Below are 224,112 nucleotides of genomic sequence, written 5' to 3'. Positions count from 1 at the left end.
ATCTGGCTCACAAGGGGGGTCTGCAGTTCCGGGCGAAGTGTGAGCATCAAAAAACCAAAAAGGGCAGATTGTGCATCGCAATGCCCATGCACCGGGTTGGGGAATCCATGTACAGGATTCTAGACCCGCACAGTATGTCGAAAACAGCGCGGCGGTGTACATGGACGGGGCTGGCGCCGGCTTCTAAAGTCCGCTCATCTCCTTCCTCCACCCAGTCAACCCAGAACTTCCGGAAATCACCTTCACCATGCAGCCAAACCAGACTTCCAGCAACGCCGCCCTGATGGCGCGCCGCCAAGCCGCCGTGACACGCGGCGTAGGCCAGGCCCACGAGATTTTTGTCAGCCGGGCCAAAAACGCCGAACTGTGGGACGTTGAAGGCCGCCGCTATATCGACTTCGCCGGCGGCATCGCCGTGCTCAACACCGGCCACCTGCATACCGAAGTCATTGCCGCAGTCAAGGCCCAGCTCGACCTCTACACGCACACCTGCTTCCAGGTGGTCGCCTATGAGCCCTACGTTGAACTGGCAGAAAAGCTCAATGCCCTGGCGCCCGGCAACTTCGCCAAAAAGACCCTGCTGCTGACCACCGGCGCCGAAGCGGTCGAGAACGCGGTCAAGGTGGCCCGGTCTTACACCAAGCGCCCCGGCATCATCGCCTTTACCGGCGGCTACCACGGCCGGACCAACATGACACTGGGCATGACTGGCAAGGTGGCACCCTACAAGCTGGGGTTCGGCCCCTTTCCCGGCGAAGTGTTCCATGCCGAATACCCCAACGCGCTGCACGGCGTGAGCATCGACCAGGCGTTGCACTCGGTTGAACAGATTCTCAAAAACGATGTGGAACCCGAGCGCGTGGCGGCGTTCATCATTGAACCGGTGCAAGGTGAAGGAGGCTTCTACATTGCTCCGCCGGAGTTCATCAGCCGCCTGAAGGCGCTTGCCGACCGGCACGGCATCCTGCTCATCGCCGACGAAGTCCAGACCGGCGCCGGGCGCACGGGCACCTGGTATGCCAGCGAACAGTGGCCGGTGGCGCCCGACCTGATTGCCATCGCCAAGTCCATGGCGGGTGGCTTCCCGATCTCGGGCCTGGTCGGCCGCGCCGAGGTCATGGATGCACCCGGCCCCGGCGGCCTGGGCGGCACCTACGCCGGCAGCCCGATTGGGTGCGCGGCAGCGCTGGCAGTGCTCAAGGCCTTTGAGAAAGAAAAACTCCTGGAGCGCAGCAAGACGCTGGGCGCCCATCTGGTCAAAGGCCTGCACGCGATTGCGAAAAAAGAAACCTCTATCGGCGACGTGCGAGGCCTGGGTGCCATGGTGGCCATAGAGCTTTTTGAAAACGGCGACCCTGCCCGCCCTGATGCAGCACTGACCAAACGCGTGGTGACCGAAGCCGCCCGGCGTGGATTGATATTGCTCTCATGCGGCACCTACGGTAACGTGATCAGGATTCTGGTTCCCCTCACGGCCGCAGACGCCCTGCTGGACGAAGGCCTGCAAATCCTGGCCGACAGTCTCGCCGCATCGCGCTGATCTCCGTGGACAGCTCAGGAAAAACGATGACCGATAACGATGTCCTTGTGCGCTTTTCTGGCGTGCAGAAAACCTATGACGGCGAGCAGCTGGTCGTGCAGCAGCTCGACCTCGACATTCATCGCGGGGAATTCCTGAGCCTGCTCGGCCCCTCCGGCTCGGGGAAAACCACCACGCTGATGATGCTGGCGGGGTTCGAATCCCCCACAGCGGGAGAGATTTTTCTCAATGGCGCGCAAATCACGGGCACACCGCCGCACAAACGCAACTTCGGCATGGTGTTCCAGAACTATGCGCTGTTTCCGCATCTCACGGTGGGCCAGAACGTGGCCTATCCACTCACCGTACGCAAGGTTTCAAAGGCCGACCAGGCCAGCCGCGTCAAGCGTGCGCTCGACATGGTCCGACTGACAGGCATGTCGGACCGCCTGCCGGGACAACTCTCGGGCGGGCAGCAGCAGCGCGTTGCGCTGGCCCGGGCACTGGTGTTCGAACCCCAGCTGGTGTTGATGGACGAGCCGCTGGGCGCACTCGACAAGCAGCTGCGCGAGCACATGCAGATCGAGCTGAAGGAGTTGCACAAGCAGCTGGGCGTCACGTTTGTCTATGTCACGCATGACCAGGGGGAAGCCTTGACGATGAGCGACCGGGTGGCGGTCTTCAACGATGGCGCGATCCAGCAGCTGGCGCCGGTAGAGGCGCTGTATGAAACGCCCTCCAACCGTTTTGTTGCCGGTTTCGTCGGAGACAGCACGGTACTCAAAGGCAAGGGAAATGCCACAGGCATCGAATTGCCGGATGGCTACGTTCTGGGCGGCACCAACGTGAATCAGGCGGCTGCAGGCGCGCAGGTCGAAGCCTACATCCGGCCCGAGCGCATTGTGTTGCATCGCCAGGTGCCGGCATCGCCTGCCAGTGCTTTGCCCGCGCACGTGGCCCGCATCATCTATTTCGGCGACCACCTGCGGCTGCTGTGTGAGGTCGGTGCCGGCCAGGCGGAAGCGACAGTCAAGCTGCCGCTCACCCTGTTGAACGGTCAGCCGCCGCCGCAACCGGGCGAAGCGGTGCACCTCGAATTTCCGCCCGAATTTACGCGGATTTATGCGGTGTAACCGCTTTCTCCTTTCACCATTTCAACGTTCCCTTCTGCCTTTATCAACCACCGAGGAAATAGCACCATGAAGAAAAACATCATCGCCCTTGCCATGGCTTCGTGCCTGGCCGTACCCGCGTTCGCGCAGCAGCAGATCACCGTCGTGAACTTCGGCGGCGCCAATGCCAATGCGCAGAAAAAGGCCTACTACGAGCCCTTCGAAAAAGCAGGCACCAAAGTCGTCGCGGTGGAATACAACGGCGAGCAGGCCAAGATCAAGGCCATGGTCGAGACGAAAAAAGTCACCTGGGATGTCGTGGAAGTCGAAGCACCCGATGTGCAGCGCGGTTGCGATGAAGGTTTGTTTGAAAAAATCGACTTTAGCAAAATCGGCCCCAAGGCAGACTTCTTGCCCGCAGCGGTCAAGGAATGCGGCGTAGGCGTTTTTGTGTGGTCCACCGTGATGGCCTGGAACGCCGACAAGGTCAAGACCGCGCCCACCAGCTGGGCCGATTTCTGGGATGTCAAGAAAATCCCGGGCAAGCGCGGCATGCGCAAGGGCGCCCGCTACAACCTCGAGTTCGCACTGATGGCCGACGGCGTCAAACCCGCCGACGTCTACAAGGTCCTGGCCACCAAAGACGGAGCCGACCGCGCATTTCGCAAGCTCACAGAACTCAAGCCCAACATCCAGTGGTGGGAAGCCGGCGCCCAACCCGCCCAGTTCCTCGTGGCCGGTGACGTCGCCCTCAGCACGGTTTACAACGGCCGCATCGACGCCGCCAACCGCGAAGGCCGCAACCTGAAGATCTACTGGCCCGGCGGCATTTATGACCTGGACTACTGGGTCATCCCAAAAGGTGCGCCCAACAAGGACGCGTCGATGAAATTCATCGCCTTCGCCAGCCAGCCCGCGACCCAGGCCGTCTACGCGCAGAACATCGCCTACGGCCCCGTCAACAACCAGGCCCTGGCCAAGCTCGACAAAAAAGTGCTGGATGATCTGCCAACGTCGCCGGCCAATGCCAAAGAGGCCATCCAGATGAATGTGGGTTTCTGGGCCGACCAGGGCGAAGCGCTTGAAAAACGCTTTGCCGCCTGGGCCACGCAATAACAACCACGGACACACCCAATGCGCGCCGACACCTTTGCCAGCGTTGAGTCAACAGTTCAACATTACTTCGACCTGATGTACGACTGCAAAATCGACAGGTTTGACGAGGTTTTTCATCCGACGGCACAACTGCACGGTGTGATGAAGGGCGCATTGGTCGTGTGGCCGGCGGCGACTTATCGGGAAATCCTGGCCCAACGCCGCTCGCCAAAAGCGAGCCAGGCACACCGCCAGGAGGAAATCCTTCTTCTGGATGCCGTCGGCGATGACCAGGCTCTGGCAAAAGTGCGCGTCCGCATCAACGACAAGGTGTTTGTCGACCACCTGTGTCTGCTGCGGGTGGATGGACACTGGAGAGTGACTTCCAAGACATTTCATCTGGAACAGGAGGCAGCATGAGCCAAACCGCCATCTCCATTTCCCACGTTGAGAATGCGCGGGTGATCGTCACGGAGTGGCATCTCCCTTCCGGCGCTGAAACCGGGCACCACGTTCATTTGCACGACTATGTCGTGGTGCCATTGACGGACGGCGCGTTGCGCATGCAGGAAGGGCTGAACTCCAGCGATGTGCAGCTCTGTGCCGGTGCAGCTTACGCCCGGCCTGCAGGTGTCGCGCACAACGTGATGAACCCCGCCGACAGAGAGTTCCGATTCGTAGAGATTGAACTCAAGTGATGACACAGCCTTCTTTTGACCATTCATTGTCCATCCCGAAAATCACATCAGCCGAGTCCCCCCGATGACGACTGCAACAACGAGCCCTCCCGTGCTGCGACGGCAATCCGATCTGGCCGCTGCCTTGGCGAAACGGAACCGTGCGTCACAGATCAGGGCTTTTTCCCTGACGCTACCCTTGCTGCTGTTCCTTGTGCTTACCCTTCTGATTCCCATCGGAGCGCTGCTGATGCGCGCCGTGCAAAACCCCGAGGTAGTTCACGCCCTGCCGCTGACCACCCAGGCCTTGCGAGGCTGGTCCCCCGAGGCGCTTCCCCAGCCGCAGGCTTATGCGGCATTGGCTCAAGATCTGTCCACGCTACCAGATGCTTCCGACGCGGGAGCCCTGGCGCGGCGGCTGAATTCGGAGGTGGCCGGTGCCCGATCACTCATCATGGGTACCTTTCGGGCCATGCCCTTGCCTGCTGGTGTTACACCGGAACAGGCACGCGAGAAGCTGCTGCAAATCGATGAACGCTGGTCTGATTTGACGTACTGGCAAGCCATAGCCAAAAACAGTTCCCGATGGACGCCCGACTACCTGTTGGCGTCGGTTGACCTGCGCCGTGACAGCACTGGCGGCGTTGAACGCATGCCTGAAGAACACCGGGCCTACGGCGGCATTTTGCTGCGCACCTTCAACATCAGTCTGGTCGTGACACTGTTTTGCCTGCTGCTGGCCTATCCACTGGCCTGGTGGCTGGCCGCATTGCCGGCACGCAAGGCCAACCTTTTGATGATCCTGGTGCTGGTACCGTTCTGGACATCGATCCTGGTACGGGTGGCCGCCTGGATTGTGCTGCTGCAATCCGAAGGCCTGGTCAATCGCGGGCTGATGGGCATCGGCCTCATAGACAGCCCCTTGGCGCTTTTATTCAATCGCGCTGGAGTGGTGATTGCCATGGTGCACATCCTGCTGCCCTTCATGATCTTGCCGCTTTACAGCGTGATGAAAAATGTGCCGGCAACTTACGTCCGGGCAGCCGTTTCACTGGGCAGCTCGCCGCTGTCCGCCTTCTTTCGTGTCTATGTGCCGCAGACCTATCCCGGCATCAGCGCCGGCGCACTGCTGGTCTTCATTCTCTCGATCGGCTATTACGTCACCCCCGCCCTGCTCGGCGGCGCAGACGACCAGATGCTGAGCTATTACATCGCCCGCTATACCAACGTCGCGGTCAATTGGGGCATGGCCTGCGCGCTGGGCGCGGTGTTGCTGACGGCCACCATGGTTCTTTACAGCGTTTACCGGCGCATCGGCAAGGCCGAACTCAGCATCGGCTGACATCTTTTTTCTTTTACAGACAGCAGACGCCAATTCACCATGTTCAAAATCAAAGGGCCCGCCTTCCCCCGATACGCCACCGTGGCAGACAAAGCCGGCTGGTGGCTGGTGCGCGCCGCCTGCGTCGCCATTCTGGTTTTTCTGCTGACGCCCATCCTGGTCATGGTGCCGCTGTCTTTTTCAGACAGCTCTTTTTTGGCCTACCCCATCCCGGGCTGGTCGCTGAAGTGGTACCGCAACCTGCTGGATTCACCTGAATGGGCCAGGGCCGCCAAAAACAGTTTCATCGTGGCCCCCGCCGCAACACTGATCGCCACCGCACTGGGCACTTTGGCGGCTGTCGGCCTGTCCAGAACCAACTTCCGGTTCAAGAGCCTGCTCATGGGCATCCTCATCGCGCCCATGGTGGTCCCCATCGTTGTCGTCGGGGTGGCCACCTACCTGTATTTCGCTCCGCTGGGTCTTGCCGACAGCTACTTCGGGCTGATCGTGGTGCATGCCGCGCTGGGTGCGCCTTTTGTGCTGACCACCGTGCTCGCAACACTTGCCGGCTTTAACCACAACCTGGTGCGCGCGTCGCTCAGCCTTGGCGAGACCCCGTTGCGGACGTTTTTCAGGATCACCCTGCCGGTCATAGCGCCGGGTGTCATCTCGGGCGCGCTGTTTGCATTTGCCACCTCGTTTGACGAAGTGGTGGTCACGCTGTTTCTGGCAGGCGCGGACCAGGCCACGCTGCCGAGGCAAATGTTTACCGGCATCCGGGAAAACATCTCGCCCACCATCGCGGCAGTGGCCACCTTGCTCATCCTGTTCACCACCACCCTTTTACTGCTCCTCGAATGGCTACGCGGACGCAGGGCCTGACAAGCCCAGGCGGGCTCTACAAACTTACACCCTTGCCCTCAAGCACCCGGAGCGCTGCCTCAATGAAAACACCCCACACACTGACACTCGTGATGACACTCGGCCTGGCGCTCTCCGCACAAGCCCAGACGCCTGTTCAAGCGCCGATGCAGGGATTGACCGTCGCCAACTTCGGCGGAGCCAACGGCAAAGCCCAGGATGTGGCTTTCATCCAGCCTTTCAAGGCAGCCTACAAAACCGAGGCACGAGGGGTCGAGTACTCAGGAGAGCTCTCGGCCGTCCGGACCATGGTGACCGAACGCAAGAGTGAATGGGACGTGGTTGAAGTGGAGTCCGCGGACCTGAAGGCGGGATGTGATGCCGGCCTGTTCGAGCGCATCGACCGCGCCAGCATTCCCCATGCCGGCATGCTGCTGCCGGGTACCGTGCAGGATTGTGGCGTCGGCGCTTTTGTCTGGTCCACCGTGATGGCCTACGACCCAGGCCGGTTCAAGGAGACCCCGCGCAGCTGGCAGGATTTCTGGAATGTGCAGCGCTTTCCCGGCAAGCGGGGCCTGCGCAAGGGTGCGCGCTACAACATGGAAATCGCACTGATGGCCGACGGGGTGCATCGCCGCGACGTGTACACCACACTGGCTACCGAGGCGGGCGTCAAGCGCGCTCTCACCAAGCTTGAGCAGCTCAAGCCCCATATCGTCTGGTGGGAATCGGGCTCCCAGCCACCCCAGCGCCTGGCCTCCGGCGAAACCACACTCTCAACCGCCTTCAACGGCCGCATCGCCGCGGCCAACCGCGAGCGGCTCACCCCGCTGGCCATCTCATGGCAGGACGCCGTGTATGAACTGGACTATTGGGTCATCATCAAGGGCTCGCCGAGGCGCGAGCTGGCACGCGCCTTCGTCAGTTTCGCCACTTCGGAAGAAGCGCAGCTGGCCTTTTCGCGTGAAATACCCTACGGCCCCACCCACTTCAACGCCATCCTGCGCTACGACACCGGCCGCAGCCGCACTGCCGCCAGCGCACCGGTCACGGACCTGTCCATGGCGAATAGCGACTTGCCGTCGGCGCCCGGCAACATGCGCCGGTCGCTCGCCTTTGACCCCGCTTTCTGGACACGCGGTAGCGGGGCCGAGCTGGAAAAGCAGTTCGCCCAACGCATGAAATAGCCTGCCGGCCGGCAAGAGCCGCCGAGCCACACTGGCTGACCGGTCCCCACACCTGCATTTCCCTCCTTTCATCCGGAAACCCGAAAACTGTCAGAATAAAAGCAGTTCCGGGCTTTCCATCACGCCCCCCGTTTTTAGGACACCAGCACATGGACATGAAAACCTCCCCCATCTCCCTTCTCAAAGACCCCAGCATTTTCAAGACCGACGCCCTGATCAATGGCCAGTGGGTAGCCGGTCCATCCCGCTTTGATGTCAATGACCCGGCCACCGGCCTGAAGCTGGCCGATGTGGCCAACCTGGGCGCCCAGGATGCCGAAGCCGCCATTGCCGCGGCCAACGCGGCCTGGCCCGCATGGCGCAGCAAGACCGGCAAGGAGCGCCACGCCATCCTGCTCAAGTGGTACCAGCTGCTGATGGCCAACCAGGAAGACCTGGGCCGCATCATGACGGCCGAGCAGGGCAAACCCTTTGCCGAGGCCAAGGGCGAAATCGCCTACGGCGCGAGTTTTGTCGAGTGGTTTGCCGAAGAAGCCAAGCGCGTCAACGGCGAGACCCTGCCCCAGTTCGACAACAACCGCCGCCTGATGGTCATCAAGCAGCCGATCGGCGTGTGCGCGGCCATCACGCCCTGGAACTTCCCGCTGGCCATGATCACGCGCAAGGTCGCCCCTGCCCTGGCAGCCGGCTGCCCGGTGGTCATCAAACCGGCCGAGCTCACACCGCTGACGGCCCTGGCCGCCGCCGAGCTGGCCATCCGCGCCGGCATCCCGGCCGGCGTGCTCAACGTGCTGACAGCCGACAGCGCCAATAGCATTGCCGTGGGCAAGGTGTTCTGCGCCAGCGACGTGGTGCGCCACATCAGCTTCACCGGCTCCACCGAAGTTGGCCGCATCCTGATGGCGCAAAGCGCGCCCTCCATCAAGAAACTGGCGCTGGAACTGGGCGGCAATGCCCCCTTCATCGTGTTCGACGACGCCGATGTGGACTCGGCCGTTGATGGGGCCATGGCCAGCAAATACCGCAATGCGGGACAGACCTGCGTCTGCGCCAACCGCATTTATGTGCAGGACGGCGTGTACGACCAGTTTGTCGAGAAATTCGCCGCCAAGGTCAAGCTGCTGAAAGTCGGCAACGGCTTTGAGGACGGCGTGGTGCAGGGCCCGCTGATTGAGGACGCCGCTGTCGACAAGGTGCAGCGCCATGTGGATGACGCGATGGCCAAGGGCGGCAAGCTGCTCGCGGGCGGCCACAAGATCAAGGGCCAGTTTTTTGAGCCGACCGTGATCTCCGAAGCCACCGCCGACATGCTCTGCGCCCGCGAAGAAACCTTTGGCCCCTTCGCACCGGTGTTCCGCTTCCAGAAAGAGCAGGAGGCAATTGACGCCGCCAACAACACCGAGTTCGGCCTGGCCAGCTATTTTTACAGCCGCGACATCGGCCGCATTTACCGCGTGGCCGAGGCGCTGGAATACGGCATGGTCGGCATCAATGCCGGCGTGATCGCCACTGAACATGTGCCTTTTGGCGGCGTCAAGCAGTCCGGCCTGGGCCGCGAGGGTTCCCGCCATGGCATGGAGGAATACCTGGAGATGAAGTACCTGTGCCTTGGGGACATCCAGCGCTGAATCGATTCACTCACAGCAAACAGCGAATCGAACCAACATGCGCCTGCTGCTTGTGGAAGACGAAGCCGAGATGGCCTCGTGGCTGGTGCGCGCATTCAAGCAAAGTGGCTTTGTGCCCGACCATGCGCAGGACGCCGGCACCGCCGAGTCACTGCTGGCCGGCAATGACTACGACGCGATCGTGCTCGACCTGCGGCTGCCCGACAAACACGGGCTGAACCTGCTGGCCGATATTCGCAAGGCCGGCAACCGCACGCCCGTGCTGGTGCTGACCGCACAGGGCTCGCTTCAAGACCGGGTAAAAGGCCTGAACGTCGGAGCCGACGACTTCCTGACCAAACCCTTTGCGATTGAAGAACTCGAGGCCCGCATCGCCGCGCTGGTTCGACGTAGCCGGGGGCGCTCACACGCGCCGCTGCAGTGCGGTTCGCTCTCATGCGCCCACGACAGCCGCGCCTTCACATTGGCCGGCACGCTGCTGCAACTCACGCCGCGCGAAAGCGCCGCGTTGTCGGTGCTGCTGGCGCGCAGCGGCTCGCCGGTAGAAAAGTCGCAACTCTCGGCCAAGGTGTTTCCGGCCGACAGCAATGCCGGCCCTGACGCCATTGAACTGGTGCTCCACCGGCTGCGCCGCAAGCTCGACGGCGGCGACGTGCGCATCGTCACCGTGCGCGGCCTGGGCTACATGCTGGAGGCCACCGCACGTGAAGCGCATGAAGATACTGCGGACTGACCCCGACCGCTTCGGCATACGCGCGCGACTGCTGACGCTTCTGCTCCCGGCCATCCTGGGCCTGCTGGCCCTGGACAGCTGGAACGACTATCGAGCCTTGCGGAACCAGGTGCAGGACGCCTACGACCAGGCCATGCTCGAATCCGTCCATGTACTGCGCGGCAGTCTGTCGGTAGGTCCGGACGGTTTGCTGCACCTGAATGCGCCATTGGCGGTACAGGCGGTGGTCGATGCCGCCGGCCCGCTGCAAAAGTACCTGCATATCGGATTGACTCCGCTAGGGGTGGACTCTGCAAGTGAGGTGACCTTGCTAGGCGCAACCGACTTGCCTGCACCGCCTGCGCAGCAGGCCCCCTCGCCCTCTTCCATCGCCTCCCCCGTGGTCTGGTACGACAGCGACTACCGGGACCATGCAGTGCGTGTGGTGGCGCTTCAAAGCAAAGTGCTTGACGAGCGTGGCCAGGCCTTTGACCTGCTGATCCAGGTGGCCGAAAGTACCGAGCCGCGCGACCGGGCGCAGGCGGCCACGCTGCGGCAGGAATTGATACGCGACACCCGCATGGTGCTGGTGATGGTTCTGCTGGTCTGGCTGGGCGTGACCTGGTCCTTGCGGCCGCTGGAGCGCCTGCGCAAAACCGTGTTGGAAAACAAGGGCCGTGACCTCAAGCCGCTGGACACCAGCGGCGTGCCGCATGAAGTGGCGCCGCTGGTCGATGCCGTCAACCAGCACCTGGCCAGCTACCGTGATTTGCTTGAGCAGCAGTCGCAGTTTCTGGCCGACGCATCGCACCAGCTGCGCACACCGCTGGCCATCATGCTGACCCAGGCCGGTGTCGCGCTGCGCGAAAAAGACCCTGAACAGCTTCACACCACACTGCGCGCCATGGTCGTGCAGATCTCGCGCAGCCGGCGCCTGTGCGAGCAACTGCTGTCGCTGGCGCATGCAAACGACAGCGCACTACCCGAAGACGCACCCGCCGTCGTCGACCTCAACGGCATCGCGCGGGACGTGGTGCTGCAGCACCTGACATTGGCCCATGAAAAAAACCAGGACCTGGGCTGGGTAGACGCGGCTGAAGATGCACCGGTGTCCGGCGCATCGCACGAAAGCCCCGCGGTCCCGGTGCTGGCTCGAGGCGCCGAACTGCACGAGGCGCTTTCCAACCTAGTGCACAACGCCATCGTCTACACGCCGGCAGGCGGACACATCACCGTGATGGTGAACATCGTTGATGAGATGGCGATGGCCGAAGTACGCGACGACGGCCCGGGTATTGTCAAGACGCGGCGTGCTGAAGTGTTTGAACGATTTCATTCGGCCGGCCCGACCGAGAAAGGTGCGCGCGGCGCCGGGCTAGGTATGGCCATTGCGCGCGCTTATGCCAGGCGCAACGGCGGCGATATCGAACTGGCCGATGCGCCCTCAGGCACCGGCTTGCGTGCCACCCTGCGGCTGCCGCTGGCATCCGGCCCACAGGGCTGAGCGCACCCGGTTGAGCCGCAGCCAGCGGCTTCACAGGCGCGCCTCTACCCGTTAGTGATAACACGTATTTTGAGTTCGGCTGCGTAAAACGAAAGCCGATTGGAAGCCTCGCTTCCTAACATCCGCTCCATCCCAAACGCCCCAGCCGGTTGCAACTTGTGCACCAGCCAAAGGCAGGGCCACCATCAAGGAGACACGGATGAATCACCCCCCGTTTGTGATAACGCCCGCAGCGGCGCAGCCATGGAGAAAACCGCTATGAACATGAAGAACCGTAACTTCGTGCGGGGCCTCTGCCTCATGGCGATCGCCCTGCTCTTTGGCGGGGTGTCGCTGAATTACACAGTAGGCGAATTAAGCCGCTCCGGACCCGGCATGTTTCCCCTGATCGTGAGCTCCCTGCTGTTTGTGATTGGCGTGCTCACAGTGGTGCGCTCGCACTTCTATGACCCCGTCCCCCTGGACTACGGCGTCAAAAATATCGCCCTCATTCTGCTGAGCCTCGTCGGGTTTGCAGTGATCTCCCACTACATCAACATGATCCTTGCCATCATATTTCTGGTGTTTTGTTCCACGCTTGCAGGTACGTCGTATTCCGTGGTGCGCAACATCAAGATCTCGGTAGGCCTGATCCTGGTTGCCTTTGCCTTCAAAAACTTTCTCGGCCTTAGCCTGCCCCTCTACTGATGGACATCCTGCATAACCTCTCGCTGGGTTTCGAGCACGCGCTGACCTGGCAAAACCTTCTTTATTGCGCTCTTGGCTGCACGGTGGGCACACTCATCGGGCTGCTGCCGGGACTGGGCCCTTTGTCGACCATCAGCCTGCTGCTGCCCCTGACTTATTCCATTCCCACCGGCGGCGCACTCATCATGCTGGCTGGCATTTACTACGGGGCCCAATATGGCGACAGCGTGAGCGCCATCACGATGAAGATCCCGCATGCCAGCAGCATCGTCGCCTGTATAGACGGCTACCAGATGACGCTCAAGGGAAAGACCGGCCTGGCCCTGTTCACCGCGGGCATTTCCAGCTTCATTGGCGGCACCGTGGCCATTGTGGTGCTTTCGACCCTGGCTCAACCATTGGGTGAAGTGGGCTTCCTGTTTGGGCCGGCTGACTACTGCGCCCTCATGCTGCTGGGTTTTTTCTGCGTGAGCTTTGTCAGCAGCGGCAGCCTGCTCAACGGCCTGGCCATGGCCATGGTCGGCGTCCTGCTCGGGATGGTCGGTACCGATGTGAACAGCGGCACTGCGCGCTACACCATGGACCTGCCGTTCCTGATGGACGGGATTGGCCTGATCAGCATCGCCCTGGGCTGCTTCGGCATTGCCGAGGTGGTGAAAAATCTCGACAACAAAAATGTTCTCACGCCGTTCAACGGCGAAATCAAGCTCATGCCGACCTGGCCCGAGTTCAAGCGCATCATCCCCAGCGCCCTGCGCGGCAGCATCATCGGCTCGGTCCTGGGCATACTGCCCGGCGGCGGCCCCACGATTGCCCAGTTCGCCGCCTACGCCGCCGACAAGAAGTTCAGCAAATACAAGCACGAGATCGGCACCGGATGCATCGAAGGCGTGGCCGGGCAGGCCGCCGCCGACGAGGCCGCCGCACGCACCAGCTTTATCCCGCTGATGGCCATCGGCATTCCCGAAAATGCCGTCATGGCCCTGATGATGGCCGCCTTCGTCATCAAGGGGATCCAGCCCGGCCCCAACATGATCGCCAGCCACCCCGATTTGTTCTGGGGTCTGGTAGCCAGTATGTGGGTGGGTAATTGCTTCCTGGTCATCCTCAACGTGCCCCTGGTGCGCTACTGGCTGTCAGTCTTCAAGATTCCCTATACCGTGCTGTTTCCGGCAATTCTCTTTTTCTGCTGCATCGGCACCTTCAGCATCAACAACAGCCTGGACGACATCTACATCACAGCCGTGTTCGGCCTGGTGGGCTATTTGTTTTTGCGCCTGGAGATGGAGGCCGCGCCACTCCTGCTGGGTTTCATTCTGGGCCCCATGCTGGAGGAAAACTTCCGCCGCGCCATGCTTCTCAGCCGAGGCAGCTTCAGCGTGTTCGTCAACCGACCCATCAGCGGAACCCTGCTGGCCGTCATTGGCACCCTGGTTGTGTGGCAGGTGGTGGTGTTTGCCCGCAAGCTGTGGAAATCACCTGACCATGTCATTCATGCCGGCGGCAGCACACCCACAGCAGCTTCGGCAACCGCCACGACTGTGCCCGTAGCCACCGGGGAATAAGGCTGGCCCGGCGAAGCGGCACGCCCCGAACCCTCTCGCGACGGTTCGGGGGCTTGTTTCACGCGGCCGATGTGGTGAAATGAGCGTCCCCTTCAGGAGACACGCCACCATGAACCGCAGACTCTTCATCCAGGCCGGGGCCGTCGGCTCGCTGGCCCTTTTTGCTCCTTTTTTGATAGCTGCTCGCGCTCAACCAGCCGGCGCTGCAGGCACAAAACGTCATGGAATCGTGATCCAGGTCAGCGACAACGACCCGGCCAAGTGGAACCTGGCGCTGAACAACGCCAAGAACCTGCAGGACGACGTGGGCGCCGCCAACGTCGACATTGAGATCGTCGCTTACGGCCCCGGCATCGGCATGCTCAAGCTGGAGTCCCCCACCGGCTCACGCGTCGCCGACGCCGCCAAAACCGGCATCAAAGTCACCGCCTGCGAAAACACCATGCGCGGCCAGAAGCTCAGCAAGGACGACATGCTGGCCGGCATCAGCTATGTGCCCGCCGGCGTCACCGAGATCATGAAGAAGCAGCACGAAGGCTGGGCTTACCTGCGGCCGTGAGCCCGGGGGGGGGGACGAACCCTCAAGGCTGCTCCGCCCCTTCCAGCCGCGCCGCCTGCACCGGCCGGTGAAAGCGCTGGTTGAGCTTGCCACGCCAGTGGTTGATCAGGTGGTAGATCAGCTGGAAGCACACGGTGAAGATCACAATGACCAGGCCGATCAGCAGCAGCCTGTCGCCGGCCTTGGGCAGGGTTTCGATGGTACGCAGCGTGATGGTGGTGGCCTCGACCACGCCCACCGCGGCGCCGAAGCCTGAGGACAGCACCATCACAAAAAACGCGCGCACCAGGCCCATCACAAACAGCATGGCCGCCACGGGCGAACCGCTCCTCAACTGGCGCATGGCCTCGACCGCGTGGTCCGACACATAGGCCGTGGAATACAGGCTCAGCGACAGCACCACCGCCAGCCAGGGTGTCATGGCGAACTGCCGCGAGCCGATGTGAAAGCCCGCCGGCACCACGTTGACTAGGAAAAACATCACCACAAAGGTCGGCACGGTGCGCATCAGCGCGACCAGCCAGGCAGCCGGCGTGGCAGCCAGGCCGTTGCGAAAGCGCGCAAAAGCCAGCGGCGCGCCCAGCAGCATGCCGCCCAGCAGCGCGCAAATGGCGATCTGGAAATTGACGACCAGGGCGGCCAGGAATTCCGGGATAAAGCGCGGCAGCAGCTCAAGCATAGGAAGCCCTGCTCAAGGCCAGCCGCGACTGCCAAACGTCGGCCAGCTTGTGCACCACCGCGACCAGCAGCATGTAGAAGATCAGCAGGAAAGTGTAGGTGTTGATGCGTTCGCTGGAAAACGACGCCACGTCGGTCAGCGCGGCCAGCAGCTCGGGCACGCCCATCACCGACGCGGCCGGGCTGCCCCGGGTGGCGTTCACCATGAAAGCCACCATTTGCGCGCGGGCCCGGTAGACCGCCGCGCTCAGGGCGGGCCGGGCCTGTGCGCGCTCCTCGCGCAGCGTGAGCATGGCCTCCGCGACGGCCTGCCCGGCGTTGCTGCCGTTGAACAGGCCCAGCACCAGAACCGCAGCGGCCAGCGCGACCAGCGGCGAGGTGGCGCCCATGGCACCGACCACCACGCCGGCCAGGATCATCAGCAAAATCAGCGGCGTCGATTGCATGGGCCACAGCACGCAGCGCATGGACCAGCGCAGCCAGCGCATGCGGGACGTGAGGCCCGCGCCAAAGGCCAGCGCGAAAGCCCAGGTCGCCAGCACGGCGCCCACCACCAGCAGCACGGAGAACCAGACCCCTTCCAGCAGAAGGTCCAGCGCCACCCAGATCTTGAACATGGCCAGCGTGACCCGCGTGCCGGTGGTGTGGTAGATGAAGTTCTCAAGCCGGTCGACCAGGGGCGCGAAGGAGGTGGGCTGCAGCTGGTTGTCCAGCGGCGCCATCACGCAGGCCGGATCGTTCAGGGCGCTGATCTGCGCGCAGTTGCTGCCGGACCAGAGCCGGCGCTGCTGCGCCAGGAAGGGCGAGTCCGCCCCGTGCTTTTTGGCCAGCGCCTGCAGGGCGCCCGAGATGTGCAGCTGCTGCATCGACAGCGCCAGCACGTCCGCCAGGCGCGCGCCGCCGTTGCGTGACACGGCCGCGCCCCAGGGCAGCGGGGCGAAGCCGAACTTGGTGTCGTAGGCCGCGGCAAACGCGGGCTGCTGCAGGTAAGACGCAAAAAAGCTGTCGTCCTGCGCGACCAGCGAGCAACCGCCCAGGCGAAGCTCATCGACCAGGCTGGAGGCCTTGTCAAACAACTTCAGGCGCGCGCCATTGACCGACAGCTCGGCATTGGTACTGTTGCCCACCGTCACGCAGACCGTGTTGCCGCGCAACTTGACCAGCCCCCCGATCTCCAGCTCTTTGCGCCCCAGCACAATGGTCTGCGACTGGTAGTAGTGCGGCCTCACGAACAGGGCTTCACGGTCCCGCTGCAAGGTGTGGCCCATGGTGGCGATGACCATGTCGACCCGCCCTTCGCCGAGCAGCGCCAGGCGGTTGGCGGGCGTGACCACCACAAACGCCGGCTCAACGCCGAGCGAGCCCGCCAGCTGGTGCGCCAGGTCGATTTCAAAGCCCTGCAGCGCGCCCGCCGCGTCCTCGAAGGCAAACGGCGGATAGCCGGTGCGCACGCCCACCCTCAGGGTCTTGGTGCACAGCACGCGCGACAACACATCCACCGCCTGGTCGCAATTCCGGCCTTGCGGCGCGCCGGCCTGGGCCGCGGGCGGCGGCTGTTGCGGCGGCCGGCCGTCCTGGGCGGCCGCGGTGAAACACAGCAGTGCCAGGCTGAGGGCCAGCACGCGGCGCATGGCAAAGCGGCTTTCAACCACGCCGCGGATTCGCATCAAGCTTCCTCGTGCTTCCAGCTGATTTCAACCAGGTCGAAGTCGACAAACCAGTAGGAGCCCATCCTGTGGATGCCCTCCCCCAAGAAACGCGACAGCACCTGCGGGCTCAGGCTGACCTGCTTGTGCGCGGGCAAAGGCACCGAAGCACAGTAGGCGATGCGCGCCTGCAGGCCCAGGGCCTCGACCATCGCCTGTGTCTTGCTGAAATCGAGGAACACGTTGTGGGTCATGACGGCCAGGCCGCCGGGCGCCAGGTGGCGGGCCAGGCCCTGCAGGAAGGGGTCGACACTGCGGCGGCCGTCGATACCGCCGGCGCTCCAACTCGGCAGCCGTCCATCGCCCTCGATGTGCTCGGCCGCGAACTGCGGCAGGTTGGTCACCACCAGGTCAAAGCGCGCGTCGCCGCACACGCTCCACATGTCGCCCTGCAGCAGGCTGGCATTGGCCTGCAGCCCTTCCTGGTCCAGCAGTTTTTGCGTGGCCTGCACGGCCAGCGCCTCGAGCTCGACGCCCAGCGCGCTTTGCGCGCCCAGTGCCAGCAGCATCGCCATGATCACGCCGCTGCCCGGCCCCATCTCCAGCGCCCGGGCCGCATGCACACGCCCCGGGTGCTTGCGCAGGTAAAGCAGCAAAGCGGCGGTGTATTCGCTCGGACTGAATAAATTGGTTTCGTTCAAAACAATTCTTCTTGCATCCCGAAAGGCGGCTTTGACACTGGGGCGGCCGGCTTGAAGCACGGTCGAGCGATAGTAACCTATGGATACACCTTTGTGATTACAGGCAGGCGCCGCTTGCCCATGCCTTTGAAGCTGGCACCGCAGTGTAAAATTCGCCGCAAGCCCGCTACCGGCGCGGCTCAGCGCCAAGTGGTTCATCAGCAGCCACCCAAACGCGGGTGTAGTTCAATGGCAGAACGGCAGCTTCCCAAGCTTCATACGAGGGTTCGATTCCCTTCACCCGCTCCAGATTTCGAACAAGGTCTTTAAGTTCTTTGAAGATTTAGCATCCGACCTCAACTGTTGCGCCAAGGTCCTGCAAAGGATGTTCATGGCAAAGGCTGGCTATCTCTATCGCCGCAGCAAACTTTCAAAATATCGCCCGAGAGCCAGGTTGAATTCCTGGGGGGCTTCCAGTGCCGGCAGATGCGCCGCGCCCTGAAGTACCAAGCTTTGGGCCCCGGGTATGCGCCGCGCAACAAGCGCGCATCTTTCCTGCAAGTGCGGGAGGTCAAGATCGCCCCACATCACGAGCGTAGGCGCTTTGATCGCTTCCAGCTGTTCCCATGCTGAAGGTTCTTCGGATGCCGGGCCAGGGTTGGCGGCCCGTAAAGCGCTACCGTTCATCGAGAGGAAGAGCCGGCGAATCTCACCTTCCACTCGCCCTGGCGGACTCAAGGGGCCGTCCAGCCAGAGACGCGCCTGCAGCTCATTCTTTGCATCCAGGTCGCCCTGCGCCGCAGCAGCGTTGATTGCATCCATCAGTGCTTTGACCGGATCCCCGTATTGCGGCGCCGGTGCACCGCTCACCCCGGGCGCAACAACCACCAAACCGCTCACCCGGTCCGGCCGCGCCAATGCGGCGTCGATGGCGACGCGGCCTCCCATGGAACAGCCTACCAACACCGCACGGTCATATCCCAAAGAATCCATCACATCCCAAAGGTCGGCCACATTTGAATACGGCGTTGGCCTCACTGTGCGCGACGCTCCAAAGCCGCGGCGGTCGTAGCTGATTACAGGGTGAGCTGTTGCCAGCCAGTCCCATTGGCCTTGCCACATTCGCCGGTCTGCGACGTTGGCGTGCAGCAAGACAACCGGCGTGCCAGTTGCGCCGTGGTTTGCCTCGTATTCCACAGCCAGCAAAGCGCCAGGAACTTCAACCAGCTTCATTGTTTTCATGGCTATGACGATACTGATCGCAGACCTTGGATGTCAAGCCGTGATTGCCGTTGGCAGCGGCCAGCGCATCACGATGATGAATATGCCCGGCAAGGTCAGGCCGCTGCGGGCCAGCCCGTCTTACGGATTCCCGCGCCGCTTCAACCACCTCATCAGGCTGCCGACCACGGGCAGCTTTTCATAGAGTTCTTCAGCCGCGTCCCAGTAGTCGCGGTGCAGCGTGATGCGGCCTTCGCCGTCCAGCACCAGGTGCGAGCCGCCCAGGATGCACTGCGCCCTTCCCCGCTGAAAACGTTTGAAGGCAAAGTGGAACTCCCAGGTCAGAAAGCATTGCGTGCCTTGCACGATGCGCCCGGTGATGACGAAGCGCGGGTTGTCCAAGCTCACGTACATGTGGCGAAAAATGCGCTGGATTTCGGCCAGGCCTTGCACGTCGTTGAACGGGTCCTTGAAGCGCGCGTCGGGGGCGTAGATGGTGCCCAGCGTTTCCAGGCCCGCGGGGGTGAGGGTCTGGAAGGTGTCTGCAATGCGGTCGACAGCGTAGTTGGCGAAGTTCATGGATTTCTAGGCCTGCCTGAGGCGGCGGGTCGCCGCGAAAAATAGGAAATAGGGCAAAAGCCGCAGGGCTTTCATCCAGAGGGTAAAGCGTTTGGGGAAGTGGATTTCAAATTCTCCGCGTGCCCAGCCCTTGAGTATTTCCTGGGCCGCCTGTTCGGGGCTGATCAAGGCGGGCATTTTGAACTGGTTCTGTTGCGTGAGCGGTGTGTTGACAAAGCCGGGGTTGATCAGCGAGACACCGACACCCTGGGCGTGCAGGTCCAGGTACAGGGTCTCGGCGAGGTTGATGAGCGCGGCCTTGGTGGGGCCGTAGGCCAGGCTGTTGGGCAGGCCCCGGTAGCCGGCCACGCTGCCCATGAGGCTGATGTGGCCGCGCTGGCCGGTGCGCGTATCCGGCTGTCGCGCCAGCAGCTGCGGCACCACGGCGTCGAGCATGTAGAGCGCGCCCAGGTAATTGACTTCGTTGTGGCGCAGCAGGTCGGCCAGGTCCATGTGGGCGGCGTCCATGGCGTGGTAGTGGCCCGCGCAGTACACGACGCAGTCCAACGCATCCTGCGCGGCCAGAGTTGAGGCCGCGGCCTTCACTGCGCTCGCGTCGGTCACGTCCAGCGGCAGGGCCAGGGCGCCGGGGTGGGCGTCGACGAAAGCGTTGAGCGCATCCACGCCGCGGGCCGAAACCACCACCTTCGCGCCCCGGGCGTGCAGCGCCGAAGCGGTGGCCCGTCCTATGCCGGTGGATGCGCCTACCAGCCAGACCGTGCGGCCGCGCCAGTCCGCGATGCGGGAGTTCAGTGCCATGGCTGTCTATCGCTTGATGAAGGACAGCGTCACTTCGCCCAGGCCCACACCCCACTTGCGCATGGCGGCCTTGTTGAGCATGACTTTGTCGTTCATGAGGTACATCCAGTCGTCAAACTGCACGTTGATCACCCGGCCGTCCACCGGCAAGGCCAGGGTGTAGGCCCAGTTGAAGGCGTTGCCGCTTTGCCGGCCCTCGGCGGTGCCCACCACGTCGTCGGCCTGGCCGGTGTAGCGACCGTCGGCATGGCGCGTCAGGCGCCAGATGCGCCGCTGGGTCGTGCCGTCGGAATAGCTGAAGGCTTCGTCGAGCACGCCGGCGTCTCCCTTCCAGGTGCAGGTCATCACCACGCTAAAGCGCTTGATGACCTTGCCGGAGCGGTCGGTGAAGATGCCGTAGGCGTCGAGCGTGCCGTTGAAGTAGTCGCGCAGTTCCAGCACCGGGGTTTCCCTGGCGTAGTCCTGCACTTGCGGCGTGCTGCATGCGCCCAGCAAGGCAGCGCACACGACGACGGCGAGAAGGCGTGAGCGGTGGAAAAAAGTGCGTTGTGTCATGGGGTGTGCGGCTGGGCCGTGGTTGGGAGGATGAAAAAATGGAGCGCGCCGGCCGCCAGGGCTTTGAGCGCGCAGGGAAGGAGGCAGTAGGCGGCGCTGAGCAAGGCGGAGGCGTTGGCATCCCGCACGCCGGGCACATAGCCGAGCCAGCCCAGCAAAGGCAGGGCCAGGCCGGCGGCCAGCGCCAGGTTCAGCTTGGTGGCGAAGTTCCACCAGCCGAAGTAAGCCCCTTCGGCGCGGCCGCGGTCACCGGCCCTGGCGATGACGCCGGCCAGCAGCGCGCCGGGAAGGACCAGGTCGCTGCCCAAAGCCGCGCCCGACAAGGCGCACACCAGCAAAAACCAGGATGCGTCGCCCGCGCCCAGCCGGCTCGCGCCCAGAAAAACGGCAATGGACAGCAGCATGCCAAAGCGCCAGCTGTGCGCCAGCCCCCAGCGCTTGACCCCGCGCAGCCACAGCGGCATGGACAGCGCGCCGCACACAAAGTACACAGCCAGCGCGGCGGACTGCATGGCCTCGCTGGCCAACAAACGGTCTTGCAGGAAAAACAGCACGAGCGTGGCAGGGATGGCGCTGGCGATGCCGTTGAGCAGGTAGACGCCCAGGAGGCGGCGAAAGTCGGGATTGCGCCACGGGTGCCGGAGCGCGCCGGCCGTTGTGTCTGCAGCGGTTGTCGCCGCATGGCGGCGCCCAGGCCGGGGCGCCGCGCGCCAGGCCCACCAGCCGCCTGCAAGGCCGGCGACCAGCAGGGCCAGCATGACGGGCACGCCCAGCAGCGCGGGCGTGACCGACGCGAGCAGCACGCCCACCAGGCCCAGCCCTTCGCGCCAGGCCACGACGCGGCTGCGATACAGCGCGTCGCCGCCCAGCATGGCGCCCCAGGACTGGTGCGCAATAGACAAAGCGCTGTAGGCCGCGTAGGTCACGACCAGCCAGAACCCCGCCCACCAGAGCAGTGCGGTGGGATCACTTACCAACGGCACAAACAAAAAAGAAAATCCCACGGCGAGAACGGCTCCCGCCAATGCGCCCATCACCAGCACGGCGCGAAGCGATACGACATAGAGTCGATCGCACAAGCGGCCCAACAACGGATCGATGACCGCATCGAGCAGACGTGCGCCCAGGAGCACGCCGCCCAAAGCCGCGAGCGAAACACTCCAATGGCGCGTGTACAGATTGGGCATCAAGACATAAAGCGGCAGGGCGCAAAACGCCAGGGGCAACCCCAGCAGGCCGTAGCGCGCCCCGCCGCTCAGACCCAGAACCCGGGGCTCCGCTTCGATGCGCGCAGCCATAGAGGGATTCATGGTGCGGCACCCACCGGGGCCGGGGATTTCTCCTGCGCCAGCAGCGCGCGGCGCATTTTCGGCTCGGAGGTTTGCGGTGACAGCCAGATGCCGAAGAAGAGTTTGGCAAACAGCGGGTCGCGCACTTCACCGAGCATGCGGCCGTTGCTCCAGAACACCGCGCCCGTGGCGGGCTGGTGCACCCCGGTGATGCGATCGCCGGCGCCGACATCCGGGAACAGCGCACGCATCTGGTTTTCCCAGGCGGCTTCCTGCGCCGGGGTGATGGCCGCCTGGCGGCGCATCTCCGCAATGGATCGCCGGGCAATGTCGGCCCCTTTGAAGTCACGCAGGTAAGCCAGCTCCAGCGCAAACGGGCTTTTTTCATAGGCTGGCCCGTCGAATCCTGGTGCGACCCAGAGGGTCGCCCGGTAAACTTCAAGGCCCCAGAATTTCAAACCAGCCTGACCCGACAGGCTGGCCGCAGGCAAGGCGGAGCGTAGCTCTTGCGGAAGGGGCTGAGCCTGAACTTGCAAGCAAGACAAGCACCCAATGACCGCCAATATCGCGCAAGCAGATGCGTTTTTCATATCGAAAGCGCTTCAGGTTTGCGCAAGGTGTACTGCATCAGGTTGATATCACCCGTGTCAAAGGCAGCCTCGCAGTAGCCCAGGTAAAACTCCCAGATGCGCATAAACCGTTCGTCAAAGCCGAGCGCCGCCACCTCGGCCTTGCGGGCGATGAAGGCGTCGCGCCAGCGGCGCAGCGTCTCGGCGTAGTCCGCGCCGAAGGCGAATTCGTCCACCACCTCCAGCCCCGCGGCCTGAGCCTGGCAGCGGAACTCCCGCGGGCAAGGCAGGCAGCCGCCGGGAAAGATGTACTGCTGGATGAAGTCGGTCGACCCGACATAGCGGTCGAACAGTGCGTCGTTGATGACGATGCTTTGCACGCAGGCCCGCCCGCCGGGTTTGAGCAGGCGGCTCACGGTGGCGAAGTAGGTGGGCCAATAGGCCTGGCCCACGGCTTCCACCATCTCGATGGAGCAGATCGCGTCGAACGGCGCATCCTGGATGTCGCGGTAGTCCTGCAGGCGCAGGTCGGCCCGCCCGCCCGCGCCGGTGCCGACGTCCAGGCGCTGCATGCGGGCATTGGCATAGGCCAGTTGCTCGGTGCTCAGCGTCACGCCCACCACGGCCGCGCCGCGTTCGACGGCGGCCTGCTCGGCAAGCGCGCCCCAGCCGCAGCCGATTTCCAGCACGCGGTCGCCGGACTTCACATTGGCCATTTCCAGCGCGCGGCGCACCTTGGCGTTCTGCGCCTCGGGCAAGGAGCGGGACAGGTCGCCGTCAAACCAGGCGCCGGAGTAGTTCATGGTCTCGTCCAGCCACAGGCGGTAAAACGGGTTGCCCAGATCGTAGTGGGCATGGATGTTCTTGCGGCTGTTGGCGCGGCTGTTGTGGTGCAGCAGGTGCTTGACGCGGTACAGCAGCAGCCCGAACCATGTGCCGAAGATCATGGCGTCGACCTCCCGGCGGTTGGCGGAGAACAGCTTGAGCAGTTGGGTCAGGTCGGGCGTACTCCAGTCCCCGGCGATGTAGCTCTCGGCAAAGCCAATGTCGCCGGACTTGAGCGCGGCGCCGAACACCTTCCAGTTGTGCAAGGTGATGCTGGCGCTGGGGTGTCCGGGCATATGCATGTCGTGCTGCTGCGGGTGCTCGCCAAAGCGGCGCTGCGAGCCGTCGGGCAGGTGCAGGGTCAGCGCGCCGTGGCGCAGGTTTTGCAGCAGGCGCAGCGCGCTTCGGGCGGCGGCCGGCGCATCATTTGGAAACGCAAGGCCTTGGACGGTGCGGGTAACGGCGTTCATGTCGGACTCCTGGAATGGGGCTTATGCATTGCGCGTGCGCCTCTAGCGCGAGACAAGGCTTTGCGGCGGCGAGGGTTTGCGAAAGAAAGGCACTTTTTTCAGCCACAGGCGCAACGCCTGGACGTGGATGTGCAGCACCACGCCCAGCGTCATCGCGGGATAGCGCCACAAGGCGCCGCGCAGGACGGCGGGCGTGATGGCCTGCAGCGTGCCGCTCACGCTGGTCTGCAGCACGGCGGCGTCGGCGACGACTTCGTCGTAGAAATCCACGCGGGCCACCGTACGCGCCTGTCCGTCCTGTTCGCCGTGTTCGCTGCGCATGAAGCGAAAGCGGTAGTGGCCCTGCACCGGGTTGAAGGGGGAGACGTGAAACACCTTGTCCGCGCGCTGCTCCACGCCATAGCGCGGGGCGTCCAGCACATAGCAGTGACGCTCGCCGAAGGTGTTGTTGACTTCCACCACGATGGCGCGCAGACCGCCCTCGTGGTCGCCCGCCGCGCGGTGGCAATACCAGAAGCTCACCGGCTTGAAGGTGTAGCCCAGCACGCGCGGATAGGTGTGCAGCCAGGCCTCGCCGGTCGCGTCATGGATGCCCTCGCGCCGCAACACTTCGTCCAGCCAGGCGATGGCGCCGCCCTGCTCCGGCGCGCGCCCGTCGCCGTGGTCGGCCTCGAAAAAGCTCAGCGCGCCCCCGCGATTGATGCGCCACTGGCCCGGTTGCGGCGCCTGCTTTTGCAGGCTGCGCAGCGGCAGCATCAGGAAGTACGTGGGGTAAACAAACGCGTGGCGCCGCGGGCGCAGGCGGGTGTGGCGCACCTGGCCGAAACCGATGAGCGGCACGGGCTGGCTCATGCGTCCGCCAACAGCTGCGCGGCGGCAGCCAGCCCGGCCTTGAGGCCGTCTTCATGAAAGCCGTAGCCCATCCACGCGCCCGCAAAGTAGCGATGGTTTTTGCCCTGCAGCGCCGGCATGCGGGTTTGCGCCGCCACGGCGGCCAGATCGAAAACCGGGTGGGTGTAGTCGTACTCGCCGATGATTTTTTCCTGTGCGATGGGGCGTACCGGGTTCAGGGATACGACCACCGGCTGCTCCCAGGGCAGAGGCTGCAGGCGGTTGATCAGGTAGTGCAGGCACACCCGCGCGCCCTCCTGTTCGGCTCCGCCTGCACGCTCGTAGTTCCAGGCCGCCCATGCGGCCCTGCGCGTCGGCAGGGCGGAGGCATCCGTGTGCAACACGGCCTTGTTGGACTGGTAGTGAATGGCTCCCAGGGTTTCACGCTCCTGCGCCGTCGGCGCGGTCAGCATGCGCAGGGCCTGGTCGGAGTGGGTGGCGATGATGACCTTGTCAAACAGCTCGGCGCCCGCGTCGGTGTGAATGCGCATGCTGGCTTTGCCGTCCGGCGTGTTGCCAACGTGTTCGATACGGCGCACCGGGGTGTTCAGCCGCTTGTCCGCAATGCCCTCGATGATTTTTTCGACATAGCGCCTGGCACCGCCCTGCACGGTCCACCACTGGGGGCGGTTGGTGATTTGCAGCAAGCCGTGGTTGTGGCAAAAGCGCACCATGGTCGACACCGGGAACTGCAGCATCTGCGCGGTGGGGCAGCTCCAGATGCAGGCCATCATGGGCAGGAAGTACCAGTCGCAAAACGCGGCACCGAAGCCGTGCTCGTCCAGGAACTTTCCGAGGGGTTGGCCCAGTTGCGCATCGGTTCCGCTTTGGGCCATGCGACTGGTCAGGGCGTTAAAGCGCAGCAGGTCGCGTAGCATGCCCCAAAAGCGCGGGTTGGCCAGATTGCCGCGTTGCGCAAACACGGTGTTCAGGCTGGAGCCGCTCCATTCCATGGCGCGGCCGTTGGCAAAATCGTCGGTCTGCACCGAAAACGACATCTCTGACTTGACGCTTGCCACGTCCAGCTCCGCCAGGAGCTTGATCAGTTGCGGGTAAGTGCGCTCGTTAAGGACCAGAAATCCTGTATCCACCCCATGGGTGACCTCACCGCGCGGTGTGGGAAGCGTCACGTCGACGGTGTGGGTATGCCCGCCAAACCAGGCGCCCGCCTCCAGCAGCGTGATGTCTGCCTTGCCCCTGAGGGCGTGGGCGGCCGCCAAGCCTGAAATACCCGAACCGACGATGGCTACTTTGATTGACACCCGCACTCCTTGAATTGCTCAGGTCAATTCTATACTACTCAGTATTTATTAAAACTATTCAGTATTAATATTTCCTCATAATTCTTTTTTCAAACTAAACTGGCTAAAATCACAGCATGACGAGCCCCCTCCCCCCCAAGGCCTCCTTCAAGGCACAAATGCTGCTGGCGCGTGAAGACGCCATCATCCAGTCGGTGAACCGTTTGCTGGCTGAAAAAGGGTTTGAAGCCATGACGGTGGACGAAGTGGCGGCCGACGTGGGCATTGCCAAAGCCAGCCTTTACAAGCACTTCCCCAGCAAGGAAGACCTCGCCGCGGCGGCCATGGTGTCCGTCATGCGCCGGGCGCAGGCCTTTCTGGACGACTTGCAGCCCGAGTTGTCCGCCGTGGACAAGCTGCGCAAAGTGGTGGCTTGGACCATGGGCCTGAAGCTGGCGGGTGAAATGCCCTCGCTACCCAGCCAGAACTCCAGCCTGCGCACCGCGCTGATCGCCAACAAGGACTACATGGACGGGCTCATGGACGTGAGTGACCGGCTGGGAGCCTGGATTGAGGCGGCGCAGGCAAAAGGCGCCCTCAACCCCAAGCTCCCGCCCATTGCGGTGCTGTATACCCTGTATGCCCGCGCCTGCGATCCCGTGCTGGAATTTTTGAAAATGGGAGAGCTGTACACCGACGATGAAATTGTCGCCCTGGTGCTGAGCACGTGCTTTGAAGGCCTTGAAGCCCGCTGATTGCCGGCGCACAGGGGGCCGACCTTAGGGACCGGCATAACTGCTTCGGAGCCTTCCAGGATATCTGTGCCTTGAGTTCCTTCGTAACCGCGTACCCCAATCATCGGGGCTGTGCCGGCTGGGTGCCTTTTTGGCACTGCGGTATTGAGTTTCCGGGTCAGGGTCGGTGCGTTAACGCATCACGATGATCACGATACCGAGCAAAGTCAAGCCACTGCCCGCCAGCGTGGTGGCCTTGATGGCGTCCTGGTCCTTGAACAGCAGATGGCTGAGCGGAAACACCAGGACCGGCGTGCACAACGTCACCAGCGTGGCAACGGACAGCGGGATGTAGCGCATGGCGCCGATCACGCACATCTGCGCTGAAATGGTGGTCACGCCGATCAGGGCGTAGAGCGCCATGCCACTGCGGCTGGCTGAGCGCAGGCGGGCCGCCATCGCACCCTTGTCGGCGCTGAAAACCAGGAGCAGCGCCAGGCCGCTGGCGGCGCCTATCAGCGCGCCCACGACGGGTTCATTCCAGCTGCGCACAGCTGACCCCCTGAGCACATTGCCGATCGCATACGCCAGCGAGCTACCCATGCCCAACAAAAAGGCGGACTGCAACGCCCGCTGAAGCGCCGTGGGCCGCGTGGCTGCGGGTGCGGGGCCTCCGTCGGGCGCCAGCGCTGGCGTGGAACCGCGGCGTGAAAAAAATCCGGGCTTGTAGCTGACCAGCATCAGGCCGCCAATCGTCATGACCATGCCCAGCGCCACCAGCAAGCTCAGGCGCTCACCCAGCAGCAGCCAGGCCATCAGTGCGGTGAACAGCGGGCTGCTGATCTGGAAAACACTGGCCTTGGCCGGTCCAAAACGCACCACGGATTCGTAAAAAAACCAGCGCCCCAGGTAAGTGGCAAACGCGCCAGCAGCGGCAAAAAGCCAGAACGCCTGCGCGTTCCACCGCAAGCCATCCGTGCGCAGGCCCATCTGCACCAGCGTGGCCAATGCGGAAAACACCACGTTGGAGGAAGCCGCGATGAGGAAGCCCAGGCCAAGCTCCAGGCGGCTGGACGCCACCTTGGTAACGAGGATGGAGACCGTGAAAAGCAACAGCGCAGCGCTGGCCAGCAGGTAACCGAAAAAGGTATCAGACATCCAGATCAAGCATCAAATCGGCATTCAGCCCTTATAAGACGGGCGCAAGCAGCTATCAAAACAGGAGCATTCATCACCATGTCAGATCTTGAAAGCTTCCAGTGACTCGGGGGCAAAGAGCTCCTGCGGCGTGAGCAACCGCTTTGAAAGGCCCTGCTCAAACGAGTACCGTAAAAAGGTCTGCAGCGTGGCTTCATTCTTCTCAAACCCGTAAGGCCAGAAGTCTTCGCCCATCTCACGCTTGACCTGCTCGACGTGCGAAGTCAGCCAGGGCAGCATGACCTTAAGCGCCGCTGTTTCGTACAGGTCTTCGTAAGTGCGCCGCTGGGACTCCTCCAGCGCTTTCATCAGCGAGCGTGCCACCCAGCGGTTGGCTTCATACACGTCGCGGCGAATCGCCACCGTATGCATGATGGGGAATATTTTCGTTTCCTTGAAGTAATTGCGTTCGACCTGTTCGTAGTCTTCAAAAAGGCGCTTGACCTTGCCGCCCCCCTTCAAAAAGCTCGAAGGCATGCGCGCGGTGTAAAGCGCGTCGATCTCGCCGTCGAGCAGCATCTGCGCCAATGTCTGCCCGGGCCCAATGCGCTCGACCTTGATGTTGGGCGGCAAATCCAGCTTGATCTTTTCGGATCGGCCGGGTTCTTCTTCGCCGCCGGTGAAGTAGGTCACGCTGTCAACAGGCACGCCGTAGTGGTCGGACAGGATACCGCGTATCCACACCGGCGCCGTCATCTGGTACTCGGGGTTGCCGACGCGCTTGCCTATCAAGTCCTTCGCCTCGCGAATGCCGGACCTGGCATTCACGTAGATGCAGGAATGGCGGAAAAATCGCGAGGGAAACACCGGAATCGCCACAAACGGCCGCGACTCGTTGAACAGGGACACGGTGTACGACGAGAGCGACATTTCAGCCGCATCAAATTCCTTGTGCCTGAGCATGCGAAAGAAGGTTTCCTCCACCGGCATGTTGAGGTAGTTCAGGTCGATGCCATCGGGCTGCACGCTCCCGTCCATCAAGGCGCGGGTGCGGTCATAGTTCCAGCAGCCGAAAGTCAGTTTCAGTTTTGACATGTCGCAGTGTGTTCCTTGAGAGATTTGATGGATTGAAGGTTTAGAGACGTTCACAAAACCCAGCGGAGCGGTCCTGGCTAGGCGCGTCGCCGCAGACAGTGCTACAGCACGGCAAGGCGGCGCAACAACGCCAGGAGGGTTTTGTGGGCGGCTCCTTATTCCGGCTTGATGCCGGAGGCCACGATGGCCTTGGCCAGGCGTTCGTTTTCACCGAGGATGGCCTTGTTGTAGTCGGCAGGGCTGCTACCGATGGGCTCGATGCCGGCGTTGTTCAGCGTGGTGATGACTTCCGGCATCCTGGCGATCTGGGCCATCTCGGCGCTGATGCGCTCTATCGCACTCGCCGGCGTGCCCGTAGCGGCCAGCACGCCCACGATGGGCGCGAAGTCAAACCCAGGAATGGTTTCCGCAATCGCCGGCACATTGGGCTCCTGGCTGGAGCGCTGGGCCGCATTGTTGGCCAGCAGCTTGACCTGCCCGCCTTTCACAAAACCGGCCAGGGACGGCAGCGCCGAGAACAACACGTCGACCTGTCCACCGATCAGCGCCGGAACCGACTGGCCCGTGCCCTTGAACGGCACATGCGTGATTTGCAGGCCGAGCGATGCCTTCAGCGCCTCCATGGTCAGGTGGTGCGTGCTGCCAATGCCCGAAGAGCCGTAGTTCAAGGTTCCCGGTTTGGCCTTGGCGAGCGCGATGAACTCCTGAAATGTATTGACCTGTACTTTGGGATGAACCGCCAGGTACAGCGGCGCGCGAGCCGCGAGCGACACGGGCATGAAATCGCGTTTGAAGTCGTAACCCAGGCTTTTGTAGATGGCGGGATTGATGGAGAACATCGAGCCGTCCGTTACCAGGAAGGTGTAGCCGTCTTTCGGGGCGGTGGCCAGCGCCTGCGCGGCCACGACGCCATTGGCACCCGGACGGTTGTCAACCACCACTGACTGGCCGAGCTTGTCGCCCAGCCGCTGCGCAAAAATGCGGGCCACGGTGTCGGGCAGGCCGCCGGCCGCGTAGGGCACCACGAACTTGATGGGGCGATTGGGGTAGGCACCCTGGGCGGCGGCAAACATCGGCAGCAGAGTGCCGGCTGCCAGGATGGCGCTGGCCCCTAGAAGATGAAGAAGATGACGGCGCTGTTTCATGAAATGTCTCCTGATGATTTTTTAAAGTGTCATGGCGGAAAAGAAGCACAGAGGCAGAAAAAATGCCCTATGTGGCGCCCTAGGTGGAATAGGACGGTTCCAGCGCTGGCTCGCGGGAATCCCACACATAGGACGCCTGGTAGGCACGCCAGTCCGTCGTTTTCGGAACAATAGCCTGAAAAGCGACCACACTGGGCGGAATACGGAGCTCGCCTGTGCCGATGGCGGCTTCCCCCGCCTGGAACGCGCTCACCGCCTCCAGCATCTGCCTGCGAAACTCCACCACCGCCATGTCGCTGGCGCCCAGACGTTCATGCGTTCTGTCGGCAATCGGGCCCATGGTCACCCACATGGCGATGTCCTGATTGGGGAAACCGGTGATACCGGTGAAGTTACCGGCTTTCATGGCTTCGCGGTCCTGCCAGAAGTGGTTGGCACGATTGCGCAGTGGCTGGTATTTGTCGTCCAGGTCGGCGCCCAGCTGCTGGCCAAGGAATTTGCGCCAGGTGCCGGTGTCGGGCGTCTGCGACGGATGGCCCCACGCAATGAAATAGAACGCGGTGTTGGTGTCGTCCATCGGCACGTTGATGTTGGCGACGTTGTACAGGTTGTTGGGCGGGATCAGTGCGGTGGCGGGCGCCACAAACACCGTCGAGCGAATGTAGTCGTTGGTTGCCGCGTTCTTGATGGGGCGGCGTATGGCCGCATAACGGAAACCGTAAGCACCGCGCTCCACCTGCATGCGCGGCGCCTTGTCGGTAGAGGGCCGCAGCCAGTTGGTATCCGTGGCCTCGGCGCCTTCCACGCGCGCCGGTACCATGTCTGAAGAGTGCAGGCTGGAGCTATGGGCCGAGTCGACCGCACCCTCCAGGATTTGTGCCCAGTTGCAGGGAATCAATGCTTTGGCAATCGTCACCTTCGTGTCGGCGGTGGGGGCCCAAGCCGGTGGCACAAAATCAGGTTGCGTCTCTTTCGGCCCCATGTAAGCCCAGACAAAACCGCCCCACTCCTTCACCGGATAAGCCAGGTGCTTGACCTTTTGCGCCATGCCGCTGGCGGCGGGTTCTGAAACCATCTCCAGCACATTACCCTCCACGTCCATCTTCCAGCCGTGATAGAGGCAACGCAGGCCGCAGTCTTCATTCCGGCCAAACACCAGCGACACGCGCCGGTGCGGGCAATATTCGTCCATCACGCCGACCCGGCCTTTGGTGTCGCGAAACACCACCAGGTCTTCCCCAAACACCCGTGCCTTGACCGGCGTGCCGTCAGGCTCACTGACTTCTTCGATCAGGCAGACCGGTGTCCAGTGACGGCGCATCAACTGGCCCATGGGAGCCTGACCCTCCACGCGGCACAACAGGTCATTTTCTTCAGCGGTCAACATCGCAAATATCCTTCACATCGGTTGCTAATTCATGGGCTCGCATGCAATCAAAAAGCAGCTTGCAAATCCGGGGCAAGCAGATTATTCTTAGCACACTAAGAATATCGGACTTTTGATATTTGTCAACAACCGTGCGGAGACAACGATGAGCGTTAACCCTAGCGTCGCAGCAGGCAGCCCTGCCGCGGCCGCCATTGAGCCGGATTTTTTTAACCTGCGGGTGGTCAGGAAGGAAGCGGTTGCACAAGGCATTTACCTGTTCGAGTTGCGTCATCCGGACGGCGCGCCCCTGCCCGCCTTCACGCCCGGCTCGCACCTGACGGTTGAAGTGCCGAGCGGCGTGCGGCGCAACTATTCCCTGTGCAGCGACCCGGCTGACAACGGCTCCTGGCAGATCGCTGTCAAGCGTGATGAGCGCGGCCGTGGCGGATCCATCAGCATGGCGGACGACGTGCAAGCGGGGCAGTTGCTGCCAGTCAGCGCGCCGCGCAATAACTTCGAACTGGCAAGCCACGCCGCTGAGTCGATCTTCGTGGCGGGCGGTATCGGCATCACGCCGGTGCTATCGATGATGCGCCACCTCAAGCGCACGAACACCAGCTTCAAGCTCTACTACTGCACGCGCGATGCGGGCAGCACGGCGTTCATCCACGAGCTGCAATCCGAGTTTGCTGGCCAGGTGCAGATTCACCACGACAACGGCGACATCGACCAGGCGCTGGACCTGTGGCCGGTGTTTGAAAAGCCCACCGCCGCGCACATTTACTGCTGCGGCCCCAAAGGCCTGATGGACAGCGTGGCCGACATGTCGGGCCACTGGCCTTCGGGTTCGGTGCATTTTGAAAGCTTCGGCGTCGACGCCACGGTGTATGCCGATAACACGCCCTTTACCGTGCGGCTTCAAAAGAGCGGGAAGAGCGTCGAGGTTAGTGCAGAACAAACCATTCTGGAGGCCTTGCGCGCCACGGGCCTGCGCGTGGCCAGCTCTTGCGAGAGCGGCACCTGCGGCACCTGCAAGACCCGCCTGCTGGCAGGCCAGGCCGAGCACCGCGACATGGTGCTGACCGACGAGGAAAAGGCCGACCACATCATGGTCTGCGTCTCACGCGCAAAATCGACAGAACTGGTACTGGACTTATGACAAACCGCACACTGAAGATGGGCGTGGTGGGCCTGGGACGGGCGTTCACGCTCATGCTGCCCACCTTTGTGCATGACAGCCGCGTCACGCTGGTGGGCGCGACCGACCCGATTGCCCAGGCCCGGGCGCAGTTTGAAAAAGATTTCGGCGCGCCCAGCTACGAATCCATCGAAGCGCTGTGCGCCAATCCGGCCGTGGAAGTGCTCTACATCGCATCGCCCCACCAGTTCCATGCGGAGCACGTGCGCCTCGCCGCCTCCTTCGGTAAACATGTGCTGGTGGAAAAGCCGATGGCCCTGACGGTTGACGAATGCACCAGCATGATTGAAGCGGCCCGCAGCGCAGGCGTTCACCTCATCGTCGGCCACAGTCATAGCTTCAACACGCCGATACGGCGCACGCGCGAACTCATCGACAGCGGCCGCTACGGCGCGGTGAAGATGATTCACGCCATGAACTACACCGACTTCCTCTACCGGCCGCGCAGGCCGGAGGAACTCGACACGGCAGCCGGTGGTGGCGTGATCCACAGCCAGGCCACGCACCAGATGGACATCGTCCGGTTGCTGGGCGGCGGGCTGGTGCGCAGCGTGCGGGCCCACAGCGGCGCCTGGGATACCGCTCGCCCCACTGAAGGCGCCTACAGCGCATTGATCGAATTTGAAGGCGGTGCGTTCGCCTCTGCCACCTACAGTGGCTATGGTCACTATGACTCGGATGAGCTGCTGGGCAACATCGGCGAAATGGGCCAGGCCAAAAACCCGAATGACTATGGCGCCGCCCGCAAACGGCTGCAGGTTGCGTCCACCCCGGCTGAAGAAGCCGCGCTGAAAGCGGCGCGCAACTACGGCGGTAGCCTGTACATGGCCGGCACCGCCCTGCCGCAAGGCCTGCAGCACCAGCACTTCGGCCAGTTCATCGTCAGCTGCGAAAAAGCGGATCTTCGCCCCGGTCCGGCAGGCATCGCCATCTACGCTGACGGCGAAAAAACCTTCGACCCCCTTCCAGCCCCGCCGGTTCCGCGCCAGGAAGTGATCGATGAGCTCTTTGCCGCAGTGGTGAACGGCGACTCACCGGTTCACAGCGGTGAATGGGCCCGGGCCACCACGGCGGTGTGCCTGGCGCTGCTGGAGTCTGCCCGCACCGGGCGGGATTGCCGGCCGGGGTATCAAGTGCGTCACAATGCCGGTTCATGACCAACGACACCCAAAACATCATCCGGCACTGGCGTGAAGCCGTTCCCAATGACCGCCTCGCGCACCTGATCCGTGATGCCTCACGGGCCTTTCACCGCGCGCTGCAGGTGCGGCTGGCAGAGCATGGTGTTCCCTTTGGTCACTGGACCTTCCTGCGCATTCTCTGGGAGTCGGACGGGCTGACGCAAAAGGAGCTCAGCGCGCGCGCAGGCGTGATGGAACCCACCACGTTCATTGCGATGAAGGCCATGGAGTCGCTGGGCTACATCGTGCGCAAGCAGCTGCCCACCAACAAGAAAAATATGTACGTGCACCTGAGCGACAAAGGCCGGGCGCTCAAGAAGCTGCTGGTGCCTTTGGCCGAAGAAACCAACAACGTCAGCATCGAAGGCATTGCACCCGAAGACATCAAAACCACGCGCGCGGTGCTGCTGGCGATGATTGAAAACCTCGCAAAAGACGAGCTGCTGCAAACACCACCCGCAACGAAGCGCAAGGCTGCCGCAAAACCGGCCGCCCAGGCCACCCAGTCACCCTCGGCCACGCGCAGCAAGCGTGGCAAAAAAGCCGCGTCCTGAACCCCGCGCAGCGTCTCTTCATGAGCCCATCGCTCCCGCCGCCGTTTCACCGGGTATAGTCTGCCCATGTACACGCCTTTTTCAAGCCATGCCACTGCGCCAGCCCTGCTGGCCGATGACATGCGCCTGACAGGCGGCTTTACCGCTCCCCCACCTGCCGCACCTCCGCGCAACGTGGTCGCTTCCGGCGCTTACCCGCCGGCCGCGCGCGCTCCCGGCTGAGTCCCAGCCGGTCCAGCTCTCCAGCCTCGTTTGATTCAGCCACTGGCGCAGCCGCGCCACGTGCGCTCGCTGGAGCTTGTCCTTCTTTCGGCAGGTAATTTCATGATTTCAAAAAACACGGCCTGGGCCACCTTCGGCCCGACTTCCCTTTTCGTCCTGATCTGGAGCAGCGGCGCGCTTTTCTCCAAACTCGGGCTGCAGCACGCCAGCCCTTTCGCCTTTCTGGGTTTACGGTTTGCCCTTGCGCTCAGCATTCTGCTGGCACTCGGGTTGGCCAGACGGCGTTGGCTGCCGGCGCCCGGCACGCGCCTGCGCGTCGCGCTGACGGGGCTTTTGATGATCGGCAGCTATTCCATCTGCCATTTGCTGGCGCTGGACCACGGCCTCACGCCCGGCGTGCTGGCCACCGTGCTGGGCGTGCAGCCCATCCTGACGCTGGCATTGACAGAGCGCCAGGCCTTTTCGCGGCGGCGGCTGGCAGGCCTTGGCCTGGCCCTGGGCGGACTGGTGCTGGTGGTGTATGAAAGCATTGCGCGTGCGCACTTCACCACCACCGGGATGCTGTTTGCTTTTGGCGCTTTGGCTTGCATGACAGTGGGCGCCATCCTGCAAAAGTCAGTCAGGCAAGCGCCGCGCGAAGTGCTGCCGCTGCAGCTGGCCTGCAGCCTGTTGCTGTGCCTGCTCTTTGCGCCGTTTCAGCCGATGTCTGTTGATCTGGGCACCGGCTTCTGGGTGGCACTGGTGTGGATGGGGGTTGTCATGTCGGTGGTAGCCACACTGCTGCTGTACCGCCTGATTCACGCGAGCAATCTGGTCAACGTCACCAGCCTGTTCTATCTGGTGCCTGCAGGCACGGCTGCCCTCGACTACCTGGTGCTGGGCAACCGCCTGGCGCCCTGGAGCCTGGCGGGCATGCTGGCGATCCTGCTGGGCCTGGTGCAGGTCTTCCGCAACCCTGTGCAGCCGTTAGCCGCACGCTGAAAGTTGCCGGGCGGCAGTGCAAAACCACCGCCCGGCTGCAGATCAAATCAGCTGGACACCCGTCTTGGCCTGCAAGACCTCGCGGGTGACGCCGGGTGCAAGCTCCACCAGCTTGAGGCCTTCGGGCACCACGTCCATCACGGCGAGGTCTGTGATGATGCGGTCCACCACGCCCACGCCCGTCAACGGCAGCGTGCATTTCGGCAGTATCTTCATGTCTTCGGTGCCGTCTTTCTTTTTGGCAACGTGCTCCATCAGGACGATCACGCGCTTGACGCCGGCAACAAGGTCCATCGCGCCGCCCATGCCTTTGACCATCTTGCCCGGGATCATCCAGTTGGCAAGGTCGCCTTTTTCGCTGACCTGCATGGCGCCCAGAATCGACAAATTGATCTTGCCGCCGCGAATCATCGCGAAGCTTTCATGGCTGCCAAAGATGGATGAGCCCTTGATCGTCGTCACGGTCTGTTTGCCGGCGTTGATCAGGTCGGCGTCCACCTGGTCTTCGGTCGGAAACGGGCCAATGCCCAGCATGCCGTTTTCCGACTGCAGCCACACTTCCTTGTCACCCGTGAAGTTGGCCACCAGCGTCGGGATGCCGATGCCGAGGTTCACATAGAAACCGTCTTCGAGTTCCTGGGCGGCGCGTGCCGCCATTTGGTCTTGGGTCCAGGGCATATCAAACTCCCGCTTTCTCGGTGATGGTTCGCTTTTCGATGCGCTTTTCGGGGTTCGCATTGAGCACAATGCGATGCACATAAATACCGGGCAGATGGATGTCGTCCGGCGCCAGCTCGCCGACCTCAACGATCTTCTCCACCTCGACAATGCAAATCTTGCCGGCCATTGCGGCGGCCGGGTTGAAATTGCGGGCCGTGAGGTTAAAGCGCAGGTTGCCGGACTTGTCGGCCGTGTGCGCCTTGACCAGCGACACATCAGGCACCAGTGAACGTTCCATCACATAGGTCTCGCCGTCAAACTCGCGCAGCTCCTTGCCGTCTGCCACTTGCGTGCCCACGCCGGTCTTGGTGAAGAAGGCCGGAATGCCGGCACCGCCTGCGCGCAGCTTTTCTGCCAGCGTGCCTTGCGGCGTGAAGTCCAGCTCCAGCTCGCCCGCCAGGTACTGGCGCTCAAACTCCTTGTTCTCGCCGACGTAGCTCGAAATCATTTTTTTGATCTGCCGCGTTTCCAGCAGCTTGCCCAGGCCGAAGCCGTCAACACCGGCGTTGTTGGAAATCACGGTGAGGTTCTTCACCTGGCTGTCGCGCAAGGCATCGATCAGCGCCTCGGGAATGCCGCACAGGCCGAAACCGCCGACGGCCATCAGCTGGCCGTCCTTGACGACGCCCTTGAGGGCTTCTGCGGCGGAAGGGAAAAGTTTTTTCACAAATAATCTCCTTGTGTCGTGACGCTGGCAGGTGCCATCAGCAATCCATTACGATACTACTTATCAAGTTAGGTAGTTTTCCGTAAAGGTAAGTACTGTGGAAGTTGATTACCAACTCGCATTCGATCTGGCGCCGGTGGGACTGGTGCTGTCCCGCAACCGCTCCATTGTGGACTGCAACCAGCATTTGTGCGAGATGTTTGGCGCCACGCGCGAACAGCTCGCCGGCCAGTCATTCATGATTCTTTATCCCAGTGCGGACGAGTACGAGCGCATAGGCGCACGCATGATTCCCATCCTGAACGCCAAGGGCCTGTATTCCGACGACCGCATCATGAAGCGCGTGGACGGCCGCAACAAAGGTGAAACCTTCTGGTGCCACGTCACGGGGCGGGCACTCAACCGCAGCGCACCGCACGAAGCCGGCATCTGGACTTTCGAGGACCTGAGTTCGCGCCGCCCCGTCACGGCCGAGCTCACCGCGCGTGAACGTGAAGTGGCCGCGCACCTGATGGACGGCATGACCTCCAAGGAAATCGGCCGCGCGCTGGTGATCAGCCACCGCACCGTCGAAATTTACCGCGCCCGCCTGATGCGAAAGTACAAGGCGTCCACCACGGCCGACCTGGTACACCGGCTCATGGCCGGCTCGTGAACGGACCATTTTCAATTTTTTAATTTGCTACGTTTTATATAGCGCCTTGCGCTCGTCCACAAAGGGATGGGGGGGCTTTCCGCTTAAACCATTGGCGTGTTGATGCCGGCGAGCGTCGGTGGATCCGCCTCATTCCCCAGCTGGTCAAACGGCAATTCCTGCTTCACCAGAATCACCGTACAGGGCGCCGCCATGGCGACCTTGATCGGCACCGTCGCCAGCAGGCGCTGCATCTGCAGGCCATGCGTCGCAGCGCCCATCACGATCATGCTGACATGATTGCCCTGGGCATAGTGCAGCAGTGCCTGCGCAACATCGCCCGATTCGATGACGTGGAAAGACACCGTCTGGCTGCTCAGGTGCAAAGGCTGAGCCCACTGGCGAAGCATGCCCAGGTAGCGCCGATGCACGGTGGTCTCGCTGGTTTGCGCGTCGTGGCCCGGGGTTGCCGACGGATCAATCACCGTCACGCAGGCCAGCCGTGCGCGTGGTGTCGTGCCCAGCACCCGCATCACGGCGCGCCGCAATGAATACAGCGTGGCGTCGCTCACGTCCAGGCAAGGCACGGCCACCAGGATGATGGGCGCCGCATCAATTTGCCGGGAAGGCAGCGGGCTGGGTTGGTAATCTTTGCCCGCTGCGCGCAACCACCGCTTGAAATGCATCCAGAAGCCCGTGGGTTGCAGGCGCTGGCCCAGCCCCGTCACGGCGATCTGCGCTGGGTCAGAGAGATCCAGCGCCAGGTGTGCAGCCGACGCATAACGCCGGTCAGCTTCGTTCTGCAGGCAGTGCAGGATCACTTCCTGCAGCCATTCGGGCAGGTCGGGCCGCAGCGTGCGCGGCGGCACCGGGTCCATCCACAGGCGCTGCCGCAGGCCGCCGCGGGTCTGCGGGCTGCCAAAAGGCAGCGCCCGTGTGGCCAGTTCGTACAACATCACGCCGATGGCAAAGATGTCGCTGCGCGGATCGCCACGCACGCCCACCACCTGTTCGGGCGCCATCCAGGTGGGGGAACCAACGGCGGGGCGCAGCTCTTCGGCCAGCAGGTCCGGGTAATGCGCATGGCAGGATAAACCGAAGTCGAGCAGCACGGCATTGCCACCGGGGCGTATCAGCACGTTCGCCGGTTTCAGGTCCAGGTGGCAGGCATCCTGCAGATGCAGGCTGTGCACCGCCTGGGCCACTGCCACACCCAGCCGGGCAATTTCTTCCGCGGGCAGCGGCGCTGCGGCCTCGTCCAGCAGTTGTTGCAGGGTGCGGCCGGGGATGTATTCCATCACCAGGTAGGGCAGTTTTTCGAGGTCTCCCGCAGCCACCAGCCGCGGCACATGCGGCCCGGTCAGCACGGAAAGCAGCTGCAGCTCGACCTCAAAACCCACAATGTTTTCCGCGCCGTCGCCGGGCGTCATGCGCGGCACCTTCATCACCAACGGAAAAGGTACGGCGTGCGTTGCGTCGGCATACCCCACCTGGTAGATGTGCGCCATGCCGCCGGCATGCAGGCATTCGCCAACCACAAATCCATCTACCACGGTGCCGGGTGCCATCAACCTCACAGGCCCGCCTCCAGCCGCTGCGCAAAGTATGCGGGCAGGCCGGCAGCGCGCACATCGGCTGCGGCAGCCAGGTGGTCATAAGCCACGCGGTGGAAAGTCAGCTCGGCCAGCTCCGGGTCAAACAGTGCATACATGGCTTTGGTATTGCCGTCGCGCGGCTGGCCCACCGAACCCACGGTGGCGAGCCAGTAACGGTGCGCCGGCACCGGAATGAGCACGCCCGGGGTAGGCTGAAAGCGCATCAGCCCCTGCCCCGCACCGTGGAAATACAGCGTCTGCTGGTGTACGTGGCCGCAAAACACATAGCGCACGTCCGGATCGAGCGACGCAGCGTCAAGGCTGGCTTCGGCGCGGCGTTCATTGTCCACATAGTGCCAGCGCCCCGGCGAATCGGCACTGGCGTGTACCAGCAGCGCGGTGCCAATGGTGGCCGTCAGTGGCAGTCTCTCCAGGAAATCCAGCGCCTCCTTGTCCAGCCGTTCGTGCGTCCAGGCTGCGCCGCTCTGGTCGACCGAACGGGCCTGTACGGGCGGCGTCACCGTGTGCTGGTCATGGTTGCCCCTGAGCACGACGGCGCCCTCCTCAGCCAGGTCGCGAATCCGTTGCACCACCTCGGCCGGCTGCGCGCCATAGCCCACCAGGTCTCCCAGTATGGCCAGTCGGCCGGCGCCCTGCTCTGCAGCGTGGGCAAGGCAGGCCTCCAGCGCACGCAGGTTGGCATGCACATCGGACAGCAGGGCTATTTTCATAAGGTGAGGCGCAGTTTTATTTCACAGCAGCCAATCCCAGGCAGCTGATGTCCTGTCATTCGGGAGCAGGACATTACAGTTTGCCGTAAAAGGAAGAGGCCGTGGCTGTTTTTATCCGCGTCAGCGCAACTGCCATGCGCCAATGACCAAGATGGCGGCCATTGGCATGCTACTGAATTAATAGCTGCTTGCGCCCGCCCTGACTGGGCTGCAGGCCAAAATCACCTTTATCATCGCCTGCTTTATCGCTGTTGATCCCATCATGCATATCCGCCCTTACCAGGATTCAGACCTCGCCGCAGTCGCCCAGCTGTTCACCGATGCGGTTCATGGCCTGGCGGGAAGCCACTACAACGCCGCGCAGCGCGAGGCCTGGGCGCCCCGCCCACCCGATCTGGGCCCATGGAAAGCACGGCTCAGGCCATTACAAATTTTGCTGGCGCAAGACGCGGAAGGCGGCGGTCTGCTGGGCTTTATTGCCTACGAAAAAAATGGCCATATTGACCTCCTGTTTACGTCGCCCGCTGCCGCGCGCCGCGGTGTGGCTTCGAAGCTTTATGGCCATGCCGAAACTGCGCTGCGCGGTCTCGGCATCGTAGAGCTTTTTACCGAGGCCAGCCTGGTGAGCCGGCCATTTTTCGAGCGCCAGGGATTCGCGGTGAGGGAAGAGCAATGCGTTGAACGGCGCAGGGCCATGCTCCGCCGCTTTGCGATGGCCAAGACCGTCCCCCTGGGCGACCAGGGTTAGTCAACGGTTCAGATGGCGTCCGGCTCGTGCCGGATGGTCTCACGCGTGCGGTGGTGGTCGCGCAATTTTCCCAGCGTGTGGTCAAGCACCCGTTTGAGCTTGTCGCTTGCGCCGCGAAAGGCTTCGTCCTGGCTGGGCGCGTGGTGGTTGACGGCCAGTGGCTCATGATGCGCCAGCCGCGCCTCCATCACGCAGCGTTTCTGGTCGGGGCTGATCTTGTCGCTGTTTTCATCGCTCATATGAACCTCAATGCGCGTGATGTCACCCTTGAAGCGGCTCAGTGAGGTGTTGAGTTCGGTGCTGGCCCAGCGCTCGAACGATTCGCCGGTGTGCATGGTGTGATTGGAATTGACTTGGACTTGCATGGGTATTGTTTTCCTTTCAGGACGGTTGCAGCGAAGAGGCCTGCCGGCCGGGCTGTCTCGCAGCTACCAGGGAGGCAACTGGAAAATTCATTGTGCGCCCCGCACGACCGCGAGCGTGTAGTCCTGATCCCCACCCTGAAGTAAGGGTGGTTTTCCACACCGCACACGGACCTACGGTTTCCTCATGTGGCGAGTGCTTCACCGGGCTTCGGAAAGCGCCAGGCAGCGTGCGCCGATAAATTCCCTGAGCAGGCGCAGGCCGGGCGTCAGTTGCCGCCGCCCCGGTAACACCATGTACAGCGGCACAGCCTCGGTTTGCCATTCTGTGCACAGAGCGACCAGCCGCCCCGCAGCCAGGTCGCCCGCCACATCCAGCCGCGACTTGTAAGTGATGCCGCGGCCGGCCAGGGCCCATCGGCGAACCGCGTCGCCATCGTTGGCAACATTGCCGCCAGTGGCACGCACCGTGAGCTCTTCGCCATTTCTCCAGAACTTCCAACGGTCATACACGTCTTCACCCAGCATGAAGCACAGGCAAATATGCTTTGTCAGTGCCTGCGGCGTGTCAGGCGTGCCGTGCGACGCGAGGTAGGCAGGTGACGCACACAGCACGCGCCGATTCGTCAAATCCACCGGCAACGCCAGCATGCTGGAATCGGGCGGCTCGCCTTGCCGAAAAGCCGCATCCACCAGGTCGCTGTAGACATTGGTCACGCGATCCGACAGGTGCAGCCGGTATTGAATGCCGGGATGCAACAGCTGAAACGCTTCCAGCCAGGGCAGCAGCACATTGCGGCCAAAGTCTGATGGCGCGGCCAGCTGCAGCACACCGCGCACCTGCTGCCGGCCGCTGGCAAGTTCCAGCTGCGCATCGCGCAGGGCGGCCAGCGCGGGCCGGCAGTGTGCGAGGAAAACCTCACCTTCGCGCGTCAACCGCAGGCTGCGGGTGGAGCGTACAAAAAGCGGCGCCTGCAATTCTGCCTCCAGCCGTTTGAGTGCCGCGCTGGCGGCCGCCGGCGTCAGGTCCAGGCTGCGGGCCGTGGCCGACAGGCTGCCGGTGTCGACAGTGCGAATAAAGATTTCCAGGTCTTGCAGGGCTTTCATTTACAAATTTTATTTGTAAATAGCTTCAATTGAAAGCTTGCTTATCTTCATTTTCAAATCCAATACAGTTCAAGAATCAGTTTTGAGCACGACTGACCACAACGCCACACGACACCACGCAACATCACACGCAAAGGAAATCACCATGAAAGCCATCGGCTACACACAAGCCCACGCACTCAACCAGACCGGCCAAACCGGGTTGACCGACATCACCCTGCCCGACCCGACGCCCACCGGCCACGACCTGCTGGTCGAGGTGAAAGCCGTTTCAGTGAACCCGGTGGACACCAAAGTACGCGCCAGCGCGGCGCGCAGCGCTGGCTCGGATTACAAGGTGTTGGGCTATGACGCCAGCGGCATCGTGCGCGCCGTCGGCCCCGAGGTCACACTGTTCAAGGCCGGTGACAAGGTCTGGTATGCGGGGTCCATCGCCCGGCCCGGGACCAACAGCGAACTCCACCTGGTCGATGAACGCATCGTCGGCCGCATGCCGCAAACGCTGGGGTTTTCCGAAGCGGCCGCCCTGCCGCTGACCAGCATCACCGCCTGGGAAATGCTGTTCGACCGTCTCGGCATCGTGCCGGGCAAAACACCCAACAACAAAACACTGCTCATCATCGGCGCCTCGGGCGGCGTCGGCTCGATCATGACGCAGCTGGCCACGCGCCTGACCTCGCTCACCGTGATAGGCACCGCGTCACGGCCCGAAACCCAAGCCTGGGTGAAGGAACTCGGCGCCCATCATGTCATCGACCACAGCCGGCCGATTGCCGAAGAGCTCAAGCGTATCGGCATCCCCGCGGTGGACTACATCGTGGGCCTCACGCAAACCGACAGCCACCTGGCACAAATCGCCGAAGCCATCGCACCACAAGGCAAGTTCGGCCTGATTGACGACCCGGTGAAGTTCGACATCACGCTGTTCAAACGCAAGAGCGCATCCATCCACTGGGAACTGATGTTCACACGCCCCCTCTTCGGCACACCCGACATGGTGGCGCAGCACCGCCTGCTCAATGAGGTCGCCCAACTTGTCGATTCCGGCTTGATCCGCACGACGCTGACGGAAACGTTTGGTTCGATCAATGCCGCCAATTTGCGGCGGGCGCATGAGTTGGTGGAGTCTGGGAAGGCGCGGGGGAAGGTTGTGCTTGAAGGATGGGTTTGAGTTTTCTTGTTGAGGCCGGGGCTTGTCCCGGCCTCAACGCCGCAAAGTCTTGAACATCACAAACGCATCCACCAACCCCAACCTCACATGCCGAAAAGCCCCCGGCAAGGTCCCCACAATCTCAAACCCCAATCTTTGCCATAACCGAACAGCACGCTCATTCGTCGACACCACCAGGTTGAACTGCATCGCCAGAAAACCCATTGCCAGCGCTTCCTGCTGGGAGTGCTCGCACATCGCCGACGCCAGGCCTTTGCCCTGCGCTTCGGGCGCGACCACATAGCCGCAGTTGCAGACATGCGCACCCAGCCCCGGCTGGTTGGGTTTGATGAAGTAGGTGCCTAGCACTCGGCCGTCGTCGCTGTTCCCCTCACGCACTACATACGTCGCCCGGGGCGCGTCCATCCACACCGCGTGTATTTCAGCTTCTGTGCTGTGGGGCGAAAAGGCATAGGTGTCGCCTGCTTCAAAGGTGGCGCGCAGCAGCGGCCAAACGGCGGGCCAGTCGGCCTCGGTGCAGCGGCGGATCAAGGGCTTGGGTTCATTCATGGCGGATAAGGATAAAAGTTATTTGCTATCTTTTTAGTAGCCATACATCCATGTATTGGAAGGGCTACAACCTCAAATCGCTTACAGACCTCAAGCCTTTGGAGGCGCATCAACAACCTCGGCCGCCGTGCGAAATGCCTCGACCGCGGCGGGCAGGCCGCAATAAATGCTCGCGTGCAGCAGCACTTCCTGAAGCTGCTCCGGCGTCACGCCGTTGTTGAGTGCGGCACGCACATGACCCTTGAGTTCATGCTGTTTGCCGAGGGCCGTCAGCATGGCCACCGTGACCAGGCTACGCGTCTTGAGATCCAGCCCCGGCCGCTGCCATACATCGCCCCAGGCGTTGCGGGTAATGAAATGCTGGATCGGCAGGGAAAAATCGGTGGCCTTGTCGAAAGCATTGGCCACAAAATCCTCGCCCATCACCTGCTTGCGGGTGGCGAGGCCTTTGTCGAAATCCTTGTCTGCGGGCTGCGTCATGAAGGCTCCTAAAAGACGAAGCGTAATGGAAAGCAAAAAAGCCCGCTCCGGTCTTCACCAGGGCGGGCTTGGCCTCAATCAGCGCCTATGATGGTCTGCTCAATCAGGCAAGGTCGTAGCGGTCCAGGTTCATCACCTTGTTCCAGGCCGCCACAAAGTCACGCACGAAGACCTGCTGCGAATCGCTGCACGCATAGACCTCCGCAATGGCCCGCAGCTGCGAGTTCGAACCGAAGACGAGGTCGATCACCGTGCCCGTCCACTTGAGTTCGCCCGTCGTGCGGTCGCGGCCCTCCAGCACACCTTCAGCGTCGGCAGATTTCTGCCACTTCGTGCGCATCTCGAGCAGGTTCACAAAGAAGTCGTTGCTCAAGGTTCCGGGCCGCTTGGTGAAAACGCCATGCTGTGCCTGCCCGACATTGGCATTCAGGGCGCGCATGCCGCCGACCAGAACCGTCATCTCGGGAGCGCTCAGCGTCATCAGGTTCGCGCGATCCACCAGCTGCTCGGCTGCCCGCTGCGCCTGCCCCTTGCGGGTGTAGTTTCGGAAACCGTCTGCGGCCGGTTCCAGCACGGCAAACGACGCCACATCGGTTTGCGCTTGCGAAGCGTCCGTACGTCCCGGTGAAAAAGGCACCTTCACGTCGTGGCCAGCCTTCCTGGCAGCTGCCTCGACGGCCGCGCAGCCACCGAGAACGATCAGGTCAGCCAGCGAAATCTTCTTGCGGCCAGACTGCGCGCCATTGAACTCGCCCTGGATGGCCTCCAGCACTTTCAGGACTTTCGCCAGCTCGGCCGGTTGATTGACTTCCCAATCCTTTTGCGGTGCCAGGCGTATGCGCGCACCGTTTGCGCCGCCGCGCTTGTCGCTACCACGGAAGGTGGAAGCAGACGCCCAGGCCGTTGTGACGAGCTGGGAGATGGAGAGCCCGGACGCGAGGACCTTGGCCTTGAGGCCCTCAGTATCCTGCTCATTGACCAGCGGATGATCGACGGCGGGAACCGGGTCCTGCCAGATCAGTGCCTCCTTCGGCACCAGCGGGCCGAGGTAGCGCGCAGCCGGGCCCATGTCACGGTGCGTCAGCTTGTACCAGGCCCGGGCGAAGGCGTCGGCAAACTCCTGCGGGTTCGCCATGAAGCGCCGCGAGATTTTTTCGTAAGCCGGATCCATGCGCATGGCCATGTCGGCGGTCGTCATCATCGGGGCATGGCGCAGCGCGGAGTCATGGGCATCCGGCACGGTGGTCGACGCGGCAGGGTCTTTGGGCTTCCACTGGTGAGCACCGGCGGGGCTCTTGGTCAATTCCCACTCGTAGCCGAACAGGTTTTCGAAGTAGCCGTTGTCCCACTTGGTGGGGTTCTTGGTCCAGGCACCCTCAATGCCGCTGGTGACGGTGTGCACGCCGTGCCCGCCGCCGAACTTGTTGATCCAGCCAAACCCCTGGTCTTCAATGGTGCCGCCCTCAGGCTCGGGCCCCACGTACTGGCCCGGATCGGCTGCGCCGTGGGCCTTGCCGAAGGTGTGCCCGCCGGCGGTGAGCGCAACAGTTTCTTCGTCGTTCATCGCCATGCGGGCGAAGGTCTCGCGGATGTCCCGCGCCGAACCCAGCGGGTCCGGTTTGCCGTTCGGGCCCTCGGGGTTCACATAGATCAGCCCCATCTGCACAGCACCGAGCGGGTTTTCGAGTTCGCGGTCGCCGGTGTAGCGCTTGTCGCCCATCCACTCGGCTTCAGGGCCCCAGTAAATCTCTTCCGGCTCCCAGACGTCCGGGCGCCCGCCGGCAAAGCCGAAGGTCTTGAATCCCATGGAGTCCATGGCCACGGTGCCGGCCAGAACCATCAGGTCGGCCCAGGAGATTTTTCGGCCGTATTTCTGCTTGATCGGCCACAACAGGCGGCGTGCCTTGTCGAGGTTTCCGTTGTCCGGCCAGCTGTTGAGCGGTGCGAATCGCTGTGTGCCGGAGCCGGCGCCGCCGCGCCCGTCGGCGATCCGGTAGGTGCCTGCGCTGTGCCACGCCATGCGAACGAAGAATGGGCCATAGTGGCCGTAGTCCGCAGGCCACCAGTCCTGCGAATCCGTCATGAGCTCATGGAGGTCTTTCACCACGGCATGCAGGTCCAGGGTCTTGAATTCCTCGGCATAGTTGAACGCCTCGCCCATGGGATCGGACAGCGACGAGTTCTGGTGAAGGATCTTGAGGTTCAGCTGGTTGGGCCACCAATCAGCGTTCGTTGCGGCACCAGCCAGAGCATGTTTGCGGGCGCCACCCGAGAATGGGCAGCCGCCTTCGCTTTGCGTGTTGTGATCAGCCATGATGAGTTACCTTTGATGATTAAGTGGTGCCGAATGACGGCATGGAATTGCACTGCGGGACAGCCGGGACGCTTTGGTCAAGGCCGTGTGGGTGGGGCTGCTAATGGGGTCTCCTTTGACGGGCTTGCCAGGTGATGGCCTGTGAAGCACAGTCTAGGTTTCACTGCAAAATAATCAAAGGCAATTAAAGATATTTACCTAATAGTTTTTATCAATTGCATCTGTTTTGGCTTCAATTCCCCAGCGCGACCTGACGGGTAATCTTGCAGTTACGCTTGGGTCCGAGTCACTTATCGAGTCACTTATAAAGCCTTTGAAGGAACCCTCATGACCAGCCCCAAAACCGCCGGCACAGCACCCCGGTACCCTGCTCCCGAACTGAAGGACCTGCCGGAAGACATCAAAGCCAAAGTCCTGGAGGTGCAGGAAAAGGCCGGCTTCGTGCCCAACGTATTCCTGGCCCTCGCGCGCCGCCCTGCCGAATGGCGTGCTTTCTTCGCTTATCACGATGCGCTGATGCTCAAGGAAGAGGGCTCCAACCCCAACGGCAGCCTGACCAAGGGCGAGCGCGAGATGATCGTCACCACGACGAGCGCCGCCAACAAATGCCTGTATTGCGTGGTGGCGCACGGCGCCATCCTGCGCATTTATGAAAAGAAACCCCTGGTGGCCGACCAGGTGGCGGTGAACCACCGCAAGGCTGACATCACACCACGCCAGCGCGCCATGCTCGACTTCGCGATGAAGGTATGCCTGCAGGCGGACCAGATTGAAGACAGCGACTTTGAAGCGCTGTACGGCCACGGCTTTGACGATGAAGACGCCTGGGATATCGCGGCCATCACGGCTTTTTTTGGCCTCTCCAACCGCATGGCGAGCTTCAGCAACATGCAGCCCAACCCCGAGTTTTACCTGATGGGCCGTGTGCCCAAGCCGTCCAAGGCCGCCTGAAACCGCTCAGGCGCGAATCACGCCCAGGACCCTGCGCACCCGCTATGCTCATGAATCAGCCTTCTCACAAGACTTAAAACCATGGCACCAGACGCCACATCCACCGCCTCGACATCTTCTACCCCATCAGCCGGCGCTTACGGCCTGACCGTGCGCAAGCTGGAGATCGACCTGAGCGATGGCTTTGACCGCCACTGGTTTGGCGGCGATGCCTTCCTGAGCCAGTACCACAACGCCTTGTCGATGAGTTTTCCGGTCGGAGAGCAGTCGTTCATCGAGGCCGTGCGCGACTGCGCCAAATTGCTGCCTCGCACGCCAGAGCACGCGCTGCTGCATGAAGCCACTGCGCAGTTCATCGGCCAGGAGGCTACCCACCGCCACATCCATGGTCTGTACAACGCACAGTTGGAGAGGCAGGGCCTGGTGAACCGCTGGCAACACTGGGCCACGGCCCGCATTGATTTTGCCAAAAAACGCGGTGTGGCGCCCCACCACTTCCTTGCGGTCACGGCAGCCTACGAACACCTCACGGCCGTGCTGGCCGACTACATGCTTCGCCACGGCGACGCGCTGGATCAGGCAGACCCGAAGATGCAGACCCTCTGGCGCTGGCACGCAGCCGAAGAGACCGAGCATCGCGCGGTAGCCTATGACCTGTACCAAGCGCTTGGCGGAAACCACGCATGGCGCGTGCGCTGGTATGTCTACGCGCTACTGCTGTTTTCGTGGGACTCGGGCCGTCAAACGGTGCTGAACCTCTGGCATGACGGCACGCTGTTCAAACCAGGCACATGGTGGAGTGCGATGAAATTTTTCTGGGGAAAAAATGGCGTTGTGTGGCGCTGCACGGCCCCGTTGCTGGCCTACTTCAGGCGGGACTTCCACCCCGACCAGGAAACTGTTGCCGAACCCGGCCAGCAAACCCGCGCCATTGCCCAGCGCTGGTTGAAAGAACACGCGGACAGCTTTCGCACAGTTCGCTGAAGCTTTTCTGCGATACCGCAGCACCCATACGCCACCAGTATTGCTACTTTATTGATAGCTGCTTGCGCACGGCCTGATTAGGCCTGCGGGCTTTTTCTTTCAGGATTACGCTTCAACCAGCTTGCGCATCCACTCGGGCAGGGCTTTGGCCTTTTGCGCCGGGAAGTCCACCCAGATGGTGGTGGCGCCGCCCGCGGCGCAGATCACGCCCGGCGTATCAGCGCGCTCCATCGTGGCCCAGCTTTCAAACGTGGTGCGCCCCGGGTCGCTTACGTACATCTTCATCAGAACGTCGCCCGGATATTCCAGCTGCTTGTAGAAATTGCAAAAAGCGTTAACGATCACCGGCCCTTCGCCTTTCGGGTCGGGCTTGCAGCCAATGCCATACATCCAGTCGATGCGGATAGTTTCGAGATAACGGAAGTAAGTGCCGTTGTTGAGGTGGCCCATCGCGTCCATGTCACCCCAGCGGATGGGGATATGCATCTCGTGGACCAGCTTTTTCTTTTCGGGAATTTCAATTTTCATGATGCCAATTGCCTCTATCGATGGGCCCTGATGGAGGCCAGAATTCCCAGCGTGAACAACACGCACGCAGACAGTTGTACCAGTGTGGGCCAGTGGCCATCCCAGGCAAACGAATACAGCAGCGCAAAAATGGTTTCGCTCACGATGAGCTGCCCGCACAGGCTGGCACTGAGCCGCTGGCTGGCCATGTTCCACAAAATCGTCGCCAGCCAGGTGGAGCCCAGACCGGCCAGCACGCAGAGCAACACGAACACACCGCGGTCTTCGCGGCCGGCCAGCACGCTTGCGTCCGAACCCGCAAGCAGCCACATCAGCAATGCCCCGAGGCCAGTCGCCACACCCAGCCAGTTGGCCCAGTCGGTGGCATTGACTTCAGGATGCCGCTTGAGCCAGGCAGAATTCAGGATCGCAAACGCCGTCCAGCACACCAGTGAGGCCGACACAAACAGCATGCCACGCCAGAAATTCGTGGCGGTTCCCTGACCGGCCTCGTGGGTGGAACCCATCATGAGCGCCAGCCCCGCCAGGGTGAGCGCCAGGCCGGGCAGCAGGGAAGCCCAACGCAGGCCTTGCGGCTTGCCCAGCAACATGACCCAAATGGGAATGGTGCCGATTACCAGCGAAGGCACTTCGGTGCCGGCGTCGCGTATGGCCAGCACCAACAGCAGGTAGTAGCCGCTGAACCCGAGAATGCTCATGACCAGAGCGGCCCACGCCTGCCGCACCGTGGGCAGGCGGCGAGTGCGCCATCCCGCCAGCATCACCAGCACAGCCACCACGCCGTATACCGCAAAGCGCCCGGCCGTCAGGTCAATGGACGAATAGCCACCCGCACCCATGTCGAGCATGCGCGGCGCCACAAACACCAGGCCCCACAGCGCGCCCGCCGCGAGCCCGGCCAGAATGCCCGTCAGCATCCGTCAGACAGTGTGCGCAGTGGCTACCAGGCGCAAACCTAGCAGCCCCATCGCACCGGCGGCGGTGCGGTCTACCGCAGCCTTGCTGCGCAGGTAGGCTGCGCGCGGTACAGCGGAAGACAAAACCACCGCCACCACGGCATACCAGCCGGTTTCCATCACGAGCACGCCCACAAGCACCAGCAGGGCTGCGGGCAAGGGAAACTGTGCGGGCAACAGTGCCGCGAACACGCTGCTGTAAACCACCACGATCTTCGGGTTGCTCAGCTGCGTCACCAGCCCCTGGCGAAACGATTGCAGCACCGTGCGGCGCGAAGCGCCCGTGTCACCGCCGCCCATTTCCAGCGGCTGGCGCGCGCCGCGCCAGATATTAAAGGCGATCCACATCAGGTACAGGCCGCCCACGACCTTGAGCGCCATGTAGACACCAGGCAAGGCGGCCAGCAGGGCCTGCAGCCCGGCCAGCGCCAACGCGGCAAACACCAGCGCCCCCAGGCCCATACCCACCGCGGCAGCCAGGCCGTCAGCGCGTGAACGCGAAACCGCGATGCGCGCAACCTGCACAAAACTGGGGCCCGGGCTGACCACGCCCGCCAGCAAGGCCAGGAAGATCAGGCCTATCGGGCCGAGGTAGGGCACTACGGAATCCATCATGTTCTTCTCCGAAAATTAATCTTTGTTATGCCGATCGATCAAACGCCAAACCCGTCGTCGGCTGCAATCACTGCACCATTGACGAAATGGCTCTCGCCACTGGCCAGCATCACCAGCAGTGCATCCAGGTCTTGCGGTTTGCCGATGCGCTTGCGCGGCAACATCTGCACCAGCCTCTTGCCCTGCTCGGTTTCCCAATGGTGGTGGTTGATCTCGGTGTCAATATAGCCGGGGCAGATGGCGTTGACGTTGATGCCGAACTTGCCCCACTCCAGCGCCATGGCTTTGGTCATCTGCACCACGGCGGCCTTGCTCATGCAGTACACGCCGATCTGCGGCAGTACGCGCAAGCCGGCCATGGAGGCGATGTTGATGATGCGGCCGCCGGCATAGTTGCCGGGCCCGGCACCGCGCGAACGGGCCAGCATGCGCTTGCCGACTTCCTGCGCCACGAAGAAGGCGCCCTTCACATTGGTGTTGAAGATGAAGTCGTAGTCTTCCTCGCCGACGTCCTGGATGCGCTGTGTGGTGCTCACGCCGGAGTTGTTGACCAGAATGTCGATGGGCCCGACTTCCGTTTCAGCATGGGCCACACCGGCCTTGATGCTGGCGTGGTCGGTCACGTCGAGCTCAACCACATGCGCATCGCCACCCGCAGCCTCAATCTGCGCGCGCAGGTCCTTGAGCTTGTCGAGCCTGCGGCTGGCCAGCACCACGGCCGCGCCGGCACGGCTCAGTGTTTTGGCGAACTGCGCACCCAGCCCGCCGGATGCACCGGTCACGAGAGCGACACGCCCCGACAGATCAATGCTGTAAGCCATTAGAGGCTCCTCTCTCAATTTAAACCGTACAAAAGAGAACGACCGTTCGCATCGCCGCATTCGCGACATAAAATCCAACGCGAGACCGACAATCCTTCCTGAAAATCATTATCAGCGAGTCCCCGATGAATACCCAAGAAATTCTGGCCCAGTTCGGCCCGCGCGAAGCAATGGAATATGACGTGGTCGTGGTGGGCGGCGGACCCGGCGGGCTTGCTACCGCCATTCGCCTGAAACAACTGGCCGCAGAAAAAGGCACGGACATCTCCGTGGTGGTTCTCGAAAAGGGTTCCGAACCCGGTGCCCACATTCTTTCGGGCGCGGTGATGGACCCCAAGGCATTGACCGAACTGATTCCGGACTGGAAAGCGCAAGGCGCGCCATTGAACCAGCCTGTCACCGCCGACGAGGTTCTTTTTCTCAGCGAGAAAAGCGCGATCAGGACGCCCGCCTTTTTTGTGCCCGACTGCTTTCACAACGAAGGCAACTACGTCATCAGCCTGGGCAATGTGGTGCGCTGGCTGGCGCAGCAGGCCGAAGGCCTGGGCGTTGAAATCTTCCCGGGCTTCGCGGCGGCCGAAGTGCTCTACAACGACGACGGCTCCGTCAAGGGCGTGGCCACCGGCAACCTCGGAATCGGCAAGGATGGCCAGCCGACCGACAACTTCCAGCTCGGCATGGAACTGCACGGCAAGTACACCGTATTTGCGGAAGGCGCGCGCGGCCACCTGGGCCGCCAGCTGATCAACCGCTTCAAACTCGACGAAGGCCGCGACCCGCAAGGCTACGCACTGGGTGTGAAAGAGCTCTGGGAAATCGACCCGGCCAAACACAAGCCGGGCCTCGTGATTCACACCGCCGGCTGGCCCATGGACAGCCAGACCTACGGCGGCGGCTTCATGTACCACCTGGAAGACAACAAGGTCACGCTGGGCATGGTCACCGGCCTGGACTACACCAACCCTTACCTCAGCCCGTTTGAAGAGATGCAGCGCTGGAAGACCCATCCCAGCATCAAGCAGTATCTCGAAGGCGCTAAGCGCATCAGCTACGGCGCGCGTGCCATCACCGCAGGCGGCGCATTGAGCCTGCCCAAAACCGTGTTCCCCGGTGGCGCGCTGATCGGCTGCGAAGCCGGCTACCTCAATGCCGCCCGCATCAAGGGCAGCCACGCGGCCATCAAGAGCGGTATGCTGGCCGCTGAGGCCGCCTATGGAGCGGTCACCGCCGGCCGCCAGCACGATGAACTGGCCGCTTACCCTGAAGCCTATGCCAAGAGCTGGCTCGCGCAGGAGCTCAACCAGTCGCGCAATTTCAAGTCCTGGTTCAAGAAGGGCCTCTACGTCGGCGCCTTCATGACCGGCATCGAGCACTGGCTGCTGCCCAAGCTGGGCTTCAAGTCGCCGCCCTGGACCATCCACAACAGCATTCCGGACTACGCCAAGCTCAAGCCGGCGGCCGAGTGCACGCCCATCGTGTATCCCAAGCCCGACAACAAGATCACCTTCGACCGCCTTAGTTCGGTTTTCGTCTCCAACACCAACCACGAAGAGCACCAGCCCGCGCACCTGACGCTCAAGGACGCGAGCGTGCCGGTGAGCATCAACCTGGCCAAGTACGCCGGCCCCGAAAGCCGCTACTGCCCGGCCGGTGTCTACGAGTTCGTAAAGAACCCCGACAATACCGACCGCCTGCAGATCAACGCGCAGAACTGCGTGCACTGCAAAACCTGTGACATCAAAGACCCAACACAAAACATCGTGTGGGTCACGCCCGAAGGCGGTGGCGGACCCAACTACAGCGGCATGTAAGCAAAGCATCTCCATCAACAAAAGCCCGGCCTCCCCCGGGCTTTTTTCATGCGATTTGCTACGCCGGGTTAATTCCCGGGAATTCAGCGCACTGTGCGAGCAGTCGCAGCAGCCCCTGATCTTTGTGACTTTTTGTCGTTTGCCGTTGGGATGCCAACTGCTCACGAACAGTTCAGCTGCCCGCCAGCTGGCGATTTGCAACCGTCATTCACAAGTGCTTACCGAACGATTCGAAACGCTTTGAGGCCAGCGTGACAGCTTCCCACGCACATATGCGGCTTACGCTGACATCCTTTCTCCACGCGTCAAAGACACTCGTACCTAGCCCCTGAAAGGGAATGGTCTGGTGATGTCTGGATGCTGCCTGTCCATGCAATCCCTCACGCGAACATGTTTCAGCAGTGTTACGCCGGCGCCGTGACCCGTATCAAATCAACCCGCTGCCATGCAGCCTTTTGCAATGACCCTGAACAAACCCAGTGTGCTATTAACCGGTGGGGCCGGATACATCGGAAGCCATACTTTTGTGGCGCTGGTGAATGCCGGCTACCAGCCTGTCATCCTCGACGACTTTTCCAACAGCCATCCTGCCGTGCTGCACCGGCTGCAGCAGCTGACGGGTCAGCCCGTACCCTGCGAACGCGGCAACGTACTGGACACCGATTTTGTGGCCGGAGTCCTGCAACGCTACCACTGCGTTGCGGCCGTCCACTTTGCCGGGTTCAAGGCCGTAGGGGAAAGCGTGCAACGCCCTCTCATGTACTACCAGAACAATGTTGGCGGCCTCCTGAGTTTGTTGCGGGCGATGGAAACGACGGACTGCCGGGCCGTAGTCTTCTCTTCAAGCGCCACGGTCTATGGGGACCCCGCCACCGTGCCCATCAACGAGCAGTTTCCATGCATGCCGGAGAGCCCGTATGCCCACACCAAACTGATGTGTGAAAACATCCTGGCATCGCTGCGTATTTCAGATGCGGCGTGGCGGGTCGGGGTGCTGCGCTACTTCAACCCGGTGGGCGCGCACCCCAGTGGACTGATCGGCGAAGACCCCAACGGAATCCCCAACAACCTGATGCCCTACGTCACCCAGGTGGCCGTGGGCAAACGGGCCACGCTCAATGTGTTCGGCAATGACTACCCCACACCCGACGGCACCGGGGTGCGCGACTACCTGCACGTCACCGACCTTGCAGCAGGCCATGTCGCCGCAGTCGATGCTTTGCTGGCAAGCGGCAAGAGCTTTACGGTCAATCTGGGCACCGGCGAGGGCACCAGTGTTCTCGGTGTGGTCCAGGCGTTTGAGCGGGCAAGCGGACGGCCGATTCCTTATGAATTTGCACCTCGACGAGCCGGGGATGTCGCACAGTACTTTGCAGATGTTTCCCTGGCCGGCAGCCTGCTGGGCTGGCGTGCCACATGCACGATCGATGACATGTGCCGCGACTCCTGGCACTGGCAGCAGCGCAATCCCGAAGGCTACAGGAACACCTCTGAAACCGATATGGACATATCTGCATCTGAGCCCATGCGCAATAGCCCGAACGGACTCATCCAGCCGGCAGTCAGCATGTGAGCAATTCAAGTCTTGCCCCAAGAATGCGCCACGCTTTTTTGAACTCAATAAATAGCATAAAGCGCGCCATGAGCCATTCGGACTATTGTCAATTGCTGCACTGCACAACAAACTCTTTTCCTGCTTTGACAGAAGGAAAACCCTATGTTTCGAACCCTGTTTACCGCCATTTTGGCCACCTGGATTGCTTCAGCAACGGCGTCTACCAACCCGCCTGCAGCGCCCGCAGCGGTGACGCCAACGGGAGCTACCGCCAAAGCGACACGTATGAAACTGCAGCCCGGCACTGAGCCGGTCAAGGTCAACACAGTCCACAGTGTGGACGCGGTGCGCAGTGGCCAATCCGGCCTGGGTGTCACGGCGGCGGGCGAGGCAGATACGGACGAATCCGGATGGCACCCTTACGGCACGCTGCTGGCCACATTGGCGTTGATGGGCGTGATTGCCGTTCGCCGCCATAAAGCAGAGAGGTCTTGAGGATGAGTGGCCTCGGCCGTCCGGGTGTTGCAGCGGTCAAATGGAGCGCCGTTTCCACAGCGGCACGCTTTGGGCTGCAGCTGGTGGCCCAGGTGATTCTGGCCCGCACCCTGGGGCCGGAGATTTTTGGCGTTTTTGCCATCGGCATGGTGGTACTGACATTCGCCACATTTGTCTCCGGTTTTGGCTTCAGCTGGAGCCTGTTGCAACGCACCACACTGAGTGACGAAGATGTCCGGTTTGCCTGGACATGGCAACTGATCGTGGGTATTGCCACCATGCTTGCCCTGTATTTTCTGGCGCCGCTGCTGTCGGCTTATTTTCGGGAGCCGCGCTCGCAATTCGTCATTGAATGGTTATCGGTGGCGTGCCTGCTGGGTGCTGCGGCAGCACCGGCTACCTACCTGCTGCAGCGTGACTTGAATTTCCGGGCAGTGGGACTGATTCAGGTCGGCAGCTATGCCGCTGGGTATGTGGCTGTTGGGGTGCCGATGGCACTGCTTGGCCAGGGTGAGGCTTCGCTGGTAGCGGCCTGGCTGGTTCAGGCGGCTGTCGTGTTTGTTGCAAGTTATGCCCTCAAGCCGCATGCGCTTCGCCCGCTGTTCTGGTATGCCGATGCAAAGTCCGCTGTCGGCACGGGGCACACGGTCTTTTTGACCAATATCGTCAACTGGGTGCTCAACAACCTTGATCGGGTATTGATAGGCCGGTTGCTCAACGCGCAATCGCTGGGTCTCTATAACGTGGCTTACAACCTGGCCACGATGCCCAACACCTTGCTGCTGGGCGCACTTCAGCCCGCGTTCCTGGCGGCGGGCGCACGCCTGCAAAACGACCGGCCACGACTGGGCCGCGCTTATCTGCAGATGCTGGCCACCATTGTGGTGTTGGGACTCCCCGCCTTTGCGACGCTTGCCTTTCTGTCGCCCGACATCGTGCGTGTGCTTTATGGGCCCGCATGGAGTGGGGCAGCCTGGGTGCTGGGAATTTTGTTCCTCTGCATGCCGGCGTACGTCATCTGGGGACTGTCGACACCCGTGCTGTGGAACACCGGACGCAAGTACTACGAATTTGCGCTGCAGCTCCCGCTGATCGTTTTGGGCATCCTCGGTTTTTACCTGTTTGCAGGCCAGGGAATCCACATGGCTGCAGTCGTGGCGGGTCTGTTGCTGGTACTGCGCGCAGCCGTTACGGCTACGGCTGCATTCCGTGCACTGGAGCTTGGCTGGATGTCCCTGCTACCGGATGCCCTGCGCGGGTTTCTTCTTTGTGCCGCTTGCGTTTTAGGTGTGATGGCAGGTCAGCACGCGGTTGCACGGTTTGATATTCCCCTGCTCTCGCTGCTTGCCGGAAGCCTGTCCGCAGTAGTCCTGCCGGCATTGCTGCTTGCCCTGAGGCCGCAAATGCTGGGGCGGGAAACATCCGAAATGGTCATCCGGTTTGTCCCCGGACTGGCGAAGTTTTTGCGCCGCGGTGTTTCGGCACCACGTACCGATCTTTCCAATTCCCTTGAGCAGCCACTCTAAGGAGCTATCCTGGATCAACCCATCGTTATTTCGGTTCTGGTTGCCGGTGCCATTTTGGCGGCGCTTTTGGCGACGCTGGGCATGGCGGGTGCAGTTCATGTCACGTCACGCCGTGCGCACGGGTACATGCATGTCATTTTCTACGCCATCCTGGCAATGGTGGCCCTGAACAATTTCCTCTCGGGGCGCGACCTCTCCAGCAGTGCATTTAAATTGGACGAAGTTGCGGTGGTGGTGCGCCACCCGTTGGTGGCTTTGGCGCAGCCGCTGGTTTCCCTCTTGCTGCTCACGCTGGCGGGGGAACGCATCATCACGCACTGGCTTCAACGCGACAAGACGGTGCAGGCCCCCCCGGTGATGTTGATCACCTTTGTTCTTTTCTGGGCAGGCACGGTGGCCTCACCGGCTCTTCTGGGCCTGCATCCGCATGTGTCACACGATTACGTGTACCCGCTGCTCATCGGCATCGCGGCAGTGCTTGCCACCAGCATGGAAAGAGACCTCGCATTCAAGGCGGCTCGCAACGCCCTGCTGCTCTTTATGGCAGCGGGCTTGCTGCTGATCCCTTTCAAGCCAACGCTGGTGCTGGACCTCTCCTATACACAGGGCTTGCTGCCTGGTGTACCGCGGCTGGCAGGGCTGGCTGCACATGCCGTGTCACTCGGCATGCTGGCTCAGCTGGGCTTGCTGTGTCTTCTCGCGCGTCCTCTGCAGAGCGTCTGGCTGAATCGCCTGGCGTGGGGAATGGGGCTCCTTGTCCTTTTTCTCGCTCAATCCAAAACAGCCTGGATTTCTTTTACCCTGTGCTCCGCCTGCATTCTTGCTGTACGCCAGGGGCCCGCGTTTCTGCGCCGCGCCACTGACCCGGTGCGGCCGGAATTCGGCATCGTCTCGTTGGTGGGGTTCATGGTTGCGGTGGCCGGCGTCACGTTGGTGCTGATGTTTGGCGATATCGATGCGCGTCTGTCCAGCTTCTTTGACAGCGCCCAGGGCGCGCAACTCGCGTCCATGACCGGCCGTGATCAGATCTGGGCAATTGCCTACGACGAATGGCAGCGCAACCCTGCGTTCGGCTACGGACCCACCCTGTGGGATGTCAGTTTCCGTGAAAGCATCGGTATGCCCAATGCGACCCACGCGCACAACCAGTTTATGGACACGTTATCGCGCTCCGGCACGGTGGGTGCCGCTGCATTGGTGTTGTACGCACTGGTGCTGCTGGTCCTGTCCATCCGCTATGCACGTGCCAGCGGCGGCCTTTCACTGGCGTTGTTCGTGGCGCTGGCACTGCGCGCCATCAGTGAAGTGCCGCTGCTGCTCTTCGGTTACGGCCCCGAGCTCACTACCCACGTGCTTTTGCTGATGACACTGGCCGCTGCAGCGCGCGAAGCCCATGCCCGCAGAGCGCAGCCGGCAAGCTTGCCGGAAGGCGCCATGCCCCGCTTCGCCGGGAACTTCCATCCGTCCCCGGCTACCTCTCGAGCCCGACCATGAAATTTTCGATTGTCATTCCGCTTTACAACAAGGCACCGTACATCAACGACACCATCGCGTCGGTGCTGGCACAAACCTTCTCGGATTTTGAGGTCATTGTGGTGGACGACGGTTCCACCGACGGCGGTGCGGAACTGGTAACGTTCATACCTGACCCGCGGTTGCGCCTGGTGCGCCAGGCCAATGCCGGTGTTTCCGCCGCCCGGAACCTGGGAATTTCTCTGGCAAAAGGCGAATGGGTTTCCTTTCTCGACGCCGATGACTGGCACCATCCCCAGTACCTGGAAACCCTTCTGTGGACGCAGGCGCGTTACCCGCAGGTCGACACGATGGCCACCGACTTCCTGCCGGTTCCCGATACCCACACCATGTGGCCGCCGAACTGGCCAGTGCTGGCAGATCAACCGGAAGTGGAACTCATCACCGATCTGCCGCGGCGCTGGATGAGCGCGCCGTCGCTGTGCACCAGCGCGGTGTCCGTGCGAAGCACGCGCTTGCGGCAAATGCAGCCATGCTTTCCTTCGGGAGAGTCGCACGGCGAAGACCTGGATCTATGGTTCCGTCTGGCTGAGAAGACCCCCGTTGCGCTAGTCCGGTCGCCCTTGATGGCGTATCGGCTGGCGGTGGAAGGCGGCCTGACAACATATCACCCCGACCTGGCCATGCCACCGTTTCTGGAACGCATGCGGGAACGTGCACTTTCAGGGACCATGACCATCATGCAACGCCGGTCTGCACTGTGGCTTGTGGCGCAACACGAGTTGACGCTGGCACGGCAGGCACTGGCATCCGGAAGCCGCCGTGAGGGCTTCGACTGGCTGGTGCGCGCCCACCGCGCGGCTACCGGAAGACGGTGGTGGCTGACGGCGGCCATGCTTTTCATGCCGGGCCAGGTGGTAAAAAACTGGCAGCTTTGGCGCACGCGCCGGACGGTTCACACCGGCAGTCCGGCCGAAGCAGGATAAAAAATGAACCCCAAATCACCCCGCAAAATCATCCCTCTCTGGCATTCCTGCCGGGTCTCCGTGGTCATCAAGGCACTGAATGAGGAAAAACGCATCCGGGCGACCATCGAGAGTGCGCTGCGCGCTGTTTCCGCCGTGGGCGGAGAGGTCATTCTTGCGGACTCCTGCTCGACCGACAGCACAGTGGAACTGGCATGTACTTACCCCATCCGTATCGTCCAGCTGGCCAATCCCAACGAGCGCTGCTGCGGCGTGGGCCCGCAACTGGGCTACCAGCATTCGCATGGCGACTTTATTTATATCCTCGATGGCGACATGCAGATGCAGGAAGGCTTTCTTGAGAAAGCACTCGATTTTCTGGATGCCCATGAGAACGTCGCAGGCGTCGGCGGACGCGTGGTGGAGCAAAACACCGAGAGCCTGGAATACCTGTCGCGTGGAGAACGCGCCTCGCCGCACCTTCTGCCTGGCAAGGTCGACCGGCTCGACGGCGGAGGCCTTTACCGTCGCACAGCCATTGAGGCCGCGGGCTATCTTTCCGACCGTAACCTGCACAGCTATGAAGAATTTGACCTGGCCATCAGGCTGCGCGCTCTCGGCTGGCACCTGTGGCGCCTGCCGGTGGATGCCGCCAATCACTTTGGCCACGATGCACCACCCTATCGCTTGTTGATGCGGCGCTGGAGCACCCGCTATATCTGCGGGCTGGGCGAACTGGTCCGCGCTGCCGCCGGCCAGCCCCGACTGCATCTGGCGCTGCAGGGCCTGCGGGAACTGCGCCTGTACCTGGCCGTCCTGGGCTGGTGGGCGATCATGGCCAGCCTGGTATTCTGGCCGGTGTCGGCTCCTCTGCGCATGGCATTCTTTTGCATCATCGTCACGGCGCCGGTGTTGCTGATGACCTGGCGAAAACGGTCTGTCACCAAGGCGCTGTATTCGGTGATCTCATGGTGCTTCAATGCCGCAGGCCTCATACGCGGCCTGCTTCGCCGGCAACGCCCGGCTGGCGAGGCCATCGCGAGCCGGGTACTCAAGGACTTCTCAATGGCGCCTCGCCAGGTAATTCAGGGGAGCGCGCATTGAGCGGCCCAGATGGAAGCCTGCAGAAGCAACGGGCGACGCAGCAATTCACGGGCATACAGATTCTGAGATTTGCCGCGGCCATGCTTGTCGTGGTCATGCACATTACCCAGGCGATCTCCATCCACATCGGCGGAACCGGGCCAACCCACTATTGGGCAGACGGCTCCGCAGGAGTGGACATCTTCTTCGTCATCAGCGGTTTTGTCATGGCCATGTCAACGTCGGCATTGCCTTCCGACGCTGCGTCCCGGGTCAATGCCGCCTGGGTGTTCATGCGAAGGCGCTTGCTGAGGATCGCGCCGCTCTACTGGTTCTATACCTTGTTGAAGGTCGTCCTCTTGCTGGCTTTGCCGACCCTCGCGTCCCGCGCGTCCGTCGAGCCCGGGCATCTGGCCGCCTCCCTTTTGTTCATCCCTGCCGTGAGCCCGTGGGGCCTCGTATTGCCCGCGCTGCCCGTCGGCTGGACATTGAATTTTGAAATGCTTTTTTATGCGGTTTTTGCGGCAGCCATTGCGCTGGGCGCACCACGCATCCGGTTTTGTTTGCTGGTTTTTCTGCTGATTTTCACGGCTGGGCGGTATGTACCGGACTCGGTGGTGCTGGGTTTCTACGCCCAGAGCATTGTTTTTGAGTTCATTCTTGGGGTCTGCATTGCCTATGCCTTTTTGCATTTCCGGCATGCATCGCCAGGAGTCGGCCTAATCGTCATCGCCGCTGGCGTGATGTTCATGTTTATCCCTGACTGGGGGCACTCGGCCGACCGTTTCGCCACATGGGGCTGCGGTGCTGCGCTGGTCGTCCTCGGGTCAATCTGGCTCGAGCCATGGACCTTGCGTGCGCCACTGGCTTCCCGCCTGTCTTTCCTGGGTGACGCTTCCTATTCCATCTATCTCTCGCACACCTTCGTGGTACCGGCCGGTGTGCTGGCGCTGAAAAAACTGGGAGTGCAGGACAGCCTGGCCATCGTGCTTGCTGTGGGCACGGCCGTGGTGGTTGCAGGCTGCATCTCGTACGTGTGGCTGGAGCGTCCCATGACCACCTTCTTCAAGCGCGCACTCTTTAGAAAGCCCGGTCTTTCTTATCAAGGTACAGGAAAGTAATTATGAGAAGTGAATCGCTGCCGCATTCGGCCGCACGAGAACGCGAGGGGCGCTATATCTACCTTGCGTGTCCCTGGACGCCCAAAGGCGGCGGCATGTTCAAGGTCGCGGACTACCTGATTCAGGCCCAGGCGTTTTCCGCCCCTGCCGATGCGGCGGAACTCCGTCCGCTTGACACCCGCGGCGGCGCCAACGCGCTGTATTCACTTTGGGTGCTGGCAACTGCCATGGCCAGAATAGTGCGCGGAAAACTCAACGGCCGGCTGGCGGGTGTCCATGTGAACATGGCCGAGCGGTTGAGCCTCTTTCGCAAGAGCGTGATCATCATTGTCTGCCGCGCCCTCGGTATTCCGGTGGTGCTTCATTTGCACGCTGCGCAGCTGCATCATTTCTACCGGTCGTTGCCCCGTCCGCTGCAGATGCTGACGCGCTGGGTATTTTCGCTGCCGGCCAGTTGTGTGGTGCTGGGATCATCCGCACGGCGTTTTGTGGTCGAAGAACTCGGCGTGCCGGCCAATCGCGTGGAGATCGTTATCAACGGTGTTCCCGAACCTACCCATGCACGGCGCATAGCCTCGGAACAAATCGTGCAGCGCGTGCTCTTTTTGGGAAACCTGTCGGAGCGCAAGGGGGTATCGGATCTTTTGCAGGCGCTGGCGCTCCCGGGATTTGATGCCTCACGAACCGAAGTGATTCTGGCCGGCGGCGGCGATATCGAAGCCTACCGGATAAAGGCAAAGCAACTGGGCATCGAAGCACTGCTTGATTTTGCCGGCTGGTCCGACCAGCAGCAGGTCGCACGCCTGATGGCTCGCGCCGATGTCCTGGTATTGCCTTCTTACGACGAGGGCCTGCCACTGGTCATCCTGGAGGCCATGGCCAACGGCGTTGCGGTGGTCTGCAGCCCGGTAGGCGAAATACCTTCCGTGTTGACCGATGGGGTCAATGCGTGCTTTGTGCAGGCTGGCGACGCAGCCGGTATTGCCAGGGGCCTGCAGCGGGTGCTGAACGAGCCTGCGCTGAGGACTTCACTGGAGCGCAACGGCCGGGCACTTTACGAACAGAACTTTTCCCTTGCCCGTTTCTTTGCCAGCGTTGCGCGCATCCACCAGCGCAATTTCGGCGTAGCAGCCCAACCGCTGCGCACCACCGCCAAATCTGTCCCGGACACCCACCTATGATCACGCAGGCCAATGACATTCAGGCCGGCAGCCGCCTTCAGGCGGACGTCTGCGTAGTGGGTGGCGGCCCTGCGGGCATTGCATTGGCGCTCACCTTGTCGGAGCAAGGGCATTCCGTGCTTCTGCTGGAGTCGGGGCAGCTGCAGGCGCACGCTCCCACCCAGTCGCTCTGCGAGGGAGAAGTCGCGGATGAGCGGCTGCACAGCCCACCCGGCAAATATCGCCAGCGGCGCCTGGGGGGATCCACCGCGATCTGGGGCGGACGCTGCATGCCCTTCGATCCCATTGACTTCGAGACCCGCAGCTACATTCCGCACAGCGGTTGGCCACTGTCTTACGAAGACCTGCTGCCCTACTACCCGCGTGCCAATGCCCTCGCGGAAGCCGGGCGGTTCATTTATGACGCGGGTGAAGCCCTGGAGCCGGAAATCGGTCCGATGATTGCAGGGTTCGACAGTTCGCGCGTGCTGACCAATGGGCTGGAGCGGTTTTCCTGTCCCACGCATTTCGGCAATCGCTATGCACGGCGGCTTGAGCTGGCGCCCAATATCCAGGTGCTGCTGGGAGCCAACTGCACCGCAGTGCGGCTGCACGCCGACGGAAGGGCCGTCCGGGAACTCGAGGTACGCACCCTGGCAGGAACACACTTTTGGGTGACTCCGAATACCACGGTACTGGCCATGGGCGGGCTCGAAACGGCGCGTTTGTTACTGGCGTCGCGGGATGTCGTTCCGCAAGGCGTCGGCAACCAGCATGATGTGGTGGGACGCTACTACATGTGCCACATCGCCGGGAATGTCGGCACCCTGACCGTTCATGGGCCCGTCAGCAATGTGCGGCACGGCTATGAAATTTCCCCGGAAGGCATCTATTGCAGGCGCAGGCTGTCTGTGGCCGCCCACGAGCAAAGGCGCCTGGGCCTTGCCAACGCAGTCGCCCGCCTGCATTTCCCGCGCATCACCGATCCCGTGCATCGCAACGGGGTGTTGTCGGGGCTGTTCCTGGCCCGCAAGCTGATCAGCTACGAATACGGAAAGCGGCTCAACGATGGCCATGCCCCCACGGCAGGGACTTACGCCCGCCATCTCCTCAATGTGGTGGCCGACCCTCTGGACACCACGGCTTTCCTGGCCCATTGGTTGGCCAGGCGCTCCTTCGCTGAACGCAAATTCCCGTCAGTGATTCTGCGCAACCGCACCAACCGCTTCAGCCTTGAAGTTCATGGTGAGCAAATACCCCAGGCCCACAGCCGCGTCACACTTGCCGGCGCTGTCGATGCGCTGGGCATGCCTCGCCTGAAGGTGGATTGGCGCTACAGCCAGGCTGATATCGACTCCGTCCGCAAAACCCTGGACGTGATGGCTGAAGAATTCGCGCGCAGCGGAAAGGCCCACTTCGACTACAACCGCCAGACCCTTGAGGACGACCTCGTGCGCTTCGGTGCCTACGGGGGACACCACATCGGCACCGCACGAATGGGCAATGACGTGCGCACCAGCGTGGTCAATGCCGACTGCCAGGTTCACTCGGTGCACAACCTGTTTGTAGCCGGAAGCGCCGTTTTCCCTACGTCAAGCCAGGCCAATCCGACTTTGACCCTGATTGCCATGTCGCTCCGGCTGGGCGACACGCTGTCGCATCGCTTGCGTGCAGAGCGGGCACCGATCCAGTTGAAGGAGGCCGCATGAAGGTACTGGTATTGGGAGGGTCAGGCCACATCGGCAGGCGCCTGCTGGAAATGCTGCACAGCACTTCGTGGGCGATCCCCACGGGCGCGTCCAGACAGAAGAATCTTTCGAACGGCACGGAAAAGTTGCGGGCCGAATGGCTGGAACTAGATACCCGAGACGCCGGGCAACTTGCGGTGGCACTAAAAAACTTCGATGCGGTTGTTAACTGCGTGGCGGGCGATGCAGCGTCGATTTCTGAAGGCATGCACGTCCTGGTCGACGCCGCGCTCAAGGCAAACTGTCCGCGCATTGTTCATTTGAGCACCATGTCGGTTTATGGCCCTGCAGAAGGCCTTATCCGTGAGGGTGCGCCACGTGATCCCAGCCTGGGTTGGTACGGCCGTGCCAAGTGCGAAGCGGAAACCAGTCTGGAGGAATTTGCCCGTCGCGGCGGTACAGCCGTGATGCTGCGGCCAGGCTGTGTTTTTGGTCCTGGCAGTGAACTCTGGGTCGGACGCATCGGCCGATGGCTTCAGTCCGGGCGTCTTGGCGACCTTGGCATCGCAGGCGATGGTTGGTCCAATCTTGTCCACGTGGACGACGTTTGCCAGGCTCTGCTGGTTGCACTGCAGCTGCCGGTGGCTCCAGGCGAGTTGCCGGCTTTCAATCTGGCTGCGCCGGACAGTCCTCGCTGGAACGACTACTTTGTCGACCTGGCTATCGAAATCAGGGCAACGCCGGTGAAACGCATCGGCGGGCGCCAGCTGAGCGTGGACTCCTGGGTAGGTGGCCCGCCACTCAAGGCAGCTGAGCGGGCTTTGAAATTGCTTGGCATCACCGGCTGGCGGCTACCCGATGCGTTGCCACCGGGATTGCTCCGTTTGTGGTCACAGCACATTCAACTCGACTCGCAGGCAGCAACGGAACAATTGGGATTGGCGTGGACACCTTATCGCACCGGCGTGCATGACTCGGCCCGGTGGTTCTGTACCGGGGCATCAACCAGCAGCCAAACCATGGAAAAAATAGCATGCCTTCCCTGAAAGCCGATATTCACCGGAAATTTGGACGATCCGACAGGCATCTGGCATTGAAAGGCGCCCTTCTGGATCCGGCATTTCGTGTGGTGGTCACCTTGCGTCTTTGCCAGACAGCCCAGCAACTTCCGCCTGCATGGCGCTGGCTCGCGATGATTCCCGCAAAACTGCTGTACCGCCTGACGAGCCAGCTGGCAGGAATCGAAATACCCTGGCGAACCGCCATTGCGCCCGGGCTTGCACTCACCCATGGCCGCGGCATCGTCGTCAATGCGAACGCACGTATCGGCAGCAACGTCACGCTGTTTCATGGCGTAACGATCGGGCAGCGGGATTACATTGACAGTGAGGGCCGGCGGAACACCGTTTACCCGGTCATTGAAGACGATGTGTGGATCGGTCCGCACGCGATTGTGGTGGGCGGTGTGACCGTGGGGAAAGGCAGCAGGATTGCCGGCGGAGCGTATGTCTTTGAGAACGTTCCCCCCTACAGCGTAGTGATGGGCAACCCCGGTCAGATTGTTAAAGCCAACTGCACACCGGATGTAGACAACCGTTACGCACCGGTAGCCGTAGACGAAGAAAGCCAGCACTTGCGGCCGCAACGTCAATCGCTCGCAGTGAATGCCGCATCAGCGTCGGTTCAGCGAGGCCAGGCGCAAGGCCCGCGTTAAGAATAGCGGATTGCCTATCACGTAGCGCTGAAACAACCGGCGCGGCTCCAGCGCCAGGCGAAACAACCACTCCAGACCGGCCCTTTGCATCCACATCGGTGCGCGCGGTGTTTTTCCACCCAGAAAGTCAATGATGGCTCCGCCGCAAACGATCAGGCAGGGGAAATCCAGCAAAGCGCGCAGCCTGGCCGCCACTTCCTCCTGCCGGGGCATACCCATGCCGAGCACGATCAGCGCCGGTTGATGCTGAACTGCCAGCAGCGCGTATGCCTCTACATCCAGGAAACCATCGGCGGCAATGAGCTGGCTGTGGGGAGCCAGTTCTTGCTGCACACGCAGCCGGCCCTTGGCCAGATAGGGATCACGTGTCCCGAACAACGCAATGCGGCGGCCGTCAAACGCCCGGATCAATTGCGGAATGAAGTCCGTCCCATTGAGATTGAGACCGGGCTGCATCCGTAGCAATTTAAACAGCGTTGCCATGCCGGAGCCGTCCCTGAGCACCAGGTCGGCCGACCGCATTGCCTCAAAAAAAGGAACCGATGCCACCATGGAATTCATCGCATGAGCATTGGCAAAAGCCAGTACCAGCGGCCTGGCAGGATGGCTAAGGGATGCCAGCAGCACCTGGCTGTCGACAGGGCTTTGCACCCGCTCAATCTTTTCCACCAGCAGCGACCAGCGCTGGCGCCAGTCAGCGGGGCCGTCAAAGGAAGAACTCAGCACGGCCTCACCCATTCAGCCTGCGGCATGACAAAATCGTGGTCATGTTGAACACCGTAACCCCCGGCAATACCCTGCGTACCCTTCGCATCCTGGCGGGCATTACCGTCGTCCTGACGGCCACAGCGCTTTACATTCTTGGCGCACAGCCCGTTGCCGTTGGGCTGTTCCCTTCGCCTTGGGACAAACTGGCGCATCTGCTTGTCTTTGGCATGGTGGGCGTGGCTGCCGGTATTGCAAGCGGCACGCGCGGCTGGCGCATGGCGCTTTGCTGCGTAGCCAGCGCCGTCATGGTAGGTGCCATGGATGAGTTGCATCAGGCTTTCCTGCCGGGCCGGACAGCCAGCTGGCCTGACCTGGCAGCAGACGCCGCAGGCGGGCTTCTGGGAGCCGCCGCACATGAGGCCGCCTACAGGCTGGGGGCTGGCCGATTCTTCAAGCATCGTTAAGCACGGAGCCCACCAAAGCCACCCCGAACTCCCGCAGGCTGTGGGTGAAGCGGGTCATTTGCGGCATGGAACTCATGTTCTGCCTCGCCACAACCAGAGCAGCTCCTGCGCGTACGGCCACCGTATGCGCATCGGCGCATTCGCTGGCCGGCGGTGTATCGATGATGATGACGTCAAAGTCTTCGCCCAATGATTGCAACAGTTTGGAAAACTCCTGCCGCCCGAGCAGCTCCTGTGGATTAGGCGGAATGACCCCCGCAGGCAGCACCGACAGATCCTGCAGGGCCGGTATGCTGATGACCGCTTCCGGCCCGGCGCGGCCAGCGAGCATGTCAGACAGGCCCGCAGTCGCCCCAAGGTTAAAAAGCTGGTGCTGCCGTGGCGTCCGCATGTCCGCGTCGACCAGCAAAGTACGTTCCCCCAGCTGTGAAAACACGATAGCCAGGTTAGCCGCGATATAGCTGCGTCCTTCTTTCGCTCCGGCGCTGACAATCGCCAATCCCCGGCGCTCGGCCCCGGTGTCAAACCAGCGCAGCATCAACTGGCTGCGCAGCGCACGCAACTGTTCAACCGGCTGGCTACCCGGCTGGTAAGCCGCCACAAGCTCCCGGCTGAGCTTGGTTTCATTGGCAAGGTAGGGGTAATCAAACTGGACCGAGAGGGCAAAACGCACATCGTCGTCATTCAACAGGCCCAAGGCTTTGCCGGAATCGCCAAAGCGCAAGCCACGGTCCCGCTGAAAATGGAGAATACGTTCGGCATCCGGCGGCGACAGCCGACCTGCGTCCACCAGGATTGTCCCCATGGAGCGGCCGGCACCCGTGGCCGGTTTGCTGGGAACTGTCAGGGGAACCGATCGTATCGTCGGAGCGTTGTTTCTATTCATGCTGTCCCTCCATTGCCTAGCATCAGGCGGCGCGAACCGGGAAGCCTGCCGCTTCCTCCATCCGAAGAAATGCTTGCCAGCACAGGCAGGCCCAATATCTGCACCAGGTCTTCGGCAGAGCGTACCCGGCGGTTGGCCAGTTCCAGCAGCAATCCGCATGCAATGCCGAACAAAGTCCCGCCAAAAGCAGCGACCAGCAGATTCACCAACAGTTTCGGGCTCGAAGGATTGACGGGAGGCGTTGCCATGTTCAGCCGCACAACATTGGTCTGATTGCTCAGGCTCTGGAGGCGTGTCTGCGATGCACTTTGGCTGACGGCCTCAAAAGCACGTTGCGCTGACTCCACATCACGGCGATACACATTAAGCTCATCCCGCTGCTTGTTCAGCTCGAGGACACGCGCTTTCTGCGCGCCCACTGCAGCCTGGAGTTCACGCTCCCGGTCTTTGCCCACGCGGTAGGTTGTTTCGATAGACGCCGTGATGCGCGCTGTCTCGGTTGCCAGCCGGCTTTTCACCGCAGCGAGTTCGGCTTCGGCGCGTTGCCGTTCCGGATGGTTGGCACCCAGGCGCACGCTGATTTCCTGCACCTTGGCCTCCAGCCGCGAAAGGTCGGCCTTCAGGCCATTGATCAGGGAGCTCTGCATGACTTCAGCGACCGTATCGCCGCGAGAGCTGCGTTTGCTCTGGCTGTCGGTAGTCTCGCCCTGCACAGTCGTCAGCTGGGAGGAAATTTCCCCAAGCTTCGCGGTCTCGTAGTCCACACGCTCGTCGCTGCTGACAATACCGGCCTTCTGCTGGTACTCCGACAGGCGCGCCTGGGCCTCTTCGAGCTTCGCGCGAGATGCCTTGGTCTGGTCATCAAACCATTCGGCATAGATCTTGGCTGGCTCTGTCTTTAGCGACAGATTGGTATCGAGATAGGCCTGTGCAAAGGTGTTGGCCGTCGTGGCGGCGACATCTGGATCGCTGCCCTTGTAGGTGATGTTGATCACGTTGCTTTCGCGCGCGGGCCGTACATCCAGGCCCTTCTGCAGGGACTCGGCCAGCCAGCTCTCAAGCGACCCGCGTCCGTCGGTGGCCTCAAGCCAACGGGCTTTGGTGCGTGGGTCTTCATCCAGCTTGAGCATTTTCACCACGCGCTGGGCCACACGGTCACCACCGATGATGTCCACCTGGGTCGCCATATAGCTGGGTGCGACCAGGCCGGGCAAGGCCGCGCCGCCGGCAACCGGATCAGGTGAGCGCACGTCAACCAGTACGGCGGCCTGGGCGGTGTACTTGCGGGGAAGCGCGAGGCTGACGGCCAGCGCGGCCAATATGGCCACCAGCATGACGAGCACAACAACCCGATAACGGGCCCGCAGGATCAGCAGGAATTGATGGAGTGTCATGATTTAAAAGAGGCTTTCACGAACATAGATCACATCCTCGGCGCGAACGGGGTCGGTGAGCCGGGGGGTTGTTTCCACGACCTTCCCCGCCGCGTCGCGGCGATGCAGGCGCAGCCGGTTTTCGCTGCCGCGCACCGTGGGTCCGCCGCCCTGGGCAAGCGCTTGCATCACGGTCATGCCCCGCTCAATGCGATACGGTCCGGGGCGCTGTGCCTCGCCGTAGATATAAAACATCGGCGCCTTGTTGACATACAGCGTGTCTCCGCCCGCCAGCACAATATCTTCATCTGATTTCTCGTTCAGAAAGAGTGCCGGGATATCAATCACTTTCCGAAACGGCTTGCCTTCACGCTGGCCGGTCAGGATCAGTACATCGTCACCCGTAGGGGTCACACCGCCGGCAGCAGCCAGCATGTCGCTGACACGGGTGTTGAATGTTTCCAGGGGGAAACGGCCTGGGCGGCTTACCTGCCCCAGCACGGCGACCTGATTGCCCCGTACCTGCCGCAGGACGATGTTGACCTGCGGTACCTTGACGAAACCGCCGGTGCGCAAGGCATCTGCAATTTTCTTCTCGGCCTCTCCAATCGTCAGGCCACCCAGCTGAACGCTGCCAATCAGGGGATAGCTGATCACGCCGCTTTCAGATACCCGTGCGTCGACCGAGAGATCCGGACTCTGGTACACCTGCACGCCAATGGAATCGCCGGCGCCCAGGCGATAGTCCTGGTTGGTCGGCACAGCCGCAGCACCGGCAGCAGCCGGTGCAACAGGCGCAACCGGAGCCGTCACTGCAGCAGACTGACTTGGTGCGGCCGGCTGGGCGAACGCGGGAACCGTCATCGCCAGAAGCAAGGCCAATAAGACCGGAGGAAAGTTACGAATCATGAATTTCATCTTGTTGTCGCCTTTTCGGAAAGCAAAATGTCTGTAAAGGACGCCGCAGGCTGGGGCCACGCCGGCGCCTGAAAGCGGGGTTGGTTGAAGGATTCCATCAAAAGCTCGCTTGTGCTGAAAGACCAAAGGCATTGCTGGTGTAGTCAAAACCCGGTTCAGTGGATTTGCGCCTGTCGCGCTGCACTGAAGCTATCAACTTGAGGGCACGCAGCGCCTGCCACTCAAGTGCCAGGGAAACCAGATTGCTGGTGTCGTGGCGATCCGTTGCGGCAAAGCCCGGCAAAGGCCCCCGGAAGTCGCGTGCGCCGTGGTCGTAGCGCAGGCGAACTGCCGTCTTCTCGCTGGGCTTCCAGGTCGGCGCGATAAAGAAGCGATAGCCTTCGTAATAGCTGGCTGTAGAAGTCTGGTAGCTGCCCAGTTCCCGCACCAGGCCTCCGGCAAGACTTGTCTTTGCCGTGATGTTCCAGGTCGCATCAAGCTGGCCGGTAAAACCCGAAAAATCCCGCGCAGCCAATCCGTCGTGCTCGCGGTCGAGGTGGGACAAGCGTGCCCGCAGGGTGGTTTTTCCGGTCGGCGCCCAGTCCAGCCGAACCTCGTGCTCAGTATCCGTAAAGCTCCCCGCAAACGTTGGCGACGGCACCCGGCCCGGATAGTCGCCGTTGCCCCGCTTATAGCGATAAGCCATGGAAGTGTTCGAGGGGAAGACATAGCGTACGCCGCCCTCGGCTCCCCGAATTCGTGAGTCGCCTTCAAAGGTGAAGGGCTGGCTGCTGGTGCTGGTGCGTTCGAAAAGTCCGCCAACCAGCCGCCACGCACCATCGAGCTCGTATTCCGCATCAAACACGGTCGAGCGGTTGGTCCGGCGATTGAGTTGACCTGAATTCTGGACGTCGGCCGTGTTGTCGACAAATTCCCGCCGATCGGAGGTCAGGTTGCCATGCAAGGCCGGCGTAAAACTCCAGCGCCAGGCGGCCGCATAGTTCACCGCGGTGAAATCAAGATTGGAAAAGCGGCTGTAATGATGGTCTTCGACCCCAGCGTCGAGCTCAAATCTCTGAAGCCCGAAAGGCTTGTTTATCTTAAAACCTGCTGTCGTCACCGAAACTGTGTCCGCGCGGTCCGTGGTTCCTATCAATGCCTGGGCATTCGCTGTATCGGACAACCGGAAGACATTGCTGTCGTGCGTGACGGACTGCCCAGCCTTGAACTGAAGGGTGTCAAGCTCATCGGCATGCACCGCCAGGGGAATCAGGCTCAGCAACAAGAGCGGAATGGGAAGGAGGTCGCGGTGAGGCATCAGCTGTCCTTTTTTTGCTTTTAGTAAGCCGCACTGTCCTTGAAGACCAGGCGGATCGTTTTCAGAATGATGAAAAAATCGAGCTGCAGCGACCAGTTGCGCAGGTAATCCAGGTCGCAATCGATACGCGACTGCATCTTGTCGAGCGTGTCGGTTTCGCCGCGCTGCCCATTCACCTGAGCCCAGCCGGTAATGCCGGGCCTGACCTTGTGGCGAACCATGTAGCCCTTGATGAGAGAGCGATACATTTCGTTGTGTGCCACGGCGTGCGGGCGCGGCCCGACGATGCTCATGCGCCCTTGCAATACGTTGATGAATTGCGGTAATTCGTCGAGTGAGGTTTTGCGCAGGAAAGCGCCCAGGCGGGTGATCCGCATGTCATTCTTGCGAGCCTGTTGAATCGTGCCACCGTCTTCGGTAACAGCCATGGACCGGAACTTGTAGACCAGAATCTGCTCACCGTCCAGGCCATAGCGCCGCTGCTTGAAAATAACCGGCCCGGGAGAGTCAAGCTTGACCATGATCCCGATCACCAGCATGACCGGAAAAATCAGCAACAGGATCAGCAGTGACAGCGCGACGTCACTGGCCCGCTTCAGTACGCCGCTGACACCCCGGAACGGCGTATCACAGACAGATATCACCGTGACCCCGCAGACCGAATCGCTGCGGCCCTGTATCAGGTCGGTAATGAACATGTCGGGGACAAAATAAATCGACGCTGTGGTGTCCTTCAGGCCATCAAGCACCTGCAGGATGCGCGGCCGCGATGCCATGGGCAAGGACAGATAAATAAACTGGATACGGTGCTGCTTGACGTAAGCCGGAAGGTCGTCAATTTTTCCCACCAGTTGGTAGTCATCCTGTGACTCCCTGCGGTCCTCCCCGCGGTCGTCGAAAAAACCCTTTAAATCAATGCCCGAATACGCCGAGCCTGTGATGTGCCGGGCCAGAGAAACGCCCTGCTCGTTCATACCGACGATGACAGCACCCCGAACCGCCCCCTGCAATTTCAGCAACTGCGGAGCGGCAGCACGCAGAGCCACATGCGCACCCGCCTGGGCAACCGGCGCGACCCATAGCCAGTTAACCAATACCGTCATGGAAAATTTATAGAAATATTCGGTGGCAAAACCCGTCAGCAACAACAAGCCGGCAATCCATATCCAGTGAAATGCAATCTTCGAGAACACCTTCCACACGGGCAAACGCAATTGGGAGGTACCGGGAAACGTCAGCGAAAACACGATGACCGACAAAATTAGATAGGCAGGACGCACCGACCCTTCAAAGAACAAAGCCAGTCCCCAGAGCGAGAACACCAGAACCAGAGGGTCCAGCGCGGCCTCCACTGCGGTGAAAAGATGACTTCGACCCAACCCCATGGAGCGGGGTTCGCGCCGGTTAAGCCATGCCGAGGCTGAATTGAGCGGGTTGACATCATCCATGCAAGCTCACCCGCGTAATCCTGGAGACAGCCTGGGCCCGGTTAAATACGTTGAGCTTCTGGAATATGCGCTGCATGTGATTCTTCACCGTATAGCCACTGATGTTGAGGATGGTTCCAATCTCGGCATTGGTTTTTCCCATGGCGACCCAGGCCATGATTTGCGTTTCACGTTCGCTCAGGCCGGACGCGTCGTCGGCTCCGTTGCGCACCGTAACGACAGCTTGCGGGTGCTGCTGTGGCAACAGCGCCATCTGCCGCAGCGCGTTATCAATGGCAGGCATCAGCATCCTCATGGCCTTCAGCCCAGACTCCCTGGGAATCTCATATGCACGGAAAAACGCATACAGACAGTCCTGGTGCGCCCTTTCGTCATGCATCGCGTGAACGAGCACCGAGCGCATCCCCGCCAGGGTACGGGTGAAGGAGCCCGGCAAGCTCGCATTGCCGAGCAAATATTCGAACTGGCTGAAATTGAGGAGGCAGGGCTGCCCACCGGCCGCCACCCAGTGGTCATGAAGCCGGCCAAGCAAAAAGGGCACGCCGTCTGTACCGTCTGCATAAGAACGTACGCCAGGCAATTCAGAAAGAATGTCGTGCTGGATAGCACCTTCCTGAAAGTCGCCCCAGCCCACCATCAGGATGTCATGTGGAAGGGAATACTGGACGTCACCGCGCAACCATTCGAGCAGGTCGGCGTGCCGGGTGATGGCCGTAGCCTGCGTTATCAGCGCCGTATAGTGCGCAGGATCTTCGCTAAAAAGCGGAGCGTGAGATTTCATGCCTTGATATCACTTCCTGTGTTTTGTTCTGCCCCCTGCCTGCGTGTGCAGGCGTGGCAGAAGGGGCCCACTGAGAATCGTCTAGCTTGGTATAAGTCGCAATACCAAAGACGGCACAGTTGATGTAGGAACAAGACGACTCAGTGTAGGGTGGCAGGCATGCAATTGAGGTGTCAGACCCCGCGCGTATTGGTTGCAACTACGTAACAGCTGTGCGCTTGATGGCAGTTGCTTCGCAAAACGATACGGCTTGCAACAGTTTGCTTTCTTTTGGCGCACAGCCGTGGCAGCTATTGGCTACGCTGCGCACATAATTTGTGCACGCAGTTGCAGTGAGCAAGACAGCAAAGAAACAAGAAGAGGAACGCAAGGCTGATGACCGGCAAGAAAATGAAGCGCAGCATGGAAGTGGATACGGTAAGAGGCATCGCCTGCATCTTGCTGGTTCTGTTTCATGTAGTAGGGGATACGCCCTCAGTGGGCCTGAAGGTTCCGGAGGGGCACTGGTTGCAGATGTTCAATGAAGGGCTGGCCTATATCCGCATGCCGCTCTTCTCTTTCATCTCAGGCTATGTGTATGCATTTCGCCCCTATGAAGGCAATGCTGCTGAATTCATTAAAGGCAAGGTCCGGCGGCTGCTGCTCCCCCTGATTACGGTGGGAACTATTTTTGCCGTCGTGCAGGCCTTCACGCCAGGCGCCAACTCATCGGTCAACCAGTGGTGGCTGTTGCACATTGAGCCCGTGGGGCACTTCTGGTTTCTTGAAGCGCTTTTTATTGTCTTCCTGGTCGTTCTGCTGCTGGAACACCTCAACGCACTTTCTACTGCGGCCGGATTTGCGGTCGCCTGGGCGCTCAGCGCGGTGCTGTTTGACTACTTCAGCCCCCCCAACTATTTCGCCGCCCGCGGCGCTGTTTACCTTCTGCCTTTTTTCCTGGCCGGGCTTGCCTGCAAACGATTTGACATCGGAACGCCAAAGGCCCGGCTTGTGGCAGCGGCAGTATTTATTTGCGCCGCTACCGGGGCCATGCTTTTTCCGCAATTTTCCGAGCAAGGAAGTTCTGTCGCCGCACTGGCGCTCGGTGTCTCAAGTGCCTTTCTTCTTTTGCGGAGTGGCTGGAGTTTCGCGCCCCTGGCCTACATTGGATCTTTCTCATTTGCGATTTACCTGCTGCATGTTTTTTTTACGGCAGCGAGCCGTATCGCCTTCAGGAAACTGGGTATCACGGACACCTATGTCCTGATGACGCTGGGACTCGCCGCCGGGATTGCTGGCCCCGTCGTATCCGCGCTGCTTATCAGCCGGCACGCAGGCCTGAATCTGTGGCTGCTGGGAACTGTGCCGGGCAAGCCGAAACCCAATCCGAAGCCCGTGGTAGCAGCCTGAAGGATCGGGGCTCGGACCAGCGGCCCATTTCATTCTGGCGCCAAGCCGCTCATCACTGGCGGCGTCCTGGCGCCCCAATCATTGACTCTGCCGCCGCGGCGAATCCTGAACGGCTCGAATGTCGGAGCAGGAGCCGTGCCCCCCCCGGGAGTTGCACGATGTCTTTTTCTCCAAGCACCTTCCAAACCGGCACCATCTGTCGGCTGCATGGAACGACTCCTCCTTCGAACTAAACTGCCTGACATACCGCAGGCAACCGGATCGGTGCGGGCATGCAGGCGAGTAACCTACAAAAAATGGAGACAACATACCCATGAATATCGTCATCACCGGTGGCGCCGGATTTCTCGGGGCCAGGCTGGCCCGGCAACTTCTGGACGCGGGGCAATTGGCTCTTGCGGGCAGCGCACCGCAAACCATCCGGACAGTGACACTGGTTGACAGGGTGGCGCCCCCGGCCGCGCTGGCCGCGGACAACCGCATTCGAACCATCACCGGCGATCTGAACCGGCTGCTGGAAGACGGTCATCCGCAAGCACTCGTGGTGACAGAAAAAGACACGCTGATATTCCATCTGGCGGCGGCGGTCAGCGGTGAATGCGAAGCGGATTTCGACCTTGGGATGCGCAGCAATGTCGACGCCACGCGTGCGCTGCTGCAGGCGTGCCGTGCCCTGAATACATCGCCCACCGTCGTATTCGCCAGTTCGCTTGCAGTGTTTGGCAATTCACCCGAGCAACCACTCCCGGCGGTCATCGATGACAGAACGCTGCCCACACCACAGAACAGCTACGGCATCCAGAAATTTATCGGCGAGCAACTGGTGGCTGATTACGCGCGCAAGGGTTTCATACGCGGGCGCAACGTACGCCTGATGACCGTGAGCGTACGGCCCGGAAAACCCAACGGTGCGGCATCGAGCTTTCTCAGCGGCATGATCCGGGAACCCCTGGCGGGGATCAGGGCGCAGTGCCCTGTGCCGCCCGAAACGGCCGTGGCTCTTGCGTCACCCGGCCGTACGGTTGAGGGATTGATTCGCGCTGCGCAAGCCAGCGACACCGAATGGGGTGCCCGCACAGCCGTCAATCTGCCGGCCCTCAAGACCACGGTCGGCGAAATGGCGCAAGCCCTGGCACGGGTGGCAGGAAAGAACGTGGCGGATTTGATCGACTGGGTGTACGACCCCGTCATCGCAGGAATCGTGGGCAACTGGCCGGCCAATATCGACGCAGCACGCGCGCGGTCGCTGGGCCTGGTGCCTGACAGTGATTTTGAAAGCATCATCGCGGCGTACTTAAGCGAAAACCCGAGCACAACCGCTGGTGCATCGCGGCAATAATGCGTGTGCTTATGGTCGGAAAATCCTGATGCGGGACCGGCCCCAGTCGTCCACAGGATTCCCGGCCCGATCACCCAACGGAGACAAACAACATGAAGCTTTCAAAACTGATTATCGGTATGACGCTCGCAGCGGGATTCATGGCGTCTGCAAATGCACAGACCACCATGAAGATCAGCATTTCCACGGCCCAGAATTCGCATCAGGGCATTGCCATCGACACCTTTGCCAAAGAAGTCGAGAAACGCACAGCAGGCCGCTACAGAGTCCAGACCTTCTACAACGGAGCCCTGGGCGGCGAACGCGAATCCATCGAGGCCGTGCAGCTGGGCACCCAGGAGCTGGCCCTCTCCTCCACCGGCCCCGTACCCAACTTTGTCCCCGAGACCAAGATCCTCGACGTTCCCTTCCTGTTCCGGGACAAGGCGCACGCACGCGCCGTGCTGGACGGCCCCATCGGCCAGAATCTCCTGACCAAATTCGATGCCAAGGGCTTTAAGGCGCTGGCCTGGGCCGAGAACGGCTTTCGCCACATGACCAACAGCAAGCGGGATGTGAAAGTTCCGGAGGACCTGAAGGGACTGAAGATGCGCACCATGGAAAATCCGGTGCACATCGCCGCCTACAAAGGCCTTGGCATCATCACCACGCCCATGGCCTTTCCCGAAGTGTTCACGGCGCTGCAGCAAGGCACGGTCGACGGCCAGGAAAATCCCCTGTCTGTGATCATGTCCGCCAAGTTCGACCAGGTGCAAAAGCACCTTTCACTGACCGGTCACGTTTATTCACCCTGTATTTTTGTCATGAACAAGGCAGCTTTCGACAAGCTCAGTGCTGGCGACAAGACGGCATTCATTGACGCTGCCAAGGAAGCGACCAAGGCGAACCGGGCCCGCGTGGACCAGGACGATGCCAACGGTGTAGCCGAGCTGCGCAGCAAAGGCATGACCGTGATCGAAAACGTCGACAAGGCGAAGTTCGTGGCAACGCTGGCGCCAGTCAACGCCGAATTTGAAAAGCAGTTCGGCAAAGCCAACATCGACGCGATCAGGAACTACAAGTAAACCGTACCGCAGCTATTTTGCTACTTTTTTTGTAGCTACTTGCGCCCGCCACCATTGGTCTGCGGGCGTTTTCATTGAAATTTTCAATTCTCCTCATGTATCGGCGCATCCATGAAACAAGTATTTCTCCAACTTGAACGGTGGACCACCGGCTTCTCCATGCTGGTGGCCTGCGTGATGCTGGTCATCGCATCGGGGCTCGGCGTGTTCCAGATCCTGACGCGTTTTGTCTTCGAGCAGCCTGCAGAGTGGAGTGAAATTCTGATCCGCCTCAGCCTGATCTGGATGGTCTTTATGGGAATTCCCACGGCTTTCCGCCAGGGCGCCATGGTCAGCGTGGACGTACTCTATCGCTGGAGCCCACCTCGCATCCGGCGGGTGCTGGACTGGCTGGTCTGCCTCGCCGCCCTGTTCCTCGTCGCAGTCATCGTCTGGTGGGGCTGGGACTATTCCCTTCGCGGGCGTGTGCAGTCCATGGCCGGCCTTGAATCCATTTCCATGTTTTGGGGCTATGTGGCCATGCCTGTCGGCGGCATGTTCTGCGTGATCGGCATCATCGGCAACCTGATCGACCCACAGCGGAATGAATTGGAAACCGCACAATGAGAACAAAAACTGGATTTCACCTTCAAGCAGGGGCCGCGGAACCGGCTTTGCCGGGCCGCAGGCGCGGCCCCAGAGGGGCTGGAGCCCGCGGCTCCAAGCCTGCCTGCGCAGGCTTGGACGGGCGACAGAGGCGAAGCGTCTCGCGAGCCGCGGCCTGCAAGGCCTCGCGCATTACACGAAGTGAAAAGCGTGGGGGCCAAGTATGACCGCGGTAATGATTTCCACCATGGTGCTGTGCTTTGCACTCACCGTTTCCGTGGCCGTTTCCATCGGCCTGGCGTCCATCTTCGGTATCCAGGCGTCCAACGCCAACATGCTGATTTCAGTCAAGGAGATGTTCTCCTCGATCAACAAGTTTCCGCTGGCCGCGATCCCCTTCTTCATCCTGGCCGGCAACCTGATGGAAACCGGCGGCATCTCGCGCCGCCTGGTCGAGTTCGCCAAAAGCATTGTGGGCGGCGTCCAGGGCGGCCTGCCCATGACCTGCGTGCTGACCTGCATGATTTTTGCGGCCGTGTCGGGCTCTTCTGTGGCCACTACTTTCGCCATAGGCGCCATCCTGATCCCGGCGCTCATCAAGCACGGCTACCCCACCGCCTACGCCGCAGCCCTGCAGGCCACCAGCGCAGAACTGGGCGTGATCATTCCGCCATCCATCCCCATGATTCTTTACGGCGTGAGCGCCGAGGTCTCGATCGGAGAACTCTTCATCGCCGGCTTCGGCCCGGGGCTTTTGATCGGCTGCGCGCTGATGCTGTTCGTGCACCTGTACTGCCGCTGGAAGGGCTGGGGCAAGCACGACGGCGACGGCCGCCTGAGCTTTGGCAAGGCGACCTGGCAGGCCAGCTGGGCGCTGCTGATGCCGGTGATTATTCTGGGCGGCATTTACGGCGGGATTTTCACGCCGACCGAGGCGTCGGCGGTGGCGGTGTTTTATGCGCTGGTCGTCGGCACCGTGATCTACCGCGAAATCAAGCCGGCCGACCTGTACGTCATCCTGCGCAAATCGGTGCTCTCCAGCGCCGTGATCATGTTCATCATCGCCAATGCCGGGTTGTTCGCCTTTCTGATCACCCGGGCCGGCGTGCCGGACGCCATAGGCCATTGGCTGGAAGCAGTGCTGCAATCGCCCGCCCTCTTCCTGCTCGGCGTTAACGCGGCGCTGTTCATCATCGGCATGTTCATTGAAACCAGCGCCGCCATCATTGTTCTGGCACCCATCCTGGCGCCAGTGGCTGTGCATTTCGGCATCGATCCGGTGCACTTCGGGCTGGTGATGGTGGTCAATCTTGCCCTGGGCATGATCACACCGCCTTTCGGCGTGAACCTGTTCGCGGCCTGCACCGTCGCCAGGATATCGCTGGACCGCATCGTGACCCACCTGATCCCCTTTGTGCTCGTCATCCTGGCTTGCCTGATGGTGGTCACTTACGTCCCGCAGCTGTCGCTAGCTCTGCGGGATCTCGTCTACGCAAAATAGCTTTTCGGACGGGATTCACGAGGCTGTCATTTTCAGCAGCCATGCTCGGGGTTTCATTTCAGGATGAAATCCATGCAGCTCCACAAAACCGACCGCGCCCGTGCCGAGCTCAAGCCCGGCGTGAGAACGCTAGGCCAGCGCGAGCGCACCCTGCTGCTGATGGCCGACGGCAGCAAGTCGGCCCAGGACTTCCGCCCGCTGTTTGAGGGCGACGGCGAAGCCATTGCCCTGCGCCTTTTGCGCGACGGCTTTCTGGAAGCCCATCCCGGCAAGACGTCCGCGCCGGCAAAAAACCCTGCGCCTGCACCCGCCCAAACACTCACGCCGGCGCAGTTACAGAACTTTCCCAGCCCCGAAACCACCCAGGCCATTCAGGTCTCTGCCGATCAATTTGAAGGCAAGCGCTCGCTTGCCACAACCCGGATGTTCCTGTTCGACATCTGCGAACGCATGTTCGCCCGGCGCAACCCGGAGATGGCCGAGCGCTTTCGCGAAGCGCTGCGCAATGCCAAAGACCGCGAGACCATGCTCAGCGCCTCGCGCGAAATGATCGAGGAAATCGAAAAAATCGCGGGCCACGAGCGCGCCGACTCCATCAGCGAGCGCATCGCCATGCTGCTGCCGCAGCACCAGGCCGCCTGATCGAGCCGACAGCGGCTTCCGTTACACTCAGCGGTGTCAGGAGAGAGTTTTCCTCGCGAAAACCGCCGAAGGCGCACGAGCACCCTGGGGGCACCCCCCTTGAGTAGCACTGAACGCTCAGGCAAAAGGACTGGCAACCGCCCTGCGGCGCACCACGCGGCAAGGCGTTCCCTACTGGAGAGAGGCCGCCTTTCACGGGCAGCCCACCGAAGGAGCAAGCCTGCATCGCCGGGTGAATCTCTCAGGTAAAGTGGACAGCAGGGGCAGCCCATGGATTGAGAACAAGTTCTTGCCATGACCGTGTTTGCCCCCTGGAGAATGCCTTGTCCGATTCGTCCACCTCTTCCGCCGCCCCCGAAACCTTGTTGAAAACGCCCCTGCATGACCTGCATGTGGAGCTTGGCGCGCGCATGGTGCCTTTTGCGGGCTATTCGATGCCGGTGCAGTACCCCGCGGGCCTGATGGCGGAACACCACCACACACGCCAGGCTGCCGGCCTTTTTGACGTGTCCCACATGGGCCAGCTACGCCTGGTGGGTGCTGATGCCGCAGTCGCGCTGGAATCCCTGATACCCGTTGATGTGATCGACCTGCCCGCCGGCAAGCAGCGCTACGGCCTGCTGTTGAACGACGACGGCGGCATCATCGACGACCTGATGTTCTTCAACCGCGACTACGCCAACGGCGGCGACCTCTTTGTCATCGTCAACGGCGCCTGCAAGGTCGGCGACATTGCACACATCCAGGCAAAGATCGGCTCGCGCTGCGAAGTCATCCCCATGCCGGAAATGGCGCTGATGGCGCTGCAGGGCCCACAGGCCGTCACTGCCTTGCAGCGCCTGGCGCCCGGTGTCGAAAAACTCGTATTCATGACCGGCGGCCGCTTCAGCGTGGCCGGCTGCGACTGCTTCATCACCCGCAGCGGCTACACCGGCGAAGACGGCTTCGAAATCTCGGTGCCGGCTTCGCAAGCCGACACACTCGCACGCGCACTGCTCGCGCTACCTGAAGTCAAGCCCATCGGCCTGGGCGCGCGCAATTCGCTGCGGCTGGAGGCCGGCCTGTGCCTCTACGGCAACGACATCGACACCACCACCACGCCGGTGGAAGCCAACCTCAACTGGGCCATGCAAAAGATTCGCCGCACCGGCGGCGCGCGTGCCGGCGGCTTCCCTGGCGCAGACAAAATTCTGGCCCAGCTGGCCGACCCCGCCCTGCTCACCCGCAAGCGTATCGGCCTGGTGGCGCTGGAGCGCGTTCCTGTACGCGACCACACCGAACTGCAAAGCACCGACGGCATGGCTATCGGCGAAGTCACCAGCGGTTTGTTGGGCCCCACCATCAACCAGCCCGTCGCCATGGGTTACATCAAACCTGAGTTCGCTGCGCTGGGCACACGCGTGAACGCCATCGTGCGCGGCAAGCCGGTGCCCATGGAAGTGGCCGCCATGCCTTTCGTTCCCGCCCGCTACTACCGCGGTTAAGCACCAGATCAAGCTCCCCGTTTTATTCACCTCACTCAACCCCTGGAGAACCTCATGACCGTCAAATACACCGAAGACCACGAATGGGTCAAGATTGAAGGCAACGTCGCCACCGTCGGCATCACCGTGCATGCGCAGGATGCGCTGGGCGATGTGGTGTTTGTGGACCTGCCGGCTGTCGGCACCACCTTCGCCCAGAAAGAAACCGCCGGTGTTGTCGAATCCGTCAAGGCCGCGGCCGACGTGTATATGCCCTTGAGTGGCGAAGTCACCGAAATCAACGAAGCCCTAAGAGACGACCCGTCCCTCGCTAACAGCGACCCGTTGGGCGCCGGCTGGTTTTTCAAAGTCAAGCTGTCCGACCCAACGCAGCTTGACGCGCTGATGGACGAAACCCGCTACACCGCCTTCGCTGTCTGATTTTCTGACCAATTCTTTTTTCTGACTCCTGGCTGCCAAGCCTGACACGGGACCCGACATGTTGATGCAATCCGCCAAGCCCTTGGGCGATCTTGAAAACCCTGCCGAATTCATCGCCCGCCACATCGGCATCGATGACGCCGACGAAGTCCACATGCTCAGCATCGTGGGCTCGGCCTCGCGCCGCGCGCTGGTGGAAGGCATTGTTCCACGCTCGATTGCACGCAGCACCGCCATGGCCATCCCGGCCCCCGTCACGGAGGCGGCCGCGCTCAAGCAGCTCAAAGCCATCGCGGCCAAGAACCAGGTGTTCAAGAACTTCATTGGCCAAGGCTACTACGGCACCTACACGCCGGGCGTGATCCTGCGCAACATCCTCGAGAACCCCGCCTGGTACACGGCCTACACGCCCTACCAGGCTGAGATTTCGCAGGGCCGCATGGAAGCGCTGATCAACTTCCAGACCATGGTCTGCGACCTGACCGGCATGCCGATCGCCAACGCCTCCATGCTCGACGAAGCCACCGCCGCCGCCGAAGCCATGACCCTGGCCAAGCGCAGCGTGAAAAGCAAAAGCAATGTCTTCATCGTCGCAGGCGACTGCCACCCGCAAACAATTGAGGTGATCCAGACCCGCGCAAAGCCCTTGGGCATCGAGGTGAAGGTCAGCACGGCAGCCGTCACGGTGCCGCAACTGATGGCCGAAGGCAATTACTTCGGCGTGCTGGCGCAATACCCCGCCACCACAGGCAGCATCCATGACCTGCGCCCGCTGGCCGGCCAGGCGCATGTCGATGGCGCAGCCCTCTGCGTTGCGGCCGACCTGCTGGCGCTCACGCTGCTGGCCCCGCCCGGTGAATGGGATGCCGACATCGTGCTCGGCAACACCCAGCGCTTCGGCATGCCCATGGGCAACGGGGGGCCGCACGCGGCTTACCTTGCCTGCCGCGACGAATTCAAGCGCTCGCTGCCCGGCCGCCTGGTCGGCGTGACCATCGACAGCCACGGCAACCCGACCTACCGCCTGGCGCTGCAAACCCGTGAGCAACACATCCGCCGCGAGAAAGCCACCTCCAACATCTGCACCGCGCAGGTGCTGCCAGCCGTCATCGCCAGCATGTACGCGGTCTACCACGGCCCGCAAGGCCTCAAGCGCATCGCCGAGCGTGTGGCGGCCTATACGGCCATCTTCGTGCAGGGTCTCAAAGAGCTGGGCTATGAAATCACCAACACAGGCGCCTTCGATTCCGTCACGGTGAAGACGGGTGACGCTACCAATTTGATAGCTGACCGCGCACGTTCGGCGGGCGCCAACCTGCGTTTTCGCTTGAATAATCACCTGGGCGTGTCGCTGGACGAGACCACCAGCCGCAAGGACATCGAACTGCTCTGGTCCTTCTTCGCCAGGCCCGGCCAGACCGTACCCGTGGTCAGCGCTTTCGAAAAGGGCATCGAGTCGCTGATCCCCGCCGGCCTGCGCCGCACCAGCGCCTTCCTGTCGCACCCGGTGTTCAATACCCACCACTCCGAAACCGGCATGCTGCGCTACATCCGCATGCTGAGCGACAAAGATCTCGCACTGGACCGCAGCATGATTCCGCTGGGCAGCTGCACCATGAAGCTCAATGCCACCAGCGAGATGATTCCCATCACCTGGCCGGAGTTCGCCAACATTCACCCCTTCGCACCCGCAGACCAGCTGCAGGGCTATGCGGAACTCGACAAGCAGTTGCGCGACTGGCTGTGCCAAGCCACGGGTTATGCAGGCATCAGCCTGCAGCCTAACGCCGGCTCGCAAGGCGAGTACGCGGGCCTGCTGGTCATCAAGGCCTTTCATGAAGCCAAAGGCCAGGGTCATCGCAACATCTGCCTGATCCCTTCGTCGGCTCACGGCACCAACCCGGCCAGCGCCCAGATGGTGGGCATGACCGTCGTCGTGACCGCCTGCGACGCGCTGGGCAATGTCGACATGGCCGACCTCAAGGCCAAGTGCGAACAGCACAGCGCCAACCTCGCCTGCGTGATGATCACCTACCCCAGCACGCATGGCGTGTTCGAAACCCAGGTAAAAGAGCTCTGCGCCATGGTGCACAGCCACGGCGGACGCGTTTACGTGGACGGCGCCAACATGAACGCACTGGTGGGCGTGGCCGCGCCGGGCGAGTTCGGCGGCGACGTGAGCCACCTGAACCTGCACAAAACCTTTTGCATCCCGCACGGCGGCGGCGGCCCGGGCGTTGGCCCGGTGTGCGTGGTGGCTGACCTGGTGCCTTACCTGCCCGGCCATGCCACGGCCGGCATTCCCGTCAACGGCGTGGGGGCGGTTTCTGCGGCCCCCCTGGGTAACGCAGCGGTGTTGCCCATCAGCTGGATGTACTGCCGCATGATGGGACCAGAAGGGTTGACGCAGGCGACTGAAGTCGCCATCCTGAGCGCCAACTACATCAGCTCGCGCCTCAAGGACCACTACCCCACGCTATACGCCAGCGAGAATGGCCATGTCGCGCATGAATGCATTCTCGATCTGCGCCCGCTCAAGGAAACCAGCGGCGTCACCGCCGAAGACGTGGCCAAGCGCCTGATGGACTACGGCTTTCACGCGCCCACATTGAGCTTCCCTGTGCCCGGCACCCTGATGGTCGAGCCGACCGAAAGCGAAACCCTGGCCGAGCTGGACCGTTTCATCGACGCGATGATCGCCATCCGCGAAGAGATCCGAAAAATCGAAGCTGGCCAATGGCCGCAAGACAACAACCCGCTCAAGCATGCGCCGCACACCGCGGCCAGCCTGATGGGCGCTGACTGGGACCGCCCTTACTCCCGCGAAACCGGCGCCTTCCCATTGGCCTCGCTCAAGCAGGTCAAATACTGGCCGCCGGTGGGCCGCGTCGACAACGTTTACGGCGACCGCAACCTTTTTTGCAGCTGCGTGCCCGTGAGTGATTACGCCTGAGTTGGACGCTCACATCATCCTGATCGTCGCGGGGGCGGCGGCAGCGGGGTTTGTCCAGGGCCTGTCGGGTTTTGGCTTCAGCCTTGTCGCCATGTCTTTCTGGGCCTGGGCTATAGACCCGAAGCTGGCGGCTGTCATGGCGGTGTTCGGCGGCCTGACGGGCCAGGTCATGGCGGCCTTTACGGTCAGCCGCACAACTGACTGGAAGCGCCTGCTGCCGTTTCTGGCCGGCGGCCTGCTGGGGCTCCCGCTGGGTTTGCTGTTGTTGCCGCAACTTGACGTCCAGCTCTTCAAGCTGTTTCTCGGCATGCTGCTGGCGCTATGGTGCCCGGCCATGCTTTTTTCGGGCAAGCTCCCGCGCATTCACCATGGGGGCCGCGTCGCCGACGGCACGATTGGCGTTGCCGGTGGTTTCATGGGGGCCTTGGGTGGTTTCAGCGGTGTGATTCCGACACTGTGGTGCACCCTGCGCGGCTACGAAAAGAGTGCCCAGCGCGCCGTCATCCAGAACTTCAATCTGGCCGTGCTGACCGTCACCATGGCCAGCTATGTTGCCGCCGGCCTGGTCACGCGCGAAACGCTGCCCATGCTGGCCATCGTGGCGCCTGCTGCGCTCATTTGCGCCTGGCTGGGCGGGCGTGTTTACACGGGCATCAGCGACCTGGCCTTTCGCAGACTGGTGCTGAGCCTGCTGACCTGCTCCGGCGTGGCGATGCTGGTGTCATCCGTGCCGGAGTTGCTGCGGCGGATGGGCTAGGGCCTGTCATTTCAATAAAAACGCGAGCCGGCCCGCAGCTCACGAATGGCCCGAATCATGGTCGGAGCCAGCGCATTCCATTGCAAGGCCCGCAGTGATCGACGGTAACGCAGCCCGCTGCCCCCGAGGGATGCCGACACCAGTTCCAGAGGATCGCTCACCACGCACAGAAGCCGCGTGAGCATGGGGTCCTGCTCGGTAGGCACACCGCCGAGGAAGGCGTCGTTCTTTCCGTCCCACAGAAGCTGGGCATTGATGTGGATACCCCAGCCGCACTCCCAGCCGTTCGCTTTCAGGCGTTCGAGCGCCGCAGCCACGTATTCGGCATCGAAGATGTAGGTGTCGGTGCGCACCCAACGGCCCAGCCAGAACTCCGCCAGCGGCCGCGCCGCCGGCGTGGCCCGCGGGATCAGGCCGCGAAGCATCTCGCCGCGCATCTCCATGTAGCGCACACGGGCCGGGATGCCGGCGGAGCGCATCAGCGCGATCAGCAGCGTCACCTTGTCGTCACCGTCGCCTCCGCGCGCCTCAAGTACGTCGCGGGCGGTCGGGTACTGCAGCTTGATCCGCTTGGTATAAGGCAGGCGCTTGACGAAGCGATAGATAGCCAGTGCCTTGTCCCGGTCGGTGCGGCACAGCTGGACAATCGAGCGAGCCTTCAGGCGCAGCTTGGTGTCGTCCAGGTCCAGCAGGGGCGTTGTGCCAAGCCAGTCCTGCGGCCGGTCGCTGGCTCTTTGATGCAGCCGGCGGGGCGAATCGAATTGTGCGGCAAGTGCCACCATGGAACCACCGACGGAGTGAATGGTTTACGCATCGTAACCCCGGAGGCGCAATTGCGGCGAATTTCCGTTCCACGCCCGGGCGCTGAGGGACTGGCCCCTGGCATGAGGGCTCGCGGCGTCGGATGTTGCGCCGCAGCATGTCATCAAACGCAGGTGACCAGCCGGTGGTTCAGGCACCAGTGCCCAGGGTGCTTCCGGTTTCAGCTAACGCATTGCGCAGCTGGGTCTGTGCGATGGGCAGTTGCAGCGCCACGGCGCGCTCTAGCACGGGTGCCAGGCGGCGCAGCTTCTTCTGCGCGTGGTCCTTGGCAATGTCGGCCAGACGGTGTTCCAGAAACGGGTTGAGCAGGCGGTCGCGCAATTCCACCAGGTAGGCGTGGGCCTCGGGGCCTGTGCCCTCGGCGTCAAATACCGGCAGCACCTCGTCGGCCCACACGGCCTCCAGCGGGGTGCGCAGCGCCGGGGTGTGCATGGCCTGCATCACGGTCATGTCAGCAGCACCGCCCAGCAGCTGCCAGCGTTCGGCCAATATCGTGTGGCCCAGGTTCAGCAGCCAGAGCTTGCGTTGCTCGAAGGGGGCCAGTGCATCCGTCACCACCATGGCCGGGTGGCTGCAAGGAAGCACCATGCGCGGCTGGCGTTCGATGGCCCACAGCGCATAGGGCTCGGCCACTGCACCGGCGGGTTCCAGCGGAGACGACACGATGCGGTCCACCAGTGAATTGACCCACACGCAGTGCTCCCGCACATAGCGAAGGAAGGCGGGCGTAACGCCCCAGCTCTGTGCCAGCGTGGATACCAGGTTGCGCAGCGTGTCCCCGTTGCGGTTGACCAGTTCGCAGGGGTACAGCGTCAGGGGAGCCTCCGGCTGCTGCTGCCAGCGGTGGTGCAGAAGCGCCACCAGCTTGGCCGGGTAGCTGCGCGGCGGCGGCGTCGTCGTCGGGCTACGCAGCAGCGCCGCGGTGTCGGAGTCGTCCAGTGCATAGCCCATGTCCGCGGTGTTGGAGATGATGACCTGCACGGTGGTAGCCATGGCATCGCGCAACAGTGTCCAGTCGCGGCGGGCATGCCAGACGGCCTGTACTGCGTTCACTTGCACGGTTTCCTCGATACGCCGGCCATGTTGCATGCCGCGCAATTCGACGCGGTAGCCATGTGCCAGTGCCGCGGCGCGCGCGCTGCTCTGCGGGCTGTCTGTGCTCTGCACCACGGTTATGCCGCCCAGCGCCTGGCCCTGGGCCAGGGCCTCGGACACAAACAGGTCCGCATGCGCCTGCAGAAAGCGCCCGGTGCCAAACTGGAGGATGGGCGTGCTCACGTGGAGACTCCGGTCAGCATTCGATCAGCGCCTTGACGACGCCCTGCGTGGGGTCCAGCAGGGTGGCGAACTGGGCGGGTACATCGGCCAGGGCCATGCGATGAGTGTTGAGTGCTGCGGTGGGGATTTTGCCGCCCCGCATCGCCTCAAGCACCGTTTCGAAGTCTTCCATGGTGGCATTGCGGCTGCCCAGCAGCGTCGCTTCGCGTTTATGAAACTCCGGATCGGCGAACGTAATATTGTCCAGCACTATCGACACCAACACATACTTGCCGCCATGGGCAATGAACTGGAAGCCGCGCTCCATGGCCCTTGCGTTGCCCGTGGCGTCAAAAACGACATCGTAAAAATCTCCATCGGTCAGTGCGCGCAGCTCGTCCAGGTCGTTGTCACCTATCACAACACCCGCATGCGCCCCCAGGTGTTGTTTGCAGAATTCCACCCGCTCCTTTCGCGTGTCCAGCGCTGTGACCTGACCACCACGCAGGCCGGCGAATAGCAAGGCAGCCATGCCGATGGGGCCCGTCCCTACCACCAGTACACGCTGGCCGGGCTGCACGTCGGCGCGACGTACAGCGTGGGCACCAATAGCCAGAAATTCCAGCATGGCGGCCTGGTCCAGTGAGACACCCTCTGCCTTGCGCACAAACTGCGCGGGTACGTTGAGATACTCTGTGAAGGCGCCGTCGCGGTGCACGCCCAGCACCTGGATGTGGACGCAGCAGTTGGTCTTGCCCTGGCGGCAGGCTACACACCGGCCGCACGACAGGTAAGGCATGACGAAGACGCTGTCGCCGGCCTGAAGGGGGCCGTCCGCTGGAGCTTCCTCTACGGTACCCGCGATCTCGTGGCCCATGACGCGTGGATAGGCCAGGAAGGGTTGCTTGCCGGTGAAGATGTGCAGATCTGTGCCGCACACCCCCACGCGGCGGATGCGCAGCAGCACATCGCCTTCATTGCGGATGGGCATGGCCCCTTCGACCGTGCGCAGCACGCCGGGAGTTTCGCAAATGACTGTCAGCATAGATGTCCTTGGGTGGAAGTGGTTAGTCAATGTGGAATACGGATTCCATGGCGGCCCAGTGCTCGCCTGGGCCGCGGGTTTGAAGGGGGCGTTGGCAGGGGCCGCAGAGGGTCCACCAACGCTGCGTCTCAGCATCAGCGGCGATAGCGGCCATGTCCGCGTCAAAGTCCCGGCCGTGGTATTCCCAGTAGCCGAACAGCAGGTTTTCCGGCTCTCGCAGAAAAATGCTGTAGTTGCGCACCTGCGATTGGTGAATGCGCTGCAGCACAGCGGGCCAGACGGCCGCGTGCAGCCGCTTGTACTCGGCGATGTGCCGGGGGTCGATACCAATGACCCATCCCATTCGTTGCATGTCAATTTCCGTCTATATGTTGGCCAAGGTGGTACAGGCGGCGCGCATTGCCGCCAAAGATGACGGCCAGTGGCCAGTGCGGTTTGCCAGATTCCAGAAATGCGGGTGCGCGTCGATCAGCATGGGGCTTCCTCAGACTGGTACCGGCGCATCGGGATGCAGCAGGCCGCGGCTGCGCAGGGCCTGCCACAGCGTGGCGGGAATGGGCGTCTCCAGCCAGGCGACGTTCTGTTGCAGCTGGGTTGCGGTGCGGGTGCCGGTGACGCAGCTCACCACCGCAGGGTGCGCCAGTGGAAACTGCAGTGCGGCGGCCTGCAGGGGCACGCCGAATTCCTCGCAAGCCAGCGCCAAGGCTTGCACGCGCGCCACCACGGCGGGCGGGGCTTCCGCATAATTGAATTTGGTGTTGCCCGCCAGGACGCCGGAGTTGAACGGCGCGGCCACCACGATGGCGTTGCCGCGGCGCATGCAGTCGCCCAGAAAGGGGGTGATGCAGTCCTGCTCCAGCAGGGTGTAGCGCCCGGCCAGCATGGTGCAGTCCAGGTCGAACTCCTGCATGCTGTCCATCACCACCTGCCATTCGTTCACGCCCAGGCCCACTGCCTTGGTGGCACCGCTTGCGCGCAATTCGTCCAGCGCGCGGAAGCCGCCCCCCGTGGTCAATTGTTGCCAGTAATGCGCATGCTGTTCGCCGTGGGTGTCGCGGCCGATGTCGTGTACGTACAGGATGTCGATGTGGGCCAGACCCAACCGTTGCTGGCTGTCCTCGAATGAGCGCATCACGCCGCTGTAGCTGTAGTCATACTGCGGGCGAAACGGGTAGGGGTTGGCCCATCCGCCATCGCCAGCAGTCACACTGGCATCAGGACGCAGCAGGCGGCCCACTTTGGTGCTGACTACATATTCGTGCCGGGGGCAGTCGGCCAGCTGGGCGCCCAGGCGGTGCTCGGAGCGGGTGTAGCCGTAGTAGGGTGCCGTGTCGAAATAGCGCACGCCGGCCGCCCAGGCGTTCGCAAAGACCTCCTCTACCTCGCGGGCGCTGGTGGCACGGTACAGGCCCCCCATTTGCGAACAGCCCAGGCCCAGGGCTGTCAGCCGCAGGTCCACGCGGGGAAGGAGTTTCAGATCCGTGGTGTGCATATGCCCATCCTCCGGCAGCCGGTGCCGGAGGGTCCTTGGGTTGGAACGGTTTAGTAGAGAACGTTCTTGGCTGCGGGCGTGTCGATGTTTTTCTTGGTCACCATCAACACACCGGTATCGCGGAAGGCGGGCACTTTCTTGCCTGCCACGATTTCCGCCACCGTCTTTACGCCGAGGTTGCCCATCTCAAAGGCGCTTTGCACGGCAATCGCCTCGATGGTGCCGTCTTTCACAAAGCCTTGCAGGTCGGAGTTTCCGTCAAAGCCAATGGCGACCACCTTGCCGGCTTTGCCCGACTGAACCAGTGCGCGGCCCATGCCGATAGCGGTGGGTTCGTTGGCGCCGAAGATGCCCTTGAGGTCGGGGTTGGCGGCCAGCACGTCGGTGGTCTGGTTCAGTGCGGTACCCATCTGCGAGTTGGAGTAGAAGGGGCCCACGATCTGCAGCTTGGAATGCTTCTTGATGTAGTCGGTGAAACCTCCCACGCGGCCGATTTCGGAGCCCGAGCCCGCGGTGTAGGACATGACGGCAATTTTGCCGGTGGTACCGACTTTCTCGATCAGCGTCTTGGCGGACATTTCTCCGGCAGTCTTGTTGTCGGTGGCCAGGAAGGACTGGTAGTAAGCCTTGCCGGAATCCGATGCGGCGGAGTCAATCAACACCACAGGAATCTTGGCTTCCCAGGCTTTTTTCATGGCGGGGATCAAGGCATCCGGATCCGACGGGGCCAGCACGATGCCGGCGACCTTGCGGTTCACGGCGTTTTCCACCAGGGCCACCTGCCCGGCCAGGTCGGTGTCGGATGCTGCGCCCTGGAAGGTGGCGGTGTAGCCCTTGAGATTTCCCACGGCAGCGTTGGCACCCTTCTTCACGTTTTGCCAGAAGTCCGAGTTGGCGGTCTTCACGATGACGGCAATTTCCTTGTCGGCGGCCATAGCCATCGACGACGCAGCGACCAGGGCGGCTGCGATCAGTGTGTGGACAAATTTTTTCATTTCTTTCCTCATGGGTAGTGGTTGTGGAGGTTGTCTCTCGAAGTCCCGGTAAGCCCTGCCGGTAGGGATCACTTGCGATGGCGCATCTGGTCGATCCATACGGCCAGCAGGATGACGACGCCAATCAGAATTTGTTGAGTGAAAGCGGACACGCCGCTCATGTTCAAACCGTTGCGCAGGATGCCAATCACGAACGCGCCAATGACGGTGCCCGACACCGTGCCCACACCACCCGTGAGCGAGGTCCCGCCTATCACCGCGGCGGCAATGGCATCAAGTTCGTACATCAGGCCCTCGCTGGGCTGGGCCGTGACCAGGCGTGACATCAGCACGCAACCGGTCAGCCCGGCCAGCAAACCGGAAAGCACATAGGCAAACAGCGTCACGCCGTTGACGTTCACGCCCGAGAGCCGGGCGGCTTCCAGGTTGGAGCCGATGGCGTACAGATGGCGGCCCAGCGTGGCACGGTTAAGCAGGACGGAGACGGCCAGCGCCAGCACGATCATGAGCACCACGGGATAGGGAATGCCGACGAACACCACATCGGGGAAGCCGTCCGCACCGATATTGACGATGCGGAACAAGGCTCCGTTGCCCAGTTCTGCGAAGCTGTCGCCCAGGCCGCTGATGGCGCGGGCATCGGTCAGCTGCAAGGCCACGCCGCGTGCCACCAGCATCATTCCCAGGGTGGCAATAAAGGGCGGCAGTTTGAGCACCGTCACACACAGGCCGTTGATCAGCCCGCACAGGGCACCGACCAGCAGGCCGGCAAACATGCCCAGCGGCACGGGCGCGCCCGCCTTGACCAGCATGGCGGCCACGACGCCGGACAGTGCCAGGATGGCACCTACCGAGAGATCAATACCCCCCGTGATGATCACGCAGGTTGCTGCGATGCCGAGGTAGGCAATGGATGTCACCTGCAGCGCCACGGTCATGCCATTGCCCACGCTGAAGAAGGCGTTGCTGGTGAACGAGAAGATGGCGATGAGTCCCAGCAGGCTGGCCAGCGCGGCAAATTTCTGAAACAGGTCTTGTTGTTGTTCGGTCATGGTGTGGTTCGGGAAAGAAGTCCTGGAGGGTTCAGTGGGTCAGCTGGTCGGCTTGCAGGGGCGGCACGCTGCGGCCGGAGGCGTAGTGCATGACCTCCTCCTGATCGGTCTCGCGGGTGGGGAGGATGGTGACCAGGCGGCCTTCATGGAAGATCGCGACACGGTCGGTCATCCCCATGATTTCGGGCAGCTCGGAGCTGATCATCACGACGCCAATGCCCTGGCCTGCGAGCTGGTCCAGCAACTGGTAGATCGCGTACTTGGCGCCCACATCAATGCCGCGTGTGGGCTCGTCAAAGAACAGCACGCGTGATTGACGGAACAGCCATTTGCTGATCACGAGCTTCTGCTGGTTGCCCCCCGAGAGCAGGCGCACGATCTGGCTGCTGCTGGGCGTGCGAATGTCGAGCGCGCCGATGTAGTGGCGTGCGGCATCCTGCTCTTTGGAAAACTGGATCATGCCCGCACGGTTCGACACGGCTTCCATGTGGGCCAGTGTGATGTTTTGCGCCACATTCATCTTCAGTGCCAGCCCGTCGTGCTTGCGGTCCTCTGACAGATAGGCCAGTCCCTGGCGCACGGCATCCCGTGGCGAGTGAATGGTGAGACGCTGCCCGGCCAGAAACACCTCGCCGGCGTCGATGGGGTCGGCACCAAAAATGGCGCGAGCGACCTCGGTGCGGCCAGCCCCCATGAGCCCCGCAAAACCCAGGATTTCGCCACGGCGCAGTTCAAAGTTCACGTCGTGAAACACACCCTGGCGTGTCAGGCCTTGCACGCGCAACAACACGTCGGTCGTGGGCACGGACGTTCTTTTGGGGAATACATCGTCCAGCGAGCGCCCCACCATCCTTGCCACGATCTCTTCCACGCTGGTGTCGGCCAGGCGTTCGGTGGACACGTAGCGTCCGTCGCGCAAGACGGTGACCCGGTCCACGATGAGCGCCAGTTCGTCGAGGCGGTGGGAGATGTAGACAATGCCCACCCCCGTACGCTTGAGCTCGTGGATGATGGCAAACAGCTTCTCGGTCTCCGACTCCGTGAGGGACGAGGTCGGCTCGTCCATGATGAGCACCTGGGCGTTGAGCGACAGCGCCTTGGCAATTTCCACCATCTGCTGCTGGGCTACCGAGAGGGTTTTGACCAGAGCGTCCGGTGAGATGTCCTGCCCCAACCGGTCCAGGCATTGCTTTGCCTGGCGGCGCAGTGCTGCCCGGTCGATCAGCCAGCCTTTGCGTGGCTCGCGGGCCAGGTAAATGTTTTCGGCCACCGTGAGGTGTGGAGCCAGGTTCAGCTCCTGGTGAATGATGGCAATGCCGACAGCCTCGGAGTCGGCGGTGGATTGGAACTGGCAGGCTTCGCCACGGTAGTACAGGACCCCCGCATCGGGCTGGTACTGGCCGCTGATCACCTTCATCAGCGTCGATTTGCCCGCGCCGTTTTCGCCGCACACCGCGTGTACCTCCCCACTTCGCACCTCAAAGCTCACACCATCCAGTGCCAGCACTCCCGGGAAGCGTTTGGTAATCCCTTCCAGGCGCAACAGTACGCCAGCCTCAACGGGGCTGGGCGCGTCGGGACAGACGGGATCGGACACGGATGACAGCAATGCGAACTCCTCTTTGGCGGGTCAGGGAACCGGGAGGGACCAATTTGCATGTTTTGCAAATTGGTAAGGCCACCTGACACAATCTGCCGTATTTGGCCTTACCAGGAAGCGCGTGGGTATTGGTGCTTACCCGTGATCCAGCGTCAAAATCTGTGTGAAAAAACGAAACAAAATCTGCGCAATTGCACAGGCCTGGCCACGAGGTGCAGAGCTTGGGCTCATGACCATTCGCGGCGGTTCTCGACCCAGCGCTGTTCGGAGGCTTGCAGATGCATGCGCATGGCGTTCTGCGCGGCCAGTACGTCCCGGTTCTCCAGGGCGCGCAGGATGGCCTCATGCTCCTGTAGCGCAACGGCCCAGCTTTGGCCGGATTCGGAGTGCGCGCTCAGGCGCGCGGCAATCGGGCTATGGCGCTCGTCAAACAGCTCGCCCACCAGCCGCTCCAGCACGGAGTTGCCTGTCATGGCTGCAATCGTCTGGTGAAACTGCCGGTCAAAGGCCAGGGGCGAACGGTTTTGCGCCATGGCGGACAGCATGTTGTCCAGAATCTGTCGCAGCGCCAACAGTGCTTCGGGCGTGGCTTTGGCGCAGGCCTGCAGCACGATGGTGCCCTCGATGGCGGCGCGTGCCTGCATCAGCTCGATCGGACTTTCGCCCATGGTGGCCAGGGACTGCGGCTTGCGCTGGGCCGCGCTGCAGACGTACACGCCAGCGCCCATGCGCACTTCCACGCTGCCCTCAATTTCCAGTGCAATCAGTGCCTCGCGCACCGAGGGGCGTGAGACGCCCAGCTGCAGGGCCAGATCGCGCTCCGGCGGCAACCGCGCACCCGCGGTGTAGTTGCCCTTGTCAATGAAGGCGCGAATCTGCTCGGCAATTTGTTGGTAGAGCCGACGGTTGTCGACCTGTTTGAGTTGGTCCAGCATGAATCCTCCGCGTGAAGTGCAGTTTATGCGACGGCGGTTTTTGCTATGGGGTTATGGTTCGAACTGGTAAGGCCAATGCAAAATTTTTCACGCTGACGTTACCAATTTGAGCCAATTTTGATTGGCTGGAGTACCACTCATACCTTCCGCCCCCTCAGGATCCAGCGCAGCGACCTGACAACCTGAGATAGGCGAGCCGGCACCACTGAGGCAAGGCGAGAGCCAGGACGATAATCCAGGTCACCCTCTCCGATTACCCCATAGCCACGAAAGCATGACCTCCATGAAGACATTGACCGCCGCGCTCATCGCCCTGGCCTCCATTGCCCTGTCCAGCACCGCCCTTGCCACCGCCCCGGCCGAGACCCTGCCCAGCGGCGTGAAGATCGTGCACAGCACCGACGGCACCGGCGCGCAGCCCAAAGCGACGGACACCGTCAAGGTGCACTACCGCGGCACGCTGGCCGACGGCAAGGAATTTGACAGCTCTTACAAGCGCGGCGCGCCCGCCACCTTCCCGCTGAACCGCGTGGTGCCATGCTGGACCGAAGGCGTGCAGAAGATCAAGGTCGGCGGCAAGGCCACACTGACCTGTCCACCCGCCACGGCCTATGGCGACCGCGGCGCCGGCGGCGTGGTGCCACCCAATGCCACGCTGACCTTCGACATCGAACTGCTCGCGATTGAAAAGTAAAAGCTAAAGAGGCGCTTCGAGCGTCGTGAGGAGGGCTTTGTCGAAGGCCTCCGCGCGCTCGAACTGCAGCCAGTGGCCGGCGCCTTCGACCAGGGCCAGGCCCCTGAAGTCCGCAGCTCGCTCCAGGGCTGCCCGCAGCCCATCAAGCTTGCCGCGGTACAGCGCATCCTCTTCCCCGTAAATCGCCCACACCGGGCAGCGCAGCCGCGCCAGTGACTGAGCCAGCGCGCCGGTGCGCGCCAGGCTGCGGCCCTTCATGCGGTCGCGCAGCACGTTGGCGATGTGCAGGCGCAAGGCCAGTTCGTTGATCGCGTCCGCGCGGTACAGCATCAGCGCCGCGAGGTTGTGGCGATGGATCTCGTCGCGCTGGCCCGCATCGGTGATATGCCGCCATGCGCGCAGGCGTATGGCTTTTTCGGGCGCGACACCCAGGCCGGGCGCACCCACCAGCACCACACGCGCCGCCCGGGCGGGGAAGCGCTCCGCCACAAAGCCGGCCACCATGCCGCCAAAGGAAAATCCCACGAGGTCGCAGGCCGCCTCGCCCGCCAGCAGGGCCAGCCCTTGCTCGACCGGTTCGGGCAGCACGTCGGCATCGGTGCCCCGTAAAGGCGCGGCCGAATCGCCAAAACCGGGAAGGTCGGGCACCAGCACCCAGCGGCCCGACGCGGCCAGCGCGGGGATGTTGCGCAGCCAGTGCATCCAGCTGCCGCTGCCGCCGTGCAGCAGCACCAGGGGCGCGAGCCCGGGCCGGCGCGTGGCCTGGCCCCACGTGTGCCAGACCATGGTGCCGTCGCCGCAAGGGGTTTCAAAACGGCTGGCCGTGCGCAGCATCGCAAGCGCTTCGGAGGGCAGCTCAATGTTTGCCGAATCTGTCATGGGAGATAGAACCTGTTTACGGTCTAAACGGAGCCGCGTTGGGGTGCAATCGGGATGAGTGGGCCGACCGGGCCCTTGCATGGGCTAATGCCCATGCAGGGGCCTGGGTGGCTCAATCGCCCGACCGCCCAGCCGGCCGGCTGGGCGTCGTGCAGCTGCCCCAATGGGGATGCAAACGCGACCGCGTTTGCGTCACCCCAACCCGAAGGGCAAGCCCCTTCTCGGGCGCTCTGCGGCGTTGCGATGCTAACCCATAGCTGTGCTATGGGCGTCGCACCGCGCCTTGCATCCCATCCCGAGAAGGGGCTTGCGCGGCCTCGTTTAGACCGTAAACAGGTTCTTATACCCTGCCCCTCATGCGGCCATCGCCAAGCTCCTAAACTGGCCCGGCACCCTTACAACAACATCCATGAATTCAGGCCGGCTCGCTTCCTCTTCACTCCCACTCCTTCGGGGAGAGGGCGCAAAAACATGATCCCCTTTTCAGTCCTCGACCTGTCCCCCATCGTCACGGGCGCCACTGCCGCCGATGCCTTTCGCAGCACCCTGGCCCTGGCCCGGCATGCCGAACAACTGGGTTTCAAGCGCTTCTGGCTGGCCGAGCATCACAACAACCCCGGCATCGCCAGCGCCGCCACCGCGGTGGTCATCGGCCACGTGGCGGGCGGCACGCAAACCATCCGCGTGGGATCCGGCGGGGTGATGCTGCCCAACCATTCGCCGCTGGTGATCGCCGAGCAGTTCGGCACGCTGGCTTCGCTGTACCCTGGCCGTATCGACCTCGGGCTGGGACGCGCACCGGGCACCGACCAGCTCACCGCACGCGCGCTGCGGCGTGACAACCAGAACAACGCCGACACCTTTCCGCAGGACGTCGAGGAACTGCAGGCCTATTTTGAACCGCTAGAGCCCGGCCAGAAAATCCGCGCCGTGCCGGGCGCGGGCCTCAAGGTACCACTGTGGCTGCTGGGCTCCAGCCTCTTCGGTGCCCAGCTCGCTGCCATGCTGGGTCTGCCCTTTGCCTTCGCATCGCATTTCGCACCCGACATGCTGATGCAGGCGCTGGACCTGTACCGCAGCGGCTTCAGGCCTTCCGCGCAGCTCGCCAAACCTTATGCCATGGTGGTGGCCAATGTCGTCGCGGCCGAAACGGACGAAGCGGCACGCTACCAGCTCACCTCCGTGCAGCAGGCCATGACCAACCTGTTGCGCGGCACGCCGGGGCCGATGCCGCCGCCTATCGACAACATCGAAAGCTACTGGTCACCGGCCGAGAAAGCCGGCGCGCAGCGTATGCTGCGCTATGCCGTCGCAGGTTCGGCGGCAACGGTTGAAAACCAGCTTCAGCGCTTCATCGAGGACACCCGGGCCGATGAACTGATGGTGACCACTCACATTTACGACCCCGCCATCGCCCGGCGCTCCCTGGAAATCACTGCACAAGTGCGGGACAGACTGCAGCAAGGAAACCAGCGCCGCGCATAGCGCTACTGTTTTGATAGCTGCTCGCGCATACTCCTATTGGCCTGGAGCCCTAAATCATGCATATTTAGCGCCTGGAAAGCGCAATCCTGGCTTGCGGGGAACACGGGCGCATCGCCTTTTGCGCGGACGAGCGTGCCGCCAGCATTGGCACAAATCATGCACAGCTGCTGCAACCTGCCCGCAGCCAAATATCCCAGCGTCCCCATGGCCCCATTTCCTCCCCCCGAGCGCCACACCCTTTTTGACGATGCGCAAGGCATCTTCACGGGCACGCTGTTTGTGTCGCTGGCGATGGTGATCTTCAACCAGGCAGGCCTGTTGACGGGCGGTACGGCCGGCGTGGCCTTTGTGCTGCACTACGCCACGGGCATGAGTTTCGGCAAGCTGTTCTTTCTGGTCAACCTGCCCTTCTATTGGTTCTCCTGGAGCCGCATGGGCCGCGAGTTCACCATCAAGACCTTCCTGTCCATTGCATTGCTGTCGCTGCTGGCGGACTGGTCGCCCCGGGTGCTCGACATCGCAGACATCCACCCGCTGTACGCCGCGCTGGTGGGCGGCCTGCTGCTGGGGACCGGCTGCCTCTTCCTGGCCCGGCACCGGGCCAGCCTGGGCGGCGCCACCATCGTGACCCTCTATCTTCAGGAAAAGCACGGCTGGCGCGCCGGCAAGATACAGATGGCCATTGATTCGGCCGTGGTGTTGATGGCGCTGGCAGTCGTGCCCCCTGAGCGCGTGGCGTATTCCGTCATGGCCGCCGTACTGATGAGCCTTTTCCTCTGGGTCAACCACAAACCCGGGCGCTATATGGTGACCTGAACGGTACCTGGTGGACTGCCGGCAGGACTCAGTCGCCGCCCACCTTGCCCCGCGACGACTTGATTTCCGAGCGCTGGCTTTTGCCGGCCAGCCGGCGCTGCTTCGAGCCGTAGGTGGGTTTCGTCGCGCGCCGCGCCCGGGGCGGTGTGGAGACGCTGTCAACAATCTCCTGCAGGCGCGCCATGGCATCGCTGCGGTTCATTTCCTGGGTGCGGTGCTGCTGGGCCTTGAGCACCAGCACGCCCTCCTGCGTGATGCGATTGTCACTGGTTGCCAGCAGCCGCTCCTTGACGGCATCAGGCAGTGACGAGGCCGCAATGTCAAAGCGCAGGTGAATCGCGCTGGAGACCTTGTTGACGTTTTGCCCGCCCGCACCCTGAGCGCGGATGGCACTGAACTCCACCTCACGTTCGTCAACGGGAAATTTCGGTGGCGCAGCCATGGGTCAGCCGCAACCGGATCAGGCCGCCAGCTCGGCCAGGCCCGCGATGGCCAGGGCGTAGCCCTTGACGCCGAAGCCGGCCATCACCGCCTTGGCAGCCGGTGAAATATAAGAGTGATGCCGGAAAGCCTCGCGTGCATGCACATTGCTGATGTGCAGCTCGATCACCGTGACGCCCGCGCCCTTGATGGCATCGTGCAGGGCCACGCTGGTGTGGGTGTAAGCACCGGCATTCAGCACGATGCCTGCCAGCGTGCCAGCCGCCTGGGCGCGCCCGGCTTCATGGATGGCGTCAATCATCACGCCTTCGTGGTTGCTTTGGCGAAAGTCGAGCCTGAAACCGTGGGTTGCGCAGGCCTTGGTGCACAGCGCTTCCACATCGGCCAGGGTCTGAGAGCCGTACACGGCCGGCTCACGCGTTCCCAGCAAGTTGAGGTTGGGGCCATTCAGGACAAGGATTGTTTTCATGAAGCGGGGCTTTCCGGATGTTCGGGTGGGTGGGGCTTGGCTATTAGCCTGGGCCGATTATCGACGCCGCCGCCCCATCACCGAAGCACCCTGCCCCCCCGCTCCCGCACCTGCCCGATCAGGCCGCCGGCAGCGCCCTAGCGCAGGCTTTCGAAAAAGCGTTCCAGCAAGTCGGCAAATGCATCTGGTTGCTCCACCGCGCTCAAATGAGCCGCTGGCAAGGTGCGCAATTGCGCGCCCTTGATGCTGGCGCAAATCGCTTCAGACATGGCCACGGGCGTTGCCTCGTCGCGCGTGCCGGCAATCACCAGGGCCGGGCACTGGATCGCGCCGTTACTGATTCGGAAGTCGATGCGGGAAACCGCCTCGCAGCTGGCCGCATAAGCGGTGGCATCGGTGGTTTCAAGCACCTTGCGTAGCGCGGCTACCTTGCGCGCACCGCCGCCCGCCTCGTCCGCCCTGAATTCCGGCGTAAACCAGCGCTGCATCGCACCGTCTGATATCGCCGCCACGCCCTGGGCCTGTACGGTGTGAACGCGCGCCTGCCACATGGCACGCGCCGCGTCGTCGTAAAACATGGCGGCGTTGGCAATGACGATGCTTTTGAGCAGCTGCGGATGCCGCGCTGCCAGCGCCTGCGCCGTCATGCCGCCCATGCTGAGCCCGACAAAATGCACCGGGCCACCGCCCTGCCCATTAATAAGGCCCACCACATCATCGGCCAGCAGGTCGAGTGTGTAAGGGCCTGGTACCGCTTCCGATTGGCCGTGGCCGCGGTGGTCATAGCGCAGCACGGTGTAACGATTCTTCAGGATGGCCGTCACGCCGTCCCACATCGTGAGGTCACAGCCCAATGCATGGCTGAGCACGACGACAGGCCCCTGGCCTTCACTGATCCAGTGCAGATGAGGTTCTTTCATGCGTCTTTCAATGATGTATTGCTTGGGAGCCGCAGATGCGTGCCCTGTCAGTCGGCGAGCAGGCCTTTTTCGCGAAGGATGTCACCCGCCACAGAGAACGCATGGTTGGCGGCGGGAACACCGCAGTAAATGGCGGCCTGCAGAATCACTTCCTTGATATCGTCCGGCGTGAGCCGCGACTCCGGCGGGCCGTCGAGTGCGGCGCGTACATGCATGGCAAATTCTTCGTACGCCTTGAGCGCAATCATGGTCGACAGGACCATCAGGCGGCGCGTCTTGTCGCCGAACGCCGGCCGGCCCCAGACTTCATTCCACGCATAACGCGTGATCAGGTCCTGGAACTCGCCGTTGAAGGCATTGCTTTTGGCGATGGAACGGTCCACCCAGGCATCACCGAGCACGCGCCTGCGGTTGATCATTCCCTTGTCATGGTCGTTCATGTTTTACCTTTTTGCGGTCTTGGTGCGATGGCTGTCAGTGTGCGTTTGCCCCACCAGTGCTTCAACAGCGTCGGCTTGGGCATGCGCGAGTGTTGACGCATGCCGCACCAGCGCCGGGTTAAACCACTCGTCGGCGGCATCAGCGGGCAGCACGGAACGCAGCGCCTCCAGGTTGGCACTCATGCGCTGGGTGTCCACCTGCAGGCCCGGCAGGGCCTGGGCCATGGCGCGGACGGATCCGTGCGCCGACATCAGAAGCCCCGGCCATTCGGCCAATTCGGCCTGCCAGTTCCCCAGGGCGCGCTCATGCTCCTGCGCCATGGCCGCCAACAGGGCGGCCACGCGCTGCGGCGCGCGCTGCGCTGCAGCCAGTCCCACCATGCAGGCGACCGGATTGCGCTTGTGCGGCATGGCGGATGAACCGCCGCGGCCCGGCTCGGTCGGCTCCGCCAGTTCGCCCACTTCGTACTGGCCCATCAGCGAGATATCTTTGGCGATCTTCCCGAGGCTGCCTACCAGCAGGCCCAGCTCGCAGCCCAGCGCCACCCACTCATCGCGCTGGGTGTGCCAGGCAAATGCAGCGGGCTTGAGCTTCAGGTCGGCCGCCATATGCGCCATGATTTGCGGGCCCTTGCCGTTCATCTGCGCCAGTGTTCCCACGGCCCCGCCCAGCTGCACGGCCAGCGCATTGTGGCGGGCCACCTGCAGGCGCTGCAGGCTGCGCGCCAGCGGCGCGGCCCAACCCGCGCATTTGAAACCAAAGCTGGTGACCGATGCCGGCTGCATCAGCGTGCGGGCCAGCACAGGGGCTGCGGCATGGCGGCGGGCCAGCACCAGCAACGCCGCCACTGCCTTGCGGATGTCGGCCTCAATCAGGTCCAACGCATTGCGGGTCACCAGCGCCAGCGCGGTGTCGATCACGTCCTGGGAGGTCGAGCCGAAATGGACAAAACCGGCAGCCTCCTTGTTGAAGAGTCCTACGGTTTCCTTGAGGGCTTTGACCAGTGGAATGGCGATGCTGCCGGCGCGCCCGCTTTCGCGAACGATCTTGGCCACATCAAACAGCTCGACCTTGCAGGTGCCGGCGATGGAACGGGCCGCCGCCTCGGGAATCAGACCGGCCTCGGCCTGCGCCTGTGCCAGCGAAGCCTCAAAGCGCAACATGGCATCCAGGAAGTTACGCTCGCTGAAGGCCTCCAGAATTTCCGGCGTGGACAAAAAACCTTCAAAAATACTGCTCATGCCGTGAACTCTCAAAAAACAATGGCTGATGTTTTTCCACCGGGCCGCGCCAAGGGGAAATGCGCCCCATACGCGGAAGAATGGGGCAGCGCACCGCAGGCACGAAGTGACGAGCGTGGGAGCTTCATTTTCTCAAGCGGATCTGGTTAGGCAGCGGCACGGAACGACGCAGCACATCCTCCCCCAGCCACAGTGCAGAGCGCCATGCGCGCTGGGCTACTGTGGGCAAAGGCATTTGCTGGTAGTCGTCGTTGAACACTTCAAAGCTGTAATCGCCACGGTAGCCCAGGCCATGCAGCTTGGTGACCAGTGTGGCCAGCGCTTCGCTGTGCACACCCTCACCTGGAAACACGCGGAAATGCCGGGCGGTGGCAATACGTTCCTCGACCGACTTGATTTCCGTCCACATGAAGTCGGCCAGCTGCACCAGAAAAATTTTGTCCGGATCCAGTATGTCCAGCTCATCCAGCGAGGTCTTTGTCGCAAACATATGAAAGGAGTCAAAGCCCAAACCCAGGTTGGGCATGTCGGCTTCACAAATAATGTCCCAGGCCTGCGGGAACTCATTGACGGTGCGGCCCCACGACAAGGCTTCGTAGGCGATCTTGATATTCATCGGAATCGCCAGCATGGCCAGCTTGCGCAAGTCCCTGACCAGCGCCTGGGTTTCACCCGTGGCGTGCACCGAGGTTGACGAACAGATCAGCAGCAGGCGGCAGCCCAGCGCATGGCACATTTCCAGCATCGATTTGGCGATGTCCATCTTGTAGTCGTGCAGGTGCCCGGACAGCCCCTCAAAATCACGCAACACCTGGAACCCGGTGACGCGCAAACCGCTTGCACGCACCGCAGCGACGGCGGCTTCCATGCCGTCTGGGTGGCCTACCAGGTCTTTGGCCGCGAGCATGATCTGCGTAAAGCCAGCCTCGCGCACGGCTTTGAGCTTGGCTTCCAGCGGACCTGCCAGCGAGATGGTGTCCATCCCGAAATCGTCGATGTTGCCGCTGTAGTGGCTCATGCCTGGCGCCTGTTTAGCGTACGTCATGGACCAGCTCAAAACTCACGCTGCCCATCCAGCTCTTGGTCAGCGCGCCGCGGTCCTCGGTATGGACCCCGGGTGACTCGAGGAATTCCACGCCGCGCTTGCGCAGCTCGGCAACGGTGACCAGCACGTCTGCGCTGCCCAGGCCAATGCGCTGCAGGCTTTCATCCCCTTCCACGTCGAGCACGCTGGCTTCAGGTTCGATCAGCTGAAGGTAAAAGCGCGACGAAGGCGGGCACGGGCTGCGAAGGATGCGTCCCTTGGGCAGGATGCCGAAGCGCTGTTCGTCGGGCAGGTCGGTAAAGCCAAACAGCTCGCGGTAAAACTCGGCCCAGTCTTCAGTACGGTCATTGCCGATGTATTGCACGACACCAAAGAAATGCAGTCCCGCCACCGCCGGCGGATGCTGCTCCACCGTGGGAATGGGGACAAAGTCAACGTCATAGATCGAAAACTTGTCGTAACGGTCGACAAAATAAATGCGGCTTTTTCCCACGCCATGGATGGCCGGGATGTTCAGCTCCATCACCTCGACGCGCGACGGCACGGCCCAGGCGCCCCGCTCCAGCGCACGGTGGTAAGCGTCTGCCGCGTCCCGCACGCGCAAGGCCACAGCGGCAATCACCGGCTTGTCGGTCGGCGCGGCGCCATCCGGCATGGCGGGAATGTGGGCATTGACAATCACGTTCATGCTGCCTTGCCGGTACAGCAATACCTCGCGCGAGCGGTGGCGGGCAACCGGACGGAAACCCATCGTTTCCAGCACCTGTCCCAACGCCTGCGGCTTGGCAGTGGTGTATTCAATGAACTCAATGCCGTCCAGCCCCAGGGGGTTGGCAACTTCGGGAATGGCTTCCCGGTCTGCGGTTGGTGCCTGTGCAAAGGTGCTCATGGTGTGTCTCCGGTGAGAGGTTGCAGCAGATTCAGGAAGTTGCCATGGCGGGCGCCACGGTTGCGCCCGGCACATGGCCGCCGCCGAGGAAAAGGCGTTCGATGTTGGGGTCTGCCAGCAGCTCGGCCGCCGGCTTGTGCAGCACCAGTTGCCCCGACTCAAGCGCGATGGCGTCATCGGAAATTTTCAGCGCACTTTTGACGTTTTGCTCAACCATCAATACCGTGGTGCCCTGCGCCGCCAGCTTCTGCAACAGCTTGAACACGTCCTGCACCACCATGGGTGATAGCCCGATCGAGGGTTCGTCAATCAGGATAACCTTGGGGCGCAGCAGCAAAGCCCGGCCGATTTCAAGTTGCTTCTGTTCACCACCCGAAAGCGCTGACGCCTGGGAATGCAGGCGTTCCTTGACGCGCGGGAAAAACTCCAGCACCTCGGGAATACGCTCGTGTGTGGTTTTCGTACCCAACGTGATGCCGCCCAGCTCCAGGTTCTGCCACACGGTGAGCTGGCCAAACAGGTTGCGCCCCTGGGGCACAAACACGATTCCTTTGGCCAGCAATTCTTTCTGGCTGACGCCCGAAATGTCCTCGCCGTTCAACAGGATGCGGCCCTGGCGCGGTTTGAGCAGGCCAAACAGCGCTTTCAAAACCGTGGACTTGCCCGCACCATTGGGGCCCAACAGCAGCGTGATGGAACCCGTACGCACCTTGAATGACAGGTTGTTCAGGATCATGAAGTCCTTGTAACCCGCCACCACATCGTCAAATTCAATACAGATGTCACTTGTCATATCAATCTCCATGAAGCCTCAGTTGACCTCTTTCCAAGCAACGGCGCGGAACCGGCTCCGCCGGGCCGCAGCGGTTGTCCCCCTGAGGGGGATTCCGGCTACACAAAGTGAGCCGAGACAGGGGGCTCTAATTACCAAGATATGCGTCCAATACCTCTTTATTGGCCCGAATTTCCGCCGGCGTTCCAATGGCCAGCACCTTGCCTTCGACCATCACCATGATGCGGTGGCACAGGCCCATCACAAAATCCATGTTGTGCTCGATCACCACAAACGACGCCTTGCGGCCAAATTTGGGGTTTTGGTTCAGATCCCGGAGCAGCGACGAAATGCCGCCCACCAGGCTGGGATTGACGCCGGCACACGGCTCATCAAGCAGCACCAGATCCGGTTCGGCCATGAAAGCCATGGCGATGTCCACCAGCTTTTGCTGGCCGTAGCTCAAGGTGCCGGCGAGCTTGTCAGCCACATGGCGGATGCGGAACTGGTCGATGAGCGCATCGGCCTTGTCGCCCAGCCCCGAGTCGCCGGGCGCAAACATGCGGCCGAGCAGGCTGCCCTTGTGCTCCTGGGCTGCCACGATCAGGTTGTCGCGCACCGTCATCTTTCCAAACACCTGCAGCGTCTGGAAGGTGCGGCCCACGCCGCGCCGGCTGAGCTCCAGCGGTGACAGGCCGGTAATGGTTTTGCCGTTGAGTTCGATCGTGCCGGCATCGGGGCTGATCTGGCCCAACACGCTGTTGAACATGGTGGTTTTACCCGAGCCATTGGGTCCGATGACACCAAAGATTTCCCCCGGCATGACTTCAAAGGAGACCCCGCCCACAGCCTGAATGGCGCCATAGGCCTTCTTGAGCCCGGCAACTTTTAACAATGCGTTTGTCATGATGCCGCTCCGATCCGGCTGGCTGCAGCCGCACGTGCCTGGGACGCCTCACGCGCTGCGCGCTTGGCACGGATACGGTCAGGAATGCTGAGCAACCCATCGGGCAGCCACACCATCAACAGCACCACCGCAGCGCCGAACATCGGCAAATACCAGTTGGACACCAGCGGCACATCGCGCAGCCATTCCGGCAGCACCACCCCCACCGCGGCGCCCACGATGGGGCCCAGGAAATAGCCCGCACCGCCGACCACCACCATCAGATACATCATGATGGACGCGGCCACGGTGAAGGGCCCCGGCTCAATAAACTGCACCAGCGATGCAAACAGCGCACCGGCGATGCCGGCGTAAGCCGCGCCAATGGCAAAACTCAGCAGCGTGTAATTGCGGATATCCACCCCCAGGCTCTCGGCCCGTATCGGGTTGTCGCGCAAGGCCGTGAAAGCTTTGCCCCAGGGTGAGCGCAGCAACCCCCACAGCAGGCCCGAAAGGATGACCGTCACGGCCAGTACAAAGTAGTAGTAAGGCAGGTTGCCTTCGAGCGAATAACCGAAGAGGGACGGCCGTGCAATGTTGTTGATGCCGAAGGTGCCTCCGGTGAGCCACTCTTCATTGCGCATGACCAGCCAGATGGCGGTGTTAAAACCCAGCGTTGCGAATGCCAGGTAAATGGCTTGCACGCGCAGCGCCGGGAAGCCCAGGATCAGCCCGACGGCAAAACAGATCAGTGCGGCAGCCGGCAAACCAAGCCAGAAGCTGACACCCGCCTTCATCAGGATGGCGACGGTGTAGGCGCCAATACCGAAGAAGGCCGCGTGGCCCAGCGATTTCTGGCCCGCGTAGCCAATGGTCAGGTTCAGTCCCATGGTGGCAATGATAAAAACCAGCCAGTAGGTCAGCAGGTAGATGCCGTAGCTCTTCAGGAACTGCGGCACTGCCAGTACCAGCAAAGCGGCCAGAACCGTCAATACCAGGGCAAATTTGTTGTTGGCGAGCTTCATACCTTGCGCTCCTCTTTTTTACCCAGCAGGCCTTGTGGCTTGAAGAGAATCACCACCATAAAAATAACCAGCGCCACGGCGTCCTTGTAGGCCGGTGAAATATAGGCGGCAGCCAGGTTCTCGCATACCCCTACGATCAGCCCGCCCAGCAAGGCGCCGCGCGAGTTGTTGAAGCCGCCGATGATGGCGGCGAAAAAAGCCTTCGTACCCAGGCCTTCGCCCATGTCGAACTTGGCAAGGTAAGTGGGCGTGACCAGCAGGGCCGCCGCCACCGCCAGCACGGCATTGATGGCGAAGGTGTAGAAAATCATGCGCGGCACATTGATGCCCAGTACCGAAGCACTTTCGGTGTTTTGTGCCACGGCCTGCATGGCACGGCCCGTGACGGTTTTGGCCAGGAAAGCCTGTGTCGCCATCACGATGATCAGGGCCAGCGCAAAAGTGCCGATGTCCTGCAGCGTTATCGTGACGCCGGCGATGTTGAACAACTTGTCGGCAAACAGGCTCGGAAAAGGATGGGCTTCGGCGCTGTAGCCGGCGCGCACGCCATTGCGCAGGGCAATGGAAAGCCCGATGGTCGCCACGACGATGGGCATCATGCCGTACTTGAAGAGCGGATCCACCACCCCCCGCTTGAAGACCCAGCCCAGCAGCAGCACGGCCAGCAGCACCGCCAGCACAAAGCTCACCAGCATGGGTGCGCCCAGCGAAATGAAGGCCAGCATCATGAAGGCCGGCAGCATGACAAATTCACCCTGCGCAAAGTTGATCGTTCCCGAGGCCTGCCACAGCAAGGTAAAGCCCAGGGCTGCCAGCGCATAAATGCTGCCGGTGGCCAGGCCCGAGAAAAAGAGTTGGAGAAAGTCTGTCATGGGAAGGTCCGATGGAGAAAGTCGGTTGCATTCAGCGGAGTTCTCAATGGGAAGGGCTTGCGCCCTGCCCCATGAGCGGCCGGCCCCGCATGGCCGGCCGAGGTTGCAGTTACTCAGTTACTTCTTCGCGGCCGGCTTGGCCGCAGCAGGTGCCAAAGGAAGGGTCTTGCTCACGTCCCGGGTGGCCAGGCCAAGCGGGGGAACCATGTCAATGACTTCCTGCTTGCCGTTTTTGACTTCCACCATGAAGCTCATGCGGTCGAGGTCGCCCTTGTTGTCGAACTCGGTGTACATCAGCGCGCCGGGGTATTTGTCGGTGTTGACCTTCAAGCCCTTCATGGCCGCAGCCACGGCCTTGCGATCCAGCTTGCCGGCTTTTTCGATGGCGGCCTTGAGCACGTAGACACCGGAGTAGCCCTTCATGCCGTTGTGGTCGGAGATGTACTTGTAGTCTTTTTCGAACTTGGCCTTGAAGGCGCGGATGGCGGGCACCGGCGCATCCACCGTCAAGCCTACGTGGGCAATCGCGCCGTTGGCAGCCTCACCGGCCAGCTCAATGACCTTCTGGCCCGTCAGGGTGGTTTCACCGATGATGGGTTTGTTCCAGCCCTGCTTGCGCAGCTCGCGCAGCAAGCGTGCCGACTCTTCTTCGTTCGAATAGGCGAACACGCCGTCTGCATTGCTTTGCTTGGCACGCAGCACCGCGGCGGAGAAGTCGACCTGGCCGGGTTCGGTGGAGATCTCGCTCAGGATTTTGGTCGGCGAATTGGCGAGGGCCTTCCTGATCGAGTCCATGCCACCCTTGCCGAAATCGTTGTTCACATAAATGACGGCAATGCTTTTGAGCTTGGCCTGGTCACTGATGTAGCGTGCCACCTTGGGCATGGCAGTGGCTTGCGTGAAACTGGTGCGAAACACGTAAGGGTTGCCCTGCTCGGTGATGCTGGCTGCCTCGCCCCCGGTGAAGTTGGGCACCTCGGCGCGTCGTGATTCGGCCATGCTGACCATGATGGAGCCGGAGAACACCGGGCCGAAGATGGCAAACGCGTCATCATCGATGGCCTTTTGCGTCAGCCCCTTGGCCACGCCCGCATTGCTTTGCGTATCAGCGGTGGTTGTCTGGATTTTCTTCCCCAGGATGCCGCCGTTGGCATTGATTTCCCTGACGGCCAGCTCAACGCCGTTCTTGAAGTTGGTGCCTGCCGTGGCGCCGCCGCCGGACAGCTCGACAATGTTGGCGATTTTGATGACGTCTTGCGCAAAACCGGCGCTAGCGCTTACTGTGAGCGCGCAAGCAGCTATCAATTTGAGAGCGAATCGTTTTTTCATGGTTGTCTCCTCTGGGGGGTTAAAAAATCAAGGTGATGCGAGTCGTGCTTCCCCGACTCCTGGGATGGGAACACTGTCAGATGGTGTGGTTTGGAAGGGGCGCCTGATTTCACCGGCCATCGTGGCGGGGTACAAATGCCCGCGGATAAAGGTGGCATCGCGGCGAACGGCCTGCGCCGCTGCGGCATGCCCAAAAAAATCCAGGTAGTCCGGCACCTGCTGGATCAGCATCTCAAATCCGGGCTGCGCGGCCAGACCGCGCTCGCGGGCAGCCCGAACCAGCGGCGTCGGCTGGTTCTTCATGAGGATGTCCATGACGGCCGCGTGCGGCGCCATACGGGACACATCGCACGGCAGGGGATCATCGGCCCTGAGCCCCAGCGGTGAGGCATTCACCACCACGTCATGGCCCGACGGGTCGCCGCTGCTCACAGCCGCGATGCTTGCGTTTGACAGCGGCATAGCGGCGGCAATCTGGTCGGCCAGCACCTGCGCCTTGCCGGGCGCCGGGTCATAGAGCGAAATGGCGGCTGGCGCCTGGCTGCCCGCCATTGCGAGTGAAGCGGTAATCGCGGCAGCCGCGCCGCCTGCGCCCAGTATCAACACGCGCTTGCCGGCGTAGGCCACACCGAAATAGTCCAGCGACAGGACAAAACCTTTGCCGTCAAACAAGGCGCCTTCCAGTTCACCGGCTGCGTTACGGCGAATGCCATTCACCGCGCCGGCTACCCGGCCCGCGTCATTGCAATGCGAGAGCAGGCTCATCACTTCGGCCTTGTGCGGAATGGTCAGCAGCATGCCTTTGACGTTCCTGGCCAGGAAAGCGGCCTTCACAAAAGCCTGGATGTCCCCGGCAGCCACATGCACCGGGACAAGGACAGCATCAATACCCAGCGTCTTGAAGATCAGGTTGAACACCTCCGGCGCACGCACCTGCCCGACCGGATCGCCGGGGATCAGATACACATCGGTATTGCCCTGAATGGTGGAAAACATGCTGGATTGCCTGAAACGTTCGATAATCGATTGAAATTGCCAGATTCGGTGTGAACTTTAGTAGCTAGCCCCAGGAACCCCAACAGGTTTATTACTCGATTGATCGTTTATCGCTCATTTAAGATCGATGATCGAACGAAACAAGGGTTTGACCTACGCCTACGTTGACACCGTGTTGTGAATACTTCAGCAAATGACCGCGGCCAAACTCCCCATTTCACCCTCTACATTGCAGGGCCCCAGCCCTTCCACGCTGGACAAGCGGGACTGGATTGCCGGGCTGGAAAAAGGCCTGTCCGTCATCGAATGTTTTGACGACGCCAACCCACGCCTGACCGCCAGCCAGGCCGGGGCGCGCTGCGGCATGACACGAACGGCCGCCCGCCGCTATTTGCTGACGCTGGAACACCTGGGGTATGTCGCCGGCGACGGCAAGCTCTTCTGGCTGACACCGCGTGTGCTCAGACTGGGCCAGTCCTACCTGGAGTCGGCACGCCTGCCGCGCATCGTGCAGCCCTTTTTGCAGCGCGTGACCGCCGGAACGCAGGAGAGCGCGTACGTCAGCGTGATGGACGGCGACGACATCGTCTACATCGCCCGCAACGGCTCCAGCCGCGCCATGAACACCGGCTACGTGCTGGGCTCACGCGTGCAGGCCCAGGTCACGGCTGCAGGCCTTTTAATGCTGTCGATGCGCGACCCCGCCTGGCTGGAAACCTGGCTGGCCAGTCACGAACTCAAGGCCTATACCTCGTACACGATCGCCAGCAAGGACCGCCTGCGGATAGAACTGGCGCGCGTGCGGGCGCAAGGATGGGCAATTTCCGAGCAGCAGCTGGAACTCAATTACCGCGGTATTGCCGTACCGCTGCGGGACCGGCACGGGGAAGTGGCAGGCGCGCTCAGCGTGACCATGCCCATGGGGCATGAGTCGAGTGAGGATGCGGGGGGACGGGTTTTATCGGTGTTGCGGGAGACGGCGCAGGCGATGAGAAACCTGATTTGAGTGCATCTGCCAGGGCGGTTCTTGCTCTGGCGATGCGCGCTTTGCTGAGGGTGGCTGGCCGGGGGTTGCCCGGCATGCAAGTAACTTTCTTTTGCTTACTTTTCTTTTGGCGAAGCAAAAGAAAAGTGAGTAGCCGCCGGGCTACCCCCGGCCAGCAGATCTCAGAAGAAGGCACATAGCCGGAGCAACATCCGGCCTCAAAGAGGCGCTATCAATTCAATAGCTGCTCGCGCCCACTCCCATTAGTCAAAAGCCTTTTTTTACGAAAAAATCAAACCGCCCCAACACTCCCCGTCACCGGTAAAACAATCCCCGTGACATAACTGGAACAAACAGGAGAAGCCAAAAATACATAAGCAGGTGACAACTCCTCAGGTTGCGCCGGCCGCCTCATGTCGGTCTTCCTGCCGAAGTCCTTGATGACATCGGGCGGTGAATCCGCCGGATTGAGCGGTGTCCACACCGGGCCGGGCGCCACGGCATTCACGCGAATGCCTTTGTCCAGGAGGTTGCTGGCCAGCGCCTTGGTGAAGGCGTGAATGGCCCCTTTGGTCGCAGAATAATCCAGCAGCCTGGCGCTGCCTTCCAGTCCCGTGACCGAGCCCGTGTTGATGATGCAGGAGCCCTGCTTCAGGTACGGCAACGCCGCCTTGGCCATATGGAAGTAGCCGTACACATTGGTGCGCAGGGTTTCGTCGAAGCGTTCTTCCGTGAGGTCTTCCAGCGAATCGGCATGCTCCTGGAAGGCCGCGTTGTTCACCAGGATGTCGAGCTTGCCCAACGATTTGACGGTTTTCTTCACCGCCTCACGGCAGAACCCGGCATCTTTCACGTCACCGGCAACCAGCACGCAACGGCGGCCTTCCGCTTCAACACAGCGCTTTGTTTCTTTGGCATCCTGGTCGGAATCAAGATACGCAACGGCCACGTCGGCGCCTTCGCGCGCAAACAGCACCGCGACGGCGCGGCCAATGCCGGAATCTGCACCGGTGATCAATGCCGTCAGCCCTTCCAGCTTGCCGCTGCCCTTGTAGTTGGGCGCCATGAATTGCGGTTTGAGTTCCATTTCGGCTTCCAGGCCGGGCTTGCGCAGGTGCTGCTTCGGCAACGGCGGCTCCGGGTAATCCTGCAGGCCGGCCTGCACGGCTTTTTTCTGCTTGCCGGCAGTGGTTTCGCGCTCGGCACGCTTGGCCTCGTCCTTGCTGTCCTGCTCTCGCTGGATCTTTTGCTGTTTGGCGGTGACGGGCTCCGCGCGTGCGGATGGGCGCGTGGAGGACGTCCGTGAAGAGGGTGTGATTTTGGGCATGGCGTTTCCTCGAAAGTGAAAGTGGATGGGTGAAAACCTCCATTTAGAGTGGCCCGAGCCCGGCGCGGTGTAGGAAAAATCCGCGCCTTCACCCCGGCCATGCCTTGCGGGCCGCTGCAGCGTCGGGCCGAATCTTGCACAATCAAGGCAGCCACCTTTTCCATTGCCGCTTTTGTTGCCGCCCGAGCGGCGTTTGATGCAAACCCGACACTTCCTCCAGCTCATCGCGATGTCCGCCCTCTGGGGCGCATCATTTCCCCTGCTGCGTATCGCCAGCCCCGCCCTGGGGCCGTGGGTGGTAGCGGCCACCCGCTGCGTCCTGGCCTCGATCGTGCTGGGCCTGCTGATGAGCAGGCTGCGCGGCCAATGGCCGCCGCGCGAGGCGTGGCCCCGGCTGGCGCTGCTGAGCATGCTGTCGGTGGTGGTTCCCTTTGTGCTGTACAACTGGGCCGCGCTGGTCATCCCGTCGGGCTATTCGGCGGTGCTCAATGCCACGGTGCCGCTCTTCGGCGTGATGGCCGCCGCGCTGGCAGGTGAGGAAAAACTCACCCGCATCCGCCTGCTCGGCTGCGCGGTCGGCTTTGCCGGCGTCGCGCTGCTGGTGCAACTGGGGCCCGTCGCCGTCACGCCCCGGGTCGTGCTGGCGGCGTTGGCCTGTGTGGCCGCGTCGGCCAGCTACGGCTTCGGTGCCATCCTCATGAAACGCGCCACCATGGCCTATTCGCCGCTGCCCTCGTCAGCGGTGGTGCATGTGGCCGCGGCCCTGATCCTGCTCATACCGGGCGGGATCGCCGCACCCTCGGCTGTCCTGACGCCGGGCGCCGTGGCTGCCGTTATGGTGCTGGGCACGTTTACCTCCGGGTTTATGTACTGGATCAGCATGCGGCTGATGCGCGAGATTCCGGCCAGCGCCACCACGTCGGCGGCCTTCATGATTCCGCTGTTCGGCGTGACCTGGGGCGGGCTGTTTCTGGGGGAGCCGGTGACGATCAGCATGTTGCCCGGTTGCGTGCTGGTGCTGTCGGCCACCGCGCTGATCACGGGCTTTAACCCGTTTCGGGCTGCGCCACCTGAGCCATAAAGCTTAAGGCACGCACCGGCGCGAAGTCGTAAAGAAATCGTGGCGAGCGGCCCGAGGTCGCGTCGAAGACCGGGGCCGTACACACCGTACGGTGAGGACCGCAGATGCGAGATCGGGCCGCGCAGCAGATTTATTTGCGGCTTCGCATGATGTTGGGCGTGGCGACCACCACATCCGCATTCTGCGCACGCTGACGCAGCGCATGCTCCATCACCACCAGGGCCAGCATGGCCTCGGCAATCGGCGTGGCGCGAATGCCGACACAAGGGTCATGCCGGCCCTTCGTCACCACTTCGGAGGGGTTGCCCGCGGTGTCGATCGACTGGCGCGGTGTGATGATCGAGCTCGTCGGCTTGATGGCGATGGACACCTCCAGGTCTTGCCCCGTGCTGATGCCGCCCAGCACACCGCCGGCGTTGTTCGACTGAAAGCCCTCTGGCGACAGACCGTCGCCGTGCGTGGTGCCGCGCTGCGTGACGCTGGCAAAGCCGGCGCCGATTTCAACGCCCTTGACGGCGTTGATGCCCATCATGGCGAAAGCAATGTCGGCGTCCAGCTTGTCAAAGAGCGGATCACCCAGGCCCACCGGCACCTTGGACGCCGTGACACGAATGCGCGCGCCGCAGGAGTCGCCGGCCTTGCGCAGCGCGTCCATGTAGTCTTCCAGTTTCGAAACGTCAGCCACCGGCGCGAAGAACGGATTGCCCGGCACGTGTTCCCACGATTCAAACGGAATCGCGATGTCGCCGATCTGCGTCATGCAGCCGCGAAAGGTGGTGCCGTATTTTTCAGCCAGCCACTTCTTGGCCACCGCGCCGGCAGCCACCATGGGGGCCGTCAGGCGGGCGGAGGCACGGCCGCCGCCACGCGGGTCGCGCCGGCCGTATTTGTGCAGGTAGGTGTAGTCGGCATGGCCTGGGCGGAAGGTTTCCAGGATGTTGCCGTAGTCCTTGCTGCGCTGGTCGGTGTTCCTGATCAGGAGGCAGATGGGGGTCCCCGTGGTCTTGCCCTCATACACGCCGGAGAGGATCTCGACAGCATCGGGCTCATTGCGCTGGGTCACATGCCGGCTGGTGCCTGGCCGGCGGCGGTCCAGGTCGCCCTGAATGTCGGCCTCACTCAAGTCCATGCCGGGCGGGCAGCCGTCAATCACGCAGCCAATGGCCGGGCCGTGGGATTCACCGAAGTTGGTGACTGCGAATAGGGTTCCGAAGGTATTTCCGCTCATGGGGGGATTATCCCAGAGGGGGCTGAGGGAGCGCGGACAGCCTGATTCAGGCCCGCCGTTGACACGCCCGGACAAACCCGGAGTGTGGGTAGCGCTGGTTTCTCGTGGTCATGTCAGACCAATGCCGAAGGGGCCGGCCCTTTCAGCAAGAAGGTAACAGCGGAAAAGTCGCTGCGCCAGAACATTGCCGATGTTATTGGAGCTCCCCAGGATTCAATGTAGGCAAGCACATCGCCTCGCTGCAATCGTTTCCGCTTTAATCGCTGCTGATACTTTTCCAGGTTTTCGAAGGACAAAGGATCTCCCTTTTGATAGAAGTCCCAACCCGGGTTGTCACTCATAACGCGTACAAAGCGCAACAAAGCGCCTTGGGAATAAGCCGAGAACTCATTGAGCGCGTCCTTCTTGCAATCATCAGCCGTACTTCGAACGGAAATTACATCAAAGCGAAACGTCGACTGCGCATAGGCTGGCACGTAACCATCTCCCGCAGACAGGTGAGGCATAAAAACCGTTAGCCCAGGGGCGTTAGCCGGTGACCACAGAATGAGCGGCGACGCGTCTTTGTCTTCCGTGTACGGCTGTTCTGGCAAGACAAACGGGGTTGGGCTGCTATGAACCCGCATTGGCGGATAGCGATCAAACGCCTGGGCAACCTCGGCGACCGGTGCCCTGATCACAGACAGATTGAAGAATGGTCGATCCAGAACAGACATGATGCGAGCGTTTGGTTGCTTGCCGGCACTGCGACTACGCGAACTCTCCGTGGCGCGGTGCAACTTCGCCCTGCAGAAGAACACGTAATGTGAACTTGAGCGGGAAGACCTGAGACTCTTTCATGCGCAGCGCGGCCGCAACCGCCTTGCGTTCTTTTTTTGCTTGCGGGTACTCGGCCGAGGGAACGAAGATGTGGTCGTTTTCGTGCAGCAGCACCCCATGCCCAAACTCGAGATCGCCAGCTGTGGTCAAGCCAACAAAGCCGGTGAACGTCTGGCCTGAGGAAGCAAGGAAATCAGCAGCAACGGACAGGGCGTAAAGGTCTGGACCCATCATCTTCGCCGGATGGGGACGAACCCAGGTTTCGTCCTGCTCTTCATCCCCTTCCTCGTCGCTTGCGAACTCCCAGATGGGAAAAGCGATGAGGTCTTCCGGCTTGAGTTGGTCAATGGGCTTTCGGGTCTTCAACGATGGACGCATGGACAGTGTCTTCTAAGGTGAAAGTGTCAACAAAACCGATCAAGCCCGGCCCTCGCTTGAAGAAAGGGTCAGGCCTCTGCTCCCCCTTGAGGAAACGAATGAGCTTGAGCCACATGTCAAACGCCTTGGAGTCGGATGGGTGGTGGATTTAGACGCTCCTGAACTATAGCTTTGCAACCGGCCGCTCTCCCTGTCGCCCTGGCTGTGCAGCCAGCGGTGTAGCGCCTGCCGTACACACTCTGGAACACTTCATGCTTGCTGCACCGCACCAATCCTGAATTGGATGTCTTGATTGAACAGGAGCACCCCATGCTGGACCGCACCGCGACCAAGTTTTCCCATGTCAAGCCTGGCGACACGCAGTTTGTCTCCGGTGGTTTGCGCGATTTTTTCCTGTACCGTGACCTTGGCATTGCCGACGCGACCAACGGCAAAGTCATCGCGCACCTTGTGAAGGCGAATATGGCACCAGAAACAGGCACGGGATGGCACCGTCATGAGGCAGATTTCCAGATCGTCATCATGACCAAGGGCTGGGCCCGCTTTATGTACGAAGACAAGGAGACCCTGGTCGAGGCCGGCGACGTGGTGCACCAGCGACCAGGCATCAAGCATTTCCTGTTCGACTACTCCCCCGACATGGAATACCTGGAAATCGTCGGGCCAGCGGACTTCAAATCTATAGACGTAGACCCGGTCTGCGAAATTCCACCACCCACCCCCTGGAAATAGCGCCCCCACGGTCGCTCACTTCGTGTAGCTCCCGAGGCCTTGCAGGCCGCGGCTCGCGAGACGCTTCGCCTCTGTCGCCCGTCCAAGCCTGCACAGGCAGGCTTGGAGCCGCGGGCTCCAGCCCCTCCGGGGCCGCCCGCCTGCGGTCTGGCAAAGCCAGTCCCGCGGCTCATGCTGGCTTGAAGATTTCAGGGCGTATATAGCGGGGGTATTTCATCAGTGGGGGCCGCGGGTCCGGCTTCGCCGGCCCCMGGCGCCGCCCCCTGCAAGGGGGGAACAGGCTACACGCAGTGAGCCTGGACGGGGGTGTTCAAAATTCCGCATCCAACTCATCAATGTCATCCGGCTCCTTCTTCGCCTCAGCCACCCACTCCTTCATCGCCGGCAACTCCATGATGCGCTTGCAATACGCGGTACAAGCCTTGTCCAGCGGCACGTCGTAAGTGAGAAATCGGGTCACCACCGGCGCATACATGGCGTCGGCCACCGACAGCTGCTTGCCGAACAGGTAGGGGCCGCCATAGGTGGCCAGGCATTCCTTCCAGATTTCCAGGACACGGTCAATGTCGGCTTGCGCGCGGGACCAGACCTTGAAGTTCGAGAAATGGGCCTTGATGTTCATCGGCAGCGCAGCGCGCATGGAGGCAAAGCCTGAATGCATTTCGCCGCACACCGCCCGGCAGTGCGCCCGCACCTTGATGTCCGCGGGCAGCAACTGGGCTTTGGGCTTGATTTCATTGAGGTATTCGGCAATCGCCAGGGTGTCCCACACCTTGACGTTGCCGTGCTGCAGCGAAGGCACCAGCATGCTGGACGAGAGCAGCAGCATTTCGGCCTTCATCGCCGGGTCGTCCGGTGAAATCACTTTTTCGGTGAATTCCAGACCCGCGAACTTCGCCAGCAGCCAGCCGCGCAGGGCCCACGCTCCGTAGTTCTTGCTGCTGATCGTCAGGATGGCTTTGGCCATACACATGCTCCTTGAACCGGAAAGGCCCTGCTGGCTAGCAGGATGGATGCATGAACTCCCGCAAGGCTTATGCCAGCCTGCGCTTTTCGGCTCCGACTGGCCCGTAACTTGCCTGCATGGACTGGCAGAGACAAAGAGACAACGAATTCCGATTCATGTCAGGACAACCATGCTTTACCAGGCCTACCAAACCCAGTCCGACCTGCTGTCGCCGTTTCGCCTGTTCGCCCAAAGCGGTAGCGCGGCATTCTGGCTGGGTAAAACCGAAGGCAGCCTGCTCCGCAAGATTTCGGCGTCGATGGAGGTGTTTTCACGCCTGCGGCTGACGCATACACGGCCGGCCTACGGCATCAGTTCAGTGAAGGTGGGCGAGCGCGAACTTGCCGTGACGGAGGAAACCGTTCTGTCCATGCCCTTTGGCACCCTGCTGCGCTTTCGCAAGGAAACACCCGCGGGCCTGCCCTTCCAGCCGCCGGTGCTGCTGGTGGCGCCGCTGTCGGGCCACTTTGCCACGCTGCTGCGCGAAACCGTGCGCACCCTGCTGCAAGACCACGACGTGTACATCACCGACTGGCACAACGCGCGCGATGTGTCCCTGAGCCACGGCCCGTTTGCGCTGGACGACTATATCGACCATATGATCCGCTTCACCCAGGCCATTGGCCCGGGCACACATGTGGTGGCGGTTTGCCAGCCTTGCGTGGCGGCGCTGGCGGCCACCGCCATCATGGCTGAAGACGACGACCCGGCCCAGCCTCGCAGCCTGACCCTGATGGCCGGCCCGGTGGACTGCCGCGTGAACCCCACCGGCGTCAACACCCTGGCTACCAGCCAGCCGATTGAGTGGTTCGAGAAAAACCTGATCAGCCATGTGCCGCTTCCGCACACCGGCTACATGCGCCGCGTGTATCCCGGTTTTGTGCAGTTGAGCGCTTTTCTGAGCATGAACCTGGACCGGCACAAAAAATCCTTCCAGGACATGTACCAGCACCTGGTGGACGGCGATGTGGAAAAGGCCAACATCATCCGTGTGTTTTATGACGAGTACCTGGCCGTGAACGATTTACCAGCCGAGTTCTATCTCGAAACGGTCGAAAAAGTCTTCCAGACCTACGACCTGCCGCTCGGCAAGCTCAGCTATCGCGGCCGCCTCGTCAAACCTGCCGCCATTCGCCGTACGGCGCTCATGACGGTTGAGGGGGAACGCGACGACATCTGCGCCGTAGGGCAAACGGTAGCGGCGCAGGATCTGTGCACCGGCATCCGGCCCTACATGAAAACTCACCATGTGCAGACCGGCGTGGGGCACTATGGGGTGTTCAGCGGGCGCAAGTGGAACCAGCAGATTTATCCGCGGGTTCGGGAGATGATTCACTCGAGCATGGGCTGAAATTCATACGAAATCGGCCTCCAGGCCAATGGAATCGGGCGCAAGCAGCTCCTGAATTAATAGCGCCAAGTCGAACCGTGAGCGAGCGCTTGCCGGCAGAGTCCGATGCCCTGCCTAGACGTCATCGTGCCCATTCAACACAACTCTGCGCAGCATCGATCGGTACTTGAGCGCCATGAGCACGGCAAGCGGATAGCCCAGACATCGCATCGGGTTCAGAAAGTGAATCCAATATGGCCGGGCGTACCAGCGCTCCATGCGCTTCTTGAGGTACTTCTCTTCGTATCCCCAGTCCGGCATGATCATCCACAGCATGAGCGGAAAAATCAGGAACGTGTCAAAGGCAAACGACGCGCAGACATCCCTGAAGATGATTCGATCGACGAGCTTGAGGTCATCCGCCGAGATATTGCCTTTCAGCACAAGTTGCCGGCATTCGGTGTCCTCGATTCCGATCTCGGTCCATGCATACGAGATGATTTCCCAGACATAGTATTTCTCACCCATGTCGGCGACACCTAGTGTCGGAGTCATCCGACCAGGCTCCTGAGCGCAAAGAACAAGGCAATTCCCGCCAGCACAAAACTTAAACGCCAGCTCGTGCGGCCCACCACCACAGCGGTACTGAGAAAACCGTCATCAAGCTCCCGGTGGCGTGAACTGCGCAAGAATTTTTTGAATCGGCCAAAAGCGTCACCAATGCCCCACGACAAGTCTTCATGGTTAGCGCCGATCTCGTTGTAGATATCGCGATGACCGGCACTTAGGCGATGAAGGATGAATGAGACAGACACAGAACCGGCAACCCCAAGCGCAACAGCGCCGCCCAGGAATATCTTGTCGAATGTCTCCGGCCATCCCGTCTCGGCCACAAACACGCCGACAACCATGCCGGATAGCGCGAAGAAGAATTCTGTACGGTCCATGACTGCTGTTTGAGGTGAAATGCTAGATGCGGCTTTGCGGCACACGTTTGTTCGATACTGTAGTCAGGTCATTTCTCAACATGGCACTGCCTGCAAGCTGGACCCAACAGCACTGAATATGGCGTTGATTAGCCGCGTCGTAAGGCGCGCCCTGTTGAACACAATGTCCGTGAGCAAGGCGATTGCAAGCCCCAAATAGATGAAGTACCCCAAGCCAACATAGTCCGAGAAGAGAACAGTGTGCAGCCAGTTCTGATGGAAGAGGTACAGATACCCAACCAATCCTGCGGCCCCAAGCAGCACCACCGTCGGCAGCACAAGTTGCAGCCCGGCGCGCTTGCGAAGAGCTGCGGCAATGGCGAGCAGCGAGAAGACGAGCGCGTTTGCGCCGGTAAAGATGCGGAACTCTCGCGTCAGTGATTCCGCCACACCCATGTACTGGGTGCGAATCAGAAGTTCGAGCCGCTCGTTGATGCGCGACAGATCGGCGGTTCTGCGCTCAAGAATCCCGGTCATGGATTTTTCGATCGCCTTGCGGCACTCGCAATCGATATTTCTCATTTGCGCAGCGACAGCGGCAACCTTTTGAGGAAGACCTTCAGCCAGCTTGCGTTTGAGTTCGGCGATCTCCGATGAATTCCTGCCAGAAAGGCCTTTTGCCATTTCCGCGAGCTTGCCGCCGTCCAGTGCTTCGATTCGTTCGCTCACTCTGCGCTCCACTTCCATTCGGATCGCATCACGCGCCAAGGTCTCGACAAGGCCTGGATTGACATAGGAGGCAACAAAGGCGACCCCAAACAGGACAAGCCCTGCGAAGGCGACGATGGTGACAAAGAGACGCATTGACGCTACTTTCAGGTCGTTAAGGTTTGACGGTGGCGTAGGGCCAGAAATTGCACATGGATTGCAATCTAATCGCCTCGCCTCATCCAGGCAACCAAAATCCCAATCAAGCCCATCACCCCCACCAATCCCAAAATCACCCCACGCCCCTCCATCACCCCTGCAAACACCCCCACCAGCATCCCCGCCAGCGGCTGCGACAAATTGTTGAGCATCACGATCACGCCAGTAGTCTTGCCCAGGTCGCGCGGTGGAATCAGTTTCTGGCGCAGGCTGCGGATATAGACGTTGAACATCTTGTCAAAGCCGATCACCAGCAAGAAACCGGCGGTGTACACCCAGAAGCTGCCGGCCAGCCCCGTCAGCAAACCGCCGGCCAACATCACGCTGTATGACACCAGGCCCAGGGTGCGCAAGGGCAGCACAGTGCGGGCGATGAACAGCAGGATGATGACGGTGGCAATGGCGCCGGCCGTTTGCAGCAACGCGTAATCGCCCGCAGAGCGCTGCAGCAGCCCGGTCACCATCGCGGCCGAGGTGGCGAGCGTCACGCCGATCACCAGGTTGATGCCGGCCGCCAGCGCAATCACTTTTTTCAGGCCCGGCAGGTGCAGCACCTGCAAAAACGCGGTGCGGATGGGCAGCAGCCAATGGTCCGGGGCGGTCTCGGGCGCGGCCAGCTCAACCGGGTTCTTCCGGTGCCACAAGGTCACGGCGCCATCGGCCAGCAAAAAGAGCGCCGCGGTGGCCGCCACCACCGCGGGCCACGGCATCCAGCGCAGCAGCAGTGACGCCAGCACGGGGCCCAGGACCATGCCGAGCTGGTCGGCAATCTGCGCATGGGCCAGCACTTTTTCAAAGCGGTGCTGCCTGAATATCTGCGGCAGCATGACCTCGCGGGCCATCAGGCCCTGCGTGGTCAGCACACCGCAGACCGCCGACAGGGCAATCAACCAGCCAATGCCGCCCAGCCACTGAAAAGCGGCCGCCCCGCCGATGCACACGAGCGCGCGGTAGAGCTGGCTGATGCGCAAAAGCTTGAGAGGCGAAACCCGGTCGCACAGCGCGCCGCACACGGGAAAAGCCAGGAAGCGGGGGAGCGTTTCTACCGTGAAGGCGATACCTGACCAGGCCACACTTCCCGTGATTTCGAAAACCACCAGAGGAACCAGGAACAGCAGTATCTGGTCGGCAAGCCTGGAAAGGAACAGGGAGCTATAAAACAGCTGGCCGTTGGCGTTGTTGGCGTTGTCGCGCACCCCTGCTCCCATCGCCTTGCCCCGCAAAGCAGGCCAGATACCTAGCGCACCTGGCTATTATTTTGATAGCGCCTTGCGCTCTTCCTGATTGGGCTGATTGGGCTGGCGGCATCTTTTATGCAAAGAACACCATCAGGCCCGTACCACTCGTGTCAGCTGCGGTCGGCGCCGTCTTCTTCCGGCCAGTCGCGGATGTAGGCCTTGAGCATCTTGTTTTCGAAGTTCTGGCTGTCCACCACGGCCTTGGCCACGTCGTAAAGGCTGATCACGCCCATCATGACTTTCTGGTTCATCACGGGCATGTAGCGCGCGTGGCGTTCCAGCATCATGCGGCGGACTTCGTCGAGTTCGGTCTCCGACGTGCAGGTGAGCGGGTGGTCGTCCATGGCGGTGCGCACCAGCGTGCTGCCGATCTCGCCGCCGTTTTTGACGATGCAGACAATCACTTCGCGAAATGTCAGCATGCCGACCAGGTCACCGTGCTCCATGACGACCAGTGAGCCGATGTCTTTTTCGGCCATGATCTGGGCCGCCTTGGCAAGGGGTTCGTCAGGCTGGACGGTGTAAAGCGTGTTGCCCTTCACGCGCAGTATGTCTAGAACCTTCATGGCCATCTCCTCGGTTGTGCTGCTTGCCGGCCCTCATTGTCCCACCACAGCGCGGCAACAGGGAATTCAGTTTAAATATAGCCCACAATCAAACGGCAGGTTGCAAGAATCTGTTCGGGCTCCTGCGATTGCCCGGCGCACCGCCACTTTTTTCTGACTGGAGACAAACCCATGCCCGGTTACTCAGACCCCGGCTTCGACACCCTGGCGTTGCACGCCGGCGCCGCGCCCGACCCATCCACCGGCGCGCGTGCCGTGCCGATTCACCTGACGACTTCTTTCGTCTTCGAATCCAGCGACCACGCGGCCAGCCTCTTTAACCTCGAACGCGCGGGCCATGTCTATTCACGCATCAGCAACCCGACCAATGCGGTGCTGGAGCAGCGCGTGTCGGCCCTGGAAGGCGGCATAGGCGCGATTGCTACGTCGAGCGGGCAGGCTGCGCTGCACCTGGCAATTGCCACCTTGATGGGCGCCGGCTCGCACATCGTCGCCAGCACCGCGTTGTACGGCGGCAGCCAGAACCTGCTGCACTACACCTTGCGCCGTTTCGGCATAGCCACCACCTTCGTCAAGCCCGGCGACCTGGACGGCTGGCGCGCCGCCGTGCGGCCCAACACCAAACTTTTCTTCGGGGAAACCGTGGGCAACCCGGGCCTCGATGTGCTGGACATCGAAGCGGTGTCGAGCATTGCCCATGAAGCCGGCGTGCCTCTGCTGGTGGACTCCACCCTCACCTCACCCTGGCTCATCAAGCCCTTTGACCACGGCGCCGACCTGGTCTACCACTCGGCGACCAAGTTCCTGAGTGGCCACGGCACGGTGATCGGCGGCGTGGTGGTGGATGGCGGCAGTTTCGACTGGGAAAAGTCCGGCAAATTTTCCGAGCTGACCGAGGCCTACGAAGGCTTTCACAACATGGTGTTCAGCGAGGAAAGCACCGTGGGCGCCTTCCTGCTGCGCGCGCGGCGTGAGGGCTTGCGCGACTTCGGCGCCTGCATGAGCCCGCACACGGCATGGCTGATTCTGCAAGGCATTGAAACCCTGCCGCTTCGCATGGCGCGGCACATGGGCAATACCGAAAAAGTGGTGCAGTTTCTCGCCGCCCACCCGCTGGTCTCGCGCGTGGGCCATCCGATGCTCGAATCGCACCCCAGCCACGCACTGGCCAAAAAGCTGCTGCCGCGCGGCGCCGGCTCAGTGTTCAGCTTCGACATCAAGGGCAACCGTGAACAGGGCAAGGCCTTCATCGAAGCGCTGAAAGTCTTCAGCCACCTGGCCAACGTAGGCGACTGCCGCAGCCTGGTGATCCACCCTGCCAGCACCACGCATTTCCGCATGAGCGACGAAGCGCTGGCGGCCGGCGGCATCACGCAGGGAACGATTCGCCTGTCGATTGGCCTGGAAGACCCGGACGACCTGCTGGACGACCTCAAGCGCGCCCTCAAGGCGGCAGAAAAAGCCGCCGTGAAAGCGGGGACCTGAAGCATGTACCTCGACGTCAACGGCCATAAAACGTATTGCTACACCGGCGGCAAACCTTTTGATGCGGCCAAACCCACGGCTGTGTTTATCCACGGCGTTCTGAACGACCACAGCATCTGGATACTGCAGACCCGCTACTTCGCGCACCACGGCTTCAACGTGCTGGCACCCGACTTGCCCGGCCATTGCAAAAGCGAAGGTGAGCCGCCGCAATCAGTCGAAGAAGCGGCGGCCTTCATCATCGCGCTCCTCGATGCGGCCGGCATCAAGACCGCCGCACTGGTGGGCCACAGCTTCGGCTCCCTCACGGCGCTGCATGCGGCGTCCACTGCACCGCAAAGGGTGACGCACCTGGCGCTACTGGGAACCGCCGCACCGATGACGGTTTCCCCCGCGCTGCTGGACAACGCACTGAACCAGCCCATGAAGGCGATTGATATGGTCAACACCTTCTCGCACTCCATGCTGGCGCCGCCACCCTCATCGCTGGGCCCGGGCACCTGGCTGTACGGAGGGTCGAAGGCGCTCATGAAACGGGTGCTGGCCAGCAATACCAAAATCAACCTGTTCCACCGCGGCTTCAAGGCCTGCGACGACTACACCGGCGGTGAAGCGGCCATCGAAAAAGTACAGTGCCCGGTGCTGTTCATCCTGGGCAAGAACGATTCCATGACCTTGCCCAAAATGGCGGCGCCGCTGCAGGCCAAAGCAAAAAATGCCAGGACGGTGATGCTGCAGGCCGGCCACCAGATGATGACCGAAGCACCCGAAGGGGTTTTGTTTGCACTGAAGGATTTCATCAAGCCATGAGCGTGCTGACGGCCACGCCGGCGATGACGCAGCAGCGTGCGCAGGAAATCGCCGCCAGCTTCGACCTGCGCGCCTTGCCGCCGGATTTTTACGCCAACCCCTATCCGGTTTATGCAGTGCTGCGCGAAACCGAGCCGGTCAAGCGCATGCCGGATGGCTCCTGGTTTCTCACGCGTTACGCCGACCTGGTGGCGGTGTACCGCGATGCGCAAACCTTCAGCTCGGACAAGAAGGTGGAGTTCGAGCCCAAGTACGGAGCGGGCTCGGCCCTGTTTGAACACCACACCACCAGCCTGGTGTTCAACGACCCGCCGCTTCACACGCGCGTTCGCAAACTGATCATGGGCGCCCTTACGCGGCGCGCCATTGCCGATATGGAGCCCGGGCTCATCACGCTGGTCGATAGCCTGTTGGATGCGATCGAAAGCCGGGGCGGCGGTGATTTGATTGAGGATTTCGCTTCGGCGATCCCGGTGGAGATCATCGGCAACCTGCTGGGCGTGCCGCATGCCGACCGGTCGCCGCTGCGCGGCTGGTCGCTGGCCATACTCGGCGCGCTGGAACCCAAACCGACGCCCGAACAGGAAGCCCTGGGCAATAGCAGCGTGCGGGACTTCACCGGCTACCTCAAGGACCTGGTGGCCGACCGGCGCAAACACCCTGGCGACCCGGAACACGATGTGCTGACACGGCTGATCGGCGAAGAAGTGTCGGGGGAAAGACTCAGCGAAACGGAACTGCTGCAAAACTGCGTGTTCATCCTCAACGCCGGCCACGAAACCACGACCAACCTCATCGGCAACGCGCTGGTTTTGCTGCAGGAATGGCCGCACGCGAAGCAGATGTTGCTATCAAATTTGGAGCTGCTTGCGCAAGTAAATAAAGGGCTAGAGGCCGATTTGGCAATTGAAATCGATGAATTCCTGCGTTTTGAGTCATCCAACCAGCTGGGCAATCGGCGTGCGCTCAAGGCCTGCCAGGTGGGCGGTGTGGACTTGCCCGAAGGCGCGTTGCTGACGCTGTGCATTGGAGCCGCAAACCGCGACCCGGCGCAGTTTGCCCAGCCCGAACACCTGGACCTGGCACGCCAGGACAACCGCCACCTGGCCTTCGGCTTCGGCATTCACCAGTGTGCCGGACTCAGCCTGGCCCGGCTTGAAGGCCGCGTTGCCATCGGCCGCTTTCTGCAGCGCTTTCCGCACTACCGCCTGACCACCAGCCCCACTCGCGGCGGCCGTGCGCGCTTCAGGGGTTTTCTGAAGGCGCCGTTTTCAACGACGGCTACCTGACCTGGCGTTGCGTGCCCACGCGGTGCGGCGCCGTTTCCAGCGCCCGCAACAGTGCCTGCGTGGATGGCAAATGAGGCACTGCCCTGATGTTGGTCTGCTCCAGCGAGTCCAGCAGGCGTGCAAGGGTTTGCGCATGCGGCGTCAAGGGGCCCAGAAAGTGCGTGCCGCCCGCATCGGCAATCAGCAGCGTGGGAAAGGTTTCCACTTCCAGGTCTCCGACCAGCTCGGCTTCGTCTTCAATGTCCAGCCAGACAAACCGGCTTTCCGGATAGCGCAAGGCCATTTCCGAGAAGACGACACCGTAGTCGCGGCAAAGGCCGCACCAGTCCGCGCAGAGGCAAATTACCCATCGCGCGGGGGGCGTCGTCACAGGCGGTTCACCATGGGGAGTTTCTGGAAGCAGATCGGTTGGCATGCAGGCAGGAGCGCGGAAAGGGTGTGACGAGGGCTGGCGGCCATGGATTGACTATTATGGCCAGCGTCGCAAAATGAGGCGCACCACCGGATATCCGGCGCAGGAGACAAACCCATGAATGCCATCAGCCCCGATTCGGCGGAAACCGGCGCCACGACACCCGTTGATCCCCGCAGCTTTGCGTCTTTCGCGGATTTTTACCCCTTCTACCTGGGCGAGCATCGCAACCCGACCTGCCGCCGCCTGCACTTTGCAGGCTCAAGCCTCACGCTGCTCTGCCTGGCGGCGCTGCTGATGACCCGCAACCCGTGGTGGCTGCTGGCCGGCCTGCTGTGCGGCTACGGCTTCGCCTGGATCGGGCATTTTGGGTTCGAAAAGAACCGGCCCGCCTCGTTCAAGCGGCCACTCTACAGCTTCATGGGAGACTGGGTCATGTACCGCGACATGTGGGTTCAGGCCTTGCGGCGCATCAAAGGCAACTGAGCCCGTTTCCAGGCGTGGCCTTAGCCTCCCACAACGGGCTCTAACGGACCTTATCGGGCTTTATCAGGAGTCCAGTGACTGCAAAGGGCCGGTTTTTAACGCCTTGAGGCATGCCGCACCTGCCTGCAACGCCGCCTCATGCGTGGGGTACGGGTGGTCGGAGCCTTCAATGCGCAGGTCCGCCATGTGCTCTTGGGCTGACAGCTGCGTGACCACCCAGTAAAAAAGACCTGCTGACGGCTCCTTCACCCGCACCGCGAGCGGCCCGGGCGCATCGGGAATGGCGGCACTCATAAAGACCGCCCGAGCTCAGTGCTCACGTCTTTGGCGGCAGGGCCTACTTCCGCCACGGCAACACGCAGTTCAAGCTCGCTGCAATCGAGTGCGCTGACCCAGTATTTCAGGGAGGCTTCCTCGTTGATGTTGATGGGCTCGTTTGTCAGGGCCGGGTCGGCGATCAGGTTCGATGGTGATGTCACGGTTCTCTCCAGCTTGGTTGTCAATTGAGGGGATTGCAGCAGATGGAGAGAATCGTGGCGTAAGCATAAAGATGGTCTTGTAAGAATTCCTCCCGCGCGCCTGAAGGCCTAACGGGCGAAAATTTGTGCGGTGCAGCATAAAAATTCTTACAAGGCTTACGTCCCCCGAACGGCTTTTGCAGGATGAGGCAATCAGGCTTGAAAACGGGCTCAAACCTGCCTCCTGGCACGCATTTGGGCTGAAGCGGAGTCTTGCCAAATCGCAAGGAGGCCACGTCAGGAGGGCAAAACGACGCGGGTATGCGCTTGACCCGCCGCGAAGGCGCGACGCAAAAAAATTAAAGGCCGGACTCGCCGTCTACCCGGATGCCCAACTGCTTGACCTTGACGCGCTGCTCCACGGCCTGACTCCACATTTCGAAGTCTTTATTGGTGGGCGCCGGGCCCTTGCCGGTCTGGTAGGCCCACATTTTCGCCGTCAGCTCTTCGTAGATCTGTCGGGCTTCCTGGTGCGCCTGCCGTTCATGGGCAATGGCGCCGTCCAATTTTTCCCTGGCTGGTGTTTTTGATGGCATTGTCAGTGCGTGAAAAAATCAAAAATCAGATTTTGTTACAACACGCCGACAGGCACAAATATCCCCAAACAGCGACTGGTTTTTAGTCCGGATGGACTAGCCCCGAAACCTGCTGTGCGGGGATTGGCGGGTCGGAGTTGGCGGTTTACAGCGCGTCGCGCAGCCGTATGGCCGGCCACCGGGCCTTTTCCCAGAGGCCCTGGACCGCTTCGGCTTTGTCCAGCAGAAGTTGCTGTATCAGCGGCTCCAGCGGCGTGGCGTCGGGATCGGCCAGCAGCAGGTAACGGGCTTCTACCTCGCCCTCGGCTTCATTGAGCTGGCCTACCCAGTCCAGGGCAACCAGTGTTTCCAGTACCGGCTCCAGCTGCAGCCCGTCCACCTGAAGCAGCTCGGCCAGCTGCGAAGCGCTGACGCCCTTGCGCGGGGTAGCCAGTGCCCGGTGCAACTGCTGGAGCACTTCAATGGCCAGCTGGAAATGCCAGCCATGCGCGCTGCCGCGACGGGCCACTCCGGCCAGGAGACTGGGCAGGTACGCGGCAATCACAGCGCCCATCAGCACGATGACCCAGGACACATAAATCCATACAAGGAGGATGGGCAAGGTAGCGAACGCGCCATACACCAGCGAATAGGTCGGCACAGCACCGAGATACAGGCTCAGCACGCGTTTGGCCACCTCGATGCCCGCAGCCACAAACAGGCCCCCTACCCAGGCATGCGACCACTTCACGTAGGTATTGGGCACATAGCGGTACATCGCCGCCATGCCCCCCGCCACCAGGAAAAACTGCAGAACGCTGAGCAGAAAACGCAGGCTGACGGGCAAAGCGCCCACCAGGCCGCCCGAGGCCGACAGCACATAAGAAGTGACCGCCAGGCTGGCCGCCAGCAGCAGCGGCCCCAAGGTAATGGCAGCCCAATAAATGAGCACACGCTGCGTCAGTGGCCGCGCCTTTTTGACGCGCCAGATACCGTTGAGCGTTCGGTCAATGGTCAGGATGAGCGCGATGGCCGTGACCAGAAGCACGGCCAGGCCCGCGATGCCCAGCTTATTGGCCTGGCGGCTGAATTGCGTCAGGTAACCCAGCACCTGGCGGGCGATGTTGTCGGGGATCAGGCTCTGAATCAGCCAGGCCTGCAGGGCGCCCTGCAACTTCGAGAACATCGGGAAGGCCGTAAAGATGGCCAGCGCCACCGTAAAAAACGGCACCAGCGCGATCGAGGTGGTGAAGGTCAGGCTGCTGGCGGTCAGGCCCATGTGGTCTTCCCGGAAACGGTCACGCAGCGTGAGCGCTGTGCCGCGCCATGGAAAGCGCGACAGGTCGCTCAAGAGGTCCTCGAGATATTGCTGAAATTTCATCCCCGGTATCATGCCACTGACCTTGAACCTGTTGACGGTCCAGCGGGTTCCCATGACCATGAACAAAACAACGCAAATTGACATCACCCGCCGGCTCGCGCTGGCCAGCCTGCTGGGCCTTATCGTGCTGGGCCTGGCCTGGGAAATGTGGCTGGCGCCCATACGCCCGGGCGGCTCATTACTGGCGCTCAAAGTGCTGCCGCTGTGCATCCCGCTGGCCGGCATCATGAAAAACCGCATGTACACCTACCGCTGGGTCAGCCTGCTGGTGTGGCTTTATTTCACCGAAGGCGTGGTGCGGGCCTGGAGCGACCGCGCCCCCGGCAACTACCTGGCCTTCATCGAGGTACTGCTGTGCCTCACGCTGTTTGTCGCCTGCGCGATGCATGTGCGGGTGCGGCTGAAAAACGCCTCCACCGCTTCCAGCGCCTCAAATCCATCAACCCCTTAACCTGAAGCCGAACATCGTGAGCACACACACCCAACTGATTGAGTCCCTGCGCCAGATCGTCGGCGCACCCAATGTCCTGATTGATGGCGACCTGACGCCCTGGGTACAGGACTGGCGCAGGCGCGAAACCGGCAAGGCCCTGGCCGTGGTGCGTCCTGGCTCCACGCCTGAAGTCGCGGCCGTGGTGAAAGCCTGCGCCGCAGCACGCGTGAGCATCGTGCCGCAAGGCGGCAATACCGGCATGGTGGTAGGGTCGACACCCGACGACACCGGCACGCAGGTCGTGCTCAGCCTGACACGCATGAACAAGGTGCGCACGCTGGACGCCGGCAACCTGACCATCACGGTCGATGCCGGCTGCGTGCTGCAAAACCTGCAGGAAGCCTGCGAAAAAGCCGGTTTCCTGTTTCCCCTGAGTCTGGCCTCGGAAGGAAGCTGCACCATTGGCGGCAACCTCGGCACCAACGCCGGCGGCACCCAGGTCGTGCGCTACGGCAATACGCGCGACCTCTGCTTGGGCCTGGAAGTCGTCAACGCGCAGGGCGAAATCTGGGACGGCCTCTCTGGCCTGCGAAAAGACAATACCGGCTACGACCTGCGCCACCTGTTCATCGGCAGCGAAGGCACGCTGGGCGTGATCACCGGCGCCATCATGAAGCTGTATCCCATGCCCAAATCCCAGCTCACCGCTTTTGCCGCGGTGCCATCGCTTGAGGCTGCCGTGCAGTTGCTGGGTCTGGCGCATGAGCACCTGGGCTCCGGCCTGACCGGTTTCGAAGTCATGGGCCAGTTCGCACTGGGCCTGGTGGCCAGGCACTTCCCGCAACAACGCGTGCCTTTCTGGCAAGAGCACGCCTGGTGCGTGGTTCTGGAGAACTCGGACAACGAATCCGAAGCCCATGCGCGTGAATGCTTCGAGCGACTGCTGGAAGCCGCCATGGAGGCCGGTTGCGTTGCCGACGCCGTGGTCGCCGAGAGCATGGCGCAGGCGCACGCACTGTGGCACATCCGTGAAAGCATCCCGATGGCGCAGGCCGAAGAAGGCCTGAACATCAAGCACGACATCTCGATCAACGTGTCGCGCATCCCCGAATTCGTGACTGAAACCAATGCCCTGCTGCTCGCGCGTTTTCCCGGCGCGCGCATGGTCGTCTACGGCCACCTGGGCGACGGCAACCTGCACTACAACGTGCAGGCGCCGGAGAATGAAGACCAGGCACGTTTCCTGAACGAGCAGGAGACGCCCATGAATGCCCTGGTCTACGAAGCGGTGGACCGCTACCGGGGCTCGATCTCGGCCGAACACGGTGTGGGGAGCCTCAAGGTCAACACGCTGCCCAAGCACAAATCACCTGTGGCTCTGGACATGATGCGCGCCATCAAACAGGGCCTGGACCCTCATAACCTGATGAACCCGGGACGGGTGCTAAAGGCATAATTAAACCTTTGGCCGCACGCCGCCCCGCCGGCCCCCGCCCCCCTCCTGACCCCAAGCCGACTGGTTGTAAATGACCCGCCCCATCCGCTCTCAATATGAAGATTTCATGCGCCATGTGGACACCCACGGCGCCTTCAAGGCCGACCGCACCGGCACCGGCACGAAAAGCGTGTTCGGCTACCAGATGCGCTTTGACCTGAATGAGGGCTTTCCGCTGGTGACCACCAAAAAGGTTCACCTCAAATCCATCGTGCATGAGCTGCTGTGGTTTCTGCAGGGATCGAGCGACAACAACTGGCTCAAGGAACGCGGCGTCACGATCTGGGACGAATGGGCGCGCGAAGACGGTGACCTGGGCCCGGTTTATGGCGTGCAATGGCGCAGCTGGCCAACGCCGGATGGCGGCCACATCGACCAGATCAGCGAAGTCATCAAGACGCTGAAGACCAACCCTGATTCGCGCCGCATCATCGTGAGCGCCTGGAACGTGGCCGACCTCTCCAAGATGGCGCTCATGCCCTGCCACGCGTTTTTCCAGTTCTATGTGGCGCCATCTGAAGTCCAGGGTCAGCCCGGCAAACTGAGTTGCCAGCTCTACCAGCGCAGCGCTGACATTTTCCTGGGCGTGCCTTTCAACATTGCCAGCTACGCTCTCCTCACCCACATGGTGGCGCAACAATGCGGCCTGGGTGTGGGTGATTTCATCTGGACCGGTGGCGACTGCCACATCTACAGCAACCACCATGAGCAGGTGGCCTTGCAGCTGAGCCGCAAGCCTTTTGCCTACCCCACGCTGCAGATCAAGCGCAAACCCGAATCGATCTTTGACTATCAGTTTGAAGATTTTGAGTTTCTCGAGTATCAGCATCACGACGCCATCAAGGCGCCGGTAGCGGTGTGACATCCGTGCAGGCAGGCGCTCCCTCCGCAGCGCCGGCTTCCACGTTCAATTCGCGGCAACGGTTTTCACTCACACTGCTGGCTCTGGCCTCGGAGCTGATCTTTGTGACGGTGGTCATCTTGCCGATCGCGCCCTTCGTGATGCTTCAGGCCGCCATTTGGGGACCCGGTTTTGCCGCGGTGTTTGGCCTCGCGGCCTTTCTCTTCCTGTGGTGGCTGGTCCAGCCCTCGCCCGGCACGGTTGGCCGGCACACCATTCGCCGTGAAGAAGCACCCGCGCTCTTTGAGATGGTGGACGGCTTGTGTACCAGCGCCGCGGCGCCGCGCATCCACCGCATCGTGCTGGACAACGAACTGAACGCGGCGGCTTATCAAACCGGCGGCTTCCTGTCGTTGTTTGGCAGCCGCCGCACTCTCATACTGGGTGTCCCCTTGCTGAAGATGCTGAACAAGGACGAAGTGAAAGCCGTCATCGCGCACGAGCTGGGGCACTTTTCCCGCAACCACGGGCGTCTGGGTCACTGGATCTACAGGGTGCGGGCCAAATGGGACCACTACCTTCACATGCAAGGCAACGACAGCTTCGTGGATGGGGGGCTGAAGGCCATCGCGTCCTGGTTTGTTCCCTACTTTGTCTCGCGATCATCCAGCTGGTCCCGCCAGTGTGAATTCGAGGCCGACGCCGTCGCAGCGCGGACTTCCTCAGCGCGCCACCTCACCGACGCTCTTGCCAGGCTGGAATTTATTTCTTTTCTTCTGGCCCGGAAACTGCCCACGCAATTGAGCAACCTGCGCATGCAATCGGCGCAAGCGCCCGGCAACTTCTGGGGGCTGACATCCGATTTTGTCGAGGCCCATGGCAGCTTCATGCCGCAGGCGCTCGCGGAGGGAGCCAGCCGCCCACGGCGTGCGCAAGACACCCACCCGCCGCTGCATGAACGTGCGGCGGCGCTCGGCCTGCAGGTCGAGCCGCCGCCGGTTGAAAGCTCGCCCTGCGCCGGAGACATGCTTCTCGGCAAGGAATGGGCCCGGGTTTTGTCGGCCTGCAATGAGGATTGGCAGAAAAACACGCAGGCCGACTGGCGATTCGACCACCTGCGGATGCGGTGGCTGGTGGCCGGTGGGGTGCATGTGCTCTTCTCCGAACAAACGCCCGCCCAGACCGAACTGGCGACGGCGATTGTGCAAGAGCAGTTGCAGAGCGACGACTCAAGCCTGGCCCTGCTGTCTGCAGCGGCCGCCCGCCATCCCGAAATGGCCATGGCCCGGTTCTACTTCGGCCTGGCGTTGCTCGAAAGAGGCGACAACGCCGGCGTCGAGGAATTGCGGCAATCGATCCGGCTGGACAAACGCATCGCCCTCGGGGCGCAGAACGTTATTTGCGGCTATCTCGCATCGCACGGCGACCCGAAGGCCGCACGTGAAGCCGTCATACGCCGCCGCTACACGCACAGGAGGCTGACGCCGCTGTACGAGCAGTTGTGGGAGGCCCTCCTGTGCCGCCCTGTACGCGCCATCGCACCCGGTGCGGCGCCGCTTCTGGCGGAGGTGCTGGCGGGTGAATCACTGACCGACGGCTGCTGGGCCGTGCAGCTGGACCTGCCCGACGCGGCAGGCCTGTCTCATACCGTGAATATCCTCGTGGTGCGGATTGACCATGAGCAAGCCCACACAACCGGCCTTGGCGAAGACGCGCTTCGCTCGCGTTACCAGGACTACCTTCAGGCCGTCACACCGCCCGACCAACTGGCGATGGTGCACACTGTCTATACCTCCGAGGCGCTCAATCCACGCCTGCTCAAGCAACTGCAAGCAGTTCCCGGCAGCGCGATCATCGCGCCGGCCAGGCCCCTGAATCTGGATATCATCCGGATCGATTCCCTCTGAACACCATGAAAATCCACATGATCTTCGCCCGCGCCGCCAACGGCGTGATTGGCCGCGACAACACCATCCCCTGGCGCCTGCCGGAAGACATGGCGCGCTTAAAGCGCCTGACGACCGGCTGGCCGGTCATCATGGGCCGCAAGACCTGGGATTCATTGCCGGTGAAATTCCGCCCGCTGCCCGGCCGCACCAACATCGTCATCACGCGGCAGCCTGACTGGAAAGACACCGGCGCCGAAACGGCCGCGAGCCTGGCCGACGCGCTGGCGCTGTGCGCATCTTCAGCCGAGGTGTGGATCCTGGGCGGCGCGCAGATTTACGCGCAGGCGATGCCGCTGGCAGATCGCATAGAAGTCACAGAGATCGCCGAAACTATTGAGGGCGACGCCTACGCGCCGCCCTTGGGGCCCGAATGGCGGGAGGCCGCACGTGAAAATCACGTGTCGGCCAACGGAATGAAGTTCAGCTTCATCACCTACCAAAAATAAAACTATCCATAACAGATAACAACACACACACGAGGGAAACAGATATGTCAGGAGGCGGATTTCACGTACACGGGCCCCACGACCATGAGCTCGAGCATGCGGCTCAAGGCGGCCACGGCGGCCACGACAACGGCGGCATGATCGCGCAAATCGCGGTCATCACGGCCATCATTGCCACCATAGGCGCCATCTTTGCCTACATGGGCGGTGCCACGCAGGCCAATGCGGGCTTGTATAAAAACAACGCGGCCATCAAGAAGACGGAAGCTTCCAACCAGTGGAATTACTTCCAGTCGAAAAGCACCAAGCAGTCGCTGGCCGAACTCGCCCGCGACCTGGCGCCTGAGGACAAAAAAGCCGGCTACCAGGGCAAGGTAGACCGCTACGAAAAGGAAAAGAATGAGATCAAGGCCGGCGCCGAGAAGCTAGAAGCCGAAGCCACCACCTGGGACAAGTCGTCCGATGAGCAGATGCACCAGCACCACCGCTGGGCGCAGGCCACCACGGTGCTGCAGGTGGCCATTGCCCTTGCGGCCATTGCGCTGCTGACCCGCAAGAAGTGGCTTGAATACGGCATGTTCGTCGTGGCCGGGGTGGGTTTGGTCATCGGCGTACTGGCTCTGCTACATATTTGATAGCTGCTTGCGCATGTTCTTATTGGGCCGGAGCACTAAATCATGAAAATTTCCACCTGGAACGTCAACTCCCTGACCGCGCGGCTTGCGCATGTGCTGAACTGGCTTGCGGCCAATCCTGTCGACGTGTTGTGCCTGCAAGAGCTCAAGATGACGGACGACAAGTTCCCGCTGGAAGCGCTCAAGGCCGCCGGCTATGAAGCCGCCGCTTTCGGCCAGAAAACCTACAACGGCGTGGCCATCCTGTCGCGCACGCCGCTGCGTGACGTGGTGAAAAACATCGTGGGGTTTGAGGACGAGCATTCACGCGTCATCGCCGCCACGGTGGACGGCCCTGCCGGCCCCATCCGCGTGCTGAACGGCTATTTCGTCAATGGGCAGGAGCCCGGCAGCGAAAAGTTCGCCTACAAGATGCGCTGGCTGGGTGGCCTGCAGGCTTATGTACGCGCGGAGATGGCAGCCCACCCACAACTGGTGTTGCTGGGGGACTTCAACATCACACCGGAAGATCAGGATTCGTTCGACCCAGAGGGCTTGCGCGACACCATTCACCACACCAAGGAAGAGCGTGAGCATTTCCGCCAGCTGGTGGCGCTGGGCCTGACCGACAGTTTCCGCATGTTCGAGCAGCCGCTCAAAAGCTTTTCGTGGTGGGACTACCGCATGCTGGGCTACCAGAAGAACCGCGGCCTGCGCATCGACCACATCCTGGTCAGCGACGCCCTGAAGCCGCAAGTCAAAGGCTGCACCATAGACCGCGTGCCCCGCAAATGGGAAAAGCCCAGCGACCATGCGCCAGTGACCGTGGAGATCGGCTGACCCCCGTCCAGGCTCACTTCGTGTAGCCTGTTCCCCCAAAAGTGATGCACCCCTGTCCAAGCTCACTGCGTGTAGCTTGTTCCCCCCTCAAGGGGGCGGCGCCTGCGGCCCGGCAAAGCCGGTTCCGCGGCTGCCCACTGGTGAATACCAGCCCTCACTGCTTACGCACTGAACTCTTAAAACCAGCATGAGCCGCGGGACTGGCTTTGCTAGACCGCAGGCGGGGGGCCCCCTCGGGGGGCAGGAAGCTACACGAAGTGAGCGACCGTGGGGGCCACATCCACCGTGGGGGCCACATTCACTCCAGATTGAGTTCCTGAATCTTGCGCGTGATGGTATTGCGGCCTATGCCTAACTTTTGAGCGGCCTCAATGCGGCGCCCGCGTGTATTGACCAGTGCGGTCTGAATCAGCTTGGATTCAAAACGCCGGGTCAGCACATCCCACACATCGCTGCGACCGGTCGCCAGCAACGCCAGGGCTTCTGCTTCAAGACCACTTTCCCAGCTTTGTTCAGGGCCAGAGACCGGCGGAACCGGTACGGCCGCTTCAGCCCCATGGCTGGCAGGAGTTTTCTCCGCGGCGCCTGCCGACCACTCCGCTTTGGCCGCCCCAACCTTCTCTGCGAAAACGGGGTTTCTGCCCGATTCGGGAACAATGCCCAGCACTTCGGGCGGAAGATCCTTGGGCTCAATCACCTGCGCCGGCGCCATGACGGTGAGCCAGTGGCAAATGTTTTCGAGCTGGCGCACATTGCCGGGAAAACCAAAGTTGCTGAGCTGCTGCAGCGCTGTATCGGAAATCCGCTTGGGCTCCACACCGAGCTGCTTGGCGCTTTGTTGCAGGAAGTGGCGTGTCAGCATGAAGACATCCTCGCGCCGCTCGCGCAGTGCGGGCAGGCGCAGGCGGATCACATTGAGTCGGTGGAACAGATCTTCGCGGAAGCCGCCCTCCTTGACGCGTTGCTCCAGGTCCTGGTGAGTGGCAGCGATCACGCGCACATTGGCCTTGACGGCGTTGTGCCCGCCGACGCGGTAGAAATGGCCGTCACTCAGCACACGCAAAAGGCGCGTCTGCAAGTCAAACGGCATGTCGCCGATTTCATCGAGAAAGAGCGTACCGCCCTCAGCTTGTTCAAAGCGGCCGCGCCGCATGGTCTGCGCGCCGGTGAACGCGCCGCGCTCATGACCGAACAGTTCGCTTTCCAACAAATCCTTGGGGATGGCCGCGGTATTGATGGCCACAAAGGGCCCGTTGGCGCGCGGCGAATGCTTGTGCAGCGCACGCGCCACCAGTTCCTTGCCTGAACCGGACTCACCGGTGATCATCACGGTCACCATGCTCTGGCTCAGCCGTCCGATGGCGCGGAAAACGTCCTGCATGGCCGGCGCCTGGCCAAGCATTTCGGGCGCGGAGGCCATGCGCTCTTCAGCCACCTCTTCGCGCTGGCTTTCTTCCACTGCGCGGCGAATGAGTTCTACCGCCTTTGGCAAGTCAAACGGCTTGGGCAGGTATTCGAAAGCGCCGCCCTGGAAGGCGGACACCGCGCTGTCGAGGTCGGAGAACGCGGTCATGATGATGACCGGCAGGCCGGGGAGTTTTTCCTTGACCTTTTCGAGCAGGTCGAGGCCAGAGCCGCCCGGCATGCGTATGTCGCTCACAAGAATTTGCGGCCCTTCATCCTCCGTCGCGCTTTCCAGTGCGGCAAGAACTTCGCGGGGATTGGTGAAACTGCGCGTAGGAAGGTCCTCGCGGAGCAGGGCCTTTTCCAGAACAAACCGGATGGACTGGTCATCATCAACGATCCAGATCGGTTTCATGTAGTGCAGTCCCTTTTTTCGTGCTTTCAATGCAGGGCTTTCTGGAACCCTCTGCACGATCGCGTTATGTATCAATCATGGCTGAGAACACATTTCAAGGCAGCGGTATAAGCAGCTTGAAATCTGTACGGCCCGGCACACTGTCGCACTCAATCAAACCGTGGTGTTGCTGGACAAAGGTTTGCGCCAATGTCAGCCCCAGCCCCGAACCACCTTCCCGCCCGGATACCAGCGGATAGAAGATGCGGTCTTTGATGGAGTCCGGCACACCCGGTCCATTGTCGATAACATGCAATTCCAATGCCAAGCGATAGCGCTGCTTGCCAAAAGTTACCTGCCTGGCGATTCTTGTCCTGAAAGTGATGTGCGCATTGCCTGCCGCCACCCGTTCCGCCAAAGCCTGCGCGGCGTTGTGTGCGATGTTCAACACCGCCTGAATGAGCTGTTCGCGGTCTCCGCGGAAATCAGGAATCGAGATGTCGTAGTCGCGTGTAACCCTCAAACCTTTTGGGAACTCCGCCAGGATCAGGGAGCGCACGCGCTCACACACTTCGTGAATATTGACATCGCCCACCAAGTGCGGGCGGCGGTGCGGGGCCAGCAGGCGATCTACCAGCGTCTGCAGGCGGTCTGCCTCATGGATGATGACCTGGGTGTACTCGGTCAGGTCCTTGCCGATTTCCATCTGCAGCAACTGCGCAGCGCCGCGAATACCGCCCAAGGGGTTTTTGATCTCGTGGGCCAGGTTGCGGATCAACTCCTTGTTGGCCTGCGCCTGGTCGATCAGGCGCTCTTCGCGCTCCTGCTTGGCCTGCTGCTCCAGCGGCAGCAGCTCCACAATCGCCTCACCCGGGGTGTCGGTTTGCGCCACCACCACATGCACGGGCAGCGGTTCGTGGTTCAGGCGCCTGAGCCACGCGTCGTAACGCAGGGCGGCAAATTCATTGCTGCCCGCGCCCTCCAGCGCATTTTGCAAAATGAGCGGCTCGGTAAAGCAATCGGGGAGCTGCGAGCCTTCAATGGTCCGCCGCGAGGTGCCCAGCGCGTCTTCCAGCGCGGCATTGGCAAACACCACAGTGCCGTCGGTACGCACCACAGCCACCAGCGTGGCCAGCAGGTCAAACGCCTGAAAGCGGGGGGGAAGTCCGGTGACCGGGACGGACGATAAAGCGGCACGGATGGAGGGCTTGTTCAAGCCATCCATTTTCCTCCAGAAGCCGGCTCGCCGCGGCTTATCGCCTTGGTTTAATTGACGACGGCGGCTGAGGCCGGGGCAGGCAGGCGGGAAATTTCGCGCTTCAGGCCGGCAATGTCACTCTGGTTACGGGTGATGCTGTCCTTGAGCTCGGCCACGCGGTCCAGGTAGCGCTGGTAATTACGGCTCTCAATGCCCTGTTTTTCAGGTTCACCGTTGTTGAATTCTTTTTGCTGCTCGGCCAGCTTGGCTTCGGCCTTTTTCAACTCGGCCTCAAGGATGGCGCGCGAATCGTTGTCGCGGGTCCGCTGTTCGGGGCTGCCATCGGTGCGCGGGCCACTGGAGCCTGCGGCCGCAGCCACGCGAACCGCGGCTTTGGGCACCGGCGTGCTCTGCATCACCGTCACATTGCCGCCGGACAGCAGTTTGCAGCTCCGGGTTTGGGCGTCTTTTGTGTTGTTGATGTATTCAGGGGCCGCACCCCCGACTCCTGCGCAGCGGTATACCTGCTGCGCCCATGCAGCATTCCCCGCGCCAGCCAGCAGCAACGACAAGGTAGAAAGCAATAAGGTGTGTTTCATAGGTACTCCCGATGCCCAATAAGGGCGAGGACGGTCTATCAGTATGCGGCAAAGGCGCCGAAATACAAAGCCAGCAAACCCACAACCGGCTTGGGCAATAAAAAAGGACGGCATATGCCGTCCTTTTTTGACCACAAACTGTGTAAATAAACAGTAGGCGGTTGGGCTTTCGCCCCCCTGATTACAGGGAGTAGTACATCTCGAATTCGATGGGGTGGGTCGCCTGGCGCAAGCGGGTCACTTCACCCATCTTCAGTTCAATGTAGGCGTCGATCATGCTGTCGGTGAACACACCGCCCTTGGTCAGGAAGCTGCGGCCCACGTCGAGTGCGTCCAGCGCCTGGTCCAGGCTGTGGCACACGGTTGGTACTTTTGCATCTTCCTCGGGTGGCAGATGGTACAGATCCTTGGTGGCGGCTTCGCCGGGATGGATCTTGTTTTCCACGCCGTCCAGACCCGCCATCATCAGGGCCGAGAAGCCCAGGTAAGGGTTCATCAGTGGATCGGGGAAACGCGCTTCGATACGGCGGCCCTTTGGATTGGCAACGTAAGGAATGCGGATCGATGCCGAACGGTTTTTGGCCGAGTAAGCCAGCTTGACCGGCGCCTCATAGCCAGGAACCAGACGCTTGTAGCTGTTGGTGCCTGGGTTGGTGATGGCGTTCAGGGCGCGTGCATGCTTGATGATGCCGCCGATGTAGTACAGGGCGAAATCAGACAGGCCTGCATAGCCGTCACCGGCAAACAGGTTTTTGCCGTCTTTCCAGATGGACTGGTGAACGTGCATGCCGGAGCCGTTGTCGCCGACAACAGGCTTGGGCATGAAGGTGGCGGTTTTGCCGTAGGCGTTGGCCACGTTCTGCACGACGTATTTCAGGACCTGGGTCCAGTCGGCGCGCTGAACCAGCGTGCTGAAACGGGTACCGATTTCGTTCTGGCCGGCACCGGCCACTTCGTGGTGGAACACTTCGACGGGGATGCCCAGCGACTCGAGGATCAGGGCCATTTCGGCGCGCATGTCTTGCGTGCTGTCGACAGGAGGCACGGGAAAGTAGCCGCCCTTGACGGTAGGACGGTGGCCGCGGTTGCCGCCTTCGAGCTTGGCACCAGAATTCCAGGGCGCTTCGTATTCTTCGATCTTGAAGAAGGTGCCCGACATGTCGGTGTTCCAGCGCACGTCGTCAAAGATGAAGAATTCTGGCTCGGGGCCGAAGTAAGCAGTGTCGCCCAGGCCGGAAGCCTTGAGGTAAGCCTCTGCGCGCTGCGCGATGGAGCGCGGGTCGCGGTCATAGGCCTTGCCGTCGGCGGGCTCAAGCACGTCGCAGCTCATGAACAGCGTGGTTTCTTCAAAGAACGGATCGATGTTGGCCGTCTTTGGGTCAGGCATCAGTTGCATGTCGGAGGCTTCAATGCCCTTCCAGCCGGCAATTGAGGAGCCGTCGAATGCATGGCCCGACGTGAATTTGTCTTCGTCAAAGTGGGACACGGGCACGGTCACGTGCTGTTCTTTGCCCCGGGTATCGGTAAAACGAAAGTCAACAAACTTGACTTCGTTTTCCTTGACCATTTTCATGACGTCTGCGACGGTCTTTGCCATCAAAATCTCCTGTTGCTGGATGGGTGGTTGAAAAATCTATTCGGGCTGTCGAATGCACTTTTTGTGCCACAGACATTGGCGGTTGAGTTTCCCGCCAAGCCCCGGATTGTGCCGTGATCTGGCTTCAGTTCCAGCCTTTGGCAGGCTGAAAATGCAAAAAACACCGGCCAGCACCGAATGCACCATGATCGTGCATCAACATACACGCACAAGCTTGGTGCAAAAAATTAACGCACCAACTCGGGGCCTAACTTCAGGTCAAATTTGTGCAGCCCGGCCAGCATGGCTGGATAGGCCAAATTGACCGCCTCGGGCGCGCCTTTGACGCCCAGTTCAATATGGCGGCCATATTCCGGGTGGTCCACGCTGGGCAGGCTAAACACTTTCACTCCCGCATGGGCCGCTTCAATATCGAGCATCAGGGGCGTGAGCATGGCCTCCATGGACCCAAAAATGATCACCGACTTCTCGGTGTAAGGCGATTTTTGGTGCAGGTGGGCGTACTGGTTGTCGAGCACCCATTCAATCATCGGCCAAGCCATCACCGGGAAGCCGGGAACGAAGTGAACCGCCCCCTGCCCCGCCCGGCAGGTAAAGCCCGGTATCTTGTTATAGGGGTTCGGAATAATCTCCGCGCCGACCGGAAACACGCCCATGTTCAACCGGTGGATGTTGTCGTCGCGGTCAGGCTCGTAGGGTGTCCCCTGCTCTTTCGCCACATCCGCCATGCGCTCAAGGATCAGGGTTTTGGCCGTGGGGTGCAGCGCGAGCTCAAGGCCCAGCGCCTTGGCCGCGCACTGCCGCGTATGGTCGTCCGGTGTGGCCCCTATACCGCCGCAGGAAAAGACCACGTCGCCGTGTTCACGCGCGGCGGCAAACGCCCGCGCCAGCGTGGCCGTGATGCGGGCGGGGTCGTCGCCCACGTAGTCGGCATAGGCCAGCTGCAAGCCGCGCGCGCCCAGCAGTTCGATGGCTTTGGGCAGGTGCTTGTCGGCACGTTTGCCGGAAAGGATTTCGTCGCCGACGATGATGAGGCCGAATTGTGGGGTCATGTTCAGGCTTGTCAGGTAACGGGTTCAGGGTTGTGATTCGGGCTTGCCGCCCAGTGAGCCGAAGCTGGGCGCCGGCCCGGGGAGGGCATCGGGGGCCAGCTCATTTGCTATCGATTCAATAGCTGCTTGCGCAAGCGGGTCGGGCGCCAGGGCATTATTCTTCTTGCGAAGTTGTTCCAGGGCCGACAGCGTGTAGTGCGCAAACCAGAGCGAGGAAAACGCAAACACCAGGGTGTAGATCCAGATGGCCACCGGCACCAGGATGGGCGCCATGGCCACAAACATCGCGCCCGAGGCCCACAGCAGGCTGGGGGCCGCACCCAGGTAACCGCTGAACACACCGATCGCCAGCAGCGGCAGGCGATGCTCCTTGAATATCTGGCGCCGCTCTTCACTGCTGGCGTGGTCCACCATGGCGTCATAAGACATGACACGGTAAGTCAGCCAGCCCCAGATCAGCGGCGGCAGCACCAGGATCAGCGGTGGAATCAGCCAAAGCGGAATCGAAACGACCAGCGCCACCACGGCCAGCAAAGTGGAGCCCAGCGACCAGAACAGGCTGGTAAACAGGGAGCCTCCACGCTTGCGCTCCATCTGGGGAAAGCGCCGTTCAGCCACCAGGGCCACCATGGCCGGCGTCATGAGCAATGCCACGAAGAGCAGTGAGACGATGATGATCACGGGGATGATCAAAAGCAGGAGCAGCACCTTGGGCAGTACAGACTGCAGCTGGCCCAGGCCCAATCCCTCCAGCCAGCGAACCATGGCATCAACCAGCTCGAAGCTCCCAAGTTGCACGCGGATGGCTTCCGCAGCACTGTCCCAGAAGAAGTAGCCCAGGGTCAGCGAAACCACCCCCATGATCACCAGCGGCAGGATCGACAGCACAATGACCCGCGGGTGCAGGCAATACATCGCGGCGCGCCAGAAGGCGTCAAGAAGTTTGCTCATGCTGAAAGTGTAGCCCCCACAGTCGTTCACTGCGTGTAACTCCTTGCCCCCCGAGGGGGCCGCCCGCCTGCGGTCTGGCAAAGCCAGTCCCGCGGCTCATGCTGGGTTAAGAACTCAGCAAGTTCAGGCTTTGCCAACGAGGCGTTTCAGGCCCAGCCACTGCTGCGACCAGAAACCTTTGCCGTAGTCGCGGTTGGCTTCGACCTGGTCGCGAATGCCCGTCGGGTCATAACGCTGCTCAAAATTGACAGTGCGGAACAGCATGTCCCACCAAGGGAGCAGCACGCCGAAGTTGTGGCCCCCCAGTGTTTTGGGTCCGTGGCTTTCGTGGCCAATGCCAATGCTGTGGTGCAAGCGGTGAAAGCGCGGGCTGATCCACAGGCGCTCGCCCACATGCCCGAACCACATCCGCACATTGGCATGCTGAAAGCTCTCGCTGAGCTGGGTAAAGGCCACGATGGCAATGAACTGCCCCGGCGCCACGCCGATGAGCTGGGCCACCAGCACGACGATGGAATCAACCAGGATGTCGTCCAGCAGGTGGTTGCGGTTGTCGCTCCACATCGTCATCTGCCGCTGCGCATGGTGCAGCGAATGCAGGCGCCACCACCACTCGATCTGGTGCTGGCCGCGATGCGTCCAGTACGCCACAAAGTCAAACACCACGAGGTAAATCGCGAAGCTGACGAGGGCGTTGTCCGTCACACCTGGCCAGAGCTGGTCCAGGTGGAAAGTGCCATAGCCGGCCGTGCGCAGCGCGCCAAAAGCCTCGTCAAACCACGGGTCCAGCGTGAAAAACAGCGCGATGCGAAACAGGCCCAACCGGTGGATCAGGGTGTAGAGCACATCGGTGCGTATGGTGGCCCGGTCCAGCACGGGTTCTACCGGCCGCCAGCGCTGCAGCGGGCCGACGATGGCCAGCAATATCAGCACCTGGATCACGCCCACCATGAACCAGGCAGTGGCGTCGTAGCCGTCTTCCAGCAGATTGCCCATGCCCAGCGCAAACATGGCCGGCTGTACGGCCGACTCAAACAGCCACTGCTGCGCCATTGAAAAGAGATCGCTGAACCAGTCCATGTGGCTTATTTTGAAGGCCTGGCAGGCACCGGGGCGGCCTGCGACGCAATCCAGTCTTTGTACTGGGGATGTTCAGCCAGGGTCTTGAAGCAAAAGCCCCGCGACTGCAGGCCGGTAATGAGCGGCTCCAGCACGGCAGGCGCCCAGGGGTCCTTGCGCGACCAGATGCCCAGGTGGGCCAGCAGGATGTCGCCGGAGCGGATGTCGCGCAGTGCCTTCTTCAGCAGGAAATCATTGCCGAACCTCTCGCTGGCGAGCTCGTCGCCCAGAAAACCAGCGGGCGACCAGCCCACATGCTCAAAGCCGCAGGACTTGGCCGCCGCCAGCAACGCGGGCGAGGTTTTACCGCCCGGCGCACGAAAGAGCGGCAGTGTTTTTTTTCCGGTGATTTCTTCGAGGCGTTTGCTGGACTTGCCGATTTCCTCGCAGTACTGCTTCGCCGTCCAGGTGAAGTCCTTGCCTTCCAGCGGGCCCGCAGAAGGCCGCATCTTGAACTGCACCGGTGCACCGGGTGCGCCGGGTACATCGCCCCGCCAATAAACGTGGTCCCAGGTGTGCGAGGCAAATTCGTGGCCTTCACCCGCCCGTGCCTTCCACCAGCCAGCCCACTGTGTACCCAGGCTGCCATCGCCGGTTTGCGTGCGCTCATTGGCGGCAAAAAAGGTGACCTTGACCTTGTGCTTGTTCAGCACCTCAGCCATCAGCGACGCAACAGCCATGTGGCCAGTGTCCAGCGTCAGGTAGACGGGTTTGCAGGCCGCTTCGGCCGGCTGCGGTGCATTTTGTGCGGCTTTTTGTGCATTGTTTTTGCCTGCAGCCCAAGCAGGATGAGCGCAAGCAGCTGCAAAAATGATAGCAAGTAACGCCCGCAGCGGACCCGGTGCAGCGGCGGTCCACTGGGACTCTTCAAGCAAGCAGGGGCCGCGGAACCGGCTTTGCCGGGCCGCAGGCGCAGCGGCCCCCCCGGGGGGCAGCGACCCACACAAAGTGGGGGAGCGTGGGGGCCTATCTAGGTGCGTGGTCAAGCGTCCAGACGCCATGGGGGCTCTTTCCAACATTGACCTGCCGGACGATCTTGTGGCTTGCCACGTCGATCACCGTGAGCTTGCGCGCCCAGCGCGATGTGACCAGTATCTGCTTGCCGTCACGGCTCACGTCGATACAGTCAGGGCCGCCCGGCGCGGGGTAGTTGTCCACCACTTCCAGGGTCTGCAGGTCGATCTTGCTGATGCTGTTGGCCACGCGGTTGCTGACCAGCACATGGCGTTTGTCGCCAAAGGCGCGGAACGCGTGGGCGCCGGCGCCGGTCTTGATGACCTTGATGCGCTGCGGTTGCGCGCCGCTCACGTCATACACCTCGACGGCGTCGCCGCCGGTCAGGCCCACCAGCAGGTGCTTGTCGTCGGCTGTGCCGTACACGTCAGCCGGGATGGAGCCGGTCTTGACACGCCATTTGATGGACTGGCTGGGCAGGTCGATGGCGATCAGCTCGTCGCTGTCCTGCATGGTCGAATAAATCGTGGTGCTTTTGGTGTCGATCCACAAATGGCTCGGTGTCCGGCCGGTGGCCACGCGCCTGGCCAGCGTGATGTCCTTGCCGTCCCACTTGTAGATGTCGATGTGGTTGAGGCGGTTGGCGGCCGTCACAAACCATTTCATGTCGGGTGAAAAGCGCAGCTGGTACGGGTCGATGATGCCGCGCACCGTGCGCTGCACTTCAGCGGTTTTCGGGTCGATGAAGGTGAGCGAGTCCGACAGCGCGTTGGCAACAATCACCGATTTTTCATCGGGCGTGAGGTACAGGTGATGCGGCTGCTTGCCGGTGGCAATGCGTCTGGTTTCCGTCCAGGTGGCCGGGTTGATCACGCTGACACTGTCTTCGAGCGAGTTCAGCACAAAAACAGGCGTTGTGATTCCCGAAAGTGCGGCACCAGCGGCGGCCGTCTGGGCAAAGGCGGTGGAGCATGCCAAACCGGCAAGGGCAAGCAGCCAGGCGGCGGCAAAACGGACGAAAACATTCACAAAAACGGTCTTTCTACGTGCAACCGGCTAGTGTACCGGGCGTCAGCCATGGCAAATGCCTGAAGGTGCCCAAAAGTCCTCTGCGGCCCCTTTTTCCAACGCCAGATTCGCCCAATCGTTTACATCCTTTACGATGCAGCGATGAATTTGATGGAGATCAACGGCGCGCGCCTGGAGGTCAGGCACATCGCCGGGCGCGCCGACCTCGCTCCGGTGGTTTTCCTGCATGAAGGCCTGGGCTCGGTCAGCCTCTGGACGCAACGCGGCCTGGACTGGCCCCAGGCGGTATGCACGGCAACCGGACGGGCGGGTATGGTGTATTCGCGACGCGGCTATGGGCAGTCAGAGCCCGTACCAAACGTACGCGGTGAACCGGCAAAGCAGAACGGCCAGCGCACCGGCCGCCTGCTACCCGACTACATGCACCGCGAGGCCTGGGAGGTGTTGCCCGCGCTGCTGGATACGCTGCGGGTTGAAAACCCCGTGTTGCTCGGCCATTCCGACGGCGCCAGCATCGCCCTGCTCCACGCCAGCCGGCACCCGGTTTCGGCCTGCATCGCGATGGCACCGCACGTGCTGGTCGAAGACATCGCAGTTCAGGCAATTGCCCAGGCCAGAACCGCGTTTGAATCAGGAGGTTTGCGCGAGCGCCTGGCTCGTTACCACGCCGATGTGGACGTCGCTTTCTGGCAATGGAACGATGTCTGGCTGTCGCCGGCCTTTCGCAACTTTGACATCCGGCCGGACTGCACGCGCATTGCGGCGCCGCTGCTGCTCATCCAGGGGCTTGAAGATGAGTACGGCACCATGCGGCAGCTGGACGAAATTGCGCTGGCAGCACCCCATGCCCGGCAACTGAGGCTGGCCGCCTGCGGACACTCACCCCAGCGCGACCAGCCTGAAAAAACGGTTGAAGCGATCACTGACTTTCTCAAAGACATCGATTGAACCGCTTGACGGGTGCTACGTTTTTTATAGCTGCTTGCGCCCGTCCCTATTAGCTAAAAGACCGATTTCATTTGGAAAAACAAGGCCTGGACCGTCATTTCAACGGGAAACAGGCGCCGCTCAAGCCTCTTTGACTTCGATGTGGTACGTCGCCCAGGGACACCAGGCAAAGCGCGCCGGCAGCGGCTTGGCAGCCATGTCGGGAAAACGGTCCGCGTCATACACCGCCCAGAGTGGTCCCAGCCCGCCCAGCGCCATGGGCTGGCCGTCCAGGTGGGTCGCAACGATGAAGCGGTACTTGCTGGCCTCGGCGGCGGTGACCTGGGCGGCGTAGCCGTCCACAGCGCGCAGGAAAAGCGTCGTCTTGTCGGTCAACTTCACGCCGGCAGCTTTCATGACATCGGCCAGCAAGGGGCCTTTCAGGGTGTGTGGCTTGCTGTCGTATTCCAGCGTCGGCTTGATGGTGACGGCCGGCAGCGCGGTGAGTGCGGCAAAGTCAAAGACATGGGCCTTGTCGAACTGGATTTTCTGCTTGCCCATCATCTGGTCGAGCGCCGGATCGAAGGCGCCGCGGTTGCCCGCGCCGATCCGCCCGCTGACGGTCAACAGGATCGGGCCTCGCGACGCTTTGGGTGCGTGCTGCGCCAGGGCCAGCGACGGCGCGGCCACGGCACTGATCGCGGCGGCATTCAGGAATTGACGGCGTGGATTCATGTTTCCTCCAGGTTTGCTTTTTGCGAAGCTGGCAGCGTAACCGCTTGCCGCCGCGTTTGGGTCTGGTTTTTTTACCGGTTTCAGGGAGTTTTGACCGAAGGCGCTGAAATGCTCGCCATGTCTTGCGGCGTCAGCCAGCGCCATTCGCCGGGTTTCAGGTCTGGCGGCAAATCCAACGAACCGATGCGTGAACGGTGCAGGCCGCCCACTTCCTCGACCCGGTTGCCCACTGCGGCAATCATGCGCTTGACCTGGTGGTATTTGCCTTCGGTGAGGGTCAGGCTGAGCTGGTTTTCACCAGTTTTTTCACACGCGGCGGCTCGCACGGGTTTCGGGTCGTCGTCCAGCACCACGCCAGCCAGCAGTTTCTGGATTTGCTTGTCGTCGACCGGGTGCTTGGCCCGCACCTCGTACACCTTGGGCACATGGTGCTTGGGCGAACTCATGCGGTGGATGAACTTGCCGTCATCCGACAGCAGCAAAAGACCCGTCGTGTCCTGGTCCAGCCGCCCTACCGCCTGCACGCCGGCAGCCGCGCCACCGCCGCGCTGGCGAATCGGCGCCGGCAGCAGGGTGTAAATACTGGGATAGGTGCTGGGCTTTTGCGAGCATTCGTAGCCGGCCGGTTTGTGCAGCATCAGGTAGGCTTTCTCGTGGTACTCCCAGGCCACGCCCTGCACCGTGAAGTGCAGGCCTTCTGCTATGAATTCCATAGCTGGTTCCGCACAAGGGACGCCCGCTACAGCCACAAAACCCTGTTGAATAAGCCCCGCGCACACGCGCCGCGTGCCAAAGCCCTGAGAGAAAAGAATTTCTTGAAGTTGCATGCTTGCCATGGGGCTATTGTCGCCCGGTACCAGGGCGGCGGGCATGAGCAGGGAGCAGACAGGCACCCCGAAAACAGGCGCCCAATGAAAAAGCCCAACCGGTAAAGGCTGGGCTTTCGTGAAGTGGTGGAGCTGGGGGGATTTGAACCCCCGTCCGCAAGCCTTGTTCGGGCAGATCTACATGTTTAGCGGTCTGATTTGAGTCTCGCCACCTGTGTCGCGCAGTCGCACGCTACACAGGACGCCAGCACCCTATTTTCTTGCCCCGGGTTAAGGTACCCAGCCCGGAGCCAGCCGATGAAATTATCTTTACAGCCGGGAGCATTTAACTTGCGCTAAACACCCCTTGCCCAGCCCATCGGCCTGCTGTTGTAAAGCTCACTGGCAATTAAGCAGCGAGTGCGAAACGTTCGTCGTTTGCAGTTAGTTTGTTTGAATCAGTTTTACGAGCACACTCAGCTCGACATGCACCACACCGCGTCCGAACCCACGTCGAAACCAATGCAGCCCCAGGAAGCCTAGTTTACGCCATTCGCAGCAAATTCAAGAGCGCGCCGGGCGCCGCGATAGTGGCATCGGCCTTCCAGCCCTCGGTATCGGCGGCTTTGCCGAGGTAGCCGTAGGCTGCGGCCACCGTGGGCATGCCCGCGGCCCGGCCTGCGAGGATGTCGCGCTCGTCATCGCCGACATAAATGCAGCGCCCGGGGGCAAGCTCGAGCTGGCGTGCCGCTTCCAGCAAGGGAGCCGGATGGGGTTTGGCATGCGGCGTGGTGTCGCCACTGATGATGGTTTTCGCTGTATTGAACAAAGGCATGGCCTTGGTCAGCGGAATGGTGAAGCGGGCGGACTTGTTGGTCACCACGCCCCATTTGAGCCCCATCTGGTCGATGCGCGCGATCAGATCCGCCACCCCCTCAAACACTGAGGTGTTTTCGGTCATGCGCGATTCGTAATTGCTGAAAAACTCTTCCCGGAGCACGCCAAAGCCGGTGTCTTCGGGCGTCAACCCAAAAGCCACGGCAATCATGCCGCGCGCACCCGCGCCGGCCATGGGACGGTAAAGCGCAAGGGGCAGCGATTCCAGACCACGGTCCGTGCGCATTTTGTCGGCCGCTGCGCCCAGATCAGGGGCACTGTCAATCAGGGTGCCGTCGAGGTCGAACAGCACGGCATCGGTGTCTTTGAACATGTAGCGCGAATGTGGGTAAAAACGAGACTCAGCTCTTTTGCGTGGCCAGCAGGTAATTCACGCTGGTGTCCGCACTGAGCCAATAGTGACGTGTCAGGGGGTTGTATTCCATGCCCCGGGTTTGCTCAAGCGAGAGACCGGAGACGCGGCAGTATCCGGCCAGTTCACTGGGTTTGATCAGTTTGGCGTACTCGTGGGTGCCGCGTGGCAACATATTAAGTACGTATTCCGCCCCAACGATGGCAAACAGAAAGGCCTTGGCATTGCGATTGATGGTCGAAAAAAACACATACCCCCCAGGCTTGACCAGCGCGGCGCAGGCTTTGACGATGGAAGACGGGTCGGGCACGTGCTCCAGCATTTCCATGCAGGTGACAACGTCAAAACGGCCAGGCTGCTCGGCTGCCAGCGCTTCGGCGCTGATTTCACGGTATTGGACACCCTCGGTCTGTGCCTCCAGCGCGTGAAGCTGGGCGACTTTCAGCGCTTTGGTCGCCAAATCGATGCCCAGGACATCGGCGCCCCGGCGCGCCATCGAGTCGGCCAGGATGCCGCCGCCGCAGCCGACGTCGAGTACACGCAGCCCTTTAAGTGGGACCAAACTCTCGATCCAGCCCAGGCGGAGCGGATTGATCTGGTGCAAGGGGCGGAATTCACTTTCGGTGTCCCACCAGCGGTGGGCCAGGTCTGAGAATTTCGCCAGTTCGGCGGGGTCGAAGTTATCGCTGATAGACATGACGCATTATCGTTGAGGCATAAAAAAACCGCGCCGTAGCGCGGTTTTTTAAGCGATCCGAAAGGATTACTTGTTGGCGCGGGTGCCAACCACTTCGATTTCCACGCGGCGATTCTTCGCGCGGCCTTCGGCGGTCTTGTTGTCAGCAACTGGCTGTTTCTCGCCCTTGCCTTCAGTGTAGACGCGGTTTTTCTCGATGCCCTTGGACACGAGATATGCCTTGACGGCTTCCGAACGGCGAACCGACAGCTTCTGGTTGTAAGCATCGCTACCCACGGAGTCAGTGTGACCCACGGCAATGATGACTTCCAGGTTGATGTCCTTGATCTTGCCGACCAGGTCATCCAGCTTGGCTTTGCCTTCTGGCTTGATCACTGACTTGTTGAAGTCAAAGAAAGCGTCAGCAGCGTACGTAACTTTCGTTGCGGCAGGAGGAGGAGGAGTGGCAGGAGTAGGGGCAGGCTTCGCAGCTTGACCAGCAACCGGAGGAGCAACAGGAGCCATTGCAGGGGCAATTGCGCCATCGCAACCAGGCGCTGCAGTAGCAGGCGTCCAATAAGCGTCACGCCAGCACAGTTCGTTGGTACCGTTTTTCCAGACCAGTTCGTTGGAACCGTTTTTCCAGTTGTCGATAGTTTGTGCACCAGCGGCGGTAACAAGCGCTGCGGAAGCAAACAACATTGCCACTTTGTTGAGTTTCTTCATGGTTCTCCTCTAGAGAAAAGCCGCAGACTGGCTGCGATTAGTAATTTACACGCCGTGAGTGACCATCACTCAAAGCGTTACATCGATTGTGCCACACCTGCCTGAACCTTCAAGCACGCTATCGGCTTCGTCTGACACAGACTTAAGATTCTTCAGCATTTGTTGCTGTCCCGCCACAGGCCATCGCTTTAAACTCCGGCCTTAAAATCAGCGGTTTCCTTCAAGATCTCGAAATCCCAACCAGGCCGCTCATGACCCAGTTCGCTAAAGAAACCCTGCCCATCAGTCTTGAAGAGGAAATGCGGCGAAGCTACCTCGATTACGCGATGAGCGTGATCGTGGGGCGGGCTCTGCCCGATGCAAGGGACGGCCTCAAGCCGGTACACCGGCGCGTGCTTTTTGCCATGCACGAACTGAACAACGACTGGAACCGTCCTTACAAAAAGTCAGCGCGTATCGTCGGCGACGTGATCGGCAAGTACCATCCGCACGGCGACCAGTCAGTCTACGACACCATTGTGCGGATGGCCCAGGATTTTTCCCTGCGCCACCTGCTGGTTGACGGTCAGGGGAATTTCGGCTCTGTCGATGGCGACAACGCCGCGGCCATGCGCTACACCGAAATCCGCCTGTCAAAAATTGCCCATGAGCTGCTCGCCGACCTTGACAAGGAAACTGTCGATTTCGGCCCCAACTACGACGGCAGCGAGCAGGAGCCGCTGGTCATGCCGACCCGCTTGCCGAACCTGCTGGTCAACGGATCGGGCGGTATTGCGGTGGGCATGGCGACCAACATTCCGCCCCACAACCTCAACGAAGTGGTCGATGCATGCCTTCACATGCTGAAAAACCCGGGGGCCTCCATTGACGAATTGATGGAGATCGTGCCCGCACCGGACTTCCCCACGGGCGGCATTATTTACGGCATCAATGGCGTCAAGGACGGCTATCGCACCGGCCGCGGCAAGGTGGTCATGCGTGCCAAGTGCCATTTCGAGGACATCGACAAGGGCCAGCGCCAGTCCATCATCGTCGACGAGCTCCCCTACCAGGTCAACAAAAAGACGCTTCAGGAGCGCATGGCCGAGCTGGTGCACGAGAAGAAAATCGAAGGCATCAGCCATATTCAGGATGAGAGCGACAAGTCGGGCATGCGCCTGGTGATCGAACTCAAGCGTGGCGAAGTGCCCGAAGTAGTGCTGAACAATCTGTACAAGCAGACCCAGCTGCAGGACACCTTCGGCATCAATATGGTGGCACTGGTCAATGGCCAGCCCAAGCTTTGCAACCTGAAGGACCTGATCCAGGTCTTCCTGTCGCACCGCCGTGAAGTCGTGACGCGCCGTACCGTGTTCACGCTGCGCAAGGCACGGGAGCGGGGACACGTGCTGGAAGGCCTCGCAGTGGCCCTGGCCAATATTGACGACTTCATCGCCATCATCCGAAATGCCCCCACGCCTCCCGTCGCCAAGGCCGAGCTGATGCTGCGCCCCTGGGACAGCAGCCTGGTGCGCGAAATGCTGACCCGCACGCGTGCCGATGGCGGCGTGGTGAACGCCGATGACTACCGCCCCGACGGTCTCGAGAAGATGTTTGGCATGGGCAACGACGGGTTGTACCGCCTCTCGGAAACACAGGCACAGGAAATCCTGCAGATGCGCCTGCAACGCCTGACCGGCCTGGAGCAGGACAAGATCGTGGCGGAGTACAAGGAAGTCATGGCCGAGATCGACGACCTGCTCGACATCCTGGCCAAGCCTGAGCGAGTGTCCATCATCATTGGCGAAGAACTGACAGCCATCAAGCTGGAATTCGGCCAGACAAAGCTCGGCGCTCGCCGCAGCCAGATCGAGCACAGCTCGTTCGATCTCAGCACCGAAGACCTGATCACCCCCACCGACATGGTGGTGACGCTTTCACACACCGGCTATATCAAGAGCCAGCCGCTGTCGGAATACCGGGCACAAAAACGCGGTGGCCGCGGCAAGCTGGCCACCGCCACCAAGGAAGACGACTGGGTCGACCAGCTCTTCATCGCCAACACGCACGATTACATCCTGTGCTTTTCCAATCGCGGCCGGCTCTACTGGCTCAAGGTCTGGGAAGTACCCGCCGGTTCTCGCGGTTCTCGCGGTCGGCCCATCGTCAACATGTTCCCCCTGCAGGAAGGTGAAAAAATCACCGTCGTCCTTCCTCTCACGGGCGAAAAGCGCAGCTTCCCGGCTGATCAATACGTCTTCATGGCCACCTCCATGGGCACCGTGAAGAAAACCGCCCTCGACGAATTTAACAATCCGCGTAAGGCCGGCATCATCGCGGTCGATCTTGACGCAGGCGACTACCTGATTGGTGCGTCGCTGACCGACGGCAAGCACGACGTGATGCTGTTCAGTGACGGTGGCAAGGCCGTGCGCTTCGATGAGAACGACGTGCGCCCCATGGGCCGCAATGCACGCGGCGTGCGCGGCATGATGCTCGAAGACGGCCAGGGCGTGATCGCCATGCTGGTCGCCGAAGACGAGCAGCAAAGTGTGCTGACAGCCACCCAGAACGGATATGGCAAACGCACGTCCATCACCGAATACACACGTCACGGCCGCGGCACCAAGGGCATGATCGCCATCCAGCAGAGCGAGCGCAACGGCAAGGTGGTTGCGGCCACACTGGTTCACGTGGACGACGAGATCATGCTGATCACCGACAAGGGCGTGCTGGTCCGCACGCGCGTCAGCGAAATCCGCGAAATGGGAAGGGCTACACAGGGTGTTACGCTCATCGGCCTTGATGAAGGTTCACAATTAAGCGGCCTTCAGCGCATCGTTGAAAACGATGCCACGCTGGATGAACCCGATACTGAAACCGGTACCGGCACAGACACCCCGAACATCGAAAGTACCTGATGAAAAACTTCCTTACCGCTATCACGATCGCTGCCATGGCCTGCGGCGCCACGGCTGTTCACGCGCAAGCAGCAGATCCGAAAACAGAGCTGGCCAAAAAAGTGGTCGCGCTGCAGCAAGGGCCGGAGCTTGACCGGCTGGTGAACCAGCTTGCGGGCACCACGGCGCAGGAACTCATTGTTAAATGGGCTCCAAAAATGGAGGCAAATGTTCCCAAAGCCAAGCAGCCAAAAGCGTCTGAAGAACTTAACGCCGAACTCAAGAAATATGCCGATGATGCGAGCCAGCTGATCAGCAAGCAGGTTAGCAAAGTCAGCGCCGAATCGCTGGTACCTGCGTATGCAGAACGGTTCACACAGGAAGAACTCCAGCAGCTTGCTGCTTTTTTTGAATCACCTGCCGTCAAGAAATACCAGGCTACGGCGCCCGAGCTGGGCAATGTCTTTGTACAAAAGCTGGTAGAAGCCTCGCGTGCCGACGTCCTCGCACGTGCCAAGCAGTTCGACGACGTGGCGCTGAAGATCATTGGCACCGGCCCCGCGCCGGGAGCAGGCAAGCCGCCCGCCAAGAAATGACCCGTCCTTTCAATTTTTCCGCTGGCCCGGCGAACCTGCCCGAAGAGGTCTTGCGGCAGGCGGCGGGCGAAATGCTGGACTGGCACGGCAGCGGCATGAGCGTGATGGAGATGAGTCACCGTGGAAAGGAGTTCATTTCCATTTATGAAAACGCGGAGGCCGATTTCCGCGAGCTGATGGCCATTCCGGCCCACTTCAAGATCCTGTTCATGCAGGGCGGCGGACTTGCCGAAAATGCCATTGTTCCCCTCAATGTCTCGCAGGGTCGTTCGGCCGATTTCGTGGTAACAGGCAGCTGGAGTGAAAAATCGCAAAAAGAGGCACGCAAGTATTGCGATGTCCAGGTCGCTGCGAGCAATGCAGACAACGGGCACACGCTGCTACCACCTCCGTCCGGCTGGAAGCTGCGGCCGGACGCAAGCTACGTCCACCTGTGCACCAATGAAACCATCCACGGTGTGGAGTTTCAAAGCCTTCCAGACCTTAAGGCCTTGGGAAGCGATGCGCCACTGGTCATCGATTTTTCCTCTCATGTAGCATCGCGGCCGGTTGACTGGTCTCTCGTTGGCCTGGCATTTGGTGGTGCACAAAAAAACCTGGGGCCTGCAGGTGTCACGCTGGTGGTCATCCGGGAAGACCTGCTTGGCCGTGCGCTGGCGATTTGCCCCAGCGCCTTTGACTACAAGACCGTAGCGGACAACCAGTCCATGTACAACACGCCCCCCACGTACGCAATCTACATTGCAGGCCTTACCTTCGCGTGGCTCAAGCGCCAGCAAGAAGGCGGCGCTACCGGCATTGCCGCAATGGAAGCGCGCAACAAAACCAAGGCGCAGTTTCTGTATGACGCCATTGACGGCTCGCAGTTTTATCTCAACAAGGTCGACAAAAACTGCCGGTCCCGGATGAACGTTCCATTTTTCTTGCGGGACGAGTCACGGAACGACGCGTTTCTCTCAGGTGCCAAGGCACGGGGCTTGCTTCAGCTCAAGGGTCACAAGTCAGTGGGAGGGCTGCGCGCCAGCATTTACAACGCCATGCCACTGGCCGGTGTCCAGGCACTGGTGGAGTACATGCGAGAATTCGAACAAAAACACGCCTAGGATGAAATGTTTTTTCGCCCTCATTATGGTTCGCCTTTCCGGCAGGTCTGCAGCGCCCGCCGCATGGCCGGGTGGTCTCTGACATGACCACCCATCTTGCAGATTTACGCGTACAGATTGATGCACTGGACCGAGAACTGCTCGCCCTGCTGAATCGCCGCGCCCAAGTCGCGGAGCAGGTCGGCGAAGTCAAGAAGCGCGAGGGTACGCCCTTCTTCCGCCCGGACCGCGTCGCCCAGGTTATTGAGCAGATCCAGCAAGCCAATCAAGGGCCGCTCAAAAACGAACATGTTGCTGCCGTATGGCGTGAAATCATGTCGGCTTGCCTGGCACTGGAATCTCCGGTGCGTGTGGCATACCTCGGTCCCGCCGGCACTTTCAGCGAGCAGGCAGCGCTGCAGTTTTTTGGCGCCAGCATCGAGCATGTTCCCTGTGTCAGCATCGACGAGGTTTTTCGTGCAACGGCTGCCGGCAGCGCCAGCTACGGGGTTGTGCCGGTCGAAAACTCGACCGAGGGCGTCGTGTCCCGATCTCTCGACCTGTTCCTGAACTCTCCCCTGCACATCGTTGGCGAGATCAGCCTGATGGTGCGCCACAACCTCCTGCGGCTTTCCGAGTCCCTGGAAGGTATCGAAGCCGTGTATGCACACCCCCAGGCCCTGGCCCAATGCCAGGGCTGGTTGACCACGCACCTGCCCAATGTGGAGCGCCGGGCAGCCTCCAGCAATGCGGAAGGTGCACGCCTTGCCTCCACCAACCCTGCATGGGCCGGCATTGCCAGTGATCGGGCCGCCACCCAGTTTGGCCTGTATACGGCCGCCCACGCCATTCAGGACGACGCGTTTAACCGCACGCGCTTTGCCGTAGTGTGCCTGCCGCAAACACTACCCTCCCCGCCCCTCTCCGGCAAAGACTGTGTCAGCCTGGTGGTCTCCGTACCCAACCGCCCCGGCGCCGTCCATGACATCCTGATGCCGTTGAAAGCTCACGGCGTCTCCATGACCCGCTTTGAATCGCGCCCGGCACGCTCCGGCCAGTGGGAATATTATTTTTATATCGATTTGCAAGGCCATCCGTCGCAGGACCACGTCAAGGCGGCACTGGCTGACCTGCAACAAATGTGCGCCTTTTACAAGGTTCTCGGAACCTATCCTGTCAGCGATTAATGCACGAACTCACAAAACTCCTGGTACCACGACATGTTTGAACAATTAGGTCTCATTGGATGCGGCCTGATGGGCGGTTCTTTTGCGCTGGCTCTCAAGCGCGCCGGTCTGGTCAAACGCGTGGTGGGCTACAGCAAGTCGCCTTCGACGACCGAGCGCGCACGCCAGATGGGTGTCATTGACGTAGAGGCACCTTCCGCCCTGCTGGCGGTCTCGGGGGCTGACATTGTCCTGCTGGCGGTGCCGGTTTCTGCAACCGAAGCCACCTTCAAGGCGATCCGGCATCTTGTTGGCCCAAACACCCTGATCATGGATGTCGGCTCCACCAAGCGCGACGTGGTCGATGCCGCACGGCGGGTCCTGCAGGGTAACGTCGGCTCTTTCGTTCCCTGCCATCCCATTACCGGCAAAGAGGTGTCGGGTGTCGAACACGCTGATGTCGACCTCTACAACGGAAAGCAGGTCATCCTGACCCCCATAGAGCGGACTTTCACGGTCCAGCTGCAAAAAGCCACCGACGTATGGACCGCCATGGGCTGCCATGTCCTCAAGATGTCGCCGCAGGCACATGACGCTGCGTACGCCGCAGTCAGCCATCTGCCCCACCTGATCGCCTTTGCACTGATCAACGGCATTACCGGACAGGAGCACGGGAAGGACTACATGTCCCTGGCCGGGCCCGGCTTTCGCGACTTCACACGCATCGCTGCCAGCGATCCGAAAATGTGGCGCGACATCCTGATTGCCAACCGCGAAGAGTTGCTGGCGCAGTCCAAGATCTTTCAGCAGACCCTGCAGTCCCTCGAAGTACTCATTTCGAGCAGCAACGGCGACGGCCTGGAAGCGCTCATTGAGCAAGCCAGCGAGACGCGCGCCAACTGGCGCATCTCTTCTCAAAAATCGCATAAATAAACCTGCGATTCATGTTCGACATCGAGTTCCTGGACATTCCGCCCCTCAGTGGAGCGGGAGGCACTGTCCGCCTGCCCGGATCCAAAAGCATTTCCAATCGCGTCTTGTTGCTGGCCGCCCTGAGTCACGGGGAAACCACAGTTCACGATCTCCTGGCGTCTGACGACACCGCCGTGATGCTGACGGCGCTCAGGCTGCTTGGCTGCGAAGTAAAACAAGAGGGCAGCACCGCGATGATCACCGGCCTTGGCGGCCGCAACGTTCACACACCGGTCAAGCTGTTTCTGGGCAATGCCGGTACTGCCATGCGTCCATTGACGGCCGCTCTGGCCTTGCTGGGCGGAGAATTTGAGCTGTCGGGCGTGGCCCGTATGCACGAAAGGCCTATCGGCGACCTGGTTGATGCCCTCCGGCAGCTGGGCTGCTCCATCGACTACCTGGGAAATGAAGGTTTTCCGCCCCTGCGCCTGCGTTCCGGCCAATTGAACCTGAAAGAGCCCATCCGGGTGCGCGGAGATGTTTCCAGTCAGTTCCTGACCGCCCTGCTGATGGCTCTGCCCATTGTGGCTGTCGACGACATCTGCATTGAGGTCGTGGGGGAGCTGATTTCACGGCCTTACATTGAAATCACGCTCAAGCTGCTCGAACGTTTCGGCATTGACGTGCAGCGTAAAGGCTGGGAGCAGTTCATCATCCCCGCCGGCAGCCGCTACCAGTCGCCCGGAGAAATCCATGTGGAAGGCGACGCTTCCTCTGCTAGCTATTTCATAGCGCTTGGCGCAATAGCATCGGGCTCTGCAGGCCAAAATGGCATAGAAGTTTTGGGGGTCGGGGCCGACTCCATCCAGGGCGACATTCGTTTCGTGGAGGCCGCACGAATGATGGGCGCGCAAATCGACAGCACGCCCAATTCATTGCGCATCTCGCGCGGTGCTTGGCCGCTCAAGGCGATTGATCTGGACTGCAACCATATTCCCGATGCCGCGATGACGCTGGCCGTGATGGCGCTGTATGCCGAGGGATGCACCACCTTGCGCAACATCGCCAGCTGGCGCGTCAAGGAAACCGACCGCATCGCCGCGATGGCCTGCGAGTTGCAAAAGCTCGGCGCCACGGTGGAGGAAGGGGCGGACTATCTCAAAATTACGCCGCCCCGGCCCGGCGAATGGAAAACCGCGCCCATTCACACCTATGACGATCACCGCGTAGCCATGTGTTTTTCGCTGGCCGCTTTCAATCCGGCCCGGTTGCCCATCCGGATTCTTGACCCCAAATGTGTCGGCAAAACATTTCCGGACTACTTCGAGGCCCTGTTCACGGTGGCCAGAGCAGATGTCAACCATATTCCGGTGATTTGCGTCGATGGCCCCACTGCCTCGGGCAAGGGTACCCTGGCAGCTTTGACGGCCCAACGGCTCGGCTACCACTATCTTGACTCCGGCGCCCTGTATCGCTTGAGCGCATTTGCCGCCTTGCGTGCCGACGTTTCGCTCGACGACGGGGCGGCTGTTGCGCAAATCGCCCGCACCATGCCGGTTCGCTTTCAGGGCGACCGGATTTTCCTCGGGGCGGAAGATGTGTCAGAAGCCATCCGCTCCGAAGCTGCCGGAATGGCCGCTTCCCGGGTCTCGGCCCATCCCCAGGTTCGCGCTGCGCTGCTGACCCTGCAACACAGTTTCCGGCAGTTGCCCGGGCTGGTAGCAGACGGGCGGGACATGGGAACCGTCATTTTTCCCGATGCACCGCTCAAAATCTACCTGACGGCCAGCGCCCGGCACCGCGCTGAACGACGGCATAAGCAGTTGATTTCAAAGGGAAATTCAGCTATAATCAGCGAGATTCAGCAAGATTTAGAGGCACGTGACGCCCGCGATTCATCGCGAAAAGCCGCCCCTTTGAAGCCTGCTGATGACGCCCGGCCCCTGGACAATTCCTATCTGTCGATTGAAAAGTCGGTGGATCAGGTGATTGACTGGTGGCAAGGCACCCGGCCCTTCTGACCCCCGACGCGCAACCTGCGCTTGGTCAGCAGGTTCATTAACGTAACCCGCAGCCTTATTCAACGTCTGGCCGCAAGCAACCGCCGCAAGCAGCTATAAAAACAATAGCAATTCCGCTATTGGAACCCTGTTGTGTGGATGAGGAAAATCATGTCTGAATCTTTTGCCGATCTATTTAACGAATCGCTCCAGCGCTCTGAAATGCGCACCGGTGAAGTCATCACCGCTGAAGTCGTTCGCATCGACCACAACCACGTCGTCGTCAACGCCGGACTGAAGTCCGAGGCCTATGTGCCGCTCGAAGAATTCAAAAACGACCAGGGCGAACTCGAAGTCCAGGTCGGCGACTTTGTCTCCGTGGCCATCGACTCCGTCGAAAACGGCTATGGCGACACCCTGCTGTCCCGCGACAAGGCCAAGCGCCTGGCCTCGTGGATGAGCCTGGAAAAAGCCCTGGAGTCCGGCGAATTCGTCACCGGCCAGACCAGCGGCAAGGTCAAGGGCGGTCTCACCGTCCTCGTCAACGGCATCCGCGCCTTCCTGCCCGGCTCGCTCATCGACACCCGCCCCATCAAGGACTTGTCTCCGTACGAGAACAAGACCATGGAATTCAAGGTCATCAAGCTGGACCGCAAGCGCAACAACGTCGTGTTGTCACGCCGTGCCGTGGTCGAAGCCAGCATGGGCGAAGAACGCGCCAAGCTGATGGAAACCCTGAAGGAAGGCTCCTCCGTCAAGGGCGTCGTCAAGAACATCACCGAATACGGCGCGTTCGTTGACCTGGGCGGCATTGACGGCCTGCTGCACATCACCGACATGGCATGGCGCCGCGTGCGTCACCCAAGCGAAGTGGTGACGGCTGGCCAGGAAATCGTGGCCAAGATCCTGAAGTTCGACACCGAGAAAAACCGCGTGTCACTCGGTCTGAAACAGATGGGCGACGACCCATGGATGGGCGTGAACCGCCGTTATCCACAAGGCACGCGCCTGTTTGGCAAGATCACCAACATCGCCGACTACGGCGCATTTGTGGAACTCGAGCCAGGTATCGAAGGCCTGGTCCACGTGTCCGAAATGGACTGGACCAACAAGAATGTGGCACCGAGCAAGCTCGTGGCACTGGGCGACGAAGTCGAAGTCATGGTCCTCGAGATCGACGAAGACAAGCGCCGTATCAGCCTGGGCATGAAGCAGTGCAAGGCCAATCCATGGCAAGAATTCGCACAGGAAACCAAGCGCGGCGACCGCGTCAAGGGCCCGATCAAGTCGATCACCGACTTCGGCGTCTTTGTGGGCCTGGCTGCCGGCATCGACGGCCTCGTGCACCTGTCCGACCTCTCGTGGAACGAACCCGGTGAAGCCGCCGTTCGCAACTACAAAAAGGGCCAGGAAGTCGAAGCGATCGTTCTGGCAGTCGACGTCGACCGCGAGCGCATCTCCCTGGGTATCAAGCAGCTGGATTCCGATCCGTTCACCACGTTCGTGTCGATCAACGACAAGGGCGCGATTGTGACCGGCAAGGTCAAGACTGTTGATGCCAAGGGCGCTGAAATCGATCTCGGCGAAGACATCATCGGCTACCTGCGCGCCAGCGAAATCAGCCGTGACCGCGTCGAAGACGCGCGCAACGTGCTGAAAGAAGGCGACGAAGTGTCCGCAGTCGTGGTGAACGTGGATCGCAAGACCCGCAACATCCAGCTGTCGGTCAAAGCCAAGGACAACGCCGACCAGCAGGAAGCCATGGCAACCCTGAGCCAGCAGTCTTCGCGCGAAAGCGCCGGCCTGACCAACCTTGGCGCCCTGTTGCGCGCCAAGCTGGACAACAACGAAAAGTAAGGCGACCGTGCAGCGGTGTGATGCGCCCCCGGCGGATTGCATCGCTGTACAGCTACTTTATCCATGACCCGAAGCGATCTTGTCGAAGAACTGGCAGCCCGATTCAGCCAGCTGACGCACCGCGACGCCGAATATGCCGTCAAGACGATTCTTGATGCCATGAGCGACGCCCTGGTGCGCGGCCACCGCATTGAAATCAGGGGATTTGGCAGTTTTTCCATCAACCGCCGCCCGCCTCGCATGGGCCGCAATCCGCGTTCCGGTGAAAGCGTGGCCATCCCTGAAAAACGGGTGCCCCATTTCAAGCCGGGTAAGGCGTTGCGGGAAGCAGTGGATGCCCGTACCCAGGAGCTCCTGGCGGTCACGGATCCGAAGTAAGGTCTTGCTGTTTTCCCCCGGTGGTCTGGCTACAATCGCGAGACCACCACGGGGGACGACCAAGTGAAATACCTCATGTGGCTGCTCAAGGCAGCCATTTTTTTTACGCTGTTTGCTTTTGCACTGAATAACCAGCAAACGGTTTCGGTGAATTTTTTCTTTGGCACGATGTGGCGAGCACCTCTGGTGCTGGTTGTCCTGAGTGTCTTCGCCTGCGGGCTGGCGCTCGGTATTCTTGTCATGATGCCGCGCTGGTGGAAAAAGCGCAGATCGGCGAAATATGCCTCCTCCACCATGGGCCCCCATACCGTGACCGAAGACCCCTCCACCCTCCACCATGGAATTTGATTTCACCTGGGTCCTGCTCGGGTTTCCGATCGCCTTTACCTTGGGCTGGCTGGCTTCGCGACTGGATTTGCGGCAACTGCGCATCGAAAACCGCCAGGCGCCCAAAGCCTACTTCAAGGGCCTGAATTTTCTGCTCAATGAGCAGCAGGACCAGGCCATTGACGCCTTTATCGAAGCCGTACAGAACGACCCCGACACGTCCGAGCTTCACTTCGCCCTGGGTAACCTGTTCCGCCGCCGCGGCGAATACGAGCGCGCCGTGCGGGTGCACGAACACCTGATGTCGCGCGGCGACCTGACGCAACCGGAGCGCGACCGCGCCCAGCATGCACTGGCCCTGGATTTCCTCAAAGCCGGCCTGCTCGACCGTGCCGAAATCGCGCTGCGCAAACTGGAGGGAACGCCGTTCGAGGAAGAGGCCCGGCTTGCGTTGCTGTCCATTTATGAACGCTCGCGGGATTGGCCTAACGCAACCGAAATCGCCGCCAGGCTGGGTACCTCCAGCCATGGCAGCTTCAGTGCCCGGCAGGCGCATTACCTTTGCGAGCAGGCCATTGCGTCCGCAGCGGCAGGCGACACAAGCCAGGCCCTGGAGACATTGCAGCAGGCTGTCGCCATGGCCCCGGTGTCGGCCCGCCCACTGATTGACCTGGCCAAACTGCAGCACCAGCTCGGCAAGTCCCAGGATGCCTTGCGCACATTGCAGAAGCTGGAAGACCTGGCACCGCAAGGCCTGCCACTTGCCGCCGGCCTGCTTGCCAATATCGCCCAGGCAAGCGGCCAGGAAGCCGCCGCACTGGAGTTGCTGAAGACCAGTTACGCCAACACGCCGTCCATTGACGTGGTTGAAGCCATCGTCAAACTGGAAAAAGACCCTGCGTCGGCACGCCAGTGGTATGCCAGGCATATGGAACGCCAGGCGTCCCTGGTGGCCGCCGGCAAGTGGATAGAAGGGGAACAACTCCAGGATGCGCATCATCACGCACTGGTGCAGCGCTCGCTGGGTCAGGCAACCAAGCCGTTGATGCGCTATCGTTGTGCCGCGTGCGGCTTTGAAGCCACGCAGCACTTCTGGCACTGCCCTGGCTGCCAGGCCTGGGACAGCTACCCGACCCGCCGAATAGAAGAATTATGAACACCCCCGTGGAGGCTTCGCCTCCTCCCCCCTTGCAGGGGGCAACAGCTGTGGCCCGGCGAAGCCGGTTCCACGCTGTTCTGGTTTGAATACAGACAGACATGACCACTACTCTCACACTATCCGCTGAACGAATCGCCAAAGCCCGTGTCCTCGTGGTGGGCGATGCCATGCTCGACCGGTACTGGTACGGCGCGGTAGACCGCATCTCGCCTGAGGCCCCGGTGCCCGTGGTACGTGTCACGCGCACCGAGGAACGCATAGGCGCCGCGGCCAACGTGGCCTACAACATCGTCACGCTGGGCGCGCAAGCCTCGCTGCTGACCGTGGTGGGCGATGATGAGGCCAGCCACCAATTGGAGGCGCTGGTCGAAAAAACCGGCATCGCCCCTTACTTCGGCCGCGATGCACGGCTCAAAACAACGGTCAAGCTGCGCGTCATTGGCCGCCAGCAGCAGCTGATCCGGCTCGACTTCGAGAACACGCCGGAAAACGAGGTGCTCGCCTCCCAGTCCGCCACCTTTGAAAAACTGCACACGCAGCACGACGCCGTGCTTTTTTCCGACTACGGCAAGGGTGGCCTCGCGCATATCGTGCTGATGATCGCCCAGGCGCGCGCTGCCGGCAAGGTGGTGCTGGTCGACCCCAAGGGGGCGGACTACGCACGCTACAAAAACGCCAGCATCATTACGCCGAATCGCGCCGAGCTCGAGCACGTGATCGGCACCTGGAGCGACGAAGCCGAGCTGCGCACCAAAGCCCACAACCTGCGCACCGCACTCAATCTTGATGCCCTGCTGCTGACACGTAGCGAAGAAGGCATGACCCTGTTTGACGCCCAGGGTGAGCTGAATGTACCGGCCGTGGCACGTGAGGTGTTCGACGTCACCGGCGCCGGCGATACGGTGATCGCCACACTGGCTGCCATGGCGGCCACGGGCATGAGCCTTCGTGATGCGGTGCCCATCGCCAACCGTGCCGGCGGCATTGTGGTCGGCAAGTTCGGTACCGCAACGGTCAGTTACGACGAACTGTTTGCCGCGCATTAAATTGCGCCTCAGGTTAAAGGAATCATCATGAAAGTAGTAGTCACGGGTGCTGCGGGTTTTATCGGCAGCAATATCATCAAGGGCCTCAATGCCCGCGGCATCGACGACATCATCGCGGTCGACGACCTGACCGAAGGCGACAAATTTCGCAACCTGGCCGGCCTGCAGATCGCCGACTACGTGGATGCCGACGACTTCTACGACCTCTTTGCCGAAGGCGCTTATGGTCAGGTCGAGACAGTGTTCCACGAAGGCGCCTGCAGCGACACGATGGAGCCCGATGGCAAGTACATGATGGACAACAACTACACGCTTTCGTGCGAGTTGTTTCATGCCTGCCAGGACCAGGGAACACGCCTGCTGTATGCCTCGTCGGCCGCCACCTACGGCGGATCCGACACGTTCAGGGAATCGCCCGAATTCGAACGACCACTCAACGTCTACGGCTACTCCAAGCTGCTCTTTGACCAGCGCCTGCGGCGTGAACTCGGCAACCGGTTTGAAGGCGCAGCCACCCAGGTTGCGGGCTTTCGCTACTTCAATGTCTACGGCCCCCACGAACAGCACAAGGGCCGTATGGCCAGCGTGGCCTTTCACCAGTTCAACCAGTTCCAGGCCGAAGGCAAGGTCAAGCTGTTTGGCGAATACGGCGGCTACGGCGCCGGCGGCCAGATGCGCGACTTCGTCTTCATCGACGATGTGGTGGCCGTGAACCTCTGGTTTTTTGACCATCCAGAACAATCCGGCATTTTCAATCTTGGCACCGGAAAGGCCCAGCCCTTCAACGATGTCGCGCTCGCCGTCGTGAACACCTTGCGCAAAGGGCAGGATGCTGCGGCGCTGAGCCTGGAAGATGCCGTGCGCGGCGGGCTCATCGACTACATCACCTTCCCGCCAGCCTTGGTGGGTAAATATCAAAGCTACACGCAGGCCGACCTCGGCGCCCTGCGTGCCGCTGGGTGTGACCATGTGTTTGCTGATGTGAAAGCGGGTGTAACTGCTTACATGCAGTGGCTGGGCAAGAATCGCTGAGGCTTGGGGTTCCCCAACCCAATCGCATCAGGCAGGTCAACCCCGTGTGAAACCGGGCCGTTATAAACACAGCATTCTTATTCACAGGATGCATAACGCGCTTCGCCACTCACCACTGAGGAGATTTCCATGTTCAAGAAAGTACTGGCGTTTTTCGCCGCCATGTCTCTCGTTGCAGCCTTTGCTGCGGTCGACGTCAACAAAGCCACAGAGGCCGAACTCGACGGCATCAAACACATCGGCCCCGTCACCTCCAAGCTGATCATCTCCGAGCGCAAGAAAAGCGAGTTCAAAAACTGGGATGACTTCATCACCCGCGTCAAAGGCGTGGGAGAAAAACGCGCAGCCGAGTTCTCCGCCGCAGGGCTGACCGTTGGCGGTGCCGCCTATACCGGCCCGGCCGCCGCAGATGCGAAGGCAAAAACCAAGGCCGAAGCCAAAGCGGACGCCAAAACCAGCAAGAAGGCCGACAAGCCGGTCACCGAAAAGGCCAAAGACGCAGCCATCGCCACCAAGGATGCAGTCAAGGGTGCGGCTATCGCGACCAAAGACGCCGTGGTGGAATCGGCCAAAGATGCCAAAGAGGCGGTAACGTCCAAAAAAGACGCCAAGAAGGACACCAAAAAAGAAACCAAAACCGAAGTCAAGGTTGAAGCGGCCAAGCCTGCTGCAAGCGCTGCCAAGAAGTAATTGGCCCGCATCCAATAAAAAACCCGCCTGGAGCGGGTTTTTTATTGCCAATTTTTGCCTCCAGTCCTTTAGGGGCGAGCGCAAGCAGCTATCTATTTCATAGCACCTTAAAGACCTCTACACCAGCGCAATCAGGTCCGTCACGCCCACCGCTGCCCCAGCCTGCGTGACCAGTGTCGTCACTTGCCCTCTATGGTGTGTCTGGTGATTGAAAAAATGCGTGAGGGCCTTCCAGACCACGTGCTCGCGCTGCACCCCTTTCGAGTTGGCGTACCGCATGGTCATGGCCGGGTAAGCCTCAGGCATGTCGGCAGCCCACTGCTCGATGGCGCCATCGAGCTGCTGCCGTTTGGCTTTCAGTCCGGCCCAGTCTTCGTAGAGCACCATGTCCAGCGTGTAGGCCTGCGGCATGTCCAGCACTTCAGCGCCCAGCGACGTGAAATGGATTCCGTTCTCATTACCGCACTGCGCAAAGCGCCTGAGCCAGACCTGGTCGGCCAGGACAAGATGGCCCAGCGTGTGATGGATCGAGCCGAAAAAGGCACCACGGTCACGCTTGCGCTCCTCATCTGACAGGGTTTCACACGCGCCATACAGCCGTTCATTGATCCAGCGGTTGTACTGGGCCAGAAGTCGGTAGTTGTCGGAAAATGCACCGGTCATACATGCTCCTGAATTGATAGCTTCTCGCGCTCGTGCTGATTGGCCCAGGGCCGGATTTCATATGAAATTACGGCATTCCGCACCCCTAAAAGCCTGCCTGCCCCCGTCACAAGGTGCGCTGGCTCCACTGCAGATTTTCCACTGTCCTGGCGATGGCCGATCGTTGCCGTGCAAAAAAAGATAGTGCTATACGGGAGGGAGGTCCGGTTTACGGCGCGTCCGCGATGCACAGCGTCGAGCCGTTTGCAGGTACTAAAGCCAGCCCCAAGTGTTACGGGCGGCTGAGCAGATGACTTTGCGAATGACGATCAGGCGCACGCGTGAACGGGCAGGCGCTTTACCCACCCGTCACAGCTGCGCGGTCGCTCCGCTTGGGAAGCAGGCCGGCATACACCGGCCCGTGATTGGCATCAAGCTTTCCCGAAGCCACCGCCGCCCGGCGTATGGATTTCAAAAATATCACCGGGCTGCATCTCGGCCTGGCCGATATGGCCCAGTGTTTCGATCTGGCCTTGCGCCCGGACCACAACGTTTTGCCCGACCTGCCCGGCCTGGCCCCCGGCCATGCCGAAGGCGCCGTGTTTGCGCCCGTTTGACAGGATGCTGGCCGTCATGGCTTCCAGGAAGCGCACACGGCGCACCCCGCCATTGCCGCCCTGCCATCGGCCCGCACCACCAGAGCCCTGGCGAATCTCATAACTTTCCAGCCGCACCGGGAAGCGGAATTCCAGCACCTCCGGGTCGGTCAGCCGCGAATTGGTCATATGTGCCTGCACTACAGAGGTGCCGTCAAAACCCGACACCAGCTTGCCCGCATCATCCAGCTTTCCGCCGGCACCCGAACCACCCGAAATGGTTTCGTAGTACTGGTGGCGTGCATTGCCGAACGTGAAGTTGTTCATCGTGCACTGGCCGGCGGCCATTACACCCAGCGCGCCATAAAGCGCATTGGTGATGCAGGTGGAGGTTTCCACATTACCCGCCACCACCGAAGCCGGCGGGTTCGGGTTAAGCATGGAGCCCGGCGGGATGATGACCTTGAGCGGCTTCAGGCAGCCCGCGTTCAGCGGGATGTCGTCGTCAACCAGGGTGCGGAACACATACAACACTGCGGCCATGCACACCGCCGTCGGCGCGTTGAAGTTATTGGTCTGCTGCGGCGATGTGCCGGTGAAGTCGATCTCGGCGCTGCGTCCTTTGACGTCAACACGGATGGACACCTTGATTTGGGCGCCGTTGTCCAGCGGCAAGGTGAACTCGCCATTTTTGAGGCGCGTGATCACGCGGCGCACCGACTCCTCGGCGTTGTCCTGCACGTGGCGCATATAAGCCAGCACCACCTCCAGGCTGAAGGTGTCCACCATCTTGCGCAGCTCCTGCACGCCCTTTTCATTGGCGGCGATCTGCGCTTTCAGGTCGGCCATGTTCTGCTGCGGGTTACGGCTGGGGTATTTGCCGCTTTTGAGCAGCGCAATCATTTCTGCCTCGCGCAGCACACCACGCTCTACCAGCTTGACGTTGTTGATCTGCACGCCCTCTTCTTCAATCAATGTCGAGAACGGCGGCATGGAGCCCGGCGTGGTGCCGCCGATGTCGGCATGGTGTCCGCGCGAACCGACATAAAACGTCGGCTGTGTCGCCGCACCAAGGTAGACCGGCGTAATGACGGTGATGTCGGGCAGGTGCGTGCCGCCATGGTAGGGGTCGTTCAGCACATACACATCACCAGGCTGCATCTTTCCGGCGTTCTCGCGAATCACCGTCTTGATGCTTTCGCCCATGGAACCCAGGTGCACCGGCATATGCGGCGCATTGGCGATCAGGTTGCCTTCGGTGTCAAACAGTGCACAGCTGAAGTCCAGGCGCTCCTTGATGTTGACCGAGTAAGCGGTGTTCTGCAGCTGCAGGCCCATCTGCTCGGCAATGTTCATGAAGAGGTTGTTGAAGACCTCCAGCAGCACAGGGTCTACCGTGGTGCCCGCCGCAAACTTCACGGCGCGTTCGGCCCGGCGGTCCAGCACCAGGTGGTCCAGCGCCGTCAGCGCGGCTTCCCAACCCGGTTCCACGACCGTGGTGGCGTTCTTCTCGGCAATGATGGCCGGCCCCGAGATGATGTCGCCCGGCCGCAGATCTTCACGCACCACCAGCGCGGCGTCATGCCACTGGCCGCCGGAGTACATGCGCACGGTTTCGCGGCGAGGTACTTCACGCGGCTCATGCGTGGTGTGGCGCGGCTCGGCAGGCGCGTCGCCTGCCACCACGGACTCTACCGACACGGCCTCAACCACCAGGCCCTTGCCCTGCATCAGGAAGGCAAAGCGCTGGCGGTAAGCGGCTTCGAACCCGGACTCGATCTCGTCCAGCGTACCGAAGGGCACGATGAGCGCGGAGTCACTGCCTTCATAACGCACATGCACGCGGTGATGCGTGGTGATGCTGCCGGTGCTGACCTGCTGGCGCTGCAGCTCGGCCTCTGCCGTCGCAGCGAGCGCGTTGAGCTTGTCGGCAATTTCCGGAAGCACGGCGGCCGAGAGCTTGAGCTCCACCGCCTGCTCACGAATCACATTCTGGTCGGCCAGGCCCATGCCATAAGCGCTCAGCACCCCCGCCAGCGGGTGCACAAACACCTTGGTCATGCCCAGCGCATCGGCCACCAGGCAGGCGTGCTGCCCGCCCGCACCGCCAAAGCATTGCAGCGTGTAGCGTGTCACGTCATAGCCGCGTGCCACTGAAATTTTCTTGATGGCGTTGGCCATCTGCTGGACCGCGATGTTGATGAAGCCTTCAGCCACCACCTCGGCACTGCGCCCGGTCTGCCCGGCCAGTTCGTTGAACTGGGCCTCTACCGCCTCGTAACTCAACGGCTCATCGGCATTGGGACCAAATACCTTCGGAAAGTAGCGCGACTGCACCTTGCCGACCATCACGTTGGCATCGGTCACCGCCAGGCGGCCACCGCGCCGGTAACTGGCGGGGCCTGGGTTGGCGCCTGCGCTCTGTGGACCAACCCGGAAGCGCTCGCCGTCAAATTTGAGGATGGAGCCGCCGCCCGCCGCCACGGTGTGGATACTCATCATGGGTGCCCGCATGCGCACACCGGCGACCTGGGTTTCGAATTCGCGCTCGAACTCCCCGGCGTAATGCGACACGTCCGTCGAGGTGCCGCCCATGTCAAAGCCTATGACCTTGGCATGGCCGGCGATTGCGGCCGTGCGGGCCATGCCCACAATGCCGCCCGCCGGGCCGCTCAGGATGGCGTCCTTGCCCTGAAATACATGCGCATCGGTCAACCCACCGGAAGACTGCATGAAAAAGAGCCGTACCCCCGGCATCTCACTGGCGACCTGTTCCACATAACGGCGCAGGATGGGGGAGAGGTAGGCGTCCACCACCGTGGTGTCGCCGCGGCTCACAAACTTCATCATCGGGCTGGTTTCATGCGAGGTGCTGATCTGGGTAAAACCCACCTCGGTCGCGATGCGCTTGGCGGCCTTTTCATGCTCCGTGAACCGGTAACCATGCATAAAAACAATTGCAAGGCTTCGCAGCCCCTTCTGGTACTGCGCAAGCAGCTCCTTTTTTAATAGCACTTCGTCGAGCGCCTGAAGCACCTCGCCTTGCGCGCCCACACGCTCCTGGGCCTCCACCACCGCGCTGTAAAGCAACTCGGGCAGCACGATGTGGCGGTCAAACAGACGGGGGCGGTTCTGGTAGGCAATGCGCAGGGCATCCCGAAAGCCGCGCGTGGTCACCAGCAAGGTCGGCTCACCCTTGCGCTCCAGCAACGCATTGGTCGCCACGGTCGTTCCCATCTTCACGCAGTCCACCACGTCGGCGCGTATCGGCTCGCCCGCTTTCAGGCCCAGCAGGTGGCGGATGCCGGCGACCGCCGCATCGCGGTACTGCTCCGGATTTTCCGACAGCAGCTTGTGCGTGACCAGCGAACCATTGGGCTTCTTGGCCACGATGTCCGTGAAGGTGCCGCCGCGGTCTATCCAGAATTGCCAACGGTCGCCGCCCGGTTTTGAAGTGGTGTCTTGCATAATTTTTTTGATTTCAGAGTTAACGTGTTCTTTGCTGATCTCTATGGATCTTATTGATCTTGCTGCTGTCAGACCTGGCTTGGCACGACGCTGTGAGGCGTTGCCGGCCGGGATCTCTTGTCCGGAAAATTGGCCATCTGCGCCCTGCCAATGTACCCAAGTACCGGCGCCAGGTGCTGGATGTCCGGCGCGCCCCGCAGGGCCGTTGAAGCCGGGCACCAGGGATAGGGAAGACCGGCGACCCAATCCATGACCTCGTCAGTGTGCGAGGCCGGCAGGGTCTGCATGCTCGCGATGGTGATTGAAAGGCTTTCCGCCAGACATGAAGGCGGCGAAAAACACCAATCGTAGCGACCACACCCGACCCGCACGGCGCGGCTGTCCTTTTCCGTCATGGCAACCAGCCAGTCACAGCAAAACACCTGCGCGTCGGCCTCCGGCGGCGAGCTCAGGCAGAAGGTGTAGACATTCTCGTAGGACTGGCCAAAACGGCGCACCAGCACCTCGCCGATGGCGTCCCTTCCCCGTGACACCGGAGGAAACGAGATCGCGCCGGTGTGGACGGTGACCTGCAGCAGGGCATCGTCCGTAAAGGCTTGCGCCAGCAGGTGAGGCCGGTTGCCATCCTTGGCATGAAGGTAGGCGGCGATGGATGCAGAAGGAGTTTTCATGCGATTCGAAGCCTGTGCTTATTGCGGCATGTAGTACGGCACGAAAATATCATTGGCTTCATTGCCCACCGATCGTATCCACTCGCGCGAGAACTTCTCGCCCATGCGCTTGATCTCAGTGTCCAGTTCGGGGGGAATGCGTTCTATCTTCACGCCGTTGGCGCGCAATTCCTCGGTCGCGCTGGTCGCCAGCGCCTGGCTGGCCTGCCAGCCGCGGACTTCCGCCTCGCCTGCCGCCTTGAGCACGGCAGCGCGCGCCTCGGGCTTCAGTGCATCAAAGACCTTGCTGTTCACAAACACCGCGTTTTTGGGGAACCAGGCATTGATCTCGTAGTAATACTTGATCGGGCCCCAAACCTTGTTCTCCACGCCGGTCAGCGCCGACGTGATCATGTTGTCCATCCGGCCTTCGGCCAATGCCTTGCCCACATCGACCATGGCCACATCCACCGGCTTGGCACCCAGCATTTCGGCGATGCGCATGGTGGTCTGGTTGTAGGTGCGCATCTGGGTGCCCCGAAAATCCGTCGGGCCCCGCACCGGCTTGTTCGAATGCAGGCCTTGCGGCGGCCACGGCACTGCGTACAGGAGCTTCATGCCATGCTCGGTGAAATGCTTTTCAAGGCCTGGCCGCTGTAGTTTCCAGAGGCGTTGTGCGTCCTTGTAGGAGGCCACGACGAAGGGAATGGAGTCCGCGCCAGCCAGCGGAATTTCCTTGACCATGCTCGCCAGGATGGTCTCGCCCGCTTCGGCCTTTCCCTGCTGCACGGCCGCGCTGATGTCCGCCAGCTTGGCCAGGGTGTTGTTGGGGTACACCTGTATGACCAGCTGTCCGCGCGTGGCCAGATCCACATCGCGCCCAAATTGCAGGAGGTTCTGCGTATGGAAGGACTCTGCCCGGTAGCCCGTGGCCAGCTTCCAGGTTGTCTGGGCGTGCGCTGCCCCCGCCGTGACGAGCACGGCTATTAAAATTGCTTTCATGGGAACTCCTTGGGAGTTGAGAATTAGCCCGGCGGCGGGTGCATGGAACTCACCCTTTCAGGTCCGTCACAAACATCTTGCCCGGCGCATGGGTGATGCACATCGACAGTCGGCTCTTCTGGGCAACCCATTGCGGCGTGACGCCGCAACCCCAAAACACCGGGATTTCATCATCCTTGATGTCGACTGCATCGCCGTAATCCGGTCGCGACAGGTCGGTGATGCCGATCGCCTCCGGATTGCCGATGTGAACGGGCGCACCATGCGCAACGTCAAACCGGCCAGAAATCTCCACCACCTTTGCCACATCGCGGCTCTTGATGGGCCGCATGGTGACGACCATTTCACCGCTGAACACACCAGCGGGCTGGCACTGGAGACTGGTACGGAACATCGAGACATTGCGGCCCTGCTCGACATGCCTCAGGGGAATGCCGGCCTGGGTGACCGCGGCCTCGAAAGAAAAACTGCAGCCGATCAGGAAGGCCACATAGTCGTCCTTCCAGATCGACCGGATCTCATCGCGCTCTTCAACAAACTCGCCGTCACGGTAAACGCGATAGCCCGGAATGTCGGTCGTGATGTCCGCCCCCGGTGCACACAAAGGCTCCGTGGCGCCCGGCTTCAGAACCTCCACCAATGGGCAGGGCTTGGGATTGCGCTGGCAGAACAACAGGAAGTCAAAGGCCTGGGCCTGGGGGACGATCATGAGGTTGGCCTGGATATGGCCGTTCGCGTGTCCCGCGGTGGGCAGGGCAAACTCGCCGCAACGGCTGGCCATCCGGAGGTCTGCGGGACGATCAAAAATCTTGTTCATGGCAGGGTAAAGCTTGATTGGAAAAAATAGGGTGATACAGCGGCTTTTCCGTCAAAGGCCCAGGTAGGCCTTTTTGATCCGGTCATCATTGAGGAGCTCATGACCCTTGCCCTGCATCACGATACGGCCAGTCTGGATGACATAGCCGTAATGCGCGATGCCCAGGGCCTTTTGCAGGTTCTGTTCCACCAGCAATATCGAGACACCTGTGGCATTGACCTGCTGGATAACCTCCAGCACCTTGGTCACAAACTTGGGCGCGATGCCCCACGAAGGCTCATCCAGCATCAGCAGCTTGGGCCGGGCCATCAGCCCGCGGGCGATGGCCAGCATTTGCTGCTCGCCCCCACTCATGGTACCGGCCAGTTGTGTGGCGCGCTCCTTGAGGATGGGGAACAGCTGCAGCATCTCTTCAATGCCCCGCGCCACCTCGTGCTTGTCCGTGCGCGTAAAGGCACCGAGCTCCAGGTTGCGAAGCACTGTCAGCCGGGGAAACAGGCGCCGGCCTTCCGGCACCAGCGACAGACCTAACGGGACGCGTTTGTGCGCCGGCATGCGGTGAACCGGCTCACCGTTGAAGGTAATACTGCCCGCTGCGGCGGCATTGAGGCCTGCCACGGCGCGCAAGGTGGTGGACTTGCCGTTGCCGTTGCCGCCTACCAGCGCGACGATCTTGCCGGGCTCGACCTGGAGGCTGACGTCGGAGATGGCCAGCACGTCGTCGTAGCAGACCTTGAGGTTTTTGATTTCAAGCATCTTCAGTCCCCGAGGTAGGCGGTAATCACGGCAGCGTCGTTCGACACCTGCTGCGGCGTGCCTTCGGCGATCTTCACGCCGCGGTCCAGCACGACGATCTTGTCGGCGATCGGCATGATGCCTTCCAGCACATGCTCGACGATCAGGCACGCAATGCCCTTGTCCCGGATCTTGAGAACGACGTCGACCGCTTCGCGAACTTCCGACGGGTTGAGACCCGCCATCACTTCATCCATCAGCAGGATGCGCGGCTGTATGGCCAGCGCACGCGCCACGGCCAGGCGCCGCTGCTCGCTGATGGTCATGCTGGCGGCAGGCCGGTCGGCAAAGCGTTCAAGCCCGGCAAAAGCCAGCCAGTCCATGGCAGCCTGGCGTGCCTTCGCAACGTTGTGCTGCAGCAGCATGGCCGCGGTCATCACGTTCTCGCAGGCCGTCATGCTGGTGAAGGTGCGCGCAATCTGAAAAGTCCGTGCCACACCGGCACGGGCGCATGTTTCAGGCGGCAGTCCTGCGATGTCGCGGCCGCCCAGCATGATGCTGCCCGATGTGGGAGCGAAAAACCCCGCCACGCAATTGAACATGGTGGTCTTGCCGGCGCCGTTGGGGCCGATCAGGCCCACCACCTGTCCGGTGTCCACGCTAAAGGACACATCCTGGTTGGCGACCAGCCCGCCGAAACGCTTGCTGACCTGTTTGACTTCCAGCAACTTCATACGGCCTCCTCGCCGGCGTTCTGCACGGTGGCGGTGGGCACCGCCATCTGCCGCGATGCATCGGCGCGTGCCTCGCGGCGCTCCCGGAAGCTGCGCAGCCAGCCAATGAGGCCCGTGGGATAAAAGACCGCGATCACGATGATGAGGCTCGCATAAATGATGACGTCAGTGCCGCGGCCCGTACCGCCGAAGGCAATGCGCGTGAATTCCTCGATGCTGGTCAGCACCACGGCACCCACAACCGGACCGAACAAGGTGCCCACACCTCCAAGAATGGATACCAGCGCCATCTTGATGGAGAGCGCCGTCGAGAGCACCGAATTCGGATCGATATAAAGTTCTTTCTGTGCGTACAAGCTGCCGCCGACTGCCGTGAGGAAAGCACTGACCGACAGTGCCACCTGCTTGTAGCGGGCGATGTTCACGCCGATGCTGCGGGCCGCGTCGGGTTCATCCTTGATGGCCCTGAAGTAGTAGCCGAGGTAGCTGCGCTCTATCCACCAGTTCGCGCCCAAGGTGATGATCAGCAGTCCCAGTGCCAGCCAGTAGTACGGCAATTTGGTAGCGAAGTTCAGCCAGAGCCAGCCTTGTTTGTCCATCGGCACGTAAAGCCCGACCGCCGCACCGCCGTAATCCCACTCAGTGAAGAAAATCTGCACCAGTTCGGCCACCGCGATGGTGGCCATCGCAAAGTAGTGGCCCTTGAGCCGGAAGCAGGACCAGCCAAACCCCAGGCTGAGCAAGGCTGCCACCAAACCGCCGGCGAGCACGCCTATCCAGGGATTGATGCCGAACTTGATCAGCAGCAGTGTCGAGACATAGGCGCCAAGTCCGTAGAAAGCCGCATGGCCGAGGGACACCTGTCCCGCATAGCCACCCACGATGTTCCAGGCTACACCCACCTGGGCCGCCATGAGGATGAGGATCGCCATGTTCAGGTGCGAGGCATCCGTGACCGCGGGGACGGCCAAGGCAAGCGCCAGAGCGGCGATAACAAAAAAGAGTTGCTTCATGATCATGCCTTGCCCATCAAACCCTGCGGGCGGAACATCAGCACGCCGAGGAACAGCACGAGCACGATGGCCGTCTTGTACTGCGGTCCGAGCAGCAGGCCGCCCATGACCTCGATCACGCCGACCAGGATGCCGGCCCAGAAGGCGCCCGAGACGCTGCCGAAGCCGCCCAGGTTGACCACCACAAAAGCCAGCAGGATGAAGCTAGCGCCAACGTCCGGAAAAATCGGGAAGAAGGTTGACAGCAGCACCCCGGCTGCGCCGGCGCAGGCCGCGCCTATGCCCCAGGCTAGCGAGAACATCTTGTGCGAATCAATGCCCATGAGACGGGCCGCTTCCTTGTCAGAGGCGGTGGCTTCCAGCGCCGCACCGAGCCGGGTCTTGTTCAGGAAGAAGTAAATCAGGCCGGTGACCACGACGGCCCCTACACCGGCGACCAGCTGCGGCTTGCCCAGTTGCACGCCCAACAGCTTGACCGTTCCGCTGACCGCCGAATTCTCGATGGAGCGGAAATCCGGTTTCCAGAGGAACTGGGCCACGCCGCGCAGCAGGATCATGATGCCGAAGGTCGTGAAGATCTGCGACAGCATGGGCGCGTTGATGATGCGCACGATCACCAGTTTGTACAGCAGCACGCCGAAGCCGAACAGCATGATCACTGTCAGCGGCAAGGTGAGCATGGGGTCCAGCGCATACAGGGAAAACAGCCAGAAGGCCGAGTACATGCCCAGCATGAGGAATTCCCCGTGCGCGAAGTTCACGATGTCCATGACGCCGAAAATCATGGTCAGGCCGATAGCCACCAGCGCGTAAATCAGCCCGATCAGCACGCCGGAGGCCAGCGTCTGAAGCAATATTTCCGTAGTCATGGTTGTCTCTTGGCTTTCAGGTCAAAACTCGCGGCTTATTTGCGCTGGTCCCACTTGGGCATGGGCCAGGTCACTTCACGCGAGGCCATGTCGAACGGCCAGACCGTGTTGTATTTGCCGCCGATGATCTGCACCAGGATGCCCTGGCCCAGGGTGTTCTGGCCGGTCGCATCGAACTTCACACCCTTCCACGGCATGATCAGCTTGCTGCCGGGCATGTCGGTGGCGGCCAGCGCCTTGCGGATGGCTTCGGGTTCGGTGGAACCGGCGCGGTTGATGGCGTCCGCCATCACCATCAGGCCGGTGAAAGTGCGCGAGGAATTGCCGGTGAAGTTGATCTTGTAGCGACTGTTGAACAGGTCGTTGACCTGCTTGATCAGAGGATTGCGGTTGGCCAGGTCCAGCGCCCAGACTTCACGCGTGATGATGTAGTCGGCGTCCTTGCCGAGTGTCCTGATGAAATCGGTATCGGTGAAGCCCGCGTTGTTCGCCAGGATCATGTCCGGCGAAAAGCCGAGTTCCTTGTAGGTCTTGATCGACAGGATGGCATCGGCCGTGTAGGACGACTGCAGCACCAGGTTGGGATTGGCGGCCTTGAGCGTCTGCACTTCCGAAGTCAGCTGCGTGGTCTTGGCCGGGTACATCACCTGCTTGACCAGGTTCTGCTTGAACTCGGGCGCGAGTTTGGTCTGCAGCTTGGTGGTTTCCGTACCCCACAAGCCGTTTTCGTTGAGGCTGGCGACCACGCCCGCCTTGATGCCTTTTTTGGCTTCGAGTTCTTTCAGGAAATCAAAGGCGTTGTGCACAAACAGGTCGTCATGCGGCGTGGTGCGAAAGAACCACTTGAAGTTGCGCTGCGTGAGCGATGCCGACGACGATTCAGGGTTCAGGAAAGGGATGCCGGCGCGCTCGGCGATCTGGCTGGCCGTGGCGGTGACGGCGCTGTTATAGGCGCCCACGAGTGCCACGACTTTTTCCTGCGTGATCAGGCGCTCGGCTTCCGTAGCGCCAGTCTGCGGGTTGGCCTGGTGGTCGGCAAACACCAGCTTGATTTTTGCGCCCTTGAGGTTGGGCAAGCCCTTGCCGGCAGACAGCGGCAGCTCGGAAACACCGGGCGCACCGTTATTGATGATGTCGGCGGCGAGTTCCAGCGCACTGCGCAGCTCGGCACCCACGGAGGCGGCCGGCCCGGTGAGCGGATAAAGCACACCGATTTTTATCTCTTGCTGTGCATGCACGCCAAAGGCCATGCCGGTTGACAACAACACTGCGGCCACTTTGGCCCACCAAGATTTCTTCATGACGCACTCCTCGTAAAAACATGACGGTTGGATGACATGTGACGAAGTGTGCGATTAGCAAATGACGAAATCAAACAAGTAATTTTTTGCTTACGTCATCGATTTTTTCGATGATTGGTATTTACCCTGACGCACCTTTTTTGCCTGTTTTTGCAACCCTGGCCGCCGGCTTGCGACCCGTTTTGGTGCCGGCTCCCGTGCTCTCCGCGGCAAACTGCACGGCCGACCTGACCACCGTCTCGACCACCGATGAAGTCGGGTCGGTGCGGTAGCTCGCGTGGATCGGCAACGACTTCACACGGGTGTCGCAGGTGAGCAATTTCAGGCTGGCGAACCCCGTCAGGCGCTGCACTGCGATGCGCGGCAGAAGGGCCACGCCAAAGCCGCCCTGCACCAGCTGGACCATCGCGGAAATGGATGAAATGGCATGCACCTTTTTGGGCTCCATGCGGTTCTGCTTGAACAGGTCGACCAGCGTGACGTGCGGCTGCGAGCCTTTCTGGAACGTCAGCAATTCCATTTCCGCGAGTTCATCCAGCCGGTAATTTCTTTTTTTATGCAGCGCCGGATTTCCCACAAAAGCCATATCCATGGGCGGCAAAGCCTGGTTGCGCACACCGTCCGCCGAAGCGGGCAACGCGGCGAAGACCAGGTCCAGCGTGCCGCGCTGCACCTGGTCCATCAGGATGGGCGTGGTTTCCACCGTCAGCTCCAGCTCCAGCCCGGGGTGGTCTACGCGGAGCTTTTCGAGCCAGGGAATCAGCCAGGAGTGCAACACCGATTCGATGGCGCCTATGCGCATCGATACCGCCATGGCCGCACCCGAACCCATCTCGTGTTTGACCTCGCGCTGCAGCTCCAGCAGCTTTTGCGCATAGACCAGGAAACGCGCGCCCGCGACGGTGAGCTTGAACTGCTTGTCGCGCCGGTCCAGCAGCAGGATGCCCAGCTCTTCTTCCAGTGTGGCGATCCGGCTGGACATGGCAGACTGCGTCAGGTAGAGCTTCTCCGCGGCGCGCGAGATACTTTTGAGCGAGGCAACCCAATAGAAAGCTTCAACAAAACGCAGGTTCATGGCGGGGCCTCAAGGTCGCAAAACAGGTAGGCGCCGGCTTTTCGGGGTATGCCCGGTGAACTGGCGCGGGATTTGCGTCTATCCTATTACTACTTACTAATTCCTTGTCCTGGAGCTTTTCATGAAATTCAAAGTCACCCTGGTGGCCGCCGCTCTCGCCTTCGGCGCCAACGCCTTCGCCCAGACCAAGTGGGATTTGCCCGCGGCCTACCCGGCCAGCAACTTCCACACGGAAACGCTGACGCAGTTCGCGACAGACGTCGACAAGGCCAGCGGCGGCAAACTCAAGATCACGGTGCACGCCAACGCCTCACTCTTCAAGGCCAACGAAATCAAGCGTGCGGTGCAAGGCGGACAGGCCCAGATCGGTGAGATCCTGTTAGTCAACTTCGAGAACGAGAACGCAATATTTGGTGCAGACGGCCTGCCCTTTGTGGCCTCCAGCTACGCCTCGGCACACAAGCTGGCCGAAGCGCAAAAGCCGGCGCTTGAAAAACTGCTGGGCGCGCAAGGCATGAAGCTGCTCTACACCGTGGCCTGGCCTCCCCAGGGCATCTACGTCAACAAGGAAATCACCGCCGTCGCCGACATGAAAGGCCTCAAGTGGCGCGCTTACAGCCCGGCCACCAGCAAGATTGCCGAGCTGGTCGGCGCGCAACCCGTGACCGTTCAGGCCGCGGAGCTGAGCCAGGCGATGGCAACCGGCGTCGTCAACAGCTACATGAGTTCGGGCTCCACCGGCTACGACACCAAGACCTACGAAAGCATCAAGTACTGGTATGACGTGCAGGCCTGGCTGCCCAAGAACGCCGTCATCGTGAACAAAAAATCCTTTGAGGCGCTGGACGCACCTACCCAGGCTGCCGTTTTGAAGGCCGCCGCGGATGCCGAGACCCGTGGCTGGAAAGTCAGCGAGGAGAAGAACGACTTCTACAAAAAAGCCCTGGCCGAAAAAGGCATGAAGATCATGACGCCCTCGCCCAAGCTGGTGGCCGACCTGCGCCAGGTGGGCAGCATCATGAAGGCAGACTGGATCAAACGCGCCGGCCCCGAGGGTGAAGCCCTGCTGTCTGCATTCGAAAAATCCAACGCAGCGAAGAAATAGCCATGCGCCGCATGCTCGATGCGCTGTATGACGGTGCGGCATGGCTGGGCGCCCTGTTCATGATCGGTACGCTGGTGTCGGTACTGGCCGGCGTCCTCGACCGCCAGTTCGCCTGGTCGCTGCGCGGGACCGACATGTATGCCGGTTACTGCATGGCTGCCAGCGGTTTTCTGGCGCTGGCCCACACCCTCAAGAAGGGTGAGCACATCCGCGTCACGCTGATCCTCAACGGCCTTCGTGGCAGCGCCCGGCGCGCGCTGGAAATCTGGGCCCTGGCCGCGGCTAGCGCCCTTTCGATGCTGTTCGCCTGGTACAGCGTCATGCTGTCGGTCAACTCCTATGCCTACCACGACATTTCCACCGGAAATGACGCTACGCCGCTATGGATTCCCCAGATCACCATGGGCGTAGGTGCCGTCATCCTGATGATCGCATTCATCGATGAACTGGTGCTGGAAATCAGAGGCCGGCGCACCCAGGCCAGCAGCGACGAAGCGCTGCATCACGAATAAGCAAGAACAAAAGAGCTTCAATGTCCGATCTCGCCATCACCTCGCTGCTGATACTTTCGCTTTTCCTGATTCTGGGCTCCGGTGTCTGGATAGGCCTCACGCTGTCGGGTGTGGCCTGGATAGGCATGCAGCTTTTCTCTTCGCGAGCCGCGGGCGACGCCATGGCGGTGACCATCTGGGGGTCTTCCTCAAGCTGGACACTGACGGCCCTGCCCCTTTTTGTATGGATGGGAGAAATCCTGTTTCGTACCAAGCTCAGCGAAAGCATGTTCAAGGGCCTCGCCCCCTGGGTCAGCCGGCTACCGGGTGGACTGCTGCACACCAACGTCATCGGCTGCACCATTTTTGCCGCGGTCTCTGGCTCCTCAGCGGCAACCTGCGCCACCATTGGCAAGATGACTCTGCCGGAGCTGGCCAAACGCGGTTACCCGGAAGACATCACGATAGGCTCCCTCGCGGGCGCCGGCACGCTGGGCCTTCTGATCCCGCCATCCATCATCATGATCGTCTATGGCGTCAGCGCCGACGTGTCGATTGCCCGCCTGTTCATAGCGGGTGTTTTTCCCGGCCTGTTGCTGGCTTCTCTTTTCTCAGGCTACCTGGTCGTCTGGGCCTTGCTCAACAAAGGCAAGATCCCGCCGCCCGATGCCGCGATGAGTTTTGGCGAAAAAATCTACGAGTCACGCCACCTGATTCCGGTCGTACTCCTGATCGGCGCCGTGTTGGGTTCCATCTATACCGGTGTGGCCACCGCGACCGAAGCCGCAGCCATCGGCGTCGTCGGCTCGCTCGTGCTGGCCGTCGTGCAGAGATCCATGAGCTGGAACACCTTCAAGGAATCCTTGCTGGGTGCGACGCGGTTGTACTGCATGATCGCGCTGATCCTGGCCGGCGCCGCGTTCCTGACGCTGAGCATGGGTTACATCGGGCTGCCGCGCCACCTGGCCGAATTCGTCTCCAGCCTCGGTCTTAGCCCCTTCATGCTCATCATCGTGCTGAGCATCTTCTACGTCGTCCTGGGCTGCTTCCTGGACGGCATTTCGATGGTGGTGCTGACCATGGGCGTCATCCTGCCCACGGTACAGGCAGCCGGACTGGATCTGATCTGGTTCGGTATCTTCATCGTCATCGTGGTCGAGATGGCGCAGATCACGCCGCCCGTGGGATTCAACCTGTTTGTGCTCCAGGGCATGACCAAAAAGGAAATCACCTACATCGCGCGAGTGACCTTGCCGTTTTTCTTCCTCATGTGCGGCATGGTATTGCTGCTCTGGTTCTTCCCGCAGATCGCCACCTGGCTGCCGGGCAAGATGTGAGGCCAGCGGCGCTCATCTCCACGGGCGCAGCAGCCGTTCATCGTCGGTCAGCGCCCAGGTCTTAAAGCCGGTGGCCTCTTCAATCGCTTGGCGATACGGCGGCAAGTTGGTGCATTCAAGCACTACCGCCTGGAGGGTAGGCTCACGCTGACGGAGAGCGATTGCCGCTGCCACCACGTCACCGCACGCCTTCTCCATGACCATGATTTGGCGATTCCCCAAAATAGCGGTGGCGAATTCACCGTCAGGATTGACCCCCTGCACCACCACATCCGCCAAGCGTTCATGAGTCACACCCGCTGCACACAAATGCTCTGCGCCCAACGCCGCTGAACTGATGGTCAGTACGCCCACCCTGGCGTGGCGTGCAAGCAGCGTCGGCAATTGAAGCAGGCTGGACGTGACAACAGGAACCGGCACGGCCGCCTGCAGCTCGTCCTGCAGCAGCACGAGGAAACCGCAGCTGGTGGTGATGGCCAGCGCGCCCTCGCTCGCCAGGGCCTGCACCGCCTGCACAAAAGCCGGCAGCACACCCGCAGCACGCAGGCCGGCGGCGGTCTGCACAATCTTGCCGGGCCCGGCTCCCGGCACCACCCGCTGGCGGACGGGCACGCCAAAAGCGTCGGGGTGGCCGATGTCACCCGGTAGCCGCGGAAAGCGCGTGTCGAGCATTACCACCCCCAGGAAGCCCGAAGGCTCGCTGAAAGCGGGTGCTGAGGTTAAAGTCATGGCTCTATTCTCCCGCCAAACAACCAACTCACCGCCGCCACTACCGTCATGCTGAACGTCATCGCGATTTCCATTGGAGCTTCAATCGGTGCGCTGGCGCGCTGGGGCCTTGGCCTGTGGCTGACGCCGGGCGGCCTCATTCCCTGGGGCACCCTTGCGGCCAATCTTATTGGTGGCTACCTGATTGGTATCTGCATCGCCGGTTTCCAGTCCATGCCGCAGCTGGACCCAGTGTGGCGGCTGGCGCTGGTGACCGGATTCCTGGGCGGCCTCACCACGTTTTCCTCGTTTTCGGCCGAAGTGGTGATCTTCCTGATGGAAGCGCGCTATGGGCTGGCCGCGCTTACGGCCACCGTACACGTGCTGGGATCCCTGCTGATGACCGTGGCCGGCCTCAAAACCGCTATGTTTTTTATAGCTACTAGCGCACGCTAAGAGTCGATTCCGGCCACTTTCCACCCAGAAAAAAAGTAATCACTCCGGTTTGCCTGTCCTATATTGCAGGAGCACGGCCATCCGCATCGCACGCTGCACGTGCCGCAGGAATTGGCCACAATGCACCATGGCATCCATGACCCCTTTTCACTCCGCCCCGGCGACGGGCGGGCAAGACAGGCTGGCGCGCATCGGACACGCTCGCCAGGCAGTTCTTCACGGCGATCCACTGCCAGCAGGCACCGCGCCGCTGGTTGAGAACTGGATAGAACGGTCCTGGATGCGCTGCCTGGCCCAGGGCCATCGGCCGGAGCAGGCTCCCTCCTTCGACATGGTTTCTGCCACCGCACTGCGGCGCACCCTGGAAGCCAACCACCGGCTGGTGCAGGCTGCGGCGCCTGTGCTGGAAAAGCTGGGCCAGGCCATTGCCGACACGCGCTACTTCGCCATCCTGACCAACCAGGCCGGCGTGGTCATCAATGTGAATGGCCCCATCGACCGGCGCGACCGCCGCGCCGACATGATCACACGCATCGGCACGGACCTTTCGGAACAACAAGTGGGCACTACCGCCATCGGCGCAGCGCTGACCGAACTGCAACCGGTGTGGCTGCATCGGGGTGAGCATTTTTTTGATGCCACCTCGGTCTACAGCTGTGCCGGCGCGCCCTTGTTCGGCCCCGACGGCCGCTGCGCCGGCATGCTGGACCTGACGGGCATCGAAGTGGTCGAGAGGCCCGAGCTCAAACACCTCGTCGCGCAATCCGCGCGCAGCATAGAGAACGCGCTCACTTTGGGCAAGCCCCATGCATTGCTGATCCGGCTGAATTGGCCGGGCCGCACGCTGGGAGATGAAACCGATGGGCTGGTGTGCGTGGATACCGATGGTTGCGTCACTGGCGCCAACCAGGCGGCGCGGCAGATGATTTCGCAGCTGGGCTTCACCGCAGGCATGGCGCCGCATTGCAACGATCTCTTTGCCATGCCCTTCGAAATGCTGTTTGACGCGGCGCAGCGCCAGGCGCCGGTGAATGGCGGCATCCTGGAGGTGCCGCTCTGGACGGGCCTGCGCCTGCATGCGCGGCCGCAGTTGCCCGGCCGAGACTCGCCGCCCCCTGCAACCAGCCTGCCGCCTTCAGGCGCCGCGTCGCGAACGCTGAAGGAACTCGAAACCGCCTTGATCCGCAAGGCAGTGACCGATTCACGCGGCAATGTGCTGCAGGCCGCAAAAGCGCTCGGCGTCAGCCGGGCCACGGTTTACCGCCGCCTGGGCTCGGGCAAACGCAGCTAACCCGGCAAACACAAATCAGTGCTTGTGCTCGGCCGCGGCACCGGCTGCTCCCGGTGCGGCGGTGGCAACCGGCAGCTTCAGCTCGAGCTTGCTTTCCACACCTTTGGCGTCCTTGAACAGCAGGGTCACGGGGATTGTGCTGTCTTTGGCCAACGGTGCCTTGAGGTCCATCAGCATGACGTGGTAACCCCCTGGCTTGAGCTCGACCTTTTTGCCGGCAGGCAAATCAAGCGATGGCACGGCCCGCATTTTCATGACGTCGCCGTCCATTTTCATTTCATGCACTTCAGCCACGCCCGCCACCGGCGACGACACGCCGATCAGCTGGGCCCCATCTTTGGCGGTGAGGCTCATAAAAGCCCCCGTGCCTTTTTGCCCTTGCACAGTAGCGCGCGCCCACGCCCCATCGACCTTGACTGCGGCCGTCTGGGCCAGGGCGAGCATGCTGGCCAGTGCCATCGAAAATGCCAACACGGCTTTTGAGAATTTTGCGGATGTCATGTGTAAATGCTCCTTGAAGCAGTGAATTGAATCTGAAACCAAGACTACAGGGCTCGCTCAGTGATTGTGCTCACCACCACCCGCCGACATCAGCTCCAGCGCGGCAGCAGGGTTTTTGAGATCGGACAATTTTTTTCCCGGCTGAGGCACTTCGGCCCAGTCAACCTTGCCGGTCTCGCAAACCTGGCTTACCGGCCAATACAACATGCCCGCTTGTGCAGGCAGTTTGGCCTGCAGCACAAATTCGTCGTACCAGTCGTTCTGCAGATAGTCAGCGGGGGTTTTAGCCGTCCAGCTGATTCGCGACACGTCTTCGGTGACGGTTTTGCCGTGGTCCAGCAGCGGCTGCGCCAGCTTCTCGCGTGTAACCTCCAGCGTCCAGCCTGCTTTGGGCATGGGCTTGGCACCCTGCACACCCGCGGGGATGGTGACCACGATCTGTTTGACGGGTGAATTCCCGCAGCCATGCCCGACCTTGAATGTGCCCTTGTAGTAGCTGCCTGCATTGGCGACCTGGTATTCCAGGGTGACGTGTGCGGTGGCAGGCAGGGATACAGCAATAAAGATAGCTCCAGCCCAATAGGGACGAGCGCAAGCAGCTATGGTTTTAATAGCATTTGGGTATTTCATGATTGATTCTTACAGGATTGAAAATTAAAGGCACCAGGATTTGCGGCTGAAATTAGGGCCAGCCAGCGCAGCGAGCGCCATGCCGAACGGAGCGCACGGGTGCGCAGAAATGGCTCGTGAAAGTGCACGCTGAAATGAACGATGGCACGGCGCCGGCCGCAAGGCCCGTGCGCGGGATGCCTGAGGCCTCCAGCGAGAGGCGGTTCAGTTCAAAGTGCGGGAGGTGCGCGGCTGAAAGGCAGCCCGGAGATGGCAGTGCCGGTGGTTGCCGGAATATCCGCCACCGCAACCGTGGTACCGGTGACACAGGAAACGCTTGCTACCGGTAGAGGTGGCAGCACCAGCCCTGCTGAGCCGCACAGGTCGCAGCGCTGGCCTGGGGAGGCTGCATTGCCATCGGTGGAGTCCATGCCGGCATCAGACGAAGCGGTGTTGACGCTGCAAATGCCGCTCAGCTTGCCGCTGCGCACGTCCTGGGCGAGCATGGACACCGGTGCCCACAACGCCGCCGCCACGGCCAGGAAAGCCAGCCAGGCGGCAAGGCGTTCCCATACGGGAAGGGTCGAGCGGGATACGGGGTGGTGGGGCACGGGGTGATTATATGTAGCCCCCACGCTCCCCCACTTCGTGTGGGTCGCTGCCCCCCGAGGGGGCCGCCCGCCCTGCGACCCGGCAAAGCCGGTTCCGCGGCTCATGCTGGATTAATGAGTGCAAGCGGGCAGCCGCGGGACTGGCTTTGCCAGACCGCAGGCGCCGCCCCCTCGAGGAGGGAACAGGCTACACGCAGTGAGACTGGACGGGGGTGGGTGTCTTGCTAGGGCGCCCCAAAACCAAACCGCCGAAACACCTCCTGCGCTTCCGGCGTCAACAAGTAGGCAGCAAACTGCCCAGCAGCAGCATCCCCGCTTCGCGCAGTCAAACCGTAGGCCGCACTCACCTGTAGAGCCGCCGGCATCTGCACCACATTCATCCGCGGCAGGTCCTTGCGAACCGCCACAGCATTGGTGCAATAAGTCAGGAACAGATCAGCACGCCCTTCCGAAACCAGCCACTCATAAACCCCCCGGCCTGCTGGAGGCTGGGGCGCTTCGGGTGAACCGGTGAGCTTGAGTGCCTTGGCGTCCAGTGCCGTGTAAGCACCGGGCTTGAGTGCTTCCGCCTTGCGGAACACTTCCCAGGCATAGTCCCCCGACGGGTCCGCCCTGGGCGTGGAAGTGCCGAGCTTGACGGCGGAGTCCAGCATCAGGTCGAGCAACTTGCCGGGCTCGGCGTTGAGCTGCGGCACGGCCAGTGCACACAGCTGGTTGCGCACAAACAGCGTGGGTTGCACCCATGCACTGCCCGCTGCGGAATAGAGGCGCTGGGGATGCTGCGTATCGGCCGACGCAAACACCTGCGCCGGCTCGCCCTTCTCGATGCGTTCGCGCAGCAAGCCAGAGGCGCCAAAGGTCAGCTGGGTTTTCACGCCCGTGCGGGTTTCATACGCGCGCGCGGCTTCAGTGAGCGCTTCGCGCAGGCTGCCCGCCGCATACACGCGCAGCGGCGCGGCGCCTTCAGCAGATGCTGCGGGCGATTGGGCATGCGCCATAGTCAGGCCTCCTGAAAAAACAACCAGCGCAGCAGCAATCCATGCCAGCAGGGGCCGCGGAACCGGCTTAGCCGGGCCGCAGGCGCCGCCCCCTTGAGGGGGGAACAAGCTACACGCAGTGAGCTTGGACAGGGGGGAACTCATTTTGCGTTTGGAAAGAACAGCTGCTCGCCATTGATCTTGTAGCCGGCAATCACGTTCTGGCCAGCTGGTGAAATCACCCAGTCCACAAACTTCTGCGCTTCCACCACTTTGGTCTGTGGATGCTTGGCGGGGTTCACCACCATCACGCCGTACTGGTTAAACAGCTTGGTATCGCCTTCGACCAGCACGACCAGGTCGCCGCGGTTTTTGAAGGACAGCCAGGTGCCGCGGTCGGCCAACACATAGCCGCCGCTGCTGGCCGCGATGTTGAGCGCCGGGCCCATGCCGCAGCCGCAAGCCTTGTAGTTGGCAAACGCAGGCTTGTCGCCCGGCGTCTCGACGCCCGCGGCTTTCCAGTAGCGAAGTTCGGCGGCGTGCGTGCCGCTCTTGTCACCGCGAGAGATAAAACCGGCATTGGCGGCGCTGAGTTTTTTCAGCGCTTCGACAATGTCCCTGCCCCTGGTTTTGGCTGGATCAGCTGCGGGGCCGATCAGCACGAAGTCGTTGTACATCACGGGAAAACGCTTGATGGCAAAGCCCTCAGCCACGACTTTTTCTTCCGCCACCTGGTCGTGCACAAAGAGCACGTCAGCATCACCCCGGCGGCCCATATCGATAGCCTGGCCGGTGCCGACAGCGACTACTTTCACGTCAATGCCCGTGGCTTTTTTGAACTCGGGCAGCAGGTAGGGAAACAGGCCTGACTGCTCGGTCGAGGTGGTTGACGCCATCACGATAGTGCTGGTTTGTGCTATCGAAACAGTAGCTGCCAGCGCAAGCGGGACAAGCGCCAAGGCCCTGATCGACCCGAAAATTCCCGACACCATGCTCAAGCTGTTCATGCAAGTTCTCCTTTTAAAAATGCTTCTGCCGCTGCGGGGACAGGACCGGTGAAAAAGGCCGCAGTCGGCAAGTCGGCTACCAGCCGGCCGTGCTCAAGGTAAATCACCCGGCTGGCCAGCCGCTTGACCTGCCCCAGGTTGTGGCTACTGAAAATGAGCGTCATGCCGGCATCGGCAAATTCCGCCATCAGGCGCTCGACCTCGCGCTTGGCCGTGGGGTCCAGGCTGGCCGTGGGCTCGTCGAGCAACAGGACCTGCGGCTTGAGCGCCCAGGCACGCGCCAGCGCCACACGCTGCTGCTGCCCGCCCGACAGCGCCTTGGCATTGCGTGTGGCCAGGTCTTCCAGCCCCACGCGCTCCAGGGCAGCCAATGCCTGGACTTTGGCCTCTTTCCAGCGCACACCACCCAGCCACAGTCCGAGTGCCACGTTGTTCAGCACGCTGGCGCGCAGCATGTAAGGCCGCTGGAACAGCATGGCCTGCCGCAATTGCACGTCGTGTTGAAAGCTGCCGGCAGAAGGCCGTACCAGGCCGTTGAGGGTTCGCAGCAGCGTGCTCTTTCCGCTGCCGTTGGCGCCCACCAGTGCCAGCCTTTCGCCGGCCTTGATACGCAGGCTGCAGCCGCTGAGCGCATGGACCTGGCCGAACTGCACACCGATGGCGTGCAGGTTGAAAACCTGCGTCATGGCTGTGCGCCCCCGGTGGCCAGGGCCACATCCGGCAGGCGGTCGTCGAACTGCTCGCGCCAGCGCCGCACCAAGGCTATCAGGATGTTGAGCAGCAGCACCACACCCAGCAGCACGATGCCCAGCGCAAGCGCCAGCGGCAAATCGCCCTTGCTGGTTTCCAGCGCGATCGAGGTGGTCATCACGCGCGTGAAGCCGTCGATGTTGCCGCCCACCACCATCACCGCGCCGACCTCCGAGATCGCCCGGCCGAACGCGGCGATCAGCACCGTCAGCAACGCATAACGCTCGTCCCACAGAAGGATGAGGCCTCGCACGAAGCGGCCCGCACCCAGCGACTGGAATTGCTCGCCATGAGAACGGTCGGCATCTTCAATCGTCTGGCGAACCAGCGCGGTGACGACCGGCAGCACCAGCACAGCCTGCGCCAGCACCATGGCCTTGAAGGAAAACAGCCAGCCCAGGAAGCCGAGGGGGCCGGTTCGGGAGAGCAACAGGTACACCACCAGCCCGACCACCACCGAGGGCAGGGCCAGCGCGGTGTTGAGCACAGCCAGAACCGCACCGCGGCCGCGAAAACGCGACACACCCAGCCACGCACCGAGCAGCAGGCCAGCGCTGCAGGCAATGAGACAGGCGCAGGCACTCACGGCCAATGAACGGGCCACGATGCTGGCCAGCATGGGATCGAGCGAGGTGATGAGCGTGAATGCCGTGGCGGCGCTGTCTGAGAAGGTGTTCATGTGGGAGATCTGCGGGGCACTGGTACTGCAATCCGGAAGTAGCGAAACACAATGAAAGTGATGGATTCGTGCCCAGGGCGAGGCGCAAGCCGCAGCGAAGGCTATACGCCTTCGCAAGGATTGCAACGCTGCCATGGGTTACGAATAAGCGCTTTCATGTTTCGATACTTCCGGATCGCAGTACCAATCGTAGCGCCCAAGTCCTTGATTTATATCGGGAATCATCGCTATGAATTGATTTGCATAGGCTGATCCCCGCTTCGCAGCGCGGCCCGCCCTTCGCCCGTCGCTGCTGACCTGTGCACTCATAATCAGTGCACTTACCGCCTCGCCATGCATAAAGTCGAACTCTCTTACCTGCTCACGCCACAGCGGGGCAAAAACGCCCTGATACGCAATCCGCTGATGGACATGCTCCATGCGGTGCGTGAACAAGGCTCCATCTCCAAAGCCGCCAAGGCGCTCGACCTGTCGTACCGCCACGTGTGGGGTGCACTCAAAGACTGGGAGCAGACCCTGGGACGAACACTGATCGTCTGGGACAAGGGCCAGCGGGCACGGCTCACGGAATTCGGAGAGAAACTGCTCTGGGCCGAGCGGCAGGCACAGGCTCGGCTGGCGCCCCAGATCGAAGCATTGCGGGGCGACATCGAACGGGCTTTTTCCACCGCCTTTGACGACAACGCCCATGTGCTCACGCTCTATGCCAGCCACGACGCAGCGCTTTCTGCGTTGCGCGAACAGGCGAGCCCGCGCGGGCTGCACCTGGACATCCGCTTCATGGGCAGCGTGGACGCCATTGCCGCCCTGAACGCGGGGCGCTGCATGATGGCCGGATTTCACACGCTGGACCAGCCTGGCAGTCAGTCCGTGACGGCCCTGACCTACCGCAACCTGCTCAAGCCCGGACTGCACAAGCTGATCGGTTTCGCCCATCGCAAGCAGGGCCTGATCGTGGCAAAAAACAACCCGCTGCACATCGCCGGCATCACCGACCTGGCAAGGCCGGGCGTGCGTTACGTGAACCGGGCGGAAGGCACCGGCACACGCGTGTTGCTGGACGAACTGCTGGGCAAAGCCGGTGTGGCGACTTCAGATATCCAGGGCTACCAGAGCCAGGAGCCATCCCATACGGCCGTGGCCCAGGCGATTGCCAGCAATGTCGCCGATGCCGGCCTTGGCATTGAAACGGCAGCGCGCGAGAAAGGCCTGGGCTTCATCCCGCTGGCGCAGGAGCGCTACCACCTGGTGTGCCTGAAGTCCGAACTGCCCACGCCGCAGGTGCAGGCACTGCTCAAGGAGCTCCAGAGCCGCGACTGGCAGGCCACGCTGGAAGAGTTGCCCGGCTACAGCGGCGAAACGGCCCAGAGCGGCAAGGTGCTGTCCCTGCGCGCCACCTTGCCCTGGTGGACATACCGCAAGGAAAAATTGGCGAAAAGTGCCTGAAACCCTTTCAGGACTAGCGCTACCAGCTATTCTTTTTATAGCGCGCAGGACCTGAAGCCACAGAAAATATCGTCCCGCCCGGGCAGGCAGAAGTTGCGGTAGCGGGGATGCTTCAGGCGCGCACGCGTTGCGAACGAGCCGCCGCGCAGCACCTTGTGGCTGCCGAACCAGGGTTCGGAATAGGCGGCGAAAGGACCGGGCACAAAACCCGGGTAAGCGCGAAAGGTCGTGCCCGTCCACTCCCACACGTCGCCCCAGCGAAAGCCCCTGCGGGCGGCCGTGCACGCAGCGACTTCCCATTCCACTTCTGCGGGCAGGCGGCGGCCGGCCCAACGGCACCAGGCGTCAGCCTCCCACCAGCTCATGTGCATGGCCGGCTGGTTGCCGAGCATGCGCATGGCCTTGCCAAAGCGGGTCAGCATTACGGCGCCGCTGGCCACACCAATCTGTTCAACGTAACGCGGACCGCGCCTGCCTTCGCTTTTGACGATGGCCTGCAACCACTCCCATCCCTCGGGCTGCCAGAACTCGGGCCGGTCATAGCCGCCGTCATCGACAAACTCCACGAACTGCGCCCAGCTCACCGGCTGCGCGTCGATCTCGAACTCGGGCACGCTGATGTCGTGCTGTGCCAGCTCGTTGTCAAAAACAAAACCTGCAGTGCCCGATGGTGCGGCAGAGCCCATTTTCCAGGTGGTAGCCGGGATCAACAGCGCGCCCCGCAGTGCCATGGGCGGGGGTGTGAAGGCTTGCAACAAATCCTTCTCAATAGGCACACCCAGCATCTGCGCTGCGTGGGTCAAGGCTTCGGCCTGCATGTCCTCATAAAAGAGGCACAGGCGGTAGAAGTAGAGCGCGTCGCCGTCCTCCCCGGCTTTGCCCAGCAATTCCAGCGTGCTTTCCAGCGTGTCGAGCAGATAGGCACGGCAAACTTCCACATCGGGCAGGTCAAGCGACCAGCGCTGGCTGTGCGGAACACTCGCAGGGTCCCACCAGCGGTCGGCATTGGGTTCCATCGAAGCGAGGCGGGTGTGCCCCGGTGCGCAGCGTATTCCCTGTGCACGCTGCACATTGCGGCCGATCCACCATTCCTGGAACCAGCCGACGTGGCCGAGCATCCACAGCGGGGGGCTCAGCAGCGGGGAGCCCGGCACGGCAAAACCAACGGATTCCAGCGCCTGCTGGTACTGGCCAAAAATCCGCAAGGTGTGATTGCGGGCATCCATCAGCGCCAGCGACAGGACGTCACGGCCGGCGCTGCGCATGAGGGGCGAATCGATCTGGCGGTCCATCGCGAAAAAAATGATTGCTGGCGGGAGTAATGAAAAGGTGTAGCGTCTTGAACCCGCACAAAGTCTGGCAAGCACTGACACGAATGGACACAAACAAGACACCATCAAAGCCGCGCGCCGATTGAGACCAGAATAGCAGACGGACGACCGGCTGGCGCGCATAAGTGTTTAGGTTGCATACTGGGCTCGAGGACAAACAAGGGGGCCTGCCAACCCGACGAAATATTGATGGCAAGGTGTCGCGCCACGGCGACTTACCCCCTTTTGTAACAACAAGTACACGGATAGACTCCGGCCAGTCGCCCCGTATCTTGAGAATGCCTGCGGGTGTCTGGAGGACGCATCGACTGCCCCTTGACCCCGCCCCTTGACTCACTCACCAGCACGCCACTTATGCAACCACACGATCTGAACTCATCGCCCGCCGAGCTCGACATGACGCTCCTGGACCTCGGGCCCCTGGCGTGGGTGCTGGAAGAACTGCGCAAGTCGCTGGAAGGTTCCAACAAAGCCCTGAAACGCTTTTTGCGGGAGGCTGAAGGCGTCAGCAACTCCGATCTCGCCGCACTGGATGCCGGCCAGTTACGTACTGCCCGCCAGCAGTTGCACCAGGCGGTCGGCGCGCTGGAGATGGTCGGCATGAGCGCGCCTGCGCTGGTGCTGCGGGCCATGGAAACGGCGGTGCAAAAATTCATCCAGACACCGGGGCAATGCACACAGGACGCTGCGACCAAAATCGAACTGGCCGGTTTTTCCCTGACGCATTACCTCGAAGACGTGCTGGCCGGCAAACCGGTGTCTGCGGTGTCACTTTTCCCCCAGTACCGCGACATCCAGGGCCTGGTTGGCGCCGACCGCGTCCATCCGGCGGATCTCTGGGTGTTCCAGTGGCGCTGGATAGAGCCGGTCCTCAATATCACTGTCGATGCCAGGGCGTACGGCGGGGAATCCAGGCAGCTGCTGGACCGGTTGATGCTGACCCTCATCCGAACCGGTGACGCGGAAGCCGCGCAAAGCCTCAGCGATGTCTGCCTGGGGTTCGCCCAGGGCCAGACCGGCATTGAGCCCAGGACCTTCTGGAAAATTGCAGCGGCGTATTTCGAAGCACTGGCAAAAGGCCTGCTGAAGATCGATCTCTATGTAAAGCGTGCAACCCTGCGCATCCTGCTGCAGTATGTCTGGCTGGCCAAGGGTACGGAGGCGTCGGCCCGGCTTGCGGAAGATCTGCTTTTCCTGTGTTCCCAGGCGAAAGTCCCACGCTCCAGCGACGCGCCGGTGCTGTCGGCGGTTCGTTCAAGTTATGGCTTGACACGGTTCAAGCCGGTGGACTATGAGTCGGTCCAGTTCGGCCGCTTCGCCCCGGCCCTGATCGCGCAGGCCCGCAAGCGCATCAGCTCGGCAAAGGAAACATGGTCTGCAGCCACCGCCGGAGACCTGAGCAAGTTCAAATCCCTGAACGACCAGTTCAGCCTGGTGACGGATTCACTGGTCAAACTGCATCCACCGAGCGAGCCGATGGCGCGGTCGCTGACGCGCGTGATCGCCTCGACGGTCAGTTCGGGTCAGGCCCCCAGCCCCGAACTGGCGCTGGAGGTGGCAACCGCGGTGCTGTACCTGGAAGCCGTGTTTGACGATTTCGACCCCAACGACCCGCGCCTGTGGGCCCGGACAGCCCGGCTTGCGGAGCGGCTTGAAAGCGCCAGGACGGGCGGACAGCCACAACCACCGGAATCGTGGATGGAGGAGCTGTACCAACGCGTCAACGACAAACAGACCATGGGAAGCGTGGTGGGTGAACTGCGCGTGGCCCTGGGTGTGCTGGAAAAATCCCTCGACAGCTTTTTCCGCACGCCGGAGGACAAAAAACCCCTGGCCGTGGTACCAGGGCAGCTCGCGCAGATGCAGGGCGTGCTGTCCATGCTGGGGGTAGACCAGGCAGCCCTGGCGGTAATGCATATGCGCGAACTCGTGGAACAGATGCTCAAACCTGGTGCCAATGAGCAGCAGGCCCACATGGCGGGATCGGTCGATCGCCTCGGCAATAACCTCGGAGCCTTGAGCTTCCTGATTGACATGCTCAATTACCAGCCCGGTCTGGCCAAAAAGCTGTTTGTGTATGACGCGGTGAAAGGCGAACTGAAGGCCGACAAGGACAACTGAAGCGCCAGGAGCGCGGCCGGGGTTGCGCCTGAGGGCAGCAGGTGAAATGCTCGAGAAAACCCCCTTGTTTTAAACTGGCTGCCCCGCGCACCGCCGGTACCGCGGGAACGCCATTGAAAGCACGCCATGAACGCCCCTGAAACACTTCCGGGCACCCCACCCCGGCTCACCAGCCTGTCGCATGGCGGCGGTTGCGGCTGCAAGATTGCGCCTGGCGTGCTGAGTGAAATTCTCAAAAACTCCAGCAACCTCCCGATTCCGCCGCAGCTGCTGGTAGGCATTGAAACCGCCGACGACGCGGCTGTTTACCTGCTCAATGACGAGCAGGCGCTGATCGCGACGACCGATTTCTTCATGCCCATCGTCGATGATCCCTACGACTTCGGCCGCATCGCCGCCACCAATGCAATCAGCGACGTCTATGCCATGGGCGGCACGCCCATCATGGCGCTCGGGCTGGTGGGCATGCCCATCAATGTGCTGCCGCTGGAGACCATAGGCGCGATCCTGCGCGGCGGGCAGGACGTCTGCCGCGATGCGGGCATCCCGATCGCGGGGGGGCACACCATCGACTCGGTCGAGCCGATTTATGGCCTGGTGGTGCTGGGCCTGGTGCACCCTTCGCGGGTCAAGAAGAATTCCGGCGCGCGCACCGGTGACGTGCTGGTGCTGGGCAAGCCACTGGGCATCGGCATCCTGTCAGCGGCGCTGAAAAAAGAACAGCTGGATGCCGAGGGCTATGCCCGCATGATCGCGCTCACCACACAGCTCAACAAGCCGGGTATCGAGCTGGCACGCATGGAAGGCGTGCATGCACTCACCGACATCACCGGCTTTGGCCTGGCAGGCCACGGCCTGGAACTGGCCCGCGGGGCCGGCGTCCAGCTGCGTATCGACTGGCATCGCGTGCCGCTGGTCAGTGGCGCGCGCGAACTCGCGGCACAAGGCTGTGTGACGGGCGCCTCTGGGCGCAACTGGGCCAGCTATGGAAATGAACTGCGTTTGCCCGCCGCCTTTGCCGACGTAGACAAAGCCCTGCTCAGTGACCCGCAAACCTCCGGAGGCCTGCTGGTGTCCTGCAATGCAGACAGCGCCGCCGAGGTTCTGGCAATTTTCCACGCCCAGGGCTTTGCCGAGGCGGCGGTCATCGGGGACGTCACCGCCGGCCACGGGCTGGCCGTACGCTGAAAAAATGCGCGAGAGTCTGGCACAAGCCGTAAAACCCTAGGGTAAACCCGGAAATTTTTTGTCAGTCTTTATTCAGTGCTGCGGGTGGCATCCGTCGTACCATTCATGCCTCGACGTACCCGGGTGGGTACTTTCTCATTCAAAAGAACTTATCGGAGACATCCCGTGTCCGCACTCCTCAAACTCGCACTGGCCTACGACTGGCTGACCACGCGACTGGGCAAGATCGCCGCCTGGACGGTATTGCTCGCCGCGATGATTTCCGCCGGCAACGCCTTTGTGCGCTACGGCCTGGACATCAGCTCCAACGGCTGGCTTGAAATCCAGTGGTACCTGTTCGCCGCCACCGTGATGCTGGGCGCACCTGTGGTCCTCAAACTCAACGAGCACGTGCGGGTCGACATCATTTACGGCAAGCTCAAGGGCAACGGGCCGGTGTATGTAGACATCTTCGGCCTGGCCATCTTCCTGCTTCCCGTGATGGGCCTGCTGGCCTACCTGAGCTGGCCGCTGTTCGTGAGCATGCTGCGCTCAGGTGAAGTCTCAGGCAACGCCGGCGGCCTGATCCGCTGGCCCGCGATGCTGCTGCTGCCGCTGGGCTTCGGTCTGATGTTCGTACAGGGCCTCTCGGAAATCATCAAGCGCATCTGCTATCTCCAGGGCAAATTCGAGATGGATACGCACTACGAAAAACCGGTTCAGTGATCCGTTTGCATCGCTCGTTCCCATAAAAATACTTTCAGGACTACCCCATGCAGATGGAAAATTTTGCCCCGATCATGTTCGCGGGCCTCGTGCTGATCATGCTGATCGGCTTTCCCGTCGCCTTCTCGCTGGCCGCCCTCGGGCTGGCCTCGGGCTTCCTGGCCATCGAGATGGGCTGGTTTCCGGCCAGCTTCATGTCCAACCTGCCGCTCAACATGTTCGGCATTTTGTCGAACGAGCTGCTGCTGGCCATTCCCTTCTTCACCTTCATGGGCGCCATCCTTGAAAAGTGCGGCCTGGCCGAAGACATGCTGGACTCCATGGGCCAGCTGTTCGGCCCCGCCAAGGGCGGCCTCGGCTACTCGGTGATCATCGTCGGCTTCATCCTGGGCGCGATCACCGGCACTGTGGCTGGCCAGGTGATCGCCATGGCGCTGATCTCGCTGCCCGTGATGATCCGCTATGGCTACAACATGCGCTACGCCACCGGCGTGCTGGCGGCCTCCGGCACCATCACCCAGCTGGTGCCGCCGTCACTCGTGCTGATCGTCATGGCTGACCAGCTGGGCCGCTCCGTCGGTGACATGTACAAGGGCGCCTGGGGCCCCTCCATCCTGCAGGTGCTGATCTTCGCGGGCTACACCTTCATGCTTGGCGTGTTCAAGCCGCACCATGTTCCCGGCGTTCCGAAAACCGCGCGCACGCTCAACGGCTGGGCGCTGTGGGGCAAATGCCTGCGCGGCATCATCCCGTCGGCCATCCTGATTTTTGCCGTGCTCGGCTCCATGGGTGGCCTGCCCGGCATCAACACCGCCATTGCCACGCCAACCGAAGCCGGCGCCATGGGTGTGGTGGGTGCGCTGATCCTGGCGGCCATGCACAAACGCCTGACCCCGGCGTTGATCTGGGAAGCCATGAGCGGCACGATGCGCCTGACAGCCATGGTGGTCTTCATCCTGATAGGTGCACGCGTCTTCTCGATGGTGTTCCAGGGCGTGGACGGCGCCAAGTGGGTCGAGCACATGCTCAGCGGCCTGCCTGGCGGCCAGACCGGCTTCCTGATCGCCGTCAACCTGTTCATCTTCTTCCTGGCTTTTTTCCTCGACTTCTTCGAGATTGCTTTCATCATCCTGCCCATGCTGGGCCCCGTCGCCGACAAGCTGGGCATCGACCTGATCTGGTTCGGCGTGCTGCTGTGCGTGAACATGCAGACCAGCTTCATGCACCCGCCCTTCGGCTTTGCGCTGTTCTACCTGCGAGGGATCGCCGACACCCTGTTCAAGGAAGGACGCATTCCCAAGCCGATCAAGTCCAATGACATTTACCTGGGCGCTATTCCCTGGGTGGCGATGCAGCTGATTCTGGTGGCGATCGTCATCTTCGTGCCGCAAACGGTGACGATCTTCCTCGACAAACCCGAGGTGGTCGACCTGGACAAGGTCAAGATCGAGATCCCCGTCGACGAGAGCGCGACCCCGCCCGCGGGCGGGGCCAGCGGTGCAGCAGGCACAGACCCGCTGGCCCCGCCGGCGGAGCCGAATGCCGATGACGAACAGAAAAAACTCGACGAACTGTTCAAGACCAAATAACCGATCGCAGCCTTCCAGGCCAGCGTCCAACGCCCCTTTCGCGAGGGGCGTTTTTATTGGCAGCCCATACTGTCAGTTTTTCCTTTCCATACCGCGAGCACTCCATGGACCCCGTACCCGCCCCCAGCACCTATTTCGGCCCACCGCCCTTCAAGTTCACCCCGACAGGTGGGAGCATCTCGGGGCAGGCGTTTTCCGTGCCCTTCAAGGTGTTGGCCACCGCCATCGTGCTGGCCCTGGCCGCGGCTTTTGTCCAGGCCTGGCTGGCTGGGAGGGCCTCAGGCGCGGCTGCCGGCGGGGGGTGGTTCATCGCCGGACTGCTGATGGTGGGCTACACGTGGTGGCACATCCTGCGCAGCGTCACGCGCCTCGACGAACAAGGCCTCTACCAGAGCTGGGTCTGGGACAAGCACATGGAGCTGCGCGAACTCGCCTACGGCAAGCTGATCCGCGTGCGCGGACTCGAATGGCTGATCGCACCACGTCTGTATGTGCGTACCTTGATGGGGAAGTTCGCGGTGTTCTACGCCGCATCGCCCGAGATGGTCGCGGAATTTGAACGGCTGGTAAGCGAGTTGAAGACCTTTCGCAGCCAACGCTGAGGGCACGGCTCACTGCCGCCGGAAAGGCAGGCGAAAAAAAACCGCGACATGTCGCGGTTTTTTATTTCCCGGGAAAACGGGGAACCACTGATTTCCCTTTCAAGCAGGGGCCGCGGAACCGGCTTCGCCGGGCCGCAGGCGCAGCGGCCCCCTCGGGGGGCAGCGCATTACACGAAGTCGAAGACGCAGTGAAAAGCGTGGGGGCTTATAAGGTGACACCCTGCATGTACGTGTCGAAGCGCGACTCGGCGAAGCGGAACCAGAGGATCTGGTCCTTCTGGAAAGCACGGTAGTCGGTGTATATCTTTTTCCAGTCAGGGTTCTTCTCGGCCAGCTCGGCATACAACTCCATCGACGCCTTGAACGAGGCATCGAGCACGGGCTTGGGAAAGGGCAAGACCTTGGTCTTGGCGCCCACCAGCTGTTTCAGTGCGGTCGGGTTGCGTGCATCGTACTTGGCCTGCATGTCGATGTGCGCATGTGAAGCGGCGGCATCGATGATCGCGCGGTACTCTGCGGGCAGGGCTTCCAGCGCCTTGTTGTTGACGAAAAAATCAATCTCAGGGCCACCTTCCCACCAGCCGGGGTAGTAGTAAAACGGAGCCACCTTGTTGAAGCCCAGTTTCTGGTCGTCGTAAGGGCCCACCCACTCTGCGGCATCCAGCGTGCCTTTTTCGAGTGCCTGGTAGATTTCACCGCCAGGCAGGTTCTGCGGAACCACGCCGAGACGCTCCACCACCTTGCCGGCAAAGCCGCCAATACGGAACTTCAGGCCTTTCAGGTCAGCCACGGTCTTGATTTCCTTGCGGAACCAGCCACCCATCTGGGTGCCCGTGTTGCCGCCAGGAAAGCTCACCAGGTTGTATTTGGCGTAGAACTCATTCATGAGCTTGCGGCCATTGCCTTCGTACATCCAGGCCGACATCTGGCGCGAGTTCATGCCGAATGGAATCGCTGCGCCGATGGCAAACGCTTCGTTCTTGCCGAAGTAGTAGTAAGGCACGGTGTGGCACATTTCCACGGAACCCTGGCCGACACCATCGACCACACCAAAAGCAGGCATCAATTCGCCGGCGGCGTGGACGCTGATCTGGAATTTGCCGCCAGTCATTTCGCTGACCTTCTTGGCGAACACTTCGGCACCGCCGTAAATGGTGTCAAGCGGCTTGGGGAAACTGGAAGCCAGGCGCCAGCGGATGGCCGCTTGCGCGTGAACAGCAGGTGCCACACCGGCGGCCAGTACACCGGCAATGCCGGCGTTTTTGATAAGTGAACGACGATCCATTAAATGCTATCTCCTGAAGGGTGGTCGGGTTTGCGGTCCGAATGGACGTGCGGGGCGCCCAGCTGGCAATCGACGGCTATGCAAGCCGCGCTTTTGAGCAAGAGGGCGGAGATCTATTTTGTCAGCATTTCACACCACTTGCCCAACCCGGTTTTACAGTATCGGGACAGACGTAAAAAAACCGCCTGCAAGAGGCGGCTTTCGGGATGACCGATGGGCCGGGTTCAGAGTTTCTGGGCTTGCATGAAGCGGTCAAACGTGGCTTCCGTGAAGCGGAACCACAGGTTCTGCTCGGCGCGGAACTTGGAGTAGTCGGCGTAGATCTTCTTCCAGTTTTCGTTCCTCGCGCTGATCTCTTCGTAAAGCGCCATGGACTCCTTGAAAGCAGCGTTCATCACGTCGGTCGGGAATGGACGGAGCTTGGTACCCGCACCCACGAGCTGCTTGAGCGCACCCGGGTTTTTTGCGTCGTATTTGGCCTGCATATCGCCATGGGCCTGGGCTGCAGCTGCTTCCACAATGGCCTTGTTCTCAGGGGTGAGGGCGTCAAAAGCCTTGTTGTTGATGAAGAAGTCCAGCTCGGGGCCGCCTTCCCACCAGCCGGGGTAGTAGTAAAACGGAGCGACTTTGTTGAAGCCCAGTTTCAGGTCGTCGTAAGGTCCCACCCATTCGGCGGCGTCAATCGTGCCTTTTTCGAGGGCCTGGTAAATCTCGCCACCGGGAATGTTCTGCGGCACACCGCCGATGCGCTCCAGGACCTTGCCGCCGAATCCGCCGATGCGCATTTTCAGGCCCTTGATGTCTTTCAGCGACTTGATTTCCTTGCGGTACCAGCCACCCATCTGCGCGCCGGTGTTACCGCCGGGGAAATTGACGATGTTGTATTTTCCATAGAACTCGCGCATCAGCTTCAGGCCGTTGCCTTCGTACATCCATGCGCTCATCTGACGGCTGTTCAGACCGAAGGGAATGGCACAGCCAAGGGCAAAGGTCTCATCCTTGCCGAAGAAATAGTAGGGGGCCGTGTGGCACGCCTCGACAGAGCCTTGCTGTACGCCGTCGACCACGCCAAAAGCGGGCATCAATTCCCCAGCGGCATGAACCGACACTTCGAACTTGCCGCCCGACATGGCCTTGACGGCTTTGGCAAATACTTCGGCGGCACCAAAAATGGTGTCAAGGGACTTGGGGAAGCTGGAGGCCAGGCGCCAACGAACGGCAGCCTGCGCATGAACAGCAGGTGCTACACCTGCCGCCAGCACACCGGCAATACCGGCGTTTTTGATAAGTGAGCGACGATCCATAAAACTCTCTCCTGAAGTTATCGAATTTTGCGTTGATCTGCCAGATCGGTTCGGCCTGCTACAACTGTTGAATTGCATTGCCTTGATTGAATCGGCGGAGCATGGATACTTTGTCACTCTTTTGCATAAAAACACCCCGTTTTTACCCGTAGATCGCGCACAAAAAAGCCGCCTGGGCWGGCGGCTTTTTGACGAAAACGTTTCAGCGAGCGGCTTGCCAGTTGCAAGCCGCTCGCCCCCTATCTGATCAAGTTGATGGCTTTACAGCTTCTGGCTCTGCATGAAACGGTCGAAGGTCGCCTCGGTAAAACGGAACCACAGGTTCTGGTCGCCGCGGAATTTCGAATAGTCCGCATAGACCTTGCGCCAGTTTTCATTTTTGGCCGACAGCTCTTCATACAGCTTCATCGACTCCTTGAAAGCGGCGTTCATGACATCGGCGGGGAACGGCCGGAGCTTGGCGCCAGCACCCACCAGCTGCTTCAGGGCCGTCGGATTCTTGGTGTCGTATTTGGCCTGCATGTCGACGTGTGCGGCGGCGCTGGCCGCTTCCACAATCGCCTTGTATTCGGGCGACAACGCGTCGTAGGCTTTCTGGTTGATGTACAGGTCCAGCTGCAGGCCGCCTTCCCACCAGCCGGGGTAGTAGTAGTTGGGTGCCACCTTGTTGAAGCCCAGCTTCTGGTCATCGTAGGGACCGATCCATTCGGCAGCGTCGATGGTGCCTTTTTCCAGCGCCTGGTAAATCTCGCCGCCGGGAATGTTCTGCGGCACGCCGCCCAGGCGCTCGATGACCTTGCCGGCAAAACCGCCGACGCGGAATTTGAGGCCCTTCATGTCGGCAATGGACTTGATTTCCTTGCGGAACCAGCCACCCATTTGCGCGCCGGTATTGCCGCACGGAAAGCTGATCATGTTGTATTTGGCGTAGAACTCGCGCATCAGTTTCAAGCCGTTGCCCTCAAAGGTCCAGGCGCTCATCTGGCGGCTGTTCAGGCCAAAAGGAATGGCGCCGCCGATGGCAAAGGTTTCGTCCTTGCCGAAGAAATAGTAAGGCGCCGTATGGGCTGCCTCGATGGAGCCTTGCTGCACGCCGTCGACCACACCAAACGCGGGCATCAGTTCGCCTGCAGCATGGACGGAGATTTCAAACTTGCCGCCTGAAATCGCCTTGACATGCTTGGCAAACGTTTCAGCACCTCCATAGATCGTGTCCAGCGATTTGGGGAAGCTGGATGCCAGGCGCCAGCGAACAGCGGCCTGTGCGTGAACAGCCGGCGCAACGCCTGCTGCCAAAACACCGGCAACGCCGGCGTGTTTGATGAGTGAACGACGATCCATCAGGTTGACTCCGAAAGGTAAAAATGAAAATTCCACTGGGCTCAGGCACCAGTCAGACCGTTTTGCAGGTCTTTGGGAATTCTAAAAATGAGGGGGTCTCGACCCGGCCGGGTTTACCCTTGAAGAGCTGACGGGAAGCTGAACAGATGTGGCCCCCACGGTCGTTCGCTTCGCGTAACTCCCTGCCCCCCGAGGGGGCCGCCCGCCTGTGGCCCGGCAAAGCCGGTTCCACGGCTCATGCTGGCTTTAAGAGTCTTGCCTAAGCTACCGACTTTAGGGTGGGCTTGCCGGTTCCCAGCAGAGCAGAAAACCGCGCCCTCACGGACGCTTCGATGCCTGCGGCATCGAGGCCTTGGAGGGCGAGCAGTTTTGCGGGATCGCCGTGTTCGATGAACTCGTCTTTCAGGCCCAAATGCAGCACCTGTTTGTTGACACCTGCGGCTTGCAGGGCTTCGCTGACTGCGCTGCCGGCGCCACCCATGATGGCACCCTCTTCCACTGTCACCAGGGCTTGGTGGGTGGCTGCGACCTTGAGCAGCAACTCGACATCCAGCGGTTTGGCCCAGCGCATGTTGACCACTGTGGCGCCTAGTTTTTCTGCGGCTTGCAGGGCCGGGTATAGCAAGGTGCCGAAAGCCAGGATGGCAACACCCGAGCCTTCGCGGCGGACTTCGCCTTTGCCGAAGGGCAGCGCCTCAAGGCCGGTTCCCGGCTGGATGCCGGCGCCGGCGCCCCGCGGGTAGCGTACAGCCACCGGATGGTTTTGCTCGAAAGCCGAGCTCAGCAGCATGCGGCATTCATTTTCATCGGCGGGGCATGCCACACTCATGTTGGGAATGCAGCGCAGGTAAGGAATGTCATAGGCGCCCGCATGCGTGGCGCCATCGGCGCCAACCAGGCCGGCGCGGTCCAGCGCGAACACGACAGGCAGGTTTTGCAGGGCCACATCGTGGATCAGCTGGTCGTAGCCGCGCTGCAGAAAGGTGGAGTAAATCGCGACCACGGGCTTGAGCCCTTCGCAGGCCATGCCCGCGGCAAAGGTCACCGCATGCTGTTCCGCAATACCGACGTCATGGTAGCGTTCAGGAAAGCGCCTGTGGAACTCAACCATGCCCGAGCCTTCTCGCATGGCCGGCGTGATGCCGACGAGCCGGCTGTCGTGCTCGGCCATATCGCACAGCCACTGGCCGAACACCTGGGTGAAGGTCTGCTTGGCCGGTGCGGTGGATTTTTGCAGCCCCATGGCCGGATCGAACTTGCCGGGGCCGTGGTAGGCGATGGGGTCGGCTTCGGCGAGCTTGTAGCCCTGGCCTTTTTTGGTGACCACATGCAGGAACTGCGGGCCGCCCTTGGTGTCCATCAGGTGCTTGATGTTCTCCAGCGTGGGGACCAGCGACTCCAGGTCATGACCGTCGATGGGGCCGATGTAATTAAAGCCGAAGTTTTCAAATAGCGTGGCAGGCACGACCATGCCCTTGGCGTGCGACTCCAGGCGTTTGGCCAGTTCCAGCAGCGGCGGCGCCACGCGCAGCACCTGCTTGCCCATGTGCCTGGCGGATGCATAAAAACGCCCGCTCATCAGCTGGGCCAGATAACGGTTCAGCGCGCCCACCGGCGGGCTGATGCTCATGTCGTTGTCGTTGAGCACCACCAGCAGCTTGCAATGGTCATGCACACCCGCATTGTTCAGGGCCTCGAAGGCCATGCCGGCGCTCATGGCACCGTCTCCAATGATGGCCACCGCATGCCGGTCTTCGCCTTTTTGCTGGGCGGCCAGCGCCATGCCCAGTGCGGCGGAAATCGAGGTCGATGAGTGGGCCGTGCCAAAGGTGTCGTAGGGGCTTTCGTCGCGGCGCGGAAAACCCGACAGGCCGCCAAACTGCCGCAGGCTGTCCATGCGCTCGCGCCGGCCCGTGAGGATTTTGTGCGGATAGGTCTGGTGACCCACGTCCCACACCAGGCGGTCTTCGGGGGTGTTAAAGACGTAATGCAGAGCCACCGTCAGCTCCACGGTGCCCAGGTTCGAGCTCAGATGGCCGCCGGTTTTTGAAACGCTGTCAAGCACGTAGGCACGCAGTTCGTCGGCCAGGGGTTTCAGGTCAACGCGGGGCAGGCTCCGCAGGTCGGCGGGGCTGTTGATGGTTTCAAGCAATGGGTACATCGTGGTGTCGCTGTTTATGGCAAGGCCGGTTTCCCGGTCCGCGGTATTCAATCCTGATGACGGCTTCAATGATGACGGTTCACAAGCATGTCCGCCAGTGCGCGCAGAGCATCGGTGTGACCCAGCCCGCTGGCGTCCAGGCTGCGCAGTGCCTTGCCCAGCAGTTGCTGCGCATAGGCTTTGGAGTCTTCCAGCCCCATCAGCGATACAAAGGTGGGTTTGTCCTGGGCGGCGTCCTTGCCGGCCGTCTTGCCCAGTGTGGCGGAATCAGCGGTGACGTCGAGGATGTCGTCAACGACCTGGAAAGCCAGGCCGACGGCGGCGCCGTAATCGTGCAAGGCGTCTTGAGCGGCCGGTGTCGCAGCACCACAGGCCGCGCCCATCATCACGCTGGCCTGCAGCAGCGCACCGGTCTTCAGCCGGTGCATTTCATGCAGCTGGACGGACGTCAGCGGCAGGCCCACGCTGGCAAGGTCAATGGCCTGGCCGCCGGCCATGCCCTGAAAACCGGCCGCCTGGGCCAGCATGCGGCACAGGCGCGCCTGTGTGGCCGCATCGACTGAGTCATCGGGAGGCGTGAGGAATTCAAATGCCAGCGCCTGCAGGGCGTCGCCGGCCAGTAGTGCCTGGGCCTGGCCGAACTTGACATGCACCGTGGGCTTGCCGCGGCGCAGCACATCGTTGTCCATGCAAGGCATGTCGTCGTGTACCAGCGAATAGGCGTGGATCAGCTCTACCGCGCAGGCGGCCCGCAGGGCGGCTTGCGCATTGCCCTGCACGGCCTCGCAGGCCGCCATGACCAGCAGCGGCCGCAGGCGTTTTCCACCGTCGAGCACGGCATAACGCATGGCGTCGCCAAGGCCCGCAGGCGCAGGCGCATCACTGGGACAGGCAACCCAGCGCGACAAGGCGCTCTCGACATTGGCAAGCTGCCCGGCACTCCAGGCGCTCAAGGTAAACAGGGGCAGTTTTTCAGGGGCGTTCAATCGTGGGTCTCTTTTTTAGGGGGTGAAGGAATGTTCTGCCTGCAATGCGCCGTGGCGCCGGCTGCGCCGGTTATTCCTGCACCCACGGTTTGAGTTCCGTGCCTTCCAGCACCTTGATCTGGGTTTCCACGGCCTCGAGCTTGTCCCTGCAGAACTTCAGCAGCTGCGCACCGCGCTGGTAACCGGTGAGCAACTGGTCCAGCGGCAGCTGCCCGGATTCCAGGCTGTCAACCAACCCTTCGAGTTCCTGCAATGCGGCCTCATAGCTGGCGGGCAATGCCGGAACAGCGGTAGCGGAAGCAGCAGCGGTGGACGAAGGACTTTTGGCCATGGTGATTTGGATGAAGGCTGATTTTAGGCCGTTGCAGGCAGGTTGCGGCCCCGGCGCCCGAGGCTACGAATCCATACATCTCTATTATCCGGTGGCGGCGCGCGAAGACCCGCAAAAAAGCCCGCGCGGGTACAATTGATAACAGTTCTCGATAACGGCAGTACCCCTGCTGCGGGATATCCGGCCTTGTTTTCTCCGTGGGCTGTCGCTCAGCCTGCCTACCCGCTTGTCAACAGCCTCCACCGCCTTGGCGCGGAGGCATGTTCACCGAAATTTGCATGTCTGATCTCAGCCTCCGTCTCCTGCAGGCCACCAGCCAGCTCCCCATTTCCAGCTATTTTGATGCGGGCCTGTACCAGCGGGAGCAGCAAAAGCTGTTTGCCCGCGGGCCGCGCTACCTGGGCCATGAACTGGCCGTGCCCCACCTGGGCGACTATTACGCCCTGCCGCATGAGGGCGAAGGCCGGGCGCTGGTGCGCAACGCTTCGGGCATCGAACTGATCTCCAACGTCTGCCGGCATCGCCAATCCACCATGCTGCAGGGCCGCGGCAATACCGGCAGCAACATCGTCTGCCCGCTGCACCGCTGGACCTACAACACCTCCGGTGAGCTCATCGGCGCACCGCACTTCGAGATCGACCCCTGCCTGAACCTGAACCGCTACAAGACCACGACCTGGAATGGCCTGGTGTTCGAGGACACCGGCCGCGACGTGGCGGCCGAGATGTCGCAGCTGGCCACCTACGCCGACCTCGACTTTTCCGGCTACCAGCTCGACAAGGTGCACCTGCACGAGTGCAACTACAACTGGAAGACCTTCATCGAGGTCTACCTGGAGGACTACCACGTCGGCCCCTTCCACCCCGGGCTGGGCGGCTTTGTGACCACCGACGACCTGCGCTGGCAACTTGAACCAAACTATTCAGTGCAGACCGTGGGCGTGTCAGACAAGCTGGGCAAGCCCGGCACCGACACCTACAAGAAATGGCATGACGTGGTGCTGCAGTACCGCAAGGGCGTACCGCCCAAATACGGCGCCATCTGGCTCACCTACTACCCGCACGTGATGGTTGAGTGGTACCCGCATGTGCTGGTGGTCAGCACGCTGCATCCACAGGGCCCCGACAAGACGCTCAATGTGGTCGAGTTTTTTTACCCCGAAGAAATCTGCGCTTTCGAGCGCGAATTCATCGAAGCGCAACAAGCCGCCTACATGGAAACCTGCGTGGAAGACGACGAAATCGCCCTGCGCATGGACGCCGGCCGCAAGGCCTTGATGGTTCGCGGCGACAACGAGTTCGGGCCTTACCAAAGCCCCATGGAAGACGGCATGCAGCACTTTCACGAGTGGTACCGCCGCGAAATGGGCGCCAGCAAAACCACGCAGATGATCTGACGGCACCGGAACTGCTATTTATTTGATAGCTGCTTGCGCAATACCATTGCGGATCCCAGCCACTTTTACCACTCATAACTTCTTACCCTGAAATCGATGCAAGCCGTCTGGATGATTCTTTCCTCCTTCCTGTTTGCCACGATGGGGGTCTGCGTCAAGTACGCGTCGGAACACTTCAACAGCGCCGAACTGGTGTTCTATCGCGGCACCCTGGGCATCGTCTTCATGGCCGCCTACGCCCGCGCGCGCGGCATCACCCTGGCCACCCGCTACCCGTCCATGCATGCCTGGCGCAGCGTGATTGGCGTGATGTCGCTGTCGGCCTGGTTTTACGCCATTGCCCATCTGCCGCTGGCGACCGCCATGACGCTCAACTACATGAGCAGCGTGTGGATTGCGGCCTTCCTGGTCGGCGGCGCTTTGATGGCCTGGGCGCCGCCGAAGGCAAATGACACGCTGAGCGCCGCCGGGCCGCCCCAAGGCGCGAGCGCCCCCTCGGGGGGCAGCGCAGCACGCGAAGCGGCAAGCGTGGGGGCTCTATTTTCCAGCCAGGGGCCTCTCGTCATGGCCATCCTCGCCAGCTTTGCCGGCGTCGTCATGTTGCTGCGCCCTGCCATCGACCAGAACCAGACCTTCGCCGGGCTGGTGGGCCTGATGTCCGGCCTGGGCGCCGCCTTTGCCTACATGCAGGTGATGGCGATTTCGCGCATGGGTGAGCCCGAAACGCGCACCGTGTTTTATTTTGCCGTGGGCACGGCGGTTGCCGGCGCGCTCGGCATGTGCGTCATGGGCATCACACCCTGGAATTGGGAACACGCGCTGTGGCTGCCGCCCATCGGCATCCTGGCTTCGCTGGGCCAGCTGTCCATGACCAAGGCTTATTCCATGTCAGAAAACCATGGCGGCACGCTGATGGTGGCCAACCTGCAGTACTCGGGCATTGTGTTCGCGGCTATCTACAGCCTGATCCTGTTTGGCGACAATATCCCCCTGATCGGCTGGGCCGGCATGGGCCTCATCATCGTCAGCGCGATTGCCGCAACTGTTTTGCGCGCCCGCGCTGCGCCCAATGCCCCGGCTGAAGAGCATTAAGGAGTTTTCCATGAGCTACACCACCCTGATTTCCGCCGAACAACTGCAAGCCCTGATGGCATCGGCCAAGCCCCTGCGTATCTTCGACTGCACCTTCGACCTGATGAAGCCGCACGCCGGCCAGGAGCAGTACCTGGCCTCGCACATTCCCGGCGCCGTGTATGCCAACCTGGACACCGCATTGAGCGCCAAGCACGGCGTGGCGGGCGCCCATGGCGTGATCACGGCCAGCGGCGCTGATGCACCGGCATCAGGTGGACGCCACCCGCTGCCAAACCGCGAGAAGTTCGCCACCTGGCTTTCCAGCGTCGGTTTTGCCAACAACATGCAGGCGGTGGTGTATGACCGCAACGGCGCCAACTACTGCGGGCGCCTGTGGTGGATGCTCAAGTGGGCCGGTCATGAAAACGTGGCGGTGCTCGACGGTGGGCTGCAAGCATGGCAGGCCGCCGGCGGCGCCGTCAACAGCGGCGAAGAACCTGCGCATTTCCAGGCCAGCTTCCTCCTGGCGCCGGAAAAAGCCACATTGGTATCGGCCCAGACCGTGGCGAGCCAGTTGGGCCGCCCGGCACAAACACTGGTTGACGCGCGCGCCACGCCACGCTTCAAGGGCGAGGTGGAGCCGCTGGATCCGGTGGCCGGCCACATCCCCGGCGCATTGAACCGCCCCTTCGGCCAGAACCTGGGGCCCGACGGAAAGTTCAAGCCGGCAGTCCAGCTCAAGGCCGAGTTTGAAGCCCTGCTGGCCGGCCGCGACCCGGCCACCGTGGTACACCATTGCGGCAGCGGCGTCAGCGCCGTTCCCAACATCATTGCCATGGAGTTGGCCGGCCTCGGAAGAAGCGGGCTCTACGCCGGCAGCTGGAGCGACTGGTGCAGCGACCCGGCGCATCCGGTCGCACAGGGCTGAGGCCGCCCCGCTTCGCGGCGCCGCCAGAAACACAAAAACCTGCACGCTGGAAAGCGTGCAGGTTTTTTTCATGTTGAAGCGGCCGCGCAGGACCCGCTCAAAAAGTACCGGTCAATGCCGGATTTTCATATCCGATTACTTGGCCGGAGCGCTGGCTGCCGTACCAGGCGTCGCTGCGTCACCTGTCATCGGAGACGTGCTGGTTCCCATTGGGGTGCTACCGGTTGTGGACGTACCCATCGAAGAGCTGCTGCCTGTTGGGGATGGCGTGGTCGACGGCGAAGGTGTGGTCGAGGGTGAAGCGGCAGGTGTCGAAGGCGACGCGCCGGTGTCTTCCACCTTTTTGCCACAGGCTCCCAGTGCCAGCAAAGCGGCCAGGGCAACGGCGGTAAGGGCAGCAGGTTTGAATTTGGATGCGTGCATGTCGGTTTCCTTTTTTGAAGATGAAATGGCTGAACGGTGAGTGGCTGAACGTCAGCCGGAATTCAATTTAGCCCGCTACATCGGGCTTACCCCATGAGACGGTGTCCCACAGGGCTGTAAGCGTTTTTCGCCTGATGCGCACGCGAACGTTTGATGAAAAAGCACCCGCATCAATGCGCGCGTGCGTGGCCGGACAGCCGGATGCGCTTGTGCGGGTTGTCAAGGCGTGACCCCGACGAAGGGCCGGCACCACGACTGCTCCGCGAGCCGTTGTCCGGCCGGTCACCCAGGCGTCCTTTCGAAGGGCTGGGTTCGGGCCTGTGGGAGTGAATTGTCTCTGCGGCGGTTTTCATGACGGTCTCCTTGAAGGTCACCTCTGCTTGCGGCAGAAAGCCGCAGCGAGGTGCAGACTGTTGAGTGGGATTGGGGGGTGGGTTGCGGCGCTTGCACACCTGCTACGCACCTGTGCCTGCCTTATTCACTGTAGGCATCGTTGCGGCCGAGGAATGTAGGCAATGCCTGTGGATTGCGTAGGAACAAGCCTACAAACCCTCTTCTTTCGTCTTTTTCCTTCGGACGCCAGCGTTCAAATCCCACTGGAAAAGAAAGCCACGCAGGTCAGTACCGGCCACCAAAAATATTCAAAAATCGAAACAAAAAACGGTCGTTTGCCATTATGGGAAAAGCGCAATCAGCTATCAAATCAATAGCATTCACGACCATTCAGCCGGTATCGGAAGTCACCGGCTGCGCTGGTGAGCGCACATGCTCCGGCCGCACGCCCACGCCGACCGCATAGGCCGGCAGCGCCTGCAGCAGGGGCCAGCGCCGCATCAACTTCAGTGGCCAGGGCAGTGCCATGGGCGGGCCGTCGCGCCCCCGCGCCGCCAGTACCGGGCTGAGCAGGCGGTTCTGGATGGCGACCTGCACCGCCTGCGTGACGCGTGTGGGAAACAACCGCCGTCTTTGCACCTGCGCCAGAAAGGGCGTCAGGGCGGCCCGGTCCACCTGCGGGTTCGCCAGCGGCGCAGCCAGAATATTGGCCGCCGCCACGGCATCCTGTACCGCCAGGTTGATGCCCACGCCGCCCACAGGCGACATCGCATGTGCAGCGTCGCCGATGCACAGCAGGCCGGGCTTGTACCAGTGCTCCAGCCGGTCCACCGTCACACTCAGCAGCTTGATGTCGTCCCAACTGGCCAGGGTGGCGATACGGTCGGCAAAGAGCGGTGCTACCTTCACCACATCAGCCCTGAAAGCCTCCAGCCCCTGCGAGCGAACGGCCTCGATGCCGCCCTTGGGAATCACATAGGCGCACTGCCAGTAGGTACGGCGGTCAATCATGGCCAGGAAGATGCCGTTGGTAATGCGCCCGCCCGTCGTGGAAGGATCGCCCGGCATCTTGGGCAGGCGCATCCACAGCACATCAATAGGCGCACCCAGATCGCGCACGACCAGCCCCGCCGAACTGCGCACCGTGGACCGCCTGCCATCGGCGCCGATCAGGAGGTCCGCCATCACCTGCAAGGCGCCCCCGGGCGTGGCGACCTCCACGCCCGTCACCACGCCGCCCTGCTGGATCACGCCGGTCACTTCGGCGTTCTGGATAAGGCGAAAACCGGGATACAGCTCCGCTTCATCGCGCACAAAATCCAGGAACTCCCACTGGGGGATCATCGCGATGAATTTGCAGCGCAGGCGCAAATGCCTGAAGCTGGCCAGCACGAGTTCGGTGTTGCCGACCACGGCGCGCAACTCGCTCACTTCATCGTGCGGGCGCGCCAGAAATTTCTCCAGCAGGCCCAGCTCGTGAATCACTTCGAGGGTGGAGGGATGCACGGTGTCGCCGCGAAAGTCACGCAGGAAATCGGCGTGCTTTTCCAGCACAAGCACCTGCACCCCTGCGCGTGCCAGCAACAGGCCTAGCATCATGCCGGCCGGGCCGCCGCCGGCGATGCAGCAGCGCACATTCAGAACGTCGGCCATCGTGTCTCCCGGGAATGAAATCCCCCGACCATATCCAGACTTGATGGCCCTTGCAAGCTCCAGGCGGGCAGCCACCGCCCAGACCCGTCAACATTTCTTGCGGAGCTGTTTTCGCCTATTTCAGCGTCATTGGCATGGGGGTGGTCTGCACTTCGCCCGGGTCCGGCGGGGTGTCCAGGGGCGGCAGCGGCTCGGGTGGCGGAACGTTCGGGTTGGTGGCCATGGCTACTTCCGGCCTCCCTTTCCGGCGTCGTTGTGCAACTTGCCAGGCGACTGCAGAGACTGCGGCGGCTCCACCCGTCTGGGCAAGTCGCGGATCATCGCTTCACCTTTCTCGTCCCGGCCGTCGGACGGCAGGTCCGCCTCCGATGTCGGTTCGGGCTCTTCATTGCCCGGCCGCTTGCGCGTGCCGCTCATCACAGGCCCACCACCATCAAAGGCATGTCATGGATTGCCAGCGCAGCAGCGGCTGCCATGCTGGCGAAAACGGTAATGAAAAAAGCGATGTACGCGGCTGCGCGCGGGCGATGAAAACTACGCGGCTTGCGCTGTGGCGCTTCTTGAGCCAACTCGCCGCTGACATCGTAGGCCGAGGGGCGGAAAGCGCTGGAAACCGTGGTGGAGTCTGAATGGAAGTTCATGGCGGGCCTGCCTTTTGCACAGTGTTTTGCACAACGCAACGGGGCATCAGGAAGATGCTTGGCCTTATCTTCCCGCTCCGCCCGAAACCCGCCTATAGGTCGCCAGGCCTTGTACTTGTCAGGCGCCGTCTGACAGCAACCGCAGTTGCGCCTTGCCGCTCAATGGTGGTGCGCAAGGCTGCTGATCAGCGTGACCAGGCCGATGCCGATGCCCAGCCAGGCGATTTGCGCCATGGTTTCCCGGGCAGTGACGCGTTTTTGCAACTGGGGAATCAGGTCGGCCAACGCGACATAGATAAAGCTGCTGGACGCCATGATCAGGAAAAACGGCAGGTAGTCGTACAGCTGGTCGACCAGCGCATAGCCGACCACGCCGCCCAGCGCGGTGACGGCACCGGCCAGCGACACCTTGATGAAGGCGGCGCGGCGGTTGTTGGATGTCTGGCGCAGCACCACCAGGTCACCCATGTGGTGAGGCACTTCATGCACCAGCACCGCCAGCGCGGCGACCACGCCCAGCCGCAAATCGGCCATGAAGGCCGAGGCGATGAGGATGCCGTCGCCGAAAGCGTGCACGCTGTCGCCGGCCAGCACAGCCCAGCTGCCGCTTTTGGCTTCGCCATGCGTATGGCCGTGGTGGCCGTGGTGGCTGTGCGCGGCATGGACATGCTCTGTATGGTCATGCTGCGCATGCGCCGCCACCTCGGGGCCATGGTGTTCGCCGCCATGGTGCTCATGGCCGTGATGCCACAGCTCGGCCTTGTCCAGCAGAAAAAAGAAGACCAGCCCGACCAGCAAGGTGGCAAACAGTTCCTTGGCCCCGGCCTGGCTTTCAAAAGCCTCGGGCAGCAAATGCATGAAGGCCGTGGCCAGTAGCGCGCCGGCCGCCAGGCTGAGCATGTGCTGGGTGTACCGGGCCAGTACGCCAAAGCTGAGCAGCGCCGCCAGCCACACGCTGCCAATGCCTGCAGCCAGGGTTCCCACCAGGATTGCTATCAAAGTCATAGCTGCTTGCGCTCGTATTTATTGGGCTAAGGCCCGAAATCACTCAAAATTATCCGCAGAGGTTACACCACAGACGACAAAACCCCGGGCGGGCATCCAATGCCTGCGGCCGGGGTTGCTTCAATCTTATCAAGCCTGTCAAGTGGTTAGCCCCCACGGTCGCTCACTGCGTGTAGCTCCCTGCCCCCCGAGGGGGCCGCCCGCCTGCGGTCTGGCAAAGCCAGTCCCGCGGCTCATGCTGGCTTGAAGAGTTCAGGGCGCAATCAGTGTGGGGTATTTCACCAGCAGGGGCCGCGGAACCGGCTTTGCCGGGCCGCTGGCGCCGCCCCCTCGAGGGGGGAACAGGCTACACGAAGTGAGCCTGGACGGGGGTGCTTTTTAATTCACGCCGTGGGTTTTGAACCACTCAACAGCGCGCTTGAATCCGTCATCTGCCGCATCCTTGCGGTAGCTCGGGCGGTAATCAGCATGGAAGGCGTGGGGAGCTTGCGGATAGACCACAAACTCGGAAGCTGCTGCGGCCTTGTTGCCCTTGGCGCCGGCCTCGGCCAGCGCGTCCTTCATCTGGTTGACGGTGGTCAGCGGGATGCCGCCGTCCTGCCCGCCATACAGACCCAGCACCGGCGCCTTGAGGTTGGCGGCCAGGTCCAGCGGATGCTTGGGCGTCAACGCCGACGGCTGGCCGACCAGGCGGCCGTACCAGGCCACGCCGGCCTTGACGTTCTTGCTTTGCTCGGCATACAGCCAGGTGATGCGGCCGCCCCAGCAAAAACCGGTGATGCCCACCTTTTTGGCATTTCCGCCGTTAGCGGCTGCCCACTTCACGGCGCCGTCCAGGTCGGCCATGACCTGTTCGTCAGGCACTTTGGACACCACTTCGGCCAGGAGCTTGGCCATTTCGTTGTACTTGCTGGGGTCGCCCTGGCGCGCATAGAGCTCGGGGGCAATCGCCAGGTAGCCGGCTTTGGCAAAGCGCCGGGCCGTGTCGGCGATGTATTCGTGCACGCCAAAAATTTCCTGGATCACCAGCACCACCGGCAGGTTGGTCTTGCCGGCCGGCGCCGCGAAAAACGCGGGCACCTTGAAGCCATTGACTTCATAGGTGGTTTCGCCGGTCTTCAGGCCTTCTGAGGAAGTTTTGATGGCTGTCTGCGCCATGATGGGCATGGCGGTGGCGGCATACCCGACCCCCAGGGCCGTTTTGAGCGCGGTGCGGCGGCTGGCGCCGGCTTCGGTGGACCGCCCGGGCAGCAGGGCGTCGAAGTCTTTCTTCTGGTCGTGTTCAAGCATGGCGGTTTCCTCGGTAGATTGTGGGAGGTTGTCAAAAGGCAAACAGTCGGAGTCTATGCGGCCCCGGAAGTTCTTGCCACCGCGAGGCAATGACGCTGGTGTTTTCCCTTGCCCACCGCCCTGCCCCACACTCAAACTCAAACTATCTTGACACTGAGCTCCGGCAGGCCGTCGATATGGCATTCGATGACATCGCCCTTGACCACCGGGCCGACGTTTTCAGGCGTGCCCGAGTAAATGATGTCGCCGGGAAAGAGCTCAAACGCTTCGGACAGTTTGGAGATCTGCTCGGCCACCGACCAGATCATGTGGTTCAGCGTGGCCTGCTGCTTGACCTGGCCGTTGACCTTGAGCCAGATCGCGCCTTTGGTGTAGTGGCCAGTCTGCGCAACCTTGTGGATGGGACCGATGGGAGCCGACATGTCAAAGCTCTTGCCGATTTCCCAGGGCTTTTTCTGGTCGCCCATACCGCGCTGCAGGTCGCGGCGTGTCATGTCCAGGCCGAGAGCGTAACCATAGACACGATCCAGCGCCTCGCTCATCGGGATGTTGCGCCCACCTTTGGCCAGCGCCGCCACGAGTTCGACTTCGTAGTGGTAGTTTTTGGTCAGTGTGGGGTACGGGTGGTCTGCGATCTTGCCGGGCGGCACCACCTGAATGGCGTCCGTCGGCTTCTGAAAGAAGAACGGCGGTTCACGGCTCGGATCCGAACCCATCTCGATCGCATGTGCTGCGTAGTTGCGGCCTATGCAGTAAATGCGGCGCACCGGAAACATTTCGGCGCTACCCGCGATGGGAATGTAGGTCTCAGCCACCGTGAAAGGCGTGGCCGGCGCATTGGCCGCCGTGCCCGGCGTGGCGCAGCCGACGACGGCGCCTGTCGCCATCAGGGCGCCTGTTTGCAGAATTCCGCGTTTGCTCATGTCTGGGTGTGTCATGTGTGTCTCCTGGGATTGATGAAAGCTGGAGCTTGTTGTCGGGTGTTTTTCTCCAGCTATCGAGCTTAGGGTGCGCAGGCCGCGCGCAGGCGGACGCAATTACGCATTAACCGGACGATTCAATGCAACGCTGCTGCGCTGCAGCGGCAGCGGCTTCAGGTTGAACCGGAAATTTTGGCGCGTACCGAGTCGCGAAAAGCCTTGGGCGTCTGGCCGAAGCGCTGCCTGAAGCGCCGCGCGAAGTAGGCCTCGTCAGCAAAGCCCGAGGCATGGGCGATGCTGGCGATGCGCTGGCTGCTGTGCGCCAGCTGTTCCTGCGCAAACTCCAGGCGCCGCTCTGTCACCAGGTCGGTGAAAGTCTTGCCGGTTTCTTTCTTCAGAAGGTGCGCAAGGTAGTTGGGCGAGAGGAAAGCGGCCGCTGCCGCGTCGGCCAGCGTGACCTCGCCGGCCAGGTGCTCACGGATGTAGCGCACCGCGCGCTGCAGGCTGGCGCGCCGGCTGCCCTGCTGCGCCTGGCTGGCCGAAAAACGCAGCAGGTCGGCTTCGTACTTGCGGCAGACCATGCCTATCAGCTGCAGCATCAGGCCGCGAATCATCTCGATGGAGCCGAAGCGGCGATGCGCGTTCTCCAACGCGAGTTTTTCCAGCAGCGCTTCGATCTCGGGAAACTCTTCCTCGGAAAAATAGAAGTCAGCGTACTCCTGGAACAGGAAGGGCGCGAGTTCGGGCGCGCGGCTCAAGGGCACGTCTTCCAGATCCAGCGGATCCACATCGAGGCCGGGGCGCAGGAACTGCTGCGACATGTTGATGATGACGTAGCGCGAACCCTCGGGATGCGGGATCACATGCACGCGGTAAGGCAGGATAAAACTCAAATAGCCGCGCCGGAAAGGCCGCACCGTGCCGGCCACATTCTGTTCGGTGTCGCCCTGCAGACTGATCTGGATCTGGAAATACTCGTGCCGGTGCGGGCGTACCAGCGGCGGCCGCACCAGCTGGGACCGGATGTCGAAGTCGAGGTGGTCGGCCCGCTCGGACATGCCGTAGGTCTTGATGTCTGTCATGCGCCGTATTCTCGGGCTTGGGCCTACGTTGTTGTTTCTTTTCAGAATCCTTTATTTCTGTATTGACAGAAATTTCAGACGGCGTATATTCAAAGCCATGGAACTCAGCCCCGTCGCCCGCAAATTCGTCGTCCACTGGGGAGAAATGGGCACCGCCTGGGGCGTGAACCGCACCGTTTCACAAATCCACGCCCTGCTTTTCTTCCACGGCCGCCCGCTGCATGCCGAAGACATCGCCGATACGCTGGAAGTGGCGCGCTCCAACGTCAGCACCAGCCTCAAGGAGCTGCTGAACTGGAACCTGATCCGTGCGACCCATGTGTTGGGCGACAGGCGCGACTATTACGAAACCTCGCTCGACGTCTGGGAACTCTTTCGCACCGTGGTGCGCGAACGCAAGGAGCGCGAGTTTGACCCGACCGTGCGCATGCTGCGCGAGTTGGTGAAGGAAGACGGCTTTGAGGCGGAGTCCGCCGATGCCCAGGACCGGGTACGGGAAACGCTGCGCCTGATGGAATCCCTGGGCTCGTGGGCCGACGAGATGCTGCGGCTGTCACCCACCACGCTGGAGAAAGTGCTGCGCATGGGCGCCAGCGTGCAGAAGTTCGTGCGAGGCGACAGCGACGCGAAACTCATGGACCCCTCCGAACTTTTACCGCCCACTTTTTGATTTAGAGGACCTGGCCAGCTTTGGCCCTTTTTTTGACTATTGATTTCTGTTTGTACTGAAATTTCTAAAGGAGAGAAATATGACAAGCGCCCGCATAACCACCCGCAGCGTTCCCGACCTGGGCAACACCCGTTACGACAGCTTCAAGGCCGGGCTGGATCCCACGATTTATCCGCTGACCCTGTTCTACGAATCCGCCTGCCCGCTCTGCAATGCAGAAATGAGCAACCTCATGCTGCGCGACACCGAAGGCCATCTGCGCTTTGCCGATGTCTCGGCGCCGGACTTCGCCGATGTGCCTGCCGGCGCCACGATGCAAGACCTGCTGGACCTCATCCATGCACGCACTGCGGACGGCCGCGTGCTCAAGGGCGTCGAGGTGTTCCGGCTGGCTTACGAAGCCGTCGGCCTGGGCTGGGTCAGCTCGGCCATGCGCATGCCCTTGCTGCGCCCGCTGGCCGAATGGGGCTACCCGGTGCTGGCACGCAACCGCCACCGCATCCCGCGCGGCTTCGTTCGCCTGCTGTTTGAAGGCGCTGTGCGGCGCGCGGCCGAGCGCTCGGTCCTGGCGCGCTGCGACGCCGGAAGCTGCTCACGCTAAGCCGTTCCATCACCACTCACCCAACCATCCGAGCAAACGAAAGGAAATCATCATGAGTGCCAACCTGTTTTTTGTCTCCCTGCTGATCGCGCTGGTCGGCCCGGTCGTTGCGATCACTTACCTCAAGCCCATCCTCTACAAGGTGCTGCGCATGCTGTGCGACGCCGACGGCGGGGCCGAGTTCTGGATACGCTGCGCCTACCTGCTGGCGGTGTCCGGCACCTTGCTGCTGATGCTGACCTTCGGCGAATTCAATGACCGCAGCAGCGTCATCGACACCGTGCGGCGTTCGCTGTGGCTGGTGCTGGCGGGCGTGTTTGTCACCGTGGCGATCATTTCGCGCAATGTGTGGATGCAGGTGCGGCAATGGCTGGCTGCGAAAGAGCTGGCCACCCATGTGCAGGGCGCCCGGATCGCCAAGCCCGCCGAATCCGCTGTATCCGATGAATCCTCCACGGCCGGCTGGCCCGCCTGAAGAGGCTCATGAACGGAGAATCAAAATGATCACCGCAACGCCTGCCACCAGTCGCGTCATCACCCAGCCGGCCAAAGAAGGCGAAGCACGGCTGGCGGACATCAGGTCTTACTACAACGCCGTGGCCGACGACTACCGCGCCTGGAGCCCCGGCATGAACATGCACTTCGGCTACTGGTCCTGGAAGGTCAACCCCTTGGGCCGCGAAGCCATGCTGGAGCGCATGAACCTGGAAGTACTGCACCGGCTGGCCCTGCCAGCCAATGGCGCCGTCCGGCTGGCCGACCTGGGCTGCGGCGCCGGTGCCACGGCGAGGTCCATCGTCAAAGCCCGTAAGCACAGCACGGTAGACGCCGTCACGCTGGTGGCGCGGCAAATCGTGCAGGGAGCCGAACTCAACCAGGCCGCGGCCTTGCCCAACCAGGTCCGCTTTCACCTGGCCGACTATGTGGACACCGGCTTGCGCACGGGTGCCTACGACGGGGTCTACGCACTGGAAAGCGCCTGCCACGCGCCCGGCGCCGACAAGCGCGCGTTGGTGCGTGAGGCGGCTCGCTTGTTGCGTCCCGGCGGCACATTGGTGATTGCCGACGCCTTACGGCGCAACAACAAACCCCTGCCCGGATTCATGGAACGGATCTACAGGCTGTGGTGCCATCACTGGGCTGTGAACGAGCTGGCCGAGAAAGACGCGCTGCACACTGCGCTTGCAAGCCAGGGTTTCACCGACATCCGGTTTCAGGACATCAGCCTGCGCCTGGCGCCGAGTGCATTGCAGATTCCGCTGTTCGCCACGCGCTTTGCCTTGCGTGAACTCTGGCGCGCCCGCTTTCGCCTGTCGCCGCTGCGCCGCGGTCACATCGTCGCATCGTATGCAGCCTTCCTGCTGGGCGTGTGGTTGCCGGGGTTCGGCTACTACATGGTTACCGCGCGCAAAACTGCCGATGACCAAGCATCGCACTAAACCTGTCACAACACCCATCATTGCGTAACAAAACAAGGTGCAGGGGACAATAAACCTAACGTGCCGACCCCGCGACTGCAGCGTGCTGCATGACCACCGCGCGCACTCCATCGACGACTTTCGCCATGCGCCGGTAATCCAGCCTGTCTGCGGTGTCCTGCGGCGTGTGATAGGCCTTGTTCCGGTAGAAAGCCGTGTCGGTGACCATCATTCCCACATAGCCTTCGTTCCAGTAATTGAGGTGGTCTGAAAAATCGACACCCACCACGAAACCCGGCGCGTTGATGGAATACACCGGCAGGTCGGAGGCCGACTTCATCGCCGCCTTGACCTGGCGTGCGATGTCGCCGTCCTGGTAGAAACCCACCAGTGAAATGAAATTTCCGGTAGTGGGGTAGATCGCATTGAGAAGCCGCACGGGATGGTCCTGGCTTCCCGGCTCATCACTGAAGTAGCCGATGCACTCGAGCGACAACATGAGGTATGCGCGCTTGCCGGACTCTGCGAGAGACCGGGCGTGAATGGCGCTGCCCATGTAAGGTGTGCGGAAAAAAGGAGGCTCTTCATTCGTGTAGATCACCAGTTCTACCCGCTGGCGGAAAGATTGGCCCTTGAGCAAGCGTGCCAGCTCAACGAGGCCCGCCACGCCGCTGGCATTGTCGTCCGCGCCGGGCTGCTCACCAGCCACGTCATAGTGCGCACCCACCACCATCACCTCAGGTGTATCAGGACCCAGCTTCACGACCAGGTTGCGGTATGGCCTGCCTTTGGCCGTGAAGCGTTGGCTCTCCACCTGAAGACCCAGTCCGGAAAGCTGTGACTCCAGATAGACGGCAGCACCTTCAAGCCGGGTTCCGTTATCAAACGTGCGGTTCGGAAAATCGGTGGAGAGTTTGTAGACCAGTTGCTTCAGTCTCGCGGCGGATGCCGTTTGCGAAGCAGGTGCTGGCGTCTCGCCAGCCGGCACAAGCGGCTGGGTCAACCGGTACCAGGCATAGCCTGCCGCGGCGCCAGCCATCAGCAAGGGCAGGACAACACCAGCGACGAGGATTTTCCAGCCCCGCCTCACACACAGCCCCATCGCAGGGAAAATGGAGCCGGCTTAATGTGCCTTGTCCCAGTTGGGCCCAACGCCAATCTCCGCCAGCAACGGCACTTTCAGCTCAGCGACGCTGGCCATCAGGCGCGGGATCTCGGTACGCAGCCACTCGACCTCTGCCTCCGGCACTTCAAACACCAGTTCGTCGTGCACCTGCATGATCATTTTGGTGGCGCGCTTTTCTTCGTCAAGCACCTGCTGCACCTTGTTCATGCTGAGCTTGATCAGGTCGGCCGCCGTGCCCTGCATGGGCGCGTTGATGGCCTGCCTTTCCGCGGCCTTCTTGCGTGGCCCGTTGCCGCCGGTGATTTCCGCCAGGTACAGCTGCCGGCCAAATACGGTTTCGACGTAGTGGTGTTCCTGGGCAAACGCCACGGTCTGGTCCATGTAGTTCTTGACGCCGGGATAGCGCTGAAAATACTTGTCGATGTAGGCCGCCGCGGCCTTGGTTTCGATGCCAAGGTTGCGCGCCAGCCCGAAACTGCTCATGCCGTAAATCAGGCCGAAGTTAATGACCTTGGCGTAGCGGCGCTGCTCGCTGCTGACCTGGTCGACCGCCACCCCGAACACCTCGGCGGCCGTGGCACGGTGCACGTCCAGGCCGTCGGTGAAGGCGCGCAGCAGTGCTTCATCGCCGCTCAGATGCGCCATGATGCGCAGCTCGATCTGCGAATAGTCAGCGCTGGCGATCACGCTGCCTGCAGGCGCGATAAAGGCCTCACGTACGCGCCGGCCTTCTGCCGTGCGAATGGGAATATTCTGCAGGTTGGGGTCGTTGCTGGAAAGCCGCCCCGTGACCGCGACGGCCTGCGCGTAATGCGTGTGCACGCGGCCGGTACGGGGCAACGCCAGCTGCGCGAGCTTGTCGGTGTAGGTACCCTTGAGTTTGCTCAGCGAGCGGTGCTCCAGCAGCTTGGCAGGTAGCGGGTAGTCTTCGGCCAGCTTTTCCAGCACCTCCTCGTCGGTGCTGCGTGCGCCACTGGGGGTTTTCTTGATGACCGGCATGCCGAGCTTGTCGAAAAAAATCTCGCCGAGCTGCTTGGGACTGCCCAGGTTGAAGGGCTGACCGGCGATCTCATAGGCCTCGGCTTCCAGCTGAATGATGCGCTGGCCCAGCTCGTGGCTCTGCGCGGCCAGCGTGGGCGCATCGATCATCACGCCGTTGCGCTCAATGCGGTACAGCGTTTCGCTGCTCTGCATTTCCAGTTCATAGATAAAACGCAGTTTCTCGTCGGCCTCCAGCCGCGGCCACAGCACACGGTGCACGTCCAGCGTCTGGTCGGAGTCTTCACAGGAGTATTCGGCGGCCTTGGCGATGTCGACCTGGTTGAACTTGATCTGGTGCGCGCCCTTGCCGCACAGGTCTTCATAGTTGATGCCGCTGCGGCCCACATGCCGCTCGGCCAGGCTGGCCAGGCCGTGCGGCTTGGTCACTTCCAGCACATAGCTTTGCAGCATGGTGTCGTGCGCATAGCCCTGCACTTCCACGCCGTGGTTGGCAAACACATGGCGGTCATATTTGACGTGCTGGCCCAGCTTGGCTTTGCTCGGGTTTTCCAGCCAGGGTTTCAGGCGCGCCAGCACATCGTCGCGCGGCAGCTGGGCGGGTGCATCAGGGTAATCGTGTGTGAGCGGGATGTAGGCCGCCTCGCCGGGCGTGACACTGAAACTCAGGCCGACGATTTCCGCCAGCATTTCGTCGAGCGAGGTGGTTTCGGTGTCCAGCGCCACCAATTCTGCCGCTTCGATCTTTGCCAGCCAGCGATCAAACGCTTCCCAGGTCAGCACCGTGTCGTAGTTCAGGTTGCTGGCGCGTTCGGCCGGTGGCGTATCGGTCAGGGGCGCTTCGTCAAACAGGCCCGGCGAATCCGAACGGCCGCCTGGACCGCCGGCGGGCACGGGCTTGTGCCTGCCTTCAGGTCCGCCAATCAATTCCGGCGGCGTGCTTTCGATTTCGATCTGCTTGACCAGGCCTTTGAAACCATACTTTTCATAAAAGGCTTTCAGGGGTTCCGTCTGCTGGCCGCCGATGGTGATGGCATCCAGGGCGGGCAGGCCGGGGATGTAGCCGTCCAGTTCGCAGTCCTTCTTGATGGTCAGCAGCTCACGGCCTTTGGGCAGCCAATCGAGTGACTGGCGCAGGTTCTCACCCACCACGCCCTTGATCTCGCCGGCGCGTGCCACCAGCGCATCAAGCGAGCCGTATTCGAGCAGCCACTTCACGGCCGTCTTGGGGCCGACCTTGGGCACGCCGGGCACGTTGTCGACCGCGTCGCCGACCAGGGCCTGGTAATCCACCATGAGCCGCGGCGGTACGCCGAATTCAGCCTCCACCCCGGCCAGGTCGCGCCGGCGGTCGTTCATGGTGTCGATGACGGTGATGTTTTCGTCGACCAGCTGGCTCAAGTCCTTGTCGCCGCTGGAGATGATGACTTCGATCCCCTGAGTTGAAGCCATGCAGGCGAGCGTTCCGATCACGTCGTCGGCCTCCACGCCGGGCACGTCCAGCACTTTCCAGCCCAGCAGGCGCACTACTTCGTGGATGGGTTCGACCTGGCTACGCAGGTCGTCGGGCATGGGTGAGCGCTGGGCCTTGTATTCAGGGTACAGCGCATCGCGAAATGTCGGCCCTTTGGCATCGAACACGCAGGCAGCGAAGTCAGCGCGCACGTCCTTGCGCAGCTTTTGCATCATGTTGACCATGCCGCGTATGGCGCCCGTGGCCGG

The 224,112-nt window shown here is 61.7% G+C and carries 223 protein-coding genes, 1 tRNA gene, 1 other RNA gene and 2 riboswitches (2 of these 227 cut by a window edge); of the genes, 100 read left to right on the top strand and 125 right to left on the bottom strand.

Annotated features, from left to right (window positions below; genetic code table 11):
• Positions 1-47, bottom strand: partial view of an aminotransferase-like domain-containing protein gene (locus AC1D13_RS07985; RefSeq protein WP_457280212.1) — the 5' portion only. Its footprint begins 1,369 nt before the window's first position; 47 of the gene's 1,416 nt are visible here — the first part of the coding sequence; it begins with the start codon at positions 45-47; the stop codon falls past the left edge of the window.
• A gap of 200 nt (positions 48-247) precedes the next feature.
• Here AC1D13_RS07985 and gabT point away from each other — a divergent pair, with 200 nt between their 5' ends.
• From gabT to AC1D13_RS07915, 14 genes are all read left to right on the top strand, one after another.
• Positions 248-1,540: a 4-aminobutyrate--2-oxoglutarate transaminase gene (gene gabT / locus AC1D13_RS07980; RefSeq protein WP_477689318.1), complete on the top strand. Its 1,293-nt coding sequence runs from the start codon at positions 248-250 to the stop codon at positions 1,538-1,540.
• Between the two features lie 26 nt (positions 1,541-1,566).
• Positions 1,567-2,652, top strand: a complete 1,086-nt coding sequence (locus AC1D13_RS07975) for an ABC transporter ATP-binding protein (protein ID WP_477689317.1) — start codon at positions 1,567-1,569, stop codon at positions 2,650-2,652.
• A gap of 66 nt (positions 2,653-2,718) precedes the next feature.
• A complete protein-coding gene (locus AC1D13_RS07970) occupies positions 2,719-3,747 on the top strand; it encodes an ABC transporter substrate-binding protein (protein WP_477667816.1) in 1,029 nt (342 codons plus the stop codon).
• An 18-nt stretch (positions 3,748-3,765) separates the two neighbouring features.
• The gene (locus AC1D13_RS07965; protein ID WP_477689316.1) at positions 3,766-4,146 is read left to right on the top strand and encodes a nuclear transport factor 2 family protein; all 381 of its coding nucleotides are present in this window, start codon (positions 3,766-3,768) and stop codon (positions 4,144-4,146) included.
• Positions 4,143-4,424, top strand: a complete 282-nt coding sequence (locus AC1D13_RS07960) for a cupin domain-containing protein (protein WP_477689315.1) — start codon at positions 4,143-4,145, stop codon at positions 4,422-4,424. Before AC1D13_RS07965 ends, AC1D13_RS07960 begins: the two co-directional genes overlap by 4 nt.
• A gap of 64 nt (positions 4,425-4,488) precedes the next feature.
• Positions 4,489-5,745 (top strand): ABC transporter permease, encoded by a 1,257-nt coding sequence (locus AC1D13_RS07955; protein ID WP_477689314.1) that lies wholly within the window; start codon positions 4,489-4,491, stop codon positions 5,743-5,745.
• A gap of 39 nt (positions 5,746-5,784) precedes the next feature.
• Entirely contained in the window at positions 5,785-6,609 is an 825-nt protein-coding gene (locus AC1D13_RS07950) for an ABC transporter permease (RefSeq protein ID WP_477689313.1), read from the top strand.
• 62 nt (positions 6,610-6,671) lie between these two features.
• Positions 6,672-7,775: an ABC transporter substrate-binding protein gene (locus AC1D13_RS07945; protein ID WP_477689312.1), complete on the top strand. Its 1,104-nt coding sequence runs from the start codon at positions 6,672-6,674 to the stop codon at positions 7,773-7,775.
• 149 nt (positions 7,776-7,924) lie between these two features.
• The gene (locus tag AC1D13_RS07940; protein ID WP_457280205.1) at positions 7,925-9,403 is read left to right on the top strand and encodes an NAD-dependent succinate-semialdehyde dehydrogenase; all 1,479 of its coding nucleotides are present in this window, start codon (positions 7,925-7,927) and stop codon (positions 9,401-9,403) included.
• Between the two features lie 37 nt (positions 9,404-9,440).
• The gene (locus AC1D13_RS07935) at positions 9,441-10,136 is read left to right on the top strand and encodes a response regulator (RefSeq protein ID WP_477665685.1); all 696 of its coding nucleotides are present in this window, start codon (positions 9,441-9,443) and stop codon (positions 10,134-10,136) included.
• Positions 10,117-11,619: a sensor histidine kinase gene (locus AC1D13_RS07930; RefSeq protein ID WP_477689311.1), complete on the top strand. Its 1,503-nt coding sequence runs from the start codon at positions 10,117-10,119 to the stop codon at positions 11,617-11,619. Before AC1D13_RS07935 ends, AC1D13_RS07930 begins: the two co-directional genes overlap by 20 nt.
• A gap of 264 nt (positions 11,620-11,883) precedes the next feature.
• On the top strand, positions 11,884-12,306 hold the full coding sequence (locus tag AC1D13_RS07925) for a tripartite tricarboxylate transporter TctB family protein (protein WP_457280964.1): 423 nt from the start codon (positions 11,884-11,886) through the stop codon (positions 12,304-12,306).
• Positions 12,306-13,871: a tripartite tricarboxylate transporter permease gene (locus AC1D13_RS07920; protein WP_477689310.1), complete on the top strand. Its 1,566-nt coding sequence runs from the start codon at positions 12,306-12,308 to the stop codon at positions 13,869-13,871. Before AC1D13_RS07925 ends, AC1D13_RS07920 begins: the two co-directional genes overlap by 1 nt.
• Positions 13,872-13,980: 109 nt before the next feature.
• The gene (locus tag AC1D13_RS07915) at positions 13,981-14,430 is read left to right on the top strand and encodes a DsrE family protein (protein ID WP_477689309.1); all 450 of its coding nucleotides are present in this window, start codon (positions 13,981-13,983) and stop codon (positions 14,428-14,430) included.
• 22 nt (positions 14,431-14,452) lie between these two features.
• On the opposite strand, the gene AC1D13_RS07910 is transcribed toward AC1D13_RS07915, so the two are convergent.
• Genes AC1D13_RS07910 through AC1D13_RS07900 form a run of 3 tightly spaced genes read right to left on the bottom strand, consistent with a single transcriptional unit; the run spans position 14,453 to position 17,455 of the window.
• Positions 14,453-15,109: an ABC transporter permease gene (locus AC1D13_RS07910; protein ID WP_477689308.1), complete on the bottom strand. Its 657-nt coding sequence runs from the start codon at positions 15,107-15,109 to the stop codon at positions 14,453-14,455.
• Positions 15,102-16,775 (bottom strand): transporter substrate-binding domain-containing protein, encoded by a 1,674-nt coding sequence (locus AC1D13_RS07905; RefSeq protein WP_457280199.1) that lies wholly within the window; start codon positions 16,773-16,775, stop codon positions 15,102-15,104. The genes AC1D13_RS07910 and AC1D13_RS07905 overlap by 8 nt, the downstream gene beginning before the upstream one ends.
• The gene (locus AC1D13_RS07900) at positions 16,775-17,455 is read right to left on the bottom strand and encodes a methyltransferase (protein ID WP_457280198.1); all 681 of its coding nucleotides are present in this window, start codon (positions 17,453-17,455) and stop codon (positions 16,775-16,777) included. Before AC1D13_RS07900 ends, AC1D13_RS07905 begins: the two co-directional genes overlap by 1 nt.
• 214 nt (positions 17,456-17,669) lie before the next feature.
• Here AC1D13_RS07900 and AC1D13_RS07895 point away from each other — a divergent pair.
• Positions 17,670-17,743 (top strand) — tRNA-Gly (locus AC1D13_RS07895).
• A gap of 102 nt (positions 17,744-17,845) precedes the next feature.
• Here the strand turns inward: AC1D13_RS07895 and AC1D13_RS07890 are convergent.
• The 9 genes from AC1D13_RS07890 to AC1D13_RS07850 form a co-directional block, all read right to left on the bottom strand.
• A complete protein-coding gene (locus AC1D13_RS07890; protein WP_477689307.1) occupies positions 17,846-18,676 on the bottom strand; it encodes an alpha/beta fold hydrolase in 831 nt (276 codons plus the stop codon).
• 120 nt (positions 18,677-18,796) lie between these two features.
• Positions 18,797-19,234: a nuclear transport factor 2 family protein gene (locus AC1D13_RS07885; protein WP_477689306.1), complete on the bottom strand. Its 438-nt coding sequence runs from the start codon at positions 19,232-19,234 to the stop codon at positions 18,797-18,799.
• Positions 19,235-19,240: 6 nt separating this feature from the next.
• Entirely contained in the window at positions 19,241-20,032 is a 792-nt protein-coding gene (locus AC1D13_RS07880) for an SDR family NAD(P)-dependent oxidoreductase (RefSeq protein ID WP_477689305.1), read from the bottom strand.
• A gap of 6 nt (positions 20,033-20,038) precedes the next feature.
• On the bottom strand, positions 20,039-20,587 hold the full coding sequence (locus tag AC1D13_RS07875) for a DUF3833 domain-containing protein (RefSeq protein WP_477689304.1): 549 nt from the start codon (positions 20,585-20,587) through the stop codon (positions 20,039-20,041).
• Positions 20,584-21,897 (bottom strand): MFS transporter, encoded by a 1,314-nt coding sequence (locus tag AC1D13_RS07870; protein ID WP_477689303.1) that lies wholly within the window; start codon positions 21,895-21,897, stop codon positions 20,584-20,586. Before AC1D13_RS07870 ends, AC1D13_RS07875 begins: the two co-directional genes overlap by 4 nt.
• A complete protein-coding gene (locus AC1D13_RS07865; protein ID WP_477689302.1) occupies positions 21,894-22,367 on the bottom strand; it encodes a chalcone isomerase family protein in 474 nt (157 codons plus the stop codon). The genes AC1D13_RS07870 and AC1D13_RS07865 overlap by 4 nt, the downstream gene beginning before the upstream one ends.
• Before the next feature lie 95 nt (positions 22,368-22,462).
• Positions 22,463-23,740, bottom strand: a complete 1,278-nt coding sequence (locus AC1D13_RS07860) for a class I SAM-dependent methyltransferase (RefSeq protein ID WP_457280191.1) — start codon at positions 23,738-23,740, stop codon at positions 22,463-22,465.
• 42 nt (positions 23,741-23,782) lie between these two features.
• Positions 23,783-24,592, bottom strand: coding sequence for a DUF1365 domain-containing protein (locus AC1D13_RS07855; RefSeq protein ID WP_457280190.1), 810 nt, complete (start codon positions 24,590-24,592; stop codon positions 23,783-23,785).
• On the bottom strand, positions 24,589-25,887 hold the full coding sequence (locus AC1D13_RS07850; RefSeq protein WP_477689440.1) for an NAD(P)/FAD-dependent oxidoreductase: 1,299 nt from the start codon (positions 25,885-25,887) through the stop codon (positions 24,589-24,591). Before AC1D13_RS07850 ends, AC1D13_RS07855 begins: the two co-directional genes overlap by 4 nt.
• A gap of 122 nt (positions 25,888-26,009) precedes the next feature.
• Here AC1D13_RS07850 and AC1D13_RS07845 point away from each other — a divergent pair, with 122 nt between their 5' ends.
• Positions 26,010-26,627 carry a TetR/AcrR family transcriptional regulator gene (locus tag AC1D13_RS07845; protein WP_477665675.1) on the top strand — a complete coding sequence of 206 codons (618 nt, stop codon included), beginning with the start codon at positions 26,010-26,012 and terminating at the stop codon, positions 26,625-26,627.
• A 171-nt stretch (positions 26,628-26,798) separates the two neighbouring features.
• On the opposite strand, the gene AC1D13_RS07840 is transcribed toward AC1D13_RS07845, so the two are convergent.
• From AC1D13_RS07840 to AC1D13_RS07825, 4 genes are all read right to left on the bottom strand, one after another.
• Positions 26,799-27,764 (bottom strand): EamA family transporter, encoded by a 966-nt coding sequence (locus tag AC1D13_RS07840; protein ID WP_477665674.1) that lies wholly within the window; start codon positions 27,762-27,764, stop codon positions 26,799-26,801.
• 81 nt (positions 27,765-27,845) lie between these two features.
• Positions 27,846-28,838 (bottom strand): substrate-binding domain-containing protein, encoded by a 993-nt coding sequence (locus AC1D13_RS07835; RefSeq protein WP_477665673.1) that lies wholly within the window; start codon positions 28,836-28,838, stop codon positions 27,846-27,848.
• 155 nt (positions 28,839-28,993) lie between these two features.
• Positions 28,994-29,983: a Bug family tripartite tricarboxylate transporter substrate binding protein gene (locus tag AC1D13_RS07830; RefSeq protein WP_477665672.1), complete on the bottom strand. Its 990-nt coding sequence runs from the start codon at positions 29,981-29,983 to the stop codon at positions 28,994-28,996.
• A gap of 79 nt (positions 29,984-30,062) precedes the next feature.
• On the bottom strand, positions 30,063-31,370 hold the full coding sequence (locus tag AC1D13_RS07825) for a Rieske 2Fe-2S domain-containing protein (RefSeq protein ID WP_477689301.1): 1,308 nt from the start codon (positions 31,368-31,370) through the stop codon (positions 30,063-30,065).
• 145 nt (positions 31,371-31,515) lie between these two features.
• Here AC1D13_RS07825 and AC1D13_RS07820 point away from each other — a divergent pair, with 145 nt between their 5' ends.
• The 5 genes from AC1D13_RS07820 (at position 31,516) to AC1D13_RS07800 (ending at position 35,488) form a co-directional block, all read left to right on the top strand.
• Positions 31,516-32,511 carry a PDR/VanB family oxidoreductase gene (locus tag AC1D13_RS07820; protein ID WP_477689300.1) on the top strand — a complete coding sequence of 332 codons (996 nt, stop codon included), beginning with the start codon at positions 31,516-31,518 and terminating at the stop codon, positions 32,509-32,511.
• Entirely contained in the window at positions 32,508-33,707 is a 1,200-nt protein-coding gene (locus AC1D13_RS07815; RefSeq protein ID WP_477689299.1) for a Gfo/Idh/MocA family protein, read from the top strand. The genes AC1D13_RS07820 and AC1D13_RS07815 overlap by 4 nt, the downstream gene beginning before the upstream one ends.
• Positions 33,704-34,285, top strand: coding sequence for a MarR family winged helix-turn-helix transcriptional regulator (locus tag AC1D13_RS07810; protein WP_457280182.1), 582 nt, complete (start codon positions 33,704-33,706; stop codon positions 34,283-34,285). Before AC1D13_RS07815 ends, AC1D13_RS07810 begins: the two co-directional genes overlap by 4 nt.
• Before the next feature lie 66 nt (positions 34,286-34,351).
• The gene (locus tag AC1D13_RS07805) at positions 34,352-34,507 is read left to right on the top strand and encodes a hypothetical protein (protein ID WP_477689298.1); all 156 of its coding nucleotides are present in this window, start codon (positions 34,352-34,354) and stop codon (positions 34,505-34,507) included.
• Between the two features lie 102 nt (positions 34,508-34,609).
• A complete protein-coding gene (locus AC1D13_RS07800) occupies positions 34,610-35,488 on the top strand; it encodes a DMT family transporter (RefSeq protein ID WP_457280180.1) in 879 nt (292 codons plus the stop codon).
• Positions 35,489-35,530: 42 nt separating this feature from the next.
• Here the strand turns inward: AC1D13_RS07800 and AC1D13_RS07795 are convergent, their stop codons facing one another.
• Together AC1D13_RS07795 and AC1D13_RS07790 are read right to left on the bottom strand one after the other, a co-directional pair.
• Positions 35,531-36,166 carry a 3-oxoacid CoA-transferase subunit B gene (locus AC1D13_RS07795; RefSeq protein WP_457280179.1) on the bottom strand — a complete coding sequence of 212 codons (636 nt, stop codon included), beginning with the start codon at positions 36,164-36,166 and terminating at the stop codon, positions 35,531-35,533.
• A 1-nt stretch (position 36,167) separates the two neighbouring features.
• On the bottom strand, positions 36,168-36,875 hold the full coding sequence (locus tag AC1D13_RS07790; protein WP_477689297.1) for a CoA transferase subunit A: 708 nt from the start codon (positions 36,873-36,875) through the stop codon (positions 36,168-36,170).
• A gap of 97 nt (positions 36,876-36,972) precedes the next feature.
• On the opposite strand from AC1D13_RS07790, the gene AC1D13_RS07785 reads away from it, so the two are divergent.
• Complete coding sequence (locus AC1D13_RS07785) at positions 36,973-37,530, top strand: helix-turn-helix transcriptional regulator (protein WP_457280177.1); 558 nt, start codon at positions 36,973-36,975, stop codon at positions 37,528-37,530.
• A gap of 83 nt (positions 37,531-37,613) precedes the next feature.
• On the opposite strand, the gene AC1D13_RS07780 is transcribed toward AC1D13_RS07785, so the two are convergent.
• Both AC1D13_RS07780 and AC1D13_RS07775 read right to left on the bottom strand, forming a co-directional pair.
• The gene (locus AC1D13_RS07780; RefSeq protein WP_477689296.1) at positions 37,614-39,086 is read right to left on the bottom strand and encodes a protein kinase domain-containing protein; all 1,473 of its coding nucleotides are present in this window, start codon (positions 39,084-39,086) and stop codon (positions 37,614-37,616) included.
• Positions 39,083-39,835: a metallophosphoesterase family protein gene (locus tag AC1D13_RS07775; RefSeq protein WP_477689295.1), complete on the bottom strand. Its 753-nt coding sequence runs from the start codon at positions 39,833-39,835 to the stop codon at positions 39,083-39,085. Before AC1D13_RS07775 ends, AC1D13_RS07780 begins: the two co-directional genes overlap by 4 nt.
• 262 nt (positions 39,836-40,097) lie before the next feature.
• Between AC1D13_RS07775 and AC1D13_RS07770 the strand changes: the two genes are divergently transcribed.
• Entirely contained in the window at positions 40,098-40,583 is a 486-nt protein-coding gene (locus AC1D13_RS07770; protein WP_477689294.1) for a GNAT family N-acetyltransferase, read from the top strand.
• Positions 40,584-40,591: 8 nt separating this feature from the next.
• Here AC1D13_RS07770 and AC1D13_RS07765 read toward each other — a convergent pair whose 3' ends face one another.
• On the bottom strand, positions 40,592-40,948 hold the full coding sequence (locus AC1D13_RS07765; protein WP_457280173.1) for an HPF/RaiA family ribosome-associated protein: 357 nt from the start codon (positions 40,946-40,948) through the stop codon (positions 40,592-40,594).
• 198 nt (positions 40,949-41,146) lie between these two features.
• Complete coding sequence (locus AC1D13_RS07760; protein WP_457280172.1) at positions 41,147-42,052, bottom strand: LysR family transcriptional regulator; 906 nt, start codon at positions 42,050-42,052, stop codon at positions 41,147-41,149.
• A 145-nt stretch (positions 42,053-42,197) separates the two neighbouring features.
• Here AC1D13_RS07760 and AC1D13_RS07755 point away from each other — a divergent pair, with 145 nt between their 5' ends.
• Positions 42,198-43,223 carry a zinc-binding alcohol dehydrogenase family protein gene (locus AC1D13_RS07755; protein WP_477689293.1) on the top strand — a complete coding sequence of 342 codons (1,026 nt, stop codon included), beginning with the start codon at positions 42,198-42,200 and terminating at the stop codon, positions 43,221-43,223.
• 33 nt (positions 43,224-43,256) lie between these two features.
• Here the strand turns inward: AC1D13_RS07755 and AC1D13_RS07750 are convergent, their stop codons facing one another.
• The 3 genes from AC1D13_RS07750 to katG form a co-directional block, all read right to left on the bottom strand.
• Entirely contained in the window at positions 43,257-43,772 is a 516-nt protein-coding gene (locus AC1D13_RS07750; protein ID WP_457280170.1) for a GNAT family N-acetyltransferase, read from the bottom strand.
• Between the two features lie 90 nt (positions 43,773-43,862).
• A complete protein-coding gene (locus AC1D13_RS07745) occupies positions 43,863-44,252 on the bottom strand; it encodes a carboxymuconolactone decarboxylase family protein (RefSeq protein WP_477689292.1) in 390 nt (129 codons plus the stop codon).
• Positions 44,253-44,355: 103 nt separating this feature from the next.
• Positions 44,356-46,566 carry a catalase/peroxidase HPI gene (katG, locus tag AC1D13_RS07740; RefSeq protein ID WP_477689291.1) on the bottom strand — a complete coding sequence of 737 codons (2,211 nt, stop codon included), beginning with the start codon at positions 46,564-46,566 and terminating at the stop codon, positions 44,356-44,358.
• A gap of 327 nt (positions 46,567-46,893) precedes the next feature.
• On the opposite strand from katG, the gene AC1D13_RS07735 reads away from it, so the two are divergent.
• Positions 46,894-47,517, top strand: coding sequence for a peroxidase-related enzyme (locus AC1D13_RS07735; RefSeq protein ID WP_477665666.1), 624 nt, complete (start codon positions 46,894-46,896; stop codon positions 47,515-47,517).
• A gap of 81 nt (positions 47,518-47,598) precedes the next feature.
• Positions 47,599-48,501, top strand: a complete 903-nt coding sequence (locus AC1D13_RS07730; protein ID WP_457280166.1) for a metal-dependent hydrolase — start codon at positions 47,599-47,601, stop codon at positions 48,499-48,501.
• A gap of 105 nt (positions 48,502-48,606) precedes the next feature.
• Here AC1D13_RS07730 and AC1D13_RS07725 read toward each other — a convergent pair whose 3' ends face one another.
• The 4 genes from AC1D13_RS07725 to AC1D13_RS07710 are packed head-to-tail and all read right to left on the bottom strand — an operon-like array spanning position 48,607 to position 51,421.
• Positions 48,607-49,029, bottom strand: coding sequence for an acyl-CoA thioesterase (locus tag AC1D13_RS07725; RefSeq protein ID WP_477689290.1), 423 nt, complete (start codon positions 49,027-49,029; stop codon positions 48,607-48,609).
• A gap of 14 nt (positions 49,030-49,043) precedes the next feature.
• Positions 49,044-49,946 carry a DMT family transporter gene (locus AC1D13_RS07720; RefSeq protein WP_457280164.1) on the bottom strand — a complete coding sequence of 301 codons (903 nt, stop codon included), beginning with the start codon at positions 49,944-49,946 and terminating at the stop codon, positions 49,044-49,046.
• Between the two features lie 3 nt (positions 49,947-49,949).
• Positions 49,950-50,600, bottom strand: coding sequence for a LysE family translocator (locus AC1D13_RS07715; RefSeq protein WP_477665665.1), 651 nt, complete (start codon positions 50,598-50,600; stop codon positions 49,950-49,952).
• Between the two features lie 38 nt (positions 50,601-50,638).
• Positions 50,639-51,421, bottom strand: coding sequence for an SDR family oxidoreductase (locus AC1D13_RS07710; RefSeq protein WP_457280162.1), 783 nt, complete (start codon positions 51,419-51,421; stop codon positions 50,639-50,641).
• 125 nt (positions 51,422-51,546) lie between these two features.
• Here AC1D13_RS07710 and AC1D13_RS07705 point away from each other — a divergent pair, with 125 nt between their 5' ends.
• The 12 genes from AC1D13_RS07705 to AC1D13_RS07650 all read left to right on the top strand — a co-directional run bounded on the left by AC1D13_RS07705 (position 51,547) and on the right by AC1D13_RS07650 (position 66,012).
• Positions 51,547-53,232, top strand: a complete 1,686-nt coding sequence (locus AC1D13_RS07705) for an electron transfer flavoprotein-ubiquinone oxidoreductase (protein ID WP_477665664.1) — start codon at positions 51,547-51,549, stop codon at positions 53,230-53,232.
• A gap of 460 nt (positions 53,233-53,692) precedes the next feature.
• Positions 53,693-54,805, top strand: a complete 1,113-nt coding sequence (galE, locus tag AC1D13_RS07700; RefSeq protein ID WP_477665663.1) for a UDP-glucose 4-epimerase GalE — start codon at positions 53,693-53,695, stop codon at positions 54,803-54,805.
• 144 nt (positions 54,806-54,949) lie between these two features.
• Positions 54,950-55,282 carry a hypothetical protein gene (locus AC1D13_RS07695; protein WP_457280159.1) on the top strand — a complete coding sequence of 111 codons (333 nt, stop codon included), beginning with the start codon at positions 54,950-54,952 and terminating at the stop codon, positions 55,280-55,282.
• A 2-nt stretch (positions 55,283-55,284) separates the two neighbouring features.
• Entirely contained in the window at positions 55,285-56,808 is a 1,524-nt protein-coding gene (locus AC1D13_RS07690; RefSeq protein ID WP_457280158.1) for a lipopolysaccharide biosynthesis protein, read from the top strand.
• Positions 56,809-56,934: 126 nt separating this feature from the next.
• Positions 56,935-58,302 carry an O-antigen ligase family protein gene (locus AC1D13_RS07685; protein WP_457280157.1) on the top strand — a complete coding sequence of 456 codons (1,368 nt, stop codon included), beginning with the start codon at positions 56,935-56,937 and terminating at the stop codon, positions 58,300-58,302.
• Positions 58,299-59,267, top strand: coding sequence for a glycosyltransferase family 2 protein (locus AC1D13_RS07680; RefSeq protein ID WP_477689289.1), 969 nt, complete (start codon positions 58,299-58,301; stop codon positions 59,265-59,267). Before AC1D13_RS07685 ends, AC1D13_RS07680 begins: the two co-directional genes overlap by 4 nt.
• A 3-nt stretch (positions 59,268-59,270) precedes the next feature.
• Entirely contained in the window at positions 59,271-60,350 is a 1,080-nt protein-coding gene (locus AC1D13_RS07675; RefSeq protein WP_477689288.1) for a glycosyltransferase family 2 protein, read from the top strand.
• 80 nt (positions 60,351-60,430) lie between these two features.
• Positions 60,431-61,450, top strand: a complete 1,020-nt coding sequence (locus AC1D13_RS07670) for an acyltransferase family protein (protein WP_477689287.1) — start codon at positions 60,431-60,433, stop codon at positions 61,448-61,450.
• A 2-nt stretch (positions 61,451-61,452) separates the two neighbouring features.
• Positions 61,453-62,631 (top strand): glycosyltransferase family 4 protein, encoded by a 1,179-nt coding sequence (locus AC1D13_RS07665; RefSeq protein WP_457280153.1) that lies wholly within the window; start codon positions 61,453-61,455, stop codon positions 62,629-62,631.
• Positions 62,628-64,319 carry an FAD-dependent oxidoreductase gene (locus tag AC1D13_RS07660; RefSeq protein WP_477689286.1) on the top strand — a complete coding sequence of 564 codons (1,692 nt, stop codon included), beginning with the start codon at positions 62,628-62,630 and terminating at the stop codon, positions 64,317-64,319. The genes AC1D13_RS07665 and AC1D13_RS07660 overlap by 4 nt, the downstream gene beginning before the upstream one ends.
• Entirely contained in the window at positions 64,316-65,344 is a 1,029-nt protein-coding gene (locus tag AC1D13_RS07655) for an NAD-dependent epimerase/dehydratase family protein (protein WP_477689285.1), read from the top strand. The genes AC1D13_RS07660 and AC1D13_RS07655 overlap by 4 nt, the downstream gene beginning before the upstream one ends.
• Positions 65,332-66,012 carry a serine acetyltransferase gene (locus tag AC1D13_RS07650; RefSeq protein WP_457280150.1) on the top strand — a complete coding sequence of 227 codons (681 nt, stop codon included), beginning with the start codon at positions 65,332-65,334 and terminating at the stop codon, positions 66,010-66,012. Before AC1D13_RS07655 ends, AC1D13_RS07650 begins: the two co-directional genes overlap by 13 nt.
• On the opposite strand, the gene AC1D13_RS07645 is transcribed toward AC1D13_RS07650, so the two are convergent.
• Positions 65,971-66,738, bottom strand: a complete 768-nt coding sequence (locus tag AC1D13_RS07645) for a WecB/TagA/CpsF family glycosyltransferase (protein ID WP_457280149.1) — start codon at positions 66,736-66,738, stop codon at positions 65,971-65,973. The two genes, AC1D13_RS07650 and AC1D13_RS07645, sit on opposite strands and share 42 nt — an antisense overlap.
• 41 nt (positions 66,739-66,779) lie before the next feature.
• Here AC1D13_RS07645 and AC1D13_RS07640 point away from each other — a divergent pair, with 41 nt between their 5' ends.
• On the top strand, positions 66,780-67,184 hold the full coding sequence (locus tag AC1D13_RS07640; RefSeq protein WP_477689284.1) for a VanZ family protein: 405 nt from the start codon (positions 66,780-66,782) through the stop codon (positions 67,182-67,184).
• Here AC1D13_RS07640 and epsG read toward each other — a convergent pair.
• The 6 genes from epsG to epsA form a co-directional block, all read right to left on the bottom strand.
• The gene (gene epsG, locus AC1D13_RS07635; RefSeq protein WP_457280147.1) at positions 67,171-68,070 is read right to left on the bottom strand and encodes a chain length determinant protein tyrosine kinase EpsG; all 900 of its coding nucleotides are present in this window, start codon (positions 68,068-68,070) and stop codon (positions 67,171-67,173) included. The two genes, AC1D13_RS07640 and epsG, sit on opposite strands and share 14 nt — an antisense overlap.
• Positions 68,067-69,464 carry a chain length determinant protein EpsF gene (gene epsF / locus AC1D13_RS07630; protein WP_477689283.1) on the bottom strand — a complete coding sequence of 466 codons (1,398 nt, stop codon included), beginning with the start codon at positions 69,462-69,464 and terminating at the stop codon, positions 68,067-68,069. The genes epsG and epsF overlap by 4 nt, the downstream gene beginning before the upstream one ends.
• A 3-nt stretch (positions 69,465-69,467) precedes the next feature.
• A complete protein-coding gene (gene epsE / locus AC1D13_RS07625; RefSeq protein ID WP_457280962.1) occupies positions 69,468-70,352 on the bottom strand; it encodes a polysaccharide export protein EpsE in 885 nt (294 codons plus the stop codon).
• 106 nt (positions 70,353-70,458) lie between these two features.
• Positions 70,459-71,658 (bottom strand): XrtB/PEP-CTERM-associated polysaccharide biosynthesis outer membrane protein EpsL, encoded by a 1,200-nt coding sequence (gene epsL / locus AC1D13_RS07620; RefSeq protein WP_477689282.1) that lies wholly within the window; start codon positions 71,656-71,658, stop codon positions 70,459-70,461.
• 20 nt (positions 71,659-71,678) lie between these two features.
• Positions 71,679-73,106, bottom strand: a complete 1,428-nt coding sequence (locus AC1D13_RS07615; RefSeq protein WP_477689281.1) for an undecaprenyl-phosphate glucose phosphotransferase — start codon at positions 73,104-73,106, stop codon at positions 71,679-71,681.
• Positions 73,099-73,887: an XrtB/PEP-CTERM-associated transcriptional regulator EpsA gene (gene epsA / locus AC1D13_RS07610; protein WP_457280143.1), complete on the bottom strand. Its 789-nt coding sequence runs from the start codon at positions 73,885-73,887 to the stop codon at positions 73,099-73,101. Before epsA ends, AC1D13_RS07615 begins: the two co-directional genes overlap by 8 nt.
• A gap of 375 nt (positions 73,888-74,262) precedes the next feature.
• On the opposite strand from epsA, the gene AC1D13_RS07605 reads away from it, so the two are divergent.
• From AC1D13_RS07605 to AC1D13_RS07560, 10 genes are all read left to right on the top strand, one after another.
• Positions 74,263-75,276, top strand: coding sequence for an acyltransferase family protein (locus AC1D13_RS07605; RefSeq protein ID WP_477689280.1), 1,014 nt, complete (start codon positions 74,263-74,265; stop codon positions 75,274-75,276).
• A 313-nt stretch (positions 75,277-75,589) separates the two neighbouring features.
• Entirely contained in the window at positions 75,590-76,615 is a 1,026-nt protein-coding gene (gene denD, locus AC1D13_RS07600; RefSeq protein ID WP_457280141.1) for a D-erythronate dehydrogenase, read from the top strand.
• A gap of 92 nt (positions 76,616-76,707) precedes the next feature.
• The gene (locus AC1D13_RS07595; RefSeq protein ID WP_457280140.1) at positions 76,708-77,679 is read left to right on the top strand and encodes a TRAP transporter substrate-binding protein; all 972 of its coding nucleotides are present in this window, start codon (positions 76,708-76,710) and stop codon (positions 77,677-77,679) included.
• A 111-nt stretch (positions 77,680-77,790) separates the two neighbouring features.
• The gene (locus AC1D13_RS07590; protein WP_477665659.1) at positions 77,791-78,285 is read left to right on the top strand and encodes a TRAP transporter small permease; all 495 of its coding nucleotides are present in this window, start codon (positions 77,791-77,793) and stop codon (positions 78,283-78,285) included.
• 202 nt (positions 78,286-78,487) lie between these two features.
• Positions 78,488-79,765 (top strand): TRAP transporter large permease, encoded by a 1,278-nt coding sequence (locus AC1D13_RS07585; protein WP_477665658.1) that lies wholly within the window; start codon positions 78,488-78,490, stop codon positions 79,763-79,765.
• 72 nt (positions 79,766-79,837) lie between these two features.
• Positions 79,838-80,407, top strand: a complete 570-nt coding sequence (locus AC1D13_RS07580) for a hypothetical protein (protein ID WP_477665657.1) — start codon at positions 79,838-79,840, stop codon at positions 80,405-80,407.
• A gap of 27 nt (positions 80,408-80,434) precedes the next feature.
• Positions 80,435-80,550, top strand: a riboswitch (glycine riboswitch).
• Positions 80,551-80,571: 21 nt separating this feature from the next.
• A riboswitch (glycine riboswitch) is annotated at positions 80,572-80,675 on the top strand.
• 55 nt (positions 80,676-80,730) lie between these two features.
• Complete coding sequence (gene gcvT / locus AC1D13_RS07575; protein ID WP_477689279.1) at positions 80,731-81,891, top strand: glycine cleavage system aminomethyltransferase GcvT; 1,161 nt, start codon at positions 80,731-80,733, stop codon at positions 81,889-81,891.
• A gap of 54 nt (positions 81,892-81,945) precedes the next feature.
• Entirely contained in the window at positions 81,946-82,311 is a 366-nt protein-coding gene (gene gcvH / locus AC1D13_RS07570) for a glycine cleavage system protein GcvH (RefSeq protein WP_477689278.1), read from the top strand.
• Between the two features lie 58 nt (positions 82,312-82,369).
• Positions 82,370-85,264, top strand: a complete 2,895-nt coding sequence (gene gcvP, locus AC1D13_RS07565; RefSeq protein ID WP_457280134.1) for an aminomethyl-transferring glycine dehydrogenase — start codon at positions 82,370-82,372, stop codon at positions 85,262-85,264.
• 1 nt (position 85,265) lies between these two features.
• Entirely contained in the window at positions 85,266-86,021 is a 756-nt protein-coding gene (locus AC1D13_RS07560; RefSeq protein WP_457280133.1) for a sulfite exporter TauE/SafE family protein, read from the top strand.
• Positions 86,022-86,032: 11 nt separating this feature from the next.
• Here the strand turns inward: AC1D13_RS07560 and AC1D13_RS07555 are convergent, their stop codons facing one another.
• The 9 genes from AC1D13_RS07555 to AC1D13_RS07515 form a co-directional block, all read right to left on the bottom strand.
• Entirely contained in the window at positions 86,033-86,800 is a 768-nt protein-coding gene (locus AC1D13_RS07555) for a transglutaminase-like domain-containing protein (protein WP_457280132.1), read from the bottom strand.
• A gap of 172 nt (positions 86,801-86,972) precedes the next feature.
• Positions 86,973-88,121, bottom strand: a complete 1,149-nt coding sequence (locus AC1D13_RS07550) for a mannitol dehydrogenase family protein (RefSeq protein WP_457280131.1) — start codon at positions 88,119-88,121, stop codon at positions 86,973-86,975.
• A 13-nt stretch (positions 88,122-88,134) separates the two neighbouring features.
• A complete protein-coding gene (locus AC1D13_RS07545; protein ID WP_457280130.1) occupies positions 88,135-89,145 on the bottom strand; it encodes a zinc-binding alcohol dehydrogenase family protein in 1,011 nt (336 codons plus the stop codon).
• 22 nt (positions 89,146-89,167) lie between these two features.
• A complete protein-coding gene (locus tag AC1D13_RS07540) occupies positions 89,168-89,497 on the bottom strand; it encodes an L-rhamnose mutarotase (protein ID WP_457280129.1) in 330 nt (109 codons plus the stop codon).
• A 132-nt stretch (positions 89,498-89,629) separates the two neighbouring features.
• On the bottom strand, positions 89,630-90,637 hold the full coding sequence (locus AC1D13_RS07535; protein ID WP_457280128.1) for an aldo/keto reductase: 1,008 nt from the start codon (positions 90,635-90,637) through the stop codon (positions 89,630-89,632).
• A gap of 50 nt (positions 90,638-90,687) precedes the next feature.
• Positions 90,688-91,632, bottom strand: a complete 945-nt coding sequence (locus AC1D13_RS07530; RefSeq protein ID WP_457280127.1) for an ABC transporter substrate-binding protein — start codon at positions 91,630-91,632, stop codon at positions 90,688-90,690.
• Between the two features lie 68 nt (positions 91,633-91,700).
• Positions 91,701-92,684, bottom strand: a complete 984-nt coding sequence (locus AC1D13_RS07525; RefSeq protein WP_457280126.1) for an ABC transporter permease — start codon at positions 92,682-92,684, stop codon at positions 91,701-91,703.
• Between the two features lie 31 nt (positions 92,685-92,715).
• Entirely contained in the window at positions 92,716-94,293 is a 1,578-nt protein-coding gene (locus tag AC1D13_RS07520; RefSeq protein WP_477689277.1) for a sugar ABC transporter ATP-binding protein, read from the bottom strand.
• 218 nt (positions 94,294-94,511) lie between these two features.
• Positions 94,512-95,219 (bottom strand): FadR/GntR family transcriptional regulator, encoded by a 708-nt coding sequence (locus AC1D13_RS07515; protein WP_457280125.1) that lies wholly within the window; start codon positions 95,217-95,219, stop codon positions 94,512-94,514.
• Between the two features lie 283 nt (positions 95,220-95,502).
• On the opposite strand from AC1D13_RS07515, the gene AC1D13_RS07510 reads away from it, so the two are divergent.
• Positions 95,503-95,913: an FKBP-type peptidyl-prolyl cis-trans isomerase gene (locus AC1D13_RS07510; RefSeq protein WP_477689276.1), complete on the top strand. Its 411-nt coding sequence runs from the start codon at positions 95,503-95,505 to the stop codon at positions 95,911-95,913.
• A gap of 3 nt (positions 95,914-95,916) precedes the next feature.
• Here the strand turns inward: AC1D13_RS07510 and AC1D13_RS07505 are convergent, their stop codons facing one another.
• Positions 95,917-96,792 carry an alpha/beta fold hydrolase gene (locus AC1D13_RS07505; protein ID WP_457280123.1) on the bottom strand — a complete coding sequence of 292 codons (876 nt, stop codon included), beginning with the start codon at positions 96,790-96,792 and terminating at the stop codon, positions 95,917-95,919.
• Positions 96,793-97,263: 471 nt separating this feature from the next.
• Between AC1D13_RS07505 and AC1D13_RS07500 the strand changes: the two genes are divergently transcribed.
• Both AC1D13_RS07500 and AC1D13_RS07495 read left to right on the top strand, forming a co-directional pair.
• On the top strand, positions 97,264-98,277 hold the full coding sequence (locus AC1D13_RS07500) for an LLM class flavin-dependent oxidoreductase (protein WP_477665652.1): 1,014 nt from the start codon (positions 97,264-97,266) through the stop codon (positions 98,275-98,277).
• A 204-nt stretch (positions 98,278-98,481) separates the two neighbouring features.
• On the top strand, positions 98,482-99,093 hold the full coding sequence (locus AC1D13_RS07495) for a DUF6198 family protein (protein ID WP_457280121.1): 612 nt from the start codon (positions 98,482-98,484) through the stop codon (positions 99,091-99,093).
• Between the two features lie 28 nt (positions 99,094-99,121).
• Here the strand turns inward: AC1D13_RS07495 and arfB are convergent, their stop codons facing one another.
• From arfB to AC1D13_RS07430, 13 genes are all read right to left on the bottom strand, one after another.
• The gene (gene arfB, locus AC1D13_RS07490; protein WP_457280120.1) at positions 99,122-99,535 is read right to left on the bottom strand and encodes an alternative ribosome rescue aminoacyl-tRNA hydrolase ArfB; all 414 of its coding nucleotides are present in this window, start codon (positions 99,533-99,535) and stop codon (positions 99,122-99,124) included.
• Positions 99,536-99,553: 18 nt separating this feature from the next.
• The gene (gene aroQ / locus AC1D13_RS07485) at positions 99,554-100,003 is read right to left on the bottom strand and encodes a type II 3-dehydroquinate dehydratase (RefSeq protein ID WP_457280119.1); all 450 of its coding nucleotides are present in this window, start codon (positions 100,001-100,003) and stop codon (positions 99,554-99,556) included.
• A 137-nt stretch (positions 100,004-100,140) separates the two neighbouring features.
• Positions 100,141-100,923 (bottom strand): alpha/beta fold hydrolase, encoded by a 783-nt coding sequence (locus AC1D13_RS07480; protein WP_457280118.1) that lies wholly within the window; start codon positions 100,921-100,923, stop codon positions 100,141-100,143.
• A gap of 47 nt (positions 100,924-100,970) precedes the next feature.
• Positions 100,971-101,363: a carboxymuconolactone decarboxylase family protein gene (locus tag AC1D13_RS07475; RefSeq protein WP_457280117.1), complete on the bottom strand. Its 393-nt coding sequence runs from the start codon at positions 101,361-101,363 to the stop codon at positions 100,971-100,973.
• Between the two features lie 3 nt (positions 101,364-101,366).
• Complete coding sequence (gene pcaB, locus AC1D13_RS07470; RefSeq protein WP_457280116.1) at positions 101,367-102,605, bottom strand: 3-carboxy-cis,cis-muconate cycloisomerase; 1,239 nt, start codon at positions 102,603-102,605, stop codon at positions 101,367-101,369.
• 124 nt (positions 102,606-102,729) lie between these two features.
• Positions 102,730-103,623 carry a sugar phosphate isomerase/epimerase family protein gene (locus tag AC1D13_RS07465; RefSeq protein WP_457280960.1) on the bottom strand — a complete coding sequence of 298 codons (894 nt, stop codon included), beginning with the start codon at positions 103,621-103,623 and terminating at the stop codon, positions 102,730-102,732.
• Positions 103,624-103,636: 13 nt separating this feature from the next.
• Positions 103,637-104,539, bottom strand: a complete 903-nt coding sequence (locus AC1D13_RS07460) for a VOC family protein (protein ID WP_457280115.1) — start codon at positions 104,537-104,539, stop codon at positions 103,637-103,639.
• Positions 104,540-104,570: 31 nt separating this feature from the next.
• On the bottom strand, positions 104,571-105,332 hold the full coding sequence (locus AC1D13_RS07455; RefSeq protein WP_457280114.1) for an ABC transporter ATP-binding protein: 762 nt from the start codon (positions 105,330-105,332) through the stop codon (positions 104,571-104,573).
• 127 nt (positions 105,333-105,459) lie between these two features.
• Positions 105,460-106,218 (bottom strand): ABC transporter ATP-binding protein, encoded by a 759-nt coding sequence (locus tag AC1D13_RS07450; protein ID WP_457280113.1) that lies wholly within the window; start codon positions 106,216-106,218, stop codon positions 105,460-105,462.
• A complete protein-coding gene (locus tag AC1D13_RS07445; protein ID WP_457280112.1) occupies positions 106,215-107,222 on the bottom strand; it encodes a branched-chain amino acid ABC transporter permease in 1,008 nt (335 codons plus the stop codon). Before AC1D13_RS07445 ends, AC1D13_RS07450 begins: the two co-directional genes overlap by 4 nt.
• Positions 107,219-108,094, bottom strand: a complete 876-nt coding sequence (locus AC1D13_RS07440) for a branched-chain amino acid ABC transporter permease (RefSeq protein WP_457280111.1) — start codon at positions 108,092-108,094, stop codon at positions 107,219-107,221. Before AC1D13_RS07440 ends, AC1D13_RS07445 begins: the two co-directional genes overlap by 4 nt.
• Before the next feature lie 117 nt (positions 108,095-108,211).
• Positions 108,212-109,423: an ABC transporter substrate-binding protein gene (locus AC1D13_RS07435; protein ID WP_457280110.1), complete on the bottom strand. Its 1,212-nt coding sequence runs from the start codon at positions 109,421-109,423 to the stop codon at positions 108,212-108,214.
• Positions 109,424-109,450: 27 nt separating this feature from the next.
• Entirely contained in the window at positions 109,451-110,419 is a 969-nt protein-coding gene (locus AC1D13_RS07430) for a shikimate dehydrogenase family protein (RefSeq protein WP_457280109.1), read from the bottom strand.
• A 193-nt stretch (positions 110,420-110,612) separates the two neighbouring features.
• On the opposite strand from AC1D13_RS07430, the gene AC1D13_RS07425 reads away from it, so the two are divergent.
• Positions 110,613-111,425: an IclR family transcriptional regulator domain-containing protein gene (locus AC1D13_RS07425; protein ID WP_457280108.1), complete on the top strand. Its 813-nt coding sequence runs from the start codon at positions 110,613-110,615 to the stop codon at positions 111,423-111,425.
• A 271-nt stretch (positions 111,426-111,696) separates the two neighbouring features.
• Here the strand turns inward: AC1D13_RS07425 and AC1D13_RS07420 are convergent, their stop codons facing one another.
• On the bottom strand, positions 111,697-112,731 hold the full coding sequence (locus tag AC1D13_RS07420) for an SDR family oxidoreductase (protein WP_477665648.1): 1,035 nt from the start codon (positions 112,729-112,731) through the stop codon (positions 111,697-111,699).
• Between the two features lie 196 nt (positions 112,732-112,927).
• On the opposite strand from AC1D13_RS07420, the gene AC1D13_RS07415 reads away from it, so the two are divergent.
• Complete coding sequence (locus tag AC1D13_RS07415) at positions 112,928-113,812, top strand: DMT family transporter (RefSeq protein ID WP_477689275.1); 885 nt, start codon at positions 112,928-112,930, stop codon at positions 113,810-113,812.
• A 130-nt stretch (positions 113,813-113,942) separates the two neighbouring features.
• On the opposite strand, the gene aroC is transcribed toward AC1D13_RS07415, so the two are convergent.
• The 3 genes from aroC to AC1D13_RS07400 all read right to left on the bottom strand — a co-directional run bounded on the left by aroC (position 113,943) and on the right by AC1D13_RS07400 (position 116,237).
• A complete protein-coding gene (gene aroC, locus AC1D13_RS07410; protein ID WP_477665647.1) occupies positions 113,943-115,040 on the bottom strand; it encodes a chorismate synthase in 1,098 nt (365 codons plus the stop codon).
• 113 nt (positions 115,041-115,153) lie between these two features.
• Positions 115,154-115,756, bottom strand: coding sequence for a hypothetical protein (locus tag AC1D13_RS07405; protein ID WP_477689274.1), 603 nt, complete (start codon positions 115,754-115,756; stop codon positions 115,154-115,156).
• Between the two features lie 34 nt (positions 115,757-115,790).
• Complete coding sequence (locus AC1D13_RS07400; protein WP_477665645.1) at positions 115,791-116,237, bottom strand: hypothetical protein; 447 nt, start codon at positions 116,235-116,237, stop codon at positions 115,791-115,793.
• A 309-nt stretch (positions 116,238-116,546) separates the two neighbouring features.
• Here AC1D13_RS07400 and AC1D13_RS07395 point away from each other — a divergent pair, with 309 nt between their 5' ends.
• Positions 116,547-116,969, top strand: coding sequence for a cupin domain-containing protein (locus AC1D13_RS07395; RefSeq protein WP_092130677.1), 423 nt, complete (start codon positions 116,547-116,549; stop codon positions 116,967-116,969).
• 310 nt (positions 116,970-117,279) lie between these two features.
• Here AC1D13_RS07395 and AC1D13_RS07390 read toward each other — a convergent pair whose 3' ends face one another.
• The gene (locus AC1D13_RS07390) at positions 117,280-117,936 is read right to left on the bottom strand and encodes a glutathione S-transferase (protein ID WP_477646252.1); all 657 of its coding nucleotides are present in this window, start codon (positions 117,934-117,936) and stop codon (positions 117,280-117,282) included.
• A gap of 169 nt (positions 117,937-118,105) precedes the next feature.
• On the opposite strand from AC1D13_RS07390, the gene AC1D13_RS07385 reads away from it, so the two are divergent.
• Complete coding sequence (locus AC1D13_RS07385) at positions 118,106-119,326, top strand: polyhydroxyalkanoate depolymerase (RefSeq protein WP_477665644.1); 1,221 nt, start codon at positions 118,106-118,108, stop codon at positions 119,324-119,326.
• 114 nt (positions 119,327-119,440) lie between these two features.
• On the opposite strand, the gene AC1D13_RS07380 is transcribed toward AC1D13_RS07385, so the two are convergent.
• The 5 genes from AC1D13_RS07380 to AC1D13_RS07360 form a co-directional block, all read right to left on the bottom strand.
• Positions 119,441-119,860, bottom strand: coding sequence for a hypothetical protein (locus tag AC1D13_RS07380; RefSeq protein ID WP_457280101.1), 420 nt, complete (start codon positions 119,858-119,860; stop codon positions 119,441-119,443).
• The gene (locus AC1D13_RS07375; protein WP_477689273.1) at positions 119,857-120,252 is read right to left on the bottom strand and encodes a hypothetical protein; all 396 of its coding nucleotides are present in this window, start codon (positions 120,250-120,252) and stop codon (positions 119,857-119,859) included. Before AC1D13_RS07375 ends, AC1D13_RS07380 begins: the two co-directional genes overlap by 4 nt.
• 75 nt (positions 120,253-120,327) lie before the next feature.
• The gene (locus tag AC1D13_RS07370) at positions 120,328-121,095 is read right to left on the bottom strand and encodes a hypothetical protein (protein ID WP_477665643.1); all 768 of its coding nucleotides are present in this window, start codon (positions 121,093-121,095) and stop codon (positions 120,328-120,330) included.
• 68 nt (positions 121,096-121,163) lie between these two features.
• A complete protein-coding gene (locus AC1D13_RS07365) occupies positions 121,164-122,354 on the bottom strand; it encodes an MFS transporter (protein WP_477689272.1) in 1,191 nt (396 codons plus the stop codon).
• A gap of 152 nt (positions 122,355-122,506) precedes the next feature.
• A complete protein-coding gene (locus tag AC1D13_RS07360; protein WP_457280097.1) occupies positions 122,507-122,962 on the bottom strand; it encodes a CBS domain-containing protein in 456 nt (151 codons plus the stop codon).
• A 171-nt stretch (positions 122,963-123,133) separates the two neighbouring features.
• Here AC1D13_RS07360 and AC1D13_RS07355 point away from each other — a divergent pair, with 171 nt between their 5' ends.
• Genes AC1D13_RS07355 through AC1D13_RS07345 form a run of 3 tightly spaced genes read left to right on the top strand, consistent with a single transcriptional unit; the run spans position 123,134 to position 126,546 of the window.
• Entirely contained in the window at positions 123,134-124,447 is a 1,314-nt protein-coding gene (locus AC1D13_RS07355) for an O-acetylhomoserine aminocarboxypropyltransferase (RefSeq protein ID WP_477665641.1), read from the top strand.
• A gap of 3 nt (positions 124,448-124,450) precedes the next feature.
• The gene (locus AC1D13_RS07350) at positions 124,451-125,257 is read left to right on the top strand and encodes an alpha/beta fold hydrolase (protein ID WP_477689271.1); all 807 of its coding nucleotides are present in this window, start codon (positions 124,451-124,453) and stop codon (positions 125,255-125,257) included.
• Positions 125,254-126,546, top strand: coding sequence for a cytochrome P450 (locus tag AC1D13_RS07345; protein ID WP_477689270.1), 1,293 nt, complete (start codon positions 125,254-125,256; stop codon positions 126,544-126,546). Before AC1D13_RS07350 ends, AC1D13_RS07345 begins: the two co-directional genes overlap by 4 nt.
• Here AC1D13_RS07345 and AC1D13_RS07340 read toward each other — a convergent pair.
• Positions 126,539-126,916: a thioredoxin family protein gene (locus AC1D13_RS07340; RefSeq protein WP_457280093.1), complete on the bottom strand. Its 378-nt coding sequence runs from the start codon at positions 126,914-126,916 to the stop codon at positions 126,539-126,541. The two genes, AC1D13_RS07345 and AC1D13_RS07340, sit on opposite strands and share 8 nt — an antisense overlap.
• Before the next feature lie 159 nt (positions 126,917-127,075).
• Here AC1D13_RS07340 and AC1D13_RS07335 point away from each other — a divergent pair, with 159 nt between their 5' ends.
• Complete coding sequence (locus AC1D13_RS07335) at positions 127,076-127,444, top strand: Mpo1-like protein (RefSeq protein ID WP_457280092.1); 369 nt, start codon at positions 127,076-127,078, stop codon at positions 127,442-127,444.
• A 63-nt stretch (positions 127,445-127,507) separates the two neighbouring features.
• Here the strand turns inward: AC1D13_RS07335 and AC1D13_RS07330 are convergent, their stop codons facing one another.
• The 4 genes from AC1D13_RS07330 to AC1D13_RS07315 all read right to left on the bottom strand — a co-directional run bounded on the left by AC1D13_RS07330 (position 127,508) and on the right by AC1D13_RS07315 (position 129,858).
• A complete protein-coding gene (locus tag AC1D13_RS07330) occupies positions 127,508-127,738 on the bottom strand; it encodes a hypothetical protein (protein ID WP_457280091.1) in 231 nt (76 codons plus the stop codon).
• A complete protein-coding gene (locus AC1D13_RS07325) occupies positions 127,735-127,923 on the bottom strand; it encodes a DUF3606 domain-containing protein (RefSeq protein ID WP_457280090.1) in 189 nt (62 codons plus the stop codon). Before AC1D13_RS07325 ends, AC1D13_RS07330 begins: the two co-directional genes overlap by 4 nt.
• Positions 127,924-128,261: 338 nt before the next feature.
• A complete protein-coding gene (locus AC1D13_RS07320; RefSeq protein ID WP_457280089.1) occupies positions 128,262-128,498 on the bottom strand; it encodes a hypothetical protein in 237 nt (78 codons plus the stop codon).
• 145 nt (positions 128,499-128,643) lie between these two features.
• A complete protein-coding gene (locus tag AC1D13_RS07315; RefSeq protein WP_457280088.1) occupies positions 128,644-129,858 on the bottom strand; it encodes a YihY family inner membrane protein in 1,215 nt (404 codons plus the stop codon).
• 58 nt (positions 129,859-129,916) lie between these two features.
• Between AC1D13_RS07315 and AC1D13_RS07310 the strand changes: the two genes are divergently transcribed.
• The 7 genes from AC1D13_RS07310 to xth all read left to right on the top strand — a co-directional run bounded on the left by AC1D13_RS07310 (position 129,917) and on the right by xth (position 136,476).
• The gene (locus tag AC1D13_RS07310) at positions 129,917-130,309 is read left to right on the top strand and encodes a DUF2069 domain-containing protein (protein WP_457280087.1); all 393 of its coding nucleotides are present in this window, start codon (positions 129,917-129,919) and stop codon (positions 130,307-130,309) included.
• A 16-nt stretch (positions 130,310-130,325) separates the two neighbouring features.
• Positions 130,326-131,747 (top strand): FAD-binding oxidoreductase, encoded by a 1,422-nt coding sequence (locus AC1D13_RS07305; protein WP_457280086.1) that lies wholly within the window; start codon positions 130,326-130,328, stop codon positions 131,745-131,747.
• A 70-nt stretch (positions 131,748-131,817) separates the two neighbouring features.
• Complete coding sequence (locus AC1D13_RS07300) at positions 131,818-132,648, top strand: thymidylate synthase (RefSeq protein WP_457280085.1); 831 nt, start codon at positions 131,818-131,820, stop codon at positions 132,646-132,648.
• Entirely contained in the window at positions 132,645-134,534 is a 1,890-nt protein-coding gene (locus AC1D13_RS07295; RefSeq protein ID WP_457306726.1) for a M48 family metallopeptidase, read from the top strand. The genes AC1D13_RS07300 and AC1D13_RS07295 overlap by 4 nt, the downstream gene beginning before the upstream one ends.
• Positions 134,535-134,539: 5 nt before the next feature.
• A complete protein-coding gene (locus AC1D13_RS07290; RefSeq protein ID WP_457280083.1) occupies positions 134,540-135,022 on the top strand; it encodes a dihydrofolate reductase in 483 nt (160 codons plus the stop codon).
• Positions 135,023-135,066: 44 nt separating this feature from the next.
• Entirely contained in the window at positions 135,067-135,657 is a 591-nt protein-coding gene (locus AC1D13_RS07285) for a DUF4337 domain-containing protein (protein ID WP_477689269.1), read from the top strand.
• A gap of 42 nt (positions 135,658-135,699) precedes the next feature.
• Positions 135,700-136,476 carry an exodeoxyribonuclease III gene (gene xth / locus AC1D13_RS07280; protein WP_477689268.1) on the top strand — a complete coding sequence of 259 codons (777 nt, stop codon included), beginning with the start codon at positions 135,700-135,702 and terminating at the stop codon, positions 136,474-136,476.
• A 298-nt stretch (positions 136,477-136,774) separates the two neighbouring features.
• Here the strand turns inward: xth and ntrC are convergent, their stop codons facing one another.
• The 9 genes from ntrC to AC1D13_RS07235 form a co-directional block, all read right to left on the bottom strand.
• Entirely contained in the window at positions 136,775-138,295 is a 1,521-nt protein-coding gene (gene ntrC / locus AC1D13_RS07275; RefSeq protein WP_477665634.1) for a nitrogen regulation protein NR(I), read from the bottom strand.
• Between the two features lie 94 nt (positions 138,296-138,389).
• Entirely contained in the window at positions 138,390-139,499 is a 1,110-nt protein-coding gene (gene glnL, locus AC1D13_RS07270) for a nitrogen regulation protein NR(II) (RefSeq protein ID WP_477689267.1), read from the bottom strand.
• Positions 139,500-139,540: 41 nt separating this feature from the next.
• Entirely contained in the window at positions 139,541-140,071 is a 531-nt protein-coding gene (locus tag AC1D13_RS07265; RefSeq protein WP_477665632.1) for a hypothetical protein, read from the bottom strand.
• 181 nt (positions 140,072-140,252) lie between these two features.
• Positions 140,253-141,668, bottom strand: a complete 1,416-nt coding sequence (glnA, locus tag AC1D13_RS07260; RefSeq protein ID WP_431097519.1) for a type I glutamate--ammonia ligase — start codon at positions 141,666-141,668, stop codon at positions 140,253-140,255.
• Between the two features lie 227 nt (positions 141,669-141,895).
• A complete protein-coding gene (locus AC1D13_RS07255) occupies positions 141,896-142,720 on the bottom strand; it encodes a competence/damage-inducible protein A (protein WP_477665631.1) in 825 nt (274 codons plus the stop codon).
• Between the two features lie 24 nt (positions 142,721-142,744).
• Entirely contained in the window at positions 142,745-143,671 is a 927-nt protein-coding gene (locus tag AC1D13_RS07250; protein WP_477689266.1) for an EI24 domain-containing protein, read from the bottom strand.
• A gap of 123 nt (positions 143,672-143,794) precedes the next feature.
• On the bottom strand, positions 143,795-144,751 hold the full coding sequence (locus AC1D13_RS07245) for a sterol desaturase family protein (protein WP_477665629.1): 957 nt from the start codon (positions 144,749-144,751) through the stop codon (positions 143,795-143,797).
• 5 nt (positions 144,752-144,756) lie between these two features.
• Entirely contained in the window at positions 144,757-145,605 is an 849-nt protein-coding gene (locus AC1D13_RS07240) for a polysaccharide deacetylase family protein (RefSeq protein ID WP_477689439.1), read from the bottom strand.
• Between the two features lie 151 nt (positions 145,606-145,756).
• Positions 145,757-146,773, bottom strand: a complete 1,017-nt coding sequence (locus tag AC1D13_RS07235) for a YVTN family beta-propeller repeat protein (protein WP_477689265.1) — start codon at positions 146,771-146,773, stop codon at positions 145,757-145,759.
• Between the two features lie 141 nt (positions 146,774-146,914).
• Here AC1D13_RS07235 and AC1D13_RS07230 point away from each other — a divergent pair, with 141 nt between their 5' ends.
• A complete protein-coding gene (locus AC1D13_RS07230; protein ID WP_477689264.1) occupies positions 146,915-147,721 on the top strand; it encodes an alpha/beta fold hydrolase in 807 nt (268 codons plus the stop codon).
• Positions 147,722-147,841: 120 nt separating this feature from the next.
• On the opposite strand, the gene AC1D13_RS07225 is transcribed toward AC1D13_RS07230, so the two are convergent.
• The 6 genes from AC1D13_RS07225 to ompA all read right to left on the bottom strand — a co-directional run bounded on the left by AC1D13_RS07225 (position 147,842) and on the right by ompA (position 151,892).
• Positions 147,842-148,435 (bottom strand): putative pterin-binding protein, encoded by a 594-nt coding sequence (locus AC1D13_RS07225; RefSeq protein WP_477689263.1) that lies wholly within the window; start codon positions 148,433-148,435, stop codon positions 147,842-147,844.
• Positions 148,436-148,515: 80 nt separating this feature from the next.
• Positions 148,516-149,262: a pseudouridine synthase gene (locus AC1D13_RS07220; protein WP_477689262.1), complete on the bottom strand. Its 747-nt coding sequence runs from the start codon at positions 149,260-149,262 to the stop codon at positions 148,516-148,518.
• Positions 149,263-149,386: 124 nt separating this feature from the next.
• Positions 149,387-149,773, bottom strand: a transfer-messenger RNA (tmRNA) gene (gene ssrA, locus AC1D13_RS07215).
• A gap of 12 nt (positions 149,774-149,785) precedes the next feature.
• Positions 149,786-150,451, bottom strand: coding sequence for an HAD family hydrolase (locus tag AC1D13_RS07210; protein ID WP_477665624.1), 666 nt, complete (start codon positions 150,449-150,451; stop codon positions 149,786-149,788).
• A 28-nt stretch (positions 150,452-150,479) separates the two neighbouring features.
• Positions 150,480-151,187: a bifunctional 2-polyprenyl-6-hydroxyphenol methylase/3-demethylubiquinol 3-O-methyltransferase UbiG gene (gene ubiG / locus AC1D13_RS07205; RefSeq protein WP_477665623.1), complete on the bottom strand. Its 708-nt coding sequence runs from the start codon at positions 151,185-151,187 to the stop codon at positions 150,480-150,482.
• 66 nt (positions 151,188-151,253) lie between these two features.
• A complete protein-coding gene (ompA, locus tag AC1D13_RS07200; RefSeq protein WP_477665622.1) occupies positions 151,254-151,892 on the bottom strand; it encodes an outer membrane protein OmpA in 639 nt (212 codons plus the stop codon).
• 251 nt (positions 151,893-152,143) lie between these two features.
• On the opposite strand from ompA, the gene gyrA reads away from it, so the two are divergent.
• From gyrA to AC1D13_RS07135, 13 genes are all read left to right on the top strand, one after another.
• Positions 152,144-154,792, top strand: coding sequence for a DNA gyrase subunit A (gene gyrA / locus AC1D13_RS07195; protein ID WP_477665621.1), 2,649 nt, complete (start codon positions 152,144-152,146; stop codon positions 154,790-154,792).
• Positions 154,792-155,367: a DUF2059 domain-containing protein gene (locus AC1D13_RS07190; RefSeq protein WP_457280059.1), complete on the top strand. Its 576-nt coding sequence runs from the start codon at positions 154,792-154,794 to the stop codon at positions 155,365-155,367. The genes gyrA and AC1D13_RS07190 overlap by 1 nt, the downstream gene beginning before the upstream one ends.
• Positions 155,364-156,470 (top strand): 3-phosphoserine/phosphohydroxythreonine transaminase, encoded by a 1,107-nt coding sequence (gene serC, locus AC1D13_RS07185; protein WP_457280058.1) that lies wholly within the window; start codon positions 155,364-155,366, stop codon positions 156,468-156,470. The genes AC1D13_RS07190 and serC overlap by 4 nt, the downstream gene beginning before the upstream one ends.
• 83 nt (positions 156,471-156,553) lie before the next feature.
• Positions 156,554-157,636 carry a prephenate dehydratase gene (gene pheA, locus AC1D13_RS07180; RefSeq protein ID WP_457280057.1) on the top strand — a complete coding sequence of 361 codons (1,083 nt, stop codon included), beginning with the start codon at positions 156,554-156,556 and terminating at the stop codon, positions 157,634-157,636.
• 33 nt (positions 157,637-157,669) lie between these two features.
• On the top strand, positions 157,670-158,548 hold the full coding sequence (locus tag AC1D13_RS07175; RefSeq protein ID WP_457280056.1) for a prephenate dehydrogenase: 879 nt from the start codon (positions 157,670-157,672) through the stop codon (positions 158,546-158,548).
• Positions 158,549-158,559: 11 nt separating this feature from the next.
• Positions 158,560-160,548 carry a bifunctional 3-phosphoshikimate 1-carboxyvinyltransferase/cytidylate kinase gene (locus AC1D13_RS07170; protein ID WP_457280055.1) on the top strand — a complete coding sequence of 663 codons (1,989 nt, stop codon included), beginning with the start codon at positions 158,560-158,562 and terminating at the stop codon, positions 160,546-160,548.
• 150 nt (positions 160,549-160,698) lie between these two features.
• Positions 160,699-162,384: a 30S ribosomal protein S1 gene (gene rpsA / locus AC1D13_RS07165; protein ID WP_457280054.1), complete on the top strand. Its 1,686-nt coding sequence runs from the start codon at positions 160,699-160,701 to the stop codon at positions 162,382-162,384.
• 63 nt (positions 162,385-162,447) lie between these two features.
• Positions 162,448-162,762 (top strand): integration host factor subunit beta, encoded by a 315-nt coding sequence (locus AC1D13_RS07160; RefSeq protein ID WP_348043247.1) that lies wholly within the window; start codon positions 162,448-162,450, stop codon positions 162,760-162,762.
• 63 nt (positions 162,763-162,825) lie between these two features.
• The gene (locus AC1D13_RS07155) at positions 162,826-163,110 is read left to right on the top strand and encodes a LapA family protein (RefSeq protein WP_457280053.1); all 285 of its coding nucleotides are present in this window, start codon (positions 162,826-162,828) and stop codon (positions 163,108-163,110) included.
• Positions 163,100-164,245, top strand: coding sequence for a lipopolysaccharide assembly protein LapB (lapB, locus tag AC1D13_RS07150; RefSeq protein ID WP_477665619.1), 1,146 nt, complete (start codon positions 163,100-163,102; stop codon positions 164,243-164,245). The genes AC1D13_RS07155 and lapB overlap by 11 nt, the downstream gene beginning before the upstream one ends.
• Positions 164,246-164,346: 101 nt before the next feature.
• Entirely contained in the window at positions 164,347-165,294 is a 948-nt protein-coding gene (rfaE1, locus tag AC1D13_RS07145; RefSeq protein ID WP_477665618.1) for a D-glycero-beta-D-manno-heptose-7-phosphate kinase, read from the top strand.
• Between the two features lie 27 nt (positions 165,295-165,321).
• Positions 165,322-166,326 carry an ADP-glyceromanno-heptose 6-epimerase gene (gene rfaD / locus AC1D13_RS07140; RefSeq protein WP_457280050.1) on the top strand — a complete coding sequence of 335 codons (1,005 nt, stop codon included), beginning with the start codon at positions 165,322-165,324 and terminating at the stop codon, positions 166,324-166,326.
• A 129-nt stretch (positions 166,327-166,455) separates the two neighbouring features.
• A complete protein-coding gene (locus tag AC1D13_RS07135) occupies positions 166,456-167,016 on the top strand; it encodes a ComEA family DNA-binding protein (RefSeq protein ID WP_457280049.1) in 561 nt (186 codons plus the stop codon).
• 117 nt (positions 167,017-167,133) lie between these two features.
• On the opposite strand, the gene AC1D13_RS07130 is transcribed toward AC1D13_RS07135, so the two are convergent.
• From AC1D13_RS07130 to AC1D13_RS07080, 11 genes are all read right to left on the bottom strand, one after another.
• On the bottom strand, positions 167,134-167,679 hold the full coding sequence (locus tag AC1D13_RS07130) for a DinB family protein (protein ID WP_477665616.1): 546 nt from the start codon (positions 167,677-167,679) through the stop codon (positions 167,134-167,136).
• Positions 167,680-168,089: 410 nt separating this feature from the next.
• Positions 168,090-171,722, bottom strand: coding sequence for a hydantoinase B/oxoprolinase family protein (locus tag AC1D13_RS07125; RefSeq protein ID WP_477689261.1), 3,633 nt, complete (start codon positions 171,720-171,722; stop codon positions 168,090-168,092).
• A 68-nt stretch (positions 171,723-171,790) separates the two neighbouring features.
• A complete protein-coding gene (locus AC1D13_RS07120; RefSeq protein WP_457280046.1) occupies positions 171,791-172,393 on the bottom strand; it encodes a nuclear transport factor 2 family protein in 603 nt (200 codons plus the stop codon).
• An 18-nt stretch (positions 172,394-172,411) separates the two neighbouring features.
• The gene (locus AC1D13_RS07115; RefSeq protein WP_477689260.1) at positions 172,412-173,374 is read right to left on the bottom strand and encodes a TRAP transporter substrate-binding protein; all 963 of its coding nucleotides are present in this window, start codon (positions 173,372-173,374) and stop codon (positions 172,412-172,414) included.
• A 49-nt stretch (positions 173,375-173,423) separates the two neighbouring features.
• On the bottom strand, positions 173,424-174,191 hold the full coding sequence (locus AC1D13_RS07110; RefSeq protein WP_457280044.1) for a putative hydro-lyase: 768 nt from the start codon (positions 174,189-174,191) through the stop codon (positions 173,424-173,426).
• A gap of 51 nt (positions 174,192-174,242) precedes the next feature.
• The gene (locus tag AC1D13_RS07105) at positions 174,243-174,947 is read right to left on the bottom strand and encodes an ABC transporter ATP-binding protein (RefSeq protein WP_477665614.1); all 705 of its coding nucleotides are present in this window, start codon (positions 174,945-174,947) and stop codon (positions 174,243-174,245) included.
• Between the two features lie 2 nt (positions 174,948-174,949).
• A complete protein-coding gene (locus AC1D13_RS07100) occupies positions 174,950-175,660 on the bottom strand; it encodes an ABC transporter ATP-binding protein (RefSeq protein WP_457280042.1) in 711 nt (236 codons plus the stop codon).
• Positions 175,657-176,673: a branched-chain amino acid ABC transporter permease gene (locus AC1D13_RS07095; protein ID WP_477665613.1), complete on the bottom strand. Its 1,017-nt coding sequence runs from the start codon at positions 176,671-176,673 to the stop codon at positions 175,657-175,659. Before AC1D13_RS07095 ends, AC1D13_RS07100 begins: the two co-directional genes overlap by 4 nt.
• A gap of 2 nt (positions 176,674-176,675) precedes the next feature.
• Positions 176,676-177,542, bottom strand: a complete 867-nt coding sequence (locus AC1D13_RS07090; RefSeq protein WP_457280040.1) for a branched-chain amino acid ABC transporter permease — start codon at positions 177,540-177,542, stop codon at positions 176,676-176,678.
• A 35-nt stretch (positions 177,543-177,577) separates the two neighbouring features.
• A complete protein-coding gene (locus AC1D13_RS07085; protein ID WP_457280039.1) occupies positions 177,578-178,843 on the bottom strand; it encodes an ABC transporter substrate-binding protein in 1,266 nt (421 codons plus the stop codon).
• 121 nt (positions 178,844-178,964) lie between these two features.
• On the bottom strand, positions 178,965-179,918 hold the full coding sequence (locus tag AC1D13_RS07080) for a LysR family transcriptional regulator (RefSeq protein ID WP_457280038.1): 954 nt from the start codon (positions 179,916-179,918) through the stop codon (positions 178,965-178,967).
• Positions 179,919-180,039: 121 nt separating this feature from the next.
• On the opposite strand from AC1D13_RS07080, the gene AC1D13_RS07075 reads away from it, so the two are divergent.
• Genes AC1D13_RS07075 through AC1D13_RS07065 form a run of 3 tightly spaced genes read left to right on the top strand, consistent with a single transcriptional unit; the run spans position 180,040 to position 182,851 of the window.
• The gene (locus tag AC1D13_RS07075) at positions 180,040-181,023 is read left to right on the top strand and encodes a TRAP transporter substrate-binding protein (RefSeq protein WP_477689259.1); all 984 of its coding nucleotides are present in this window, start codon (positions 180,040-180,042) and stop codon (positions 181,021-181,023) included.
• A 2-nt stretch (positions 181,024-181,025) separates the two neighbouring features.
• Positions 181,026-181,535 carry a TRAP transporter small permease gene (locus AC1D13_RS07070; protein WP_477689258.1) on the top strand — a complete coding sequence of 170 codons (510 nt, stop codon included), beginning with the start codon at positions 181,026-181,028 and terminating at the stop codon, positions 181,533-181,535.
• 20 nt (positions 181,536-181,555) lie between these two features.
• Positions 181,556-182,851, top strand: coding sequence for a TRAP transporter large permease (locus AC1D13_RS07065; protein WP_457280035.1), 1,296 nt, complete (start codon positions 181,556-181,558; stop codon positions 182,849-182,851).
• A gap of 12 nt (positions 182,852-182,863) precedes the next feature.
• Here AC1D13_RS07065 and AC1D13_RS07060 read toward each other — a convergent pair whose 3' ends face one another.
• Positions 182,864-183,580, bottom strand: coding sequence for an aspartate/glutamate racemase family protein (locus AC1D13_RS07060; protein WP_477689257.1), 717 nt, complete (start codon positions 183,578-183,580; stop codon positions 182,864-182,866).
• A 48-nt stretch (positions 183,581-183,628) separates the two neighbouring features.
• Here AC1D13_RS07060 and crcB point away from each other — a divergent pair, with 48 nt between their 5' ends.
• Together crcB and AC1D13_RS07050 are read left to right on the top strand one after the other, a co-directional pair.
• Positions 183,629-184,015, top strand: a complete 387-nt coding sequence (gene crcB, locus AC1D13_RS07055) for a fluoride efflux transporter CrcB (protein ID WP_477689256.1) — start codon at positions 183,629-183,631, stop codon at positions 184,013-184,015.
• Between the two features lie 127 nt (positions 184,016-184,142).
• A complete protein-coding gene (locus AC1D13_RS07050) occupies positions 184,143-185,306 on the top strand; it encodes a helix-turn-helix domain-containing protein (RefSeq protein WP_477689255.1) in 1,164 nt (387 codons plus the stop codon).
• A gap of 15 nt (positions 185,307-185,321) precedes the next feature.
• On the opposite strand, the gene AC1D13_RS07045 is transcribed toward AC1D13_RS07050, so the two are convergent.
• From AC1D13_RS07045 to AC1D13_RS07015, 7 genes are all read right to left on the bottom strand, one after another.
• Positions 185,322-185,807, bottom strand: coding sequence for a copper chaperone PCu(A)C (locus tag AC1D13_RS07045; protein WP_477689254.1), 486 nt, complete (start codon positions 185,805-185,807; stop codon positions 185,322-185,324).
• 57 nt (positions 185,808-185,864) lie between these two features.
• Positions 185,865-186,437: a YcnI family copper-binding membrane protein gene (locus AC1D13_RS07040; RefSeq protein WP_457280030.1), complete on the bottom strand. Its 573-nt coding sequence runs from the start codon at positions 186,435-186,437 to the stop codon at positions 185,865-185,867.
• 209 nt (positions 186,438-186,646) lie between these two features.
• On the bottom strand, positions 186,647-187,027 hold the full coding sequence (locus AC1D13_RS07035; RefSeq protein ID WP_457280029.1) for a DUF2946 family protein: 381 nt from the start codon (positions 187,025-187,027) through the stop codon (positions 186,647-186,649).
• Between the two features lie 224 nt (positions 187,028-187,251).
• Entirely contained in the window at positions 187,252-188,025 is a 774-nt protein-coding gene (locus AC1D13_RS07030) for a molybdate ABC transporter substrate-binding protein (protein WP_477689253.1), read from the bottom strand.
• Positions 188,026-188,165: 140 nt separating this feature from the next.
• The gene (locus AC1D13_RS07025; RefSeq protein ID WP_457280027.1) at positions 188,166-189,011 is read right to left on the bottom strand and encodes an ABC transporter substrate-binding protein; all 846 of its coding nucleotides are present in this window, start codon (positions 189,009-189,011) and stop codon (positions 188,166-188,168) included.
• Positions 189,008-189,697: an ABC transporter ATP-binding protein gene (locus AC1D13_RS07020; protein WP_457306875.1), complete on the bottom strand. Its 690-nt coding sequence runs from the start codon at positions 189,695-189,697 to the stop codon at positions 189,008-189,010. The genes AC1D13_RS07025 and AC1D13_RS07020 overlap by 4 nt, the downstream gene beginning before the upstream one ends.
• Positions 189,694-190,440 (bottom strand): ABC transporter permease, encoded by a 747-nt coding sequence (locus tag AC1D13_RS07015; RefSeq protein WP_457280025.1) that lies wholly within the window; start codon positions 190,438-190,440, stop codon positions 189,694-189,696. The genes AC1D13_RS07020 and AC1D13_RS07015 overlap by 4 nt, the downstream gene beginning before the upstream one ends.
• Positions 190,441-190,773: 333 nt before the next feature.
• Between AC1D13_RS07015 and AC1D13_RS07010 the strand changes: the two genes are divergently transcribed.
• Positions 190,774-191,886: a substrate-binding domain-containing protein gene (locus AC1D13_RS07010; RefSeq protein WP_477689252.1), complete on the top strand. Its 1,113-nt coding sequence runs from the start codon at positions 190,774-190,776 to the stop codon at positions 191,884-191,886.
• Between the two features lie 35 nt (positions 191,887-191,921).
• Here the strand turns inward: AC1D13_RS07010 and senA are convergent, their stop codons facing one another.
• Positions 191,922-193,178, bottom strand: coding sequence for a selenoneine synthase SenA (gene senA / locus AC1D13_RS07005; protein ID WP_477689251.1), 1,257 nt, complete (start codon positions 193,176-193,178; stop codon positions 191,922-191,924).
• A 393-nt stretch (positions 193,179-193,571) separates the two neighbouring features.
• Here senA and AC1D13_RS07000 point away from each other — a divergent pair, with 393 nt between their 5' ends.
• The 5 genes from AC1D13_RS07000 to AC1D13_RS06980 all read left to right on the top strand — a co-directional run bounded on the left by AC1D13_RS07000 (position 193,572) and on the right by AC1D13_RS06980 (position 199,422).
• Positions 193,572-195,338, top strand: a complete 1,767-nt coding sequence (locus tag AC1D13_RS07000; protein ID WP_457280022.1) for a FimL-related protein — start codon at positions 193,572-193,574, stop codon at positions 195,336-195,338.
• Positions 195,339-195,464: 126 nt separating this feature from the next.
• Positions 195,465-196,526 carry a selenide, water dikinase SelD gene (gene selD / locus AC1D13_RS06995; RefSeq protein WP_477689250.1) on the top strand — a complete coding sequence of 354 codons (1,062 nt, stop codon included), beginning with the start codon at positions 195,465-195,467 and terminating at the stop codon, positions 196,524-196,526.
• A gap of 165 nt (positions 196,527-196,691) precedes the next feature.
• A complete protein-coding gene (locus tag AC1D13_RS06990; protein WP_457280020.1) occupies positions 196,692-197,231 on the top strand; it encodes a TRAP transporter small permease subunit in 540 nt (179 codons plus the stop codon).
• Positions 197,232-197,278: 47 nt separating this feature from the next.
• Positions 197,279-198,820: a TRAP transporter large permease gene (locus AC1D13_RS06985; RefSeq protein ID WP_457280019.1), complete on the top strand. Its 1,542-nt coding sequence runs from the start codon at positions 197,279-197,281 to the stop codon at positions 198,818-198,820.
• Positions 198,821-198,924: 104 nt separating this feature from the next.
• Positions 198,925-199,422: a hypothetical protein gene (locus AC1D13_RS06980; RefSeq protein ID WP_457280018.1), complete on the top strand. Its 498-nt coding sequence runs from the start codon at positions 198,925-198,927 to the stop codon at positions 199,420-199,422.
• A 205-nt stretch (positions 199,423-199,627) separates the two neighbouring features.
• Here AC1D13_RS06980 and AC1D13_RS06975 read toward each other — a convergent pair whose 3' ends face one another.
• The 6 genes from AC1D13_RS06975 to AC1D13_RS06950 all read right to left on the bottom strand — a co-directional run bounded on the left by AC1D13_RS06975 (position 199,628) and on the right by AC1D13_RS06950 (position 206,830).
• Positions 199,628-200,707, bottom strand: coding sequence for a TRAP transporter substrate-binding protein (locus tag AC1D13_RS06975; protein ID WP_457280017.1), 1,080 nt, complete (start codon positions 200,705-200,707; stop codon positions 199,628-199,630).
• A gap of 224 nt (positions 200,708-200,931) precedes the next feature.
• On the bottom strand, positions 200,932-202,011 hold the full coding sequence (locus AC1D13_RS06970) for a TRAP transporter substrate-binding protein (RefSeq protein ID WP_457280016.1): 1,080 nt from the start codon (positions 202,009-202,011) through the stop codon (positions 200,932-200,934).
• 261 nt (positions 202,012-202,272) lie between these two features.
• The gene (locus AC1D13_RS06965) at positions 202,273-203,352 is read right to left on the bottom strand and encodes a TRAP transporter substrate-binding protein (protein WP_457280015.1); all 1,080 of its coding nucleotides are present in this window, start codon (positions 203,350-203,352) and stop codon (positions 202,273-202,275) included.
• A gap of 259 nt (positions 203,353-203,611) precedes the next feature.
• The gene (dxs, locus tag AC1D13_RS06960; protein ID WP_477689249.1) at positions 203,612-205,513 is read right to left on the bottom strand and encodes a 1-deoxy-D-xylulose-5-phosphate synthase; all 1,902 of its coding nucleotides are present in this window, start codon (positions 205,511-205,513) and stop codon (positions 203,612-203,614) included.
• 65 nt (positions 205,514-205,578) lie between these two features.
• Positions 205,579-206,499, bottom strand: a complete 921-nt coding sequence (locus AC1D13_RS06955) for a polyprenyl synthetase family protein (protein WP_477665605.1) — start codon at positions 206,497-206,499, stop codon at positions 205,579-205,581.
• A 70-nt stretch (positions 206,500-206,569) separates the two neighbouring features.
• The gene (locus tag AC1D13_RS06950) at positions 206,570-206,830 is read right to left on the bottom strand and encodes an exodeoxyribonuclease VII small subunit (RefSeq protein WP_477665604.1); all 261 of its coding nucleotides are present in this window, start codon (positions 206,828-206,830) and stop codon (positions 206,570-206,572) included.
• A 278-nt stretch (positions 206,831-207,108) separates the two neighbouring features.
• On the opposite strand from AC1D13_RS06950, the gene AC1D13_RS06945 reads away from it, so the two are divergent.
• From AC1D13_RS06945 to AC1D13_RS06930, 4 genes are all read left to right on the top strand, one after another.
• A complete protein-coding gene (locus tag AC1D13_RS06945) occupies positions 207,109-208,227 on the top strand; it encodes an aromatic ring-hydroxylating oxygenase subunit alpha (RefSeq protein ID WP_477665603.1) in 1,119 nt (372 codons plus the stop codon).
• A gap of 96 nt (positions 208,228-208,323) precedes the next feature.
• Positions 208,324-209,319 (top strand): DMT family transporter, encoded by a 996-nt coding sequence (locus tag AC1D13_RS06940; RefSeq protein WP_477665602.1) that lies wholly within the window; start codon positions 208,324-208,326, stop codon positions 209,317-209,319.
• 10 nt (positions 209,320-209,329) lie between these two features.
• Entirely contained in the window at positions 209,330-210,229 is a 900-nt protein-coding gene (locus tag AC1D13_RS06935; protein WP_477665601.1) for a sulfurtransferase, read from the top strand.
• A 55-nt stretch (positions 210,230-210,284) separates the two neighbouring features.
• A complete protein-coding gene (locus AC1D13_RS06930) occupies positions 210,285-210,692 on the top strand; it encodes a hypothetical protein (protein WP_477665600.1) in 408 nt (135 codons plus the stop codon).
• A 130-nt stretch (positions 210,693-210,822) separates the two neighbouring features.
• Here the strand turns inward: AC1D13_RS06930 and AC1D13_RS06925 are convergent, their stop codons facing one another.
• From AC1D13_RS06925 to AC1D13_RS06895, 7 genes are all read right to left on the bottom strand, one after another.
• Entirely contained in the window at positions 210,823-211,005 is a 183-nt protein-coding gene (locus tag AC1D13_RS06925) for a hypothetical protein (protein WP_477665599.1), read from the bottom strand.
• A 370-nt stretch (positions 211,006-211,375) separates the two neighbouring features.
• The gene (locus AC1D13_RS06920) at positions 211,376-212,638 is read right to left on the bottom strand and encodes an FAD-dependent oxidoreductase (RefSeq protein ID WP_477665598.1); all 1,263 of its coding nucleotides are present in this window, start codon (positions 212,636-212,638) and stop codon (positions 211,376-211,378) included.
• A gap of 416 nt (positions 212,639-213,054) precedes the next feature.
• Positions 213,055-213,279 carry a hypothetical protein gene (locus AC1D13_RS06915; RefSeq protein ID WP_477665597.1) on the bottom strand — a complete coding sequence of 75 codons (225 nt, stop codon included), beginning with the start codon at positions 213,277-213,279 and terminating at the stop codon, positions 213,055-213,057.
• 159 nt (positions 213,280-213,438) lie between these two features.
• Complete coding sequence (locus AC1D13_RS06910; RefSeq protein ID WP_477689248.1) at positions 213,439-214,284, bottom strand: ZIP family metal transporter; 846 nt, start codon at positions 214,282-214,284, stop codon at positions 213,439-213,441.
• 378 nt (positions 214,285-214,662) lie between these two features.
• Entirely contained in the window at positions 214,663-215,574 is a 912-nt protein-coding gene (locus AC1D13_RS06905) for a dienelactone hydrolase family protein (protein WP_477689247.1), read from the bottom strand.
• Between the two features lie 137 nt (positions 215,575-215,711).
• Complete coding sequence (locus AC1D13_RS06900; protein WP_477689246.1) at positions 215,712-216,512, bottom strand: fumarylacetoacetate hydrolase family protein; 801 nt, start codon at positions 216,510-216,512, stop codon at positions 215,712-215,714.
• Between the two features lie 155 nt (positions 216,513-216,667).
• Positions 216,668-217,576, bottom strand: coding sequence for a helix-turn-helix transcriptional regulator (locus AC1D13_RS06895; protein WP_477689245.1), 909 nt, complete (start codon positions 217,574-217,576; stop codon positions 216,668-216,670).
• 97 nt (positions 217,577-217,673) lie between these two features.
• On the opposite strand from AC1D13_RS06895, the gene AC1D13_RS06890 reads away from it, so the two are divergent.
• From AC1D13_RS06890 to AC1D13_RS06875, 4 genes are all read left to right on the top strand, one after another.
• On the top strand, positions 217,674-218,246 hold the full coding sequence (locus AC1D13_RS06890; protein ID WP_477689244.1) for a GbsR/MarR family transcriptional regulator: 573 nt from the start codon (positions 217,674-217,676) through the stop codon (positions 218,244-218,246).
• A 79-nt stretch (positions 218,247-218,325) separates the two neighbouring features.
• Complete coding sequence (locus AC1D13_RS06885; RefSeq protein WP_477665591.1) at positions 218,326-218,847, top strand: thiol-disulfide oxidoreductase DCC family protein; 522 nt, start codon at positions 218,326-218,328, stop codon at positions 218,845-218,847.
• 52 nt (positions 218,848-218,899) lie between these two features.
• Positions 218,900-219,322, top strand: a complete 423-nt coding sequence (locus AC1D13_RS06880) for a hypothetical protein (protein WP_457279998.1) — start codon at positions 218,900-218,902, stop codon at positions 219,320-219,322.
• A 25-nt stretch (positions 219,323-219,347) separates the two neighbouring features.
• The gene (locus tag AC1D13_RS06875) at positions 219,348-220,286 is read left to right on the top strand and encodes an SAM-dependent methyltransferase (RefSeq protein WP_457279997.1); all 939 of its coding nucleotides are present in this window, start codon (positions 219,348-219,350) and stop codon (positions 220,284-220,286) included.
• A 55-nt stretch (positions 220,287-220,341) separates the two neighbouring features.
• Here AC1D13_RS06875 and AC1D13_RS06870 read toward each other — a convergent pair whose 3' ends face one another.
• Complete coding sequence (locus AC1D13_RS06870) at positions 220,342-221,355, bottom strand: M28 family peptidase (RefSeq protein WP_477689243.1); 1,014 nt, start codon at positions 221,353-221,355, stop codon at positions 220,342-220,344.
• A 33-nt stretch (positions 221,356-221,388) separates the two neighbouring features.
• Positions 221,389-224,112 carry the 3' portion of a DNA polymerase I gene (gene polA / locus AC1D13_RS06865; RefSeq protein ID WP_457279995.1) on the bottom strand. Its footprint extends 108 nt past the window's final position, so the window shows 2,724 of its 2,832 coding nt (coding positions 109-2,832); the start codon falls outside the window, past its right edge — the gene reads right to left on this strand; its stop codon occupies positions 221,389-221,391.

This window comes from Polaromonas sp. P1_E12, from assembly GCF_056405975.1.
Note: the sequence above shows the minus strand (reverse complement) of the source record. Positions and strands in the feature narration are given on the sequence as shown.

What these genes read in the sequence shown, in the direction of transcription:
- gabT (WP_477689318.1), top strand. Translation starts at nt 248, where the DNA reads ATGCAGCCAAACCAGACTTCCAGCAACGCCGCCCTGATGGCGCGCCGC.
- AC1D13_RS07975 (WP_477689317.1), top strand. Translation starts at nt 1,567, where the DNA reads ATGACCGATAACGATGTCCTTGTGCGCTTTTCTGGCGTGCAGAAAACC.
- AC1D13_RS07970 (WP_477667816.1), top strand. Translation starts at nt 2,719, where the DNA reads ATGAAGAAAAACATCATCGCCCTTGCCATGGCTTCGTGCCTGGCCGTA.
- AC1D13_RS07965 (WP_477689316.1), top strand. Translation starts at nt 3,766, where the DNA reads ATGCGCGCCGACACCTTTGCCAGCGTTGAGTCAACAGTTCAACATTAC.
- AC1D13_RS07960 (WP_477689315.1), top strand. Translation starts at nt 4,143, where the DNA reads ATGAGCCAAACCGCCATCTCCATTTCCCACGTTGAGAATGCGCGGGTG.
- AC1D13_RS07955 (WP_477689314.1), top strand. Translation starts at nt 4,489, where the DNA reads ATGACGACTGCAACAACGAGCCCTCCCGTGCTGCGACGGCAATCCGAT.
- AC1D13_RS07950 (WP_477689313.1), top strand. Translation starts at nt 5,785, where the DNA reads ATGTTCAAAATCAAAGGGCCCGCCTTCCCCCGATACGCCACCGTGGCA.
- AC1D13_RS07945 (WP_477689312.1), top strand. Translation starts at nt 6,672, where the DNA reads ATGAAAACACCCCACACACTGACACTCGTGATGACACTCGGCCTGGCG.
- AC1D13_RS07940 (WP_457280205.1), top strand. Translation starts at nt 7,925, where the DNA reads ATGGACATGAAAACCTCCCCCATCTCCCTTCTCAAAGACCCCAGCATT.
- AC1D13_RS07935 (WP_477665685.1), top strand. Translation starts at nt 9,441, where the DNA reads ATGCGCCTGCTGCTTGTGGAAGACGAAGCCGAGATGGCCTCGTGGCTG.
- AC1D13_RS07930 (WP_477689311.1), top strand. Translation starts at nt 10,117, where the DNA reads ATGAAGATACTGCGGACTGACCCCGACCGCTTCGGCATACGCGCGCGA.
- AC1D13_RS07925 (WP_457280964.1), top strand. Translation starts at nt 11,884, where the DNA reads ATGAAGAACCGTAACTTCGTGCGGGGCCTCTGCCTCATGGCGATCGCC.
- AC1D13_RS07920 (WP_477689310.1), top strand. Translation starts at nt 12,306, where the DNA reads ATGGACATCCTGCATAACCTCTCGCTGGGTTTCGAGCACGCGCTGACC.
- AC1D13_RS07915 (WP_477689309.1), top strand. Translation starts at nt 13,981, where the DNA reads ATGAACCGCAGACTCTTCATCCAGGCCGGGGCCGTCGGCTCGCTGGCC.
- AC1D13_RS07910 (WP_477689308.1), bottom strand. Translation starts at nt 15,109, where the DNA reads ATGCTTGAGCTGCTGCCGCGCTTTATCCCGGAATTCCTGGCCGCCCTG.
- AC1D13_RS07905 (WP_457280199.1), bottom strand. Translation starts at nt 16,775, where the DNA reads ATGCGAATCCGCGGCGTGGTTGAAAGCCGCTTTGCCATGCGCCGCGTG.
- AC1D13_RS07890 (WP_477689307.1), bottom strand. Translation starts at nt 18,676, where the DNA reads ATGAAAACAATGAAGCTGGTTGAAGTTCCTGGCGCTTTGCTGGCTGTG.
- AC1D13_RS07885 (WP_477689306.1), bottom strand. Translation starts at nt 19,234, where the DNA reads ATGAACTTCGCCAACTACGCTGTCGACCGCATTGCAGACACCTTCCAG.
- AC1D13_RS07880 (WP_477689305.1), bottom strand. Translation starts at nt 20,032, where the DNA reads ATGGCACTGAACTCCCGCATCGCGGACTGGCGCGGCCGCACGGTCTGG.
- AC1D13_RS07875 (WP_477689304.1), bottom strand. Translation starts at nt 20,587, where the DNA reads ATGACACAACGCACTTTTTTCCACCGCTCACGCCTTCTCGCCGTCGTC.
- AC1D13_RS07870 (WP_477689303.1), bottom strand. Translation starts at nt 21,897, where the DNA reads ATGAATCCCTCTATGGCTGCGCGCATCGAAGCGGAGCCCCGGGTTCTG.
- AC1D13_RS07860 (WP_457280191.1), bottom strand. Translation starts at nt 23,740, where the DNA reads ATGAACGCCGTTACCCGCACCGTCCAAGGCCTTGCGTTTCCAAATGAT.
- AC1D13_RS07855 (WP_457280190.1), bottom strand. Translation starts at nt 24,592, where the DNA reads ATGAGCCAGCCCGTGCCGCTCATCGGTTTCGGCCAGGTGCGCCACACC.
- AC1D13_RS07845 (WP_477665675.1), top strand. Translation starts at nt 26,010, where the DNA reads ATGACGAGCCCCCTCCCCCCCAAGGCCTCCTTCAAGGCACAAATGCTG.
- AC1D13_RS07840 (WP_477665674.1), bottom strand. Translation starts at nt 27,764, where the DNA reads ATGTCTGATACCTTTTTCGGTTACCTGCTGGCCAGCGCTGCGCTGTTG.
- AC1D13_RS07835 (WP_477665673.1), bottom strand. Translation starts at nt 28,838, where the DNA reads ATGTCAAAACTGAAACTGACTTTCGGCTGCTGGAACTATGACCGCACC.
- AC1D13_RS07830 (WP_477665672.1), bottom strand. Translation starts at nt 29,983, where the DNA reads ATGAAACAGCGCCGTCATCTTCTTCATCTTCTAGGGGCCAGCGCCATC.
- AC1D13_RS07825 (WP_477689301.1), bottom strand. Translation starts at nt 31,370, where the DNA reads ATGTTGACCGCTGAAGAAAATGACCTGTTGTGCCGCGTGGAGGGTCAG.
- AC1D13_RS07820 (WP_477689300.1), top strand. Translation starts at nt 31,516, where the DNA reads ATGAGCGTTAACCCTAGCGTCGCAGCAGGCAGCCCTGCCGCGGCCGCC.
- AC1D13_RS07815 (WP_477689299.1), top strand. Translation starts at nt 32,508, where the DNA reads ATGACAAACCGCACACTGAAGATGGGCGTGGTGGGCCTGGGACGGGCG.
- AC1D13_RS07810 (WP_457280182.1), top strand. Translation starts at nt 33,704, where the DNA reads ATGACCAACGACACCCAAAACATCATCCGGCACTGGCGTGAAGCCGTT.
- AC1D13_RS07805 (WP_477689298.1), top strand. Translation starts at nt 34,352, where the DNA reads ATGTACACGCCTTTTTCAAGCCATGCCACTGCGCCAGCCCTGCTGGCC.
- AC1D13_RS07800 (WP_457280180.1), top strand. Translation starts at nt 34,610, where the DNA reads ATGATTTCAAAAAACACGGCCTGGGCCACCTTCGGCCCGACTTCCCTT.
- AC1D13_RS07795 (WP_457280179.1), bottom strand. Translation starts at nt 36,166, where the DNA reads ATGCCCTGGACCCAAGACCAAATGGCGGCACGCGCCGCCCAGGAACTC.
- AC1D13_RS07775 (WP_477689295.1), bottom strand. Translation starts at nt 39,835, where the DNA reads ATGAAAATAGCCCTGCTGTCCGATGTGCATGCCAACCTGCGTGCGCTG.
- AC1D13_RS07770 (WP_477689294.1), top strand. Translation starts at nt 40,098, where the DNA reads ATGCATATCCGCCCTTACCAGGATTCAGACCTCGCCGCAGTCGCCCAG.
- AC1D13_RS07765 (WP_457280173.1), bottom strand. Translation starts at nt 40,948, where the DNA reads ATGCAAGTCCAAGTCAATTCCAATCACACCATGCACACCGGCGAATCG.
- AC1D13_RS07760 (WP_457280172.1), bottom strand. Translation starts at nt 42,052, where the DNA reads ATGAAAGCCCTGCAAGACCTGGAAATCTTTATTCGCACTGTCGACACC.
- AC1D13_RS07755 (WP_477689293.1), top strand. Translation starts at nt 42,198, where the DNA reads ATGAAAGCCATCGGCTACACACAAGCCCACGCACTCAACCAGACCGGC.
- AC1D13_RS07750 (WP_457280170.1), bottom strand. Translation starts at nt 43,772, where the DNA reads ATGAATGAACCCAAGCCCTTGATCCGCCGCTGCACCGAGGCCGACTGG.
- AC1D13_RS07745 (WP_477689292.1), bottom strand. Translation starts at nt 44,252, where the DNA reads ATGACGCAGCCCGCAGACAAGGATTTCGACAAAGGCCTCGCCACCCGC.
- katG (WP_477689291.1), bottom strand. Translation starts at nt 46,566, where the DNA reads ATGGCTGATCACAACACGCAAAGCGAAGGCGGCTGCCCATTCTCGGGT.
- AC1D13_RS07735 (WP_477665666.1), top strand. Translation starts at nt 46,894, where the DNA reads ATGACCAGCCCCAAAACCGCCGGCACAGCACCCCGGTACCCTGCTCCC.
- AC1D13_RS07730 (WP_457280166.1), top strand. Translation starts at nt 47,599, where the DNA reads ATGGCACCAGACGCCACATCCACCGCCTCGACATCTTCTACCCCATCA.
- AC1D13_RS07725 (WP_477689290.1), bottom strand. Translation starts at nt 49,029, where the DNA reads ATGAAAATTGAAATTCCCGAAAAGAAAAAGCTGGTCCACGAGATGCAT.
- AC1D13_RS07720 (WP_457280164.1), bottom strand. Translation starts at nt 49,946, where the DNA reads ATGCTGACGGGCATTCTGGCCGGGCTCGCGGCGGGCGCGCTGTGGGGC.
- AC1D13_RS07715 (WP_477665665.1), bottom strand. Translation starts at nt 50,600, where the DNA reads ATGATGGATTCCGTAGTGCCCTACCTCGGCCCGATAGGCCTGATCTTC.
- AC1D13_RS07710 (WP_457280162.1), bottom strand. Translation starts at nt 51,421, where the DNA reads ATGGCTTACAGCATTGATCTGTCGGGGCGTGTCGCTCTCGTGACCGGT.
- AC1D13_RS07705 (WP_477665664.1), top strand. Translation starts at nt 51,547, where the DNA reads ATGAATACCCAAGAAATTCTGGCCCAGTTCGGCCCGCGCGAAGCAATG.
- galE (WP_477665663.1), top strand. Translation starts at nt 53,693, where the DNA reads ATGACCCTGAACAAACCCAGTGTGCTATTAACCGGTGGGGCCGGATAC.
- AC1D13_RS07695 (WP_457280159.1), top strand. Translation starts at nt 54,950, where the DNA reads ATGTTTCGAACCCTGTTTACCGCCATTTTGGCCACCTGGATTGCTTCA.
- AC1D13_RS07690 (WP_457280158.1), top strand. Translation starts at nt 55,285, where the DNA reads ATGAGTGGCCTCGGCCGTCCGGGTGTTGCAGCGGTCAAATGGAGCGCC.
- AC1D13_RS07685 (WP_457280157.1), top strand. Translation starts at nt 56,935, where the DNA reads ATGCATGTCATTTTCTACGCCATCCTGGCAATGGTGGCCCTGAACAAT.
- AC1D13_RS07680 (WP_477689289.1), top strand. Translation starts at nt 58,299, where the DNA reads ATGAAATTTTCGATTGTCATTCCGCTTTACAACAAGGCACCGTACATC.
- AC1D13_RS07675 (WP_477689288.1), top strand. Translation starts at nt 59,271, where the DNA reads ATGAACCCCAAATCACCCCGCAAAATCATCCCTCTCTGGCATTCCTGC.
- AC1D13_RS07670 (WP_477689287.1), top strand. Translation starts at nt 60,431, where the DNA reads ATGCTTGTCGTGGTCATGCACATTACCCAGGCGATCTCCATCCACATC.
- AC1D13_RS07665 (WP_457280153.1), top strand. Translation starts at nt 61,453, where the DNA reads ATGAGAAGTGAATCGCTGCCGCATTCGGCCGCACGAGAACGCGAGGGG.
- AC1D13_RS07660 (WP_477689286.1), top strand. Translation starts at nt 62,628, where the DNA reads ATGATCACGCAGGCCAATGACATTCAGGCCGGCAGCCGCCTTCAGGCG.
- AC1D13_RS07655 (WP_477689285.1), top strand. Translation starts at nt 64,316, where the DNA reads ATGAAGGTACTGGTATTGGGAGGGTCAGGCCACATCGGCAGGCGCCTG.
- AC1D13_RS07650 (WP_457280150.1), top strand. Translation starts at nt 65,332, where the DNA reads ATGCCTTCCCTGAAAGCCGATATTCACCGGAAATTTGGACGATCCGAC.
- AC1D13_RS07640 (WP_477689284.1), top strand. Translation starts at nt 66,780, where the DNA reads ATGTTGAACACCGTAACCCCCGGCAATACCCTGCGTACCCTTCGCATC.
- epsG (WP_457280147.1), bottom strand. Translation starts at nt 68,070, where the DNA reads ATGAATAGAAACAACGCTCCGACGATACGATCGGTTCCCCTGACAGTT.
- epsF (WP_477689283.1), bottom strand. Translation starts at nt 69,464, where the DNA reads ATGACACTCCATCAATTCCTGCTGATCCTGCGGGCCCGTTATCGGGTT.
- epsE (WP_457280962.1), bottom strand. Translation starts at nt 70,352, where the DNA reads ATGATTCGTAACTTTCCTCCGGTCTTATTGGCCTTGCTTCTGGCGATG.
- epsL (WP_477689282.1), bottom strand. Translation starts at nt 71,658, where the DNA reads ATGCCTCACCGCGACCTCCTTCCCATTCCGCTCTTGTTGCTGAGCCTG.
- AC1D13_RS07615 (WP_477689281.1), bottom strand. Translation starts at nt 73,106, where the DNA reads ATGGATGATGTCAACCCGCTCAATTCAGCCTCGGCATGGCTTAACCGG.
- epsA (WP_457280143.1), bottom strand. Translation starts at nt 73,887, where the DNA reads ATGAAATCTCACGCTCCGCTTTTTAGCGAAGATCCTGCGCACTATACG.
- AC1D13_RS07605 (WP_477689280.1), top strand. Translation starts at nt 74,263, where the DNA reads ATGACCGGCAAGAAAATGAAGCGCAGCATGGAAGTGGATACGGTAAGA.
- denD (WP_457280141.1), top strand. Translation starts at nt 75,590, where the DNA reads ATGAATATCGTCATCACCGGTGGCGCCGGATTTCTCGGGGCCAGGCTG.
- AC1D13_RS07595 (WP_457280140.1), top strand. Translation starts at nt 76,708, where the DNA reads ATGAAGCTTTCAAAACTGATTATCGGTATGACGCTCGCAGCGGGATTC.
- AC1D13_RS07590 (WP_477665659.1), top strand. Translation starts at nt 77,791, where the DNA reads ATGAAACAAGTATTTCTCCAACTTGAACGGTGGACCACCGGCTTCTCC.
- AC1D13_RS07585 (WP_477665658.1), top strand. Translation starts at nt 78,488, where the DNA reads ATGACCGCGGTAATGATTTCCACCATGGTGCTGTGCTTTGCACTCACC.
- AC1D13_RS07580 (WP_477665657.1), top strand. Translation starts at nt 79,838, where the DNA reads ATGCAGCTCCACAAAACCGACCGCGCCCGTGCCGAGCTCAAGCCCGGC.
- gcvH (WP_477689278.1), top strand. Translation starts at nt 81,946, where the DNA reads ATGACCGTCAAATACACCGAAGACCACGAATGGGTCAAGATTGAAGGC.
- gcvP (WP_457280134.1), top strand. Translation starts at nt 82,370, where the DNA reads ATGTTGATGCAATCCGCCAAGCCCTTGGGCGATCTTGAAAACCCTGCC.
- AC1D13_RS07545 (WP_457280130.1), bottom strand. Translation starts at nt 89,145, where the DNA reads ATGCTGACAGTCATTTGCGAAACTCCCGGCGTGCTGCGCACGGTCGAA.
- AC1D13_RS07540 (WP_457280129.1), bottom strand. Translation starts at nt 89,497, where the DNA reads ATGCAACGAATGGGATGGGTCATTGGTATCGACCCCCGGCACATCGCC.
- AC1D13_RS07535 (WP_457280128.1), bottom strand. Translation starts at nt 90,637, where the DNA reads ATGCACACCACGGATCTGAAACTCCTTCCCCGCGTGGACCTGCGGCTG.
- AC1D13_RS07530 (WP_457280127.1), bottom strand. Translation starts at nt 91,632, where the DNA reads ATGAAAAAATTTGTCCACACACTGATCGCAGCCGCCCTGGTCGCTGCG.
- AC1D13_RS07525 (WP_457280126.1), bottom strand. Translation starts at nt 92,684, where the DNA reads ATGACCGAACAACAACAAGACCTGTTTCAGAAATTTGCCGCGCTGGCC.
- AC1D13_RS07515 (WP_457280125.1), bottom strand. Translation starts at nt 95,219, where the DNA reads ATGCTGGACCAACTCAAACAGGTCGACAACCGTCGGCTCTACCAACAA.
- AC1D13_RS07510 (WP_477689276.1), top strand. Translation starts at nt 95,503, where the DNA reads ATGAAGACATTGACCGCCGCGCTCATCGCCCTGGCCTCCATTGCCCTG.
- AC1D13_RS07505 (WP_457280123.1), bottom strand. Translation starts at nt 96,792, where the DNA reads ATGACAGATTCGGCAAACATTGAGCTGCCCTCCGAAGCGCTTGCGATG.
- AC1D13_RS07500 (WP_477665652.1), top strand. Translation starts at nt 97,264, where the DNA reads ATGATCCCCTTTTCAGTCCTCGACCTGTCCCCCATCGTCACGGGCGCC.
- AC1D13_RS07495 (WP_457280121.1), top strand. Translation starts at nt 98,482, where the DNA reads ATGGCCCCATTTCCTCCCCCCGAGCGCCACACCCTTTTTGACGATGCG.
- arfB (WP_457280120.1), bottom strand. Translation starts at nt 99,535, where the DNA reads ATGGCTGCGCCACCGAAATTTCCCGTTGACGAACGTGAGGTGGAGTTC.
- aroQ (WP_457280119.1), bottom strand. Translation starts at nt 100,003, where the DNA reads ATGAAAACAATCCTTGTCCTGAATGGCCCCAACCTCAACTTGCTGGGA.
- AC1D13_RS07480 (WP_457280118.1), bottom strand. Translation starts at nt 100,923, where the DNA reads ATGAAAGAACCTCATCTGCACTGGATCAGTGAAGGCCAGGGGCCTGTC.
- AC1D13_RS07475 (WP_457280117.1), bottom strand. Translation starts at nt 101,363, where the DNA reads ATGAACGACCATGACAAGGGAATGATCAACCGCAGGCGCGTGCTCGGT.
- pcaB (WP_457280116.1), bottom strand. Translation starts at nt 102,605, where the DNA reads ATGAGCAGTATTTTTGAAGGTTTTTTGTCCACGCCGGAAATTCTGGAG.
- AC1D13_RS07465 (WP_457280960.1), bottom strand. Translation starts at nt 103,623, where the DNA reads ATGAGCCACTACAGCGGCAACATCGACGATTTCGGGATGGACACCATC.
- AC1D13_RS07460 (WP_457280115.1), bottom strand. Translation starts at nt 104,539, where the DNA reads ATGAGCACCTTTGCACAGGCACCAACCGCAGACCGGGAAGCCATTCCC.
- AC1D13_RS07455 (WP_457280114.1), bottom strand. Translation starts at nt 105,332, where the DNA reads ATGACAAGTGACATCTGTATTGAATTTGACGATGTGGTGGCGGGTTAC.
- AC1D13_RS07450 (WP_457280113.1), bottom strand. Translation starts at nt 106,218, where the DNA reads ATGACAAACGCATTGTTAAAAGTTGCCGGGCTCAAGAAGGCCTATGGC.
- AC1D13_RS07445 (WP_457280112.1), bottom strand. Translation starts at nt 107,222, where the DNA reads ATGAAGCTCGCCAACAACAAATTTGCCCTGGTATTGACGGTTCTGGCC.
- AC1D13_RS07440 (WP_457280111.1), bottom strand. Translation starts at nt 108,094, where the DNA reads ATGACAGACTTTCTCCAACTCTTTTTCTCGGGCCTGGCCACCGGCAGC.
- AC1D13_RS07435 (WP_457280110.1), bottom strand. Translation starts at nt 109,423, where the DNA reads ATGAAAAAACGATTCGCTCTCAAATTGATAGCTGCTTGCGCGCTCACA.
- AC1D13_RS07430 (WP_457280109.1), bottom strand. Translation starts at nt 110,419, where the DNA reads ATGTTTTCCACCATTCAGGGCAATACCGATGTGTATCTGATCCCCGGC.
- AC1D13_RS07425 (WP_457280108.1), top strand. Translation starts at nt 110,613, where the DNA reads ATGACCGCGGCCAAACTCCCCATTTCACCCTCTACATTGCAGGGCCCC.
- AC1D13_RS07420 (WP_477665648.1), bottom strand. Translation starts at nt 112,731, where the DNA reads ATGCCCAAAATCACACCCTCTTCACGGACGTCCTCCACGCGCCCATCC.
- AC1D13_RS07415 (WP_477689275.1), top strand. Translation starts at nt 112,928, where the DNA reads ATGCAAACCCGACACTTCCTCCAGCTCATCGCGATGTCCGCCCTCTGG.
- aroC (WP_477665647.1), bottom strand. Translation starts at nt 115,040, where the DNA reads ATGAGCGGAAATACCTTCGGAACCCTATTCGCAGTCACCAACTTCGGT.
- AC1D13_RS07405 (WP_477689274.1), bottom strand. Translation starts at nt 115,756, where the DNA reads ATGTCTGTTCTGGATCGACCATTCTTCAATCTGTCTGTGATCAGGGCA.
- AC1D13_RS07400 (WP_477665645.1), bottom strand. Translation starts at nt 116,237, where the DNA reads ATGCGTCCATCGTTGAAGACCCGAAAGCCCATTGACCAACTCAAGCCG.
- AC1D13_RS07395 (WP_092130677.1), top strand. Translation starts at nt 116,547, where the DNA reads ATGCTGGACCGCACCGCGACCAAGTTTTCCCATGTCAAGCCTGGCGAC.
- AC1D13_RS07390 (WP_477646252.1), bottom strand. Translation starts at nt 117,936, where the DNA reads ATGGCCAAAGCCATCCTGACGATCAGCAGCAAGAACTACGGAGCGTGG.
- AC1D13_RS07385 (WP_477665644.1), top strand. Translation starts at nt 118,106, where the DNA reads ATGCTTTACCAGGCCTACCAAACCCAGTCCGACCTGCTGTCGCCGTTT.
- AC1D13_RS07380 (WP_457280101.1), bottom strand. Translation starts at nt 119,860, where the DNA reads ATGACTCCGACACTAGGTGTCGCCGACATGGGTGAGAAATACTATGTC.
- AC1D13_RS07375 (WP_477689273.1), bottom strand. Translation starts at nt 120,252, where the DNA reads ATGGACCGTACAGAATTCTTCTTCGCGCTATCCGGCATGGTTGTCGGC.
- AC1D13_RS07370 (WP_477665643.1), bottom strand. Translation starts at nt 121,095, where the DNA reads ATGCGTCTCTTTGTCACCATCGTCGCCTTCGCAGGGCTTGTCCTGTTT.
- AC1D13_RS07360 (WP_457280097.1), bottom strand. Translation starts at nt 122,962, where the DNA reads ATGAAGGTTCTAGACATACTGCGCGTGAAGGGCAACACGCTTTACACC.
- AC1D13_RS07355 (WP_477665641.1), top strand. Translation starts at nt 123,134, where the DNA reads ATGCCCGGTTACTCAGACCCCGGCTTCGACACCCTGGCGTTGCACGCC.
- AC1D13_RS07350 (WP_477689271.1), top strand. Translation starts at nt 124,451, where the DNA reads ATGTACCTCGACGTCAACGGCCATAAAACGTATTGCTACACCGGCGGC.
- AC1D13_RS07345 (WP_477689270.1), top strand. Translation starts at nt 125,254, where the DNA reads ATGAGCGTGCTGACGGCCACGCCGGCGATGACGCAGCAGCGTGCGCAG.
- AC1D13_RS07335 (WP_457280092.1), top strand. Translation starts at nt 127,076, where the DNA reads ATGAATGCCATCAGCCCCGATTCGGCGGAAACCGGCGCCACGACACCC.
- AC1D13_RS07330 (WP_457280091.1), bottom strand. Translation starts at nt 127,738, where the DNA reads ATGAGTGCCGCCATTCCCGATGCGCCCGGGCCGCTCGCGGTGCGGGTG.
- AC1D13_RS07320 (WP_457280089.1), bottom strand. Translation starts at nt 128,498, where the DNA reads ATGCCATCAAAAACACCAGCCAGGGAAAAATTGGACGGCGCCATTGCC.
- AC1D13_RS07315 (WP_457280088.1), bottom strand. Translation starts at nt 129,858, where the DNA reads ATGAAATTTCAGCAATATCTCGAGGACCTCTTGAGCGACCTGTCGCGC.
- AC1D13_RS07310 (WP_457280087.1), top strand. Translation starts at nt 129,917, where the DNA reads ATGAACAAAACAACGCAAATTGACATCACCCGCCGGCTCGCGCTGGCC.
- AC1D13_RS07300 (WP_457280085.1), top strand. Translation starts at nt 131,818, where the DNA reads ATGACCCGCCCCATCCGCTCTCAATATGAAGATTTCATGCGCCATGTG.
- AC1D13_RS07290 (WP_457280083.1), top strand. Translation starts at nt 134,540, where the DNA reads ATGAAAATCCACATGATCTTCGCCCGCGCCGCCAACGGCGTGATTGGC.
- AC1D13_RS07285 (WP_477689269.1), top strand. Translation starts at nt 135,067, where the DNA reads ATGTCAGGAGGCGGATTTCACGTACACGGGCCCCACGACCATGAGCTC.
- xth (WP_477689268.1), top strand. Translation starts at nt 135,700, where the DNA reads ATGAAAATTTCCACCTGGAACGTCAACTCCCTGACCGCGCGGCTTGCG.
- ntrC (WP_477665634.1), bottom strand. Translation starts at nt 138,295, where the DNA reads ATGAAACCGATCTGGATCGTTGATGATGACCAGTCCATCCGGTTTGTT.
- glnL (WP_477689267.1), bottom strand. Translation starts at nt 139,499, where the DNA reads ATGGATGGCTTGAACAAGCCCTCCATCCGTGCCGCTTTATCGTCCGTC.
- AC1D13_RS07265 (WP_477665632.1), bottom strand. Translation starts at nt 140,071, where the DNA reads ATGAAACACACCTTATTGCTTTCTACCTTGTCGTTGCTGCTGGCTGGC.
- glnA (WP_431097519.1), bottom strand. Translation starts at nt 141,668, where the DNA reads ATGGCAAAGACCGTCGCAGACGTCATGAAAATGGTCAAGGAAAACGAA.
- AC1D13_RS07255 (WP_477665631.1), bottom strand. Translation starts at nt 142,720, where the DNA reads ATGACCCCACAATTCGGCCTCATCATCGTCGGCGACGAAATCCTTTCC.
- AC1D13_RS07250 (WP_477689266.1), bottom strand. Translation starts at nt 143,671, where the DNA reads ATGAGCAAACTTCTTGACGCCTTCTGGCGCGCCGCGATGTATTGCCTG.
- AC1D13_RS07245 (WP_477665629.1), bottom strand. Translation starts at nt 144,751, where the DNA reads ATGGACTGGTTCAGCGATCTCTTTTCAATGGCGCAGCAGTGGCTGTTT.
- AC1D13_RS07230 (WP_477689264.1), top strand. Translation starts at nt 146,915, where the DNA reads ATGAATTTGATGGAGATCAACGGCGCGCGCCTGGAGGTCAGGCACATC.
- AC1D13_RS07225 (WP_477689263.1), bottom strand. Translation starts at nt 148,435, where the DNA reads ATGAATCCACGCCGTCAATTCCTGAATGCCGCCGCGATCAGTGCCGTG.
- AC1D13_RS07220 (WP_477689262.1), bottom strand. Translation starts at nt 149,262, where the DNA reads ATGCAACTTCAAGAAATTCTTTTCTCTCAGGGCTTTGGCACGCGGCGC.
- AC1D13_RS07210 (WP_477665624.1), bottom strand. Translation starts at nt 150,451, where the DNA reads ATGTTCAAAGACACCGATGCCGTGCTGTTCGACCTCGACGGCACCCTG.
- ubiG (WP_477665623.1), bottom strand. Translation starts at nt 151,187, where the DNA reads ATGTCTATCAGCGATAACTTCGACCCCGCCGAACTGGCGAAATTCTCA.
- ompA (WP_477665622.1), bottom strand. Translation starts at nt 151,892, where the DNA reads ATGAAGAAACTCAACAAAGTGGCAATGTTGTTTGCTTCCGCAGCGCTT.
- gyrA (WP_477665621.1), top strand. Translation starts at nt 152,144, where the DNA reads ATGACCCAGTTCGCTAAAGAAACCCTGCCCATCAGTCTTGAAGAGGAA.
- AC1D13_RS07190 (WP_457280059.1), top strand. Translation starts at nt 154,792, where the DNA reads ATGAAAAACTTCCTTACCGCTATCACGATCGCTGCCATGGCCTGCGGC.
- serC (WP_457280058.1), top strand. Translation starts at nt 155,364, where the DNA reads ATGACCCGTCCTTTCAATTTTTCCGCTGGCCCGGCGAACCTGCCCGAA.
- pheA (WP_457280057.1), top strand. Translation starts at nt 156,554, where the DNA reads ATGACCACCCATCTTGCAGATTTACGCGTACAGATTGATGCACTGGAC.
- AC1D13_RS07175 (WP_457280056.1), top strand. Translation starts at nt 157,670, where the DNA reads ATGTTTGAACAATTAGGTCTCATTGGATGCGGCCTGATGGGCGGTTCT.
- AC1D13_RS07170 (WP_457280055.1), top strand. Translation starts at nt 158,560, where the DNA reads ATGTTCGACATCGAGTTCCTGGACATTCCGCCCCTCAGTGGAGCGGGA.
- rpsA (WP_457280054.1), top strand. Translation starts at nt 160,699, where the DNA reads ATGTCTGAATCTTTTGCCGATCTATTTAACGAATCGCTCCAGCGCTCT.
- AC1D13_RS07160 (WP_348043247.1), top strand. Translation starts at nt 162,448, where the DNA reads ATGACCCGAAGCGATCTTGTCGAAGAACTGGCAGCCCGATTCAGCCAG.
- lapB (WP_477665619.1), top strand. Translation starts at nt 163,100, where the DNA reads ATGGAATTTGATTTCACCTGGGTCCTGCTCGGGTTTCCGATCGCCTTT.
- rfaE1 (WP_477665618.1), top strand. Translation starts at nt 164,347, where the DNA reads ATGACCACTACTCTCACACTATCCGCTGAACGAATCGCCAAAGCCCGT.
- rfaD (WP_457280050.1), top strand. Translation starts at nt 165,322, where the DNA reads ATGAAAGTAGTAGTCACGGGTGCTGCGGGTTTTATCGGCAGCAATATC.
- AC1D13_RS07135 (WP_457280049.1), top strand. Translation starts at nt 166,456, where the DNA reads ATGTTCAAGAAAGTACTGGCGTTTTTCGCCGCCATGTCTCTCGTTGCA.
- AC1D13_RS07130 (WP_477665616.1), bottom strand. Translation starts at nt 167,679, where the DNA reads ATGACCGGTGCATTTTCCGACAACTACCGACTTCTGGCCCAGTACAAC.
- AC1D13_RS07125 (WP_477689261.1), bottom strand. Translation starts at nt 171,722, where the DNA reads ATGCAAGACACCACTTCAAAACCGGGCGGCGACCGTTGGCAATTCTGG.
- AC1D13_RS07120 (WP_457280046.1), bottom strand. Translation starts at nt 172,393, where the DNA reads ATGAAAACTCCTTCTGCATCCATCGCCGCCTACCTTCATGCCAAGGAT.
- AC1D13_RS07115 (WP_477689260.1), bottom strand. Translation starts at nt 173,374, where the DNA reads ATGAAAGCAATTTTAATAGCCGTGCTCGTCACGGCGGGGGCAGCGCAC.
- AC1D13_RS07110 (WP_457280044.1), bottom strand. Translation starts at nt 174,191, where the DNA reads ATGAACAAGATTTTTGATCGTCCCGCAGACCTCCGGATGGCCAGCCGT.
- AC1D13_RS07105 (WP_477665614.1), bottom strand. Translation starts at nt 174,947, where the DNA reads ATGCTTGAAATCAAAAACCTCAAGGTCTGCTACGACGACGTGCTGGCC.
- AC1D13_RS07100 (WP_457280042.1), bottom strand. Translation starts at nt 175,660, where the DNA reads ATGAAGTTGCTGGAAGTCAAACAGGTCAGCAAGCGTTTCGGCGGGCTG.
- AC1D13_RS07095 (WP_477665613.1), bottom strand. Translation starts at nt 176,673, where the DNA reads ATGAAGCAACTCTTTTTTGTTATCGCCGCTCTGGCGCTTGCCTTGGCC.
- AC1D13_RS07090 (WP_457280040.1), bottom strand. Translation starts at nt 177,542, where the DNA reads ATGACTACGGAAATATTGCTTCAGACGCTGGCCTCCGGCGTGCTGATC.
- AC1D13_RS07085 (WP_457280039.1), bottom strand. Translation starts at nt 178,843, where the DNA reads ATGAAGAAATCTTGGTGGGCCAAAGTGGCCGCAGTGTTGTTGTCAACC.
- AC1D13_RS07080 (WP_457280038.1), bottom strand. Translation starts at nt 179,918, where the DNA reads ATGAACCTGCGTTTTGTTGAAGCTTTCTATTGGGTTGCCTCGCTCAAA.
- AC1D13_RS07075 (WP_477689259.1), top strand. Translation starts at nt 180,040, where the DNA reads ATGAAATTCAAAGTCACCCTGGTGGCCGCCGCTCTCGCCTTCGGCGCC.
- AC1D13_RS07070 (WP_477689258.1), top strand. Translation starts at nt 181,026, where the DNA reads ATGCGCCGCATGCTCGATGCGCTGTATGACGGTGCGGCATGGCTGGGC.
- AC1D13_RS07065 (WP_457280035.1), top strand. Translation starts at nt 181,556, where the DNA reads ATGTCCGATCTCGCCATCACCTCGCTGCTGATACTTTCGCTTTTCCTG.
- AC1D13_RS07060 (WP_477689257.1), bottom strand. Translation starts at nt 183,580, where the DNA reads ATGACTTTAACCTCAGCACCCGCTTTCAGCGAGCCTTCGGGCTTCCTG.
- crcB (WP_477689256.1), top strand. Translation starts at nt 183,629, where the DNA reads ATGCTGAACGTCATCGCGATTTCCATTGGAGCTTCAATCGGTGCGCTG.
- AC1D13_RS07050 (WP_477689255.1), top strand. Translation starts at nt 184,143, where the DNA reads ATGGCATCCATGACCCCTTTTCACTCCGCCCCGGCGACGGGCGGGCAA.
- AC1D13_RS07045 (WP_477689254.1), bottom strand. Translation starts at nt 185,807, where the DNA reads ATGACATCCGCAAAATTCTCAAAAGCCGTGTTGGCATTTTCGATGGCA.
- AC1D13_RS07040 (WP_457280030.1), bottom strand. Translation starts at nt 186,437, where the DNA reads ATGAAATACCCAAATGCTATTAAAACCATAGCTGCTTGCGCTCGTCCC.
- AC1D13_RS07030 (WP_477689253.1), bottom strand. Translation starts at nt 188,025, where the DNA reads ATGGCGCATGCCCAATCGCCCGCAGCATCTGCTGAAGGCGCCGCGCCG.
- AC1D13_RS07025 (WP_457280027.1), bottom strand. Translation starts at nt 189,011, where the DNA reads ATGAACAGCTTGAGCATGGTGTCGGGAATTTTCGGGTCGATCAGGGCC.
- AC1D13_RS07020 (WP_457306875.1), bottom strand. Translation starts at nt 189,697, where the DNA reads ATGACGCAGGTTTTCAACCTGCACGCCATCGGTGTGCAGTTCGGCCAG.
- AC1D13_RS07015 (WP_457280025.1), bottom strand. Translation starts at nt 190,440, where the DNA reads ATGAACACCTTCTCAGACAGCGCCGCCACGGCATTCACGCTCATCACC.
- AC1D13_RS07010 (WP_477689252.1), top strand. Translation starts at nt 190,774, where the DNA reads ATGCATAAAGTCGAACTCTCTTACCTGCTCACGCCACAGCGGGGCAAA.
- senA (WP_477689251.1), bottom strand. Translation starts at nt 193,178, where the DNA reads ATGGACCGCCAGATCGATTCGCCCCTCATGCGCAGCGCCGGCCGTGAC.
- AC1D13_RS07000 (WP_457280022.1), top strand. Translation starts at nt 193,572, where the DNA reads ATGCAACCACACGATCTGAACTCATCGCCCGCCGAGCTCGACATGACG.
- selD (WP_477689250.1), top strand. Translation starts at nt 195,465, where the DNA reads ATGAACGCCCCTGAAACACTTCCGGGCACCCCACCCCGGCTCACCAGC.
- AC1D13_RS06985 (WP_457280019.1), top strand. Translation starts at nt 197,279, where the DNA reads ATGCAGATGGAAAATTTTGCCCCGATCATGTTCGCGGGCCTCGTGCTG.
- AC1D13_RS06980 (WP_457280018.1), top strand. Translation starts at nt 198,925, where the DNA reads ATGGACCCCGTACCCGCCCCCAGCACCTATTTCGGCCCACCGCCCTTC.
- AC1D13_RS06975 (WP_457280017.1), bottom strand. Translation starts at nt 200,707, where the DNA reads ATGGATCGTCGTTCACTTATCAAAAACGCCGGCATTGCCGGTGTACTG.
- AC1D13_RS06970 (WP_457280016.1), bottom strand. Translation starts at nt 202,011, where the DNA reads ATGGATCGTCGCTCACTTATCAAAAACGCCGGTATTGCCGGTGTGCTG.
- AC1D13_RS06965 (WP_457280015.1), bottom strand. Translation starts at nt 203,352, where the DNA reads ATGGATCGTCGTTCACTCATCAAACACGCCGGCGTTGCCGGTGTTTTG.
- dxs (WP_477689249.1), bottom strand. Translation starts at nt 205,513, where the DNA reads ATGTACCCATTGCTTGAAACCATCAACAGCCCCGCCGACCTGCGGAGC.
- AC1D13_RS06950 (WP_477665604.1), bottom strand. Translation starts at nt 206,830, where the DNA reads ATGGCCAAAAGTCCTTCGTCCACCGCTGCTGCTTCCGCTACCGCTGTT.
- AC1D13_RS06945 (WP_477665603.1), top strand. Translation starts at nt 207,109, where the DNA reads ATGTCTGATCTCAGCCTCCGTCTCCTGCAGGCCACCAGCCAGCTCCCC.
- AC1D13_RS06940 (WP_477665602.1), top strand. Translation starts at nt 208,324, where the DNA reads ATGCAAGCCGTCTGGATGATTCTTTCCTCCTTCCTGTTTGCCACGATG.
- AC1D13_RS06935 (WP_477665601.1), top strand. Translation starts at nt 209,330, where the DNA reads ATGAGCTACACCACCCTGATTTCCGCCGAACAACTGCAAGCCCTGATG.
- AC1D13_RS06925 (WP_477665599.1), bottom strand. Translation starts at nt 211,005, where the DNA reads ATGAAAACCGCCGCAGAGACAATTCACTCCCACAGGCCCGAACCCAGC.
- AC1D13_RS06920 (WP_477665598.1), bottom strand. Translation starts at nt 212,638, where the DNA reads ATGGCCGACGTTCTGAATGTGCGCTGCTGCATCGCCGGCGGCGGCCCG.
- AC1D13_RS06915 (WP_477665597.1), bottom strand. Translation starts at nt 213,279, where the DNA reads ATGAACTTCCATTCAGACTCCACCACGGTTTCCAGCGCTTTCCGCCCC.
- AC1D13_RS06910 (WP_477689248.1), bottom strand. Translation starts at nt 214,284, where the DNA reads ATGACTTTGATAGCAATCCTGGTGGGAACCCTGGCTGCAGGCATTGGC.
- AC1D13_RS06905 (WP_477689247.1), bottom strand. Translation starts at nt 215,574, where the DNA reads ATGCTTGAACACGACCAGAAGAAAGACTTCGACGCCCTGCTGCCCGGG.
- AC1D13_RS06900 (WP_477689246.1), bottom strand. Translation starts at nt 216,512, where the DNA reads ATGACACACCCAGACATGAGCAAACGCGGAATTCTGCAAACAGGCGCC.
- AC1D13_RS06895 (WP_477689245.1), bottom strand. Translation starts at nt 217,576, where the DNA reads ATGACAGACATCAAGACCTACGGCATGTCCGAGCGGGCCGACCACCTC.
- AC1D13_RS06890 (WP_477689244.1), top strand. Translation starts at nt 217,674, where the DNA reads ATGGAACTCAGCCCCGTCGCCCGCAAATTCGTCGTCCACTGGGGAGAA.
- AC1D13_RS06885 (WP_477665591.1), top strand. Translation starts at nt 218,326, where the DNA reads ATGACAAGCGCCCGCATAACCACCCGCAGCGTTCCCGACCTGGGCAAC.
- AC1D13_RS06880 (WP_457279998.1), top strand. Translation starts at nt 218,900, where the DNA reads ATGAGTGCCAACCTGTTTTTTGTCTCCCTGCTGATCGCGCTGGTCGGC.
- AC1D13_RS06875 (WP_457279997.1), top strand. Translation starts at nt 219,348, where the DNA reads ATGATCACCGCAACGCCTGCCACCAGTCGCGTCATCACCCAGCCGGCC.